The organism is Citrobacter sp. CK181, assembly GCF_030333595.1.
GTDB classification, from domain to species: domain Bacteria; phylum Pseudomonadota; class Gammaproteobacteria; order Enterobacterales; family Enterobacteriaceae; genus Citrobacter_B; species Citrobacter_B koseri.
Genome location: NZ_JAOWFN010000006.1, coordinates 1 through 230,686, shown reverse-complemented (window position 1 = coordinate 230,686; position 230,686 = coordinate 1). Strand labels below are relative to the sequence as shown.

The 230,686-nt window shown below is 54.6% G+C and carries 201 protein-coding genes, 2 pseudogenes, 1 riboswitch and 1 other annotated feature; of the genes and pseudogenes, 117 read left to right on the top strand and 86 right to left on the bottom strand.

Going from position 1 to position 230,686, the window contains the following annotated elements:
• Positions 1-51: 51 nt before the first annotated feature.
• Positions 52-567, bottom strand: coding sequence for an inosine/xanthosine triphosphatase (gene yjjX / locus OGW17_RS01590; RefSeq protein ID WP_012134176.1), 516 nt, complete (start codon positions 565-567; stop codon positions 52-54).
• A 51-nt stretch (positions 568-618) separates the two neighbouring features.
• On the opposite strand from yjjX, the gene gpmB reads away from it, so the two are divergent.
• The gene (gene gpmB, locus OGW17_RS01585) at positions 619-1,266 is read left to right on the top strand and encodes a 2,3-diphosphoglycerate-dependent phosphoglycerate mutase GpmB (protein WP_012134175.1); all 648 of its coding nucleotides are present in this window, start codon (positions 619-621) and stop codon (positions 1,264-1,266) included.
• Here the strand turns inward: gpmB and robA are convergent.
• A complete protein-coding gene (gene robA / locus OGW17_RS01580) occupies positions 1,263-2,132 on the bottom strand; it encodes an MDR efflux pump AcrAB transcriptional activator RobA (RefSeq protein ID WP_012134174.1) in 870 nt (289 codons plus the stop codon). The two genes, gpmB and robA, sit on opposite strands and share 4 nt — an antisense overlap.
• A 211-nt stretch (positions 2,133-2,343) precedes the next feature.
• Between robA and creA the strand changes: the two genes are divergently transcribed.
• Positions 2,344-2,814 (top strand): protein CreA, encoded by a 471-nt coding sequence (gene creA, locus OGW17_RS01575; protein ID WP_024130725.1) that lies wholly within the window; start codon positions 2,344-2,346, stop codon positions 2,812-2,814.
• Between the two features lie 108 nt (positions 2,815-2,922).
• On the opposite strand, the gene arcA is transcribed toward creA, so the two are convergent.
• Positions 2,923-3,639, bottom strand: a complete 717-nt coding sequence (gene arcA / locus OGW17_RS01570) for a two-component system response regulator ArcA (protein WP_286452137.1) — start codon at positions 3,637-3,639, stop codon at positions 2,923-2,925.
• Between the two features lie 95 nt (positions 3,640-3,734).
• On the opposite strand from arcA, the gene yjjY reads away from it, so the two are divergent.
• The 7 genes from yjjY (at position 3,735) to OGW17_RS01535 (ending at position 10,531) form a co-directional block, all read left to right on the top strand.
• The gene (gene yjjY, locus OGW17_RS01565; RefSeq protein WP_001541509.1) at positions 3,735-3,875 is read left to right on the top strand and encodes a YjjY family protein; all 141 of its coding nucleotides are present in this window, start codon (positions 3,735-3,737) and stop codon (positions 3,873-3,875) included.
• Between the two features lie 398 nt (positions 3,876-4,273).
• Complete coding sequence (locus OGW17_RS01560) at positions 4,274-4,960, top strand: tRNA/rRNA methyltransferase (protein ID WP_049010535.1); 687 nt, start codon at positions 4,274-4,276, stop codon at positions 4,958-4,960.
• 212 nt (positions 4,961-5,172) lie between these two features.
• Positions 5,173-5,238 (top strand): thr operon leader peptide, encoded by a 66-nt coding sequence (thrL, locus tag OGW17_RS01555; RefSeq protein WP_060815970.1) that lies wholly within the window; start codon positions 5,173-5,175, stop codon positions 5,236-5,238.
• Positions 5,174-5,294: a sequence feature (Thr leader region), on the top strand. (Overlaps the previous gene by 65 nt.)
• 25 nt (positions 5,295-5,319) lie before the next feature.
• Positions 5,320-7,782 carry a bifunctional aspartate kinase/homoserine dehydrogenase I gene (gene thrA / locus OGW17_RS01550; RefSeq protein ID WP_071257496.1) on the top strand — a complete coding sequence of 821 codons (2,463 nt, stop codon included), beginning with the start codon at positions 5,320-5,322 and terminating at the stop codon, positions 7,780-7,782.
• 1 nt (position 7,783) lies between these two features.
• Positions 7,784-8,713 carry a homoserine kinase gene (gene thrB, locus OGW17_RS01545; protein WP_012134169.1) on the top strand — a complete coding sequence of 310 codons (930 nt, stop codon included), beginning with the start codon at positions 7,784-7,786 and terminating at the stop codon, positions 8,711-8,713.
• 3 nt (positions 8,714-8,716) lie between these two features.
• Complete coding sequence (gene thrC, locus OGW17_RS01540; protein ID WP_071257499.1) at positions 8,717-10,003, top strand: threonine synthase; 1,287 nt, start codon at positions 8,717-8,719, stop codon at positions 10,001-10,003.
• 237 nt (positions 10,004-10,240) lie between these two features.
• Positions 10,241-10,531, top strand: a complete 291-nt coding sequence (locus tag OGW17_RS01535) for a DUF2502 domain-containing protein (protein ID WP_012134167.1) — start codon at positions 10,241-10,243, stop codon at positions 10,529-10,531.
• A gap of 98 nt (positions 10,532-10,629) precedes the next feature.
• Here the strand turns inward: OGW17_RS01535 and yaaA are convergent, their stop codons facing one another.
• Entirely contained in the window at positions 10,630-11,406 is a 777-nt protein-coding gene (yaaA, locus tag OGW17_RS01530; RefSeq protein ID WP_047459033.1) for a peroxide stress protein YaaA, read from the bottom strand.
• Between the two features lie 77 nt (positions 11,407-11,483).
• The gene (locus OGW17_RS01525) at positions 11,484-12,914 is read right to left on the bottom strand and encodes an alanine/glycine:cation symporter family protein (protein WP_024130724.1); all 1,431 of its coding nucleotides are present in this window, start codon (positions 12,912-12,914) and stop codon (positions 11,484-11,486) included.
• A 285-nt stretch (positions 12,915-13,199) separates the two neighbouring features.
• Between OGW17_RS01525 and tal the strand changes: the two genes are divergently transcribed.
• The 3 genes from tal to OGW17_RS01510 all read left to right on the top strand — a co-directional run bounded on the left by tal (position 13,200) and on the right by OGW17_RS01510 (position 16,286).
• Positions 13,200-14,153 (top strand): transaldolase, encoded by a 954-nt coding sequence (gene tal, locus OGW17_RS01520; protein ID WP_071257501.1) that lies wholly within the window; start codon positions 13,200-13,202, stop codon positions 14,151-14,153.
• A 113-nt stretch (positions 14,154-14,266) separates the two neighbouring features.
• Entirely contained in the window at positions 14,267-14,854 is a 588-nt protein-coding gene (mog, locus tag OGW17_RS01515; protein WP_071257504.1) for a molybdopterin adenylyltransferase, read from the top strand.
• A gap of 124 nt (positions 14,855-14,978) precedes the next feature.
• Positions 14,979-16,286, top strand: coding sequence for an MFS transporter (locus tag OGW17_RS01510; protein WP_071257506.1), 1,308 nt, complete (start codon positions 14,979-14,981; stop codon positions 16,284-16,286).
• A gap of 34 nt (positions 16,287-16,320) precedes the next feature.
• Here OGW17_RS01510 and satP read toward each other — a convergent pair whose 3' ends face one another.
• Positions 16,321-16,887: an acetate uptake transporter gene (gene satP, locus OGW17_RS01505; RefSeq protein WP_012134160.1), complete on the bottom strand. Its 567-nt coding sequence runs from the start codon at positions 16,885-16,887 to the stop codon at positions 16,321-16,323.
• Between the two features lie 401 nt (positions 16,888-17,288).
• Here satP and dnaK point away from each other — a divergent pair, with 401 nt between their 5' ends.
• From dnaK to nhaR, 4 genes are all read left to right on the top strand, one after another.
• Positions 17,289-19,205, top strand: a complete 1,917-nt coding sequence (dnaK, locus tag OGW17_RS01500) for a molecular chaperone DnaK (protein WP_071257509.1) — start codon at positions 17,289-17,291, stop codon at positions 19,203-19,205.
• 87 nt (positions 19,206-19,292) lie between these two features.
• Positions 19,293-20,426 (top strand): molecular chaperone DnaJ, encoded by a 1,134-nt coding sequence (gene dnaJ, locus OGW17_RS01495; protein WP_047463780.1) that lies wholly within the window; start codon positions 19,293-19,295, stop codon positions 20,424-20,426.
• A 184-nt stretch (positions 20,427-20,610) separates the two neighbouring features.
• Entirely contained in the window at positions 20,611-21,777 is a 1,167-nt protein-coding gene (gene nhaA / locus OGW17_RS01490; RefSeq protein WP_012134155.1) for a Na+/H+ antiporter NhaA, read from the top strand.
• 67 nt (positions 21,778-21,844) lie between these two features.
• Positions 21,845-22,741: a transcriptional activator NhaR gene (nhaR, locus tag OGW17_RS01485; protein WP_012134154.1), complete on the top strand. Its 897-nt coding sequence runs from the start codon at positions 21,845-21,847 to the stop codon at positions 22,739-22,741.
• A 97-nt stretch (positions 22,742-22,838) separates the two neighbouring features.
• On the opposite strand, the gene rpsT is transcribed toward nhaR, so the two are convergent.
• Positions 22,839-23,102 carry a 30S ribosomal protein S20 gene (rpsT, locus tag OGW17_RS01480; protein ID WP_001518655.1) on the bottom strand — a complete coding sequence of 88 codons (264 nt, stop codon included), beginning with the start codon at positions 23,100-23,102 and terminating at the stop codon, positions 22,839-22,841.
• 102 nt (positions 23,103-23,204) lie between these two features.
• Here rpsT and OGW17_RS01475 point away from each other — a divergent pair, with 102 nt between their 5' ends.
• The 6 genes from OGW17_RS01475 to ispH all read left to right on the top strand — a co-directional run bounded on the left by OGW17_RS01475 (position 23,205) and on the right by ispH (position 29,293).
• Positions 23,205-23,405, top strand: a complete 201-nt coding sequence (locus OGW17_RS01475) for a DUF2575 family protein (RefSeq protein WP_049008862.1) — start codon at positions 23,205-23,207, stop codon at positions 23,403-23,405.
• A 25-nt stretch (positions 23,406-23,430) separates the two neighbouring features.
• Positions 23,431-24,369 (top strand): bifunctional riboflavin kinase/FAD synthetase, encoded by a 939-nt coding sequence (gene ribF / locus OGW17_RS01470; protein WP_012134153.1) that lies wholly within the window; start codon positions 23,431-23,433, stop codon positions 24,367-24,369.
• A gap of 37 nt (positions 24,370-24,406) precedes the next feature.
• Positions 24,407-27,223, top strand: a complete 2,817-nt coding sequence (ileS, locus tag OGW17_RS01465) for an isoleucine--tRNA ligase (protein WP_071257512.1) — start codon at positions 24,407-24,409, stop codon at positions 27,221-27,223.
• On the top strand, positions 27,223-27,711 hold the full coding sequence (gene lspA / locus OGW17_RS01460) for a signal peptidase II (RefSeq protein WP_047459022.1): 489 nt from the start codon (positions 27,223-27,225) through the stop codon (positions 27,709-27,711). The genes ileS and lspA overlap by 1 nt, the downstream gene beginning before the upstream one ends.
• Positions 27,712-27,891: 180 nt before the next feature.
• Positions 27,892-28,341 (top strand): FKBP-type peptidyl-prolyl cis-trans isomerase, encoded by a 450-nt coding sequence (fkpB, locus tag OGW17_RS01455; RefSeq protein WP_071257514.1) that lies wholly within the window; start codon positions 27,892-27,894, stop codon positions 28,339-28,341.
• 1 nt (position 28,342) lies between these two features.
• Positions 28,343-29,293 (top strand): 4-hydroxy-3-methylbut-2-enyl diphosphate reductase, encoded by a 951-nt coding sequence (gene ispH / locus OGW17_RS01450; protein ID WP_286452136.1) that lies wholly within the window; start codon positions 28,343-28,345, stop codon positions 29,291-29,293.
• A 47-nt stretch (positions 29,294-29,340) separates the two neighbouring features.
• Here ispH and OGW17_RS01445 read toward each other — a convergent pair whose 3' ends face one another.
• Positions 29,341-30,033, bottom strand: a complete 693-nt coding sequence (locus OGW17_RS01445) for a response regulator (protein ID WP_071257520.1) — start codon at positions 30,031-30,033, stop codon at positions 29,341-29,343.
• Entirely contained in the window at positions 30,023-31,660 is a 1,638-nt protein-coding gene (locus tag OGW17_RS01440; RefSeq protein WP_071257522.1) for an ATP-binding protein, read from the bottom strand. Before OGW17_RS01440 ends, OGW17_RS01445 begins: the two co-directional genes overlap by 11 nt.
• Positions 31,661-31,993: 333 nt before the next feature.
• Here OGW17_RS01440 and OGW17_RS01435 point away from each other — a divergent pair, with 333 nt between their 5' ends.
• The 3 genes from OGW17_RS01435 (at position 31,994) to rihC (ending at position 35,312) form a co-directional block, all read left to right on the top strand.
• Complete coding sequence (locus tag OGW17_RS01435; RefSeq protein WP_012134145.1) at positions 31,994-33,361, top strand: 2-hydroxycarboxylate transporter family protein; 1,368 nt, start codon at positions 31,994-31,996, stop codon at positions 33,359-33,361.
• 24 nt (positions 33,362-33,385) lie between these two features.
• Positions 33,386-34,249, top strand: coding sequence for a fumarylacetoacetate hydrolase family protein (locus OGW17_RS01430; RefSeq protein WP_071257526.1), 864 nt, complete (start codon positions 33,386-33,388; stop codon positions 34,247-34,249).
• Positions 34,250-34,397: 148 nt separating this feature from the next.
• A complete protein-coding gene (gene rihC / locus OGW17_RS01425; protein WP_012134143.1) occupies positions 34,398-35,312 on the top strand; it encodes a ribonucleoside hydrolase RihC in 915 nt (304 codons plus the stop codon).
• Here the strand turns inward: rihC and OGW17_RS01420 are convergent.
• Positions 35,309-36,208 (bottom strand): LysR family transcriptional regulator, encoded by a 900-nt coding sequence (locus OGW17_RS01420; protein ID WP_012134142.1) that lies wholly within the window; start codon positions 36,206-36,208, stop codon positions 35,309-35,311. The genes rihC and OGW17_RS01420 overlap by 4 nt on opposite strands.
• A gap of 90 nt (positions 36,209-36,298) precedes the next feature.
• On the opposite strand from OGW17_RS01420, the gene OGW17_RS01415 reads away from it, so the two are divergent.
• The 5 genes from OGW17_RS01415 (at position 36,299) to caiF (ending at position 43,435) form a co-directional block, all read left to right on the top strand.
• A complete protein-coding gene (locus OGW17_RS01415) occupies positions 36,299-36,928 on the top strand; it encodes an alanyl-tRNA editing protein (protein ID WP_071257529.1) in 630 nt (209 codons plus the stop codon).
• Positions 36,929-37,114: 186 nt separating this feature from the next.
• Entirely contained in the window at positions 37,115-37,936 is an 822-nt protein-coding gene (gene dapB, locus OGW17_RS01410) for a 4-hydroxy-tetrahydrodipicolinate reductase (RefSeq protein ID WP_049010172.1), read from the top strand.
• A gap of 456 nt (positions 37,937-38,392) precedes the next feature.
• The gene (carA, locus tag OGW17_RS01405) at positions 38,393-39,541 is read left to right on the top strand and encodes a glutamine-hydrolyzing carbamoyl-phosphate synthase small subunit (RefSeq protein WP_024130719.1); all 1,149 of its coding nucleotides are present in this window, start codon (positions 38,393-38,395) and stop codon (positions 39,539-39,541) included.
• Between the two features lie 18 nt (positions 39,542-39,559).
• Positions 39,560-42,784, top strand: coding sequence for a carbamoyl-phosphate synthase large subunit (gene carB, locus OGW17_RS01400; protein ID WP_012134136.1), 3,225 nt, complete (start codon positions 39,560-39,562; stop codon positions 42,782-42,784).
• Between the two features lie 258 nt (positions 42,785-43,042).
• Positions 43,043-43,435, top strand: a complete 393-nt coding sequence (caiF, locus tag OGW17_RS01395) for a carnitine metabolism transcriptional regulator CaiF (protein WP_012134135.1) — start codon at positions 43,043-43,045, stop codon at positions 43,433-43,435.
• A gap of 99 nt (positions 43,436-43,534) precedes the next feature.
• Here caiF and caiE read toward each other — a convergent pair whose 3' ends face one another.
• From caiE to caiT, 6 genes are all read right to left on the bottom strand, one after another.
• Complete coding sequence (gene caiE / locus OGW17_RS01390) at positions 43,535-44,128, bottom strand: carnitine operon protein CaiE (protein WP_047459010.1); 594 nt, start codon at positions 44,126-44,128, stop codon at positions 43,535-43,537.
• Positions 44,129-44,192: 64 nt separating this feature from the next.
• A complete protein-coding gene (caiD, locus tag OGW17_RS01385) occupies positions 44,193-44,978 on the bottom strand; it encodes a crotonobetainyl-CoA hydratase (RefSeq protein ID WP_058668554.1) in 786 nt (261 codons plus the stop codon).
• Positions 44,979-45,018: 40 nt separating this feature from the next.
• Positions 45,019-46,572 (bottom strand): crotonobetaine/carnitine-CoA ligase, encoded by a 1,554-nt coding sequence (gene caiC, locus OGW17_RS01380; RefSeq protein WP_058668555.1) that lies wholly within the window; start codon positions 46,570-46,572, stop codon positions 45,019-45,021.
• A 65-nt stretch (positions 46,573-46,637) separates the two neighbouring features.
• Positions 46,638-47,855, bottom strand: coding sequence for an L-carnitine CoA-transferase (gene caiB / locus OGW17_RS01375; RefSeq protein ID WP_071257536.1), 1,218 nt, complete (start codon positions 47,853-47,855; stop codon positions 46,638-46,640).
• A 168-nt stretch (positions 47,856-48,023) separates the two neighbouring features.
• Complete coding sequence (gene caiA, locus OGW17_RS01370; RefSeq protein WP_012134130.1) at positions 48,024-49,166, bottom strand: crotonobetainyl-CoA dehydrogenase; 1,143 nt, start codon at positions 49,164-49,166, stop codon at positions 48,024-48,026.
• A gap of 33 nt (positions 49,167-49,199) precedes the next feature.
• On the bottom strand, positions 49,200-50,717 hold the full coding sequence (gene caiT, locus OGW17_RS01365; RefSeq protein WP_012134129.1) for an L-carnitine/gamma-butyrobetaine antiporter: 1,518 nt from the start codon (positions 50,715-50,717) through the stop codon (positions 49,200-49,202).
• 480 nt (positions 50,718-51,197) lie between these two features.
• On the opposite strand from caiT, the gene OGW17_RS01360 reads away from it, so the two are divergent.
• The 9 genes from OGW17_RS01360 to folA all read left to right on the top strand — a co-directional run bounded on the left by OGW17_RS01360 (position 51,198) and on the right by folA (position 59,578).
• Positions 51,198-51,968: an electron transfer flavoprotein FixA gene (locus OGW17_RS01360; protein WP_049008001.1), complete on the top strand. Its 771-nt coding sequence runs from the start codon at positions 51,198-51,200 to the stop codon at positions 51,966-51,968.
• 15 nt (positions 51,969-51,983) lie between these two features.
• Positions 51,984-52,925 (top strand): electron transfer flavoprotein subunit alpha/FixB family protein, encoded by a 942-nt coding sequence (locus OGW17_RS01355; protein ID WP_071257538.1) that lies wholly within the window; start codon positions 51,984-51,986, stop codon positions 52,923-52,925.
• 61 nt (positions 52,926-52,986) lie between these two features.
• Positions 52,987-54,273: an FAD-dependent oxidoreductase gene (locus OGW17_RS01350; RefSeq protein WP_071257539.1), complete on the top strand. Its 1,287-nt coding sequence runs from the start codon at positions 52,987-52,989 to the stop codon at positions 54,271-54,273.
• Positions 54,270-54,557: a ferredoxin-like protein FixX gene (gene fixX / locus OGW17_RS01345; RefSeq protein WP_071257541.1), complete on the top strand. Its 288-nt coding sequence runs from the start codon at positions 54,270-54,272 to the stop codon at positions 54,555-54,557. The genes OGW17_RS01350 and fixX overlap by 4 nt, the downstream gene beginning before the upstream one ends.
• A gap of 117 nt (positions 54,558-54,674) precedes the next feature.
• Complete coding sequence (locus tag OGW17_RS01340) at positions 54,675-56,006, top strand: MFS transporter (protein WP_024130715.1); 1,332 nt, start codon at positions 54,675-54,677, stop codon at positions 56,004-56,006.
• Between the two features lie 102 nt (positions 56,007-56,108).
• Positions 56,109-56,342 carry a YgdI/YgdR family lipoprotein gene (locus OGW17_RS01335; protein ID WP_012134122.1) on the top strand — a complete coding sequence of 78 codons (234 nt, stop codon included), beginning with the start codon at positions 56,109-56,111 and terminating at the stop codon, positions 56,340-56,342.
• Between the two features lie 104 nt (positions 56,343-56,446).
• A complete protein-coding gene (gene kefF / locus OGW17_RS01330; RefSeq protein WP_047458991.1) occupies positions 56,447-56,977 on the top strand; it encodes a glutathione-regulated potassium-efflux system oxidoreductase KefF in 531 nt (176 codons plus the stop codon).
• Positions 56,970-58,832: a glutathione-regulated potassium-efflux system protein KefC gene (gene kefC / locus OGW17_RS01325; protein ID WP_071257543.1), complete on the top strand. Its 1,863-nt coding sequence runs from the start codon at positions 56,970-56,972 to the stop codon at positions 58,830-58,832. The genes kefF and kefC overlap by 8 nt, the downstream gene beginning before the upstream one ends.
• Positions 58,833-59,098: 266 nt before the next feature.
• The gene (folA, locus tag OGW17_RS01320) at positions 59,099-59,578 is read left to right on the top strand and encodes a type 3 dihydrofolate reductase (RefSeq protein WP_012134119.1); all 480 of its coding nucleotides are present in this window, start codon (positions 59,099-59,101) and stop codon (positions 59,576-59,578) included.
• Between the two features lie 116 nt (positions 59,579-59,694).
• Here the strand turns inward: folA and apaH are convergent, their stop codons facing one another.
• Genes apaH through lptD form a run of 6 tightly spaced genes read right to left on the bottom strand, consistent with a single transcriptional unit; the run spans position 59,695 to position 66,438 of the window.
• Positions 59,695-60,543, bottom strand: coding sequence for a bis(5'-nucleosyl)-tetraphosphatase (symmetrical) ApaH (gene apaH / locus OGW17_RS01315; RefSeq protein WP_012134118.1), 849 nt, complete (start codon positions 60,541-60,543; stop codon positions 59,695-59,697).
• A gap of 10 nt (positions 60,544-60,553) precedes the next feature.
• Complete coding sequence (gene apaG, locus OGW17_RS01310) at positions 60,554-60,931, bottom strand: Co2+/Mg2+ efflux facilitator ApaG/CorD (RefSeq protein ID WP_012134116.1); 378 nt, start codon at positions 60,929-60,931, stop codon at positions 60,554-60,556.
• Positions 60,932-60,933: 2 nt separating this feature from the next.
• Positions 60,934-61,755 (bottom strand): 16S rRNA (adenine(1518)-N(6)/adenine(1519)-N(6))-dimethyltransferase RsmA, encoded by an 822-nt coding sequence (gene rsmA, locus OGW17_RS01305; RefSeq protein ID WP_012134115.1) that lies wholly within the window; start codon positions 61,753-61,755, stop codon positions 60,934-60,936.
• Entirely contained in the window at positions 61,752-62,741 is a 990-nt protein-coding gene (gene pdxA / locus OGW17_RS01300) for a 4-hydroxythreonine-4-phosphate dehydrogenase PdxA (protein WP_071257545.1), read from the bottom strand. Before pdxA ends, rsmA begins: the two co-directional genes overlap by 4 nt.
• Positions 62,741-64,027, bottom strand: a complete 1,287-nt coding sequence (gene surA / locus OGW17_RS01295) for a peptidylprolyl isomerase SurA (protein ID WP_047458976.1) — start codon at positions 64,025-64,027, stop codon at positions 62,741-62,743. The genes pdxA and surA overlap by 1 nt, the downstream gene beginning before the upstream one ends.
• Positions 64,028-64,080: 53 nt before the next feature.
• Positions 64,081-66,438 carry an LPS assembly protein LptD gene (lptD, locus tag OGW17_RS01290; protein WP_049011438.1) on the bottom strand — a complete coding sequence of 786 codons (2,358 nt, stop codon included), beginning with the start codon at positions 66,436-66,438 and terminating at the stop codon, positions 64,081-64,083.
• A gap of 376 nt (positions 66,439-66,814) precedes the next feature.
• Here lptD and djlA point away from each other — a divergent pair, with 376 nt between their 5' ends.
• A complete protein-coding gene (gene djlA / locus OGW17_RS01285) occupies positions 66,815-67,630 on the top strand; it encodes a co-chaperone DjlA (RefSeq protein WP_012134111.1) in 816 nt (271 codons plus the stop codon).
• Positions 67,631-67,729: 99 nt separating this feature from the next.
• Here djlA and rluA read toward each other — a convergent pair whose 3' ends face one another.
• From rluA to araB, 6 genes are all read right to left on the bottom strand, one after another.
• Positions 67,730-68,389, bottom strand: a complete 660-nt coding sequence (rluA, locus tag OGW17_RS01280; protein ID WP_286452135.1) for a bifunctional tRNA pseudouridine(32) synthase/23S rRNA pseudouridine(746) synthase RluA — start codon at positions 68,387-68,389, stop codon at positions 67,730-67,732.
• Positions 68,390-68,400: 11 nt separating this feature from the next.
• Positions 68,401-71,307, bottom strand: a complete 2,907-nt coding sequence (rapA, locus tag OGW17_RS01275; protein WP_012134109.1) for an RNA polymerase-associated protein RapA — start codon at positions 71,305-71,307, stop codon at positions 68,401-68,403.
• Between the two features lie 131 nt (positions 71,308-71,438).
• Positions 71,439-73,790, bottom strand: coding sequence for a DNA polymerase II (polB, locus tag OGW17_RS01270; RefSeq protein WP_012134108.1), 2,352 nt, complete (start codon positions 73,788-73,790; stop codon positions 71,439-71,441).
• Positions 73,791-73,887: 97 nt separating this feature from the next.
• Positions 73,888-74,583: an L-ribulose-5-phosphate 4-epimerase gene (gene araD, locus OGW17_RS01265; protein ID WP_012134107.1), complete on the bottom strand. Its 696-nt coding sequence runs from the start codon at positions 74,581-74,583 to the stop codon at positions 73,888-73,890.
• Positions 74,584-74,681: 98 nt separating this feature from the next.
• The gene (gene araA / locus OGW17_RS01260) at positions 74,682-76,184 is read right to left on the bottom strand and encodes an L-arabinose isomerase (protein WP_286452134.1); all 1,503 of its coding nucleotides are present in this window, start codon (positions 76,182-76,184) and stop codon (positions 74,682-74,684) included.
• Between the two features lie 10 nt (positions 76,185-76,194).
• The gene (araB, locus tag OGW17_RS01255) at positions 76,195-77,904 is read right to left on the bottom strand and encodes a ribulokinase (RefSeq protein WP_071257547.1); all 1,710 of its coding nucleotides are present in this window, start codon (positions 77,902-77,904) and stop codon (positions 76,195-76,197) included.
• Between the two features lie 340 nt (positions 77,905-78,244).
• Here araB and araC point away from each other — a divergent pair, with 340 nt between their 5' ends.
• Together araC and OGW17_RS01245 are read left to right on the top strand one after the other, a co-directional pair.
• A complete protein-coding gene (araC, locus tag OGW17_RS01250; RefSeq protein WP_012134104.1) occupies positions 78,245-79,090 on the top strand; it encodes an arabinose operon transcriptional regulator AraC in 846 nt (281 codons plus the stop codon).
• Between the two features lie 119 nt (positions 79,091-79,209).
• The gene (locus tag OGW17_RS01245) at positions 79,210-79,977 is read left to right on the top strand and encodes a DedA family protein (RefSeq protein ID WP_012134103.1); all 768 of its coding nucleotides are present in this window, start codon (positions 79,210-79,212) and stop codon (positions 79,975-79,977) included.
• Positions 79,978-80,069: 92 nt separating this feature from the next.
• Here OGW17_RS01245 and thiQ read toward each other — a convergent pair whose 3' ends face one another.
• The 4 genes from thiQ to sgrR all read right to left on the bottom strand — a co-directional run bounded on the left by thiQ (position 80,070) and on the right by sgrR (position 85,163).
• A complete protein-coding gene (gene thiQ / locus OGW17_RS01240) occupies positions 80,070-80,768 on the bottom strand; it encodes a thiamine ABC transporter ATP-binding protein ThiQ (RefSeq protein WP_071257549.1) in 699 nt (232 codons plus the stop codon).
• Positions 80,752-82,362 carry a thiamine/thiamine pyrophosphate ABC transporter permease ThiP gene (gene thiP, locus OGW17_RS01235; RefSeq protein ID WP_071257551.1) on the bottom strand — a complete coding sequence of 537 codons (1,611 nt, stop codon included), beginning with the start codon at positions 82,360-82,362 and terminating at the stop codon, positions 80,752-80,754. The genes thiQ and thiP overlap by 17 nt, the downstream gene beginning before the upstream one ends.
• Positions 82,338-83,321 (bottom strand): thiamine ABC transporter substrate binding subunit, encoded by a 984-nt coding sequence (gene thiB / locus OGW17_RS01230; RefSeq protein WP_047458953.1) that lies wholly within the window; start codon positions 83,319-83,321, stop codon positions 82,338-82,340. Before thiB ends, thiP begins: the two co-directional genes overlap by 25 nt.
• A 31-nt stretch (positions 83,322-83,352) precedes the next feature.
• Positions 83,353-83,474, bottom strand: a riboswitch (TPP riboswitch).
• Positions 83,475-83,507: 33 nt separating this feature from the next.
• Complete coding sequence (gene sgrR, locus OGW17_RS01225) at positions 83,508-85,163, bottom strand: HTH-type transcriptional regulator SgrR (protein WP_071257553.1); 1,656 nt, start codon at positions 85,161-85,163, stop codon at positions 83,508-83,510.
• A gap of 93 nt (positions 85,164-85,256) precedes the next feature.
• On the opposite strand from sgrR, the gene sgrT reads away from it, so the two are divergent.
• On the top strand, positions 85,257-85,379 hold the full coding sequence (sgrT, locus tag OGW17_RS01220; protein WP_024130713.1) for a glucose uptake inhibitor SgrT: 123 nt from the start codon (positions 85,257-85,259) through the stop codon (positions 85,377-85,379).
• Between the two features lie 122 nt (positions 85,380-85,501).
• Positions 85,502-86,680, top strand: coding sequence for a sugar efflux transporter (locus OGW17_RS01215; protein ID WP_071257555.1), 1,179 nt, complete (start codon positions 85,502-85,504; stop codon positions 86,678-86,680).
• Between the two features lie 89 nt (positions 86,681-86,769).
• Here OGW17_RS01215 and leuD read toward each other — a convergent pair whose 3' ends face one another.
• The 5 genes from leuD to leuL all read right to left on the bottom strand — a co-directional run bounded on the left by leuD (position 86,770) and on the right by leuL (position 91,625).
• Entirely contained in the window at positions 86,770-87,375 is a 606-nt protein-coding gene (leuD, locus tag OGW17_RS01210) for a 3-isopropylmalate dehydratase small subunit (protein WP_049008518.1), read from the bottom strand.
• 10 nt (positions 87,376-87,385) lie between these two features.
• The gene (leuC, locus tag OGW17_RS01205) at positions 87,386-88,786 is read right to left on the bottom strand and encodes a 3-isopropylmalate dehydratase large subunit (RefSeq protein ID WP_012134093.1); all 1,401 of its coding nucleotides are present in this window, start codon (positions 88,784-88,786) and stop codon (positions 87,386-87,388) included.
• A 2-nt stretch (positions 88,787-88,788) separates the two neighbouring features.
• Positions 88,789-89,880 (bottom strand): 3-isopropylmalate dehydrogenase, encoded by a 1,092-nt coding sequence (leuB, locus tag OGW17_RS01200; RefSeq protein WP_012134092.1) that lies wholly within the window; start codon positions 89,878-89,880, stop codon positions 88,789-88,791.
• On the bottom strand, positions 89,880-91,451 hold the full coding sequence (leuA, locus tag OGW17_RS01195; RefSeq protein ID WP_012134091.1) for a 2-isopropylmalate synthase: 1,572 nt from the start codon (positions 91,449-91,451) through the stop codon (positions 89,880-89,882). The genes leuB and leuA overlap by 1 nt, the downstream gene beginning before the upstream one ends.
• Positions 91,452-91,541: 90 nt before the next feature.
• A complete protein-coding gene (gene leuL, locus OGW17_RS21570; RefSeq protein WP_114647536.1) occupies positions 91,542-91,625 on the bottom strand; it encodes a leu operon leader peptide in 84 nt (27 codons plus the stop codon).
• Between the two features lie 659 nt (positions 91,626-92,284).
• On the opposite strand from leuL, the gene leuO reads away from it, so the two are divergent.
• The 23 genes from leuO (at position 92,285) to mutT (ending at position 119,644) form a co-directional block, all read left to right on the top strand.
• On the top strand, positions 92,285-93,229 hold the full coding sequence (gene leuO / locus OGW17_RS01190) for a transcriptional regulator LeuO (RefSeq protein WP_012134089.1): 945 nt from the start codon (positions 92,285-92,287) through the stop codon (positions 93,227-93,229).
• 318 nt (positions 93,230-93,547) lie between these two features.
• A complete protein-coding gene (gene ilvI / locus OGW17_RS01185) occupies positions 93,548-95,272 on the top strand; it encodes an acetolactate synthase 3 large subunit (protein ID WP_081353151.1) in 1,725 nt (574 codons plus the stop codon).
• A 2-nt stretch (positions 95,273-95,274) separates the two neighbouring features.
• The gene (gene ilvN / locus OGW17_RS01180; protein WP_003829566.1) at positions 95,275-95,766 is read left to right on the top strand and encodes an acetolactate synthase small subunit; all 492 of its coding nucleotides are present in this window, start codon (positions 95,275-95,277) and stop codon (positions 95,764-95,766) included.
• 265 nt (positions 95,767-96,031) lie between these two features.
• Positions 96,032-97,036: a catabolite repressor/activator gene (cra, locus tag OGW17_RS01175; protein ID WP_024130712.1), complete on the top strand. Its 1,005-nt coding sequence runs from the start codon at positions 96,032-96,034 to the stop codon at positions 97,034-97,036.
• A 643-nt stretch (positions 97,037-97,679) separates the two neighbouring features.
• The gene (gene mraZ, locus OGW17_RS01170; RefSeq protein ID WP_012134081.1) at positions 97,680-98,138 is read left to right on the top strand and encodes a division/cell wall cluster transcriptional repressor MraZ; all 459 of its coding nucleotides are present in this window, start codon (positions 97,680-97,682) and stop codon (positions 98,136-98,138) included.
• Positions 98,139-98,140: 2 nt separating this feature from the next.
• A complete protein-coding gene (rsmH, locus tag OGW17_RS01165; protein WP_071257639.1) occupies positions 98,141-99,082 on the top strand; it encodes a 16S rRNA (cytosine(1402)-N(4))-methyltransferase RsmH in 942 nt (313 codons plus the stop codon).
• Positions 99,079-99,444, top strand: a complete 366-nt coding sequence (gene ftsL / locus OGW17_RS01160) for a cell division protein FtsL (protein WP_012134079.1) — start codon at positions 99,079-99,081, stop codon at positions 99,442-99,444. Before rsmH ends, ftsL begins: the two co-directional genes overlap by 4 nt.
• A gap of 15 nt (positions 99,445-99,459) precedes the next feature.
• Positions 99,460-101,226, top strand: coding sequence for a peptidoglycan glycosyltransferase FtsI (ftsI, locus tag OGW17_RS01155; protein WP_012134078.1), 1,767 nt, complete (start codon positions 99,460-99,462; stop codon positions 101,224-101,226).
• Entirely contained in the window at positions 101,213-102,700 is a 1,488-nt protein-coding gene (murE, locus tag OGW17_RS01150) for a UDP-N-acetylmuramoyl-L-alanyl-D-glutamate--2,6-diaminopimelate ligase (protein WP_047458939.1), read from the top strand. The genes ftsI and murE overlap by 14 nt, the downstream gene beginning before the upstream one ends.
• Complete coding sequence (gene murF / locus OGW17_RS01145) at positions 102,697-104,055, top strand: UDP-N-acetylmuramoyl-tripeptide--D-alanyl-D-alanine ligase (RefSeq protein ID WP_071257559.1); 1,359 nt, start codon at positions 102,697-102,699, stop codon at positions 104,053-104,055. Before murE ends, murF begins: the two co-directional genes overlap by 4 nt.
• Positions 104,049-105,131 carry a phospho-N-acetylmuramoyl-pentapeptide-transferase gene (mraY, locus tag OGW17_RS01140; protein WP_012134075.1) on the top strand — a complete coding sequence of 361 codons (1,083 nt, stop codon included), beginning with the start codon at positions 104,049-104,051 and terminating at the stop codon, positions 105,129-105,131. The genes murF and mraY overlap by 7 nt, the downstream gene beginning before the upstream one ends.
• Before the next feature lie 2 nt (positions 105,132-105,133).
• Positions 105,134-106,450 (top strand): UDP-N-acetylmuramoyl-L-alanine--D-glutamate ligase, encoded by a 1,317-nt coding sequence (gene murD, locus OGW17_RS01135; protein WP_012134074.1) that lies wholly within the window; start codon positions 105,134-105,136, stop codon positions 106,448-106,450.
• Complete coding sequence (gene ftsW / locus OGW17_RS01130) at positions 106,450-107,694, top strand: cell division protein FtsW (RefSeq protein ID WP_024130710.1); 1,245 nt, start codon at positions 106,450-106,452, stop codon at positions 107,692-107,694. The genes murD and ftsW overlap by 1 nt, the downstream gene beginning before the upstream one ends.
• Positions 107,691-108,758 carry an undecaprenyldiphospho-muramoylpentapeptide beta-N-acetylglucosaminyltransferase gene (gene murG / locus OGW17_RS01125; RefSeq protein WP_071257561.1) on the top strand — a complete coding sequence of 356 codons (1,068 nt, stop codon included), beginning with the start codon at positions 107,691-107,693 and terminating at the stop codon, positions 108,756-108,758. The genes ftsW and murG overlap by 4 nt, the downstream gene beginning before the upstream one ends.
• Before the next feature lie 52 nt (positions 108,759-108,810).
• A complete protein-coding gene (gene murC / locus OGW17_RS01120; protein WP_071257563.1) occupies positions 108,811-110,286 on the top strand; it encodes a UDP-N-acetylmuramate--L-alanine ligase in 1,476 nt (491 codons plus the stop codon).
• Positions 110,279-111,199 carry a D-alanine--D-alanine ligase gene (locus OGW17_RS01115; RefSeq protein WP_071257565.1) on the top strand — a complete coding sequence of 307 codons (921 nt, stop codon included), beginning with the start codon at positions 110,279-110,281 and terminating at the stop codon, positions 111,197-111,199. Before murC ends, OGW17_RS01115 begins: the two co-directional genes overlap by 8 nt.
• Position 111,200: 1 nt before the next feature.
• Entirely contained in the window at positions 111,201-112,031 is an 831-nt protein-coding gene (ftsQ, locus tag OGW17_RS01110) for a cell division protein FtsQ (RefSeq protein ID WP_012134069.1), read from the top strand.
• On the top strand, positions 112,028-113,290 hold the full coding sequence (gene ftsA / locus OGW17_RS01105; RefSeq protein WP_003018755.1) for a cell division protein FtsA: 1,263 nt from the start codon (positions 112,028-112,030) through the stop codon (positions 113,288-113,290). The genes ftsQ and ftsA overlap by 4 nt, the downstream gene beginning before the upstream one ends.
• Before the next feature lie 61 nt (positions 113,291-113,351).
• Positions 113,352-114,503, top strand: a complete 1,152-nt coding sequence (ftsZ, locus tag OGW17_RS01100; protein WP_004857884.1) for a cell division protein FtsZ — start codon at positions 113,352-113,354, stop codon at positions 114,501-114,503.
• Positions 114,504-114,603: 100 nt separating this feature from the next.
• Complete coding sequence (gene lpxC / locus OGW17_RS01095) at positions 114,604-115,521, top strand: UDP-3-O-acyl-N-acetylglucosamine deacetylase (RefSeq protein ID WP_012134068.1); 918 nt, start codon at positions 114,604-114,606, stop codon at positions 115,519-115,521.
• A gap of 401 nt (positions 115,522-115,922) precedes the next feature.
• Positions 115,923-116,429, top strand: a complete 507-nt coding sequence (gene secM / locus OGW17_RS01090) for a secA translation cis-regulator SecM (RefSeq protein WP_024130709.1) — start codon at positions 115,923-115,925, stop codon at positions 116,427-116,429.
• Positions 116,430-116,490: 61 nt separating this feature from the next.
• Complete coding sequence (gene secA, locus OGW17_RS01085; RefSeq protein WP_047458916.1) at positions 116,491-119,196, top strand: preprotein translocase subunit SecA; 2,706 nt, start codon at positions 116,491-116,493, stop codon at positions 119,194-119,196.
• A 58-nt stretch (positions 119,197-119,254) separates the two neighbouring features.
• Positions 119,255-119,644 carry an 8-oxo-dGTP diphosphatase MutT gene (mutT, locus tag OGW17_RS01080; RefSeq protein WP_049010061.1) on the top strand — a complete coding sequence of 130 codons (390 nt, stop codon included), beginning with the start codon at positions 119,255-119,257 and terminating at the stop codon, positions 119,642-119,644.
• 95 nt (positions 119,645-119,739) lie between these two features.
• Here the strand turns inward: mutT and yacG are convergent, their stop codons facing one another.
• From yacG to coaE, 3 genes are read right to left on the bottom strand one after another with little or no spacing between them, the layout of a single operon-like run.
• Entirely contained in the window at positions 119,740-119,934 is a 195-nt protein-coding gene (gene yacG, locus OGW17_RS01075; RefSeq protein ID WP_047458910.1) for a DNA gyrase inhibitor YacG, read from the bottom strand.
• Positions 119,935-119,943: 9 nt separating this feature from the next.
• Positions 119,944-120,687, bottom strand: coding sequence for a cell division protein ZapD (gene zapD, locus OGW17_RS01070; protein ID WP_012134063.1), 744 nt, complete (start codon positions 120,685-120,687; stop codon positions 119,944-119,946).
• On the bottom strand, positions 120,687-121,307 hold the full coding sequence (gene coaE, locus OGW17_RS01065) for a dephospho-CoA kinase (RefSeq protein WP_071257567.1): 621 nt from the start codon (positions 121,305-121,307) through the stop codon (positions 120,687-120,689). Before coaE ends, zapD begins: the two co-directional genes overlap by 1 nt.
• Positions 121,308-121,532: 225 nt before the next feature.
• Here coaE and OGW17_RS01060 point away from each other — a divergent pair, with 225 nt between their 5' ends.
• Positions 121,533-122,576, top strand: coding sequence for a GMP reductase (locus OGW17_RS01060; RefSeq protein ID WP_012134060.1), 1,044 nt, complete (start codon positions 121,533-121,535; stop codon positions 122,574-122,576).
• Positions 122,577-122,609: 33 nt separating this feature from the next.
• On the opposite strand, the gene hofC is transcribed toward OGW17_RS01060, so the two are convergent.
• The 4 genes from hofC to nadC form a co-directional block, all read right to left on the bottom strand.
• Positions 122,610-123,812, bottom strand: coding sequence for a protein transport protein HofC (gene hofC, locus OGW17_RS01055; RefSeq protein WP_071257569.1), 1,203 nt, complete (start codon positions 123,810-123,812; stop codon positions 122,610-122,612).
• Positions 123,802-125,187, bottom strand: coding sequence for a type II secretion system protein GspE (gspE, locus tag OGW17_RS01050; protein WP_071257571.1), 1,386 nt, complete (start codon positions 125,185-125,187; stop codon positions 123,802-123,804). Before gspE ends, hofC begins: the two co-directional genes overlap by 11 nt.
• A 10-nt stretch (positions 125,188-125,197) precedes the next feature.
• On the bottom strand, positions 125,198-125,635 hold the full coding sequence (gene ppdD / locus OGW17_RS01045) for a prepilin peptidase-dependent pilin (RefSeq protein ID WP_047458901.1): 438 nt from the start codon (positions 125,633-125,635) through the stop codon (positions 125,198-125,200).
• Between the two features lie 357 nt (positions 125,636-125,992).
• Positions 125,993-126,886, bottom strand: coding sequence for a carboxylating nicotinate-nucleotide diphosphorylase (gene nadC, locus OGW17_RS01040; RefSeq protein WP_012134056.1), 894 nt, complete (start codon positions 126,884-126,886; stop codon positions 125,993-125,995).
• Positions 126,887-126,973: 87 nt separating this feature from the next.
• Here nadC and ampD point away from each other — a divergent pair, with 87 nt between their 5' ends.
• A complete protein-coding gene (ampD, locus tag OGW17_RS01035) occupies positions 126,974-127,537 on the top strand; it encodes a 1,6-anhydro-N-acetylmuramyl-L-alanine amidase AmpD (RefSeq protein ID WP_071257573.1) in 564 nt (187 codons plus the stop codon).
• Positions 127,534-128,388, top strand: coding sequence for a beta-lactamase regulator AmpE (gene ampE / locus OGW17_RS01030; RefSeq protein ID WP_012134054.1), 855 nt, complete (start codon positions 127,534-127,536; stop codon positions 128,386-128,388). The genes ampD and ampE overlap by 4 nt, the downstream gene beginning before the upstream one ends.
• A 98-nt stretch (positions 128,389-128,486) precedes the next feature.
• Here the strand turns inward: ampE and OGW17_RS01025 are convergent, their stop codons facing one another.
• The 3 genes from OGW17_RS01025 to aroP all read right to left on the bottom strand — a co-directional run bounded on the left by OGW17_RS01025 (position 128,487) and on the right by aroP (position 132,372).
• A complete protein-coding gene (locus tag OGW17_RS01025) occupies positions 128,487-129,437 on the bottom strand; it encodes a glycoside hydrolase family 43 protein (RefSeq protein ID WP_071257574.1) in 951 nt (316 codons plus the stop codon).
• Positions 129,437-130,843 carry a glycoside-pentoside-hexuronide (GPH):cation symporter gene (locus tag OGW17_RS01020; protein ID WP_047458898.1) on the bottom strand — a complete coding sequence of 469 codons (1,407 nt, stop codon included), beginning with the start codon at positions 130,841-130,843 and terminating at the stop codon, positions 129,437-129,439. Before OGW17_RS01020 ends, OGW17_RS01025 begins: the two co-directional genes overlap by 1 nt.
• 155 nt (positions 130,844-130,998) lie before the next feature.
• A complete protein-coding gene (aroP, locus tag OGW17_RS01015; RefSeq protein ID WP_012134051.1) occupies positions 130,999-132,372 on the bottom strand; it encodes an aromatic amino acid transporter AroP in 1,374 nt (457 codons plus the stop codon).
• A gap of 539 nt (positions 132,373-132,911) precedes the next feature.
• Here aroP and pdhR point away from each other — a divergent pair.
• The 4 genes from pdhR (at position 132,912) to lpdA (ending at position 140,034) form a co-directional block, all read left to right on the top strand.
• Positions 132,912-133,676, top strand: coding sequence for a pyruvate dehydrogenase complex transcriptional repressor PdhR (gene pdhR / locus OGW17_RS01010; protein ID WP_071257576.1), 765 nt, complete (start codon positions 132,912-132,914; stop codon positions 133,674-133,676).
• A gap of 163 nt (positions 133,677-133,839) precedes the next feature.
• Complete coding sequence (gene aceE / locus OGW17_RS01005; RefSeq protein WP_012134048.1) at positions 133,840-136,503, top strand: pyruvate dehydrogenase (acetyl-transferring), homodimeric type; 2,664 nt, start codon at positions 133,840-133,842, stop codon at positions 136,501-136,503.
• Between the two features lie 14 nt (positions 136,504-136,517).
• A complete protein-coding gene (gene aceF / locus OGW17_RS01000; protein WP_071257578.1) occupies positions 136,518-138,407 on the top strand; it encodes a pyruvate dehydrogenase complex dihydrolipoyllysine-residue acetyltransferase in 1,890 nt (629 codons plus the stop codon).
• Positions 138,408-138,609: 202 nt separating this feature from the next.
• A complete protein-coding gene (lpdA, locus tag OGW17_RS00995; protein WP_047463778.1) occupies positions 138,610-140,034 on the top strand; it encodes a dihydrolipoyl dehydrogenase in 1,425 nt (474 codons plus the stop codon).
• Between the two features lie 125 nt (positions 140,035-140,159).
• Here the strand turns inward: lpdA and OGW17_RS00990 are convergent, their stop codons facing one another.
• Together OGW17_RS00990 and OGW17_RS00985 are read right to left on the bottom strand one after the other, a co-directional pair.
• Positions 140,160-140,951 (bottom strand): DUF2950 family protein, encoded by a 792-nt coding sequence (locus tag OGW17_RS00990; RefSeq protein ID WP_071257580.1) that lies wholly within the window; start codon positions 140,949-140,951, stop codon positions 140,160-140,162.
• Between the two features lie 12 nt (positions 140,952-140,963).
• Entirely contained in the window at positions 140,964-142,505 is a 1,542-nt protein-coding gene (locus OGW17_RS00985; RefSeq protein ID WP_071257582.1) for a DUF3300 domain-containing protein, read from the bottom strand.
• 400 nt (positions 142,506-142,905) lie between these two features.
• On the opposite strand from OGW17_RS00985, the gene acnB reads away from it, so the two are divergent.
• Entirely contained in the window at positions 142,906-145,503 is a 2,598-nt protein-coding gene (gene acnB / locus OGW17_RS00980) for a bifunctional aconitate hydratase 2/2-methylisocitrate dehydratase (protein ID WP_081353152.1), read from the top strand.
• A 176-nt stretch (positions 145,504-145,679) separates the two neighbouring features.
• Positions 145,680-146,042, top strand: coding sequence for a protein YacL (gene yacL, locus OGW17_RS00975; RefSeq protein ID WP_012134038.1), 363 nt, complete (start codon positions 145,680-145,682; stop codon positions 146,040-146,042).
• A gap of 33 nt (positions 146,043-146,075) precedes the next feature.
• Here the strand turns inward: yacL and speD are convergent, their stop codons facing one another.
• The 3 genes from speD to OGW17_RS00960 form a co-directional block, all read right to left on the bottom strand.
• Positions 146,076-146,870 (bottom strand): adenosylmethionine decarboxylase, encoded by a 795-nt coding sequence (speD, locus tag OGW17_RS00970; RefSeq protein ID WP_012134037.1) that lies wholly within the window; start codon positions 146,868-146,870, stop codon positions 146,076-146,078.
• Between the two features lie 15 nt (positions 146,871-146,885).
• Positions 146,886-147,752, bottom strand: a complete 867-nt coding sequence (speE, locus tag OGW17_RS00965; protein ID WP_012134036.1) for a polyamine aminopropyltransferase — start codon at positions 147,750-147,752, stop codon at positions 146,886-146,888.
• Between the two features lie 118 nt (positions 147,753-147,870).
• Positions 147,871-148,218 (bottom strand): YacC family pilotin-like protein, encoded by a 348-nt coding sequence (locus OGW17_RS00960; protein WP_012134034.1) that lies wholly within the window; start codon positions 148,216-148,218, stop codon positions 147,871-147,873.
• 167 nt (positions 148,219-148,385) lie between these two features.
• Here OGW17_RS00960 and cueO point away from each other — a divergent pair, with 167 nt between their 5' ends.
• Positions 148,386-149,912 (top strand): multicopper oxidase CueO, encoded by a 1,527-nt coding sequence (cueO, locus tag OGW17_RS00955; protein WP_071257585.1) that lies wholly within the window; start codon positions 148,386-148,388, stop codon positions 149,910-149,912.
• A 91-nt stretch (positions 149,913-150,003) separates the two neighbouring features.
• On the opposite strand, the gene OGW17_RS00950 is transcribed toward cueO, so the two are convergent.
• On the bottom strand, positions 150,004-152,394 hold the full coding sequence (locus tag OGW17_RS00950; protein ID WP_071257587.1) for a glucose/quinate/shikimate family membrane-bound PQQ-dependent dehydrogenase: 2,391 nt from the start codon (positions 152,392-152,394) through the stop codon (positions 150,004-150,006).
• 205 nt (positions 152,395-152,599) lie between these two features.
• Here OGW17_RS00950 and hpt point away from each other — a divergent pair, with 205 nt between their 5' ends.
• Complete coding sequence (gene hpt, locus OGW17_RS00945) at positions 152,600-153,136, top strand: hypoxanthine phosphoribosyltransferase (RefSeq protein ID WP_024130701.1); 537 nt, start codon at positions 152,600-152,602, stop codon at positions 153,134-153,136.
• Between the two features lie 86 nt (positions 153,137-153,222).
• Here the strand turns inward: hpt and can are convergent, their stop codons facing one another.
• On the bottom strand, positions 153,223-153,885 hold the full coding sequence (gene can / locus OGW17_RS00940) for a carbonate dehydratase (protein WP_012134030.1): 663 nt from the start codon (positions 153,883-153,885) through the stop codon (positions 153,223-153,225).
• Positions 153,886-154,117: 232 nt separating this feature from the next.
• On the opposite strand from can, the gene OGW17_RS00935 reads away from it, so the two are divergent.
• From OGW17_RS00935 to OGW17_RS00925, 3 genes are all read left to right on the top strand, one after another.
• Positions 154,118-155,044: an ABC transporter ATP-binding protein gene (locus OGW17_RS00935; RefSeq protein WP_012134029.1), complete on the top strand. Its 927-nt coding sequence runs from the start codon at positions 154,118-154,120 to the stop codon at positions 155,042-155,044.
• Entirely contained in the window at positions 155,041-155,811 is a 771-nt protein-coding gene (locus OGW17_RS00930; protein ID WP_012134028.1) for an ABC transporter permease, read from the top strand. The genes OGW17_RS00935 and OGW17_RS00930 overlap by 4 nt, the downstream gene beginning before the upstream one ends.
• 103 nt (positions 155,812-155,914) lie before the next feature.
• Positions 155,915-156,355 (top strand): PTS sugar transporter subunit IIA, encoded by a 441-nt coding sequence (locus tag OGW17_RS00925; protein ID WP_012134027.1) that lies wholly within the window; start codon positions 155,915-155,917, stop codon positions 156,353-156,355.
• Positions 156,356-156,410: 55 nt separating this feature from the next.
• On the opposite strand, the gene OGW17_RS00920 is transcribed toward OGW17_RS00925, so the two are convergent.
• From OGW17_RS00920 to thpR, 16 genes are all read right to left on the bottom strand, one after another.
• The gene (locus tag OGW17_RS00920) at positions 156,411-157,526 is read right to left on the bottom strand and encodes a fimbrial protein (protein WP_080750331.1); all 1,116 of its coding nucleotides are present in this window, start codon (positions 157,524-157,526) and stop codon (positions 156,411-156,413) included.
• Between the two features lie 8 nt (positions 157,527-157,534).
• Positions 157,535-158,143, bottom strand: coding sequence for a fimbrial-like protein (locus tag OGW17_RS00915; RefSeq protein WP_071257589.1), 609 nt, complete (start codon positions 158,141-158,143; stop codon positions 157,535-157,537).
• Between the two features lie 18 nt (positions 158,144-158,161).
• Positions 158,162-158,728, bottom strand: coding sequence for a fimbrial protein (locus tag OGW17_RS00910; RefSeq protein ID WP_012134024.1), 567 nt, complete (start codon positions 158,726-158,728; stop codon positions 158,162-158,164).
• Between the two features lie 26 nt (positions 158,729-158,754).
• On the bottom strand, positions 158,755-159,387 hold the full coding sequence (locus OGW17_RS00905) for a fimbrial protein (RefSeq protein WP_071257592.1): 633 nt from the start codon (positions 159,385-159,387) through the stop codon (positions 158,755-158,757).
• A 27-nt stretch (positions 159,388-159,414) separates the two neighbouring features.
• Complete coding sequence (locus OGW17_RS00900) at positions 159,415-162,015, bottom strand: outer membrane usher protein (protein WP_047458871.1); 2,601 nt, start codon at positions 162,013-162,015, stop codon at positions 159,415-159,417.
• Positions 162,016-162,079: 64 nt separating this feature from the next.
• Complete coding sequence (locus OGW17_RS00895; protein WP_049009322.1) at positions 162,080-162,823, bottom strand: fimbrial chaperone; 744 nt, start codon at positions 162,821-162,823, stop codon at positions 162,080-162,082.
• A gap of 80 nt (positions 162,824-162,903) precedes the next feature.
• Positions 162,904-163,494: a fimbrial protein gene (locus tag OGW17_RS00890; RefSeq protein WP_024130696.1), complete on the bottom strand. Its 591-nt coding sequence runs from the start codon at positions 163,492-163,494 to the stop codon at positions 162,904-162,906.
• A gap of 421 nt (positions 163,495-163,915) precedes the next feature.
• Positions 163,916-164,296, bottom strand: a complete 381-nt coding sequence (panD, locus tag OGW17_RS00885) for an aspartate 1-decarboxylase (RefSeq protein WP_012134019.1) — start codon at positions 164,294-164,296, stop codon at positions 163,916-163,918.
• A 92-nt stretch (positions 164,297-164,388) separates the two neighbouring features.
• Positions 164,389-165,243, bottom strand: a complete 855-nt coding sequence (gene panC / locus OGW17_RS00880) for a pantoate--beta-alanine ligase (protein WP_024130695.1) — start codon at positions 165,241-165,243, stop codon at positions 164,389-164,391.
• A gap of 118 nt (positions 165,244-165,361) precedes the next feature.
• Positions 165,362-166,153 carry a 3-methyl-2-oxobutanoate hydroxymethyltransferase gene (panB, locus tag OGW17_RS00875; protein WP_012134017.1) on the bottom strand — a complete coding sequence of 264 codons (792 nt, stop codon included), beginning with the start codon at positions 166,151-166,153 and terminating at the stop codon, positions 165,362-165,364.
• Positions 166,154-166,273: 120 nt separating this feature from the next.
• Positions 166,274-166,753, bottom strand: coding sequence for a 2-amino-4-hydroxy-6-hydroxymethyldihydropteridine diphosphokinase (gene folK / locus OGW17_RS00870; RefSeq protein ID WP_071257593.1), 480 nt, complete (start codon positions 166,751-166,753; stop codon positions 166,274-166,276).
• The gene (gene pcnB, locus OGW17_RS00865) at positions 166,750-168,147 is read right to left on the bottom strand and encodes a polynucleotide adenylyltransferase PcnB (protein ID WP_204267647.1); all 1,398 of its coding nucleotides are present in this window, start codon (positions 168,145-168,147) and stop codon (positions 166,750-166,752) included. Before pcnB ends, folK begins: the two co-directional genes overlap by 4 nt.
• Positions 168,148-168,216: 69 nt before the next feature.
• The gene (gene gluQRS, locus OGW17_RS00860) at positions 168,217-169,113 is read right to left on the bottom strand and encodes a tRNA glutamyl-Q(34) synthetase GluQRS (protein ID WP_012134014.1); all 897 of its coding nucleotides are present in this window, start codon (positions 169,111-169,113) and stop codon (positions 168,217-168,219) included.
• A gap of 145 nt (positions 169,114-169,258) precedes the next feature.
• Positions 169,259-169,714, bottom strand: coding sequence for an RNA polymerase-binding protein DksA (gene dksA, locus OGW17_RS00855; protein ID WP_001155232.1), 456 nt, complete (start codon positions 169,712-169,714; stop codon positions 169,259-169,261).
• 177 nt (positions 169,715-169,891) lie between these two features.
• Positions 169,892-170,596 (bottom strand): DNA/RNA nuclease SfsA, encoded by a 705-nt coding sequence (gene sfsA / locus OGW17_RS00850; protein WP_012134013.1) that lies wholly within the window; start codon positions 170,594-170,596, stop codon positions 169,892-169,894.
• Between the two features lie 34 nt (positions 170,597-170,630).
• On the bottom strand, positions 170,631-171,161 hold the full coding sequence (gene thpR, locus OGW17_RS00845; protein ID WP_047458852.1) for an RNA 2',3'-cyclic phosphodiesterase: 531 nt from the start codon (positions 171,159-171,161) through the stop codon (positions 170,631-170,633).
• A gap of 73 nt (positions 171,162-171,234) precedes the next feature.
• On the opposite strand from thpR, the gene hrpB reads away from it, so the two are divergent.
• The 6 genes from hrpB to fhuB all read left to right on the top strand — a co-directional run bounded on the left by hrpB (position 171,235) and on the right by fhuB (position 182,541).
• Positions 171,235-173,664: an ATP-dependent helicase HrpB gene (gene hrpB / locus OGW17_RS00840; RefSeq protein ID WP_071257595.1), complete on the top strand. Its 2,430-nt coding sequence runs from the start codon at positions 171,235-171,237 to the stop codon at positions 173,662-173,664.
• Positions 173,665-173,834: 170 nt separating this feature from the next.
• A complete protein-coding gene (gene mrcB, locus OGW17_RS00835; protein WP_071257597.1) occupies positions 173,835-176,363 on the top strand; it encodes a bifunctional glycosyl transferase/transpeptidase in 2,529 nt (842 codons plus the stop codon).
• A gap of 288 nt (positions 176,364-176,651) precedes the next feature.
• Entirely contained in the window at positions 176,652-178,826 is a 2,175-nt protein-coding gene (gene fhuA / locus OGW17_RS00830) for a ferrichrome porin FhuA (RefSeq protein WP_071257599.1), read from the top strand.
• 48 nt (positions 178,827-178,874) lie between these two features.
• Positions 178,875-179,672, top strand: coding sequence for a Fe3+-hydroxamate ABC transporter ATP-binding protein FhuC (gene fhuC / locus OGW17_RS00825; RefSeq protein WP_012134007.1), 798 nt, complete (start codon positions 178,875-178,877; stop codon positions 179,670-179,672).
• Positions 179,672-180,562 (top strand): Fe(3+)-hydroxamate ABC transporter substrate-binding protein FhuD, encoded by an 891-nt coding sequence (fhuD, locus tag OGW17_RS00820; protein ID WP_024130692.1) that lies wholly within the window; start codon positions 179,672-179,674, stop codon positions 180,560-180,562. Before fhuC ends, fhuD begins: the two co-directional genes overlap by 1 nt.
• On the top strand, positions 180,559-182,541 hold the full coding sequence (fhuB, locus tag OGW17_RS00815; RefSeq protein WP_058668589.1) for a Fe(3+)-hydroxamate ABC transporter permease FhuB: 1,983 nt from the start codon (positions 180,559-180,561) through the stop codon (positions 182,539-182,541). Before fhuD ends, fhuB begins: the two co-directional genes overlap by 4 nt.
• Before the next feature lie 70 nt (positions 182,542-182,611).
• Here fhuB and hemL read toward each other — a convergent pair whose 3' ends face one another.
• Positions 182,612-183,892 (bottom strand): glutamate-1-semialdehyde 2,1-aminomutase, encoded by a 1,281-nt coding sequence (gene hemL / locus OGW17_RS00810; protein ID WP_071257601.1) that lies wholly within the window; start codon positions 183,890-183,892, stop codon positions 182,612-182,614.
• A gap of 170 nt (positions 183,893-184,062) precedes the next feature.
• Between hemL and clcA the strand changes: the two genes are divergently transcribed.
• The 3 genes and pseudogenes from clcA to erpA all read left to right on the top strand — a co-directional run bounded on the left by clcA (position 184,063) and on the right by erpA (position 185,909).
• Positions 184,063-185,484, top strand: a complete 1,422-nt coding sequence (gene clcA, locus OGW17_RS00805) for a H(+)/Cl(-) exchange transporter ClcA (protein ID WP_012134002.1) — start codon at positions 184,063-184,065, stop codon at positions 185,482-185,484.
• Between the two features lie 28 nt (positions 185,485-185,512).
• Positions 185,513-185,572 (top strand): annotated as a pseudogene (gene yadW / locus OGW17_RS00800) (small protein YadW).
• The gene (gene erpA, locus OGW17_RS00795; RefSeq protein WP_012134001.1) at positions 185,565-185,909 is read left to right on the top strand and encodes an iron-sulfur cluster insertion protein ErpA; all 345 of its coding nucleotides are present in this window, start codon (positions 185,565-185,567) and stop codon (positions 185,907-185,909) included. Before yadW ends, erpA begins: the two are co-directional and overlap by 8 nt.
• Positions 185,910-186,014: 105 nt before the next feature.
• Here the strand turns inward: erpA and OGW17_RS00790 are convergent, their stop codons facing one another.
• From OGW17_RS00790 to mtnN, 3 genes are read right to left on the bottom strand one after another with little or no spacing between them, the layout of a single operon-like run.
• The gene (locus tag OGW17_RS00790) at positions 186,015-186,638 is read right to left on the bottom strand and encodes a TRIC cation channel family protein (protein ID WP_012134000.1); all 624 of its coding nucleotides are present in this window, start codon (positions 186,636-186,638) and stop codon (positions 186,015-186,017) included.
• A gap of 36 nt (positions 186,639-186,674) precedes the next feature.
• Positions 186,675-187,475, bottom strand: a complete 801-nt coding sequence (btuF, locus tag OGW17_RS00785) for a vitamin B12 ABC transporter substrate-binding protein BtuF (RefSeq protein WP_071257605.1) — start codon at positions 187,473-187,475, stop codon at positions 186,675-186,677.
• Positions 187,468-188,166, bottom strand: a complete 699-nt coding sequence (mtnN, locus tag OGW17_RS00780; RefSeq protein ID WP_012133998.1) for a 5'-methylthioadenosine/S-adenosylhomocysteine nucleosidase — start codon at positions 188,164-188,166, stop codon at positions 187,468-187,470. The genes btuF and mtnN overlap by 8 nt, the downstream gene beginning before the upstream one ends.
• Before the next feature lie 83 nt (positions 188,167-188,249).
• Here mtnN and dgt point away from each other — a divergent pair, with 83 nt between their 5' ends.
• The 3 genes from dgt (at position 188,250) to cdaR (ending at position 192,634) form a co-directional block, all read left to right on the top strand.
• The gene (gene dgt / locus OGW17_RS00775; RefSeq protein ID WP_012133997.1) at positions 188,250-189,764 is read left to right on the top strand and encodes a dGTPase; all 1,515 of its coding nucleotides are present in this window, start codon (positions 188,250-188,252) and stop codon (positions 189,762-189,764) included.
• Positions 189,765-189,896: 132 nt separating this feature from the next.
• Entirely contained in the window at positions 189,897-191,318 is a 1,422-nt protein-coding gene (gene degP / locus OGW17_RS00770) for a serine endoprotease DegP (protein WP_012133996.1), read from the top strand.
• 158 nt (positions 191,319-191,476) lie between these two features.
• Entirely contained in the window at positions 191,477-192,634 is a 1,158-nt protein-coding gene (gene cdaR, locus OGW17_RS00765; RefSeq protein WP_071257608.1) for a DNA-binding transcriptional regulator CdaR, read from the top strand.
• A 90-nt stretch (positions 192,635-192,724) separates the two neighbouring features.
• Here cdaR and OGW17_RS00760 read toward each other — a convergent pair whose 3' ends face one another.
• From OGW17_RS00760 to map, 4 genes are all read right to left on the bottom strand, one after another.
• Positions 192,725-193,111 (bottom strand): DUF3461 family protein, encoded by a 387-nt coding sequence (locus OGW17_RS00760; protein ID WP_024130689.1) that lies wholly within the window; start codon positions 193,109-193,111, stop codon positions 192,725-192,727.
• Between the two features lie 109 nt (positions 193,112-193,220).
• Positions 193,221-194,045 (bottom strand): 2,3,4,5-tetrahydropyridine-2,6-dicarboxylate N-succinyltransferase, encoded by an 825-nt coding sequence (gene dapD / locus OGW17_RS00755; protein WP_012133993.1) that lies wholly within the window; start codon positions 194,043-194,045, stop codon positions 193,221-193,223.
• A gap of 30 nt (positions 194,046-194,075) precedes the next feature.
• The gene (glnD, locus tag OGW17_RS00750) at positions 194,076-196,748 is read right to left on the bottom strand and encodes a bifunctional uridylyltransferase/uridylyl-removing protein GlnD (RefSeq protein ID WP_071257610.1); all 2,673 of its coding nucleotides are present in this window, start codon (positions 196,746-196,748) and stop codon (positions 194,076-194,078) included.
• A 106-nt stretch (positions 196,749-196,854) separates the two neighbouring features.
• On the bottom strand, positions 196,855-197,649 hold the full coding sequence (gene map / locus OGW17_RS00745) for a type I methionyl aminopeptidase (RefSeq protein ID WP_012133991.1): 795 nt from the start codon (positions 197,647-197,649) through the stop codon (positions 196,855-196,857).
• A 324-nt stretch (positions 197,650-197,973) separates the two neighbouring features.
• Here map and rpsB point away from each other — a divergent pair, with 324 nt between their 5' ends.
• The 20 genes and pseudogenes from rpsB (at position 197,974) to tilS (ending at position 221,704) form a co-directional block, all read left to right on the top strand.
• Complete coding sequence (gene rpsB, locus OGW17_RS00740) at positions 197,974-198,699, top strand: 30S ribosomal protein S2 (RefSeq protein ID WP_012133990.1); 726 nt, start codon at positions 197,974-197,976, stop codon at positions 198,697-198,699.
• 134 nt (positions 198,700-198,833) lie between these two features.
• Positions 198,834-199,685 (top strand): translation elongation factor Ts, encoded by an 852-nt coding sequence (gene tsf / locus OGW17_RS00735; protein WP_024130688.1) that lies wholly within the window; start codon positions 198,834-198,836, stop codon positions 199,683-199,685.
• A 147-nt stretch (positions 199,686-199,832) separates the two neighbouring features.
• Positions 199,833-200,558: a UMP kinase gene (gene pyrH / locus OGW17_RS00730; RefSeq protein WP_012133987.1), complete on the top strand. Its 726-nt coding sequence runs from the start codon at positions 199,833-199,835 to the stop codon at positions 200,556-200,558.
• A gap of 272 nt (positions 200,559-200,830) precedes the next feature.
• Positions 200,831-201,388 carry a ribosome recycling factor gene (frr, locus tag OGW17_RS00725; RefSeq protein WP_024130687.1) on the top strand — a complete coding sequence of 186 codons (558 nt, stop codon included), beginning with the start codon at positions 200,831-200,833 and terminating at the stop codon, positions 201,386-201,388.
• A 95-nt stretch (positions 201,389-201,483) separates the two neighbouring features.
• Positions 201,484-202,680, top strand: a complete 1,197-nt coding sequence (gene ispC, locus OGW17_RS00720; protein WP_012133985.1) for a 1-deoxy-D-xylulose-5-phosphate reductoisomerase — start codon at positions 201,484-201,486, stop codon at positions 202,678-202,680.
• 255 nt (positions 202,681-202,935) lie between these two features.
• Entirely contained in the window at positions 202,936-203,694 is a 759-nt protein-coding gene (gene ispU, locus OGW17_RS00715; RefSeq protein WP_024130686.1) for a (2E,6E)-farnesyl-diphosphate-specific ditrans,polycis-undecaprenyl-diphosphate synthase, read from the top strand.
• 12 nt (positions 203,695-203,706) lie between these two features.
• Entirely contained in the window at positions 203,707-204,564 is an 858-nt protein-coding gene (gene cdsA / locus OGW17_RS00710) for a phosphatidate cytidylyltransferase (RefSeq protein ID WP_012133982.1), read from the top strand.
• A gap of 11 nt (positions 204,565-204,575) precedes the next feature.
• Positions 204,576-205,928 carry a sigma E protease regulator RseP gene (gene rseP, locus OGW17_RS00705; RefSeq protein WP_012133981.1) on the top strand — a complete coding sequence of 451 codons (1,353 nt, stop codon included), beginning with the start codon at positions 204,576-204,578 and terminating at the stop codon, positions 205,926-205,928.
• A 31-nt stretch (positions 205,929-205,959) separates the two neighbouring features.
• Positions 205,960-208,389 (top strand): outer membrane protein assembly factor BamA, encoded by a 2,430-nt coding sequence (bamA, locus tag OGW17_RS00700; protein WP_071257613.1) that lies wholly within the window; start codon positions 205,960-205,962, stop codon positions 208,387-208,389.
• A gap of 122 nt (positions 208,390-208,511) precedes the next feature.
• Positions 208,512-208,997: a molecular chaperone Skp gene (skp, locus tag OGW17_RS00695; protein ID WP_024130685.1), complete on the top strand. Its 486-nt coding sequence runs from the start codon at positions 208,512-208,514 to the stop codon at positions 208,995-208,997.
• Positions 208,998-209,000: 3 nt separating this feature from the next.
• The gene (gene lpxD, locus OGW17_RS00690; RefSeq protein ID WP_012133978.1) at positions 209,001-210,026 is read left to right on the top strand and encodes a UDP-3-O-(3-hydroxymyristoyl)glucosamine N-acyltransferase; all 1,026 of its coding nucleotides are present in this window, start codon (positions 209,001-209,003) and stop codon (positions 210,024-210,026) included.
• A 103-nt stretch (positions 210,027-210,129) separates the two neighbouring features.
• Positions 210,130-210,585 (top strand): 3-hydroxyacyl-ACP dehydratase FabZ, encoded by a 456-nt coding sequence (gene fabZ, locus OGW17_RS00685; protein ID WP_003018528.1) that lies wholly within the window; start codon positions 210,130-210,132, stop codon positions 210,583-210,585.
• A gap of 3 nt (positions 210,586-210,588) precedes the next feature.
• The gene (lpxA, locus tag OGW17_RS00680; RefSeq protein WP_024130684.1) at positions 210,589-211,377 is read left to right on the top strand and encodes an acyl-ACP--UDP-N-acetylglucosamine O-acyltransferase; all 789 of its coding nucleotides are present in this window, start codon (positions 210,589-210,591) and stop codon (positions 211,375-211,377) included.
• On the top strand, positions 211,377-212,525 hold the full coding sequence (gene lpxB, locus OGW17_RS00675) for a lipid-A-disaccharide synthase (protein WP_071257616.1): 1,149 nt from the start codon (positions 211,377-211,379) through the stop codon (positions 212,523-212,525). The genes lpxA and lpxB overlap by 1 nt, the downstream gene beginning before the upstream one ends.
• Positions 212,522-213,118 carry a ribonuclease HII gene (gene rnhB, locus OGW17_RS00670; RefSeq protein ID WP_012133974.1) on the top strand — a complete coding sequence of 199 codons (597 nt, stop codon included), beginning with the start codon at positions 212,522-212,524 and terminating at the stop codon, positions 213,116-213,118. The genes lpxB and rnhB overlap by 4 nt, the downstream gene beginning before the upstream one ends.
• 36 nt (positions 213,119-213,154) lie before the next feature.
• On the top strand, positions 213,155-216,637 hold the full coding sequence (gene dnaE, locus OGW17_RS00665) for a DNA polymerase III subunit alpha (protein ID WP_024130683.1): 3,483 nt from the start codon (positions 213,155-213,157) through the stop codon (positions 216,635-216,637).
• A 12-nt stretch (positions 216,638-216,649) separates the two neighbouring features.
• Positions 216,650-217,609: an acetyl-CoA carboxylase carboxyl transferase subunit alpha gene (gene accA / locus OGW17_RS00660; protein ID WP_012133972.1), complete on the top strand. Its 960-nt coding sequence runs from the start codon at positions 216,650-216,652 to the stop codon at positions 217,607-217,609.
• A 129-nt stretch (positions 217,610-217,738) separates the two neighbouring features.
• Positions 217,739-219,876, top strand: a pseudogene (ldcC, locus tag OGW17_RS00655) (lysine decarboxylase LdcC).
• A gap of 59 nt (positions 219,877-219,935) precedes the next feature.
• A complete protein-coding gene (locus OGW17_RS00650) occupies positions 219,936-220,325 on the top strand; it encodes a VOC family protein (RefSeq protein ID WP_071257623.1) in 390 nt (129 codons plus the stop codon).
• Positions 220,326-220,387: 62 nt separating this feature from the next.
• Positions 220,388-221,704 carry a tRNA lysidine(34) synthetase TilS gene (gene tilS / locus OGW17_RS00645; RefSeq protein ID WP_071257626.1) on the top strand — a complete coding sequence of 439 codons (1,317 nt, stop codon included), beginning with the start codon at positions 220,388-220,390 and terminating at the stop codon, positions 221,702-221,704.
• A gap of 83 nt (positions 221,705-221,787) precedes the next feature.
• Here the strand turns inward: tilS and rof are convergent, their stop codons facing one another.
• Positions 221,788-222,048, bottom strand: a complete 261-nt coding sequence (gene rof / locus OGW17_RS00640) for a Rho-binding antiterminator (RefSeq protein WP_024130681.1) — start codon at positions 222,046-222,048, stop codon at positions 221,788-221,790.
• Positions 222,035-222,235, bottom strand: coding sequence for a YaeP family protein (locus tag OGW17_RS00635; protein ID WP_012133967.1), 201 nt, complete (start codon positions 222,233-222,235; stop codon positions 222,035-222,037). The genes rof and OGW17_RS00635 overlap by 14 nt, the downstream gene beginning before the upstream one ends.
• Positions 222,236-222,434: 199 nt before the next feature.
• Between OGW17_RS00635 and OGW17_RS00630 the strand changes: the two genes are divergently transcribed.
• The 3 genes from OGW17_RS00630 to nlpE are packed head-to-tail and all read left to right on the top strand — an operon-like array spanning position 222,435 to position 224,134.
• On the top strand, positions 222,435-222,980 hold the full coding sequence (locus OGW17_RS00630; RefSeq protein ID WP_012133966.1) for a YaeQ family protein: 546 nt from the start codon (positions 222,435-222,437) through the stop codon (positions 222,978-222,980).
• On the top strand, positions 222,977-223,399 hold the full coding sequence (gene arfB / locus OGW17_RS00625) for an alternative ribosome rescue aminoacyl-tRNA hydrolase ArfB (RefSeq protein WP_071257630.1): 423 nt from the start codon (positions 222,977-222,979) through the stop codon (positions 223,397-223,399). The genes OGW17_RS00630 and arfB overlap by 4 nt, the downstream gene beginning before the upstream one ends.
• A 30-nt stretch (positions 223,400-223,429) precedes the next feature.
• On the top strand, positions 223,430-224,134 hold the full coding sequence (gene nlpE, locus OGW17_RS00620) for an envelope stress response activation lipoprotein NlpE (RefSeq protein ID WP_081353154.1): 705 nt from the start codon (positions 223,430-223,432) through the stop codon (positions 224,132-224,134).
• A gap of 59 nt (positions 224,135-224,193) precedes the next feature.
• Here nlpE and proS read toward each other — a convergent pair whose 3' ends face one another.
• The 6 genes from proS to metN form a co-directional block, all read right to left on the bottom strand.
• Entirely contained in the window at positions 224,194-225,912 is a 1,719-nt protein-coding gene (gene proS / locus OGW17_RS00615; RefSeq protein ID WP_012133963.1) for a proline--tRNA ligase, read from the bottom strand.
• Between the two features lie 110 nt (positions 225,913-226,022).
• A complete protein-coding gene (gene tsaA / locus OGW17_RS00610) occupies positions 226,023-226,730 on the bottom strand; it encodes a tRNA (N6-threonylcarbamoyladenosine(37)-N6)-methyltransferase TrmO (protein WP_071257632.1) in 708 nt (235 codons plus the stop codon).
• Positions 226,727-227,131 carry an envelope stress sensor lipoprotein RcsF gene (gene rcsF, locus OGW17_RS00605; RefSeq protein ID WP_012133960.1) on the bottom strand — a complete coding sequence of 135 codons (405 nt, stop codon included), beginning with the start codon at positions 227,129-227,131 and terminating at the stop codon, positions 226,727-226,729. The genes tsaA and rcsF overlap by 4 nt, the downstream gene beginning before the upstream one ends.
• Positions 227,132-227,249: 118 nt before the next feature.
• On the bottom strand, positions 227,250-228,065 hold the full coding sequence (metQ, locus tag OGW17_RS00600; RefSeq protein WP_012133959.1) for a methionine ABC transporter substrate-binding lipoprotein MetQ: 816 nt from the start codon (positions 228,063-228,065) through the stop codon (positions 227,250-227,252).
• Between the two features lie 39 nt (positions 228,066-228,104).
• A complete protein-coding gene (locus OGW17_RS00595) occupies positions 228,105-228,758 on the bottom strand; it encodes a methionine ABC transporter permease MetI (protein ID WP_012133958.1) in 654 nt (217 codons plus the stop codon).
• Positions 228,751-229,782: a methionine ABC transporter ATP-binding protein MetN gene (metN, locus tag OGW17_RS00590; RefSeq protein WP_049008092.1), complete on the bottom strand. Its 1,032-nt coding sequence runs from the start codon at positions 229,780-229,782 to the stop codon at positions 228,751-228,753. The genes OGW17_RS00595 and metN overlap by 8 nt, the downstream gene beginning before the upstream one ends.
• Before the next feature lie 189 nt (positions 229,783-229,971).
• Between metN and gmhB the strand changes: the two genes are divergently transcribed.
• Complete coding sequence (gene gmhB, locus OGW17_RS00585; protein WP_047458784.1) at positions 229,972-230,538, top strand: D-glycero-beta-D-manno-heptose 1,7-bisphosphate 7-phosphatase; 567 nt, start codon at positions 229,972-229,974, stop codon at positions 230,536-230,538.
• The last annotated feature ends 148 nt before the right edge of the window (positions 230,539-230,686 follow it).

Genomic DNA, 230,686 nt, shown 5'->3' with positions numbered 1-230,686 from the left:
TGAACGTAGGCCGGATAAGGCGAAGCCGCCATCCGGCGTGGATCGCGAGCCCTACCGATACACCGCATTATGAAACGGACTGAGCGCCAGAATCACCGCCTGGTGATAAACGCTGGAGCGGGTCAGTTTTCCGGCGGTAAACACCCCGATAGCCCCCTCTTTACGGCCAATCTCATCAATACCGGTATACTGCGACATCACCGGGCCGAGCGCTTCGCCCTGACGAACTTTTTCAAGGATAACCGCAGGAAGCGGCAGCGTTGCCGATCGCGCCTCGCCTCGCTGGGCGGCATTCTCTATTACCACCCAACTGAACGTACTGTCATCATCAATCCCCGCTTCGATAGCCACCCAAAAATCGGCCTGAGGACGCAGACAGCGCGCATTTTCTACCCGATTCCGTGCGCCAGCGCGCGTTTCCTGACTTCCAAAAGGCTGTTCCGGCACGCCGCTCTCGACGGAGACGGACTCAATATGGCAGGATCCTTCACCGAAAATCTCGTTAAATGCTTGCAGAATTGCCTGAATTTTAGCGGGATTGGTGGTTGCTGAGACAACATGGTGCATAATCAGAATTACTCAGAAATGAATGTCATCGCAGTATAACGGATAAAAAGCATGTTACAGGTATACCTTGTTCGCCACGGTGAAACGCAGTGGAACGCCGAGCGACGTATTCAAGGCCAGTCTGACAGTCCGCTGACCGCTAAAGGTGAGCAACAAGCTATGCAAGTGGGAGAACGCGCCAGAACGCTCGGCATCACCCATATCGTCAGTAGCGATCTCGGTCGCACCCGCCGCACGGCTGAAATCATCGCCCAGGCATGCGGTTGCGATATCACTTTCGACGCCCGCCTGCGTGAGCTGGACATGGGCGTGCTGGAAAAACGACACATCGACACCCTCACCGAAGAAGAAGAGAACTGGCGTCGCCAGTTAGTGAACGGCACGGTTGACGGGCGCATTCCTGATGGCGAATCCATGCAGGAACTGAGCGATCGCGTCAATGCCGCTCTCGCGTCCTGTCTGGAACTGCCGCAGGGCAGCCGCCCGCTGCTGGTCAGTCACGGTATCGCGCTGGGTTGCCTGGTTAGCACCATTCTGGGATTACCGGCCTGGGCGGAGCGTCGGTTACGTCTGCGTAACTGCTCTATTTCCCGCGTCGATTATCAGGAAAGTTTGTGGCTGGCGCCTGGTTGGGTCGTTGAAACGGCAGGGGACGTCTCGCATCTCGATGCCCCTGCGTTAGATGAGCTACAGCGTTAACGGCGAACGGGGATCAGGAATTCGCAACGCAGGTTAATAGGGCGACCGCCTGTTTTGGCATCTTCTGCCGGGTAGTATCGCTCTATATCCTGCCCTTTACGGCGGGTCAGGTTCAGCATCGGCATACAGGTGCCGTATACCGTCAGGATAAACTCCTGTACCCCGGTTCCTAAACCTTCGTAGGTGAACATCACATATTCGCCGCCCTGTAGGGTAACAGGCTGCGCTGACGGCACATACCCGTTGGCATGTTCTTGCGGTAGCGCGGTGGTGTAGAACACCTCCTGTTCGTCATCTTTCTCCAGGCTGGGGCGCGTTTCGTTAAGGCCGTAGAGCAGTGGAGGAATCGTTGGCGCCTGGCTGAGAAAGTCTTGCCAGAACTGTACGCGCATTTCGTGTCGAAAATCGGAGATTTGCTCCAGCGAACAGGAATAGCTCTGGGTGGTGCCGAGCAGTTGCGTATCTTCCAGGGTGACAAACTGATGCTCAGGCATGGCGAACTCACCCAGACGCATCGGCGGACGAATGCCAAAGGCGCTCCATTCTGGAGAACGGCGATATAACGCCGGCGTCTGAGAGAACTGCTTTTTAAACGCGCGGGTAAAGGTTTGCTGAGAATCGAAGCGGTACTGCAACGCGATATCCAGAATCGGACGCGCCGTCAGGCGCAGGGCCACGGCGGATTTAGATAAGCGGCGAGCGCGGATGTAAGCGCCAATAGCATGGCCCGTCACGTCCTTAAACATTCTTTGCAGGTGCCACTTGGAATAACCTGCTTTTGCCGCCACATTGTCAAGCGACAGAGGCTGATCCAGATGGCCTTCCAGCCAGGTTAAGAGGTCGCGAATAATGCCAGCCTGATCCATAAAATATCCTCATCCTTTCCACAACGAGCACCTGACATCAGGTAAGTGGATAATAGCATTTTTTGCTGTTTTAGCATTCGGTGTTTTTTTTGCTCATCTGTGCTTTTTTGGGGCACACTAAAGCATGATTATTCTAATCCTGTGATCTGTAAACAGTTTATCCAGACGTGTCGAATAATTGCGCAGTGTAACTTTTATGAATGGTAACAATATGAAATACAAGAGCTTAATACTTTCCTCAATTCTGTTGATGCTGGGGCAGTTTGCGCATGCAGAACAGGTGGGTTCCGTCGATACCGTATTTAAAATGTTTGGGCCTGACCATAAAATCGTCGTCGAAGCGTTTGACGATCCCGACGTCAAAAATGTGACGTGCTATGTAAGTCGGGCGAAAACGGGGGGGATTAAAGGCGGTCTGGGACTGGCCGAAGATACCTCCGACGCGGCGATCTCCTGTCAGCAGGTAGGGCCGATTGAGCTGAGCGATAAAATTAAGAACGGGAAAGCGCAAGGGGATGTCGTTTTTCAGAAGCGCACGTCGCTGGTGTTTAAAAAATTACAGGTCGTGCGTTTTTATGATGCCAAACGCAATACGCTGGCGTATCTGGCCTATTCTGACAAGGTCGTTGAAGGGTCGCCAAAAAATGCCATAAGCGCGGTGCCCGTTATGCCGTGGCGGTAACGTTCCTGACGCGTCTCTGGAAGTGATTCCCGTTCTGGTCGGATAACCCATTGACAGACAATAAAAAACGGCGCGTTTTGCGCCGTTTTTGCTGCCGGTGGTAACCGATTAGTCCTGTAGATCACCGCAGAAACGGTAACCTTCACCGTGAATGGTCGCGATGATTTCCGGGGTATCCGGCGTGGATTCGAAATGTTTACGAATACGACGGATAGTCACGTCAACAGTACGGTCATGCGGCTTCAGCTCGCGACCGGTCATTTTCTTCAGCAGTTCTGCACGAGACTGGATCTTGCCCGGGTTCTCGCAGAAGTGAAGCATGGCGCGGAATCCGCTGCGTGGCAGTTTGTACTGCTCACCATCTGGGCCGATCAAAGAACGGCTGTTGATGTCGAGTTCCCAACCGTTGAACTTGTAGCTTTCGACGCTACGGCGCTCTTCACTGACCGTACCCAGATTCATAGTACGGGACAGCAGGTTGCGCGCACGGATAGTCAGTTCGCGTGGGTTAAACGGCTTGGTGATGTAATCGTCTGCGCCGATTTCGAGGCCGAGGATTTTATCGACTTCGTTATCGCGGCCAGTCAGGAACATCAACGCAACGTTAGCCTGTTCGCGCAGTTCACGCGCTAACAGAAGACCGTTTTTCCCTGGCAGGTTGATATCCATGATCACCAGGTTGATGTCATATTCAGAGAGGATCTGATGCATTTCCGCGCCATCTGTCGCTTCGAATACATCATAGCCTTCCGCTTCGAAAATACTTTTCAACGTGTTGCGTGTTACCAACTCGTCTTCAACGATAAGAATGTGCGGGGTCTGCATGTTTGCTACCTAAATTGCCAACTAAATCGAAACAGGAAGTACAAAAGTCCCTGACCTGCCTGATGCATGTCGCAAATTAACATGATCGGCGTAACATGACTAAAGTACGTAATTGCGTTCTTGATGCACTTTCCATCAACGTCAACAACATCATTAGCTTGGTCGTGGGTACTTTCCCTTTGGACCCGACAGTGTCAAAAACGGCTGTCATCCTAACCATTTTAACAGCAACATAACAGGCTAAGACGTACCGGACACCCAATAAAACTACGCTTCGTTGACATATATCAAGTTCAATTGTAGCACGTTAACAGTTTGATGAAATCATCGTATCCAAATGCTAGCGTTCATCACAAATTTGCAATAATCCAACTAGTTGCGCATGCCAACTAATAAATGTAATGAATCCAATAGGTGTGATTCATTCTAAATTAAATTATCCTAAATAAACAGAAGGATATGTAGTATTTCTTAACATAAAACGCAATAGTAAAGATAAGAAATAGTTTAGTGCCTTTTACTGAATGTGAAATGGTTTTTCAACGATTTTCGTTAAAAAATTGTAAATTCGTGCTGCGTAATATGTTGACATTGGTCACATTATTGCCAGCGGCTGGTCAAAAAGAGAATCGAAATGCGTGTAACAATTATTCTGGTCGCGCCTGCCAGAGCGGAAAATATTGGCGCGGCGGCACGGGCAATGAAGACGATGGGGTTTGGCGATATGCGTATTGTCGACAGCCAGGCGCACCTGGAGCCGGCGACCCGTTGGGTCGCACATGGTTCCGCTGATATTATTGATAATATTAGTGTTTATCCAACGCTGGCGGAAGCGCTGCACGATGTTGATTTCACTGTCGCCACCACGGCCCGCAGTCGCGCGAAGTTCCACTACTACGCAACGCCCGCAGAACTGCTGCCGCTGTTGCAGGAAAAATCGCAGTGGATGAACCATGCGGCGCTGGTTTTTGGCCGGGAAGATTCGGGCCTGACGAATGAAGAACTGGCGCTGGCAGACGTTTTAACCGGCGTGCCAATGGTTGCTGATTATCCTTCACTCAATTTAGGGCAGGCAGTAATGGTGTATTGCTATCAATTAGCAGGCTTAATGCAACAATCGGCGAAACAAACAGAGGTGACTGACGCGCCGCAATTGCAGGCGTTACGCACACGCGTTTCGCAGTTACTGGCGACGCTGGATGTTGCTGATGACATCAAACTGGCGGACTGGCTGCAACAACGACTGGGGCTGTCAGGGCAGCGCGACACGGCCATGCTGCACCGTTTATTGCATGATATTGAGAAAAATATAACAAAATAAAATCTTGTTGAATTGCTTGATGTGAGATTTTAAATCTGGTTTCAAGAGGTTGCTTCATTCCGTATTGGTTGAAAATAAATGCGCAAGCAGCAGCTCGTGAACATGTTGCGGAATGTGATCAAATTAAAAATTTATTGACTTAGGTCACGAGATACTTTAACCCTTTAAAGATACAAGACAGACAGATAATAATTACAGAGTACACAACATCCATGAATCGCATCAGCACCACCATTACCACAACCATCACCATTACCACAGGTAACGGTGCGGGCTGACGCGTACAGGAAACACAGAAAAAAGCCCGCACCTGAACAGTGCGGGCTTTTTTTTCGACCAAAGGTAACGAGGTAACAACCATGCGAGTGTTGAAGTTCGGCGGTACATCAGTGGCAAATGCAGAGCGCTTTCTGCGTGTTGCCGATATTCTGGAAAGCAATGCCAGGCAGGGGCAGGTAGCGACTGTTCTCTCTGCCCCCGCCAAAATTACTAACCATCTGGTGGCGATGATTGAAAAGACCATCAGCGGTCAGGATGCTTTACCGAATATCAGCGATGCCGAACGTATTTTTTCCGAACTTCTTACGGGTCTTGCAGCCGCTCAGCCGGGGTTCCCGCTGGCGCAGTTGAAAGTTTTCGTTGAGCAAGAATTTGCGCAAATCAAACATATCCTGCACGGAATCAGCCTGCTGGGCCAGTGCCCGGATAGCATCAATGCTGCGCTGATCTGCCGTGGCGAGAAGATGTCGATCGCGATCATGGCTGGCCTGCTGGAAGCGCGCGGTCATGGCGTGACGGTTATCGATCCGGTCGAAAAATTGTTGGCGGTCGGGCATTACCTCGAATCGACCGTTGATATCGCCGAATCTACGCGCCGTATCGCGGCGGGCCGCATTCCGGCTGACCACATGGTGCTGATGGCAGGTTTCACCGCCGGTAACGAAAAAGGCGAGTTGGTCGTGCTGGGCCGCAACGGTTCTGATTACTCCGCTGCGGTATTGGCTGCCTGCTTACGCGCCGACTGTTGTGAGATCTGGACTGACGTCGACGGCGTGTATACCTGCGACCCGCGCCAGGTGCCGGACGCCAGGTTGCTGAAGTCGATGTCCTATCAGGAGGCGATGGAGCTTTCTTACTTCGGCGCCAAAGTCCTTCATCCTCGCACCATCACCCCCATTGCCCAGTTCCAAATCCCATGCCTGATTAAAAACACCGGAAACCCGCAAGCCCCTGGTACGCTGATCGGCGCTAGCGTCGATGAAGACGAACTGCCGGTGAAAGGGATCTCGAACCTGAACAATATGGCGATGTTCAGCGTTTCCGGCCCAGGAATGAAAGGGATGATCGGGATGGCGGCGCGCGTCTTCGCGGCAATGTCCCGCGCGGGGATCTCCGTGGTGCTGATCACGCAATCCTCTTCTGAATACAGCATCAGTTTCTGCGTACCGCAGGGCGACTGCGCGCGGGCCCAGCGTGCAATGCAGGATGAGTTCTACCTGGAACTGAAAGAAGGGTTGCTGGAGCCGCTGGCGGTGACTGAACGTCTGGCGATCATCTCGGTGGTTGGCGACGGTATGCGCACGCTGCGCGGCATCTCGGCGAAGTTCTTTGCGGCGCTGGCGCGCGCGAATATCAATATTGTCGCGATTGCGCAGGGCTCGTCCGAACGATCGATTTCGGTGGTCGTGAATAACGATGACGTCACAACGGGCGTACGTGTTACCCACCAGATGCTGTTCAACACCGATCAGGTGATTGAAGTGTTCGTTATCGGCGTTGGCGGCGTTGGCGGAGCGTTACTTGAGCAGCTGAAACGCCAGCAGTCCTGGCTGAAAAACAAGCATATCGACCTGCGCGTCTGCGGCGTGGCGAATTCGAAAGCGCTGTTGACCAATGTGCATGGCCTGAACCTGGATAACTGGCAGGCGGAACTGGCGGAAGCGAAAGAACCGTTTAATTTAGGGCGCTTAATTCGCCTGGTGAAAGAGTATCACCTGCTTAACCCGGTTATTGTTGACTGTACCTCCAGCCAGGCGATGGCGGATCAATACGCCGACTTCCTGCGTGAAGGCTTCCATGTGGTAACGCCGAACAAAAAAGCCAACACGTCGTCGATGGATTACTACCATCAACTGCGTTTTGCCGCGGCGAAATCCCGACGTAAGTTCCTGTACGACACCAACGTAGGTGCGGGATTACCGGTTATCGAGAACCTGCAAAACCTGCTGAACGCGGGTGACGAACTGCAACACTTCTCCGGTATCCTGTCTGGATCGCTCTCTTTTATTTTCGGCAAGCTGGATGAAGGCATGAGCCTTTCGGCCGCGACCACGATGGCGCGCGAGTTGGGCTATACCGAACCCGATCCGCGTGACGATCTTTCCGGGATGGATGTGGCGCGCAAATTGCTGATCCTCGCTCGTGAAACGGGACGTGAGCTGGAACTGTCCGATATCGTGATTGAGCCGGTGCTGCCGGAAGGTTTCGACGATTCCGGCGATGTCGCCACGTTTATGACCAATCTGTCGCAGCTTGACGACGCGTTTGCCGCCCGCGTGGCGAAAGCCCGTGATGAAGGCAAAGTATTGCGCTATGTTGGCAACATTGAAGACGACGGCGTGTGTCGCGTGAAGATCGCCGAGGTTGACGGCAACGATCCGCTGTTTAAAGTGAAAAACGGGGAGAACGCGCTGGCGTTTTACAGTCACTATTATCAACCGCTGCCGCTGGTTCTGCGCGGTTACGGTGCGGGGAACGATGTGACGGCGGCGGGTGTTTTTGCCGATCTGCTGCGTACCCTTTCATGGAAGTTAGGAGTCTAAAATGGTGAAAGTCTATGCTCCGGCTTCCAGTGCCAATATGAGCGTCGGATTTGATGTGCTTGGGGCGGCCGTCACGCCGGTTGATGGCTCACTGCTGGGCGATGTGGTCTCGGTGGATGCGGCAGAAAGCTTCACGCTGAATAATTTAGGGCGTTTTGCCGACAAGCTGCCGTCAGCGCCGCGTGAAAATATCGTTTATCAGTGCTGGGAGCGTTTTTGCCAGGAGTTAGGTAAACAGATTCCGGTGGCGATGACGCTGGAAAAGAACATGCCGATTGGTTCCGGGTTAGGGTCCAGCGCCTGTTCCGTGGTCGCCGCGCTGGTGGCGATGAATGAGTTCTGTGGCAAACCGCTGAACGACACGCGTCTGCTGGCGATCATGGGGGAACTGGAAGGGCGTATCTCTGGCAGCATTCATTACGATAACGTCGCGCCGTGCTTTCTCGGCGGCATGCAGTTGATGATCGAAGAAAACGGCATTATCAGCCAGCAGGTGCCAGGATTTGATGAGTGGCTGTGGGTACTGGCCTATCCGGGGATTAACGTTTCGACGGCTGAAGCGCGGGCGATTTTACCCGCGCAGTATCGCCGTCAGGACTGTATCGCCCACGGGCGGCATCTGGCCGGGTTTATCCATGCCTGCTATTCCCGTCAGCCGCAGCTTGCTGCGAAGCTGATGAAGGATGTGATTGCCGAACCGTACCGCGCTCGTCTGCTGCCGGGCTTCAGCCAGGCGCGTCAGGCGGTGGCGGAAATTGGCGCGCTGGCCAGCGGTATTTCCGGGTCCGGGCCGACGCTTTTCGCGCTCTGTGATAAGCCGGATACGGCGCAGCGTGTAGCAGACTGGCTGGGTAAAAATTACCTGCAAAATCAGGAAGGCTTTGTTCATATTTGTCAGCTGGATACGGCGGGCGCACGAGTACTGGGATAAACAATGAAACTCTACAATCTGAAAGATCATAATGAGCAGGTCAGCTTTGCGCAGGCCGTTACGCAGGGGCTTGGCAAGAATCAGGGGCTCTTTTTCCCGCACGACCTGCCGGAATTTAGCCTGACTGAAGTTGATGAGATGCTGAATCAGGACTTTGTGAGTCGTAGCGCAAAGATCCTTTCCGCGTTTATCGGGGATGAGATCCCGCAGGAAATCTTAGAAGAGCGCGTCCGCGAGGCATTCGCTTTTCCGGCGCCGGTGCGTCAGGTGGAAGGCGATGTCGGGTGCCTGGAGTTGTTCCACGGCCCGACGCTGGCCTTTAAGGATTTTGGCGGTCGCTTTATGGCGCAAATGCTGACGCACATCAGCGGCGACAAACCGGTGACTATCCTGACGGCGACCTCTGGCGATACCGGCGCGGCAGTTGCTCACGCATTCTACGGTCTGAAAAATGTACGCGTCGTGATCCTCTACCCACGCGGCAAGATCAGCCCGTTGCAGGAAAAACTGTTCTGTACGCTGGGCGGCAACATCGAAACGGTTGCGATTGATGGTGATTTCGATGCCTGCCAGGCGCTGGTAAAACAGGCGTTTGATGATGAAGAACTGAAGGCGGCGCTGGGGCTGAATTCGGCGAACTCTATCAACATCAGCCGTCTGCTGGCGCAGATTTGCTATTACTTTGAAGCGGTCGCTCAACTGCCGCAGGACGCGCGTAATCAGTTAGTGATTTCCGTGCCCAGCGGTAACTTTGGCGATCTGACGGCGGGGCTGCTGGCGAAGTCGCTCGGCCTGCCGGTGAAACGCTTTATCGCCGCCACTAACGTCAACGATACGGTGCCGCGCTTCCTGAAAGAGGGGCAGTGGTCGCCGAAAGCGACGCAGGCTACCTTGTCGAACGCGATGGATGTCAGCCAGCCCAATAACTGGCCGCGTGTGGAAGAGCTGTTCCGCCGTAAAATCTGGCGTCTGACGGAGCTGGGCTACGCTGCGGTTGACGATGAGACGACGCAGGAGACCATGCGCGAATTGAAAGCGGCAGGTTATACCTCTGAACCGCACGCTGCCGTGGCGTACCGCGCGCTACGCGATCAGCTGCATCCGGGGGAGTACGGCTTGTTCCTCGGGACCGCGCATCCGGCGAAATTCAAAGAGAGTGTGGAGGCGATTCTTGGTGAAACATTGGATCTGCCAAAAGAGCTGGCGGATCGTGCCGACCTGCCGCTGCTCTCGCATAATCTGCCTGCGGATTTTGCCGAATTGCGTAAGCTGATGATGACACGCGGCTAACAGTTGTGCCCGGTGGCGCTTCGGGGCTATTGTAGCTATTGTAGGCCGGATAAGGCGTTAGCCGCCATCCGGCTTTTTTATGGAGAAAATAAGGAGAAATTTAGCAGGTAAAAAGGAGTAATTCTCAATAAATGCGGTAACTTAGAGATTAGGATTGCAGAGAATAACAACCCGCGTTCTCATCAAGTAATCTCCTTTCATCGACCCAAATCGGGCAATGGTAAAAAGGAGTACCTCATGAACAAGTTGAAACCCGTGCTTCTTGCACTTTCCATGATGCTGGTGGCTCCCCTCGCAGCACAGGCTGCCGAAATTACTCTCGTACCGGCAGTTAAACTTCAGATTGGCGATCGCGATAACCACGGTAATTACTGGGATGGCGGTCACTGGCGCGACCACGGCTGGTGGCAGAAGCATTATGAGTGGCGAGAAAACCGCTGGCAGCCGCATGGACCACGTCCGCAACCGCATCATAATAAGCATGACGAGCATCGTCATGATGATCGCCGCGACGACCACCGTCATTAAGTACACAGGCCTGATAAGCATAGCGCTATCAGGAAGTTATGCGGTTTTAGCGCCGGATAGCGACAAAAGGCGTCTTATCCGGCCTGCGCTTCAGGACATCAGTTTTGCTCGTGGCGTTTAAACACCAGTTCGCCTTTTCCTGACGCTTGCTCATCATAGAAATAGCCTTCGCTGTTAAATGCGGTGAGCTGTTCCGGCTTCGTCAGCCGGTTTTCAATGATGTAACGGCTCATCAGGCCGCGCGCTTTTTTGGCGTAGAAGCTGATAACTTTGAATTTGCCGTTTTTCTCGTCAAGGAACACGGGCTTGATAACCTCCGCATTCAGCTGCTTCGGCTTCACGGATTTATAATATTCATCCGAGGCCAGGTTGATGACGATTTTATCGCCTTGCGCAGCCAGCGCTTCGTTCAGCTTATCGGTAATCACATCGCCCCAGAACTGATAAAGGTCTTTCCCTTTGGCGTTCTCAAGGCGAATGCCCATCTCCAGACGGTAAGGCTGCATCAGATCCAGCGGACGCAGGACGCCGTACAACCCGGAAAGCATACGCAAATGCTGCTGCGCGAAATCAAAATCGGCTTCGCTGAACGTTTCCGCCTGTAGTCCGGTATAGACGTCGCCTTTAAACGCCAGAATCGCCTGGCGGGCGTTTTCAGGGGAGAAGTCAGGCTGCCAGTCATGAAAACGGGTGGCATTCAGATCGGCCAGTTTGTCGCTAATGCCCATTAGCTTGCCAATCTGCGGCGCCGAGAGCTTGCGCGCCTCGCGGATCAACTGCTGGGAGTAATCCAGCAGTTCAGGCCGCGTATAGCGCGTCGTGGCCAGCGGGCTTTGGTAATCGAGCGTTTTTGCAGGTGAAATCAGAATCAGCATATCCAGTCCTTGCAGGAGATTTACTGCGACTTTAGCAAAAAAACCGACCGATTTGATCGATGGTTGTGATTGCCACGCTAGTGACGCGGCAACTCATCCCATGTATCCGGCGCCAGTTGCTGCTCAATTTCAGGGTAGCGGAACGGGTCGAACACGGGTTGTACGCCGAGCTTACGCTGTCGCAGATAGTCGCTGGCGATCGTATGCACCACCGGCGAGAGCAGCAGAATCGCCGTCAGGTTGGTGATGGCCATACAGGCCATAATAATGTCGGCCAACTGCCAGACGAGCGGAAAGCTGAGTAACGTGCCCGCCACGACCATCCCGACGGTGACAATACGCAGCGCCCAGCGCATTCGCAGACTGTCCAGACGCAGAAAAATCAGGTTATTTTCGGCGTAAACGTAGTTGGCGACAATCGAGCTGAAGGCGAACAACACCACAATAAACGCGACAAGGCTTGCGCCCCATTCGCCGGTCAGTGAAATCATTGCCTGTTGCACCAGCTGGATGCCTTCCGTTGGCATATGCGAGGCGCCATTGCCTGCCAGCAGAATAATCATCGCGCTGGCGGTGCAGATAATAATGGTATCGGTAAAGACGCCGATCATCTGCACAATTCCCTGCGCGGCAGGGTGCGGCGGCCAGGATGAAGCGGCGGCCGCAATGTTAGGCGCAGAACCCATTCCCGCTTCGTTGGAGAACATGCCGCGCTGGAAACCGCTGGTAATCGCCTGGCTGAGCGTATACCCGGCCGCCCCGGCAGTGGCTTCCTGCCAGCCGAATGCGCTTTTCACAATCGACGCGATAATGTCGGGCAACTGTTCAATGTGCCAGAGGCAAATCACTAAACCGGTGAGCGTCCACAGAAGGGCCATTGCAGGGACGAACCATTGCATGAGTTTTGCGACATCTTTAATGCCGCGAACGATGACAAAAAAGGCCGCCAGCGCCAGCACGATACCGGAGATAATGGGCGGTATGTCAAAGGCAAAAGCGAGAGCACGCGAGACGGAGTTCGCCTGTACGCTATTAAAAATCAGACCATACGCAATGAGTAAGAAAATCGCGAAGAGAACGCCCATCCAGCGCATACCCAGGCCACGCGCCATATACCATGCCGGGCCGCCGCGATACTGTCCTGTGCTGTCGCGCTCTTTGTAGAGCTGGGCCAGAGAGCATTCGGCAAACGAGGTCGCCATGCCGATAAGCGCAGATACCCACATCCAGAATACGGCGCCGGGCCCGCCTGCGGCGATAGCCAACGCAACGCCTGCCAGGTTGCCGCTGCCAATACGTGCGGCAAGGCTGGTACACAGCGCCTGAAATGATGTAAGCCCGCCCGGCTGGGGATGTATGCTGTTTTTAAGACTTTTGCCAAACTGGCGGATATAGCGAAACTGAACGAATCCGGTACGGTAAGTAAACCAAAACCCTGCGCCAAGCAGGAGGTAGATCATTACCGATCCCCAGAGTATTTCATTAATAAAGGCGAAGAAATCAGGCATTAACATCCCTCTTGTTGATGCCGGTACGCTTTTGGGTTCCAGTGTAAGCGTTACCAATTCACGAACAGTATAGACCCTGTCAGGCTATTGAATGGGGGGAGTCTACCATACTATATGGCAATATCCTTTAATTGCGCGCAGCCCTGTCGAGGGGCCGAAAAGAGGCAAACAAAGAGGGGAGTGGGATAACCGCATTGTCTGCGGTTGCGCTGTGAGTGCGTCGTGTTATCATCAAGGCAGACCGGTTACATCCCCCTAACAAGCTGTTTAAAGAGAAACACTATCATGACGGACAAATTGACCTCCCTTCGTCAGTTCACCACCGTGGTGGCCGACACCGGAGACATCGCGGCAATGAAGCTGTACCAGCCGCAGGATGCCACAACCAACCCTTCTCTCATTCTTAACGCAGCACAGATCCCGGAATACCGTAAGCTGATTGACGATGCCGTTGCCTGGGCGAAACAGCAGAGCAGCGATCGCGCGCAGCAGATTGTTGACGCGGCCGACAAGCTGGCGGTGAACATTGGTCTGGAGATCCTGAAACTGGTTCCGGGCCGTATCTCCACCGAAGTTGACGCTCGTCTGTCCTACGATACCGACGCGTCTATCGCCAAAGCAAAACGCATCATCAAGCTCTACAACGACGCGGGCATCAGCAACGATCGCATCCTGATCAAACTGGCGTCTACCTGGCAGGGGATTCGTGCTGCTGAACAGCTGGAAAAGGAAGGTATCAACTGTAACCTGACTCTGCTGTTCTCCTTCGCGCAGGCGCGTGCTTGTGCGGAAGCGGGCGTATACCTGATCTCTCCGTTCGTGGGCCGTATTCTTGACTGGTACAAAGCCAATACCGACAAGAAAGAGTACGCTCCGACAGAAGATCCGGGCGTGGTTTCCGTTACGGAAATCTACGAATACTACAAACAGCACGGTTATGAGACAGTGGTGATGGGCGCGAGCTTCCGCAACGTCGGCGAAATTCTGGAGCTGGCGGGTTGCGATCGTCTGACCATCGCTCCGGCGCTGCTGAAAGAGCTGGCGGAAAGCGAAGGCGCTATCGAACGTAAACTGTCCTTCTCTGGCGAAGTGAAAGCGCGTCCAGAACGCATCACCGAGTCTGAGTTCCTGTGGCAGCACAACCAGGACCCGATGGCGGTAGACAAGCTGGCGGACGGTATCCGTAAGTTTGCTATTGACCAGGAAAAACTGGAAAAAATGATCGGCGATCTGCTGTAATCATTCGGCGTGACCAGACAGGTTTCTGGTCACGCTACTTCTTCTGAAACCTGTCTGTCCTTTCCTTTGCAGTGTATCATTCTGTTTAACGAGACTGTTTAGACGGAATAATCATGAACACCTTACGTATTGGTTTAGTTTCCATTTCTGACCGCGCGTCCAGCGGCGTATACCAGGATAAAGGCATTCCTGCTCTTGAAGAGTGGCTGGCCTCCGCGCTGACTACCCCTTTTGACGTGCAAACCCGACTGATCCCGGATGAGCAGGCGATCATTGAGCAAACGCTGTGTGAGCTGGTGGATGAAATGAGCTGTCACCTGGTACTGACGACGGGCGGTACGGGGCCAGCGCGTCGTGATGTCACGCCTGACGCGACTCTGGCCGTCGCCGACAGAGAAATGCCCGGCTTTGGCGAGCAGATGCGCCAGATCAGCCTGCACTTTGTTCCTACGGCGATCCTTTCCCGCCAGGTTGGTGTGATCCGTAAGCAGGCGCTGATCCTGAACTTACCGGGGCAGCCAAAATCCATCAAAGAGACCCTGGAAGGGGTGAAAGATGCCGAGGGTAAGGTTGTCGTGCCGGGAATTTTCGCAAGCGTACCGTATTGTGTACAGTTGCTTGAAGGGCCTTATGTGGAAACCACAGCGGAAGTGGTAGCATCTTTCCGCCCGAAAAATGCCAGACGCGACATAAACGCCTGAAGTTGGCCTTTCTGTGACATAAATTACGCAGGTGGTGGAGTATTGAATTGTTTACGATATAGTAATTTTTGATTTACACATATCGATAAGCGCCCTCAATAACTCCACTGACTCATGGTTTGCTATGTCACAACACACACGACCTCTGAATCGCCAGGATTATAAGACTCTTTCACTTGCCGCTCTCGGCGGCGCGCTCGAGTTTTACGACTTCATCATCTTTGTTTTCTTCGCAGCGGTTGTGGGCGAACTATTTTTCCCCGCCGATATTCCTGAGTGGCTTCGTCAGGTTCAGACGTTTGGGATCTTCGCCGCCGGTTATCTGGCGCGCCCGCTGGGCGGCATTATCATGGCGCACTTTGGCGATCTGGTAGGGCGCAAGAAGATGTTCACCCTGAGTATTCTATTGATGGCTGTTCCAACGCTGGCGATTGGCTTGCTGCCGACTTACGCCTCAATGGGCATCCTTGCGCCGTTGTTATTGCTGCTGATGCGTATTTTGCAAGGCGCAGCGATTGGCGGCGAAGTGCCGGGAGCGTGGGTGTTTGTGGCTGAACATGTGCCGGAGCGCCGTATCGGCATCGCTTGCGGCACGCTGACTGCGGGACTGACGGTCGGTATCCTGCTTGGCTCTGTCGTGGCGACGCTGGTGAATACCAGTATGACCCAGCAGGCGGTGCATGATTATGGCTGGCGTATTCCCTTCCTGCTCGGCGGCGTATTTGGTCTGATTGCGATGTATTTACGTCGTTGGTTGCAGGAAACGCCCATCTTCCTTGAAATGCAGCAGCGCAAAACGCTCGCGCAGGAATTGCCCGTCAAAGCGGTAGTGGTGAAACATAAAAAAGCGGTGGCGATTTCGATGCTGCTGACCTGGTTGTTATCGGCCGGCATTGTCGTCGTGATTTTGATGTCGCCGGTCTGGTTGCAAAAGCAGTACGGGTTTGCGCCCGCGTTAACTTTACAGGCAAATAGCGTGGCGACCATTATGCTGTGCGTGGGATGCCTGCTGGCAGGGTTCATTGTCGATCGGGTTGGCGCCAGCAAAACCTTTATTGTAGGCAGTTTTCTGCTGGCCTGCTCAAGCTGGATCTTCTATCACCTGTCTGGTGCGCATCCCGAGCAGTTGTTTTTATTATACGGACTGGTGGGGCTGTGTGTTGGTGTTGTTGGCGCGGTGCCGTACGTAATGGTGCGAGCCTTCCCGGCGGAAGTGCGTTTCACCGGCATCTCTTTTTCTTACAACGTCTCGTATGCCATTTTTGGCGGCCTGACGCCAATTGCGGTCACCATGTTGATGGGCGTGTCGCCAATGGCGCCGGCCTGGTATGTGCTGGCGTTGTCACTGGTGGGGCTGGGGTTGGGCGTCTGGTTGCGACAGGATATTTATTATCGCGATGCGGATGTGCAGGCAGAATTACAACAGCTGTAAAAATTATCCCCCCGGTCGGGGGGATAACGGAAGATTAGTGCGCTTCACCGATTGGCAGGATGGTGCGGCCAAACTGTTCGTTCAGCACTTCGCCCATCGCCAGGTAAATGGCGCTGGCGCCACACACTAAGCCAATCCAACCCGCAACGTGGATCACCGCTTCATTACCCGCGATGTTGCCGAAGGCCAGCAGGGCGAACAGTACGGTCAGGCTCAGGAAGACAAACTGTAGCGCGCGAGCGGCTTTCAGCGTGCCAAAGAACATGAACAGTGTGAACACGCCCCACAGCCCCAGGTAGGCGCCCAGGAACTGCGCGTTCGGCGCTTCTGTCAGACCCATTTTCGGCATTAACAGGATCGCGACCAGCGTCAGCCAGAAAGAACCGTAAGAGGTAAATGCGGTTAAGCCGAAGGTGTTGCCTTTTTTATATTCCAGCAGGCCAGCAAAAATTTGCGCGATACCGCCGTAGAAAATGCCCATCGCCAGAATAATGCCGTCTAAAGCGAAGAAACCCGCGTTGTGCAGGTTAAGCAGAATGGTGGTCATGCCGAAGCCCATCAGGCCCAGCGGAGCCGGGTTAGCCAACTTAGTGTTGCCCATAATTCCTCAAAATCATCATTAATCGAATGGTGAAATAGTTTCCCCGAACAACCGATACCGTATTCGGGGCGCGGCATGATAATCAGGGGAATAGAGGCTGTCTATGATCTAATAGGGGGAAAATGAAATATTTCCCCTTGTGATGACGATCACGGAAGAAAAAGGCTTAACCGTCGCGCCAGCAGAGGTGTTTTCCATATGCCCGGTGAAGATAATTATCGTTTTTCGCAAAAAAAATTTTTCATGTCCCCCTTGATGACGTGGGTTACGACCCCATCTTGTAGTCAACCGCAGTGAGTGAGTCTGAAAAAAAACGATTCAGGGTAGTTGAAACCGCACGTTTCGCCCTTATTACAGATTCACAACCACATGATGACCGAATTTTTAGTGGAGACGTTTAGATGGGTAAAATTATTGGTATCGACCTGGGTACTACCAACTCTTGTGTAGCGATTATGGATGGCACAACTGCACGTGTGCTGGAGAACGCCGAGGGCGATCGCACCACGCCTTCTATCATTGCTTATACCCAGGATGGTGAAACTCTGGTTGGTCAGCCGGCTAAACGTCAGGCAGTGACAAACCCGCAAAACACCCTGTTTGCGATTAAACGCCTGATTGGCCGCCGCTTCCAGGACGAAGAAGTTCAGCGTGACGTTTCCATCATGCCGTACAAAATCATCGGCGCCGATAACGGCGACGCATGGCTTGATGTGAAAGGTCAGAAAATGGCACCGCCGCAGATCTCTGCTGAAGTGCTGAAAAAAATGAAGAAAACCGCAGAAGATTACCTGGGCGAACCGGTAACTGAAGCTGTTATCACCGTACCTGCTTACTTTAACGATGCTCAGCGTCAGGCAACGAAAGATGCCGGTCGTATCGCAGGTCTGGAAGTAAAACGTATCATCAACGAACCGACCGCCGCTGCGCTGGCTTATGGTCTGGATAAAGAAGTCGGCAACCGTACTATCGCGGTTTACGACCTCGGTGGTGGTACTTTCGATATCTCTATTATCGAAATCGACGAAGTTGACGGCGAAAAAACCTTCGAAGTTCTGGCAACCAACGGTGATACCCACCTGGGTGGTGAAGACTTCGACAGCCGTATGATCAACTACCTGGTTGAAGAATTTAAGAAAGATCAGGGCATTGACCTGCGTAACGACCCGCTGGCGATGCAGCGTCTGAAAGAAGCAGCAGAGAAAGCGAAAATTGAGCTTTCTTCCGCACAGCAGACCGACGTGAACCTGCCGTACATCACCGCAGATGCCACCGGTCCGAAACACATGAACATCAAAGTGACTCGCGCGAAACTGGAAAGCCTGGTCGAAGACCTGGTGAACCGTTCCATCGAGCCGCTGAAAGTCGCGTTGCAGGATGCTGGCCTGTCCGTATCTGATATCAACGACGTTATCCTCGTTGGTGGTCAGACGCGTATGCCGATGGTGCAGAAAAAAGTGGCGGAGTTCTTTGGTAAAGAACCGCGTAAAGACGTTAACCCGGACGAAGCTGTTGCTATCGGCGCAGCGGTGCAGGGCGGCGTACTGACCGGTGATGTGAAAGACGTTCTGCTGCTGGACGTTACCCCGCTGTCTCTGGGTATCGAAACCATGGGCGGCGTAATGACGGCGCTGATCAGCAAAAACACCACTATCCCGACCAAGCACAGCCAGGTGTTCTCTACCGCTGAAGACAACCAGTCAGCGGTAACCATCCATGTGTTGCAGGGTGAGCGTAAACGCGCGTCTGATAACAAATCTCTGGGTCAGTTCAACCTGGATGGCATCAACCCGGCGCCGCGCGGTATGCCGCAGATCGAAGTCACCTTTGATATCGATGCTGACGGTATCCTGCACGTTTCCGCGAAAGACAAAAACAGCGGTAAAGAGCAGAAGATCACCATCAAGGCTTCTTCTGGTCTGAACGAGGACGAAATTCAGAAAATGGTTCGCGATGCTGAAGCGAACGCAGAATCTGACCGTAAGTTCGAAGAGCTGGTTCAGACGCGTAACCAGGGCGACCATCTGCTGCACAGCACGCGTAAGCAGGTTGAAGAAGCGGGCGATCAGCTGCCAGCAGACGACAAAACGGCTATCGAGTCTGCACTGAGCGCGCTGGAAACGGCGCTGAAAGGCGAAGACAAAGCGGCTATCGAAGCGAAAATGCAGGAACTGGCGCAGACTTCCCAGAAACTGATGGAAATCGCTCAGCAGCAGCATGCACAGCAGCAGGCTGGCGGCGCTGACGCTTCTGCAAACAACGCGAAAGATGACGATGTTGTCGACGCTGAGTTTGAAGAAGTGAAAGACAAAAAATAATCGCCCTTTGAACGGGTAAAATACTGGCACGGGCGAAGAGGGTTCCTCTCCGCCCGTGCACGCATGTTAGGGGCAGATAAAAACAAGATGGCTAAGCAAGACTATTACGAGATTTTAGGCGTTTCCAAAACAGCGGAAGAGCGTGAAATCAAAAAGGCGTACAAACGCCTGGCCATGAAATATCACCCGGACCGTAACCAGGGTGATAAAGAGGCCGAGGCCAAGTTCAAAGAGATCAAGGAAGCCTACGAAGTTCTGACCGATGCGCAAAAACGTGCGGCATACGATCAGTACGGGCACGCCGCGTTTGAACAGGGCGGTGGTGGATTTGGCGGCGGCTTCGGCGGCGGTGCTGACTTCAGCGATATCTTTGGTGACGTTTTCGGCGATATCTTTGGCGGCGGACGTGGTCGTCAGCGCGCAGCGCGTGGTGCTGATTTACGTTACAACATGGATCTCACCCTGGAAGAAGCCGTACGTGGCGTGACCAAAGAGATCCGTATTCCGACGCTGGAAGAGTGCGACGTTTGCCACGGCAGCGGTGCGAAAGCAGGTACTCAGCCGCAGACCTGTCCAACCTGTCATGGCTCCGGCCAGGTGCAGATGCGTCAGGGCTTCTTCGCCGTGCAGCAAACCTGCCCGCACTGTCAGGGGCGCGGTACGCTGATTAAAGATCCGTGCAACAAATGCCACGGTCATGGCCGCGTAGAGAAAACCAAAACCCTGTCGGTTAAAATCCCGGCGGGTGTGGACACCGGCGATCGTATTCGTCTCTCCGGCGAAGGTGAAGCGGGCGAGCATGGTGCGCCAGCGGGCGATCTGTACGTTCAGGTGCAGGTGAAGCAGCACCCGATCTTCGAGCGTGAAGGCAACAACCTGTATTGCGAAGTGCCGATTAACTTTGCAATGGCAGCGCTGGGTGGTGAGATTGAAGTCCCGACGCTGGATGGCCGTGTGAAGTTGAAAGTGCCGCACGAAACGCAAACCGGCAAGCTGTTCCGTATGCGCGGAAGAGGCGTGAAATCCGTACGCGGCGGCGCGCAGGGCGATCTGCTGTGCCGTGTTGTGGTCGAAACGCCGGTAGGTCTGAACGAGAAGCAGAAGCAGTTGCTGAAAGATCTGCAAGAAAGCTTCGGTGGCCCGACAGGCGAGAAAAACAGCCCGCGTTCGAAGAGTTTCTTCGACGGCGTGAAGAAGTTCTTTGACGATTTGACGCGTTAATCACCGTTGTTACATTGCATAAAAAGCCCGGGATTGCACAATCCCGGGCTTTTTTTGTTTGTCGGCGGCGATTATTTTATTTCGTAAAAACCGAACATTTCACCATAAATAATCTAATTTTAACGATAGATCATGCGAGGTAAGATAGACGCCACGAGGTTTGATTATATTGAGAGAATAAAAAGTGAAACACCTGCATCGTTTTTTTAGCAGTGATGCCTCCGGGGGCATCATTCTCATTATCGCCGCTGTGCTGGCTATGCTGATGGCGAACAGCGGATTCACCAGCGGATGGTATCACGCCTTTCTGGAGACGCCCGTTCAGCTACGGGTTGGGGCGCTTGAGATCAACAAAAATATGCTGCTGTGGATCAACGACGCGCTAATGGCGGTATTTTTCCTGCTGATTGGTCTGGAGGTCAAGCGTGAGCTTATGCAGGGCTCGCTTGCCAGTTTACGTCAGGCGGCGTTTCCGGTGATTGCCGCCATTGGCGGTATGATTGTTCCGGCGCTGCTCTATCTGGCTTTTAACTATTCCGACCCGATTACGCGCGAAGGCTGGGCGATCCCGGCGGCAACGGATATTGCTTTTGCGCTGGGCGTATTGGCCTTGCTGGGCAGCAGGGTGCCGCTGGCGTTGAAGATATTCCTGATGGCGCTGGCTATTATTGACGATCTGGGCGCGATTGTGATCATTGCGCTGTTCTACACCAGCGATCTTTCGATGGTCTCGCTGGGGGTGGCGGCATTTGCGATTGTGCTTCTGGCCGTGCTGAACCTGTGTGATGTCAGACGAACAGGGGTTTATATCCTGGTCGGCGTGGTGCTGTGGACTGCCGTATTGAAATCTGGCGTTCATGCCACTCTTGCCGGGGTGATCGTCGGCTTCTTCATCCCATTGAAGGAGAAGCATGGTCGTTCTCCGGCGAAGCGTCTGGAACATGTGCTGCACCCGTGGGTGGCGTATCTGATTCTGCCGCTGTTCGCCTTCGCCAATGCGGGCGTCTCGCTACAGGGGGTAACGCTTGACGGGCTGACCTCAATACTCCCGCTGGGAATCATTGCCGGGTTGCTGATCGGTAAACCGCTGGGGATTAGCCTGTTTTGCTGGCTGGCGCTGCGTCTCAAACTGGCGAAGCTGCCGGAAGGAACACGTTTTCAGCAAATAATGGCAGTCGGTATTCTGTGCGGGATCGGTTTTACGATGTCGATTTTCATCGCCAGTCTGGCGTTTGGTAGTGTAGATCCGGCACTGATTAACTGGGCGAAGCTGGGGATTTTGATTGGTTCTCTGCTTTCGGCAGTGATCGGCTACAGCTGGTTACGTACACGTTTAAGCCCGGTGGTCTGAGTGGGGACAGAGGGTTGGGGGGCTGATGTGGCCCCCCTTGCGACACAGATCAGGGAGAGGAGTGAGCATGTCTCATATTAACTACAACCACCTTTATTATTTTTGGCATGTGTATAAAGAAGGTTCCGTTGTCGGGGCGGCAGAAGCGCTTTACCTGACGCCGCAAACTATCACCGGTCAGATCAAAGCCCTTGAGGAGCGCTTGCAGGGAAAATTATTCAAGCGTAAAGGGCGTGGGCTGGAGCCCAGTGAATTAGGGGAACTGGTGTTTCGCTATGCGGACAAAATGTTTACCTTAAGCCAGGAAATGCTGGATATCGTTAACTACCGCAAAGAGTCTAACCTGCTGTTTGATGTCGGCGTGGCGGATGCGTTGTCAAAACGTCTGGTCAGCAATGTGCTGGATGCGGCCGTGGTTGACGACGAACAAATTCATTTGCGCTGTTTTGAATCCACCCATGAGATGCTGCTTGAGCAGCTTAGCCAGCATAAGCTGGATATGATTATCTCGGATTGCCCAATCGACTCTACCCAGCAGGAAGGGCTGTTTTCGGTGAAGATAGGTGAATGCAGCGTGAGCTTCTGGTGTACGAAACCACTGCCTGCAAAACCCTTCCCGGCGTGTCTGGAAGAGCGTCGGCTGCTGATCCCTGGCCGTCGCTCTATGCTCGGTCGCAAATTATTAAACTGGTTTAATTCGCAGGGCTTAAATGTCGAAATCCTCGGCGAGTTTGATGATGCGGCGCTGATGAAAGCGTTTGGCGCTACCCACAATGCGATTTTCGTCGCGCCGACGCTCTATGCGCATGACTTTTACGCCGATGAGTCGATCGTTGAGATTGGCCGTGTGGAAAACGTCATGGAAGAGTATCACGCCATTTTTGCCGAGAGGATGATTCAGCACCCGGCCGTACAGCGTATTTGTCACGCGGATTATTCGGCGCTATTTAGCCACAAAGGGTAAGCGCTACAGGCCGGATAAGGCGTTTGCCCGCCATCCGGCAGACATAAAAAAACCCGCTTGCGCGGGCTTTTTTACAAAGCTGATAACAAGCGGGCGATTAAGCCAGTTTGTTGATCTGTGCAGTCAGGTTTGCTTTATGACGTGCAGCTTTGTTTTTGTGGATCAGACCTTTAGCAGCCTGACGGTCCACGATCGGTTGCATTTCGTTAAATGCTTTCAGTGCAGCAGCTTTGTCGCCAGCTTCGATAGCTGCGTATACTTTCTTGATGAAAGTACGCATCATAGAGCGACGGCTTGCGTTGTGCTTACGAGCCTTTTCAGACTGAACGGCGCGCTTCTTAGCTGATTTGATATTAGCCAAGGTCCAACTCCCAAATGTGTTCTATATGGACAATTCAAAGGCCGAGGAATATGCCCTTTTAGCCTTCTTTTGTCAATGGATTTGTGCAAATAAGCGCCGTTAATATGGCGGCACTCGTTACGTAGTGATGGCGCAGGATTCTACCAGCTTGCGGGTCGTGAATACAGCTTTTCCACGATAAAAATTACATTGAATGGGCAGTTTCTTGTTCTGATTTGCCCCATAACAATGAAAACAATCTTCTTTATGTTTCACAGGGGCAATCGTCGGTTAACCTTGACCGCTGTACAAGGTATACTCTGACGATTTTCACTGTTTTGAGCCAGACATGAAGCTGATACGCGGCATACATAATCTCAGTCAGGCCCCGCATGGGTGTGTGCTGACTATTGGTAATTTCGACGGTGTGCATCGTGGCCATCGTGCATTGCTGCAGGGCTTGCGGGAAGAAGGGCGCAAGCGGGGTTTACCAGTGATGGTAATGATTTTCGAACCGCAGCCGCTGGAACTCTTCGCTACGGAAAAGGCCCCTGCGCGCCTGACCCGCCTGCGGGAAAAACTGCGTTACCTGGCGGAATGCGGCGTGGACTACGTGCTGTGCGTACGCTTCGATCGCCGCTTTGCCGCCCTGACCGCACAAAACTTTATCAGCGATCTGCTGGTGAAGCGTCTCGGCGTGCGGTTCCTCGCTGTCGGTGATGATTTCCGTTTTGGCGCTGGTCGCGAAGGCGATTTCTTGTTATTACAGAAAGCCGGAGCGGAGTACGGTTTTGACATCACCAACACGCAGACCTTTTGCGAAGGTGGCGTACGCATCAGCAGTACGGCCGTGCGTCAGGCGCTGGCGGAGGACAACCTGCCGCTGGCTGAAAGTTTGCTGGGGCATCCGTTTACCATCTCCGGGCGTGTCGTCCACGGCGATGAGTTAGGGCGCACCATTGGTTTCCCGACGGCGAATTTACCGCTGCGTCGTCAGGTCTCCCCGGTAAAAGGGGTTTATGCGGTGGAAGTGATGGGGCTGGGTGATAAACCCATGCCTGGCGTTGCCAATATCGGCACGCGTCCGACAGTGGCAGGCGTACGCCAACAGTTAGAAGTGCATCTGCTGGACGTTGTAATGGACCTCTATGGTCGCCATATAGATGTAATACTGCGTAAAAAAATACGCAACGAACAGCGATTCGCGTCGCTGGATGAACTAAAAGCGCAGATTGCGCGTGATGAGTTAACTGCCCGCGATTTTTTTGGGCTATCAAAACCGGCTTAATGCCTATACGAGTTTTAAATACGGAACCGAGAATCTGATGAGTGACTATAAATCAACCCTGAATTTGCCGGAAACAGGGTTCCCGATGCGCGGCGATCTCGCCAAGCGTGAACCGGGAATGCTGGCGCGTTGGACCGATGATGACCTGTACGGCATCATTCGTGCGGCCAAAAAAGGCAAAAAAACCTTCATTCTGCATGATGGCCCTCCTTATGCGAATGGCAGCATTCATATTGGTCACTCGGTTAACAAGATTCTGAAAGACATTATCGTGAAGTCCAAAGGACTCGCGGGATTTGACTCGCCTTACGTTCCGGGCTGGGACTGCCACGGTCTGCCGATCGAGCTGAAAGTCGAGCAGGAATACGGTAAGCCGGGCGAAAAATTCACGGCTGCGGAATTCCGTGCGAAGTGTCGCGAATACGCCGCCACCCAGGTTGACGGCCAGCGTAAAGACTTCATCCGTCTGGGCGTGCTGGGCGACTGGTCGCATCCGTATTTGACGATGGACTTCAAAACTGAAGCCAACATCATTCGCGCGCTGGGTAAAATCATCGGCAACGGCCATCTGCATAAAGGCGCGAAGCCGGTGCACTGGTGCGTGGACTGCCGTTCCGCGCTGGCGGAAGCGGAAGTTGAATATTATGACAAAACATCTCCGTCTATCGACGTGGCGTTCCACGCCGCTGACCAGGATGCGGTGAAAGCGACGTTTGGCGTTTCCAGCGTCAATGGCCCGATCTCGCTGGTTATCTGGACCACCACCCCGTGGACGTTACCTGCGAACCGCGCGATCTCTCTGGCGCCGGATTTTGATTATGCGCTGGTACAAATTGATGGCCAGGCGCTGATTCTGGCGAAAGACCTGGTGGAAAGCGTGATGCAGCGCCTTGGCGCGGCTGACTATACCGTCCTCGGCACCGTAAAAGGCGCGGAGCTGGAGCTGTTGCGCTTTACCCATCCGTTTATGGACTTCGACGTTCCGGCGATCCTCGGCGATCACGTCACGCTGGATGCCGGTACGGGGGCGGTGCATACCGCGCCTGGTCATGGCCCGGACGACTATGTCATCGGTCAAAAATACGGTCTGGAAACCGCTAACCCGGTCGGACCGGACGGCGCTTACCTGCCAGGCACGTATCCGACGCTCGATGGTGTGAACGTTTTCAAAGCGAACGATATCGTCGTTGCGCTGCTGCGTGAAAAAGGCGCGCTGCTGCACGTTGAGAAGCTGCAACACAGCTATCCGTGCTGCTGGCGTCACAAAACGCCGATCATCTTCCGTGCGACGCCGCAGTGGTTCGTCAGCATGGATCAGAAAGGCCTGCGCGAGCAGTCGCTGAAAGAGATCAAAGGCGTACAGTGGATCCCGGACTGGGGTCAGGCACGTATTGAATCAATGGTTGCGAACCGTCCTGACTGGTGTATTTCCCGTCAGCGTACCTGGGGCGTGCCGATGTCTCTGTTCGTACATAAAGACACCGAAGAGCTGCACCCGCGCGCCATCGAACTGATGGAAGAAGTGGCGAAGCGCGTTGAAGTGGACGGCATTCAGGCATGGTGGGACCTCGATCCGAAAGAGATCCTCGGCGACGACGCTGACCAGTACGTGAAAGTGCCGGATACGCTGGACGTCTGGTTTGACTCCGGTTCGACGCACGCTTCTGTGGTCGATGTGCGTCCTGAGTTTGCCGGTCATGCGGCGGATATGTATCTGGAAGGTTCCGACCAGCATCGCGGCTGGTTCATGTCCTCCCTGATGATCTCCACTGCGATGAAGGGCAAAGCGCCGTACCGTCAGGTACTGACCCACGGCTTCACCGTGGATGGTCAGGGCCGCAAAATGTCCAAATCCATCGGTAACACCGTTTCTCCGCAGGATGTGATGAACAAACTGGGCGCGGATATCCTGCGTCTGTGGGTGGCGTCTACCGACTACACCGGCGAAATGGCCGTTTCCGACGAGATCCTGAAACGCGCTGCCGACAGCTATCGTCGTATCCGCAACACAGCGCGCTTCCTGCTGGCGAACCTGAACGGGTTTGATCCGGTAAAAGATATGGTGAAACCGGAAGAGATGGTGGTGCTGGATCGCTGGGCGGTGGGCTGCGCGAAAGCGGCGCAGGACGATATCCTGAAAGCCTACGAAGCCTATGATTTCCACGAAGTGGTACAGCGTCTGATGCGCTTCTGCTCCGTTGAGATGGGCTCGTTCTACCTCGACATCATCAAAGACCGCCAGTACACCGCGAAAGCCGACAGCGTGGCGCGTCGTAGTTGCCAGAGTGCGCTGTACCATATCGCAGAAGCGCTGGTGCGCTGGATGGCGCCGATCATGTCCTTCACCGCAGATGAAATCTGGGGTTATCTGCCAGGCGATCGTGAGAAGTACGTCTTTACCGGTGAGTGGTATGAAGGTCTGTTTGGCTTAGGCGAAACCGAAGCGATGAATGACGCTTACTGGGACGAGCTGCTGAAAGTGCGTGGCGAAGTGAACAAGGTTATCGAGCAGGCGCGTGCGGACAAGAAAGTCGGTGGTTCTCTCGAAGCGGCTGTCACCCTGTACGCTGAACCGGAACTGGCGGTGAAGCTGACTGCACTGGGCGATGAATTACGATTTGTCCTGTTGACCTCTGGCGCGAAAGTCGCTGACTATGCGGAGGCTTCTGCTGATGCGCAGCAGAGCGAACTGCTCAAAGGGCTGAAAGTCGCGTTGAGTAAAGCCGAAGGTGAGAAGTGCCCACGCTGCTGGCACTACACCACGGATGTCGGCAAGGTAGCGGAACACGCAGAGATCTGCGGCCGCTGTGTCAGCAACATCGCCGGTGATGGCGAAAAACGTAAGTTTGCCTGATGAGTAAGCCTCTTTGTTCAACAGGACTGCGCTGGCTGTGGCTGGTGGTGGTCGTGCTGATTATCGATTTAGGCAGCAAGTACCTGATCCTCCAGAACTTTGCTCTGGGGGATACGGTGTCGCTGTTCCCGTCGCTTAATCTGCACTACGCGCGTAATTATGGTGCGGCGTTTAGCTTCTTAGCCGACAGCGGCGGCTGGCAGCGCTGGTTCTTTGCCGGTATCGCCATCGGTATTTGCGTTATCCTGATGGTGATGATGTATCGCTCGAAGGCGACGCAAAAGCTGAACAACATCGCTTATGCGTTAATCATTGGCGGTGCGCTGGGCAATTTGTTCGACCGTCTGTGGCACGGCTTCGTTGTCGATATGATCGACTTCTATGTCGGCGACTGGCATTTCGCCACCTTTAACCTGGCCGATAGCGCGATTTGTATCGGTGCGGCGTTGATTGTGCTGGAGGGTTTCCTGCCGAAAAAGCAGGCGTAATAAAATGCCGGATGGCGGCGTAAGCGCCTTATCCGGCCTACAAAATAGCGCGATTCTTGTAGGCCCGGTAAGCGTAGCGCCACCGGGCAAACAGGTAGCCCAAAACAAGCCTCTTGTAGGCCCGGTAAGCGTAAGCGCCACCGGGCAAACAGGTGACCCAAAACAAGTGAGCAAACCTGCATGTCTAAATCAGTACAGAGTAACAGTGCGGTGCTGGTGCACTTCACCTTAAAGCTTGACGATGGCTCTACCGCTGAGTCAACGCGTAACAATGGTAAGCCAGCGCTATTCCGCCTGGGTGACGGCTCCCTGTCTGAAGGGCTGGAGCAGCATCTTCTGGGACTGAAAGACGGCGACAAAACCACGTTTTCTCTGGAGCCGGATGCCGCGTTTGGCGTACCGAGCCCGGACCTGGTTCAATACTTCTCTCGCCGCGAGTTTATGGACGCGGGCGAGCCTGAAGTGGGGGCAATTATGCTCTTTACCGCAATGGACGGCAGTGAGATGCCTGGCGTGATCCGCGAAATTAACGGTGACTCGATTACCGTCGATTTCAACCATCCGCTGTCCGGGCATACCGTTCATTTTGATATTGAAGTGCTGGAAATCGATCCGGCACTGGAGGCGTAAAATGCAGATCCTGTTGGCCAACCCGCGCGGCTTTTGCGCAGGTGTAGACCGCGCTATCAGCATTGTAGAAAACGCGCTGGCTATTTACGGCGCGCCAATTTATGTCCGTCACGAAGTGGTGCACAACCGCTACGTGGTGGATAGCCTGCGTGAGCGCGGGGCGATTTTCATCGGGCAGATCAGTGAAGTGCCGGACGGCGCGATCCTGATTTTCTCCGCACACGGGGTTTCCCAGGCGGTACGTAACGAGGCGAAAAGCCGCGATCTCACCGTTTTTGACGCCACCTGTCCGCTGGTAACAAAAGTGCATATGGAAGTGGCGCGCGCCAGCCGTCGCGGCGAAGAGTCAATCCTGATCGGTCATGCCGGGCACCCGGAAGTGGAAGGGACGATGGGGCAGTACAGCAACCCGGAAGGGGGCATGTATCTGGTCGAGTCGCCGGACGACGTTTTGTCGCTTGATGTCAAAAACGAAGGCAAACTCTCATTTATGACCCAGACGACGCTCTCCGTCGATGACACGTCTGATGTGATTGACGCGCTGCGTCAACGCTTCCCGAAAATTGTCGGGCCGCGTAAAGATGACATTTGCTACGCCACGACGAACCGCCAGGAAGCGGTGCGCGCGCTGGCGGAACAGGCCGATGTTGTGCTGGTGGTCGGTTCGAAAAACTCCTCCAACTCCAACCGTCTGGCTGAACTGGCGCAGCGTATGGGGAAAGCGGCGTTTCTGATCGACGATGCCACCGACATCCAGGAAGCCTGGGTGAAAGAGGCGAAGTGCGTTGGCGTGACCGCTGGCGCTTCCGCACCGGATATTCTGGTGCAGAACGTGATCGCTCGCCTGCAAGAGCTTGGCGGCGGCGAAGCCATTCCGCTGGAAGGCCGCGAAGAGAACATCGTTTTCGAAGTGCCGAAAGAACTGCGTGTGGATGTTCGTGAAGTAGAGTAATTACGCTTTGACGCCGGTCTGCTATCCGACCGGCATCTTTTATGCCATTACGTATCGCTCAGGCGATACATCCTGCGCGGATGTCCTGGCTTGCCATACAGCATCTCGACGCGAAGAAACCCCGTCTCGACACCGTGTTCAACATAGCGGCGTGCCGTGGTTTTACTTAACCCCGTTCCGGCAACCACATCGTCAACGGAGAAGCTGCGCGTGCTGTTTTCTGTAAAAAGCTTCTGCACCAGCGCCAGCGTGATTTCTTCAATCCCCTTACTGCTATTCTCCTGACGGTAATTCTTCGCCTGTAACAGGTAGAGTGAATCGACGTTTTGCTGATCGACAATTTTCCATACCCGCTGCTGTTCGGCAAACTGGACAAAACGTTCCAGCGACTGGCTGAGCCGTTTCCACGAGATTGGCTTCAGAATATAGTCAAACGCGCCGTTGCGAATCGCCAGGCTACAGGTATCCATATCACTGGCGGCAGTAATAAAGATCACTGAGCAATTCGTGTTCATGACTAACGGATCGCTGATGAGCGTAATACCCTTACCATCCGGTAGATAGTTGTCCAGCAGCAGTAGCTGAGGCCGCAGCTGGTTGAGTTTTTGCCGGGCATCGGCAAGCGTGGAGGCAATGCCAGCCAGTCGGAGTCTCGGATGTTTGTCGATCAGTTCAGCGTGCAGCTGCGCCAGTTCGTTCTCGTCCTCAACGATCAGGACATCGATAAGTTCAGGTTGCATAATCGGTACCTTCCAGTTCCTGTACGGGACTGCGGGAAATTCCCGTAGCGGGAATAAACAACGTAAATATGGCGCCGCGCGGCGAATTATCAGCGACTTCTATCACCCCTCCCGCCTGAGTGACATAACTTTCAATCAGATACAATCCAATGCCATGATCGCCCCGGGTTTTCGTGGTGACGCCACGTTCGAAAATATGCTCGCGAATCTCCGGTTTAATACCGACTCCCTGATCGGCCACTTCGATAATCAGCTCATGCTCGTTGAGTCTGATCAGCACGTCCACTGGCGCATGCGGTAATAGCGAGCGCTGCGTTGCTTCGATCGCGTTATCGAGTAAATTGCCCAGGATCGAAATCAGTTCTGATTCCGCAAGTGGCGGAAAAGGCCCATCCATCCGGCAGCTGGGATCGAAATTCAGTTCCACCCCTTTTTCACCCGCTCTTGCCGCTTTACCTAACAGCAGGCCGCACAGTGTTGGCGAACTGAAGCGCGATGAGATAAAGTCCAGCAGCTCCTGGGCATGTTCCGACTGAGCCTGAATATAATCAATGGCTTCATTGTAACGACCCATATGCAGTAAACCAGAAAGGGTCGTCATGCAATTGAGCTGCTCGTGGCGCATGATGCGCAAATTATCTACGTAACGTTTTACCTGGCTTAGCTGAGCGCTCAAACTGTCTATTTCATTGCGATCGCGGAAGGTTATCACCCATCCCTGAAGCGAGTTCTCCAGCATGATGCGCACCCGGCTGGCGATAACCGTCAATTCATTGAAACGGCAGATTTCATCATGAGTGTCATTCTTCAGCATTACCTCTTTAAGGAAGAAGGGGGATGGCGTAATCACTTCGGTAATGTGTTGCCCGCGTATCGCCTGCGCAGGCTGACCTAAACCCAGCAGCTCGCGGGCAGCCTGATTGATCACCTCAATGTGCAAATTATTATCAATGGCGATTACCCCTTCATAAATCGATTCCATCATCGCTTTTTGCTGACGAACCAGCAGGCCTATCTCTCGCGGCTCCAGTGAAAAAATCTGTTTTTTAATACTGCGGGTGAAGAACCAGGAAAAGACAAAAAGGGATATCAGCAGCAGGATGGCGGCAACCAGGATACTGACGGCTTTATTCACCGTAATGGTGTTGAGGTAACTGGTGAGGTATCCAACGGAGACGATACCAATAACCTCGCCCTGATCGTCAACAATGGGCGCTTTACTGCGCAGGGAGATGCCCAGGCCGCCACGGCGAATTGTCGTGGTGCTCTTTCCGTGAAGCACTTCAGTGTTATCGTCGCCAACCAGCTTTTTTCCTACTCTGTCGGCATAAACCGAATGAAACAGATGGATGCCTTCTTTATCTCCGATAACAATAAAACTGGCGTCGCTATGCGCGGCTATTTTTTGCATAAATTGATGAATCGCCGCGGTATCTCTTTCCACGACTTCTTTTCGCAAATTCGGAATAAGTGCAATTTCTTCCGCCTGTATTTTCGCCCTTGCTCCCATCTCCTGATAAAGCTGCTTTTCTACGTGCATATAATAGTATCCACTCAGTAAGGCAAATAATATGGAGAAAAAAGCAATCAGCGATATAAACAGTTTGATCTGAAATGAAACTTTCATAATGTTCAGGCATCGTCATCAGGGATACGTCACTGTATCATCTTTTGGCCTGAATGAAGCGATTTTGCCAGAAACCTGTGATCTTTTGCACAGCAGAATATATTGCGGTAGGCAGCGCGCAGGCGCAACGATGTTACCAAACGTTGCTTTAAATACGCGCTGAAAAGAAACCATAAAAACCACGGCGTTAAATAAGAGATAAATCACATAAAATAATAGAAACCATTAAAACTATAGAGACCATTAAAACTTCTTTTTGAATTCGTCAGCACTCACACAAAGTAAATATTGAAGCCCATAAACTAACCCTGAAAAATAACCGAGGGCTTAATAATGAGCACGACTGATGATTCTTTCTCTGTTACTCATGAACCGTTAAACATTCAGCGCTTGTCACTTAAAGAGCGCTGGTGGCACATTATGGATACATGGAAAATCGGTATTATTCCATTACCGATGTTTTTGTTGGCCGGCGCATTAATCGCGATTGATTGCCTGGGCGGGAAGCTGCCGAGCGATATTGTCGTGATGGTCGCCACGCTGGCTTTTTTTGGCTTTGCCTGCGGAGAGTTTGGGAAGCGTTTGCCCATCGTCGGCAAACTGGGGGCCGCCGCAATTTGCGCGACCTTTATTCCTTCCGCGTTAGTTTACTATGGCCTGCTGCCGGATGTGGTGGTGGAGTCGACGACCAAATTCTATAAATCTACCAACATCCTGTATCTCTATATCTGCTGCATTATCGTCGGCAGTATTATGAGTATGAATCGCACCGTGCTGATTCAGGGTTTTCTGCGTATTTTCTTCCCAATGTTATGCGGTGAAATCGTCGGCATGGTTGTTGGTATGGGCGTTGGCCTGGCGCTTGGCCTCGAACCCTTTCAGATTTTCTTCTTTATTATTTTACCCATCATGGCCGGCGGCGTTGGCGAAGGCGCCATTCCGCTTTCAATCGGTTATGCGACCCTGTTACACATGGATCAAGGGGTGGCGCTCGGTCGTATCTTACCGATGGTGATGCTGGGCAGTCTGACCGCCATTATCATCTCCGGCTGCCTGAACCAACTGGGCAAGCGCTTCCCGCATCTGACCGGCGAAGGTCAATTGATGCCAAACCGTGCGAATGCCGATGAACAATCGCCGTCACTGGCGGAAGGCGTCTCTGGCAAAACGGATGTGACCACGATTGCCGCAGGCGCGCTGCTGGCGATACTGCTCTATATGCTGGGGATGTTAGGGCACAAGCTGATTGGCTTGCCCGCCCCGGTTGGCATGTTGTTTGTGGCTGTGCTGGTCAAGTTAGTTAACGGCGTATCGCCCCGCGTTCTTGAAGGTTCGCAGGTGGTGTACAAATTCTTCCAGACTTCAGTGACTTACCCCATTCTGTTCGCGGTTGGCGTCGCCATTACGCCGTGGGAGGAGCTGGTGAACGCCTTCACCCTGACCAATCTTCTGGTCATTATCAGTACCGTTGCTGCGCTGGTCGCGACAGGATTCTTCGTTGGTAAAAAAATCGGTATGCATCCTATTGATGTCGCCATTGTCTCCTGCTGTCAGAGTGGGCAAGGCGGTACGGGCGACGTAGCGATTTTAACCGCAGGCAACCGCATGAGCCTGATGCCATTCGCACAAATTGCGACGCGTATCGGCGGGGCGATAAATGTTTCCATTTCGCTGCTGGTGCTGGGTAACTTTCTTATTTAATTGAAGTATGCAGGATTGATAATTATGAAACTCGCAAGCTTTCTTTATCAGGGTACTCGCAGCTATGGCATCGTTACTGCCGGAGGCGTTATTGATTTGGGGAACCGCATCGGCGACCAGTATCGGGACCTGAAGGCGCTATTGCAGGGGGATGGTCTGGAGCAGGTGCGGCGCTTCGCGCAGGCGCCGGTCGATCTAAAAATGGATGCAATCACCTTTTTACCGGTGATAGAGCGACCGGAAAAAATACTCTGTGTCGGCATGAACTACGCCGAAAAGCGCCAGGAGTTCGATCAGCATGACCCCGCGCCGACGCTGTTTGTTCGTTTTGCGGATTCGCAAACCGGGCACAACATGCCGGTACTCAAGCCTCGCCATTCGCATGAGTTTGATTACGAGGGGGAGCTGGCGGTGATCATCGGTAACGGTGGCGAGAATATCTCCCGCGACCATGCGCTTGACCATGTCGCCGGATACAGCTGCTATATGGATGGCTCCGCACGCGACTGGCAGCACAGCTGGTTTACTGCGGGGAAAAACTGGCGGCAGACCGGCGCTTTTGGCCCGTGGATGGTCACTGCCGATGAAATTCCCGACCCGCATCAGCTGGCGATCCGCACCTGGCTCAACGGTCGCATGGTACAGGAAGATAACACCAGCAGTATGATCCATAAAGTTGCTGAATTAATTGAGTATATAAGCACTTTCACCCGTCTTAATTCCGGTGACGTCATCATTACGGGCTCGCCGGGCGGCGTAGGGAAAAAGAGGAATCCGCCGTTATTCATGCAGGAAGGCGATCGTATTGAGGTGGAGATTGAGCACATTGGCCATCTGAGTAATGTCATCATGGAAGCCCCGCTACAGGCCTTTGCGGCGGCGCATTAATACGATGAGCCAACACGTTTTGGCGTATGGGATTAATGACAAATTTTGTTTCGTCTCCTTTTGTCGGTCGGTCGCTTGCCAACCGGCAAAAGGTTTGCCAATAATCGGATGCCAACCCTGGAGCTTGTCATCTTTTTATGGAGGAAACATGCGCCTGCCCATTATTCTGGATACCGATCCGGGTATCGACGATGCCGCCGCCATCGCCGCCGCCCTGTTTGCCCCGCAGCTTGACCTGCAACTGATGACCACCGTCGCGGGGAATGTCTCCGTAGAGAAAACCACCCGCAACGCGCTGCAACTGCTGCATTTCTGGAACGTGGATATCCCGCTGGCGCAGGGGGCCGCCACGCCGCTGCTGCGCCCGTTGCGCGATGCTGCTTACGTCCACGGCGAGTCGGGCATGGAAGGCTATGACTTTGTCGCCCATGATTGCCAGCCATTGGCAAAACCGGCCTTTATCGCCATTCGGGATGCCCTGATGAGCGCCCCGGAACCCGTCACGCTGGTCGCGATCGGCCCGTTGACCAATATTGCGCTGCTACTGACTCACTACCCGGAATGCGCTTTTAACATTCGTCGTCTGGTGATCATGGGCGGCTCTGCGGGGCGGGGAAACTTTACGCCGAACGCCGAATTCAATATTGCCGTCGACCCGGAAGCTGCTTCCCGCGTTTTTCAGAGTGGGATAGAGATTGTGATGTGTGGGCTGGACGTGACCAACCAGGCCCTGCTGGCGCCGGATTATCTGGCAAAACTGCCCGAACTTAACCGGACGGGAAAAATGCTGCATGCATTGTTTAGCCACTACCGCAGCGGCAGCATGAACACCGGGCTGCGTATGCACGATCTCTGTGCCATCGCCTGGCTGGTTCGCCCGGATCTGTTCACCGTTAAACCCTGTTTTGTCGCGGTAGAGACGCAGGGGGAATACACCGCAGGCACAACGGTTGTTGATATTGAAGGCCGGCTGGGTAAAAGCCCTAACGTGCAGGTGGCGCTGGAGATAGATGTGGCTGGCTTCCAGCAGTGGGTCGCCGATGTGCTGGCGCTGGCGCCCTAGGATTTTAGTTGTTGGCTAAGGTAATCAATCATGGCCCGTATTTTGAGCGGCATATGCTTGTTTCCAGCCCACAAAAGCCATAGCTCGCCGGAGTAGTTGCTGATGAACGTCCACTCCGGCAACACCTGCATGATTTCGCCGTCTTGTAATGCTTCTCTGGCCGTGAATGCGGGGAGACTGCCAATTCCCAGATGGCGCTTTACTGCGTCCAGTCTTACACCCGTATGATTAGCCGCATAGCGCCCCGTTGTTTGAACGACTTCTGTCTTACCTTGTTTACGAAATTTCCAGCGTGAGTCCGTTGGCGTCTCTCCGAGGCTAATGCAACTGTGCTGACGTAAATCTTCCGGGTGCGTCGGTGTCCCCTGTTTTTGCAGATACTCTGGCGTGGCGCAGAGGATGTGGGTGATTGGCATTAACGGCTTGCCATGCAACCCGGGCGAGGGGGTATTGGTGATTTGCAGCGCCAGATCGACACCATCATCAATGAGATCCATATAGCGGTCTTCGAGCCTCAGGCAAACATCAACCAGGGGAAAACGTTCAAGAAATTGCGGGATCAGTGGATGAATAACGAAGCGTCCGACGGCTTTGGGTACGCTGAGCGTAATCTTTCCCTGAGGAACGTGTTGTACGCTTCCCCCGGAATCAATGGCCTGTCGCGCTGCTTCCAGCATCATTTTTGCATGTTCATACACCATCTTTCCTGTTTCACTTAATGCCAGCTTACGTGTTGAACGATGCAACAACTGGCTGCCCGTTTCGCGTTCAAGGCGTGAAACGCTGCGGCTCATGGCTGATGGGGTCACACCTGCTGCGCGCGCTGCGGCAGAAAAGCTACCGTGATCAACAATCAACACAAAAGTGGCCAGATCGGGAAGGAGTGTCAAATTCATTTGTGTTTCTCAGGCAAAGATTCATTGCCGGGCAGGCGGATTATCTGCTCCGGGATAAATAATATACTGCCCTTCACGACAGGAGGACATATGACAGAACGTCTTTATTACAACACCGATGATACAGAAGGCATGGCATGTGTGACGGGGTGCTCTCCACAAATGGATGGCCTGTATGCCGTTACGCTCGATAAAACATTATTCCACCCTCAGGGAGGTGGACAACCCGCAGACAAAGGCTGGATTGCGGATATTCCGGTTTGCGGAATCATGTTACGTGATAATCAAATTATACATATTCTGCCGCAACCCGTTGCAGCGGGAGTGGTGCAGCTAAAAGTCGATGCACAGACACGTTTGCTCAACTCTCGTCTGCATTCAGCAGGCCATCTTATCGGGTGTGCGGGAGAAACATGGGGTTGGTCGCCAGTGAAAGCGCACCACTGGCCGGGTGAGGGGCGCATTACCTTTTCAGCAGGTGAACATACTCGTCTTCCTGATGCTGAAAATCTGCTGGCGTGTATTGAACAGTGGCAGGCGAAGGATTATGCCCGCCGAATTGAGTTTGACGGTGAGCGACGTAAAGTGGGGTTTGGCGAACTTCCGATGTACTTCTGTGGAGGAACTCATGTCACTTCGCTCGGCCAACTTGGTCGTATAACGATCGGTGGGATCAAAATGAAGAAAGGGCAGCTCATCATTAACTATTCCATTGAATAGCGTTCATTTGCTCTTGATCGCAGGCAGAGTTGCCTGCGGTGTCCCGCTTTTCCCGCATATAGCTTTTACTGATATCTCTCCCTGTTTATCATTAAATTCTAATTATCGACGTTTTTGGCTAGCGGCGCGGCGTGGCGCTGGTTAATCTGAAAACGATTTACGCAAAATTAACAAAAGAGAATAGCTATGCATGATGCACAAATCCGCGTTGCCATCGCGGGAGCCGGGGGACGCATGGGACGTCAGCTCATTCAGGCCGCCCTGGGGATGGACGGCGTTCAACTCGGCGCGGCGCTGGAGCGGGAAGGTTCTTCATTACTGGGCAGCGATGCCGGTGAATTAGCAGGCGCAGGGAAAACGGGCGTCACCGTGCAAAGTAGCCTGGAAGCGGTAAAAGATGATTTTGACATCTTTATCGATTTCACTCGCCCGGAAGGGACGCTGGCGCACCTGGCGTTTTGCCGTCAGCACGGTAAAGGCATCGTCATTGGCACGACGGGATTTGATGACGCGGGCAAGCAGGCCATTCGCGATGCCGCGCAGGATATCGGCATTGTGTTCGCCGCCAACTTTAGCGTCGGTGTTAACGTCATGCTGAAGCTACTTGAGAAAGCGGCGAAAGTGATGGGCGACTATACCGATATTGAAATTATCGAAGCGCACCATCGCCATAAAGTGGATGCGCCGTCAGGCACCGCGCTGGCGATGGGGGAAGCGATCGCCCACGCGCTGGACAAAGATCTGAAAGCGTGTGCGGTATACAGTCGTGAAGGTTATACCGGCGAACGCGTGCCGGGCACCATCGGTTTTGCGACGGTTCGTGCTGGCGACATTGTGGGTGAACATACCGCGATGTTTGCTGATATTGGTGAACGTATTGAAATCACGCATAAGGCCTCCAGCCGTATGACGTTTGCGAATGGCGCGGTCAGATCGGCTATCTGGCTAAAATCAAAGCCAAATGGTCTTTTTGATATGCGAGATGTGCTGGATTTAAACAATTTATAGCTGGTTTTTACCCTTCGTGATGTGGTTATGGTAATCATAATTTGTTGATTACATAGGGCAATAATTTATTGCCCTATTATTTTTAGATTTATCTTTCTATTTTTTATTTAAACTCGTGAATTAATCTGTTTTCTTCTGTTTATTTGTTGCTTTTATGTAAATTTTGACCAAATGGTCCACTTTTTTCTTCTCACTGGTTTCATAATGCATTCTTTCAGCCACGCAAGCGTTTTCCAGGACAAGTTAGCTGATCTTTTTGCCTGTTAAATCAGAACATCCTTGCCTGAGTCGTAAAACAATACAAAAAATACCGCCTTTAAGTTGACTTTTACCCGCCTTATCTTCAGAATGCCGCCGTTTGCCAGAAATCCACGGGTAAGCAGATTTGCATTGATTCAGGTTATACAAATGAATTAATATGCAAATAAAGTGAGTGAATATTCTCTGGAGGGTGTTTTGATTAAGTCAGCGCTATTGGTTCTGGAAGACGGAACCCAGTTTCACGGTCGGGCCATAGGGGCAACAGGTTCGGCGGTTGGGGAAGTCGTTTTCAATACTTCAATGACCGGTTATCAAGAAATCCTCACTGATCCTTCCTATTCCCGCCAAATTGTCACTCTTACTTATCCTCATATCGGTAATGTCGGCACCAATGAAGCCGATGAAGAATCCTCTCAGGTTCATGCGCAAGGTCTGGTCATTCGCGATCTGCCGCTGATTGCCAGCAACTTCCGCAATACTGAAGACCTCTCTTCTTACCTGAAACGCCATAACATCGTGGCGATTGCCGATATTGATACCCGTAAGCTGACGCGCCTGCTGCGTGAGAAGGGCGCACAGAACGGCTGCATTATCGCGGGTGATAACCCGGATGCGGCACTGGCGCTGGAGAAAGCGAAAGCCTTCCCGGGCCTCAACGGAATGGATCTGGCGAAAGAAGTGACCACCGCTGAATCCTATAGCTGGACGCAGGGAAGCTGGACGCTTGCAGACGACCTGCCGGAAGCCAAATCAGAAACTGACCTGCCGTTCCACGTTGTGGCTTACGACTACGGCGCGAAACGCAACATCCTGCGTATGCTGGTAGACAGAGGCTGCCGCCTGACGGTGGTTCCGGCGAAGACCTCCGCCGAAGAGGTGCTGAAGATGAACCCGGACGGTATCTTCCTCTCTAACGGCCCTGGCGATCCGGCGCCGTGCGACTACGCTATCGAGGCGATTCAGGCATTCCTCGAAACCGATATTCCGGTTTTCGGCATCTGCCTCGGCCATCAGCTGCTGGCGCTGGCGAGCGGCGCGAAAACCATCAAGATGAAGTTCGGCCACCACGGTGGTAACCATCCGGTAAAAGATATCGATAACAATACCGTGATGATAACGGCGCAGAACCACGGTTTTGCGGTGGATGAGGCTTCTATGCCTGCAAATCTGCGAGTGACGCACAAATCGCTGTTCGACGGCACTCTGCAAGGGATTCATCGCACCGATAAACCGGCGTTCAGCTTCCAGGGACACCCTGAGGCGAGCCCTGGCCCGCATGATGCCGCGCCATTGTTCGACCACTTTATCGAGTTAATTGAGCAGTACCGTCAGTCCGCGAAATAATCAGGAGTAAACAGAGCCATGCCAAAACGTACAGACATAAAAAGTATCCTGATTCTGGGTGCGGGCCCGATTGTTATCGGCCAGGCGTGTGAGTTTGACTACTCTGGCGCCCAGGCGTGTAAAGCGCTGCGTGAAGAAGGTTATCGCGTCATCCTGGTGAACTCTAACCCCGCGACCATCATGACCGACCCGGAAATGGCCGATGCGACCTACATCGAGCCGATTCACTGGGAAGTGGTGCGTAAAATTATTGAGAAAGAGCGCCCGGATGCGGTGCTGCCGACGATGGGCGGCCAGACGGCGCTGAACTGCGCGCTGGAGCTGGAGCGTCAGGGCGTGCTGGCTGAGTTCGGCGTGACCATGATCGGCGCCACTGCCGATGCGATTGATAAAGCCGAAGACCGCCGCCGTTTCGACGTGGCGATGAAGAAAATCGGCCTCGACACTGCCCGCTCCGGTATTGCGCATACGATGGAAGAGGCGCTGGCGGTTGCCGCTGACGTCGGTTATCCGTGCATTATCCGTCCATCCTTTACGATGGGCGGCACCGGCGGCGGTATTGCCTACAACCGCGAAGAGTTCGAAGAAATTTGCGCGCGCGGTCTGGATCTCTCCCCAACCAACGAACTGCTGATAGATGAGTCGCTGATTGGCTGGAAAGAGTACGAAATGGAAGTGGTGCGTGATAAGAACGACAACTGCATTATCGTCTGCTCCATTGAGAACTTTGACGCGATGGGCATCCACACCGGTGATTCCATCACGGTGGCTCCGGCGCAAACGCTGACGGACAAAGAGTACCAAATCATGCGTAACGCCTCGATGGCGGTACTGCGTGAAATTGGCGTGGAAACCGGCGGTTCCAACGTTCAGTTTGCGGTGAACCCGAAAAACGGTCGTCTGATTGTCATCGAAATGAACCCGCGCGTCTCCCGCTCCTCGGCGCTGGCGTCAAAAGCCACCGGCTTCCCGATTGCCAAAGTGGCGGCGAAACTGGCGGTGGGTTACACCCTCGACGAACTGATGAACGACATCACCGGCGGCCGTACTCCGGCATCGTTCGAACCGTCCATCGACTACGTTGTCACCAAAATTCCTCGCTTCAACTTTGAAAAATTCGCGGGCAGCAACGACCGTCTCACCACCCAGATGAAATCCGTCGGCGAAGTGATGGCGATTGGTCGCACTCAGCAGGAATCCTTACAAAAAGCGCTGCGCGGTCTGGAAGTGGGCGCCGCCGGTTTTGACCCGAAAGTGAGCCTGGATGACCCGGAAGCGCTGACCAAAATTCGTCGCGAGCTGAAAGATGCGGGCGCCGAGCGTATCTGGTACATCGCTGATGCGTTCCGCGCGGGTCTGTCTGTCGATGGCGTCTTTAACCTGACCAACATCGACCGCTGGTTCCTGGTGCAGATTGAAGAACTGGTTCGTCTGGAAGAGAAAGTGGCGGAGCTTGGCATCACCGGCCTCGACGCTGACTTCCTGCGGATGCTGAAGCGCAAAGGCTTCGCCGATGCGCGCCTGGCTAAACTGGCGGGCGTGCGCGAAGCGGAAGTGCGCAAACTGCGCGACCAGTTCAACCTGCACCCGGTTTACAAGCGCGTGGATACCTGTGCGGCGGAATTTGCTACCGACACCGCCTACATGTACTCCACTTATGAAGATGAGTGCGAAGCGAATCCGAACCAGGATCGCGACAAAATCATGGTGCTCGGCGGCGGCCCGAACCGTATCGGCCAGGGGATTGAATTTGACTATTGCTGCGTACACGCCTCGCTGGCGCTGCGCGAAGACGGTTACGAGACCATTATGGTCAACTGTAACCCGGAAACGGTCTCCACCGACTACGACACCTCCGACCGCCTGTACTTCGAGCCGGTCACGCTGGAAGATGTGCTGGAAATCGTGCGCGTCGAGAAACCGAAAGGCGTCATCGTACAGTACGGCGGCCAGACTCCGCTGAAACTGGCGCGCGCGCTGGAAGCGGCAGGCGTGCCGGTTATCGGCACCAGCCCGGATGCGATTGACCGCGCGGAAGACCGTGAGCGCTTCCAGCAGGCGGTTGACCGTCTGAAACTGAAACAGCCTGCTAACGCCACCGTGACGGCGATTGAACAGGCCGTTGAGAAGGCAAAAGAGATTGGCTATCCGCTGGTGGTTCGCCCATCCTACGTGCTGGGTGGCCGCGCGATGGAAATCGTTTACGACGAAGCTGACCTGCGTCGTTACTTCCAGACCGCAGTCAGCGTCTCTAACGATGCGCCGGTACTGCTGGACCGCTTCCTTGATGACGCGGTGGAAGTGGATGTGGATGCTATCTGCGACGGCGAAATGGTGCTGATTGGCGGCATCATGGAGCACATCGAACAGGCGGGCGTGCACTCCGGTGACTCCGCATGTTCTCTGCCGGCCTACACGTTAAGCAAAGAGATTCAGGACGTGATGCGCCAGCAGGTGCAGAAGCTGGCCTTTGAGTTGCAGGTGCGTGGTCTGATGAACGTGCAGTTCGCGGTGAAAGACAACGAAGTCTACCTGATTGAAGTGAACCCGCGTGCGGCGCGTACCGTACCGTTCGTCTCCAAAGCGACCGGCTTACCGCTGGCGAAAGTGGCGGCGCGCGTGATGGCGGGCAAATCGCTGACCGAGCAGGGCGTGACGAAAGAAATCATCCCGCCGTACTACTCGGTGAAAGAAGTGGTGCTGCCGTTCAACAAATTCCCGGGCGTTGACCCGCTGTTAGGGCCAGAAATGCGCTCTACCGGGGAAGTGATGGGCGTCGGCCGCACCTTCGCTGAAGCGTTCGCCAAAGCGCAGCTTGGCAGCAGCTCGACGATGAAGAAATCGGGCCGTGCGCTGCTCTCCGTTCGTGAAGGCGACAAAGAACGCGTGGTGGACCTGGCGGCGAAGCTGCTGAAACAGGGCTTCGAACTGGATGCGACTCACGGTACGGCGATTGTGCTGGGTGAGGCGGGTATCAACCCGCGTCTGGTCAACAAGGTGCATGAAGGTCGTCCGCACATTCAGGACCGTATCAAGAATGGCGAATACACCTACATCATCAACACCACCGCAGGTCGTCAGGCGATTGAGGACTCTAAACTGATTCGCCGCAGCGCGTTGCAGTATAAAGTGCATTACGACACGACCCTGAACGGCGGCTTCGCCACGACGATGGCGCTGAACGCCGATGCGACTGAAAAGGTGATCTCCGTACAGGAAATGCACGCGCAAATTACGAAGTAAGCGGCAGACGCATTTATCTGGTGATATAAAAAGGTTCCTGCAAAGGAACCTTTTTTTACGCCATAAGGTCATTCCTGGTCACATACGCTTCCTGGATGTGGTTTTCAATGTAACAAGCACGATTTCGCTCACACTAATCAACAATTAAGTCGCATACTATCCCCTTATATCCACAATTTATTTATGGTTAATGGCGTTATTTATATTCAGGCCATAACGAACCGTAGCAAGATTTTTAATTTGTAAAATGGTGTGCTTATGAGTGAAAAATATGTTGAGAAACCACTTTATTTGTTAATTGCTGATTGGGTAATGGCAGAAAACCGGTGGGTGAGCGCCAAAGAGATCGCGAAGCAATTTAATATGGATTATTGCAAAGCGATTAATACGGTTTCGTATATTCTTTCTGAAGTAGGGGAAATAGAGTGCGAGACCAGGACGATCCCTAATCAGCTGGAAGGGCGAGGATGCCAGTGCCAGCGTCTGGTGCGTATTAAGCGTATTGACGCGCAGCTCTATGCGCGTTTGGGTCATAGTGCGCAGGAGAAGATGGTAAAAGCGGAGAGAACCCCGCGAATGCCGGTTCCGCCCGCGGAGCTAAACCGCGAGCAGAAATGGCAGATGATGCTATCAAAAAGTATGCGTCGGTAATGTCGGTGTGCCGGATGATGGCGTAAATGCCTTATCCGGCCTGCAACGGCGTGTTGACCCGTAAGCCGGATAAGCGTCAGCGCCATCCGGCACAAAGCGCTACGCCGATTTTGGCTTCACCTCCGTCGTGCCTTTCAGGCGCGGCCGGTTCTTTTCGACCTGGGTTAAGGGTTGCGTTTCACATAGCGATGCCCGACAGCGTACCGCGAGATCCTGATATTCCTGCGTGTTGAGCCGTTTCCAGTGCAGCTCTTCATCCGTGACATCACGTTTGACGCGTGCAGGCGCACCAACCAGCAGCTGCCTGGGCGCGCCGACAAAACCCGCTTTTACAAAACTCATGGCGGCGACGATACTCTCTTCGCCGATGATTGCGCCATCCATGATTACGCTGTTCATGCCTACCAACGCATCACGACCAATCACGCAGCCGTGAAGGATTGCGCCGTGCCCGATATGCCCGTTTTCATGCACGATGGTGTCGGTATCGCAATAACCGTGCATGATGCAGCTATCCTGAAGGTTAGCGCCCGCCTCAAGAATCAGACGCCCATAGTCGCCGCGCAGCGATGCAAGCGGGCCGATATAGACGCCCGCACCAACGATGACATCGCCAATCAACACGGCGCTGGGATGCACGTACGCCTCTGGATGTACTACCGGAATCAGGCCTTCAAAGGCGTAATAGCTCATGGTTATTCCTCCGTGATTGTTGTCGGATGGCGTATAAGCGTTAGCGCCATCCGGCAGCGCGGCGCTAGCGGCCTTTCCAGACCGGATCGCGTTTTTCGGCAAACGCCTGCGGGCCTTCGATCGCATCTTCAGAGTGCAGTACCGACGGGTAATGCTTCAATGCGCCGCTGCGAATGTAGCGATAGCCTTCTTCCACCGGCATTTCGCTGGTTGCGCGGTAGATCTCTTTGAGGGCGGCGATCGCCAACGGCGCGCTGTTCACCAACTGTTGCGCCAGTTCGCGGGCGCTGTCCATTAACGCTTGCTGGCTGACAACCCGGTTCACAATTCCCCAGCGCAAGGCTTCTTCTGCGTCCATTCGTCTGCCGGTCATCAGCATTTCGTTGACGATAGCAGGCGGTAGTAGCTTAGGCAGGCGCAGCACGCCGCCGCTGTCAGGCACAATGCCGAGCTTTGCTTCAGGCAGCGCGAAACTGGCGTTATCGGCGCAGACGATAAAATCCGCCGCCAGCGCCAGTTCGAACCCGCCGCCGAAGGCATAGCCGTTAACGGCGGCAATCACCGGTTTATCCAGGTCAAAGATCTCGGTTAAACCGGCAAACCCGCCGGGGCCAAAATCGGCGTCCGGGGCTTCGCCTTCGGCCGCCGCTTTTAAATCCCAGCCTGCGGAGAAGAATTTTTCGCCGCCACCGGTGATGATCGCCACACGCAATTCGGGATCGTCACGGAAATTGAGAAAAACTTCGCCCATCTCAAAACTGGTTTTTGCGTCTATTGCATTCGCTTTCGGGCGATCCAGCGTAATTTCCAGAATCGGGCCGTGACGGGTCAAATGTAATGATTCACTCATATCTTCACTCCATTATTTAAAATCGGACGGGTAAGAATGCTTATTTCAGGTTCTTTTTAATTATTTTTCCTGAACAATTTCGGGGCAGATCATTTCTTATCTCAAGAAAAGAGGGGACTTTGAATTTCGCCATATTCTGTTCACAGAAAGCGAAAAACTCCTCTTCCGTTAATGTTTCACCTTCATTAAGCACCACAAAGGCTTTAATGGCTTCATCGCGGATCGAATCGTGAATACCAATAACGACGATGTCCTGAATTTTGGGATGAGCCGAAATAATGTTTTCCAGTTCGACGCAGGAGACATTTTCGCCGCCGCGTTTAATCATGTTGCAACGCCTGTCAACGAAATAGAAAAATCCCTCCTCATCCCGATAGCCGGAATCACCGGTATGCAGCCAGCCGTTGGCTTCCAGCGCTTTGGCGGTGGCTTCCGGCCTGGCGTAATACTCTTTAAAGAGGGTTTTTCCCGGCACGCCTTTAATACAGATTTCACCGATTTCTCCGGCGGGCAGCGAGCGGTTCTGCTCATCGCGGATGTCCGCCTCATAGCAAAACCCAGGGCGACCAATAGATGGCCAGCGCCGTTTATCGCCGGGACGATCGCCAATAATGCCGACAATGGTTTCCGTCATCCCGTAAGAGGTCAGCAGCCGGACGCCGAAACGTGCAATGAAAGCGTCTTTTTCCTGCACGGAAAGGTTGAGATAGAACATCACTTCGCGCAGACAATGCTGCCTCTCTTCCGGGGAGGCGGGCTGCACCATCAGCGTCCTGATCATCATCGGAATACATTCCGTGACGGTGGCGCGATACTTTCGTACCTGTCCCCAGAATGCGCGGGCGCTGTATTTTTCGATCAGCACAAAGGTGCTGCCTGCGGAGAATGCCGCCATTGCCGCAGTACACTGACAGTCAATATGAAAGGCGGGCATCACCGTCAAATAGACGTCATCTTCACGCAGCGCACACTGCCAGGAGGAGTAGTAACCCGCAAAACGCAGGTTGTAATGGGTAATGACCACGCCTTTGGGCCGCGAGGTGGTGCCAGAAGTAAACAGAATCTCCGCCGTGTCGTCAGTGGATAACGGCGGCGCATAGCACAATGTGGCAGGCTGCTGGTCTTTCAATTGAGAAAAATGGCTAACGTTATCTTCAACGGGCGCATTTTCGCCAATCAGACAGATATGATTGAGCAGGGTATCGTCCTCAAGCAGTATCTGGCGATACATCGGATAAAATTCAGCGCTGGTGACGATGAGCTGCGCGCGGCTGTTTTGTAAAATCCAGGCGCTCTCTTCGCGCAGGAGCCTGGCATTGATCGGCACCATGATGGCGCCAATTTTGGCCAGACCAAACCAGCAGAAAAAGAACTCCGGGCAGTTATCCAGATGCAGCGCGACGTTATCGCCTTTCTGAATGCCTGAGGCGAGGAAAAGGTTCGCCGTGCGGTTGATCTCTTCATTCAGCGACGCGTAGCTGAATTGCCGGACAACGCCTTCGCTGGATTCAAAAATAAGCGCCGTTTTATTTCCGTATACCTCGGCCAGGTCGTCCCACATCTGACGTAAGTTTTGTCCGCCAACGATATCCATTGCACTGTTATCCGTTCGAAAATAGGCATGCGCGCTAACCGGATAAACCGGTTAGCGCTTTGCGTTTAATCCTCAACTTTGGCCAGACCCTTGCTGACCAGTTCCTGTATATCTGCTTCGTTGTAACCGATGTTTTTTAGAATGGCGGCGGTGTCCATGCCATGCGACGGCATGCCACGCCAGATTTTCCCTGGGTTGTTTTTGAATTTCGGCATGATGTTTGGCCCTTTACAGGTACGGCCATCCATCGTGTGCCACTCGGTAATGGATTCGCGGGCGACGTACTGCGGGTTGTTTTCCAGTTCTGGAATGGTCAGCACTTTCGCGCAGGCGATATTCAGCTCGGCGAAACGCGCCTGCACGTCGGCGATGGAACGGGTCGCCAGCCACGCATCCAGTTTTTCCTCGACTAACGGCCCGTAAGGGCACTCAACGCGATGGATAAGCTGGGTGCCTTCCGGCACCTCTGGCGTACCCAGAATGTGCGCCAGGCCGATATCCTTAAAGCACTCGTTGATCTGCGTAATGCCGACCAACTCCATCACGATGTAACCGTCTGCGCATTTATACAGCCCGCATCCGGCGTAGTAGGGGTCTTTGCCTTTGGTCATGCGCGGGCAAATTTCGCCGCCGTTGAAGTAATCCATCATGAAGTACTGACCCATGCGCAGCATCACTTCATACATCGCCACATCAATGCTCTCGCCTTTGCCGGTTTCACGCACTCTGTGCAAAGCCGCCAGCGCGGCGGTGGTGGCGGTCATCCCGGAAAAATAGTCCGCCGTATACGGGAATGCGGGCATGGGTTGATCGACATCGCCGTTCTGAATCAGGTAACCGCTAAAGGCCTGGGCGATGGTGTTGTAAGCCGGGAGGTTGGTGTACTCCTCCGTGCCGTACTGACCGAAACCGGAAAGGTGGGCGATCACCAGTTTGGGGTTGTGTTCCCACAGCACGTCATCGGTAATTCCGCGACGGGCAAACGCCGGGCCTTTGCTGGCTTCGATGAAGATGTCAGTGGTTTCCATGAGCTTCAGAAACGCTTCCCGACCTTCATCTTTGAAGATGTTAAGGGAGAGGGCATGCAAGTTTCGGCGTGAAAGCTGCGGATAGTTCGGCTGGACGCGAATGGTATCGGCCCAGGCGACGTTTTCAATCCAGATCACTTCCGCGCCCCACTCTGCGAACATTTGTCCGGCGAACGGCCCGGCGATTTCAATCCCGGAGAACACGACCCGCAATCCGGCGAGCGGCCCGAAAGTGGGCATCGGTAAACGGTTCATAAATAAATTCCTGCATTTTTTGTAGGCCCGGCAAGCACAGCGCCACCGGGCAAATCGCCGGATGGCGGCGTAAACGCCTTATCCGGCCTACGATGTTTGTAGGCCCGGTAAGCGTAGCGCCACCGGGCAAATTGCCGGATGGTTTGTAGGCCCGCCACCGGGCAATGTTTAACGGTATTGCTTCAGCACGGCGCGGCCGAGCGTCAGGATCTGCATTTCGTCAGAGCCGCCGGAGACGCGGTCAACGCGCAGGTCACGCCAGAAACGCGTAATGCGGTGGTTGCCCGCAATCCCGACGCCGCCCAATACCTGCATGGCGCTGTCTACCACGTCAAACGCGGCGTTGGCGCAGAAGTATTTACACATCGCGGCATCGCCCGAGGTGATGGTGCCGTTATCCGCTTTCCACGCGGCTTCCAGCAGCATGTTTTTCATGGAGTTTAATTTGATCGCCATATGCGCGAACTTCTCCTGAATCAGCTGGAAGCGACCGATCGTCTCGCCAAACTGCACGCGCTGATTGGCGTAACGCGCAGCGTCTTCGAACGCGCACATCGCCGTACCGTAGTTGGTTAAAGCCACCAGGAAACGTTCGTGGTCGAACTCTTCTTTTACGCGGTTAAAGCCATTACCTTCCCGGCCGAACATGTCTTTTTCGTCCAGCTCAACATCGTCAAAATTGATTTCACAGCAGCTGTCCATGCGCAGGCCGAGCTTCTCAAGTTTATTAACCTTGATGCCGGGTTTGCTCATATCGACAAACCATTCGGTATAAATCGGTTTGTCCGGGGAGGCGCCGTCCCGTGCCATCACCACGATGTAGGGGGTGTAGGCGCTACTGGTGATGAAACACTTGCTGCCGTTAAGATAAACCTTGCCATTTTTACGGGTATAGGTAGTTTTTAAACTGCCAACATCCGATCCCGCTCCCGGTTCGGTGATCGCCGAGTTCCACATCTGCTTGCCGGTTCCCTGGAACGCCATGATTTTATCAATTTGCTCCTGGGTTCCTTCACGCAGGAAAGTGTTAAAACCTCCCGGCAATTGGTACAACACGTAAGTTGGCGCGCCCAGACGCCCCAGTTCCATCCATACGGCGGCAACGGTGACGAAACCGGCTTCCAGCCCGCCGTGTTCTTCCGGGATCAACAGGCTGTCGATGCCCATATCCGCCAGCGCTTTCACAAAACGTTCCGGGTAGACGCTGTCGCGATCGCACTCGGCAAAGTAGGCTTCCCAGTTCTCACTGGCCATCAGTTCACGAATACCGGCGACAAACAGTTCCTGCTCGTCATTCAAATTAAAATCCATCTTCCAGCCTCATTTGTAAGGAGTTTATTGAGTTTATTTATCTTTCCAGTGCACTTTGGCGTCTTTGATAAAGGAGAGCGTTACCATGATGTTGACGAAGAACAGCGGGCATCCTCCGGCGATAATCGCGGTTTGAATGGGTTTTAACCCGCCGAGCGCTAACAGGACGATGCCGATAACGCCAACCAGCACCGACCAGCCGATACGTACCAGCAGCGGCGGCTCTTCACCGTCGCGCACTTCGCGGCAGGTGGACATGGCCAGCGTGTAGGAGCAGGCGTTAATCAGCGTGACGGTGGCGATAAAGCAGAGGATGAAGAATCCCCACATCGTAGCCGTGCTGAATGGCAGTGCGGCCCAGGTTTCGATGATGGCGCGCGCCACGCCGTGCTGTTCGATAAGTTGTGGAATATTGAGGATATTTTTATCCATCAGCAGCAGGGTGTTGCTGCCAAGAACGGTCCACAGAATCCAGGTGGAGGCGGTCAGGCCGAGCACCATCCCAAAGCACAGTTCGCGCACGGTACGGCCGCGGGAAATACGCGCGAGGAAGATACTCATCTGGATGGCGTAAATGACCCACCATGCCCAGTAGAAAACGGTCCAGCCCTGCGGGAAGCCGCCTTTGCCGATCGCATCGGTGTAGAACAACATGCGTGGCAGATACATCAACAGCATACCGACGGAATCGGTGAAGTAGTTCATGATGAAGCTGGCGCCGCTGACGATAAACACCCAGCCGAGCATCAGGAAACTGAGATAGCTACGCACGTCACTGGCGATTTTCACCCCTTTTTGCAGGCCGCAGGCCACGCAAATGGCGTTCAGAACGATCCAGCAGGTAATGATGATGGCGTCCAGTTCCAGCGTATGAGGGATGCCGAACAGATACTGCATACACTCTGTCACCAGCGGCGTCGCCAGACCGAGGCTGGTGCCCATCGCGAAGATCAGCGCCACCAGATAGAAGTTATCGACAATAGTACCGAATAACCCTTTCGCGTGTTTCTCGCCCACTAAAGGTACCAGCGTGGAGCTGGGACGAATCACGTCCATTTTGCGAACAAAAAAGAAGTAGGCGAACGCGACGGAGAGGAAGCTGTAAGTCGCCCACGGTAACGGCCCCCAGTGAAACAGGCTGTAGGCGAGGCCGATCTCTTTGGCGCCGTTGGAGCCAGGTGCCAGAGCAAAGGGCGGCGTCGAGATGTAATAATAAATTTCGATTGAGCCCCAGAACAGCACGGCGGCGGAAGTGCAGGAGGCGAACATCATGAAAATCCAGCTGGCGGTGCTGAATTCCGGCGGTTCATCACCTAATCTTTTTTTAGCGTAAGGGCCGAAGACCAGCCAGAACCAGCCAAAAAGCATCACCACCATGTACCATTCAAATGCCCAACCCCAGATATTTGTGACATAACTGAAGACGGCATTAATAACAATATTCGCAGCGTCGAGATCTCTGACGGTTAGCCAACAAAGTATCCCTACAATTATTAACGGCGGGAAAAAAACCTTAGGTTCAATCCCGGACTTTCTCTTTTCATTTTTCATGAGTCAATTCCAGTGTCAAAACGAAATTTATGTTACGTTCCCGTTTGTTATATTTTGTTTATTTTTCTTAGTAATAATCTGATGACAGTTAGACCTCAGAGTCGCTTTGGCGAGTAACTCATAATGGGTATTCATTTTGCGGTAATCCGTTATGTTGATCACACTTTTTTGTCTGGTGTTTTTGACCTTTATTTTCAAATAAAATCAATTTAAAACAATTAGATGTGTTGTATTTTGGTCGAATTGCGCGCATCTCTCATTCAATATTGGTGATCCATCAAACAATATTGAAAATTTTTATGTTCTACGGGTGCTGTTCAATATTAGTGAGGTGCTTAACAATATTGAAAGTTGTAAATATCAGCGTGTGACATTTTCAATATTGGTGATTAAAGTTTTATTTCCGAATTAAAGAGCGTGATATCTGTATTTAACACCGCCGATATGGATGACGTTTCCTTCATGATTTCTGGAGATGCAATGAAGATAATTACTTGTTACAAGTGCGTGCCTGATGAGCAGGATATTGCGATCAATAATGCCGATGGTTCATTAGATATCAGCAAAGCGGATGCCAAAATCAGTCAGTACGATCTGAATGCGATTGAAGCTGCCTGCCAGTTAAAGCAGCAGGCAAGCGATGCCCAGGTGATTGCCATGAGCGTAGGCGGCAAGGCGCTGACCAACGCCAAAGGGCGTAAAGATGTGCTCTCCCGTGGGCCAGATGAACTGGTCGTGGTGATAGACGACCAGTTTGAACAGGCTTTGCCGCAACGCACCGCCGCAGCGCTTGCCGCCGCCGCGCAAAAATCGGGCTTTGATCTGATCGTTTGCGGCGACGGTTCCTCCGACCTTTATGCCCAGCAGGTCAGCCTGCTGGTGGGTGAAACGCTGAACATTCCGGCCATCAACGGCGTGAGCAAAATCCTCTCCCTGACGGAAAGTGCGCTTACCGTTGAGCGTGAACTGGAAGATGAAATTGAAACCCTGAGTATTCCCCTGCCTGCGGTGGTGGCGGTCTCCACAGACATTAACGCTCCGCAGATCCCGTCGATGAAAGCGATTCTGGGCGCGGCGAAAAAACCGGTGCAGGTCTGGTCTGCGGCGGATATTGGTTTCAGTGCGCCAGACGCGTACTCCGTCCAGAAAGTCGCCGCACCGAAACAACGCGAGCGTCAGCGCATTGTTATTGAAGGCGATGGTGAAGAACAGATCGCCGCGTTCGCCGAACATCTGCGCAAAATCATTTAATTACCGGGGGATATTATGAACACGTTTTCTCATGTCTGGGTATTCAGCGATACCCCTTCTCGTCTGCCGGAACTGATGAGCGGCGCACTGGCTTCAGGCGAGCAGATTCATGCGTTTGTGCAGCACGACGCCGAGGGCGAGACGGCACGCCAACTGGGGGCGAATCACATCTGGCATTTACGCGGTAAACCGGACGACCGCATGGTGGAAGATTACGCCGGGGTGATGGCGCAGACGATTCGCCAGCAGGGGGATTCGGGTCTGGTGCTGCTGCCTAATACCCGCCGTGGCAAACTGCTGGCGGCAAAGCTGGGATTTCGTCTCGCGGCGGCCGTCTCTAACGACGCCAGTGCGGTAACGCAGCAGGAGGGCCATGCGACCGTCCGGCATATGGTCTACGGCGGGCTGGCGATTGGCGAAGAGACCATCACATCACCGTATGCGGTGATCACCGTCGGCAGCGGCACGTTCGAGGCGCAACAGGCGGACGCGTCCCGCCACGGCGAGTCGCATGACGTGCAGTGGCTGTCGCCAGATGTCGTCGTAACGCGCACCGCAACGCAGGCGCGCCAGAGCAACACGGTCGATCTTGATAAAGCGCGACTGGTGGTTAGCGTCGGGCGCGGCATCGGCAGCAAAGAGAATATCTCGCTGGCCCAGGCGCTGTGTCAGGCCATAGGCGCGGAACTGGCGTGTTCTCGTCCGGTGGCGGAAAACGAAAAATGGATGGAGCACGAGCGTTATGTCGGCATCTCCAACCTGATGCTTAAACCAGAGCTTTACCTCGCGGTGGGCATTTCCGGGCAGATCCAACACATGGTGGGCGCGAACGGTTCACAAACCATCTGCGCCATCAACAAAGATAAAAATGCGCCGATATTTCAATACGCTGATTACGGCATTGTCGGCGATGTGATGAAGATTCTGCCTGCGCTTACGAGCGCTTTAGCACGCTGATCCACTCGGGCAGGGCTTGTGGGTATCGGCCCTGCCGCTGACAGGTAAATCTGGAGTTCTTATGTCCGAAGATATCTTTGATGCCATCATCGTGGGGGCCGGGCTGGCGGGTTCCGTCGCGGCGCTGGTGCTCGCCCGTGAAGGGGCGCAGGTGCTGGTTATTGAGCGCGGCAATTCCGCTGGCGCGAAGAATGTCACCGGCGGGCGCATCTACGCGCACAGTCTGGAGCGCATTATCCCCGGTTTTGCTGAACATGCCCCGGTTGAACGCGTGATCACCCATGAAAAACTCGCTTTTATGACCGAAAAAGGGGCGATGGCGGTGGATTACGTCAATGGCGAGGATGCCGCGCCTTCGCAGGTCTCTTATTCCGTATTGCGCAGTAAATTTGACGCCTGGCTGATGGAACAGGCTGAAGAGGCGGGCGCGCAGCTGATAACCGGCATCCGCGTGGATAATCTTGTTCAGCGCGACGGCAAAGTGGTGGGCGTTGAGGCGGATGGCGACGTTATTGAAGCGAAGACGGTCATTCTCGCTGATGGCGTGAACTCGCTGTTGGCGGAAAAACTGGGAATGGCGAAACGTGTAGATGCCGCCCATGTCGCGGTAGGCGTAAAAGAGTTAATTGAGTTGCCTGAATCGGTCATTGTGGATCGCTTCGGATTACAGGGAAATGAAGGCGCGGCCTGTCTGTTTGCCGGTTCTCCGACCGACGGTCTGATGGGCGGCGGCTTCCTCTATACCAATAAAACGACCCTCTCTTTGGGGCTGGTTTGCGGTCTGCATCATCTGAAAGAGGCGAAAAAGTCGGTTCCACAAATGCTGGAAGATTTTAAACAGCATCCGGCGGTGGCGCCGCTGATTGCGGGCGGAAAACTGCTGGAGTACGCCGCGCACGTCGTCCCGGAAGCGGGAATGAATATGCAGCCGGAACTGGTGGGCGACGGCGTGCTGATTGCCGGTGACGCCGCCGGTATGTGTATGAACCTCGGTTTTACGATTCGCGGTATGGATCTGGCCGTCGCGGCAGGGGAAGCGGCGGCGAAGACCGTACTTTCGGCCATGCAGAGCAACGATTTCAGCCGACAGGGGCTGGCGGAATATCGACAGCATCTCGACAACGGGCCGATGCGGGATATGCGTATGTACCAGCGCTTACCGGCGTTTCTGGACAACCCGCGTATGTTCACGCGCTACCCTGAAATGGTGGTGGGCATTGCCCGCGATCTGTTTACCGTCGATGGCAGCGCTCCCGTCCCTGTGCGTAAAAAAATCCTGCGCCACGCGAAGAAAGTGGGCTTCATCAACCTGATGAAGGATGGCATCAAAGGAGTGACCGTATTATGACTTCTCCCGTCAATGTGGACGTCAAACTGGGCGTCAATAAATTCAATGTGGATGAAGACAATCCGCACATCATCCTGAAAACCGAACCGGATAAGCAGGCGCTGGAGGTGCTGATCAAGGCGTGTCCGGCCGGGTTGTATAAACAGCAGGACGACGGCAGCGTACGTTTTGATTACGCCGGGTGCCTGGAGTGCGGCACCTGTCGAATTCTCGGGTTGGGGACGGCGCTGGAGAAATGGGAATACCCGCGCGGCACCTTTGGCGTGGAATTTCGCTACGGCTGAGGTTGATGCCGGATGGCGTCGCTGACGCGTCTTATCCGGCCTACAAAATACGTGATTCGTAGGCCTGATAAGCGTCGTGCCATCAGGCATCAAGTGAAAACAAAACAGGACGCGGCTATGCAGCAGCCCAGGAACTTTGACGACATTAAATTCTCCTCTATTCACCGCAGAATTATGCTGTGGGGAAGCGGCGGGCCGTTCCTGGACGGTTACGTACTGGTCATGATTGGCGTGGCGCTGGAGCAGCTCACGCCTGCGCTGAAGCTGGATGCGCAGTGGCTGGGATTGCTGGGGGCAGGCACGCTGGCTGGGCTGTTTGTCGGTACGTCGCTGTTCGGCTATATCTCAGACAAAGTGGGGCGACGTAAAATGTTCCTCATCGATATCATCGCCATTGGGGTGATATCGGTAGCGACGATGTTTGTCTCATCGCCGATGGAGTTGCTCGTCATGCGCGTGCTGATTGGGGTGGTGATTGGCGCGGATTATCCTATCGCCACCTCGATGATTACCGAGTTTTCCAACACCCGCCAGCGCGCCTTCTCGATCAGTTTTATTGCCGCGATGTGGTACGTCGGCGCCACCTGCGCCGACCTGGTCGGCTACTGGTTGTACGATGTGGCGGGCGGATGGCGCTGGATGCTGGGGAGCGCGGCAATTCCCTGCATTATGATCCTGATCGGGCGCTTCGATCTTCCCGAATCACCGCGCTGGCTGTTGCGTAAGGGGCGGGTTAAAGAGTGCGAGGAGATGATGATTAAACTGTTTGGCGAGCCGGTGGCGTTCGATGAAGAACCGCCCCAGGAGACGCGCTTCTTACAGCTGTTTAATCGCCGTCACTTCCCGTTTGTTTTGTTTGTCGCCGCCATCTGGACCTGCCAGGTCATCCCGATGTTCGCCATCTATACCTTTGGCCCGCAGATTGTCGGCCTGCTGGGGCTGGGCGTCGGGAAAAGCGCGGCGCTGGGTAATGTGGTAATCAGTTTGTTCTTTATGCTGGGCTGTATTCCGCCGATGTACTGGCTGAACAGCATAGGGCGACGGCCATTGCTGATCGGCAGCTTTGTTATGATGACGCTGGCGCTGGCTGTGCTGGGGTTGATCCCAGAAATGGGGATCTGGCTGGTGGTTGCGGCCTTTGCGGTGTACGCCTTTTTCTCCGGCGGCCCGGGGAACCTTCAGTGGCTCTACCCGAATGAGCTGTTCCCGACGGATATTCGCGCGTCTGCCGTGGGCGTCATTATGTCCCTGAGTCGAATTGGCACCATCCTTTCAACGTGGGCGCTGCCGATCTTCATCACCAGATATGGGATCAGCTACGTCATGCTGATGGGGGCGGGAATTTCACTTATCGGTCTGCTTATTTCCATCGCTTTTGCGCCGGAGACGCGTGGACTGACGCTTGCCCAGACGAGCAGTATGACGATTCGCAACAAGCCTCTGTGCTAGGGGATATCTTCAGAGTGTTCTGTATTTTCTTTTAAGGTCAGTCAGTTAGTCTATAGTTAATGGGTATACCACTGAAAATGACTGAAAAGCAGGGAGAACACCATGCAAAAACAACTTCTTATTGCGTCTCTTTTTGCCGCTGCGACGGTATTTACCGTAGCGGGCTGTTCATCAAACCAGGCCATAAAAACCACCGACGGCAAAACGATCGTCACTGATGGTAAACCACAGGTCGATGATGATACCGGACTGGTGTCCTACAAAAATGCAGAAACCGGTAAAACGGAACAGATCAACCGCGATCAGGTGAAGAACATGAGCGAACTGGATAATTAATTCAGTTTTATCCATTTAGCTGCTCAATAATATTCACTATTAGCCTGTTAAATTACTGACTACACTCTGTGATAAAACAGAGATGTAAAATAACAGGCTACTTCATGATCCTCATTATTTATGCCCATCCGTATCCGCAGCACTCGCATGCGAATAAACGGATGCTGGAACAGGCAAGGACGCTGGATGGCGTCGAAATTCGCTCGCTCTATCAACTTTACCCTGACTTCAATATTGATGTTGCCGCCGAACAGCAGGCGCTGGCGCGCGCGCGTCTTATCATCTGGCAGCATCCAATGCAGTGGTACAGCGTTCCCCCTTTACTCAAACTCTGGATGGACAAAGTCCTCGCGCATGGCTGGGCCTACGGGCATGGCGGCACGGCGCTCCGGGGCAAAGATCTGATGTGGGCCGTGACGACCGGCGGAGGCGAAAGCCACTTCGCTATTGGCGCCTATCCGGGCTTTGACGTGCTCTCGCAGCCGTTACAGGCTACCGCGCTCTATTGTGGGCTCAACTGGCTGCCGCCTTTTGCGATGCACTGTACGTTTGTCTGTGATGACGAAACGCTCCAGGCGCAGGCGCGCCACTACAAGCAACGTTTGCTGGCGTGGCAGGAGGCAAATCATGGATAGCCATACGCTGATACAGGCGCTGATTTACCTGGGGTCGGCCGCGCTGATTGTGCCGATTGCCGTCCGGCTGGGCTTAGGGTCGGTGCTGGGCTACCTCATTGCCGGGTGTATTATCGGCCCGTGGGGGCTGCGTCTGGTGACGGACGCTGAAGCTATTCTTCATTTCGCCGAAATTGGCGTGGTGCTGATGCTGTTTGTGATTGGGCTGGAGCTGGACCCGCAGCGTTTGTGGAAATTGCGTGCGTCGGTTTTTGGCGGCGGCGCGTTGCAGATGGTGGTATGCGGTGGGTTGATTGGCCTGTTCTGTATGTTCCTCGGTCTGCGCTGGCAGGTGGCGGAGCTGATCGGCATGACGCTGGCGCTCTCTTCCACGGCGATTGCGATGCAGGCGATGGATGAGCGTAACCTGACCGTCTCGCAAATGGGCCGTAGCACATTCGCCGTGCTGCTGTTTCAGGATATTGCCGCTATTCCGCTGGTGGCGATGATCCCCTTGCTGGCCGCCAGCAGCGCCTCAACGACGCTGGGCGTCTTTGCGCTGTCTGCGTTAAAAGTGGCGGGAGCGCTGGCGCTGGTGGTGCTGTTAGGGCGCTATGTCACGCGCCCGGCGCTGCGTTTTGTCGCGCGTTCCGGTTTGCGTGAAGTGTTCAGCGCCGTGGCTCTGTTTCTGGTCTTTGGCTTCGGCTTGCTGCTGGAAGAAGTGGGGCTGTCGATGGCGATGGGGGCGTTTCTGGCGGGCGTGTTGCTGGCAAGCTCGGAATACCGGCATGCGCTGGAAAGCGACATAGAACCGTTTAAAGGGCTGCTGCTGGGGCTGTTCTTTATCGGCGTTGGCATGTCTATCGACTTTGGCACGCTGATCGATAATCCGTTACGCATTCTTATCCTGCTGGTCGGTTTCCTGGTCATTAAAACGGTAATGCTGTGGCTTGTCGCCAGGCCGCTACGGGTGCCGAATAAGCAACGTCTCTGGTTTGCCGTATTATTAGGACAGGGGAGTGAGTTTGCCTTTGTGGTATTCGGCGCGGCGCAAATGGCTAATGTACTCGACCCGGAATGGGCGAAGGCGTTGACGCTCACCGTTGCGCTCTCAATGGCGGCGACGCCCATTTTTCTGGTGCTCCTGAGCCGTCTGGAAAAATCCGCAATCGGCGAAGCGCGTGAAGCGGATGAGATCGATGCGGAGCAACCGCGCGTGATCATCGCCGGATTTGGCCGTTTTGGGCAGATTACGGGGCGTTTGCTGCTGTCGAGCGGGGTAAAAATGGTGGTTCTCGACCATGACCCGGATCATATTGAAACGCTGCGCAAATTTGGCATGAAGGTCTTTTACGGTGACGCGACGCGCATGGATCTGCTGGAGTCCGCCGGTGCGGCGAAAGCGGAAGTGCTGATCAACGCGATTGACGATCCGCAAACCAGTTTACAACTGACAGAAATGGTAAAAGCCCATTTCCCCGACCTGCAAATTATTGCCCGCGCCCGCGATGTCGATCACTACATCCGTCTGCGACAGGCCGGTGTTGAGATGCCGGAGCGTGAAACGTTTGAAGGCGCGTTAAAAACAGGGCGTCAGGCGCTGGAGAAATTAGGGCTGGGACGCTACGAGGCGCGCGAGCGTGCCGATCTGTTCCGTCGTTTTAATACGCAGATGGTGGAAGAGATGGCGAAAGGGGAAAACGATCCAACGTCCCGCGCGGCTGTCTATAAACGCACCAGCGCTATGTTGAGCGAGATTATTACTGAAGACCGTGAACATTTATCGTTAATTCAACGCCACGGCTGGCAAGGCACGGATGAAGGTAAACATACGGGTGATGCAGCTGATGAGCCGGAAGTGAAACCGTCAACGTAGGCCAGGTAAGGCGTTTACGCCGCCATCCGGCAATTTGCCCGGTGGCGCTGCGCTTACCGGGCCTACAAACCATCGTAGGCCGGATAAGGCATTTATGCCGCCATCCGGCATTGGGCCTGATGGCGGCCTGCGAGCTGACACCGCTTTAAATAAGTCGGGTTGCCAGCAGAACGGAAAATTTTCGTGCTATTCCTCTTTTCGTTAGTCGACGAAAGATTGCTCTTTCCGTATAGTGGCGACAATTTTTTGTATCCAGGAAATATTCAATGATCAGTCTGATTGCGGCGTTAGCGGTAGATCGCGTTATCGGCATGGAAAACGCCATGCCGTGGAACCTGCCTGCCGATCTCGCCTGGTTTAAACGTAACACCTTAAACAAGCCTGTGGTTATGGGGCGCCATACCTGGGAATCCATCGGGCGACCGCTGCCGGGGCGTAAAAACATCGTCATCAGCAGCCAGCCTGGCACTGACGATCGCGTGCAGTGGGTGAAATCGGTCGATGAAGCGATTGCCGCCTGCGGCGATGCGCCAGAGATTATGGTGATTGGCGGCGGACGCGTGTACGAACAGTTCTTGCCGAAAGCGCAGAAACTGTATCTGACGCATATTGATGCCGAAGTGGAAGGGGACACCCATTTCCCGGACTACGAACCGGATGACTGGGAATCGGTCTTCAGCGAGTTCCACGACGCCGATGAGCAGAATTCTCACAGCTACTGCTTTGAGATTCTGGAGCGTCGTTAATCCGGCATGTTGTAATGCGGATTTGTAGGCCTGATAAGCGAAGCGCCATCAGGCAATAATGTGGCGTGAATGCCGGATAGCGGCGTAAACGCCTTATCCGGCCTACAAAATAACGCTCAGGCGTTTACCGCCTCGCCTTTGCCTGAATCAAGATGACGATTCGACGGCTGCACGAAGTAGCGCTTATCTTCCCAACGCAGACAGGTTAAATCCCCGCCCCAGCAGCAGCCGGTATCCAGACCATAAATGCCTTCCGGCGTCCCTTTACCTTCCAGCGACGCCCAGTGACCAAAGACAATGCTGTATGCTTCGCTAACCGGTCCCGGAATGGCGAACCAGGGTTTCAGCGGCGCAGGGGCGTTTTCCGGCGACTCTTTGCTGTACATATCCAGTTGGCCGTTCGGGAAACAGTAACGCATACGGGTGAAGGCATTCGTGATAAAACGCAGCCGCGCCAGACCCGTTAGCTCCGGCGTCCAGTTGTTCGGCATATCGCCGTACATCGCGTCGAGGAAGAAGGGATAGGAGTCGCTCGACAGTACGGCTTCAACATCGCGCGCGCAGTCTTTCGCTGTCTGTAAATCCCACTGCGGCGTAATGCCCGCATGCGCCATCACCAGCTTCTTCTCTTCGTCGACCTGCAACAGCGGCTGACGGCGCAGCCAGTTGAGCAGTTCGTCGGCGTCTGGCGCTTCCAGCAGCGGAGTCAGCCTGTCTTTCGGCTTATTGCGGCTAATGCCCGCAAAGACGGCCAACAGATGTAAATCGTGATTGCCAAGCACCAGACGCACGCAGTCGCCCAATGATTTCACGTAGCGGAGCACTTCCAGAGAACCAGGGCCGCGAGCGACCAGATCGCCGGTAAGCCACAGGGTATCTGAACCGGGGGTAAATTCCACCTGGTGTAACAATGCGATCAGTTCGTCGTAGCAACCGTGAACGTCGCCAATGAGGTATGTTGCCATTGCTTTAGTTTTAATGAATAAGTGTTGGAACGGCGAGTCGGAACACGGGAATATCGATAGTAAAGGCGACGCCTTTTTCATCGATCATTTCGTAGTGACCCTGCATGGTGCCCAGCGGCGTTTCAATAACGGCGCCGCTGGTGTACTGGTACTCTTCTCCGGGCGCGATGTGCGGCTGCACGCCAACCACACCTTCGCCCTGTACTTCGGTTTCGCGGCCATGACCATTGGTTATCAGCCAATAACGCCCCAACAACTGCACTGGCGCTCGCCCCAAATTGCGGATGGTTACCGTGTATGCGAATACGTAACGTTCATCATCAGGTGAAGATTGCGCTTCAATGTAGACGCTCTGAACCTGAATACACACTCGGGGCGAATTGATCATGCTTAACTCTCCTTCGAAGGCGCGTTTTCTGACAGATAGTTCGCCATCTGGCAATATTGCGCGACAGAGATATTTTCCGCTCGCAATGCCGGGTCAATGCCCAGTTCCGTCAGCACCTCGACGCTGAACAGATTGCCGAGGCTGTTGCGAATCGTTTTACGACGCTGGTTAAACGCCTCGGTGGTGATGCGGCTCAACACGCGTATGTCTTTCACCGGATACGGCATCGTCGTGTGAGGCACCAGACGCACAACGGCGGAATCGACTTTAGGCGGCGGCGTGAAGGCGGATGGTGGCACTTCCAGCACCGGGATCACCTGGCAATAATATTGCGCCATGACGCTTAATCGACCATACGCCTTACTGTTCGGCCCTGCAACCAGACGATTGACCACTTCTTTTTGCAACATAAAGTGCATGTCGGCAATGGCATCAGTATAGCTAAAGAGGTGGAACATCAACGGGGTGGAGATGTTGTAGGGCAAGTTGCCGAATACGCGCAGCGGCTGACCTATCTTCTCAGACAGCTCACCGAAGTTCATGGTCATGGCATCTTGCTGATAAATCGTCAGTTTCGGCCCCAAAAACGGGTGCGTTTGCAGGCGCGCGGCCAGATCGCGGTCAAGTTCGATCACCGTGAGCTGGTCCAGACGTTCGCCGACAGGCTCCGTCAGCGCCGCCAGACCGGGGCCGATTTCGACCATTGCCTGACCCTTTTGCGGGTTAATGGCGGAGACAATACTGTCGATCACAAACTGATCGTTGAGAAAGTTTTGCCCGAAGCGTTTACGGGCTAAGTGGCCCTGATGGACTCGATTATTCATTGGGTATTAACAATCATTTTGATGGCGAGATTAAGCGCCGTAATAAAACTGCCGACATCCGCTTGCCCCCGACCCGCCAGTTCAAGCGCGGTGCCGTGGTCTACGGATGTTCGAATAAAAGGCAGGCCCAGCGTGATATTCACGCCGCGACCAAATCCCTGGTATTTTAGCACGGGGAGACCCTGATCGTGGTACATCGCCAGCACGGCATCGGCATGATCGAGATATTTAGGCTGGAAAAGCGTGTCGGCGGGCAAAGGGCCGCTTAAGCGCATCCCCTGAGCGCGCAGATCATCCAGTACCGGAACGATCGTGTCGATCTCTTCGGTTCCCATATGGCCGCCTTCACCCGCATGTGGATTTAGCCCGCACACCAGAATATGCGGATCGGCAAGGCCGAATTTCGTGCGTAAATCATGATGCAGAATGCCGATCACCTCATGCAGCAAAGCGGGGGTAATGGCGTCGGCAACCGCTCTTAACGGCAGGTGCGTTGTCGCCAGCGCGACCCGCAGCTCCTCGGTGGCCAGCATCATCACCACTTTCTTCGCCTGCGAACGCGCTTCAAAAAACTCCGTGTGTCCGGTAAACGGTACGCCAGCGTCATTGATGACGCCTTTGTGAACCGGACCGGTGATCAGCGCCGCAAATTCCCCTTGCAGACAACCGTCGCAGGCGCGCGCCAGCGTATCCACCACATACTGCCCATTCTCAACGCTGAGTTGACCTGGGGTGACAGGAGCGCGAAGCGCTGTCGGCAACAGGGTCAGCGTGCCGGCGGATTGCGGTTTTGCAGGGTGATTTGGCGAGTAGGGAAGAAGCGAGAGGGGCAAACCGAGCAACGCGGCCCGGTCGGTTAACAGACGGGCATCTGCGCAGACGACGAGTTCGACCGGCCACTCACGCTGTGCGAGCTGAACGACTAAGTCAGGACCAATCCCGGCGGGTTCGCCGGGAGTGATAACAACGCGTTGAACCGTAGTCATTAATTGCTCAGGATTTTAACGTAAGCGCTGGCGCGTTGTTCCTGCATCCAGGTCGCCGCTTCCTCCGAGAACTTACGGTTCATCAGCATACGGTAAGCTCTGTCTTTCTGCGCCGCGTCGGTTTTATCAACGTTACGCGTATCCAGCAGTTCGATCAGGTGCCAGCCAAAGGAGGAGTGCACCGGGGCGCTCATCTGGCCTTTGTTGAGGCGGGTCAGCGCGTCGCGGAAGGCAGGATCGAAAATATCCGCTGCCGCCCAGCCCAGATCGCCGCCCTGGTTGGCAGAACCCGGGTCCTGTGAAAACTCTTTCGCTGCGGCGGCAAAGGTCGTTTTGCCGCTCTTAATGTCTGCTGCGATCTCTTCCAGTTTCAGGCGCGCCTGTTGATCGGTCATGATCGGCGAGGGTTTCAGCAGAATATGGCGGGCATGAACTTCAGTGACGGAGATGCTCTGGCTCTGGCCGCGCAGATCGTTCACTTTCAGAATGTGGAAGCCAACGCCGGAACGAATCGGGCCAACGATGTCGCCTTTTTTCGCCGTGCTCAGCGCCTGCGCGAAAATGCCCGGCAGCTCCTGAATACGTCCCCAGCCCATCTGGCCGCCTTTCAGCGCCTGCTGGTCGGCGGAGTAGGTGATCGCCAGTTTGCCGAAATCACTGCCGTTACGCGCTTCATCAACAATCGAACGCGCCTGGGCTTCCGCTTCGCTTACCTGATCCGACGTCGGGTTTTCCGGCAGCGGGATCAGAATGTGGCTCAGGTTCAGCTCTGTGCTGGCATCGTTCTGGTTACCGACCTGTTGGGCCAGCGCATCCACTTCCTGCGGCAGGATGGTGACGCGACGACGCACTTCGTTGTTACGCACTTCGGAGATGATCATCTCTTTGCGGATCTGGCTACGGTAGGTCGAGTAGCTCAGACCATCGTAAGCCAGACGGCTGCGCATCTGGTCCAGCGTCATGTTGTTCTGTTTAGCGATATTGGCGATAGCCTGATCCAGCTGTTCATCAGAGATTTTCACCCCCATCTTCTGACCCATCTGGAGAACGATTTGATCCATGATCAAACGTTCCAGGATCTGATGACGTAGCGTGGCATCATCAGGAAGCTGCTGACCAGCCTGACCCGCATTAAGTTTTACTGATTGCATTAAGCCATCAACGTCGCTTTCCAGCACGACGCCGTTATTGACGACGGCTGCGACTTTATCGACCACCTGCGGGGCAGCGAAACTGGTATTCGCGATCATGGCGATACCGAGAAGCAGCGTTTTCCAGTTCTTCATACTTTTTCCATTTCAATTAACCGCAATGCGGATTACGTGGTAAATCAATCAAATCACAGAGAGCTTTGATACGGCAAAATGTTCGAACGCAACATCTCTTTGGTGCCGAGACCGTAATTGGAGCTCAGACCACGCAATTCAATGTTAAAGCCGATCACGTTGTCATAAACAGCGTGTTCTTTATCGTTATCCCAACCGTTCAGCTTACGCTCATAACCGAAGCGAATCGCATAGCAGCAGGAGTTGTACTGCACGCCGAGCATCTGGTCGGCAGGCTTATTCACATTGGTATCAAAGTAGTAAGCACCTACGATAGACCAACGATCGGCAATCGGCCAACTGGCAACGCCCCCGACCTGGGAAATCCCGTTTTTATACTGCTCCGCAGTGGAATAAGACGGCAGCGTAGCCTGAATATATTCCGCGCTGGCATAACGGTAGTTCAACTGTAAGAGACGATTTTCATCGCGACGGTATTCGATCGTACTGCTGCTGGTCGCGACGCTGTCCAGACGCGTGTCGTACTGAATGCCGCTACGCAGTCCCCAGCGGTCGGAGATACGCCAGTAGGTGTCGCCCGCCCAAACCAGTGAGCCCGTTTTGTCGTCATTCTCCCAGGTTATGTTGTCATCGCCGGTGCGAGACTCCGTGAAATAGTAGATTTGACCCACGGAAACATTAAAACGTTCAATTGCGGCATCATCATAAATACGCGATGTGACGCCGGTCGTGACCTGGTTTGCGGAGGCGATACGGTCCAGACCGCCATATGTGCGGTCGCGGAACAGGCCGCTGTAGTCGGACTGCAATAATGAGGAGTCGTAGTTATTGATGCTGCTCTGGTTACGATAGGGAACGTACAGATACTGCGCGCGCGGCTCCAGCGTCTGGGTGTAACCCGGCGCCAATGTCGTCATATCGCGTTCAAACACCATCCTGCCGTCGACTTTGAACTGCGGCATTACGCGGTTAACCGACTCATCGAGTTTATTGACGTTTCGCGAATTGTTGTTGTACGAGTCCAGATTGGTTTGCTGGTAGTGCGTCGCCAGCAGCTTCGCTTCAGTATTGATGCTGCCCCACTGATTCGATAACGGCAGATTGATGGTTGGCTCCAGGTGAACGCGAGTCGCTTCCGGCATGTTGTCTCGGGTGTTCACAAACTTCACGGCCTGGCCGTAAATACGCGTATCGAATGGACCAACGTCATTCTGGTAGAAGTTAACGTCTAACTGCGGCTCAGCGGAGTAACTGCTGGTATTCTGATCGCTGAATACCTGGAACTGTTTGGTTGACACCGTGGCATCAAAGTTCTGCACGGCATAGCCGACGCTGAATTTCTGCGTGGCGTAACCGTCGGTACTGGAACCGTACTTATTGTCAAAGTCATTGAAGTAGCTGGAGTCGCTGACCTTGGTATAGTCGACATTAAAGCGCCATACCTGATCCATCACGCCGCCATGACGCCAGTAGAACAACCAGCGACGGGAGTTGCTGTCGTTCGGATGCTCATCGTCGTAAACGCGATCGGAATTCAGATAATCGAACTCCATTAAACCCGCGCCCGCCTGGCTGAGGTAGCGGAACTCATTCTCCCACATGACACCGCCACGACGGTGCATATAATGCGGCGTAATGGTGGCGTCCATATTGGGCGCGATGTTCCAGTAATACGGCAGGTAGAACTCAAAATAGTTCTTGGTGGTGTACTTCGCGTTCGGGATCAGGAAACCGGAGCGGCGTTTGTCACCGACCGGCAGCTGTAAATAAGGGCTGTAAAAGACGGGAACCGGACCCAGTTTAAAACGGGCGTTCCAGATTTCCGCTACCTGCTCTTCACGATCGTGAATCACTTCGCTGCCCACAACGCTCCAGGTATCGGAGCCTGGCAGACAGGAGGTAAAGCTGCCATTTTCCAGAATGGTATAGCGGTTTTCGCCACGCTGCTTCATCAGATCCGCTTTCCCGCGCCCCTGACGGCCGACCATCTGGTAGTCGCCTTCCCACACGTTTGTGTCTTTGGTGTTCAGGTTCGCCCAGCCTTTCGGCCCCTTCAGAATAACCTGATTGTCGTCATAATGGACGTTGCCGAGCGCATCGACGGTACGCACCGGTTCCGGCTGGCCTGGCGCCTCTTTTTGATGGAGTTGCACCTCGTCAGCTTGCAGGCGACTGTTACCCTGGTTGATATCGACATTACCGGTGAATACCGCGTCGTCCGGGTAGTTCCCTTTCGCGTGATCGGCGTTGATCGTCACGGGTAATTCGTTCGTCTCGCCTTTCACCAGAGGACGGTCGTAGCTTGGCACACCCAACATGCACTGCGAGGCAAGGTCGGCGGCCAGGCCCTGCTGACTATAAAGGGCGCTGGCGATCATGGTGGCCAGGAAAGTGGGAATACGTTTTTTCATACGTTGTATTTATTGTTCCATCATCAGTAGCGTTGCGCGTGACAAACGGTCAGAGACTAACGTACTCATCTTCACTACGCTAGTGTTAATCCTGTCCCTTTTCTACCCGTCGTCTTTCAGGTTGTGCTTTCGTGGACGTTATTCGCATGCCCCCGGCGACTTGCCTGGATAAGCGTCTGGCGGCTGTGCGGCGGTCTTGCTGCAACGTGAAATCCAATGGGTATGTGTCTGTGGTGTTAGGCACGGCATTGAATGACAGGTATGATAATGCAAATTATAGGCGATGTCCCACAATTGACCGCAGCCTTCATTCCAGGAAAAGCACTCTATATTGTGGGACATAGCCTCACTGTCAGCGTAAAGATTTGGGGAGTCTATGCAGTACTGGGGAAAGATTGTAGGTGTCGCAGTGGCGCTGATGATGGGAGGCGGCTTCTGGGGCGTGGTATTAGGTCTGCTGATAGGCCACATGTTCGACAAAGCCCGCAGCCGCAAAATGGCATGGTTCGCCAATCAGCGTGAACGGCAGGCACTGTTTTTCGCCACCACTTTTGAGGTCATGGGGCATTTAACCAAATCGAAAGGGCGAGTGACGGAAGCGGATATCCATATTGCCAGCCAGTTGATGGACCGGATGAACTTACACGGCGAATCACGTACCGCCGCCCAACACGCGTTTCGCGTGGGAAAATCGGATAATTACCCGTTACGTGAAAAAATGCGCCAGTTTCGAAGTGTCTGCTTTGGGCGGTTTGATCTGATACGGATGTTTCTGGAAATTCAGATTCAGGCGGCGTTTGCGGATGGAACGCTCCATCCGAACGAGCGGGAAGTGCTGTACGTTATCGCCGAGGAGCTGGGGATTTCCCGCGCTCAGTTCGATCAGTTCTTACGCATGATGCAGGGCGGGGCGCAGTTTGGCGGCGGTTATCAGCAACAGCAGTCCGGCGGCGGCTGGCAGCAGGCGCAGCGTGGCCCTACGCTGGAAGATGCCTGCAACGTGCTGGGGGTTAAGCCGACAGATGATGCGACAACCATTAAACGCGCGTACCGCAGACTGATGAGCGAGCACCACCCGGACAAACTGGTCGCAAAAGGGTTGCCGCCGGAGATGATGGAGATGGCGAAGCAAAAAGCGCAGGAAATTCAGAAAGCGTATGAAATGATTAAAGAGCAGAAAGGTTTTAAATAATGGTTTTGCCGGATGGCGACGTAAAGCGTCTTATCCGGCCTACGTTGAGAACGGTAGGCCGGGTAAGCGAAGCGCTCCCGGCACAAATGGGCACAGAATTTAAAAATCTACCGGGGCTTTAAAGGTCATACTGTTGCCATACGCGGGATGGGTGATGGTCAGCGTTTCGGCATGCAGCAACAGACGCGGTGCCATCGCCAGCGCTTCTGGCGACGCGTAGAAGCGATCGCCGAGAATGGGGTGTCCCAACGCCAGCATATGCACACGTAGCTGATGAGAACGCCCGGTAATCGGTTTAAGCACCACCCGTGCGGTGTTATCCGCAGCGAAGTCCACCACCTCATACCCGGTTTGCGCAGGCTTACCCGTATCATAACACACTTTCTGTTTCGGCCTGTTCGGCCAGTCGCAGATCAGCGGTAAATCAACCAGCCCTTCGGCAGGGGCTGGATGCCCCCACACGCGCGCAACGTACTGTTTTTTCGGCTCACGCTCGCGGAACTGGCGTTTCAGCTCCCGTTCCGCCGCTTTGGTCAGCGCCACTACAATCACGCCGCTGGTCGCCATATCCAGACGATGCACCGACTCCGCCTGCGGATAATCGCGTTGAATACGCGTCATCACGCTATCTTTGTGCTCCTCAAGGCGGCCCGGCACGGACAACAAGCCGCTGGGCTTGTTGACCACCATAATGTGCTCATCCTGATACAGGATAATCAGCCAGGGCTCCTGCGGCGGATTGTAGTTTTCCATCCCCATTTTTTGCTCCGTTACTGATGCGTGACGACGATAAGACGCAAGGCATCCAGACGCCAGTTGGCCTGATCCAGGCTTTCCATTACCTGCTGACGGTTGCTGTCGATCGCCGCAAGTTCATCATCACGGATGTTCGGGTTAACGGCGCGCAGCGCTTCCAGACGCGACAGTTCGGCAGACAGTTTTTCATCCGCTTCGCTACGCGCGGCGTCGATCAGCGCCCGGGCCGATTTCTCCGCCTGCGCTTCGCCCAGTTGCAGAATCGCGTGTACGTCCTGTTGCACCGCGTTGACCAGCTTGCTGCCGGTATGACGGTTAACGGCGCTCAGCTGGCGGTTGAAGGTTTCAAACTCCACCTGCGCGGCCAGGTTATTGCCGTTTTTATCCAGCAGCATGCGCACCGGCGTCGGCGGCAGGAAACGGTTAAGCTGTAAATGTTTCGGTGCCTGCGCTTCAACGACATACACCAGTTCCACCAGCAGCGTTCCCACCGGCAACGCTTTGTTTTTCAACAGCGAAATCGTGCTGCTGCCGGTATCGCCAGACAGAATCAGATCCAGGCCGTTGCGAATCAGCGGATGTTCCCAGGTAACAAACTGCGCATCTTCACGCGACAGCGCCACATCACGCTCGAACGTAATGGTGCAGCCATCTTCCGGCAGGCCAGGGAAGTCCGGCACCAGCATATGATCGGAAGGCGTCAGCACAATCAGGTTCTCACCACGGTCATCCTGGTTAATCCCGACGATATCAAACAGGTTCATGGCGAAGGCGATCAGGCTGGTGTCGTCATCCTGTTCTTCAATGCTCTCTGCCAGCGCCTGCGCTTTCTCGCCGCCGTTAGAGTGGATCTCCAGCAGACGGTCGCGCCCTTGCTCCAATTGCGCTTTCAGCGCTTCGTGCTGCTCGCGGCAGGTTTTGATCAGCGCGTCAAAACCGTCGGTGTTTTCAGGCGTCGCCAGGTAAGCGATCAGATCGTGATACACCGTATCGTAGATGGCGCGACCGGTCGGGCAGGTGTGCTCAAAGGCATCCAGCCCTTCGTGATACCAGCGAACCAGCACGGACTGCGCGGTTTTTTCCAGATACGGAACGTGGATCTGAATATCGTGCGCCTGGCCGATACGGTCCAGACGGCCAATACGCTGCTCCAGCAAATCCGGGTTAAACGGCAGGTCAAACATCACCAGGTTGCTGGCGAACTGGAAGTTACGGCCTTCAGAACCAATTTCCGAGCACAGCAGAACCTGCGCGCCGCTGTCCTCTTCGCTAAACCACGCGGCGGCGCGGTCGCGTTCAATAATGGACATGCCTTCATGGAATACGGCGGCGCGGATGCCTTCGCGCTCGCGCAGCACCTGCTCCAGTTGCAGCGCGGTGGCGGCTTTCGCGCAGATCACCAGCACTTTCTGCGAGCGGTGGCTGGTCAGATGCCCCATCAGCCACTCCACGCGCGGGTCGAAGTTCCACCAGGTGCCGCTATCCCCTTCGAATTCCTGATAAATCTGCTCCGGGTAGAGCATATCGCGCGCTCTGTCCTCCGCGCTTTTACGCGCGCCCATAATGCCGGAGACTTTAATCGCCGTCTGATATTGCGTTGGCAGCGGCAGCTTGATGGTGTGCAGCTCGCGTTTCGGGAAGCCTTTGACGCCGTTACGGGTGTTGCGGAACAGTACGCGGCTGGTGCCGTGTCTGTCCATCAGCATGGAGACCAGTTCCTGGCGGGCATTCTGCGCGCCATCGCGGTCGCTGTTCGCCGTTTGCAGCAGCGGTTCGATGTCCTGCTCGCCAATCAGGTCGCCGAGCATGTTCAGCTCTTCGTTGCTCAGCTTGTTGCCTGCCAGCAGCATGGCGACGGCGTCGGCGACCGGGCGATAATTTTTTTGCTCTTCGACAAATTGTTCGAAGTCGTGGAAACGGCTCGGGTCGAGCAGACGCAGGCGGGCGAAGTGGCTTTCCATGCCCAGCTGTTCCGGCGTTGCGGTCAGCAGCAGGACGCCAGGCACGCGTTCCGCCAGTTGTTCAATCGCCATATATTCGCGGCTTGGCGCGTCTTCGCTCCACACCAGGTGGTGAGCTTCATCGACGACCAGCAGGTCCCATTGTGCGTCGCACAGATGTTCCAGACGCTGTTTGTTGCGACGCGCGAAGTCCAGCGAGCAGATAACCAGTTGCTCGGTTTCAAACGGGTTGTAGGCATCGTGCTGGGCTTCGGTGTAACGCTCGTCGTCGAACAGCGCGAAGCGCAGGTTGAAGCGGCGCAGCATTTCAACCAGCCACTGATGCTGCAAAGTTTCCGGGACGATGATCAGCACGCGTTCCGCCGCGCCAGACAGCAGCTGTTGGTGCAGGATCATCCCGGCTTCGATGGTTTTTCCTAAGCCCACTTCATCCGCCAGCAGGACGCGCGGCGCGTGGCGGCGACCGACATCATGGGCAATGTTGAGCTGGTGGGGAATCAGGCTGGTGCGCTGACCGCGCAGGCCGCTCCACGGCATGCGGTACTGCTCGCTCTGAAATTTACGTGCGCGGTAGCGCAGAGCGAATCGGTCCATCCGGTCGATTTGCCCGGCGAACAGGCGATCCTGCGGTTTACTGAAAACCAGCTTGCTGTCGAGCAGGACTTCACGCAGCGTGACGGCGGTTTCTTCGGTATCAAGGCGGGTGCCAGTATAGGCAAGCAGGCCGTTTTCTTCTTTTACTTCATCGATTTGTAGCTGCCAGCCTTCATGGCTTGTAATCGTATCACCAGGGTTAAACATCACGCGGGTCACGGGGGAGTCACTGCGCGCATACAGACGGTTTTCACCTGTCGCCGGGAAAAGTAAGGTGACAGTTCGCGCATCCATCGCGACGACGGTTCCAAGTCCCAGTTCGCTTTCTGTATCGCTGATCCAGCGTTGACCAAGTGTAAAAGGCATATATGTTCGGCTCTATATCTTTAATTGCAGGCAATAATCACCCGCTACCAAAATAGAATGGCAGCAGTGTTAATTGGGTCCAGGAATGGAAAGGGCGCTATGGTAATGGATGGCGGCGCATTCGTCACGCGTCAAAATAACCCCAGTTGTCCTGTGAGTAGTGTAGCAAAATTATCATCGATGAAGGGAAGTATTCCCTCTGCGACCGGCTGTAGCTGGCGGGTTAAATAGTGCTCGTAATCCAGCGGTGAATGCCGGTAATCCAGCGGCTCAGGGCCGTTAGTCGTCCACACGTATTTGATCGTGCCGCGGTTCTGATACTGCGCCGGGCGCCCCAGCTTGATGTTTTGTTCATCGGCGAGCCGGGCGGCGCGAACGTGCGGCGGAACGTTACGCTGATATTCGCTCAACGGGCGGCGCAGTCGCTTGCGGTAAACCAGCTGTTCATCCAGCTTGCCCGTCATCAGGTTATCGATGGTTTCCCGGACATACTCCTGATAGGGTTCCTGGCGGAAGATACGCAGGTAAAGCTCCTGCTGGAATCGTTGCGCCAGCGGCGTCCAGTCGGTGCGCACGGTCTCCAGCCCTTTAAATACCATTCGCTGCTTCTCGCCTTCCTGAATCAGCCCGGCATAGCGCTTTTTGCTGCCGGTGTCCGCCCCGCGAATGGTCGGCATCAGAAAACGGCGGAAGTGGGTTTCAAACTCTAATTCCAGCGCGCTGGTCAGCTTTTGCTGTTGCAGGGATTGCGTCCACCAGTCATTCACATGACGCACCAGCTCGCGGCCAATCCTTGCCGCCTCGTCTTCAGAATGCGCGCCTTTCAGCCAGACGAAAGTGGAATCCGTATCGCCGTAGATCACGTCATAACCCTGCGCCTCGATCAGCGCTTTGGTCTGACGCATGATCGCGTGGCCGCGCATGGTGATCGACGAGGCCAGTCGGGGATCGAAAAAGCGGCAGGCCGTCGTCCCGAGCACGCCGTAAAACGCATTCATGATGATCTTCAGCGCCTGGGACAGCGGTTTATTGCCGTGGCGTTTGGCCTCATCGCGCCCATGCCAGATCTGCGTGACGATCTCCGGGAGACAGTGCGTTTCTCGCGAGAACCAGGCGTCAAGAAAGCCTTCGGTGCTGTGTGTCGGGTCCGGTTGCGCCATCCCTTCCACCAGCCCAACCGGGTCGATCAGGAACGTGCGAATGATCGACGGGTACAGGCTCTTATAATCCAGCACCAGTACGGAGTCATACAGGCCAGGACGCGAGTCCATTACGTAACCGCCAGGACTGGCATGCGGCGGGACTTCACCGAGATTCGGCGCAACGTAACCGGCGCGATGCATACGGGGAAAATAGAGATGACCGAAGGCGGCGACAGAACCGCCGTGGCGGTCAGCGGGCAGACCGTTAACGGTGGCGCGCTCCAGTAAAAACGGCATGATCTCCGTCTTATGAAAAATCTGCGTCACCAGCTCGCAGTCCTTGAGGTTATACGTAGCGAGCGCGGGCTTATCTTCGGCGAAACGGCGGTCAATTTCGTCCATTCTGTCCCAGGGATTATCGATCGATTTCCCTTCGCCAAGCAGCTCCTGGGCCACGGTTTCCAGTGAAAATGATGAGAAATTCCAGAACGCGGATTTGAGCGCTTCAATGCCGTCAATAATCAACCGCCCTTTGGCCTGGGCGAAAAACACGCCGTTCTTGAAACCGTGCTCGCGCCATTCCAGCTCGGTGTTGTCGCGCCCCAGACGTAAAGGGATACGATAGCGCTCGGCATGTTTTTGCAGGACGCGTAAATCAAACTGCACCACGTTCCAGCCGATGATCACATCGGGATCGTGCCGGGCAAACCAGTCGTTGAGTTTTTCCAGCAGCAGCGGGCGGCTCGCCGCATACTCAAGCTGGAAATCCAGCGCCGAGGCATCGCCATTCGCCGGGCCGAGCATAAAAACGACGCGTTGTCCGCAGCCTTGCAGGCCAATGCAGTACAGCTCGCCGTGTCGGGTGGTTTCAATATCCAGCGATACCCATTTCAGCGGGGGACGGTAGTCTGGGTGCGGTTTCAGGCGGGCATTGACGATTGCGCCGTCTTTTGTGTCGCCCTCCAGCCAAACGGGAGCGGTGATAAACCGCTCCATCAGGTAACGTTCCGGCGGGCGCACATCGGCTTCATAGACCGTTACGCCCTGTTCTTTCAGCTGTTTTTCCAGACGCATCAGCTGTCGGTGAGAGCGGCAGTACAACCCCGAGACGGGCTGGCGATGAAAATCCTGCAAATTGAGCGGCGTCAGGCGATAGCCGTTTTCTGTGCGCAGCAGCGAGGTGACGCGGGCGGCCTGATGCGTAGGGATAAACGCGACCGACTCCTGCGGCGCGAGCGTGACCTGCAAAGGACCGGTGTCCGTTGCCAGCCAGAATGAGACCTCTGTTCCTTGCGGGGTATCCCGCCAGTGCCGGGTTAAAATAAAACCTGCCTGCGCCACGCTGCGTACTCATTAAAAAACCAGGCATGATTATAGCCTGGTTCGGAACGTTTTGCTGTGGTTTTATACAGGTATGGTTGCGCCGTTGGGCTATCCATTACTGCCCGTAATAGGCCTTCGCCCCGTGTTTGCGCAGGTAGTGCTTATCCAGCAACGTTTGCTGCATATCCGGCAACTGTGGCGCAAGCTGGCGGCAGAAGATGCCCATACAGGCGACCTCCTCCAGCACAATGGCGTTATGCACCGCGTCTTCGGCGTTTTTTCCCCAGGTGAACGGACCGTGTGAATGCACCAGCACGCCCGGCATCTGCGCGGCATCGATACCCTGTTTTTCAAAGGTTTCGACGATGACGTTGCCCGTTTCCCATTCATATTCGCCGTTGATCTCCGCATCGGTCATTTTGCGCGTGCAGGGGATCGTGCCGTAAAAATAGTCCGCATGGGTCGTCCCCGTCGCCGGGATGGATTGCCCGGCCTGCGCCCAGATGGTCGCGTGGCGCGAATGGGTGTGGACGATGCCGCCAATCGACGGGAAAGACTGATACAACAGACGGTGGGTCGGCGTATCGGAGGAGGGCTTTTTCGTTCCTTCCACCACTTCACCCGTGGCAATGCTGACCACCACCATATCCTCTGCGCTCATCACGCTGTAGTCGACGCCGGAAGGTTTAATGATGAAGACGCCGCGCTCGCGATCAACGGCGCTGACGTTCCCCCAGGTGAGAGTCACCAGATTGTGTTTTGGCAGCGCCAGATTGGCTTCCAGTACCTGACGTTTGAGATCTTCTAACATAGCTGTCTCCACGCCGGATGGCGCTGCGCTTATCCGGCCTACAAGGTTGGTGCGACCTGTAGGCCGGATAAGGCATTTACGCCGCCATCCGGCAACTGTTAACGTTTGAAACCGTAATAAACTTCGTTCCAGCGCAGCGCGTCTTTAAAGGCGGGCAGACGGGTATCGTTATCGATGACGGTGATTTCGATATCGTGCATCTCTGCGAACTGGCGCATATCGTTCAGATCCAGCGCATGGCTGAAGACGGTGTGGTGCGCGCCACCGGCGAGAATCCACGCTTCGGATGCGGTGGTCAGATCCGGCTGGGCTTTCCACAGCGCGTTGGCGACCGGCAGCTTCGGCAGGTCATGCGGCGTTTTTACGGTGTCGATGCAGTTGACCAGCAGACGATAGCGATCGCCGAGGTCGATCAGGCTGGCGACGATCGCCGGGCCGGTTTGGGTATTGAAGATCAGACGTGCGGGCGCGTCTTTACCCCCAATGCCGAGGTGCTGCACGTCGAGGATCGGTTTTTCTTCCACCGCGATAGACGGGCATACTTCCAGCATGTGCGAGCCGAGCACCAGATCGTTGCCCTTCTCAAAGTGGTAGGTGTAATCCTCCATAAATGAAGTGCCGCCCGGCAAACCGCCAGACATCACTTTCATGATGCGAAGCAGCGCGGCGGTTTTCCAGTCGCCTTCGCCAGCGAAACCGTAGCCCTGTTGCATCAGGCGCTGTACGGCCAGCCCTGGAAGCTGCTTCAGGCCGTGTAAATCTTCAAACGTCGTGGTGAACGCGTGGAAGCCGCCCTGTTCCAGAAAGCGCTTCATGCCCAGTTCAATACGCGCGGCTTCCAGCACGTTCTGCCGCTTGTCGCCGTGAATTTGCGTCGCGGGCGTCAGGGTATAGCGGCTTTCGTATTCATCCACCAGCGCGTTAATGTCGCCGTCGCTAACCGCATTCACGACCTGCACCAGGTCGCCCACCGCCCAGGTATTCACCGAGAAGCCGAACTTGATCTGCGCCGCCACTTTATCGCCGTCGGTCACGGCCACTTCACGCATGTTGTCGCCAAAGCGGCACACTTTCAGGTGGCGGGTATCCTGTCTGGAGACCGCCTGGCGCATCCATGAGCCGATACGCGCGTGCGCGTGTTTATCCTGCCAGTGACCGGTCACTACCGCGTGCTGCTGACGCATACGCGCGCCAATAAAACCAAACTCGCGTCCGCCGTGTGCGGTCTGATTCAGGTTCATAAAGTCCATGTCGATGCTGTCCCACGGCAGGGCGGCATTGAACTGGGTGTGGAACTGTAACAGCGGCTTGTTGAGAATACTCAGCCCGTTAATCCACATTTTCGCGGGCGAGAAGGTGTGCAGCCAGACCACCAGGCCCGCACAGCGATCGTCATAATTGGCGTCACGACAAATCGCGGTGATCACGTCAGGCGACGTCCCCAGCGGCTTCAGCACCAGTTTGCAGGGCAGTTTCGCTTCGGTATTCAGCGCCTTTACCACATGTTCGGCATGCTGAGTAACCTGGCGCAGCGTTTCAGAGCCATACAAATGCTGGCTGCCAATCACAAACCACACTTCATAGTTGTCAAAAATCGTCATTGTCGTGTCCTTAATGGGTCAGGGTTGCCTGGCTGACCGGGGTTTTTGGCGCCGGGGCGGCAGTCGGAAGATAGTGTTGTTCAGCGCTGACCGCCCACTGCCGGTAGCGCTGATAAAGCTGTTCGAAGCGTTGAGCCTGTTCCGGGCGCGGTTGCAGGGTGTTCTCTACGGCGCTGGCCATTTTTTGTTGTGCGGCAGGGATATCGACATGCGTTTTTGCGGCGACGGCGGCAAAAATGGCGGCGCCTAACGCGCAGCACTGGTCTGAGGCGACAATCTGTAGCGGGCGGTTGAGCACGTCGCAGCAGGCCTGCATGATCACCTGATTCTTACGGGCGATGCCGCCCAGCGCCATCACGTTGTTGACGGCAATGCCCTGTTCGGTAAAGCATTCCTGAATGGCGCGTGCGCCGAAGGCAGTGGCGGCGATCAGGCCGCCAAACAGCGCTGGCGCATCGGTGGCGAGATTCAGATCGCTAATCACCCCTTTCAGACGCTGATTAGCGTTCGGCGTGCGGCGACCGTTAAACCAGTCGAGCACCACGGGCAGATGATCCAGCGATGGATTCTTCGCCCACGCCTCGGTCAGCGTCGGGAGTAGCTGCTTTTGGCTGATGGCGATTTGGTCTTTCAGTTCAGGATGCTGCGCCGCAAGCTGCTCCAGCGGCCAGCCGAGAATGCGGCCAAACCAGGCATAGATATCGCCGAATGCCGACTGTCCCGCTTCCAGACCAATAAAATCAGGCACGACGCTGCCGTCTACCTGGCCGCAAATGCCTTTCACCGCGCGGTCGCCGACGCTCTGCTTGTCGGCAATCAGAATGTCGCAGGTCGATGTGCCGATCACTTTCACCAGCGCATTCGGCTGCGCGCCCGCGCCAACCGCGCCCATATGGCAGTCAAACGCGCCGCCAGAAATGACCACGCTTTCCGGCAGGCCGAGGCGTTGCGCCCACTCCGCGCACAGCGTGCCAACTGGCAGATCGGCAGTGAAGGTATCGGTAAACAGCGGCCAGGCGAGGTGGCGGTTGATGATGGGATCGAGGTCATCGAAGAAACTGGCGGGCGGCAAACCGCCCCAGCTCTCATGCCACAGCGATTTATGTCCGGCGCTACAGCGACCACGGCGAATATCCTGCGGGCGCGTGGTGCCGGAGAGCAGGGCAGGCACCCAGTCGCACAGCTCAATCCAGGAGGCGGCAGCCTGAGCGACGGCGCTGTCCTGACGCGTAACGTGCAGAATTTTCGCCCAGAACCATTCGCTGGAGTAAATGCCGCCGATGTAGCGGGAATAATCGGTTTTGCCCGGCGTATGGCACAGGCGGGTGATGGCTTCCGCTTCTTCGACCGAGGTGTGATCTTTCCACAGGACGAACATCGCATTCGGGTTTTCGGCGAACTCAGGACGCAGCGCCAGTACGTGGCCGTCAGCATCAATGGGGGCAGGGGTGGAGCCGGTGCTGTCGACGCCGATGCCGACCACCTCGCCACGCTGTGACGCGCTCAGGGTCGTGAGAACGTTTTTCAACGCGGCTTCCATTGACTCTATGTAGTCGCGTGGATGATGGCGGAACTGGTTGTTCGGGGCGTCGCAATAGCGCCCTTCCTGCCAGCGGGGATACCACTCTACGCAGGTGGCGATCTCTTCCCCGGTGGCGCAATCCACCGCCAGAGCACGAACTGAATCACTGCCAAAATCGAGGCCAATTGCAATCGCCATCGTCTTACTCCAATCGAAAAAAACAGGTATGGAGAAACAGTAGATAGCGGGGATAAAAACCGTCAGGCAGGATCCGCTAATCTTATGGATTAAAATGCTATGGCATTGCAAAGTGTGACGCTGTGCAAATATTCAATGTGGACATTTCTGTCGTAGTTATAGACACTTTTGTTACCCGTTTTTATCGCCTTCGCAATCGGCCTTTGTTACAAATCTCTTTTCGCAAGCGGGGTTGATGGTCCGTAACCGCAATGACGGCGGGGCGCAGAGGGGAAGGTGAAGATGTCTCACTCAATATGGACAATTGGTTTCTTCTCAGAACGCCGGGAGTATTGAATTTATGGCTGAAACGCAAAATGATCCCCTGCTGCCGGGCTATTCGTTTAATGCGCATCTGGTTGCCGGGCTGACGCCCATTGAGGCGAACGGCTATCTGGATTTTTTTATCGACCGCCCGCTGGGGATGAAGGGGTATATCCTTAATCTTACGATTCGCGGGGAAGGGGTGATCAATAACCACGGCAAACAGTTTGTCTGCCGTCCGGGGGATATTTTGCTGTTTCCGCCTGGCGAGGTACACCACTACGGTCGCCATCCCAACGCGAGCGAATGGTATCACCAGTGGGTGTACTTCCGACCGCGCGCCTACTGGCAGGAGTGGCTCACCTGGCCGACGATTTTTGCGCAGACCGGTTTTTTCCGCCCTGACGAAGCGCACCAGCCGCGCTTTAATGAGCTTTTTGGTCAAATCATCAATGCCGGGCAAGGGGAAGGGCGCTACTCTGAACTGCTGGCGATTAACCTGCTGGAGCAGCTTCTGCTGCGACGTATGGAGGCGATCAATGAATCGTTGCATCCGCCGATGGACAGCCGGGTGCGCGACGCCTGTCAGTACATCAGCGATCATCTGGCGGACAGCCAGTTTGATATTGCCAGCGTGGCGCAGCACGTCTGTCTGTCGCCGTCCCGCCTGTCGCACCTGTTCCGCCAACAGTTAGGCATTAGCGTACTGAGCTGGCGCGAGGATCAGCGCATCAGCCAGGCGAAGCTGCTGCTCAGCACGACGCGGATGCCGATAGCCACCGTCGGGCGCAATGTCGGGTTTGACGATCAGCTTTATTTCTCTCGCGTCTTTAAAAAATGTACCGGGGCCAGCCCGAGCGAGTTCCGCGCTGGTTGTGAATAAAAAGTGAATGATGTGTCTGCAAAGATGTCATAACGCGTAATCTATTCAGACAATTGGCGACTTGACGAAGCGGGTGAGGGTTAGCAGAATCGCTGCTTCGTAAATCTGACGGACACATTATGCAAGCATTGCTGGAACACTTTATTCTCCAATCCGCTCTGTACTCGCTAATTGCGGTGGCGCTGGTGGCCTTTCTGGAGTCGCTGGCGTTGGTCGGTCTGATTCTGCCCGGTACGGTGATGATGGCGGGGCTGGGGGCGCTTATCGGCAGCGGTGAGCTGAATTTCTGGCATGCGTGGCTGGCGGGCATTATCGGTTGCCTGCTGGGGGACTGGATCTCCTTCTGGTTGGGCTGGCGCTTCAAAAAGCCGCTGCACCGCTGGTCTTTTATGAAAAAGAACAAAGCGCTGCTGGATAAAACCGAACACGCGCTGCATCAACACAGCATGTTCACCATTCTGGTTGGGCGTTTTGTCGGCCCGACGCGGCCACTGGTGCCGATGGTGGCGGGGATGCTGGATCTGCCCGTCGCGAAATTTATCGTGCCGAATATTATTGGCTGCGTGCTGTGGCCGCCGTTCTATTTCTTGCCGGGGATTCTGGCGGGCGCTGCGATCGACATTCCGGCCGATATGCAGAGCGGCTATTTCAAATGGCTGTTGTTGGCAACGGCGCTGCTGCTGTGGCTGGCGGCCTGGCTGTGCTGGCGGTTATGGCGTAGCGGTAAGGCTGCCGCCGATCGCTTAACGCCGTTTTTACCGCGAGGCCGCCTGTTATGGCTGGCGCCGGTGATGCTCGGCGCGGGCATTGTCGCGCTGGTGATGCTGCTTCGTCATCCGCTGATGCCGGTGTATATCGATATTCTGCGTAAAGTCGTGGGTTACTGAGGAATCTTTTGCCGGATGGCGCTGACGCTTATCCGGCCTACAACGGATGCCTGTCCGTAGGCCCGGTAAGCGTAACGCCGCCGGGCATCCCATTACGCTTTAATGCCCAGTAATGCCGAAGCGCTGGCCTGACCGCTTAATAACTCATCCGTTTTGCCCTGCCATGCGATACGCCCGTCGGCCACGACAATCGAGCGTGACGCAATGCGCGCGGCATCCTCCACGCTATGTGACACCATCAGCAGGGTTAATTGCTGGTCGCGGCAGACGTCGCTGACCAGCGCCAGCATCTCCTGACGCAGGGCGGGATCGAGAGCGGAAAACGGCTCGTCGAGCAGCAATACCGGCTGCTCGCGCACCAGGCAGCGCGCAAGCGCCACGCGTTGACGTTGCCCGCCGGAAAGCTCGCCCGGCAGGCGCTCCAGCAGATTTTCGATCCCCATCTGGCGTGCAATATGATGCAGCTTCTCCCGCTGAGCCGCGTTCAGCTTTAGCCCAGGGTTTAACCCCAGCCCGATGTTCTGCTGCACGTTCAGGTGGCTGAACAAATTATTTTCCTGAAACAGCATGGAAACGGGACGGCGGGAGGGCGGTGTTGTGGTGTGATCCTGAGCTTCAATCATTATTGTGCCGCTGGCCGGTGTCAGAAACCCGGCGATTAAATTCAGCAACGTACTTTTCCCGGCGCCGCTTGGCCCGAGAACCGCCACCTGTTCACCGCGCTCCACCGACAGTGTAAAGCGCATGGGCAAATGGTGATAAAGCCAGGTGATATCAGTCAGTTTTAACATTTCGCCCCGGTAATTTTTCGATAACGGTAAACAGCATAAAGCAGAGCATCAGCAGTAATAATGCGGTAACCGCGCCGTCCTGGCTGCGATAGGAGCCAATTTGCTGATACAGATAAAACGGCAGCGTGCGGAAATCGTCGTTGCCAAACAGCGCCACCACGCCAAAATCACCGATGGAGAGCACGCAGGCAAAGGCCAGCGCCTGTGCCAGAGGGCGTTTCAGGGCGCGCAGTTCCACCACCTTCAGTCGCGACCATCCCTCAATGCCCAATGACTGACACAGCATACTGTAACGTGCGGTCACGTCTCGCATGGGGTTTTCCAGCACTTTTAGCGCATAGGGAATCGCCATTAGCGCGTTGGTGAAAATCACAATACCGTCAGCCGACTCCGGTAGCCCAACGCTGTTGTTGAGCAGTAAAAAGAAGCCGGTCGCCAGCACGATGCCGGGCATAGCAAGGATCAACATCCCGCTCAGTTCCAGCGCCTGACCTGCCGGCACCTGCTGGCGGGCGCGCAGTTCGCGGCTGCTCCATAAAAGCATCATCGTCAGGATGACGCACAGCACTCCCGCCGCCAGCGCAATGCGCAGAGAGGTCCACAGCGCCTGCCACAAAATGGGTTGCGCCAGCACGTCCAACAGGCTGCGATTGACGCCATCAATAATAACCGCCAGCAGCGGCGGGAGAAGCAACAGCAGCGCCAGGGCGATCAGCAGGCTGTCCGTCAGGCGGCTGTGGAGCCGATCGTCAGGGTCGCGCCAGCCTTGCACCAGCGTGATGCCGGGGGCAATGGCTTTACTCAGCCGCTGGCTCAGCAGCACCAGCGCCAGACAACATATCATCTGGATCAGCGCCAGCATGGCCGCACGGGCAGGATCGTAGTCGTAGCTCAGCGCCTGATAGATGGCCAGCTCGATAGTGGTAGCCTGCGGGCCGCCGCCAAGTGACAACACGGTGGCGAAACTGGCGAAACAGAGCATAAAAATCAGCGCCGCCACCGGCGGGATTTGACGACGCAGCCACGGCCATTCAACAAAGCGGAAGAAGTGCCAGCCGCGCATGCCTAGCTGTGCGGCGAGCTGTCGCTGTTCGCCGGGAATGTTTTCCAGCGCCTGAAGCAGCAGGCGGCTTGCCATCGGCAGGTTAAAAAAGACGTGCGCCAGTAAAATCCCCTGCAAGCCGTAGGGCGAGAAATGCCACTCCAGCCCCAGCGTATGCCACAGCGAGGCCAGCCAGCCCTGACGACCGTAGACGCTGAGGATACCGAAAACGGCGACCAGCACCGGTAAAATCAGCGTCATGGCGCACAGGCGCAATAACGCCAGACGTCCGGGAAAACGGCGACGATAGAGCGCTCTGGCGAGGAAAATCGCCGGGATGACGGAGAGCAGCGCCGACAGGAACGCCTGCCAGAACGAGAAACGCACGACGTGCCACAGGTAGCTGTCCTGCCACAGCGACGACCATTCACCCTGCGGCGCGTTAAGCCATAGCGCCAGAAATGCCGCCAGAGCCACTGCCACCATCAGCGCGGCGGCAGAAAGCCCGGGTATCAGCCAGCCGGGAATTAGCGGCTGACGGCGCGTTGCCATTCGCTAATCCATGCCTGACGCTGGGATGCCACTTCCGCAGGCGTAAATTCCAGCGTGGTGGATGGCTTCGTCAGTTGTTCAAATCCTGCGGGCAGGGCGACGTCAGCGACCGGATACATCCAGTTGCCGGTAGGAATGGCGTTCTGGAATGCCGGTGAAACCATAAACTTGAGGAATTTTTCTGCCAGTTCCGGCTGTTTGCTGGCGGCAGTGCGCGCAGCCACTTCCACTTGCAGGTAATGACCTTCGCTGAAGCTGGCGGCGGCGTAGTTATCTTTTTTCTCTTCGATGATGTGATACGCCGGAGAGGTGGTGTAGCTCAGCACCAGATCGCTTTCGCCTTTCAGGAACAGGCCGTAGGATTCGCTCCAGCCTTTGGTGACGGTGACCGTTTTGGCCGCCAGTTTTTGCCAGGCTTCCGGCGCGTTATCGCCGTAGACTTTCTGCATCCACAGCAGCAGACCCAGCCCCGGTGTACTGGTACGCGGGTCCTGATAAATCACGCGCCATTTCCGATCGCTCTCTACCAGTTCTTTCAGGCTTTTCGGTGGGTTTTTCAGTTTGTTTTTGTCATAGATGAAGGCGAAGTAGCCATAATCAAACGGTACGAATGTGTCGTTATGCCAGCCGCCTGGCACGTTAACCGCATCAGGCGCAATGCCGCTTTTCGCGAACAGGCGGGTTTGCGTGGCGGCTTCCAGCAGGTTGTTGTCCAGGCCAAGCACCACGTCGGCTTTGCTGTTTTTCCCTTCCATTCGCAGGCGGTTGAGCAGCGAAACGCCATCTTCCAGCGCCACCAGCTTCAGTTCGCAATCACAGTCAGCTTCAAAGGCTTTTTTGATTGTCGGGCCAGGCCCCCAGTCGGCAGCGAAGGAGTCATAGGTATAGACGGTCAGAACAGGTTTGGCGAAGGCAGGCGCTGCGCACAGGAGTAGCAAGGGAAGACATTTTTTTAACACTTTGCACCTCATAAAGTGGGTGGCAAAGGACTTGAGAAGCAGTCTCAAATCCCTTCGCCGGCGTTATCCGGATCAGGTTCGACGGGTATTTTCTCAGCCCATACACTTCACGAATGGTTTTGCGTATGTTTATCAGCACCCCGTTGAGGACGGCGTTAGTGTAGTGATTTTGTTGCTAAGCGGCAATCATGGGTCGGGTGGCGCAAACCATGCCGATTTAAAGTCAAACCAGCCGAGGGTGTTCATACGTAGCCCGCGCATACTGCGCTGCCCCTGGATGATCAGCCAGTGGTGGATCAGCGGGACGATCGCTTTACTGGCGAGCAATTGCTGGCACCACACTGCCAGGTTCATCTCGCCGTTTCGCCACTGCGCGGCGTCGCCCTCCCAGTCCAGCGGGATGCAATGCTGCAACAGCGGGACTTCGCACAGGTGCGCAAACAGGGAAAAATCGAGCGGTAGCGTAAAGTTGGCGCTGTTGAGCCAGATGTCGCTTGTGACCTCCCCCGCATGCCATTGATCGTAGTCGATCTCATGGATATCCAGATGGACCTGATGTTTAGCCAGCAGCTGGCTCATGATCTGCGCGATCACCCGATGTTCGATGTGGTCGTGGTAGTAGGTCAGCGTGATCGTCTCCAGCCCGGCGGGTTTTTCGCCGTGTCCCGGGCGGGCATGGTGCCAGCGGGGCAGTAATCCGTAAGCCGGGAACCAGTGGCGCTGGTATTGCTCGTCGGCATAGAAGAGTAAATTGCTGGGGGAGAGCACGCGGCTTATCCACTCTCTGACTTCCTGATTCGCGCCGCGATTCGTCCGGGCGTCGAACAGCATATAGTAGCAGCCCTCTTCCAGCCGGCTTTCGATGGCTTTTTCATCTTCGGTCGGCCCTTTTAACGTCAGACCGCCGTTCGGCTCGTCGCCAATGTCCGGCAATACCCAGACGTTCACTTCATCAATCAGCGCCCGATAGCCGAAGAAATCATCAAAGGCGTGGATTTTTAACTGGTTGCGCGTATTACGCATCACCGCGTAAGGGCCGGTGCCGATCGGATGGCTGGAGAAATTATTCAGCGTTTCCCACTCCCGCGGCAGGATCATCGCCGGAACCTGACCCAGCAGCCACGGCAGCCAGCGATCCGGCTGCGACAGGTGAATATCCAGCGTCCAGGCGGTGGGGGAGACTATCTCGGTAATGTGCGAGTAGAGCGGCAGGGCGTTGATGCGCGTTAGTGAGGCAATGACATCCTCCATCTCCAGCTCACGTCCGTGATGGAAGTGAATCCCCGGACGAAGAAAAAAACGCCACTGCAAAGGGGAAATCTGTTGCCAGTGGTGGGCAATATCGGCTTCCAGTTCCCCATTTTCCTCATTTACGCGCGTCAGTGCGCTGAAAATTTGCCGGGCGATATGGGTTTCTGAACGACGCAATGCGGTGCCAGGCAGCAGGTTGTGCATTGGACGATAGTAGAGCACGCGCAGAATATGCCGCCCCTGGCGAAAGCTGCGCCCCAGGTGGGACACCAGCATTTGCCGCACGGCGGTTTTGTCGCCCACCAGCTGTACCAGCTGGTCGATGCGATCTTGCTCCAGCAGGTCTTCCGCCCGCTGCTGCTGTAGCGCCAGCCCGGTATAGAGGAAGGTCAGACGGGAGCGTTTCCCGCGTCCAACCTCCGCTTCCCACGTCAACCAGCCACGTTCCTGCATGGTATTCAGCAGCGTACGCATATGGCGGCGGGAGCAGCTCAGCAGGTCCGCCAGCTCGTTGAGCGTGGTGTCTTGCGTTTTGCCGTCGCAGCATTGCCACAGACGGATGAACTGTTGTTGCAGACGACCTGAAGACATAAAAGGGGAACTCCTGCGCAAAACTCAGCAATTTTACTATCCCCATATTAGGTCAATAATGGATTCCGATGAAGCAATATGGAGAGGTCTTCGATGCGTCAGTTTTATTTGAAGTACTTTACCGCGACAGAAGGGTTGTCCTGGTTGGCTTGTCCGAGCGCGCCGCAGCGCTTAAAGATGCTTGAAGAACTGATGCAGTGGGAGGTGACTGCCTGACCTCGGATTTCCGAATTGCAGACATCATGTGTGACTGAGTATTGGTGTTTATCGCCGCGCCAGCAGATAATTCCTGCTGGCTTTTTTCGTTTCGGCTGCGTTTAGCCATAAAAAGGGAAAGTATGCTCTGGTTAATGACGATGGGACGGCGCCTCAACGGTGTTTATGCCGCTTTCATGCTGGTTGCCTTTATGATGGGCGTGGCGGGAGCGTTACAGGCACCGACGCTGAGCCTGTTTTTGAGTCGTGAAGTCGGTGCGCAGCCGTTCTGGGTCGGCCTTTTTTACACGGTCAACGCGATTGCCGGGATTCTGGTCAGCCTTGCATTAGCAAAACGCTCGGACAGTAAAGGCGATCGCCGTAAGCTGATTATGTTCTGCTGCCTGATGGCGATTGGCAACGCGCTACTGTTCGCCTTCAATCGCCATTATCTCACCCTGATCACCTGCGGCGTGTTATTCGCGTCGCTGGCCAATACCGCCATGCCGCAGCTATTTGCGTTGGCGCGGGAATATGCCGATAACTCCGCGCGTGAAGTGGTGATGTTCAGCTCGGTAATGCGTGCGCAGCTTTCACTGGCATGGGTGATTGGCCCGCCGCTGGCTTTTATGCTGGCGCTGAACTATGGCTTCACGGCGATGTTTTCCATTGCCGCCGGCATATTCGCCATCAGCCTGGTGTTGATTGCTTTTATTCTGCCCTCGGTGGCGCGCGTTGAGCAGCCTGCCGATGTTCCGGTCACGGAGGCGGGCGGCTGGCAGGATAAAAACGTCCGTATGCTGTTTATCGCCTCCACGCTGATGTGGACCTGCAACACCATGTACATCATTGATATGCCGCTATGGATAAGCCTTGAGCTGGGTTTACCGGATAAACTGGCCGGAATATTGATGGGAACCGCAGCAGGTCTGGAGATCCCGGCGATGATTCTGGCTGGCTACTCGGTGAAGCGCTTCGGTAAGCGGCGGATGATGGTTATCGCCGTGGCTGCGGGGGTACTGTTTTATCTCGGCCTGATTTTCTTTCACAGCCAGACGGCGTTGCTTATCCTGCAACTGTTTAACGCGGTGTTTATCGGCATTGTGGCGGGGATTGGCATGTTGTGGTTTCAGGATTTAATGCCTGGCCGCGCCGGTTCAGCCACCACGCTGTTTACCAACAGTATCTCCACGGGAGTGATTCTGGCCGGGGTGATTCAGGGCGCGGTCGCGCAAAGCTACGGGCATTTCGCTGTTTACTGGGTGATAGCGGCGATTTCGCTGGTGGCGCTGGTGATGACCGGGCGGGTGAAGGATGTGTAAAAAATGCCGGATGACGGCTTCGCCTTATCCGGCCTACACAGAGTGGCAGGCCGGATAAACGAAGTGCTATCCGGCAGGTATGCTGAGAATCAGCGCATAAACGACGGTTGTTTCTCTTCGTATGCCGCAATTGCGCTTTCGTGTTGCAACGTCAGGCCGATGCTGTCCAGACCGTTCAACATGCAGTGGCGGCGGAAGTCGTCGATTTTAAAGCTGTAGGACTTATCGCCCGCTTTTACTACCTGCGCTTCCAGATCCACTTCAAATTTAATCCCCGGATTGGCTTTCACCAGGGCGAACAGTTCATCGACCTCTTCATCGCTCAGTTTCACCGGCAGCAGCTGGTTGTTAAAGCTGTTGCCATAGAAGATATCCGCGAAGCTCGGCGCGATGACCACTTTAAAGCCGTAATCGGTCAGCGCCCACGGCGCGTGCTCGCGCGATGAACCGCAGCCGAAGTTTTCCCGCGCCAGCAGAATCGATGCGCCTTTATATTCCGGGAAGTTCAGCACGAACTCCGGGTTCGGCTGCTGACCCTTTTCATCCAGAAAACGCCAGTCATTGAACAGATGCGCGCCAAAACCGGTGCGGGTGACTTTCTGTAAAAACTGTTTCGGTATAATCGCGTCGGTATCGACGTTAGCAGCATCCAGCGGGACGACCAGGCCGGTGTGTTGGGTAAATTTCTCTGCCATGGTGTGCTCCTTATTTGATGCTGCGAATATCGGCGAAATGACCGGTGACGGCGGCAGCGGCAGCCATCGCCGGGCTAACCAGATGCGTGCGTCCGCCGCGCCCCTGACGACCTTCAAAGTTACGGTTGCTGGTGGAGGCGCAGCGCTCGCCCGGATTCAGACGGTCGTTGTTCATCGCCAGGCACATGGAACAGCCTGGTAAACGCCATTCAAAACCGGCTTCGATAAAGATCTTATCCAGACCTTCCGCCTCTGCCTGCGCTTTTACCGGGCCGGAGCCGGGAACCACCAGAGCCTGAACGCCCGGTGCAACTTTACGCCCTTTGGCGATTTCCGCCGCCGCGCGTAAATCTTCAATACGCGAGTTGGTGCAGGAACCGATAAACACTTTGTCGATCGCCACGTCGGTTAACGGAATGCCCGGTTTCAGCCCCATATAGGCCAGCGCCTTTTCGGCGCTTGCGCGCTCGACAGGATCGGCAAACGAGGCCGGATCGGGGATATTGTCGTTGACGGAGATAACCTGACCCGGGTTGGTTCCCCAGGTAACCTGCGGCGCAATGTCTTCCGCTTGCAGGGTCACGACGGTATCGAACGTTGCGCCGTCGTCGGTTTTCAGGGTTTTCCAGTATGCGACGGCATCGTCAAAATCGCTGCCTTTCGGGGCGTGCAGACGCCCTTTTACGTAGTTGAAGGTGGTGTCATCCGGCGCGACCAGACCGGCTTTGGCGCCCATCTCGATCGCCATGTTGCACAGGGTCATACGACCTTCCATGCTCAGATTGCGAATGGCTTCGCCGCAGAACTCGACCACATGGCCCGTACCGCCCGCGCTGCCGGTTTTACCGATAATCGCCAGCACGATATCTTTCGCCGTAATGCCCGGCGCAGCCGTGCCTTTCACCTCAATCTTCATGGTTTTTGCGCGGCCCTGTTTCAGGGTCTGCGTCGCCAGAACGTGTTCAACTTCGGAGGTGCCGATGCCAAACGCCAGCGCGCCGAATGCGCCGTGCGTGGCGGTATGGGAATCGCCGCAAACAATGGTCATCCCCGGTAAGGTCACGCCCTGTTCCGGCCCCATTACGTGGACGATCCCCTGATACGGGTGGTTCAGGTCATACAGCTCCACGCCGAACGCTTTGCAGTTTTTGATCAACTCCTGCATCTGAATCCGCGCCATCTCGCCAGAGGCGTTGATGTCTTTGGTTTGCGTAGAGACGTTATGGTCCATCGTCGCGAAGGTTTTACCGGGCTGGCGAACCGGGCGGCCGTGGGCGCGCAGGCCGTCAAACGCCTGCGGAGAGGTCACTTCATGCACCAGATGCCTGTCGATGTACAGCAGCGGGGTTTCGTTCTGCGCCTCATAAACCACATGCGCATCGAACAATTTTTCATACAACGTTTTAGCCATGATTACACCCCTTCGGCGACATAACGGGCAATGATGTCGCCCATCTCATCAGTACTGACAGCGGCAGCGCCACGGGCTAAATCACCGGTGCGAATACCTTCTTCTAATGCGCGGTTAATAGCGCTTTCAATGGCCGTTGCCGCATCGTCAGCATCCAGGCTGTAACGCAGCAGCAACGCCAGCGACAGGATCTGCGCGATCGGGTTGGCGATGTTTTTCCCGGCGATATCCGGCGCAGAACCGCCCGCCGGTTCATACAGGCCGAAACCCTGCTCGTTCAGGCTGGCGGAAGGCAACATCCCCATTGAGCCGGTGATCATCGCGCATTCGTCAGACAGAATGTCGCCAAACAGGTTGGAGCACAGCAGCACGTCAAACTGAGAGGGATCTTTAATCAACTGCATCGTGGCATTGTCGATGTACATGTGCGCCAGTTCGACATCCGGGTACGCTTTGGCGACCTCATTGACGATCTCGCGCCACAAAATGGACGTTTGCAGGACGTTGGCTTTGTCGATTGACGTAACCTTACGGCGACGTTTACGCGCCGATTCGAAGGCGATGCGCGCAATACGTTCGATTTCAAAACGGTGATACACCTCGGTATCGAAGGCTTTTTCATGTTGCCCGCTGCCTTCGCGGCCTTTCGGCTGACCAAAATAGATCCCGCCGGTTAATTCACGCACGCACAGGATGTCGAAACCGTTGGCCGCGATGTCGGCGCGCAGCGGGCAGAAGGCTTCCAGCCCCTGGTACAGCTTTGCCGGACGCAGGTTGCTGAACAATTTGAAGTGTTTACGCAGCGGCAGCAGTGCGCCGCGTTCCGGTTGGCTGTCCGGCGGCAGATTTTCCCATTTCGGGCCGCCGACGGAGCCAAACAGAATGGCATCCGCCTGTTCACAGCCTTCAACGGTCGCTTTCGGCAGCGGTTGACCGTGGTTGTCGATAGCGGCGCCGCCGACATCGTAATGGCTGGTGGTAATGCGCATGGCAAAACGACTGCGAACGGCTTCCAGGACTTTCAGGGCTTGCGCCATCACTTCCGGGCCAATACCGTCACCCGGCAAAACAGCAATATGGTAATTCTTCGACATCACACGGTTTCCTTATTGTTCTCTTTATTCTGAGCTTTGCGTTGCAATTCTTTTTCGACTTCGGCGGCACGCCAGATGTTGTTCAGGACATGCACCATCGCTTTCGCGGAGGATTCGACGATATCGGTCGCCAGACCGACCCCGTGGAAGCGACGGCCGTTATAGTTGGCGACGATATCCACCTGGCCCAGCGCATCTTTGCCGTGGCCTTTCGCCGACAGGCTGTATTTCACCAGTTCGATGTTGTAATCGGTGATGCGGTTGATGGCCTGGTAAATGGCATCGACCGGGCCGTTGCCGTTCGCGGCTTCCGCTTTGATGTCGTCGCCGCAGGCCAGTTTGACGGAGGCCGTGGCGATATCGTTAGAGCCGGACTGCACGCTGAAATAGTCCAGACGGAAATGCTCTGGCTCTTCCTGTTGTTTATTGATGAAGGCCAGCGCCTCCAGGTCGTAATCGAATACCTGACCTTTTTTATCCGCCAGCTTCAGGAAAGCGTCGTACAGGTTATCCAGATTGTATTCACTTTCTTTATAGCCCATCTCGTCCATACGGTGTTTTACGGCAGCACGCCCGGAGCGAGAGGTCAGGTTCAACTGGATCTGGTTCAGGCCGATAGACTCTGGCGTCATGATTTCGTAGTTTTCACGGTTTTTCAGCACGCCGTCCTGGTGAATGCCGGAAGAGTGGGCGAACGCGCCGCTGCCGACAATCGCTTTGTTCGCCGGGATTGGCATGTTGCAGATCTGACTGACCAACTGGCTGGTGCGCCAGATCTCCTGGTGATTGATGCGGGTATGCACATTCAGAATGTCCTGGCGTACCTTGATCGCCATGATGACTTCTTCCAGCGAGCAGTTACCGGCACGTTCGCCGATACCGTTCATGGCGCCTTCAACCTGACGTGCGCCCGCGTGGACGGCCGCCAGCGCGTTGCCGACGCCCAGACCTAAATCATCATGGGTATGTACGGAGATGATGGCCTTGTCGATATTCGGTACGCGCTCATACAGCCCGGAAATAATACCGCCGAACTCGAAGGGCATGGTGTAGCCCACGGTATCGGGAATGTTGATTGTTTTCGCGCCCGCATTGATCGCCGCTTCCACGACGCGAGCGAGATCGTCAATCGGGGTACGACCTGCGTCTTCGCATGAGAACTCCACGTCATCAGTGTAATTACGCGCACGCTTAACCATATAGATAGCACGCTCAATCACTTCATCCAGCGTGCTGCGCAGCTTGGTGGCGATATGCATCGGCGAGGTGGCGATAAAGGTATGGATGCGAAAAGCATCCGCGACCTTCAGTGATTCTGCCGCGACGTCGATGTCTTTTTCCACGCAGCGGGCTAACGCGCAAACGCGGCTGTTTTTGACCTGGCGGGCGATAGTCTGTACCGACTCAAAATCGCCAGGTGAAGAGACGGGAAAACCCACTTCCATCACATCGACGCCCATACGTTCAAGGGCCAGGGCAATTTGCAGCTTTTCTTTCACACTCAGGCTAGCCTGTAACGCCTGTTCACCGTCGCGTAAAGTGGTATCGAAAATAATGACTTGCTGGCTCATGGTTTAGGTCCTTGTCTCTTTAGGGCGCCTTGCTTCGAGCATAAAAAAACCCGCGCAACGGCGCGGGTTTTTAATCTTACTGATGCTGACTTAATGCTGAATGTCGCTCACCAGTCTACCGCGCAACGAAGATGCGTTTAGTAGTAGACCGTTAAAGCGAGCGATACGAATCATTAAATCAACTCCAGATGAATGCGATATGCTTTTAGTGGTACTGGATACGCTGCGCGATGTCAACCCTGTTGCAGATAAACCCTCCCATGCAGAGGGGATCTTGCGTTCTGTACTTTAGCTAATTGTGCTGAACTTTCAGGCGAATGCAAAATAAATCGACAGGAGGTGCGTACATACTTTTCACTGTTTGACATATTTGAGCATGTTTATTTGCAACTACAGCAAGCTGAAAGGGGGGTAAAGGTATTGCAAAGGTCGTACTTATCTTTTTGATTTTATTTATTTTTATATCTTTCGTGAATAAATTAATGAATCCGTTGCACACGTTATTGATAAATTATTGTTAAGAGTAAAAGCACAACTAATATAAACAATTAATTAAAACTTAATTTATTATTCACCAAAAGCATGATTGTGTATTCGCCACGCTTATGTTTATATTGCTTTTGTAATTTAAACATTATGATTCATCGTGCTGTGGCCTCTGCCGTATTGTACTGGCATGGGCTTTCGCCTTTTCCTGAACGATGCCTTTATGTTTTCCTAATTTTTATGTTTTCTCTTTTTCTTATTTTATATGCATGATAAATCATATTTCCTGAGATTATTTCTGCATTTCGTCAAGAAAAAGGGAGTTTAGTGTGACAGTGGAGTTAACTATGCCAGAGATAGAAATAGATAAACCGCATCCGATAGAAATGGTTAAGCCTCAGCTTCGTATGGTTGATCTGAATTTACTGACCGTCTTTGACGCCGTGATGCAAGAGCAGAATATCACGCGGGCGGCTCACTCCCTGGGGATGTCGCAGCCTGCCGTCAGTAATGCGGTGGCGCGTCTGAAAGTCATGTTTAATGACGAGCTGTTTGTCCGGTACGGACGCGGTATCCAGCCAACGGCGCGCGCTTATCAGCTATTTGGTTCCGTTCGCCAGGCGTTACAGTTGGTGCAAAATGAGTTGCCCGGTTCAGGTTTTGAACCCGCCAGCAGCGAGCGTGTATTCCATCTTTGCGTGTGCAGCCCGCTGGATAATATTCTGACGTCGCTTATTTATAATCGCGTTGAAAAGATTGCGCCGAATATTCATGTCGTTTTTAAATCATCGTTAAATCAAAATACGGAACATCAGCTGCGTTATCAGGAAACGGAATTTGTTATTGGGTATGAAGAGTTTCGCCGTCCTGAGTTTACCAGCGTATCGTTATTTAAAGATGAAATGGTGCTGGTCGCCAGCAGAAAACATCCGCGTATCAGCGGTCCGTTGCTGGAGAGCGATGTTTATAATGAACAACATGCGGTCGTTTCACTCGATCGCTATGCCTCATTTAGCCAGCCGTGGTATGACACGCCAGACAGACAAAGCTGCATTGCTTATCAGGGAATGGCGTTGATCAGCGTGCTTAATGTTGTCTCTCAAACGCAACTGGTGGCAGTTGCGCCGCGTTGGTTAGCCGATGAATTTGCTGAGTCATTAGCGTTACAGATATTACCGTTGCCTTTAAAACTGAATAGCCGAACCTGTTATCTTTCCTGGCATGATGCCGCGGGTCGGGATAAGGGTCATCAATGGATGGAAGAGTTATTGGTTTCTGTCTGTCAAAAGTGAATACGGGCGGAATAAATCAGAGTGAAATATCTGGTTTATTCTGCTTTTTCGTCTGTGTGTGAAATTTTATACTGAATTGTGCATCCAGGCGCTTTACGCATATCGCAAAAAATGGCGATATTGCTGTAAGTCCCCATTTTTAAGCGATTATTTATCATCACATCTGCTTATCCTGGTGTAATTCGCCGTTTCTTCTGCGCTTTCATCTCATTTATTCTTATTTATCTTCGAACGACGACATCAGCCTGAATTGCCTGCGTCATGGTGAGCAGTTAATGTGTTAGCAAAAGGTAAATCATCATAATAGTGGAGCAAGCCATGGAGATGTTGTCTGGAGCCGAGATGGTCGTCCGATCGCTCATCGATCAGGGCGTGAAGCAGGTATTCGGTTATCCCGGGGGCGCGGTCCTCGATATTTATGATGCGCTGCACACGGTCGGTGGTATCGATCATGTGCTTGTCCGTCATGAACAAGCGGCTGTGCATATGGCGGATGGTCTGGCGCGGGCAACAGGTGAAGTCGGGGTCGTTCTGGTCACTTCCGGGCCAGGCGCTACGAATGCGATTACCGGTATTGCTACGGCCTATATGGACTCCATTCCTCTGGTCATCCTTTCCGGGCAAGTGGCGACGTCGTTGATTGGCTATGACGCCTTTCAGGAATGCGACATGGTGGGGATATCACGTCCGGTGGTGAAACACAGCTTCCTCGTTAAACAGACGGAAGACATCCCGCAGGTGCTGAAAAAAGCGTTCTGGCTGGCGGCAAGCGGGCGTCCTGGACCCGTGGTCGTGGACCTCCCGAAAGATATTCTGAATCCGGCGAAAAAGTTGCCTTACGTCTGGCCGGAGTCGGTCAGTATGCGCTCTTATAACCCGACCACGACAGGGCATAAAGGGCAGATTAAGCGCGCGCTGCAAACGCTGGCGGCGGCAAAAAAACCGGTGGTCTATGTCGGCGGCGGTGCAGTGAATGCGGGTTGTCATGAACAACTGCGGCAAACCATTGAAGCGCTCAACCTGCCGGTCGTCTCGTCGCTGATGGGGCTGGGCGCATTCCCGGCCACGCATCGTCAGTCGTTAGGGATGCTGGGGATGCACGGCACCTATGAAGCCAATATGGCCATGCATCATTCTGATGTGATTTTTGCCGTCGGGGTGCGTTTTGACGATCGCACGACCAATAATCTGGCGAAATACTGCCCGAATGCGACCGTGCTGCATATCGATATCGATCCGACGTCTATCTCTAAAACCGTGACGGCGGATATTCCTATTGTGGGCGATGCGCGCCTGGTTCTGGAGCAAATGCTGGAATTACTGCCGCAGGAAGTCGCGCAGCAGCCGCTGGATGATATTCGAGACTGGTGGCAACACATTGAACGCTGGCGCGCCCGTCAGTGCCTGAAATATGACACCCAAAGCGAGAGCATTAAACCGCAGGCGGTGATCGAGGCTATCTGGCGTCTGACGAAAGGCGATGCGTATGTCACTTCTGATGTCGGCCAGCACCAGATGTTCGCCGCGCTCTACTACCCCTTTGATAAGCCGCGTCGCTGGATTAACTCCGGCGGTCTCGGCACGATGGGCTTTGGCCTGCCAGCGGCTCTGGGCGTGAAGATGGCGCTGCCGGATGAAACGGTGGTGTGCGTCACGGGAGATGGCAGCATTCAGATGAACATCCAGGAGCTGTCGACGGCGCTGCAATATGAACTGCCGGTACTGGTGCTCAACCTGAATAACCGCTATCTGGGGATGGTGAAACAGTGGCAGGACATGATCTACTCCGGGCGCCACTCCCAGTCTTACATGCAGTCGCTGCCCGATTTTGTACGCCTTGCCGAGGCTTATGGGCATATCGGTATCCAGATTAATCATCCAGATGAACTGGAGAGCAAGCTGGGCGAAGCGCTGGAACATGTGCGTAACCATCGTCTGGTGTTTGTCGATGTCACCGTCGATGGCAGTGAGCATGTCTACCCGATGCAGATTCGTGGGGGCGGGATGGATGAAATGTGGTTAAGCAAAACGGAGAGGACCTGATTATGCGCCGGATATTATCAGTATTGCTGGAAAACGAGTCGGGTGCATTGTCGCGTGTGATTGGCCTCTTCGCCCAGCGTGGATACAACATTGAAAGCCTTACCGTCGCGCCGACCGACGATCCGACGTTATCGCGTATGACCATCCAGACGGTTGGCGATGAGAAAGTTCTGGAGCAAATTGAAAAGCAACTGCACAAGCTGGTGGATGTTCTGCGCGTCAGCGAACTTGGGCAGGGCGCGCACGTTGAGCGAGAAATCATGCTGGTGAAGATTCAGGCCAGCGGATACGGAAGGGAAGAGGTGAAGCGCAACACGGAGATTTTCCGTGGGCAGATTATTGATGTCACGCCTTCTATTTATACCGTCCAGTTGGCAGGCACCAGCGATAAGCTGGACGCGTTTCTGGCGACGCTGCGTGAAGTGGCGAAAATTGTTGAAGTTGCCCGTTCCGGCGTCGTCGGGCTTTCGCGCGGCGACAAGATCATGCGTTAGTCATTGTGTTGTCTTTCAATTGTAGGCCTGATAAGCGAAGCGTCATCAGGCCATTATACCCTGCCGGATGGCGCTAATGCTTATCCGGCCTACAGGTGACGTCTCAACCTCCGCCGACGCTACCCGTTGGCTTTTTTTTGCGAAATCAGTGGTAACCCGGAATAAAAGCGGTTGCCGCAGTCACTATTCTGCGCTTAGATGTTAAGAAATTTAACCCATGCCGTCACAATGGTTATGGTTTGTACATTTTACGCAAGGGGCAATTGTGAAACTGGATGAAATCGCTCGGCTGGCCGGTGTATCGCGAACGACTGCAAGCTACGTTATTAACGGAAAAGCAAAGCAATACCGCGTGAGCGACAAGACCGTCGAGAAAGTCATGGCGGTGGTGCGTGAGCATAATTACCACCCGAATGCTGTGGCCGCCGGGCTGCGTGCTGGACGCACACGTTCTATCGGACTGGTCATTCCCGATCTGGAGAACACGAGTTATACCCGTATCGCCAACTACCTGGAGCGCCAGGCGCGCCAGCGCGGTTATCAACTGCTGATTGCCTGCTCAGAAGATCAGCCGGATAACGAAATGCGGTGTATCGAACATCTTCTACAACGCCAGGTGGATGCGATCATTGTATCGACCTCGTTACCGCCGGAGCATCCGTTCTACCAGCGCTGGGCCAATGGTTCATTCCCCATCGTGGCGCTGGATCGCGCGCTGGATCGCGAGCATTTCACCAGCGTTGTCGGGGCGGATCAGGATGATGCGGAAATGCTGGCGGCAGAGTTACGTAAATTCCCGGCGGAAACGGTGCTTTACCTGGGCGCGTTGCCGGAGCTGTCCGTCAGTTTCCTGCGCGAGCAGGGGTTCCGTACCGCATGGAAAGACGATCCGCGCGAAGTACACTATCTGTACGCCAACAGCTACGAGCGGGAAGCGGCGGCGCAGCTGTTCGAAAAATGGCTGGAAACTCACCCGATGCCGCAGGCGCTGTTTACCACGTCGTTTGCGCTTTTGCAGGGCGTGATGGATGTGACGTTACGTCGTGACGGGAAGCTGCCTTCCAACCTGGCGATCGCCACCTTTGGCGATAATGAGCTGCTCGACTTCTTGCAGTGTCCGGTTCTGGCGGTCGCACAGCGTCATCGTGATGTTGCTGAACGCGTCCTGGAGATCGTCCTGGCCAGCCTGGATGAGCCGCGTAAACCGAAGCCAGGTTTAACGCGAATCAAACGTAATTTGTACCGCCGCGGTATTCTTAGCCGCAGTTAGTCCATTTCTGTATGCCGGATAAGGCGGTTATGCCGCCATCTGGCAAATCGCCCGGCGGCGTTGTCGCTGACCGGGCAAATATTCACCTGCCAACAATACTCACACCATAATTAAGATTATTCCTTAGAATTATCCGACTTATCTTTCAAATATGCTGATTTTAAACCTGTCGATACCGACTTCAGGTTTATTGAGACGTCGTATTGAACCCGTTTTGTATTATTTTGTTACATGCGGGCGACGAATTGCCGAATTAACAAACACTTTTTTTCGATGTGGCCTTCACGTCGCGGCTGGCTTGTCGGTGCGGGGCGTAGAGAGCGATAAACAGGTACTGTTATCTCGCTGCATATTGTCCTAAAATGCCGCTCGCGTCGCAAACTGACACTTTATATTTTTATCAGATGATATTGAGTCGTTTTAAACGGTGATGAGTTTTTGGATCTTTTTTCTTACAAATATTCATGACGTTAATTTGCTTCGCTCGTTGGACGGAATTTAATCAACGCTGATATTAGCCGTATACATTGGGTTTTTTACTCCGGTAAGCGTCCTGACTTGCTTGACAAGCTTTTCCTCCGCTCCGTAAACTCCTTTAAGTGGGAATTTGTGGGGCAAAGTGGTAATAAGGGGTGAGGCTGGCATGTTCCGGGGAGCAACGTTAGTCAATCTCGACAGTAAGGGGCGCTTATCTGTGCCCACCCGTTACCGGGATCAACTGATCGAGAACGCTACCGGTCAAATGGTTTGTACCATTGACATCCATCACCCGTGCCTGCTGCTTTACCCCCTGCCTGAATGGGAAATTATCGAGCAAAAATTATCGCGTCTGTCGAGCATGAACCCGGTTGAGCGCCGCGTGCAGCGTTTACTGTTGGGGCATGCCAGCGAATGTCAGATGGATAGCGCGGGTCGCTTATTGATCGCGCCGATTCTGCGGCAACATGCCGGGCTGACGAAAGAAGTGATGCTGGTTGGACAGTTCAATAAGTTTGAACTGTGGGATGAAACGACCTGGTATCAACAGGTCAAGGAAGATATCGACGCTGAGCAGTCAGTAACCGAAACCTTGTCGGAACGACTGCAGGACTTGTCTCTATAATGATGATGGAAAATTTTAAACACACTACGGTGCTGCTGGACGAGGCCGTAAACGGTCTGAACATTCGCCCTGACGGCATCTACATTGATGGGACATTTGGTCGCGGTGGCCACTCACGTCTGATCCTCTCCCGGCTTGGCGAAGAGGGACGTTTGCTGGCGATCGATCGCGATCCGCAGGCTATTGCCGAAGCCCAGTCCATCAATGATCCTCGCTTCTCCATCATTCATGGACCTTTCTCTGCGCTTGCTGATTATGTAAGTGAGCGCGAACTTATCGGCAAGATCGACGGGATTCTCCTTGATCTTGGCGTCTCTTCACCGCAACTCGATGATGCTGAACGTGGTTTTTCTTTTATGCGCGATGGCCCGCTGGATATGCGTATGGACCCAACGCGCGGTCAGTCTGCCGCAGAATGGCTGCAAACCGCGGAAGAAGCCGATATTGCCTGGGTGCTGAAAACCTTTGGCGAAGAGCGTTTTGCGAAACGTATTGCCCACGCCATTGTGGAGCGCAACCGCGAACAGCCCATGACCCGCACCAAAGAACTGGCGGAAGTGGTCGCAGCGGCGACGCCGGTGAAGGACAAATTCAAACATCCCGCGACCCGTACCTTCCAGGCGGTGCGCATTTGGGTGAACAGTGAACTGGAGGAGATAGAGCAGGCGCTAAAAAGCTCGCTCAGCGTGCTGGCCCCGGGTGGGCGGCTTTCCATTATCAGTTTCCACTCGCTGGAAGACCGTATTGTGAAGCGCTTTATGCGTGAGCAAAGCCGCGGTCCACAGGTTCCAGCAGGGTTGCCGATGACGGAAGAGCAGCTCAAAAAACTGGGCGGTCGTGAGCTAAGAGCATTAGGCAAGTTGATGCCGGGCGAAGAAGAAGTGGCGGAAAATCCACGCGCCCGTAGTTCAGTTCTGCGTATTGCAGAGAGGACGAACGCATGATCAGCAGAGTGACAGAAGCCCTGAGCAAAGTGAAGGGATCGACGGGAATCACCAATCGCCATGCTTTGCCTGGCGTGATCGGTGACGATCTTTTGCGATTTGGGAAGCTGCCACTCTGCCTGTTCATTTGCATCATTTTAACGGCGGTCACCGTCGTGACAACGGCGCACCATACGCGCCTGTTAACCGCACAGCGCGAGCAACTGGTGCTGGAGCGTGATGCGCTGGATATCGAATGGCGCAACCTGATTCTTGAAGAAAACGCGCTCGGCGATCATAGCCGGGTAGAACGGATCGCAACGGAAAAGTTGCAGATGCAGCATGTCGATCCCTCACAAGAAAATATCGTAGTGCAAAAATAAGGATAAACGCGACGCATGAAAGCAGCGGCAAAGACGCTCAAACCAAAACGCCAGGAAGAACAAGCCAACTTTGTCAGTTGGCGTTTTGCGTTGCTGTGCGGCTGCATTCTGCTGGCGCTGGGGTTCCTGCTGGGGCGCGTGGCCTGGCTGCAAATTATTGCGCCTGACATGTTAGTGCGTCAGGGCGACATGCGCTCTCTGCGTGTACAGGAAGTCTCCACCTCTCGCGGCATGATCACCGACCGCTCTGGTCGCCCACTGGCGGTGAGCGTGCCGGTAAAAGCCATCTGGGCGGACCCGAAAGAGCTGCATGATGCAGGCGGGATCACGCTGGACAACCGCTGGAAAGCGCTGGCAGACGCGCTGAAAATGCCGCTCGACCAACTGGCGGCTCGTGTTAATGCGAACCCGAAAGGCCGCTTTATTTATCTGGCGCGTCAGGTTAACCCGGATCTCGGCGACTACATCAAAAAACTGAAGCTGCCAGGCATTCATCTGCGCGAAGAGTCCCGCCGTTACTATCCTTCCGGGGAAGTGACCGCTCACCTTATCGGTTTTACCAACGTTGACAGCCAGGGGATCGAAGGGGTTGAGAAGAGTTTTGATAAATGGCTGACCGGCCAGCCTGGTGAACGTATTGTACGTAAAGACCGCTATGGCCGGGTTATTGAAGATATCTCTTCTACCGACAGCCAGGCCGCGCACAATCTGGCGCTGAGCATTGATGAGCGTCTGCAAGCGTTGGTCTATCGCGAACTGAACAACGCCGTGGCCTTCAACAAAGCGGAGTCAGGCAGCGCCGTGCTGGTGGATGTCAATACTGGCGAAGTGCTGGCAATGGCGAACAGCCCGTCCTACAACCCGAATAACCTGACCGGTACGCCGAAAGACGCTATGCGTAACCGCACCATCACGGACGTGTTTGAACCCGGTTCAACCGTCAAACCGATGGTGGTGATGACCGCGTTACAGCGCGGGGTCGTGCGTGAAAACACCGTGCTGAACACGGTGCCATATCGAATTAATGGTCACGAAATCAAAGACGTGGCGCGTTACAGCGAATTGACCCTGACCGGGGTTTTACAGAAGTCGAGTAACGTCGGCGTTTCTAAGCTGGCGTTAGCGATGCCGTCCTCAGCGTTAGTAGATACTTACTCACGTTTTGGGCTAGGAAAGGCGACCAATTTGGGGTTGGTCGGAGAACGCAGTGGCTTATATCCTCAAAAACAACGGTGGTCTGACATAGAGAGGGCCACCTTCTCTTTCGGCTATGGGCTAATGGTAACCCCGTTACAGTTAGCGCGAGTCTACGCAACGATTGGCAGCTACGGCGTTTATCGTCCGCTGTCGATTACCAAAGTTGATCCTCCTGTACCGGGCGAGCGCGTCTTCCCGGAAGCGACCGTTCGTACCGTCGTCCACATGATGGAAAGCGTGGCGCTGCCGGGCGGCGGCGGCGTGAAGGCGGCGATCAAAGGTTATCGCATCGCCATTAAAACCGGTACGGCGAAAAAAGTGGGGCCGGATGGCCGCTACATCAACAAATACATTGCTTATACCGCAGGCGTTGCGCCTGCGAGTCAGCCGCGCTTCGCGCTGGTGGTTGTTATCAACGATCCGCAGGCGGGTAAATACTACGGCGGCGCCGTTTCCGCGCCGGTATTCGGTGCCATTATGGGCGGCGTACTGCGCACCATGAACATCGAACCGGATGCGCTGGCAACGGGCGAAAAAAGTGAATTTGTAATTAACCAAGGCGAGGGAACAGGTGGCAGATCGTAATTTGCGCGACCTTCTCGCTCCGTGGGTGCCTGGCGCACCGGAGCGAGCACTGCGGGAGATGACACTCGACAGCCGTGTGGCTGCATCGGGCGATCTCTTTGTGGCAGTGGTGGGTCATCAGGCGGACGGGCGTCGATATATCCCGCAGGCGATAGCGCAAGGTGTGGCTGCCATTATTGCAGAGGCCAAAGATGAGGCGACCGACGGGGAAATCCGTGAAATGCACGGTGTGCCGGTTATCTATCTGAGCCAGCTCAACGAGCGTTTATCTGCACTGGCGGGCCGCTTCTACCACGAGCCATCTGAACATATGCGTCTGGTCGGCGTGACCGGAACGAACGGAAAAACCACCACCACGCAACTGCTGGCGCAGTGGAGCCAACTGCTTGGCGAAACCAGCGCGGTAATGGGAACGGTGGGTAATGGTCTGTTGGGCAAAGTGATCCCGACGGAGAACACAACCGGTTCCGCCGTTGACGTACAGCATGTGCTGGCCGGTCTGGTTGAGCAGGGCGCAACATTCGGTGCAATGGAAGTCTCTTCCCACGGTCTGGTGCAGCACCGGGTCGCCGCGCTGAAATTTGCCGCCTCTGTTTTCACGAATTTAAGCCGCGATCACCTTGATTATCACGGTGACATGGAACATTACGAAGCGGCGAAATGGATGCTCTATTCAACGCACCATTACGGCGAGGCTATCGTCAATGCCGATGATGAAGTCGGACGCCGATGGCTGGTGAGGTTGCCGGATGCCGTTGCGGTCTCGATGGAGGATCATATCAACCCGAACTGCCACGGACGTTGGCTGAAAGCGGTTGAGGTGAAGTACCACGATAGCGGCGCGACGATCCGTTTCGACTCCAGTTGGGGCGAAGGCGAGGTTGAAAGCCGTCTGATGGGTGCGTTTAACGTCAGCAACCTGCTGCTGGCGCTGGCAACGTTGCTGGCGCTTGGCTACCCCCTGGCGGATCTGCTGAAAACCGCCCCTCGACTGCAACCGGTTTGCGGGCGGATGGAGGTGTTCAGCGCACCGGGCAAAACTACGGTGGTGGTCGATTACGCCCACACGCCGGATGCGCTGGAAAAAGCGTTGCAGGCTGCGCGGTTGCACTGTACTGGTCAACTGTGGTGCGTCTTTGGCTGCGGTGGCGATCGCGATAAAGGTAAACGTCCGCTGATGGGGGCGATTGCCGAAGAGTTCGCGGACGTGGTGGTCGTGACGGACGATAACCCACGCACCGAAGAGCCGCGCGCGATCATCAACGACATTCTGACGGGTATGCTGGATGCCGGGCACGCGAAAGTGATGGAAGGCCGCGCAGAGGCGGTGACCTGCGCCATTATGCAGGCGAAAGAAAACGACGTGGTTCTGGTCGCGGGTAAAGGGCATGAGGATTACCAGATTGTCGGTACTCAGCGCCTTGATTACTCCGACCGCGTAACGGCTGCACGTCTGCTGGGGGTGATCGCATGATTAGCGTAACGCTCAGCCAACTGGCCGGTATTCTGCACGGCGAATTACAGGGCGCCGACCTGACGATTGACGCGGTCACGACTGATACGCGTAAAGTGACGCCGGGCTGCCTGTTTGTGGCGCTGAAAGGCGAGCGTTTCGACGCCCATGATTTTGCGGATAACGCGAAAGAGGGTGGCGCCGGTGCGCTGCTGGTGAGTCGCCCGCTGGATTGCGATCTGCCGCAGCTGATTGTCAAAGATACGCGGCTGGCCTTCGGCGAACTGGCCGCATGGGTTCGGGCGCAGGTTCCCGCCCGCGTAGTGGCGTTAACCGGCTCCTCCGGCAAAACATCCGTTAAAGAGATGACCGCCGCCATTCTGAGTCAGTGTGGCAACACCTTATACACCGCGGGCAACCTGAATAACGATATCGGCGTACCGATGACGTTGCTGCGGTTAAACAACGATTATGACTATGCCGTCATTGAGTTAGGCGCCAATCACCAGGGCGAAATTGCCTGGACCGTCGGCCTGACGCGTCCTGAAGCGGCACTGGTTAATAATCTGGCGGCAGCGCACCTGGAAGGATTCGGTTCGCTGGCGGGCGTGGCGAAAGCGAAAGGCGAAATCTATACCGGCTTGCCGGTGAATGGGATCGCCATTATGAACGCCGATAACAACGACTGGCTGAACTGGCAGGGCATTATTGGCGATCGCAAAGTGTGGCGTTTTTCACCGAATGCCGCCAACAGCGATTTTACCGCGACCAATATCCATGTGACCTCGCACGGTACGGAATTCACGCTGCAAACGCCGACGGGCGACATTGACGTCCTGCTGCCGCTGCCTGGTCGTCACAATATTGCGAACGCGCTGGCGGCGACTGCGCTGTCGATGGCGGTAGGGGCGACCCTTGACGCCATTAAAACCGGTCTGGCGAACCTGAAAGCCGTGCCGGGGCGCCTGTTCCCCATCCAGTTGAATGACAACCAGCTGTTACTTGATGACTCCTATAACGCCAACGTCGGTTCGATGACCGCCGCTGTGCAGGTGCTGTCTGAAATGCCGGGCTACCGGGTGCTGGTGGTCGGCGATATGGCGGAGCTGGGCGCGGAAAGCGAAGCATGCCATGTTCAGGTCGGTGAAGCGGCAAAAGCGGCGGGTATCGACAGCGTGCTGAGTACAGGAAAACTGAGTCAGGCGATCGGCAATGCCAGCGGCGTTGGCGAACATTTTGCGGATAAATCGGCTCTGGTCGCGCGTCTTAACACGCTGATTGCGGAGCATCAGATTATTACCATTTTAGTGAAGGGTTCACGTAGTGCCGCCATGGAAGAGGTAGTACGCGCATTACAGGAGAATGGAACATGTTAGTTTGGCTGGCCGAACATTTGGTCAAATATTATTCCGGCTTTAACGTCTTTTCCTATCTGACGTTTCGCGCCATCGTCAGCCTGCTGACCGCGCTGTTCATCTCCTTGTGGATGGGCCCGCGTATGATTGCCCGCTTACAAAAATTGTCTTTTGGCCAGGTCGTGCGTAATGACGGCCCGGAATCGCACTTTAGCAAGCGCGGTACGCCAACAATGGGCGGCATTATGATTCTGACGGCGATTGTGGTCTCCGTCCTGCTGTGGGCTTACCCGTCTAACCCGTACGTCTGGTGCGTGCTGGTGGTGCTGGTGGGCTACGGCATTATTGGTTTTGTCGATGATTACCGCAAAGTGGTGCGTAAAGACACCAAAGGGCTGATCGCTCGCTGGAAATATTTCTGGATGTCGGTGATTGCGCTGGGCGTGGCGTTCGCGCTGTATCTGGCGGGGAAAGACACGCCGGCCACCGAACTGGTGGTGCCGTTCTTTAAAGACGTGATGCCGCAACTGGGTCTGTTCTACGTGCTGCTGGCGTACTTCGTGATCGTCGGAACGGGCAACGCGGTTAACCTGACCGATGGCCTGGACGGCCTGGCGATTATGCCGACCGTATTCGTCGCCGCCGGTTTTGCGCTGGTGGCGTGGGCAACCGGCAACATGAACTTCGCCAACTACCTGCATATTCCGTACTTACGCCATGCCGGTGAACTGGTGATTGTCTGTACGGCGATTGTCGGCGCGGGCTTAGGCTTCCTGTGGTTTAACACCTATCCGGCGCAGGTCTTTATGGGAGACGTCGGGTCGCTGGCGCTGGGCGGCGCGCTGGGCATCATCGCGGTGCTGCTGCGTCAGGAGTTTTTGCTGGTGATTATGGGCGGCGTGTTTGTCGTGGAAACCCTGTCAGTCATTTTGCAGGTCGGTTCCTTTAAATTGCGCGGGCAGCGCATCTTCCGCATGGCGCCGATTCATCATCACTATGAACTGAAAGGCTGGCCGGAACCGCGCGTTATCGTGCGCTTCTGGATTATTTCGCTGATGCTGGTCCTGATTGGCCTGGCAACGCTGAAGGTACGTTAATCATGGCTGATTACCAGGGTAAAAAAGTCGTCATTATTGGTCTGGGATTGACCGGGCTTTCCTGCGTGGACTTTTTCCTGGCGCGCGGCGTAACGCCGCGCGTAATGGATACCCGTGCGACGCCGCCGGGTCTGGACAAATTACCGGAAGCGGTAGAGCGTCACGTCGGCAGCCTGAATGATGACTGGCTACTGGCGGCGGATCTAATTGTCGCCAGCCCTGGTATTGCTCTGGCGCACCCTTCACTGAGCGCTGCCGCCGATGCGGGTATTGAGATTGTCGGCGATATCGAACTGTTCTGTCGCGAAGCGCAGGCGCCGATCGTGGCGATCACCGGATCGAACGGTAAAAGCACCGTGACCACGCTGGTAGGTGAGATGGCGAAAGCGGCGGGCGTGAACGTGGGCGTTGGCGGTAACATCGGTCTGCCTGCGTTGATGCTGCTGGACGCCGCTCGCGAGCTGTACGTACTGGAGCTTTCCAGCTTTCAGCTGGAAACGACATCCAGCCTACAGGCCGTTGCCGCAACCATCCTGAACGTTACCGAAGACCATATGGACCGATATCCGTTTGGTCTGCAACAGTATCGCGCGGCAAAACTGCGCGTGTATGAGAATGCGAAAGTTTGCGTGGTGAATGCTGATGACGCGCTGACCATGCCGGTACGCGGCGCGGATGCGCGTTGCGTCAGTTTTGGCGTCAACATGGGGGATTATCACCTCAATCGCCAGCAGGGCGAGACCTGGCTGCGGGTGAAGGGTGAAAAAGTGTTGAACGTGAAAGAGATGAAGCTTTCCGGCCAGCACAACTACACCAATGCGCTGGCGGCGCTGGCGCTGGCCGATGCGGCGGGTTTACCGCGCGCCAGCAGCCTGAAAGCGTTGACGACCTTTACCGGCCTGGCGCATCGCTTCCAGCTGGCGCTGGAGCATAACGGCGTGCGCTGGATTAACGATTCCAAAGCCACCAACGTAGGCAGCACGGAAGCGGCGCTGAATGGCCTGCACGTAGACGGTACGCTGCACCTGCTGCTCGGCGGCGATGGTAAATCGGCGGATTTCTCTTCGCTCACCCGTTACCTGGGCGGCGATCGCGTTCGCCTGTACTGCTTTGGTCGTGATGGCGCGCAGCTGGCGGCGCTGCGCCCGGAAATCGCAGAACAAACTGAGACGATGGAAGAGGCGATGCGTCTGCTGGCGCCGCGTTTGCAACCGGGCGATATGGTCCTGCTGTCTCCGGCCTGCGCCAGCCTCGATCAGTTTAAGAATTTTGAGCAACGGGGCGATGTCTTTACCCGTCTGGCGAAGGAGTTAGGTTGATGCGTTTATCTCTCCCTCGCCTGAGAATGCCGCGCCTGCCGGGATTTGGAATCCTGGTATGGGTCTTTACGGCGCTTAAAGGCTGGGTGATGGCGTCGCGCGATAAAGACGACGATAGCCTGATCATGTATGACCGCACGTTGCTCTGGCTGACATTTGGCCTGGCGGCGATCGGTTTCATCATGGTGACGTCGGCGTCAATGCCTGTCGGACAACGTCTGGCGAACGATCCTTTCCTGTTTGCCAAGCGTGACGCGCTGTACATACTCCTGGCGTTTTGCCTGGCGATGATCACGCTGCGTTTACCGATGGAGTTCTGGCAAAAGTACAGCACCACGATGCTGATCGCGTCGATCATCATGTTGTTGATCGTGCTGGTGGTGGGTAGCTCAGTTAACGGGGCATCGCGTTGGATTGCGCTGGGGCCGCTGCGTATTCAGCCTGCGGAATTTACCAAACTGTCGCTGTTCTGCTACCTCGCCAACTATCTGGTGCGCAAAGTTGATGAAGTGCGTAATAACCTGCGCGGCTTCTTAAAACCGATGGGCGTGATTCTGGTGCTGGCGATTTTGCTGCTGGCGCAGCCCGATCTCGGGACGGTGGTGGTGCTGTTCGTTACCACGCTGGCGATGCTGTTTCTCGCCGGGGCGAAGTTATGGCAGTTCATTGCCATCATCGGCATGGGGATATCGGCGGTGATCCTGCTGATCCTCGCCGAACCGTATCGTATTCGCCGTGTGACCTCTTTCTGGAACCCCTGGGAAGATCCGTTTGGCAGCGGCTACCAGCTGACGCAATCCCTGATGGCATTTGGCCGTGGTGAGATGTGGGGGCAGGGGCTGGGGAACTCGGTACAAAAACTGGAGTATCTGCCGGAAGCGCATACTGACTTCATCTTCGCCATTATTGGGGAAGAACTGGGTTATATCGGTGTGGTACTGGCGCTTTTAATGGTATTCTTCGTCGCTTTTCGCGCGATGTCGATTGGCCGTAAGGCGCTGGAGATTGATCACCGTTTTTCAGGATTCCTGGCCTGCTCGATTGGAATCTGGTTCAGCTTCCAGGCGCTGGTCAACGTCGGCGCGGCGGCAGGCATGCTGCCAACGAAGGGGCTGACGCTGCCGCTGATCAGTTATGGGGGTTCCAGTTTGCTGATCATGTCGACGGCCATCATGTTTTTGTTACGTATTGATTATGAAACGCGTCTGGAAAAAGCGCAGGCGTTTACACGAGGTTCACGATGAGTGGTCAACCGAAGCGGTTAATGGTGATGGCGGGCGGTACTGGCGGACATGTGTTCCCGGGACTGGCCGTCGCGCACCATTTAATGGACCAGGGCTGGCAAGTACGCTGGCTCGGAACCGCCGATCGTATGGAAGCGGATTTAGTGCCGAAGCATGGCATTGAGATTGATTTCATTCGCATTTCCGGTTTGCGCGGAAAAGGCGTGAAAGCGCTGCTGGCGGCACCGCTGCGTATTTTTAACGCCTGGCGCCAGGCGCGGGCGATCATGAAGCAGTTTAAGCCTGATGTGGTGCTCGGCATGGGCGGCTATGTCTCTGGCCCCGGCGGTCTGGCGGCGTGGTCGCTGGGTATTCCGGTTGTGCTGCATGAGCAAAACGGCATTGCAGGGTTGACCAATAAGTGGCTGGCGAAAATCGCCACGACGGTGATGCAGGCTTTTCCCGGCGCGTTTCCGAAAGCGGACGTGGTCGGAAACCCGGTACGTACTGACGTACTGGCGCTCCCCTTGCCGCAAGAACGCCTGGCCGGACGTGAAGGGCCGATTCGCGTGCTGGTGGTGGGCGGCTCTCAGGGGGCCCGGGTATTGAACCAGACGCTGCCGCAAGTTGCGGCAAAACTGGGCGATACGGTCACTATCTGGCATCAAAGCGGTAAAGGCGCGCAGCAGACCGTAGAGCAGGCTTATGCCGGGGCGGGGCAACCGCAGCATAAGGTGACGGAATTTATTGATGACATGGCCGCAGCCTATGCGTGGGCGGATGTTGTCGTTTGCCGCTCTGGCGCGTTAACGGTGAGTGAAATTGCCGCCGCTGGTTTACCCGCGCTGTTTGTGCCGTTTCAGCATAAAGACCGGCAGCAGTACTGGAATGCCCTGCCGCTGGAGAAAGCGGGGGCCGCCAAAATTTTTGAGCAGCCGCAGTTTACTGTGGATGCCGTCGCCAGCACCCTGGCCGGGTGGTCGCGAGAAACGTTATTAACCATGGCAGAACGTGCCCGCGCTGCATCTATTCCAGATGCCACCGAGCGTGTTGCAAATGAAGTGAGCCGGGCTGCCCGGGCGTAATTGTGGCGGTGCCTTTTGCACCGCATGAATTGAGAAGTGAATGGCGTAAAGAATGAATACACAACAACTGGCAAAACTGCGTTCCATCGTGCCCGAAATGCGTCGCGTTCGGCACATCCACTTTGTCGGCATCGGTGGTGCCGGTATGGGCGGTATTGCCGAAGTTCTGGCCAATGAAGGGTATCAGATCAGTGGTTCTGATTTAGCGCCGAATCCGGTTACGCAGCAACTGGCGAGCCTCGGCGCCACCATTTTCTTCAATCATCGCCCGGAAAACGTGCGCGATGCGAGCGTGGTGGTGGTTTCCAGTGCGATCTCTGCGGATAACCCGGAGATTGTCGCGGCGCATGAAGCGCGTATTCCGGTGATCCGTCGCGCGGAGATGCTGGCGGAGTTAATGCGTTTTCGTCACGGCATCGCCATTGCCGGGACGCACGGTAAAACAACGACCACCGCGATGGTCTCCAGCATTTACGCGGAAGCGGGGCTGGACCCGACCTTCGTCAACGGTGGGCTGGTGAAAGCGGCTGGCGTGCATGCGCGTTTAGGCCACAGCCGTTATCTGATTGCGGAAGCGGATGAGAGCGATGCGTCGTTCCTGCATCTGCAACCGATGGTGGCGATTGTCACCAATATTGAAGCCGACCATATGGATACTTACCAGGGCGACTTCGAAAATTTGAAGCAGACCTTTATTAATTTCCTGCACAATTTGCCGTTTTATGGTCGTGCAGTGATGTGTGTTGACGATCCGGTGATCCGCGAACTGCTGCCGCGCGTGGGCCGTCAGACCACAACGTATGGTTTTAGCGACGACGCTGACGTGCGTGTGGAAGAGTACCAGCAGGTTGGGCCGCAGGGGCATTTTACGCTGCTGCGTCAGGATAAACCTGCAATGCAGGTGACGCTGAATGCGCCGGGCCGCCACAATGCGCTGAACGCGGCGGCTGCCGTGGCGGTGGCGACCGAAGAAGGGATTGACGACGAGGCGATTCTGCGCGCGCTGGAAAGCTTCCAGGGCACCGGGCGTCGCTTCGATTTCCTCGGTGAATTCCCGCTTGAGCCGGTAAACGGTAAAGCAGGGACGGCGATGCTGGTCGATGATTACGGCCATCATCCAACGGAAGTTGACGCCACCATTAAGGCCGCGCGTGCAGGCTGGCCGGATAAAAATCTGGTGATGGTTTTCCAGCCGCACCGCTTCACACGTACGCGCGATCTGTACGACGATTTCGCCAACGTGCTGACGCAGGTTGACGCGCTGTTAATGCTGGATGTTTACGCCGCAGGCGAAGCGCCAATTCCGGGAGCGGACAGCCGTTCGCTGTGCCGTACGATTCGCGGTCGCGGTAAAATTGACCCGATTCTGGTCTCCGATCCGGCGCAGGTTGCGCAAATGTTGGCGCCGGTATTAACCGGTAATGATTTGATTTTGGTGCAAGGCGCGGGAAATATCGGCAAAATTGCGCGCACCTTAGCTGAAATCAAACTGAAGCCGCAAGCCCAGGAGGAGGAGCAACATGGCTGATAAAATCGCGGTCCTGTTGGGTGGAACCTCCGCCGAACGTGATGTTTCGCTGAATTCCGGCGCGGCGGTGCTGGCCGGGTTACGCGAAGGCGGCGTGGATGCGCATCCGATCGATCCGAAAGAGGTTGATGTCACCCTGCTGAAATCAATGGGTTTTCAGAAGGTGTTTATTGCGTTGCATGGTCGCGGCGGCGAAGATGGCACGCTGCAAGGGATGCTGGATCTGATTGGCCTGCCCTATACCGGCAGCGGGGTGATGGCTTCAGCAATCTCAATGGATAAACTGCGCAGCAAATTGCTGTGGCAGGGCGCCGGATTACCGGTTGCGCCGTGGGTGGCATTGACGCGCGCTGAGTTTGAAAAAGGGCTTAGCGACGACGCGCTAACGCAAATTTCTGCGCTGGGTTTGCCGCTGATTGTGAAGCCGAGCCGTGAAGGTTCCAGCGTCGGCATGTCGAAAGTGGTAGAAGAAAATGCTTTGCAGGCAGCATTAGCATTGGCTTTTCAGCATGATGAAGAAGTACTGATTGAGAAATGGCTCAGTGGCCCGGAATTTACGGTTGCGATACTCGGTGAAGAAATTTTACCGTCAATTCGTATCCAACCCGCCGGAACCTTCTATGATTATGAGGCGAAGTATCTCTCTGATGAGACACAATATTTCTGCCCGGCAGGTCTGGAAGAGGAACAAGAGGCTATTTTGCAGACATTGGTCCTGAAAGCGTGGACCGCGTTGGGTTGCAAAGGATGGGGCCGCATCGACGTCATGCTGGACAGCGATGGCCAGTTTTATCTGCTGGAAGCGAATACCTCGCCGGGTATGACCAGCCACAGTCTGGTGCCGATGGCGGCGCGTCAGGCGGGCATGAGCTTCTCGCAGTTGGTGGTACGAATTCTGGAGTTGGCGGACTGATATGTCGCAGGCTGCGCTGAACACGCGAAACAGTGATGAAGAGGTGTCTTCTTCACGCCGCAATAATGGAACGCGTCTTGCAGGAATACTGTTCCTGCTGACGGTGCTCTGCACCGTGTTTGTCAGCGGCTGGGTTGTGTTGGGCTGGATGGAAGACGCGCAGCGTTTGCCGTTGTCGAAACTGGTGTTGACCGGCGAGCGGCATTACACGCGCAATGATGACATCCGCCAGTCGATTCTGGCGTTGGGCGCGCCGGGTACGTTTATGACTCAGGATGTGAACATTATCCAGAGCCAGATAGAGCGTTTACCGTGGATTAAACAGGCCAGCGTCAGAAAGCAATGGCCTGATGAATTGAAGATTCATCTGGTTGAATATGTGCCGATTGCGCGTTGGAATGATCAGCATATGGTTGATGCCGAAGGCAATACCTTCAGCGTACCGGCAGAGCGAACCAGTAAACAGGTATTACCCATGTTGTATGGCCCGGAAGGCAGCGCGAGTGAAGTGTTGCAGGGGTATCGCGATATGGGGCAGGTGCTGGCTAAGGACAGATTCACCCTGAAGGAAGCGGCAATGACCGCGCGTCGTTCCTGGCAGTTGACGCTGAATAACGATATTAAGCTCAACCTCGGCAGGGGCGATACGATGAAACGTTTGGCTCGCTTTGTAGAACTTTATCCGGTTTTACAGCAGCAGGCGCAAACCGATGGCAAACGGATAAGCTACGTTGATTTGCGTTATGACTCGGGGGCGGCAGTAGGGTGGGCACCCTTACCTCCAGAGGAATCTAATCAGCAACAGAATCAGGCACAGGCAGAACAACAATGATCAAGGCGACGGACAGAAAACTGGTAGTAGGACTGGAGATTGGCACCGCGAAGGTTGCCGCTTTAGTAGGGGAAGTTCTGCCCGACGGTATGGTCAATATCATTGGCGTGGGCAGTTGCCCGTCGCGAGGTATGGATAAAGGCGGGGTGAATGACCTCGAGTCAGTGGTGAAGTGCGTACAGCGCGCCATTGACCAGGCGGAGCTGATGGCGGATTGCCAGATCTCCTCGGTGTATCTGGCGCTTTCTGGCAAGCACATTAGCTGTCAGAATGAAATTGGTATGGTGCCGATCTCCGAAGAAGAAGTGACGCAGGAAGATGTGGAAAACGTCGTGCATACCGCGAAGTCGGTGCGCGTGCGTGATGAGCATCGTGTGCTGCATGTCATTCCGCAGGAATATGCGATCGATTACCAGGAAGGCATTAAGAATCCGGTTGGCCTTTCCGGTGTGCGTATGCAGGCAAAAGTGCACTTGATCACATGCCACAACGACATGGCGAAAAACATCGTTAAAGCGGTGGAACGTTGTGGCCTGAAAGTTGACCAACTCATATTTGCCGGGTTAGCGGCCAGTTACTCCGTTTTAACGGAAGATGAACGTGAACTGGGCGTCTGCGTGGTTGATATCGGTGGTGGTACAATGGATATCGCCGTTTATACTGGCGGGGCGTTGCGCCATACCAAGGTAATCCCTTACGCAGGGAATGTCGTGACCAGCGATATCGCGTATGCCTTCGGTACGCCGCCGAGCGATGCTGAAGCCATCAAAGTGCGTCACGGCTGCGCGCTGGGCTCTATCGTCGGCAAAGACGAAAGCGTTGAAGTGCCGAGCGTGGGCGGTCGTCCGCCGCGTAGCCTGCAACGTCAGACGCTTGCGGAGGTGATTGAGCCGCGTTACACCGAGCTGCTCAACCTGGTCAACGAAGAGATTTTGCAATTACAGGAACAGCTTCGCCAGCAGGGTGTGAAACATCATCTGGCGGCGGGGATTGTATTAACCGGCGGCGCGGCGCAAATTGAAGGTCTTGCTGCCTGTGCTCAGCGCGTGTTCCATACGCAAGTGCGTATTGGCGCGCCGCTGAATATTACCGGACTGACGGATTATGCCCAGGAGCCGTACTACTCAACGGCGGTGGGGCTGCTTCACTACGGGAAAGAGTCCCACTTAAGTGGCGAAGCGGAAGTGGAAAAACGTGTTACGGCATCAGTTGGCTCGTGGATCAAGCGACTTAATAGCTGGCTGCGAAAAGAGTTTTAATTTTTATGAGACCGGCGACTATTAACGGTCTCAGGCGACAGGCACAAAACGGAGAGAAACTATGTTTGAACCTATGGAACTGACCAACGACGCGGTGATTAAAGTCATCGGCGTCGGTGGCGGCGGCGGTAATGCCGTTGAACACATGGTGCGCGAGCGCATCGAAGGTGTTGAATTCTTCGCGGTGAATACCGACGCTCAGGCGTTGCGTAAGACTGCGGTTGGGCAGACCATTCAGATTGGTAGCGGCATCACCAAAGGTCTGGGCGCGGGTGCAAACCCGGAAGTCGGCCGCAATGCGGCGGACGAAGATCGTGAAGCACTGCGTGCAGCGCTTGACGGCGCAGACATGGTGTTTATCGCAGCAGGCATGGGCGGCGGTACCGGTACCGGTGCAGCGCCAGTGGTTGCGGAAGTGGCAAAAGATTTAGGTATCCTGACCGTTGCCGTGGTGACGAAGCCTTTCAACTTCGAAGGCAAGAAGCGCATGGCATTCGCGGAGCAGGGTATTACTGAGCTGTCCAAACATGTGGACTCGCTGATCACCATCCCGAACGACAAGCTGCTGAAAGTGCTGGGACGCGGTATCTCCCTGCTGGATGCGTTTGGTGCGGCGAACGACGTGCTGAAAGGCGCGGTTCAGGGTATCGCTGAGCTGATTACCCGCCCGGGTCTGATGAACGTCGACTTTGCAGACGTGCGCACCGTGATGTCCGAAATGGGCTACGCGATGATGGGCTCTGGCGTGGCAAGCGGTGAAGACCGTGCGGAAGAAGCGGCAGAAATGGCGATCTCTTCTCCGCTGCTGGAAGATATCGATCTGTCTGGCGCGCGCGGCGTGCTGGTTAACATCACTGCGGGCTTCGACCTGCGTCTGGATGAGTTCGAAACCGTTGGTAACACCATCCGTGCTTTTGCGTCGGATAACGCGACCGTGGTTATCGGTACTTCTCTGGACCCGGATATGAACGACGAACTGCGCGTCACCGTTGTGGCAACCGGTATTGGTATGGACAAGCGTCCTGAAATCACCCTGGTGACCAACAAACAGGTACAGCAGCCGGTGATGGATCGTTACCAGCAGCACGGCATGGCGCCGCTGACGCAAGAGCAGAAGCCGGTCGCAAAAGTGGTGAACGACAATACGCCGCAAACGGCAAAAGAACCGGATTATCTGGATATCCCTGCGTTCCTGCGTAAGCAAGCTGATTAAGAATTGGCTGGAATTTGGGATTCACGGCTCTTTGTGCTAAACTGGCCCACCGAATGTATAGTACACTTCGGTTGGATAGGTAATTTGGCGAGATTATACGATGATCAAACAAAGGACACTTAAACGTATCGTTCAGGCGACAGGTGTCGGTTTACATACCGGCAAGAAAGTCACCCTGACCTTACGCCCTGCGCCGGCCAACACCGGGGTCATCTATCGTCGCACCGACTTGAATCCACCGGTAGATTTCCCGGCCGATGCCAAATCTGTGCGTGATACCATGCTCTGTACGTGTCTGGTCAACGAGCATGATGTACGGATTTCAACCGTAGAGCACCTTAACGCTGCTCTGGCGGGTCTGGGCATCGATAATATCGTTATCGAAGTCGATGCGCCGGAAATCCCGATCATGGATGGCAGTGCTGCTCCGTTTGTCTACCTGCTGCTTGATGCGGGTATTGATGAGCTGAACTGCGCCAAAAAATTTGTACGCATCAAAGAGACGGTTCGCGTCGAAGATGGTGACAAGTGGGCTGAATTTAAGCCGTACAATGGTTTTACGTTGGATTTCACCATCGACTTTAACCATCCGGCGATTGATTCCAGCAGCCAGCGCTATGCGATGAACTTCTCTGCGGACGCGTTCATGCGCCAGATCAGCCGTGCGCGTACCTTCGGTTTCATGCGTGATATCGAATATTTGCAGTCCCGTGGCCTGTGCCTGGGCGGCAGCTTCGATTGTGCCATCGTTGTTGACGATTATCGCGTACTGAACGAAGACGGTCTGCGTTTTGAAGACGAATTTGTTCGTCACAAAATGCTCGACGCGATCGGTGACTTGTTCATGTGCGGTCACAACATTATTGGTGCGTTTACCGCGTATAAGTCCGGTCACGCATTGAATAACAAACTGTTGCAGGCTGTCCTGGCGAAACAGGAAGCCTGGGAATATGTGACCTTCCAGGACGACGCAGAACTGCCGTTGGCTTTCAAAGCGCCTTCGACTGTACTGGCATAATAGCTATACACAAAATCATTCAAGTTGCATCAAGACGGCAACTGAGCGAATTCCCAGGAGTGTACAACCAGTACGTGACTGGGGTGAGAGAAGGCAGCCAACAAAGAGGCAGCTTGAAGGATGAAGTGTATACCTGTCGCATAAATTCGACTGGTTAATCTGGCACCCTCTCCGGCCAGGTAAGCCAGTCGTTTTTTTATCTCTTCCGTCCGGCGTTTGCCTTCGCCTTTTTCTCTGCCGCTGAACCGAAATACAGTGCGTTCGCTGCTTTCTTAAGCATTTTTATCCTCAGCGCCATGTCATTACTGCTGTAGAGCGTACGCTTTAATGGTAAGATTTGTGCGCAAAAAACGTTTTGAATTCGTAAGCCCACATGCCGGGCATATCAGGGTGGCAATGACGTGAGTGGAATACTGACGCGCTGGCGACAGTTAGGTAGACGGTACTTCTGGCCGCATCTCTTATTGGGGATGGTCGCGGCTAGCTTTGGTCTGCCCGCTCTCAGTAACGCAGCCGAGCCTAATACGCCGGCGAAAGCGACCGCCAGTAATCACGATCAATCCGTTAAGGTTAACTTCAGCCAGCTCGCGCTGCTGGAGGCGAGTAACCGCCGCCCGAATTTTACCGTCGACTACTGGCATCAGCATGCGATTCGCACGGTTATCCGCCATCTCTCTTTTGCCATGGCGCCGCAAACGCTGCCGGTTGTTGAAGAGTCTTCGCCACTTCAGGCGCACCATATTGCGTTACTGAACACGCTCAGCGCGATGCTGACGCAGGAAGGCACACCGCCAACGATTGTACGTCGCGTCGCCCGTGCGCACTTTACGCCTCAGGCCTCATTTAGCGTTCCCGCCTGGATAAGTCAGGCGCAGGGAATCCGCGCTGGCCCTCAACGCCTCAGCTAAAAACAAAAAACCTTCAACTAATTATAGAGACTCCGCATCGCGGGGCGTTTGAGATTTTATTATGCTAATCAAATTGTTAACCAAAGTATTCGGTAGTCGTAACGATCGTACCTTGCGTCGTATGCGTAAAGCGGTCGGCATCATCAATGCCATGGAACCGGAGATGGAAAAACTCTCCGATGACGAACTAAAAGGGAAAACGGCAGAGTTTCGCGCGCGTCTGGAGAAAGGCGAAAGCGTTGAAAGCCTGATCCCGGAAGCGTTCGCCGTGGTTCGTGAAGCGAGTAAGCGCGTATTCGGCATGCGTCACTTTGACGTCCAGTTGCTGGGCGGTATGGTGCTGAACGATCGCTGTATCGCGGAAATGCGTACCGGTGAAGGTAAAACCCTGACCGCAACGCTGCCTGCTTACCTGAACGCGTTAAGCGGTAAGGGCGTACACGTCGTCACAGTGAACGACTATCTGGCGCAACGTGATGCTGAAAACAACCGCCCGCTGTTTGAATTCCTCGGGATGAGCGTCGGTATTAACCTGCCGGGCATGCCTGCCCCAGCAAAACGTGAAGCTTACGCCGCCGACATCACTTACGGCACCAACAACGAATACGGCTTTGACTACCTGCGCGATAACATGGCGTTCAGCCCGGAAGAGCGCGTACAGCGTAAACTGCACTATGCGCTGGTGGATGAGGTCGACTCCATCCTGATCGATGAAGCGCGTACGCCGCTGATCATTTCCGGCCCGGCTGAAGACAGCTCGGAAATGTACAAGAAAGTAAACAAGATCATCCCGCATCTGATTCGCCAGGAAAAAGAAGACTCTGATACTTTCCAGGGTGAAGGCCACTTCTCCGTTGATGAGAAAGCGCGTCAGGTCAACCTGACGGAACGCGGTCTGGTGCTGATCGAAGAACTGCTGGTGAAAGAAGGCATTATGGATGAAGGCGAGTCCCTGTACTCTCCGGGCAACATCATGCTGATGCATCACGTAACCGCCGCGCTGCGCGCGCACGCGCTGTTTACCCGCGATGTGGATTACATCGTTAAAGATGGCGAAGTGATCATTGTTGACGAACACACCGGTCGTACCATGCAGGGTCGCCGCTGGTCCGACGGTCTGCACCAGGCTGTGGAAGCGAAAGAAGGCGTGGAAATCCAGAACGAGAACCAGACGCTGGCATCCATCACCTTCCAGAACTACTTCCGTCTGTATGAGAAACTGGCTGGTATGACCGGTACAGCGGATACCGAAGCGTTCGAATTCAGCTCTATCTATAAGCTGGATACCGTTGTGGTTCCGACCAACCGTCCGATGATCCGTAAGGATATGCCGGATCTGGTCTACATGACCGAAGCGGAAAAAATTCAGGCGATCATTGAAGACATCAAAGAGCGTACCGCGAACGGCCAGCCGGTACTGGTGGGTACGATCTCGATCGAAAAATCTGAAGTGGTCTCTAATGAGCTGACCAAAGCGGGCATCAAGCATAACGTTCTGAACGCCAAATTCCACGCCAACGAAGCGGCGATTGTCGCGCAGGCGGGCTACCCGGCTGCGGTCACTATCGCCACCAACATGGCCGGTCGCGGTACGGACATCGTGCTGGGCGGTAGCTGGCAGGCTGAAGTGGCGGAGCTGGAAAACCCAACGCCAGAGCAGATCGCGCAGATCAAAGCGGACTGGCAGGTTCGTCATGAGGCGGTGCTGGCGTCTGGCGGTCTGCACATCATCGGTACTGAGCGCCACGAATCTCGCCGTATCGACAACCAGTTGCGTGGGCGTTCCGGCCGTCAGGGCGATGCGGGTTCTTCCCGTTTCTACCTGTCAATGGAAGATGCGTTGATGCGTATTTTTGCCTCTGACCGTGTGTCGGGCATGATGCGTAAACTGGGTATGAAACCAGGTGAAGCCATTGAGCACCCGTGGGTGACTAAAGCGATTGCTAATGCACAGCGTAAAGTTGAAAGCCGTAACTTCGATATTCGTAAGCAACTGCTGGAATACGACGATGTCGCGAACGATCAGCGTCGCGCCATTTACACCCAGCGTAACGAACTGCTGGATGTCAGCGACGTCAGCGAAACCATCAACAGCATTCGTGAAGACGTCTTTAAAGTGACGATCGATGCGTACATTCCGCCGCAGTCGCTGGAAGAGATGTGGGATATTCCGGGTTTGCAGGAACGTCTGAAAAACGACTTCGATCTGGATATGCCAATTGCCGAGTGGCTGGATAAAGAGCCGGAGCTGCACGAAGAGACGCTGCGTGAGCGTATTCTGGCGCACTCAATCGAAGTGTATCAGCGTAAAGAAGAAGTGGTTGGCGCAGAGATGATGCGTCACTTCGAAAAAGGCGTCATGCTGCAAACTCTCGATTCGCTGTGGAAAGAGCACCTGGCGGCGATGGATTACCTGCGTCAGGGTATCCACCTGCGTGGCTATGCGCAGAAAGATCCGAAGCAGGAATACAAACGCGAGTCCTTCTCCATGTTTGCAGCAATGCTGGAATCGCTGAAGTATGAAGTGGTCAGTACGCTGAGCAAAGTTCAGGTTCGTATGCCTGAAGAAGTAGAAGCGATGGAACAACAGCGCCGCGAAGAAGCCGAGCGTTTAGCGCAGATGCAGCAGCTTAGTCATCAGGATGACGACAGCGCAGCGGCTGCTGCTCTGGCAGCGCAAACGGGCGATCGTAAAGTGGGTCGTAACGATCCTTGCCCTTGCGGTTCCGGTAAAAAATACAAACAGTGCCACGGCCGTCTGAGCTAAGGTCTGAATAAAGACAATGAGGCGCAGGTGACTGCGCCTTTTTTATGGATGTAACCGTATGAAAAAACTGCAAATCGCTGTCGGGATTATTCGCAACCCGAACCACGAAATTTTTATTACCCAACGTGCGGCCGATGCTCATATGGCCAATAAACTGGAGTTTCCCGGCGGGAAAATCGAAGCGGGCGAAACGCCGGAGCAGGCGCTGATCCGGGAGTTGCAGGAAGAAGTAGGGATCACCCCGCGTGAAGCGACGCTATTTGAAAAGCTGGAATATCAGTTCCCGGACAGGCACATCACACTGTGGTTCTGGTTAGTTGATCACTGGGAAGGGGAGCCGTGGGGAAAAGAGGGGCAACCGGGACGGTGGATTGCGCAAGATGCTCTGAATGCGGAAGATTTCCCGCCCGCGAATGCGCCAGTAATTGAAAAGCTGATTGCTGGCTAATGGTGTTCGTAGTTCGTAGGCCGGATAAGGCAACGCCACCATCCGGCAAATTATGGCGGGGGTGCTACGCTTGCCCGCCCTACGTTTTAGTTGAATTACTTCTGCTCTTCACTCCAGTCGTCGCTTTCTGACAAGTCGCCAGAGCTTGGAATACGCTTCTCTTCAGCGGCCCACTCGCCGAGATCGATCAACTGGCAGCGTTTAGAACAAAATGGACGGAACGGACTCACTTCGCCCCAGACAACGGTTTTCCCGCAGGTTGGGCAGCTAACGGTGATAGTTTCTGACATCTTTACTCCTTAACAACATGCCAGTTCGAAATCGAGGCGCTCAGGCACCAGCCCATTTTCGCTATCCAGCGGCATAAAGCGAATCGCAAAGCGGCTCTTATGCCCGGAAATTTGTGGATAGAGCTGTGAATCAAGCGCCAGTTGCAAACGCAGCAGGTCGGCATCATCGCCATTGTCCTGATAAAAACCATTCAGGCTGGTTTGCTTACGGAACGGCGAGGAATTACGAATTAAATCCAGGATCAGCGTTAATGCCTGATTGAGCGGATTCAGGCTGGCGATCCAGGTTTCAACCTGCGCATCACGCTGTTCCTGCGGCAAATGCAGCCAGATATGCAGGGTCGGCAAATCAAAACTACAACAACCGCCAGGAATACTCAGGCGCTGACGAACCAGAGCAATCAGGCGATCTTCACGTAGTTGCTGCCCGATACGCGGAGCAGAAATCAGAATGCTGCCCGCCGTCTTCAATTGCTGGCGCAGAGCCTCAATTCGACTCTGGTCAACCCCCGGCACTTCAACCCAGGCCTGAAGTTTGCGCTGCTGACGCTCAAGCTCTTTTAGCAACTCGGTCCGCACTTCGCCACGTTCGAACACATCCAGCAAATCCCCAATGTTACGGAAAAAATGCAGGGCGTCCGCATGATCTGCGAGGGGCAAATTGACGGAGAGTTGCTGAATCAGAAACTCAATGCGCAGCCATGTACGCATCTTCTCATTGAGAGGGTGTTCAAAAAGGACCTGGGTGTGCATTACGGTTTTTCCTGTGAGACAAACTGCGACGCAAGCTGTAAATAGCGCGCGTGCAGGCGGGCGACATCCGACGCGATAGCGTCCGGTGCGCCATTATTATCAATAACATCATCTGCCACGGCAAGGCGTGCTTCACGCGTTGCCTGGGCAGCCAGAATTTGTTCAGCATGTTCACGCGTCACATCATCGCGCTGCATGGTTCGCAAGAGCTGCGTTTCGGGCGTCACGTCGACCACCAGAACGCGATTGGCTTGTTTATACAGCGCATTTTCGACGAGCAGGGGCACAACCCATAGCACGTAAGGGGACGTTGCCTGCTGAAACTGACGCCGGGTTTCCTGCTGAATTAACGGATGGAGCAGGGCATTCAGCCAGGATTTCTCTTCAGGACTGGCAAAGATACGTTCGCGCAACATCCGACGTTGTAGCGAACCGTCTGGCGCGATAAGTGCAGAACCAAAATGTTCAGCGATCGCCATAAGGGCGGGTTGACCGGGTTCAACCACCTGACGCGCAATAATATCGGCGTCGATAACGTTTATTCCGAGGTCAGCGAATGCACTCGCAACGGTGCTTTTACCACTGCCAATGCCGCCGGTTAAGGCTACTGTATACCTCATAAGTCCAGATCCTGGGATTTAGGTTTGATAATCAAATGGTTAAAAGTTGAGCGCGCGAAGGCGATATTACTGTAGGCATTATCTACTATTCGCCAGGTAAATTTATGGGATTGTAGCGTAAAAAAAGAGAATTTCGCAGTCTTGCGCAAGCCTGATTAGTGCGTATGATAACGTCACTGGAGTTGTGAGTTTCGCTTTTTTGCCATTAACCCCAGGAATCCGCACATGCGTATCGAAGAAGATCTGAAATTAGGTTTCAAAGACGTTCTTATCCGCCCTAAACGCTCTACTCTCAAAAGTCGTTCTGATGTTGAACTGGAACGTCAATTCACCTTTAAACATTCAGGTCAGACCTGGTCCGGCGTGCCGATTATCGCGGCCAATATGGACACCGTCGGGACTTTCGAGATGGCAAGCGCTCTGGCATCGTTCGACATTCTGACTGCCGTACATAAGCACTATTCCGTTGAGGACTGGAACGCCTTCACCAGTACCGCCTCTGAGGATGTTCTCAGGCATGTGATGGTTTCAACAGGCACCTCCGATGCTGATTTCGAAAAAACCAAACAGATTCTGGCGCAGAGCCCGGCACTGAACTTTGTTTGTATTGATGTGGCAAATGGTTACTCCGAACACTTCGTGCAGTTTGTTTCAAAGGCGCGTGAAGCATGGCCGACAAAAACCATTTGTGCCGGTAACGTGGTGACCGGTGAAATGTGTGAAGAGTTGGTTCTCTCCGGCGCGGATATTGTAAAAGTCGGGATTGGGCCTGGCTCCGTATGTACCACGCGTGTGAAAACTGGCGTGGGCTATCCGCAGCTTTCTGCGGTGATTGAATGCGCCGATGCCGCGCATGGTCTGGGCGGTATGATTGTCAGCGATGGCGGATGCACCATGCCTGGCGATGTCGCAAAAGCGTTCGGCGGCGGCGCGGATTTCGTGATGCTGGGCGGTATGCTGGCAGGCCATGAAGAAAGCGGCGGTAAAATTGTTGAAGAGAATGGCGAGAAATTTATGCTGTTCTATGGCATGAGTTCTGAATCCGCTATGACCCGTCACGTTGGCGGCGTTGCGCAATATCGTGCAGCAGAAGGGAAAACCGTTAAGCTACCGCTGCGTGGCCCGGTGGAATACACCGCGCGTGATATCCTCGGCGGCCTGCGTTCAGCCTGTACCTACGTTGGCGCCTCCCGTCTGAAAGAGCTGACGAAACGCACGACGTTTATTCGGGTACAGGAACAAGAAAACCGCGTTTTCAATAGCCTGTAATTCCCTGCGCTGGCGCAGCACAATGCGCCAGCATTATCCCATACCGCTCATCGCATCCCCCAGATGGAAAACGGGCAAATACATTGCCACGACCAACGTACCAATAATGACCCCTGTGATAACAAGCAAGGCGGGTTCCAGTAGCGCCGCCAGGTTATCCGCCAGCGATAGCGTATTCTCGCCGTGGTGCCGGGCAAGGTTATGCAACATTGCATCCAGCGCGCCGGAAGTTTCACCGGTCATGACCAACTGTATGCACAATGGGCTGAACTCACCGGCATTTTTAAGCGCCTGCCAGACCGGTTTTCCGGCATGAATATCGCGATGAACCTGAGCTAAACGCTGAGACCAGTAAGGGCAATTCAGGGTTTCTGCGACACTTTCCAGCCCTTGTGAAAAGGGGATTCCGGCGCGTTGCGTTAATGCCAGGATGGTGAAAATCTGCGTGAGTTTTTGGCCTCTGACCAGGCGTGCGATAACGGGACAGCGCAGCAGAAGACGCTGGCGTTGAATCTGCCAGTACGGTTTTTTTATTATTAAACCGTAGATTACCCCCATTGCGACACCGGGCAGCGCCATCAGCCAGCCCCATTGAGCGCTCCACTGCGCCAGTGTGATGATGCCCTGCGTCAGTGCCGGTAACGGCGTATTGAATGTCCGGTAGATAGCGGCAAACTCCGGCAGGACAAAGTGCAGCATGGCGAAAACAACCATCACGGCCATCGTCAGAATTATGATGGGATAACGCAGCGCTTTTTTGACTTTGTCAGCAAGCTGTTTTTGGGCATTTTGCTGACGTGCCAGCTCAAAGCAGCATTCATCGAGTTTTCCGGTAAGTTCCCCGGTACGGATCATCGCCTGATAGAGTGGAGGAAAGACCTGCGGCCATTGCGCCAGCGCGGAAGAAAGCGGGTCGCCTTGCTCCAGGTTATGGGCCAGCGTTTGCAGCAGCGCCTGCCATTGTCGACTGGGATGCTGCCCGGCAAGCAATGTCAGTCCTTCGGAAAGCGTAAGCCCCGCTTTGAGAAGCGTCGCCAGTTGGTGGACGATCTCCGCGCTTTGTTCTGCGCGCCAGTGTGCCGCTTTAACGCCCAAGCGTTTTGCGCGTATCGGCATGATGTGCTGATGTTCCAGAGCAACGAGCAGTGCGGCACGATCGTCAGCCCATAATGCCCCCTCTTCCGAATGGCCCGTGGCGTTAATCCCTTGCCAGCGCCAAAGCTGTTTAGCTGACATGGGGTAGCCCCAGAACGCGCAGGAGTTCTTCAAAGGTCGTCAATCCTTGTTCAACCGCATGACAGCCGTTCTCAAAAAGCGTACTCATCCCTTCCTGTCGGGCGCAGGACTCCAGCGCCTCAACGGTTGCATTGTTGATTAGCAACTGTCGCAATGCGGGCGTAACAGGCAAAACCTCGAAGAGTGCGGTACGCCCATAAAATCCGTGGTAGCAACGTTCGCAACCGGGCGCTTGCCAGCGGGGAAGCGTGGTAGGCCATAGCGCGGCGGGAAGCGAGACAGGCTCTGCGGCAAGATGACGGCAGTACGGACATAATTTTCTGACCAGTCGCTGGGCGACGACCAGCGTCAGGGCGGATGAGATCATCCAACGCGCGACGCCCATCTGTTGTAAACGTATCAGCGTTTCACTGGTGGAGTTGGTGTGCAGCGTGGACAGCACCAGGTGGCCGGTTTGCGCGGCTTTAATCGCAATTTCTGCCGTTTCGCCATCACGGATTTCGCCCACCATTATAATGTCGGGGTCCTGACGCAGCAGCGCGCGTAATACGCTCTGAAAAGTAAGTCCGGCGCGCGGATGAATTTGTGTCTGATTAAGGCCCTCGACAGGAATTTCGACCGGGTCCTCTACGCTACAGAGATTCACATCCAGGGTGTTGCGCGCCTGTAGCGCGCTGTAGAGCGTTACGGTTTTTCCACTGCCGGTAGGGCCTGTCACCAGAACCAGCCCCTGCGGTTGCCGTAGCGCCTGCATGAGCAGGGCGAGTTGCGTATCAGGCATGCCTAACGCGTTGAGATCAAGCGCCTGCTCGACCTGGTGAAGTAACCGCAGCACCACTTTCTCACCGTCCCGGCAGGGGAGGATCGCGACACGAAATGAAACCGCATTGCCCGCAAGCGTCACGGTAAATTGCCCGTCTTGCGGGAGTCGATGTTCGGCAATATCCAGATTGCCCAGTACCTTTAACCTTGCCGTCAGTGCCGCGCCAGTGACGGATGACACGCCGGGCAAGGCATGAAGTACGCCATCCACGCGCAGCCTGATTCGGTAGTGGTTTTCCGCAGGTTCAATGTGGATGTCGGAAGCGCGTTTTGCCAGCGCGGATTCCAGCGTCTGCTGCAAAAGTTCCGCCGCCGTGCGGCTATCGTCGGCGATGACGGCCGGGAGCATTTTCCGGGGCTTATGCATATGGCCTTCCATCTGCTGACGAGTCCAGCAGACAATGTCGATCCGCTTTGTTGTGGCAAAGTGCAGGGCGTCCAGCAGTTCATGGGACGGTGAATCCACGACCGCGACGTGAACCACCTCGTTATCGGCATCGAGCAATATTCCCTGATGACGCAGGCACAGCGCCGTAAGTTGCGTGATGTTCATTGCTTTCTCCTTAGCTGGCGTCAAAGCGGAAAACATCTTCACAGGCCTGTTGCAGCGCGCTGTCGCTCTGGATGTTGCAACTGCGTGTCCAGCCGGTGATGCCGTTGGCGTTATCCCAGTTGGGCGTCATGGTGATGCTCAGGCCGTTGAGGCTCTCCTGCCCGGTGAGCATTACCACGCCTTTTTCTATGCTCATGCCAGAGACATAGCGGGTGGTGGTCGGAGAGGGGATGCCGTTGCTGCTGGCGTCGCAGGTTGCAATGCCGCCGTGTTCCAGTGCGCAGAGTTCGACGGCGGTGCGGTAAGGAACGAATGTCTGCAACATATCCGTCAGTGCGGCTTTGCGCAGGTAGTTCTGGTAGGCCGGAATGCCGATGGCGCTCAGGATGGCGATAATGCCGATCACCACCATCAGTTCGATAAGCGTAAATCCGCGTTGTTTGTCCATTGTCTGCTCCTTGAGTTAACAGGCGCTACTTTGGCAAACGTAGGGGATAATTCGCGAGCGGCAAAACTCGAAACGGGAAAGGGGATTCAGAAGATTGTTAGCGGGTTGCATAGCAGGGCAGCAGGTTTGCGAGGCCGCCCGAAAAAATGTGCCGGATGGCGGCGTAAACGCCTTATCCGGCCTACGGATTTACATCGTTTGTAGGCCCTGATAAGCGAAGCGCCATCGGGCATTATCGGCAGGGCGTTGCATCGTTTGTAGGCCCGATAAGCAAAGCGCCACCGGGCATTATCAGCCGGGATTTACATCGTTTGTCGGCCCGATAAGCGAAGCGCCATCGGGCATGACAATTCGGCGTTAGCGAAAACGCATGGAGAGATCGAGCGCTCTCACATGTTTGGTCAGCGCGCCAACGGAGATAAAATCCACGCCGGTTTCGGCAAATTCGCGCAGGGTTTCATCAGTGACATTGCCGGAAACTTCCAGCCGCGCCTGTCCGTTGGTGCGTTTCACCGCTTCACGCATCTGATCCGTTTCGAAGTTATCCAGCATGATGATGTCTGCGCCCGCTTTCAGCGCGTCGTCCAGCTCATCCAGATTCTCAACTTCAACTTCAACCGGCACATCAGGATGCAGCCAGAAGGCTTTCTCGACCGCCTGGCGCACTGAGCCGGAAGCGATGATGTGGTTCTCTTTAATCAGAAAGGCGTCGGAAAGCCCCAGACGGTGATTCGCGCCGCCGCCGCACAATACGGCGTATTTTAATGCGGTTCGCAGACCCGGCAGGGTTTTGCGGGTGTCCAGCAGTTGCGTTTTTGTCCCCGCCAGCAAATCAACGTATTTACGGACTTCGCTTGCGACGCCGGAAAGCGTCTGAACAAAGTTCAACGCGGTGCGCTCGCCGGTCAGCAGGATGCGAGACGGGCCGTCCAGTTCAAACAGCGGCTGGTTGGCTTTAATGCTGTCGCCGTCCTGTACGCGCCAGGTGATGCTGACATCATCGCCGGCCAGTTGAATAAAGACCTCTTCTACCCAACGTTTTCCGCAGAATACGCCATCTTCACGGGTAATCACCGTGGCGTGAGAACGGGTGTTCTCCGGTAAAAGCTGCGCGGTAATATCGTTATTTGCGTCAACTTCTCCGCCTAAATCTTCACGCAGCGCCTGGGCGACAGCGGTGGGGATATCCAGATTTATGCGTTCCAACAGCGCGTCACGTCGGTAGTCAGGGTTGTAGCGGCGAGGCGGCATGATAAAACTCCAAATTGGTAACGAATCATAAGGTAGAAACATGCTACTCTGAACCGGATAACTGCACCATATAAAAGGAGGTTCTGTATGCTGTTAGACAAGGGCTGGCTGGTGGAGGCGCGACGCGTCCCCTCTCCCCATTTTGACTGCCGCCCGGATGACGAAACCCCTTCTTTGCTGGTGGTGCACAATATCAGCCTGCCGCCGGGCGAGTTTGGCGGTCCGTGGATTGATGCGCTATTCACCGGAACACTCGATCCCGCTGCCCATCCTTTTTTTGCCGAGATTGCCCATTTGCGCGTTTCGGCACATTGTCTGATTCGCCGTGATGGCGAAATTGTGCAGTATGTCCCTTTCGACAAGCGTGCCTGGCATGCGGGCGTGTCGAACTATCAGGGGCGTGAGCGCTGTAATGATTTTTCCATTGGTATCGAGCTGGAGGGAACGGACACGCTGGCTTATACCGATGCGCAGTATCAGCAACTGGCCGCCGTGACGCGCACGCTGATTGCGCTTTACCCGGCGATAGCCGACAACATGACCGGACACTGCAATATTGCGCCTGAGCGTAAAACCGATCCCGGTCCGTCTTTCGACTGGGCGAAGTTTCGCGCGCTGGTCACCGCCTCGTCACACAAGGAGATGACATGACGCTGTTTACGACATTACTGGTGCTGATTGTTGAGCGCCTGTTCAAGCTGGGTGAGCACTGGCACCTCGACCACCGACTGGAGGTGCTGTTCCGCCGGACGACGCATTTTTCGATGGTGCGTACGCTGGGGATGACGATTGTTGCGATGGCGGTGACGTTCCTGCTGCTGCGTGCGCTGGAAGGTTTACTGTTTAACGCTCCCACGCTGGTGGTCTGGATACTGATTGGTGTGTTGTGTATTGGCGCAGGGAAAGTTCGTCTGCATTATCACGCGTACCTGAACGCGGCTTCCCGTAATGATGCCCATGCCCGTGAAGCGATGGCTAACGAACTGACGCTGATCCACGGCGTGCCGCCAGACTGCAATGAACGGGAGTTTTTGCGCGAGCTGCAAAATGCGCTGCTCTGGATAAATTTCCGCTTCTATCTGGCGCCGCTGTTCTGGTTTATTGTCGGCGGCCCGTGGGGGCCGGTGACGCTGGTTGGCTATGCGTTTCTGCGCGCCTGGCAGTCCTGGCTGGCGCGTTATCAAACGCCGCATCAACGTTTGCAGTCTGGCATTGACGCGATTCTTCATGTTCTGGACTGGATTCCGGTGCGTCTGGCTGGCGTGGTTTATGCGCTGCTGGGGCATGGCGAGAAAGCGCTGCCCGCCTGGTTTGTTTCGCTGGCGGATCTGCGCACGTCTCAGTACCAGGTGTTGACGCGTCTGGCACAGTTCTCGCTGGCCCGCGAGCCGCACACGGATAAGGTCGAAACGCCGAAAGCCGCTGTCTCAATGGCGAAGAAAACGTCTCTGGCGGTGGTGGTGGCGATCGCATTTCTGACCATTTACGGAGCGCTGGTGTAATGTCGTTTTGCCGGATGGCGCTGCGCTTATCCGGCCTACGGCATCACTCATTTATAGGTTTATAGGCCCGGTAAGCGCAGCGCCGCCGGGCAACGTGCTCAGACGGTATCCGCAGGCGGGATGCCAAAATCTGGCATTCCGTTTTCGTCCCAGCGAATCAGCTTCAGGCGGGTATGACGGTTCGGATCGTACAGCGGATCGCCTTCAATCTTCGTATAATTTCGCGCATGGTAGACCAGTACATCATCGCCTTCCGGCGTTTGGGTAAAGCTGTTGTGCCCTGGCCCATACTGGCGGTTTTCATTGCTGGTGGTAAAGACCGGACGCGGTGATTTGTGCCAGTTTGCCGGATTTTGCGGATCGGCATGCATATCAATCCACAGCAGACCCATACAGTAGTTTTCGTCGGTGGCGCTGGCGGAATAGCTGATAAACAGCTTATCGCCGTGCGTGATAACCGCAGGCCCTTCATTGACGCGAAAACCCCGACACTCCCAGTCATATTCCGGCTTGCTGAGCATCACCGGCGCGCCTTTGATCGTCCACGGATTTTCCAGCCCGGCAAGATAGATATTGGAATTTCCGGCGATATCCGGCGCTTTCTGCGCCCACAAATACCACTGTTTTCCCTGATGGCTAAAAGTCGTGGCATCCAGCGCGAAGGTATCAAATGGTGTTTTGATCTGACCTTTTTCTTCCCAGACGCCGCTGAGTGGGTCGGCATCTGTACACTCCAGGACAAACATGCGGTGCTGGAACATTCCCAGTTTGTCGAGCGCCTGGGTATGCGCGGCGGCGAAATAGATGTACCACTTGCCGCCGATGCGGTGAATCTCTGGCGCCCAGATAAGCTCGCACATCGGGCCGCTTTCAGGTTTACGCCAGACGACGACAGGGGAGGCGGTGCGTAAGTTTTCCAGCGAGTTTGCCCGACGGATCTCCAGCCGGTCATATTCCGGCACCGAGGCGATAAAGTAATAATGGTTGCCGTCGCGAAGAATAAACGGATCGGCGCGTTGTTCAATAAACGGGTTGGGCCAGTTTTGCATCAGGCTTTCCTTACTGTTTCAGCGACGTTAAATTGCGGGTCATCGTTGAGCTCGCGGTAGTTGGCGCGGCGTTTTTCCAGGTCCTTCTGAATCTGTTTCATCAGTTCGCGATCCACTTTCAGCAGGCGAACCACGCCGGCGGTGATCAGATAGCCGACGCCGGGGATCACCGTGAAGAGCAGAACAATACCGCCGATTGCCGTGTCGCTCTGCGCTTTAGCGCCAGCGTCGTAGCCATACCAGGATAACAGGAAACCGACCATTGCTCCGGCAATCGCCAGGCCCAGTTTCAGGAAGAACAGGTTGCCGGAAAAACTGATGCCGGTGATGCGCTTGCCGGTTTTCCATTCGCCGTAGTCATCGACGTCTGCCATCAGCGACCAGTGCAGCGGGGAAGGGATCTGATGCAGGATGTTAAGCAGGAAGTAGAGCACCACGATAAGCGTAGTGGCTTTTGGATCGAAGAAGTAAAAGGCGCAGGAGAACAGCGCCAGCGCGATATTGGTCCAGAAGAAGACCTTCAGTTTGCACCAGCGGTCGGTCAGCACTTTCGCCAGCATACTGCCGATCATCATTCCCACCACGCCAAGGCTAATGAAAAGGGTGGCGAAGTGAGTGCTTTGCCCCATTACCCAGGTCACGTAATACATGGTTGCCGCCATGCGGATAAAACCCGGACAGACGTTGCACAACGTCAGCAGCAGGATGCGCACCCATTGATCGTTTTTCCATACGTCTTTGAAATCGTTCTTCATGTCATCATGGGTAGGAACGGCAGGACGAATGCGTTCACGAACGGTGGCGAAGCAGAACAGGAACATGCACATGCCGATAATCGCCAGTACGGTCATCGCCATCTGGTAGCCTTTGGCTTTATTGTCGCCGCCAAACCACTCCACCATCGGCAGCAGCGTTAATGACAACAGCAGAGTGGCAATCCCGACCAGTACAAAGCGGTATGACTGGCAGGCCACGCGCTCTTGCGGATCGTTGGTGATGACGCCGCCTAATGAGCAGTAAGGAATATTGATGGCGGTGTAGGTAATCGACAGCAGAAAATAAGTGACAAACGCATAGATAACCTTGCTGTTATATGTCCATTCCGGGGTGGTGAACATCAGGATGCTGAACAGCGCATAAGGGAAGGCAATCCACAGCAGCCAGGGACGAAATCGCCCGTATTTGCTTTGGGTACGATCGGCGATTGCGCCCATAATCGGGTCGGTAACGGCATCAATCACGCGAACGGAGAGGAGTAATACGCCGACCAGAGCGGGAGCCAGCCCAAAAATATCTGTATAAAAATAGTTAACAAACAGCATTATGGCGCCAAAGATGATGTTGCATCCGGCGTCCCCCATGCCATAGCCGATTTTTTCTTTTATCGACAGCTTACCCTTTTCCATTGAAACGTCTCCCATCAGATGATGTAGAGAATTATTCTGCGCAAGCGAAGTAATTGCGTTGCAGGATAACGCCGCTGATATGGATAAAATGGCTATACAGAGGAAAATGTGAGGCAGGTTGCAGCCCTCACTCTTGCAAGTGAGGGCTGTGGGGATTAATGCGCTTTAACGGTTTTTGCGGTTTTCTGTTTACACAGATAGCCTACGCCCAGAATGACAATCCACACCGGAATCAGGTAGACCGAGATGGCCATGCCTGGCGTCATCAGCATAATGACCAGCACCGCCGCCATGAACAGCAGGCAGACCCAGTTACCCAGCGGGTAGAACAGCGCCGGGAAGCGAGTTTTCACTCCCTGCTGCTGTTTGGCGCGACGGAACTTTATGTGCGCGAGGCTGATCATTGCCCAGTTGATCACCAGAGCAGAGACCACCAGCGCCATTAGCAAGCCGAATGCCGAGTCCGGCGCCATATAGTTAATCAGCACGCAGAGCGCGGTAACCAGTGCGGAAACCAGAATGGTGTTCACCGGTACGCCGCGTTTATCCACGCTTAAAAACACTTTCGGCGCGTTGCCCTGCTGAGCCAGGCCGAACAGCATACGGCTGTTGCAGTATACGCAGCTGTTATAGACGGACAGCGCCGCAGTCAGTACCACGATATTCAGCGCGTTGGCCACGAGGGTATCGCCCAGTTCGTGGAAGATCAGGACGAACGGGCTGGTATCAGCCGTTACGCGCGTCCACGGCAGCAGAGAAAGCAGCACCGCCAGCGAACCAATATAGAAAATCAAAATACGGTAGATAACCTGGTTCGTCGCTTTCGGAATGCTTTGCTCCGGGTTGTCCGCTTCCGCCGCCGTGATCCCGACCAGCTCCAGTCCGCCGAAGGAGAACATGATAATCGCCATCATCATGACCAGCCCGGTGAAGCCATGCGGCAGGAAGCCGCCCTGTTCCCACAGGTTACGCACGGTTGCCTGCGGGCCGCCGTTGCCGCTAAACAGCAGCCAGCCGCCGAAGAGGATCATCGCCACCACTGCGATAACTTTAATGATGGCAAACCAGAACTCCATCTCACCAAACACTTTCACGTTGGTCAGGTTGATGGCGTTGATGAGCACAAAGAAGGCCGCAGCGGAGACCCAGGTGGGGATTTCAGGCCACCAGAACTGAATGTATTTCCCGACCGCCGTCAGTTCCGCCATCGCAACCAGCACATACAGCACCCAATAGTTCCAGCCGGAAGCGAAGCCTGCAAATCCGCCCCAGTATTTATAGGCGAAGTGGCTGAACGAACCGGCAACCGGCTCTTCAACCACCATTTCACCTAACTGACGCATGATCAGAAAAGCGATAAAGCCCGCGATGGCATAACCCAGAATAATCCCTGGCCCTGCTGACTGGATAACGGATGCGCTGCCCAGAAACAGCCCGGTACCGATTGCGCCCCCCAGGGCGATTAGCTGGATATGGCGGTTTTTAAGACCGCGCTTTAGCTGCTCGCCATGCTGTTGACCTTCCATCATGAAACCTCGTGTGTGGTTATTTTTGAACTACGCAGTGACGCGTGTGTAAGTTTGCAATTCCATTTGTTGTATTAATATGTTTACGCTGATGAAATCTTAATTGTTACCGAAAGTCTTTCGTCGGCTAAAGAATAATGGTATGCGGGCGTTAATGCACCTGCTTTATGAAGGGACGATGACGAGTTGAATAAAAAGAAACCATTTGTAAATACCACCTCTCCCACCTCAAATTTTAGCTGATAAATATTTATTCATTATTTGTGAATATAAAAGCATTAAATAAGCGGTTGAATCGGTTCAGATAAAATTTTTCCTCGTTTCAATTACGTTAAATCTACTCCCAGGGGAGTAAATTTAACATTTGTGCATAGTTACATCTTTGAAACGTTATTTCTGTAATCTTGTTAAAATGTGCGTGGTTTACTGATTTCAATCAAAACCTGTATGGACAGAAGGTGAATACTTTGTTACTTTAGCGTCACGAACGTGAAATTGGTAAGACCAATTGACTCCGGGCAAATGGCTTAAGACAGGAAATCATGGCCTACAGCAAAATCCGCCAACCAAAACTATCCGATGTGATTGAGCAGCAGCTGGAGTTTTTAATTCTTGAGGGGACTTTGCGCCCCGGCGAAAAACTCCCACCGGAACGTGAACTGGCTAAACAGTTCGACGTCTCCCGCCCCTCTTTACGCGAGGCGATCCAACGTCTCGAAGCGAAGGGTTTGCTGCTTCGTCGCCAGGGCGGCGGAACTTTTGTGCAGAGCAGTCTGTGGCAGAGCTTTAGCGACCCACTGGTAGAACTGCTCTCCGATCATCCTGAATCCCAATTTGACCTGCTTGAGACGCGCCATGCGCTGGAAGGCATTGCCGCTTATTACGCGGCATTGCGTAGCACGGATGAAGACAAAACCCGCATTCGTGAACTCCATCATGCCATCGAGCTTGCTCAACAGTCCGGCGATCTGGATGCCGAATCCGACGCGGTTCTCCAGTATCAAATCGCTGTCACCGAAGCGGCGCACAATGTGGTGCTGCTCCATCTGCTAAGGTGTATGGAGCCGATGCTGGCGCAAAACGTTCGTCAGAACTTTGAATTGCTGTATGCGCGCCGGGATATGCTTCCGCTGGTGAGCAGTCATCGCACCCGTATTTTTGAAGCGATCATCGCCGGTAACCCGATCGATGCGCGTGAAGCGTCGCATCGTCACCTGGCGTTTATCGAAGAGATTCTCCTGGACAGAAGCCGTGAGGAAAGCCGTCGTGAACGCGCCTTACGCCGTCTGGAGCAACGAAAGAATTAGTGATTTTTCTGGCAGAACGTTAACCAGAAGATGTTGTAAATCAAGCGCAAATTATAGCGCGCGGCAACTAAACGCAGAACCTGTCTTATTGCGCTTTCTGGCGAAAGCTCAATGGGACAGGTTCCAGACAAATCAACGTATTAGATAGATAAGGAATACCCCCATGTCAGAACGTTTCCCAAATGACGTGGATCCGATCGAAACTCGCGACTGGCTACAGGCGATCGAATCGGTCATCCGTGAAGAAGGTGTTGAGCGTGCTCAGTATCTGATTGACCAGCTTCTTTCTGAAGCCCGCAAAGGCGGCGTGAAAGTAGCGGCAGGTGCAGGGGCTAGCAACTATGTAAACACTATTGCCGTTGAAGATGAACCGGAATACCCGGGCAATCTGGAACTGGAGCGTCGTATCCGTTCAGCTATCCGCTGGAACGCCATCATGACCGTACTGCGTGCGTCTAAAAAAGACCTCGAACTGGGTGGCCACATGGCTTCCTTCCAGTCTTCCGCAACCGTTTATGATGTTTGCTTCAACCACTTCTTCCGCGCACGCAATGAGCAGGATGGCGGCGACCTGGTATACTTCCAGGGCCACATCTCCCCGGGCGTGTATGCACGCGCATTCCTGGAAGGCCGTCTGACTGAAGAGCAGATGGACAACTTCCGTCAGGAAGTTCATGGCAAAGGTCTCTCTTCCTACCCGCACCCGAAACTGATGCCGGAATTCTGGCAGTTCCCGACCGTATCTATGGGTCTGGGCCCAATCGGCGCGATCTACCAGGCTAAATTCCTGAAATATCTGGAACACCGTGGTCTGAAAGACACGTCCAAACAGACCGTTTACGCTTTCCTGGGTGACGGCGAGATGGACGAGCCGGAATCCAAAGGGGCTATCACCATCGCCACCCGTGAGAAACTGGACAACCTGGTCTTCATCATCAACTGTAACCTGCAACGTCTGGACGGCCCGGTAACTGGTAACGGCAAGATCGTTAACGAACTGGAAGGCATCTTTGACGGCGCTGGCTGGAACGTGATCAAAGTGATGTGGGGCGGTCGTTGGGATGAGCTGCTGCGTAAAGACACCAGCGGTAAACTGATCCAGCTGATGAACGAAACCGTTGACGGCGACTACCAGACCTTCAAATCCAAAGATGGCGCTTACGTACGTGAGCACTTCTTCGGTAAATATCCAGAAACCGCAGCCCTGGTTGCTGACTGGACTGATGAGCAGATCTGGGCACTGAACCGTGGTGGTCACGATCCGAAGAAAGTCTACGCTGCACTGAAAAAAGCGCAGGAAACCAAAGGCAAAGCAACAGTAATCCTGGCCCATACCATCAAAGGTTATGGCATGGGTGACACTGCCGAAGGTAAAAACATCGCGCACCAGGTTAAGAAAATGAACATGGACGGCGTTCGTTACGTCCGCGATCGTTTCAACGTGCCGGTATCCGATGCTGATATCGAAAAACTGCCGTACATTACCTTCCCGGAAGGTTCTGAAGAGCACACTTATCTGCACGCACAGCGTCAGAAACTGCACGGCTACCTGCCGAGCCGCCAGCCGAACTTCACTGAGAAGCTGGAACTGCCGACCCTGGAAGACTTCGGCGCGCTGCTGGAAGAGCAGAACAAAGAAATCTCCACCACTATCGCTTTCGTTCGTGCCCTGAACGTGATGCTGAAGAACAAGTCGATCAAAGATCGTCTGGTTCCGATCATCGCTGACGAAGCGCGTACTTTCGGTATGGAAGGTCTGTTCCGTCAGATCGGTATTTACAGCCCGAACGGCCAGCAGTACACCCCGCAGGACCGTGAGCAGGTTGCTTACTACAAAGAAGACGAGAAAGGTCAGATTTTACAGGAAGGCATCAACGAGCTGGGCGCAGGTTCTTCCTGGCTGGCCGCTGCGACCTCTTACAGCACCAACAACCTGCCGATGATCCCGTTCTACATCTACTACTCCATGTTCGGGTTCCAGCGTATCGGCGACCTGTGCTGGGCAGCAGGTGACCAACAGGCGCGCGGCTTCCTGATCGGTGGTACTTCCGGTCGTACGACGCTGAACGGCGAAGGTTTGCAGCACGAAGATGGCCACAGCCACATTCAGTCTCTGACTATCCCGAACTGTATCTCTTACGATCCGTCTTACGCGTACGAAGTTGCGGTCATCATGCACGATGGTCTGGAGCGTATGTACGGTGAGAAACAAGAGAACGTTTACTACTACATCACCACGCTGAACGAAAACTACCACATGCCAGCCATGCCGGAAGGTGCTGAGGAAGGTATCCGTAAAGGTATCTACAAACTCGAAACCCTCGAAGGTAAGAAAGGTAAAGTTCAGCTGCTGGGCTCCGGTTCTATCCTGCGTCACGTTCGCGAAGCAGCAGAGATCCTGGCGAAAGATTACGGCGTAGGTTCTGACGTTTACAGCGTCACCTCCTTCACTGAACTGGCGCGTGATGGCCAGGATTGTGAGCGCTGGAACATGCTGCACCCGCTGGAAACTCCACGCGTTCCGTACATTGCTCAGGTAATGAACGACGCGCCGGCAGTGGCATCGACTGACTATATGAAACTGTTCGCCGAGCAGGTTCGTACTTATGTACCGGCTGATGATTACCGCGTACTGGGTACTGACGGTTTCGGCCGCTCTGACAGCCGTGAGAACCTGCGTCACCACTTTGAAGTGGATGCATCTTATGTGGTTGTTGCGGCTCTGGGCGAGCTGGCTAAACGTGGCGAAATCGATAAGAAAGTGGTAGCGGAAGCCATCACCAAATTCAACATCGATGCAGATAAAGTTAACCCGCGTCTGGCGTAAGAGGTAAAAGAATAATGGCTATCGAAATCAACGTACCGGACATCGGGGCTGATGAAGTTGAAATCACCGAAATCCTGGTCAAAGTGGGCGACAAAGTTGAAGCTGAACAGTCGCTGATCACCGTAGAAGGCGACAAGGCCTCTATGGAAGTTCCATCGCCGCAGGCGGGCGTCGTTAAAGAGATTAAAGTCTCTGTTGGCGACAAAACCGCGACGGGCGCACTTATCATGATTTTCGATTCCGCCGACGGTGCAGCTGACGCTGCGCCTGCTCCGGCAGAAGAGAAGAAAGAAGCCGCTCCGGCAGCCGCTCCTGCTGCTGCGGCAGCGAAAGACGTACACGTACCGGATATCGGCGGCGACGAAGTTGAAGTCACCGAGATCCTGGTGAAAGTGGGCGACACCGTTGCGGCTGAGCAGTCGCTGATCACCGTAGAAGGCGACAAAGCCTCTATGGAAGTGCCGGCGCCGTTCGCGGGTACGGTTAAAGAGATCAAAGTCAACGCTGGCGATAAAGTGTCTACCGGCTCTCTGATCATGGTATTCGAAGTAGCGGGCGCTGCGCCTGCTGCTGCGCCAGCTCAGGCGGCAGCACCAGCAGCGGCGGCTCCGGCAGCAGCGGCTGGCGCGAAAGACGTTAACGTACCGGACATCGGCGGCGACGAAGTTGAAGTCACCGAAGTGATGGTTAAAGTCGGCGATAAAGTGGAAGCTGAACAGTCGCTGATCACCGTAGAAGGCGACAAAGCCTCTATGGAAGTGCCGGCGCCGTTCGCGGGCGTGGTTAAAGAGCTGAAAGTTAACGTTGGCGACAAAGTGTCTACCGGCTCTCTGATTATGGTCTTCGAAGTGGAAGGCGCTGCCCCTGCCGCGACTCCGGCTGCTGCTCCGGCACCTGCCGCTGCACCTGCTCAGGCCGCTAAACCGGCCGCTGCGCCTGCGGCAAAAGCGGAAGGCAAATCTGAGTTTGCTGAAAACGACGCTTACGTTCACGCGACCCCGCTGATTCGCCGCCTGGCGCGCGAATTCGGCGTTAACCTGGCGAAAGTGAAGGGCACTGGCCGTAAAGGTCGTATCCTGCGCGAAGACGTTCAGGCTTACGTGAAAGACGCTATCAAGCGCGCTGAATCCGCGCCAGCGGGCGCAACCGGCGGTTCTCTGCCAGGTCTGCTGCCGTGGCCGAAAGTGGACTTCAGCAAGTTTGGTGAAGTGGAAGAAGTTGAACTGGGCCGCATCCAGAAAATCTCTGGTGCTAACCTGAGCCGTAACTGGGTGATGATCCCGCACGTTACGCACTTCGACAAAACGGATATCACCGATCTGGAAGCGTTCCGTAAGCAGCAGAATGCGGAAGCTGAAAAACGTAAGCTGGACGTGAAATTCACGCCAGTGGTCTTCATCATGAAAGCCGTTGCCGCTGCTCTGGAACAGATGCCGCGCTTCAACAGCTCTCTGTCTGAAGATGGTCAGCGCCTGACGTTGAAGAAGTACATCAACATTGGTGTCGCGGTCGACACGCCGAACGGTCTGGTTGTTCCGGTGTTCAAAGATGTGAACAAGAAGAGCATTACTGAGCTGTCCCGTGAACTGACGACCATCTCTAAGAAAGCGCGTGATGGTAAGCTGACCGCTGGCGAAATGCAGGGCGGTTGCTTCACTATCTCCAGCATCGGCGGCCTGGGCACCACCCACTTCGCGCCGATTGTGAACGCGCCGGAAGTGGCTATCCTCGGCGTTTCTAAGTCCGCAATGGAACCGGTGTGGAATGGTAAAGAGTTTACTCCGCGTCTGATGATGCCGATTTCTCTCTCCTTCGACCACCGCGTGATTGACGGTGCTGATGGTGCTCGCTTTATCACCATCATCAACAACACGCTGTCTGACATTCGCCGTCTGGTGATGTAAGCAAGCAAAAAAGTCGGCCTGACGGCCGGCTTTTTTCTGGTAATCTCATGAAGTGAGTGAGGTTATCGTGCGAAAGACAAATCGGTTGCCGTTTGTTGTTTCAAAATTGTTAACAATTTTGTAAAATACGGGCGGATAGAACGACCCGGTGGATGATGGGCGACAAGACCAGGGATCGCCGGGAATAAATTAAGAGGTCATGATGAGTACTGAAATCAAAACTCAGGTCGTGGTACTTGGGGCAGGCCCGGCAGGTTACTCTGCTGCCTTCCGTTGCGCTGATTTAGGTCTGGAAACCGTAATCGTAGAACGTTACAACACCCTCGGCGGTGTTTGTCTGAACGTCGGCTGTATCCCTTCTAAAGCTCTTCTGCACGTAGCAAAAGTTATCGAAGAAGCCAAAGCACTGGCTGAACACGGTATCGTTTTTGGCGAGCCGAAAACCGATATCGACAAAATTCGTACCTGGAAAGAGAAAGTTATCACTCAGCTGACCGGCGGTCTGGCTGGTATGGCGAAAGGCCGTAAAGTGAAAGTGGTAAACGGTCTGGGTAAATTCACCGGGGCCAACACCCTGGAAGTGGAAGGCGAGAACGGCAAAACCGTGATCAACTTCGACAACGCGATTATTGCAGCAGGTTCCCGTCCGATCCAACTGCCGTTTATTCCGCACGAAGATCCGCGCGTCTGGGACTCCACCGACGCACTGGAACTGAAATCCGTACCGAAACGTCTGCTGGTTATGGGCGGCGGTATCATCGGTCTGGAAATGGGTACGGTGTACCATGCGCTGGGTTCAGAGATCGACGTGGTTGAAATGTTCGACCAGGTTATCCCGGCGGCAGACAAAGACATCGTTAAAGTCTTCACCAAACGCATCGGCAAGAAATTCAACCTGATGCTGGAAACCAAAGTGACTGCCGTTGAAGCGAAAGAAGACGGTATTTACGTTTCTATGGAAGGCAAAAAAGCACCAGCAGAAGCACAGCGTTACGATGCGGTGCTGGTGGCTATCGGCCGTGTGCCGAACGGTAAAAACCTCGATGCTGGCAAGGCTGGCGTAGAAGTTGACGACCGTGGCTTCATCCGCGTAGACAAACAGCTGCGTACTAACGTACCGCACATCTTTGCTATCGGCGATATCGTCGGTCAGCCGATGCTGGCGCACAAAGGTGTTCACGAAGGTCACGTTGCCGCTGAAGTTATCGCCGGTAAGAAACACTACTTCGATCCGAAAGTTATTCCGTCCATCGCCTACACTGAGCCAGAAGTTGCATGGGTAGGTCTGACGGAGAAAGAAGCGAAAGAGAAAGGCATCAGCTACGAAACCGCCACCTTCCCGTGGGCAGCGTCTGGCCGTGCTATCGCTTCTGACTGCGCAGACGGTATGACCAAGCTGATTTTCGACAAAGAATCTCACCGTGTTATCGGTGGTGCGATTGTCGGCACCAACGGCGGCGAGCTGCTGGGCGAAATCGGTCTGGCGATCGAGATGGGCTGTGATGCTGAAGACATCGCGCTGACTATCCACGCTCACCCGACTCTGCACGAGTCCGTTGGCCTGGCAGCCGAAGTGTTCGAAGGCAGCATCACCGACCTGCCGAACCCGAAAGCGAAGAAGAAATAATCTTCTGAGTGGATAAAGAAAAAGCGGCTTAGCGGCCGCTTTTTTATTGGGGCAAATCCTGACCCGGGTTTTGCCGGATGGCGGCATCAACGCCTTATCCGGCCTGTAATCTTTGATAACCGCTTTTACTCAACGGTCTGCCAATGGGCATCGGCATTGAATTTATTGATTTTCGCGACGTTCTTCTCCGTCTCTCTTCCCAGGTTCGCCTGATACACCTTATCGTCCTGATTCACCATAAAGCTCATGACGCCCGTCTTCCCCCAAATTACCGGCCAGGCCAGCAGGGCGAAACCGTCCTTTTCGCTATCGGGAATAATGCGGAAATGGTAGCCGTGATAACCCTCACCGGGTGCCGAAGGACTGAATGCCGGGCCTAACGGGCTGGGCATCTCGCCGGGTTGTACCGGCCAGTACAGTCCATCCTGCTGACCTTTGCTACTGATGAGTTTTGTCGCGAACCTCTGTTTGCGTTGCCAGTAATCGTATTGGGCATCCACATAGGCGCGCATCGCTTCTATCGCCGACAGTTCATTGCGGCCGATGGCGCGGGTGAGGATCTCGTCCTGAGCGGCCGCCATATCAAAATGCCAGCCATCAGCATCTTTCATCATCGGTACAGGCAGTTGCCACTCGTCGCGCCCGACGTTCAGGTGCGCGGTATCGCCTTGCTGCACGATACGGTGGCTGATTTTCCAGTCGCGGTTAAAGCGGGCAACGGCTTCGGGGTCGGCGCCTTCCTGCGGCAGAAACTGTCGCCAGTTGTCGCCCAATAGCGCAGTCAACTGCGCCTCGTTTTGCGTGGCGACTGCGGTCGCGAACGCCGTTGCCGCGTCGTCAGGCGAAGGGAAGCGTTGTTGCGCGTAGCTCAACAACGGCAGCGACAGCAGCAGGGTGCTTAACAGGATTTTTTTCATCATCGACTCCGGTTAACGACGGCGAAATTCATGGCGCTCGGAAAGGTGTTCACGCGCAGCGGCACGCTGTTCAGTATTGAGATTGCCGACGTGACGACTCTGCTGGCCGCGCTGCTGCTGAGATTGCCAGGAGGGCGAACGGCTGTCGTTACCGCTGAACACATTGGCATGGTTCTGCCGGAAGGTCTGACGCTGCTGCGGCGTGGCGGATGCGACGCGCTGGTGAACGGTCTCCCGTTGCTGCTGTGACAGTGAATGTGACTGAACCGACTCCCTGTGAACGCTGTCTTGCCGGGTGTCGTAGCCGCGATAGTTATTCCGCTGGGCAATCTGGTTTAGCTGCTGCGAGGCCGCTTTGCGCTGAGCATCGCGGGACGTCGCGCCAGGCGGTTGGGTTCGCGTGGCGGGAGACGCGTGGCTATGCTGCTGGAATTGCGCCATCGCCGCCTGGCGCTGGCCGTCGCGGGAGGCCGGCGTCTGTTGAGTGGCGCTTAACCCGCCGCTGACATCGGTTTGATGAAAACGTTGGGACACCGCGTTGTTCTGATAGGGCACGCCGTTGCGATACGCCGGGTTGTGCTGCCAGGCCATTGTCTGCCCTTTGAGATTTTGCCCGGTAATGTGATTGAAGTTATTCACATTGATATTGATGTTATCCCCGTTGTGCTGGTAGCCATTGCCGCCGTGATGGTCGTTATCATCGTGGTGGTGATGGTCATCGTCGTGGTGATGATGATCGTCGTCCCAGTCGATGCTGCTGAACAACGCGTAGGTGGTGGCGACGCCGAGGCTATAACCAAAGCCTTTCACGAAACTGTCGGCGAATTGCTGTCCGGGAGGCGGCGGCAGATACACGGGCGGGTAAGCGGTGTTCGGCCAGGCGCCGTAAACGGTCGCGGGATTATAGTTGGGAACATAGACGACCTGTGGATCGGCGGGCTCAATTTTGATCACCGTCGGCGTCGTGCTCTGTACGTTAGCGGCGGCGTTCTGCTTCGGCGTGCTGCTGACCGTTTGCTGCGGCGTGGATTTCAGCGAGCCGGTTTGCTGCGCCAGTAAACGCAGCCGTTGCACCGCGTCCATGACGTCCTGCGGCTGGGCCAGAAAAGCGTCGCCAAGGTTTTGTACCCACGTTGGGTTTTCGCCCATCAGCGCCATCAACTGGGGAAACGCCACCAGTGATTTCACGCTCGGGTCCCAGGGCTGACCGGAGACGGCCTGTATTGCCGCATCGCCTTGCAGGGTTGGGTTGTCATGCGACCACTGCACTGCCTGAACCACGTTCGCTGGATAGGTGGCGGCCATCAGCACCTGAGAAAGCAGCGAGTCAGGGTAGAGCGCTATTGGGGCGACCCATTGATCGATTTGCGCTGCGGTAAACGCGGCTTTTGCTTCAGGTTCCGCGGCGGCGGTCGGCTGCGGCTGCACGGCGACGGGCGCGGGTTGAAGCGGGGCTTCGGGCGTGCGGCTTTTTACATACAACACACCCGAAGCGGCAAATAACCCTGCGCTGCATACCAGCGCAATTACATGGGGCTTAAAGGGCAACGTCATTTTATCTCTCCCGATTCCTGAAGAATCGTCATGGTCATTATGCCTGCCGCCAGCGGGTGCGGTGTTGCGTGAGTATAGGGCGGCGGGAGTTTAATTTTTGACTAATATTGGGATCGCTACCGTCAGGTGATGATTAGCGTTCGAAATAATGTGAGCAAACGTTGCAGGGGAAAATGTCTCTTTCCTGGAAAGGCGAAGGGCAATAGACCATGCGTAACGATTCAGCCACTTTTTTATGTTGCTTTTTTGTAAACAGATTAACACCCCACTAAAATCCTGCTATTCTGCCCGTTGCGGTATCGGGCATTTACCCTACAAACTGCTGTCTCACAGGAGCGTGAAGAGAATCGCCCATATACAAAAGCGCCGCACTATGACAATGAGAGCGAGGAGAACCGTCGTGCTAGAAGAATACCGTAAGCACGTAGCTGAGCGTGCCGCCCTTGGGATTGTGCCCAAACCCTTAGATGCAACCCAAATGGCCGCACTTGTCGAGCTGCTGAAGACCCCGCCTGTGGGCGAAGAAGAATTCCTGTTAGACCTGTTAATCAACCGTGTTCCCCCTGGCGTCGATGAAGCCGCCTATGTAAAAGCGGGCTTTCTCGCTGCCGTCGCGAAAGGCGACACCACCTCCCCGCTGGTTACTCCAGAAAAAGCCATTGAACTGCTGGGCACCATGCAGGGTGGTTACAACATTCATCCGCTGATCGACGCGCTGGACGATGCCAAACTGGCGCCGATTGCCGCCAAAGCGCTGTCCCATACCCTGCTGATGTTCGACAACTTCTACGATGTTGAAGAAAAAGCCAAAGCGGGCAACGAATATGCGAAGCAGGTGATGCAGTCCTGGGCCGATGCCGAATGGTTCCTGAACCGTCCTGCTCTGCCTGAAAAAATCACCGTTACCGTCTTTAAAGTGACCGGTGAAACCAACACTGACGACCTCTCTCCGGCGCCAGATGCCTGGTCTCGCCCGGACATTCCGCTGCACGCGCTGGCGATGCTGAAAAACGCCCGTGAAGGTATTGAGCCGGATCAGCCTGGCGTGGTGGGGCCGATCAAACAGATCGAAGCGTTGCAGCAAAAAGGCTATCCGTTAGCCTACGTGGGCGACGTTGTCGGCACCGGTTCTTCGCGTAAATCCGCTACCAACTCCGTGTTGTGGTTCATGGGCGATGACATCCCGAATGTGCCGAACAAACGCGGCGGCGGTCTGTGTCTTGGCGGCAAAATTGCGCCTATCTTCTTTAACACGATGGAAGATGCGGGCGCGCTGCCCATTGAAGTGGACGTGAATAACCTGAACATGGGCGATGTGATTGACGTTTACCCGTACAAAGGTGAAGTCCGCCATCACGAAACCGGCGAACTGCTGGCGAGCTTTGAACTGAAAACCGACGTGCTGATCGACGAAGTGCGCGCGGGCGGTCGTATTCCGCTGATCATCGGTCGCGGCCTGACCACCAAAGCGCGTGAAGCGCTGGGTCTGCCGCACAGCGATGTGTTCCGTCAGGCGAAAGACGTGGCGGAAAGCGCTCGCGGCTACTCGCTGGCGCAGAAGATGGTGGGCCGCGCCTGCGGCGTTGCCGGTATCCGTCCGGGCGCTTACTGCGAACCGAAAATGACCTCCGTAGGTTCTCAGGATACCACTGGCCCAATGACCCGTGACGAACTGAAAGACCTGGCGTGCCTGGGCTTCTCGTCTGACCTGGTGATGCAGTCTTTCTGCCATACCGCAGCGTATCCGAAACCGGTTGACGTAACTACGCACCACACGCTGCCGGATTTCATCATGAACCGTGGCGGCGTCTCTCTGCGTCCGGGCGATGGCGTAATCCACTCCTGGCTGAACCGTATGCTGCTGCCGGATACCGTTGGTACGGGCGGCGACTCCCATACCCGTTTCCCGATTGGCATCTCCTTCCCGGCGGGTTCTGGCCTGGTGGCATTTGCGGCGGCGACCGGCGTCATGCCGCTGGATATGCCGGAATCAGTGCTGGTGCGCTTCAAAGGCAAAATGCAACCGGGTATCACCCTGCGCGATCTGGTACACGCGATCCCGCTGTACGCGATCAAACAGGGTCTGCTGACCGTTGAGAAGAAAGGTAAGAAAAACATTTTCTCTGGCCGTATTCTGGAAATCGAAGGGCTGCCGGACCTGAAAGTGGAACAGGCGTTTGAGCTGACCGATGCCTCTGCGGAGCGTTCTGCGGCAGGCTGTACCATTAAGCTCAACAAAGAGCCGATCATCGAGTACCTGAACTCCAACATCGTTCTGCTGAAGTGGATGATCGCGGAAGGTTACGGCGATCGCCGCACCCTGGAGCGCCGTATTCAGGGTATGGAAAAATGGCTGGCGGACCCGCAGTTGCTGGAAGCGGACGCGGATGCCGATTATGCGGCGGTGATCGAGATCGATCTGGCTGATATCAAAGAGCCGATCCTCTGCGCGCCGAACGATCCTGACGATGCGCGTCTGCTGTCTGATGTGCAGGGCGAGAAGATTGACGAAGTCTTTATCGGTTCCTGTATGACCAACATCGGTCACTTCCGTGCGGCAGGTAAACTGCTGGATGCGCACAAAGGCCAGCTGCCGACCCGCCTGTGGGTGGCGCCGCCAACCCGTATGGATGCCGCGCAGTTGACCGAAGAGGGCTACTATAGCGTCTTTGGTAAGAGCGGCGCGCGGATTGAAATTCCAGGCTGTTCACTGTGCATGGGGAACCAGGCGCGTGTGGCTGACGGGGCGACGGTTGTTTCTACCTCAACCCGTAACTTCCCGAACCGTCTGGGAACCGGGGCGAACGTCTATCTGGCTTCTGCGGAACTGGCGGCGGTTGCGGCGCTGATCGGCAAACTGCCGACGCCGGAAGAGTACCAGACCTACGTTGCGCAGGTGGATAAAACCGCCGTGGATACCTACCGTTATCTGAACTTCGATCAGCTTTCCCAGTACACCGAGAAAGCCGACGGCGTGATTTTCCAGACCGCGGTGTAACGGCTCCGACCTGTTCTGCGTAAAAACGCATCAATGCCCGGTGAACCTTGCGTCACCGGGCATTTTTATTTCTATTCCTTCCGCCCGTTCCGCTTTTTTTCTTCCGTTGTGCTGCGATAATTACAGCATGGGCGCAATGCGGTAATGGCGCATTGCCGGGAGCAGAGGAACACATTATGGATTACGAATTTCTGCGCGATATTACCGGAGTGGTAAAAGTGCGAATGTCCATGGGCCACGAGGTGGTGGGGCACTGGTTTAACGAAGAAGTGAAAGAGAACCTGGCCTTGCTTGATGAAGTGGAACAAGCGGCGCGTGCGCTAAAGGGCAGTGAGCGTTCCTGGCAACGGGCGGGACATGAATATACGCTCTGGATGGATGGCGAAGAGGTGATGGTTCGCGCTAATCAACTGGAGTTTACCGGCGACGAAATGGAAGAGGGGATGAACTACTACGACGAAGAGAGCTTATCGCTCTGCGGCGTGGAGGACTTTCTTCAGGTTGTTGCGGCTTACCGTCATTTCATTCAACAACGCTAAATACGGTGGAGCCTCCGTGCTCCGCCGTTACGCTTATACCGCAGGGATATTGCGGCCGTAGTAAATCTCGCGCATCTCTTTCCACAGCGCAGCGGTAATCTCTTTGCGCTCGGTTTCCGTCAGATCTTCCGGTTTAGTGTGGAACATGTAGTGCTTAAGATCGAACTCTTTAAGCAGCATCTTGGTATGGAAGATATTTTCCTGATACACGTTCACATCCACCATGTCATACAGCGACTTCATGTCGTCGGACATAAAGTTCTGAATGGAGTTAATCTCATGATCGATAAAGTGTTTCATGCCGTTGACGTCGCGGGTAAACCCACGCACGCGGTAGTCGATGGTGACGATATCGGACTCTAACTGGTGGATCAGGTAATTCAGCGCCTTCAGCGGGGAAATCACGCCGCAGGTCGAAACTTCAATGTCGGCGCGGAAGGTGCACAATCCGCCTTCCGGGTGGCTTTCCGGGTAGGTATGCACGCAGATATGGCTCTTATCCAGATGGGCGACGACGGCCTCGGGCAGCGGGCCGGGATGCTCTGTTTTGTCGATAAGCTGCGGGTCGACCGGCTCTTCGCTTACCAGAATAGTGACGCTGGCGCCCTGGGGCTCATAATCCTGGCGGGCGATATTCAGGATATTCGCGCCGATGATGGAGCACGTCTCTGACAGAATTTCCGTCAGGCGATTGGCGTTATAGAGTTCATCGATATAGGCAATGTAACCATCGCGCTCTTCGGCGGTTTTGGCGTAGCAGATATCGTAAATACAAAAACTCAGACTTTTGGTCAGATTATTAAAGCCATGCAGTTTCAGTTTTTTCAATTTCTTATCTTCTCCTTAGGACGACGGTGTTGCGAGCGCGTCTTGCAAATACTGAGGTAAGGCAAAAGCTGCCGTGTGAACAGACGGATTGTAGTAACGGCATTTCAGGCCGGAGGTATGGAAACGCGCCTGAATAATCTCGGTTGACAGGTGGCGCAGCGCGTCATTGTCCGTCGCCCACGCGAAGGTCATAATGCCGCCGTAGTAGGTCGGAATGGCTGCCTGGTAGAAGCTGACATCGCCAAAGTAATGGCTGAGCTTGCGGTGGCTGTCAATGGCTTCATCCTGTTGCAGGAAGCAGACGCCGTTCTGTGCGACAAAGATCCCGCCAGGATTCAGACAGCGCTTGCAACCTTCATAGAAGGTTGAGGTGAACAGACTCTCGCCGGGGCCGATCGGATCGGTACAGTCGGAGATGATCACATCAAAGGTCTGGCTGGTCTGATTCACGAAGTTAACGCCATCGTCGATCACCAGATTAAAACGCGGATCGTCATAGCTGCCTGCGTTGTGATTCGGCAGATACTGACGGCAGAAAGAGACCACGCCTGCGTCGATCTCCACCATCGTGATGGTTTCGACATTTTTATGCCGTGTCACTTCACGCAGCATTGCGCCGTCGCCGCCGCCGATGATCAGCACATGTTTCGCGTGGCCGTGTGCCAGCAGCGGAACGTGGGTCATCATCTCGTGATAGATAAACTCATCGCGCTCGGTGGTTTGCACCACGCCGTCCAGCGCCATTACGCGGCCAAACGCGGCGTTCTCGAAAATAATCAGATCCTGGTGATCGGTTTTCTCGTGATACAGCACGTTGTCCACGGCAAAGTACTGACCAAACTGGTCGTGTAGCGTTTCATGCCACTTCGTATTTTCGGCCATTGGCTGATACCTCCATTGTTAACACCCGTAAAAAATGGGCGCAACATAATAGCTAACAATGACCGATGATGCACGGTCATTATTTCAGCAATAAGGTATCCGTTGGGTATAACGCGAGTTATTTTACGTAGGCCAGCAAACTCAGGGAATCGCGCGCCAGCGCTTTGCATTTTTTGGCGACGGGAATACCGATGCCGCTCAGATCGCGGTAGCTGTCTTCACCGAGGGATTTCATGTCGAAGGAGTCGTAATTGCTGAGGTCCCACTGGTTTTGCTGGGCAAAAAAGACCAGTGCGCGACGAATCTGACCGTTCGGGAGATTCTGGTAGCCGCAGTCATTTTTCAGAAAGACGAACACCGCCGTTAAATCTGCCATATCTTCGGCTTCGGATTCACTGAGCGCATAGCTGTTTGCGCATACGGCCATCAGGCTGCCGAACAACACTGTTCTGAAAAACGTCTTCATTGCTTCTACCACTGCATCACGGAAATTAAACGTTAGCACACTGCGGGCGAGGCGACGACATTTATTATTGTATCCGACGGGCGTCTGTGACTTGACCTTCCCGTAAGGGGAGGGTCTATGCTCAAAGGTCAGACTGCGTCCCGCCGGTTGAAAATAAGGAAGTGATTATGCAACGTCGTGATTTCTTAAAATATTCTGTGGCGCTTGGGGTCGCATCGGCACTGCCGTTGTGGAGCCGCGCCGCGTTTGCTGCGGAACGTCCCGCGTTACCCATTCCCGATCTTTTAACCGCCGACGCGCGCAATCACATTTCGCTGATTGTCAAAGCCGGACAGTCGACCTTCGCGGGTAAAACGGCAACGACCTGGGGTTACAACGGCACGCTACTCGGGCCGGCGCTAAAACTGCGCAAAGGTCAGCGTATTACCGTGGATATTCATAACCAGCTTGCCGAGGAGACGACGCTGCACTGGCATGGGCTGGAAGTCCCCGGCGAGGTGGACGGCGGCCCGCAGGGGGTGATTGCGGCGGGCGGCAAGCGCTCCGTCACCTTCACGCCTGAACAGCGTGCGGCAACCTGCTGGTTCCACCCTCATCAGCATGGGAAAACCGGTCGTCAGGTGGCGATGGGACTGGCGGGCCTGGTACTGATTGAAGATGAAGACATTGGCAAACTGCTCCTGCCGAAACAGTGGGGGATAGACGATGTGCCGGTGATTATTCAGGACAAACAGTTTTCTCCTGACGGACAAATCAATTATCAGCTGGATATGATGACCGCCGCCGTCGGGTGGTTTGGCGACACGCTGCTGACCAACGGGGCGATTTATCCGCAGCATGCTGCGCCAAAAGGCTGGCTGCGTCTGCGCCTGCTGAATGGCTGCAACGCGCGTTCATTGAACATCGCTACCAGCGACAACCGCCCGCTGTATGTTATCGCCAGCGATGGCGGCCTGCTGGCGGAGCCGGTGAAGGTAAACGCACTGCCCATGTTAATGGGGGAGCGTTTCGAAGTGCTTATCGACATCAGCGACGGCAAAGCGTTTGAGTTGATGACGCTGCCCGTCAGCCAGATGGGGATGACGATCGCGCCGTTTGATAAACCGCACCCGGTTATGCATATCCAGCCGCTGGCGGTCACGGCCTCCGGCACTTTGCCGGATACGCTGACCACGATGCCTGCGTTGCCTTCTCTTGATGGCCTGACGCAGCGAAAACTGCAACTGTCGATGGACCCGATGCTCGACATGATGGGTATGCAGATGCTGATGCAAAAGTATGGCGACCGGGCGATGGCGGGAATGGATCATGGGCAGATGATGGGGCATATGAACCACGGCGGGAAGTTCGATTTCCACAATGCCAATAAGATCAACGGCCAGGCGTTTGATATGACGACACCGATGTTTGCCGCCGCCAAAGGGCAGTATGAGCGCTGGGTTATTTCCGGCGAAGGTGACATGATGCTGCATCCGTTCCATATTCATGGTACGCAGTTCCGCATCCTGTCGGAAAACGGCAGCGCTCCGGCGGCGCATCGCGCAGGCTGGAAGGATACGGTGCGGGTTGAAGGCGGGATCAGCGAGGTGCTGGTGAAGTTTGATCACGAGGCATCGCAAGAACATGCTTACATGGCGCACTGCCATCTGCTGGAGCATGAAGATACAGGCATGATGCTTGGCTTTACGGTATAAACATGCCGGATGGCGCTGACGCTTATCCGGCCTACAGTAAAATGAGCATCCTGTAGGCCGGATAAGGCGAAGCCGCCATCCGGCATAAACGTTACTGCGCGTCGTCAGGCAGAGCGTACGCGACAATATAGTCGCCCATCTTCGTCCCGAACGAACCGTGCCCCCCGGCGGAAATCACGACGTACTGCTTACCGTTGACTTCATACGTCATCGGCGTTGCCTGACCGCCTGCGGGCAGACGGCCTTCCCACAGTTTTTCACCATTGCTCATGTTGTAAGCGCGCAGGTAGTTATCTGCGGTCGCGGCAATAAACAGCACGTTGCCAGCGGTAGAGATTGGGCCGCCCAGCATTGGCATTCCCATATTGAACGGCACCTTAAACGGCATCGGGAACGGCATGCTGTCCTGCGGCGTACCAATACGTTTTTTCCAGACAACTTCGTTGGTTTTCAGATCCAGCGCGGAGATGTAACCCCAGGCAGGCTGTTTACACGGCAGACCAAACGGCGACAGGAACGGGTTCAGCGTCACGCCATACGGCACGCCATACTGCGGCTGAATACCCGATTCTGAACCAGTGCCTTTGGCATCTTCCGGCGGCTCCATCGGATTACCCGGGCCGCGTGGGATCAGTTTAGAGACAAACGGCAGCGCCATCGGGTTGGCAATCGCCACCTGACGGTTCGGATCGACGGAAATGCCGCCCCATTCGAACATACCGAGGTTGCCCGGGAAGACCAACGTGCCTTTTTCTGACGGAGGGGTAAAGATCCCTTCATAACGCATCTGATGGAACATCACGCGGCACACCAACTGATCGAACATGGTGGCGCCCCACATATCTGCACCGGTCAAGTCTTTCGTCGGACGGAAGCTCAAATCAGAGAACGGCTGCGTTTTGGTGACGTAATCCCCTTTGGCCGCGCCCTGCGGCACCGGTTTTTCCGGGGCAGGCACCACAAGCTGACCATTGCGGCGGTCCAGCACGAAAATATTACCGGTTTTTGCCGGAGCGTAGATGACCGGAACGGTTTGCCCTTTCACGGTGATATCCGCCAGCGTTGGCTGAGACGGCATATCCATATCCCACAGATCGTGATGAACGGTCTGATAGCTCCAGGCCAGTTTACCGGTCGTTGCATTGAGCGCCAGGATCGAGCTGGCATAGCGCTCCTGCTCTGGCGTACGGTTGCCGCCCCAGATATCCGGGGTGGTGACGCCCATCGGCAGATAGACCAGATCCAGCTTCGCGTCATACGCGGCTGGCGCCCAGGAGTTTGGCGAGTTTGGCGTGAAGTGGTGCTCATCCGACGGGATCGCGTTCGGGTCTTTCGCACCGGGATCGAATGCCCACAGCAGTTTACCGCTGTTCACGTCAAAGCCGCGAATAACCCCGGACGGCTCGCGGGTAGAGAAGTTATCGGTGACGGCGCCTGCAATGACGATCACCTTGTCGGTCACGACCGGCGGTGATGTGGGTTCATACATGCCCGGCGTAGTGACCGGCATATTGGTTTGCAGGTTCAGAATGCCGTTGTTGGCAAAGGATTCGCACAGCTTGCCGTTGTCTGCGTTGAGGGCGAAAATACGGCCATCGTTCACCGGCAGAATAATGCGGCGCGGGCAGTCTGAAACGACATCCGGCGAGGCGTTATCGGCCGTGGCTTCATGATAGGAGACACCACGGCAGGTGACATGCTGGAAGCTGGGATCGGTATTGAGCTGCGGGTCGAAATGCCACTTCTCTTTCCCGCTCGCCGCGTCCAGCGCAAACAGACGCTGGTGGGCGGTACACAGATACAGCGTATCGCCGACTTTAATCGGGGTCACTTCGTTGGTGATTTCACCCGGATCGTTCGGCTGCTTCAGATCGCCGGTACGGAACACCCACGCTTCTTTCAGGTTGTGGACGTTATCAGCAGTGATCTGCTTCAGCGGGGAGTAGCGCTGCCCTTCCTGATTGCGGCCATAGGCAGGCCAGTCCTGGTCCGCTACCGGAGAGATCGGTTCGGCAGGCACCGCGTCCGCGCTTAGCGTACCGTTGATCTCTTGCGGGTCGTTGAAGCCAGCCCAGGTGAGGATGCCGCCGCTTATCAGCAGGGCAACTACCAGCGCGCTGACAGCGCCGCTGGAAGGGACGCTCAGGCGATGCCAGACAAACGGTAAAATCAGCCAGATGCCGAAGAAGACCAGAATGTCGCTACGCGGGGTCAGCGCCCAGAAGTCGAAGCCGACTTCCCACACGCCCCAGATCATGGTGGCGAGGAGCAGGGCGGCATACAGCCACAGCGCGGAACGCTTGCTGCGCCATAATAGCCCGGCGACGCCAAGCATGACGATGCCCGCAATCGGGTAGTACCAGGAGCCGCCGATGGCGACCAGCCAGCCGCCGCCGATCAGCAGATACAGCCCGCAGAGTGCAGCGAAGAGGGCTGTCAGCGTCACGAGAAGCCGTGGCGCTTTTGCGTTGTTATTTGCCATAAAAAGATACCATCTCAATTTGTTAATTTTTTAGTAGCAATTAATTATAGGATTTAACAAGTGTGATCGTCATCACAAAATGAGCTTTATTAACAGATGCCGCGAATAAATACTTTTGCTGGTATACTGCGTGCCTTGCGCTTCGATGCTGTCTTATCAAGAGCAGGCATGAAGTGATTTGTTTTTAAATCATATGGTTAGAGATATGAAACATACTGTAGAAGTAATGATCCCCGAAGCGGAGATCAAAGCGCGCATTGCCGAACTGGGTCGTCAGATTACTGAACGTTATAAAGACAGCGGCAGTGACATGGTGCTGGTAGGTCTGCTGCGTGGCTCATTTATGTTTATGGCGGATCTGTGCCGCGAGGTACAGGTGTCTCATGAAGTCGATTTTATGACCGCCTCCAGCTACGGTAGCGGCATGTCCACCACTCGCGATGTGAAAATTCTCAAGGACCTGGATGAAGATATCCGTGGCAAGGATGTGCTGATTGTCGAAGATATTATCGATTCCGGGAATACGCTGTCGAAAGTGCGGGAAATCCTGAGCCTGCGTGAGCCAAAGTCTCTGGCGATTTGTACGCTGCTGGATAAGCCGTCTCGCCGTGAGGTTGACGTCCCGGTTGAGTTTATCGGTTTCTCGATCCCGGATGAGTTCGTTGTGGGTTACGGCATCGACTATGCTCAGCGTTATCGCCATCTGCCGTATGTTGGTAAAGTGGTGCTGCTGGACGAGTAAGAACGTTGTGCCGGATGGCGCTACAGGTGCTATGTCCGTAGAAATGTAGGCCGGGTAAGGCATAGCCGCCACCCGGCAATACACGTTTACTTGTGGTTAATATGCTTTTTGCTGAGGTTTGAAACCCCCCGACGATAGCGCTGTTCCAGCGTTTCACGGTTGGTCGCCGTGACTTCCAGATCGCGCAGCAGGCCGTCGTGAATACCGTAGGCCCAGCCGTGAATCGTCACTTTCTGACCGCGCTTCCACGCGGACTGCATGATGGTTGAGTGGCCCAGGTTATATACCTGTTCCATCACGTTCAGCTCGCACAGGGTATCGATTCGACGCTCCTGCGGCATTTCTCCGAGTAATGAGCTATGTTTGAACCAGATATCGCGAATGTGCAGCAACCAGTTGTTAATTAACCCCAGTTCCGGGTTTTCAACAGCCGCCTGGACGCCGCCACAACCGTAGTGACCACAAATAATAATGTGTTCAACTTCCAATACATCGACGGCATACTGCACCACGGAGAGGCAGTTGAGATCGGTGTGAATGACCAGGTTGGCAACATTGCGGTGAACAAATAATTCGCCCGGCTCAAGGCCGGTTAAACGTTCTGCGGGAACGCGGCTGTCGGAACATCCAATCCATAGAAAGCGCGGTTTCTGCGCTTGCGCCAGTTTCTCAAAAAATCCGGGATCCTCTTCCACCAGCATTTTTGACCATAGTGCATTGTTGCTGATGAGTGTATCTATGTCTTTCATGGAGGTTAACGACCTGTAACCAAATAAGTGCGTTGGGCTAATATAGGGCAACTCCGGGATTATTTAAACCATATACTCGTCATTCTTCACGTTGCAGGTGCGTTGGCTTCCTCGCTCACCCCAGTCACTTACTGGTGTAAGCTTCCGGGGATTCACTGCGTTGCCGCCTTCCTGCAACTCGAATTATTTAGAGTGTAAATAAAGTGTAAGAACGTAAGGTAAGTAAAAATTCATGACCATTGCACTGGAACTTCAGCAACTTAAAAAAACGTATCCGGGCGGCGTTCAGGCGCTCCGTGGGATCGATTTGCAGGTTGAAGCGGGTGATTTTTATGCGCTTCTGGGGCCAAACGGGGCGGGGAAATCAACCACCATTGGCATTATCAGCTCGCTGGTTAACAAAACCTCCGGGCGCGTCTGCGTCTTTGGTTACGACCTTGAAAAAGATGTGGTCAACGCCAAACGCCAGCTTGGCCTGGTGCCGCAGGAATTTAACTTCAACCCGTTTGAAACCGTCCAGCAGATCGTCGTCAATCAGGCGGGGTACTACGGCGTTGAGCGTAAAGAAGCCGTTGCGCGCAGCGAAAAGTACCTGAAACAACTCGATCTGTGGGAAAAACGTAACGAACGCGCGCGTATGCTCTCCGGCGGGATGAAGCGTCGTTTGATGATCGCCCGGGCGCTGATGCATGAGCCGAAACTGTTGATTCTGGATGAACCCACCGCAGGGGTGGATATTGAACTTCGCCGCTCAATGTGGGGCTTTTTGAAGGATTTAAACGACAAAGGCACCACGATTATCCTGACGACGCACTATCTTGAAGAAGCGGAAATGCTGTGTCGCAACATCGGTATCATTCAGCACGGCGCGCTGGTGGAAAACACCTCGATGAAAAATCTGCTCTCTAAGCTGAAATCCGAGACGTTTATTCTCGATCTGGCGGCGAAAAGCCCGCTGCCGAGGCTGGAAGGCTATCAGTACCGTCTGGTGGATACCTCGACGCTGGAGGTCGAAGTATTGCGGGAACAGGGCATCAATAGCGTCTTTTCGCAACTGAGCAGCCAGGGCGTTCAGGTTCTCAGTATGCGTAACAAGGCAAACCGCCTGGAAGAACTGTTTGTCTCTCTGGTGCATGATAAAAAAGGAGATCGCGGATGATGCAGCTGTATTGGGTCGCGCTGAAAAGCATCTGGGCGAAAGAGATTAACCGCTTTATGCGTATCTGGGTGCAGACGCTGGTGCCGCCGGTCATCACCATGACGCTCTATTTTATTATCTTCGGTAATCTGATTGGCTCACGCATTGGTGAGATGCACGGTTTTAGCTATATGCAGTTTATCGTGCCGGGCTTAATCATGATGGCGGTGATCACCAACGCGTATGCCAATGTGGCCTCATCCTTCTTTAGCGCCAAATTCCAGCGCAACATTGAAGAACTGCTGGTGGCGCCTGTCCCGACGCACGTCATTATCGTCGGATATATTGGCGGCGGCGTGGCGCGCGGGCTGTGCGTAGGGGTTCTGGTTACGGTGATTTCGCTGTTCTTTGTGCCGTTCCAGGTACACTCCTGGGTGTTCGTGGCGTTAACGCTGGTGCTGACGGCGGTGCTGTTTTCGCTGGCAGGGCTGCTGAATTCGGTCTTTGCGAAAACCTTTGATGATATCAGCCTGATCCCGACGTTCGTGCTGACGCCGCTCACTTACCTGGGCGGGGTGTTTTATTCCCTGACGCTGCTACCGCCGTTCTGGCAAGGATTGTCGCATCTGAACCCGATTGTCTACATGATCAGCGGCTTCCGCTATGGTTTCCTGGGCATTCACGACGTACCGCTGGTCACTACGTTCGGCGTGCTGGCCGTGTTTATCCTGGCGTTTTACCTGCTGTGCTGGTACTTAATTCAGCGCGGACGCGGCTTGCGCACGTAATGTTTTTCCTCTCCACCGCCGGGGGGAGAGGCAGACTTTGACGTTTATCACCCTTACTCATTTATCACACTGATAAACTACTTGCTTGCTAAGGAGGTAGGCTATGTTGGGTTGGGTGATTACCTGTCATGACGATCGCGCGCAGGAGCTACAGGATCGTCTGGAAGAAAAACATGGCCCGCTGGCGCAGTGCCGGGCGGTGAACTTCTGGCGCGGCCTGAGTACCAATATGCTCAGCCGTATGATGTGTGAAGCATTACACCAGGCGGATTCCGGCGATGGGGTGATCTTTTTAACGGACACATCCGGCGCCGCGCCTTATCGTGTGGCGTCGCTGATGAGCCATAAACATTCCGGCTGCGAAGTGATTGCCGGTGTGACGTATTCATTGCTTGAAGAAATGCTTGCCGCGCGGGAATCCATGAGCAGCGCGGCGTTCCGTGACACCATTGTTTCTCTCGGCGCGCCCGATGTCACCAGTCTCTGGCATCAACAGCAAAAAAATCCGCCTTTTGTGCTGAAGCATGATTTGTACGCGTACTGACGGTCAATTCGTGGAGGCGATGATGCGGCTGACAGGCAGTCAGCCGCAGGGAACGTTATTCGTAGCTGAGGGTGAAAGTACCGACGGTTTCAAAAGTGCCGGCTTTAATTGTACCGATTTTGATTAACTGCCCGGTGAAATCCAGACCAATAGATTCATGATACCACTCACGATTTCCGCTGTAGGTGATACCGACACGCTCCGAACCGTCTACCTTCATTGTTTGTGTGTTGTTATTGATAATGGAACGAATTTTTACGCCCACGCCCTCGGCGCTCCCTGAAGAGTTGGTGAGAATCGTATTGTCTGCGCCATGATTGCCGGTCAGGGTGACGGTAACGGTCGTCAATGAGCAGCGGAATAAGTTAAACGTAAACGGCTTTTCTACCGACTCGCCCGTTTTTTCGAAATCGGAACGGTAAAAGTCGCCAAAATCCACGTCCCGATCGTATTCGTCATTATTTATCCCCATCCCCTGGCAGGTCGGCTCCATGACGGAAAACGCCATCGATGCTCCACTCATCATAAGGTCGAGATCGTTTTGCCCAGCATCTCCTATGTGCAGAGTACCGATTTTCCCTGGCAGCGCGTTCCCGTCCGTCTGACCATTTCGGGGGTGGTAGTCTGGCGTCTGATACATCGTGACGAAGATATCCCAGTTGCGTGTTGCGCTCGGCCCCGTCCAGGGGGCATCGCCATGGCTTGGGAAGGTTGACGTTCCTCCGGGCAGCGGCAGGTTTAAATCCAGATCGTTAGTGTTGTTGCCGTTGTGGCAGTTCCCGATACACCTCACGGAATAGGTGTAAACAATGCCGGGAATCGAGGTTTTGAGCAGCCCGGTAGGGCCATCTGACCCCTGAGTGGTATATTGATCCCACAAATTGGCGTCGGTAGGGCCGGTCAACGTTACGGCATTGCTCCCATTACCTCCGCATGTGATGGGCGCCGCTCCCTGGAATAAAGGGAAATCACCCTCCATAGACTGAGGGTTCATAATGATGAGCGGCGTATCGATGCCTCCGATGGGGCCGATGAGCGTTCTGGCAGTCCAGAAAGCAGGTATACTGGCCTGCTGTGTCGTAAAATGACATGCGGTGTCTGCTAACGCTTGCCTGGCGAAAATGGAGAGCACGCAAAATAATAGCGGCAGTAAATAGCGTAATTTCATCATAAATCCCTTTACTGATAGGTTACATTGACCACCACATTGCTGGTCACCAGTCCGTTGCCGACATCGCCCGTGTTCTGGTAGCGGGCGTAAAACACATAATCTGCTGGAAAGAGCGGTGCCGCTTGCTCGCTAAGGTCATACGCTACGTCGGAACTGCCATCGCTATTCAATACGTTCGTGTGGTGTGTGGCGGAAAAAACAACCACACCGACATTTCTGGCCTGATCGCTGACCGCGTTATTGATAAATACCTGGCTGTTGTCGGGGTTTATACCGAATTGCGGTTCAAATCGAAAATGAAGCTGCTGGCTTCCTTCGCTTCCTGCTGGCGGCACGTCGCAGTTGACAACCTGAATGGTAAACGTTGTACCGCCAGCGTCCGTTTCCGGCCGCAGGCGATCGCTGTTGTCCGTATTGTAAAACCAACTGCGCGTGACGGTTGGCAACTCGACATTACCGCCATTTTCCAGGCTTACTTGGCAGGTATTGGCCAGAATCTTCGCCTTAAAATTGACGTCCATTCCGCTGTCGTCAGCCTGACTGACGACAGGCCACAGTCCTGCCAGGCCCACCAGCAGGGCGAAAGTAAATCGCATAAAAAATAGTGTCTGTCGCATAGTTGCCCGCTGGCTACATTACTGGTAGGTGACTAAAAAGGTGATAAGCGACGTCGCTTCACCTGTTGTGATATCAGCGGCTGTTTTACCATTCGCAACGACCCAGCGAGCCACCAGAGGATAGGTGTAGCTTTGGTTCATATTCTTCGAACCAAACGAATGCGTCAGTACATTCGAAGGGTTGCCCGTCTGGCAGGCTAACTGGGTGCCTGAGTCTGCGGCGGTTTCCCAGATCTCAACGGCGGTATTCGTGGCGCCTGTTGTCGCGTAGGAGTCGCCGGAACAGGTATTGCCCGCCCCTGGCTGAGCCGCCACGGTTGTGGTTAACACGCCCGCGCATTCGGTCAGTGCGATATTAAAGGATTCGGTACGCGTACCGACTTCGTTCTTATACAGATCGCCGAAGTCAATCGTGCTGGTCGGGCCATCAGCATCCGTCACTTGGGTGTTACAGGTGCCGGGGAGGATCTCAGTGGTAAAGATAGCCTGCAACTGATTGGTGCCTGTCACCGGGGCGGCGTGGGTCAGGCCGCTGAATAATCCACCAGCTACCGCCAGCGCGAGAAAAAGAGAATTAGATTTCATTATGATGCTCCGTTATATCGCAGGAATTATTCATAGCTAAAGTTAAAGGTTGCTGTTGCCTGGAAGGCGCCAACCGCCGGGGTTGTACCGGAGATCCTTGTCGTCACCAGACGCGCCACAAGGTCGACCTGTTTGCTGTCTATTTCAGCAGGACTCCATTTAATCACCTCGGCATCGTTATCTGAGGTCTCCGTTTCGTTGGCAAAAATAGCAAAATAGCTGGTTGGCGCACTGACACGAGAGAATTTCAGGCCAACCCCGGTGGGGCCTGTCTCACCTGTACCGGGGAGGAGGATGGTTTTCGGCGTACCGCTGTCGTAACCGGAGGTCGTGCCGCTGATGGAGGCTTTAATTCCGGTTACGGATTCCGGGCAGTTTTTAATTTTCAGGGCGAATTGCGCCATCGTTGGCCCTGACGCTGCCTCGCTGGTCTGGTATTTTATGATATCGCCCAGCGACACTTTGCCGTCGGCGCCGATGATGATGGTGGAGCTACTGTCCGAGTCATTAATCGTCATATCACAGGTTGTGTCCCGGATATTGGCTCGGAAGGTAATGTCGATGCTGTCGCCGTTGTCTGCATGAACGGATGAACACACCGCCAGCGCTAACATAGCGACAGGTAAACTGCGGAGATATTTATTACTTTTTAAAGTCATTAAGGGAACTCCCTGTAGAAAAATAACTTATTGCATATGACAGAGTTGATTGTTCAGGATTGTGGTTAATCCTGCCTTTTGTGCGCTGTCGGTAATGTGATAATTCACCGTACAGGCGCTACCTGCTTCTTTACCCCAGACAACTCGCAGGGTGCCCTGATCTTCTACGCCGCGCACATAAGCCTGCCCGGCCTGACCGACGGCGCCGACCAGCTCGCCTTTATCGGTCAGGACGTCTGCGCCGAGTGGAATAAAGCCTTTATCGTTGCGTAGAAGTTCAAGGATGAGAGAACGACCTTCGTCGGTTTCGAAGTTGACCAGCACCACGGCGCCATCACGCGGGACGATGGTTTCACTGGTGTTTTTGACCTCGACATCGGCGTCCAGAGAACTGATATTCAGCCCAACGCGGTTCTCACGGTAAGCCGAGGCATACGGCATAATCGCGTATCCTGAACGACCTATTTCACCTTTGCCGTAACCGAGCTGCGCGCCTTTTGCGCCGCTGGCATGAACCAGAATGATGGGGCCGGTGTCACTTAACGTTCCTGGCGCCATCGTCAGGCCGCCAGTGTGAACCACCATGCCGCCGCTATAGTTGGCGGAATATTGTTTGCTGCTGTCATCGCTAAAAGAGGTAGAGACTGACAGGGGGCCATACGGACTGCTCCACGAGCCGTAACCGCTGATCTGATTCAAATCGCCATAATCACCGGTATTGCTTGCCGTACTGATGGAGTAGTTAATCTTACCGTCTTCAGTATTACCGCTGGCGGTGTTGTTAAAGTTGGCGCTGCCTTCCATATCCGTACGCGCGCTCATATTGACGTTGTTAAAACCGGCAATATTTTTACGTTCACTGGAGAACGTGCTTAACGGAATGCTGACGTTGAGATAAACGCTGTCATCTTTTTCGCCATCTTCATCATAGGTACGCTGGAGCGAGATGCTGTAGCTGCCATAGCGGAAGTCATTGCTGTAACCTGCGCTGTAGTTTGAGGTGGAACCACTCTCATTCCAGTAGTCTTCCCAGGTGCCGGTGACATAGAGCGAGCCGTAGTTTTCACCATTGAACGCCAGCGGTTGACTGACGCTAATCTGAAACTGGTTTTTCATACGCTGATAGTCAGAATAGAGTTCGTCGCTGGACTCATATGACTGATTCTTATAGCTGCCGTATTTCACGTCGTCGTGCAGCGCGGCGGCGTCCCGTAAGCTGAGGTAGTCCTCCGTCGAGAAACGGTATGCCGCCACATTGAATGAGGTGTCGGTGGTTTCGATGACCTTGCTGTACGTCAGGCGATAGCTTTGGCCGGTCAGCGTCCCCAGTTCGTCAATTTGTGCATGTGACTGCGTGACGTCTAACGCGAAGGCGCCGATCGCGGTGTTCATCGCCACGCCAAGCAAACCGGCGTAAAAATCCATGTCGCTGTACTGCACGCCCGCGTAGCCGGTAAAGGTGTTGTTGAGACCGTAATACCAGGTGGCGTAACCAATGTTCGGTCTGTCATGCAGCGAATCGTCGTTCAGTTCGCCCGCGCCAAACTCCCAGCGTGAGGTTCCCGGACGCATCATCTGCGTAACCGAGGAAAAAGGAACCGTGAAGGTTCTCTTGCTGCCGTCAGACTCTTCTACAGTCACCTGTAGATCGTTACCGTAGCCGGTGGTGCTGAGATCGCTCAGTTCAAACGGGCCTGGTGGTACGGTGGTTTCATAAATTTTGCTGCCGCTTTGCATGACGGTGACTTTGGCGTTGCTGTTGGCGACGCCACGAATGACCGGTGAGTAGTTGGTACGGCCTTCCGGGCGCATGCGATCGTCGCTGTACAGGCGCATCCCGCGCAGGCTGACGGAGTCGAAGGTATCGCCGTTGGTGTAGGTTTCGCCCGCCACAACCTGCGCGGTTAACGCCGGAATATCGCGCTGGAGGTAAATGTCCTGGCTGGAGTAATCCGAACCGTTGTCTTTATCCCAGTTGTAGGTGCCACGGGAGCGCAGCCGCCATGCGCCCAAATTCAGCCCATATTGCAGACCGGCGTAAGCCGTGTCGGAATTATTGCCATCGCTTTCGCTATGCCAGGCGTTGAGGTTGTACGACAGCAACGCCGCCGGAATACCTGCATCCCATAATGATGGATCGACATATCCCGCCGGGCGCTTGAGAACGTAAAGCTGCGGCATCGTCAATTCCAGGGTAAGTTTTGAGGTATCGAAATTCACCGACGAGTGGGGATAATATTTTTTGATATCAATACAGGTTGTATCATCGTCGGAAATAGTATTCCCCAGCACGCTGCTATCAACGCCCGCTTGTTTCAGCAACAATGCGGTAATACACGGCGTGGCGCGTGGCGTTCCGTTATCTTTAAATTCGATGTTTTGCGTCGATTTATTTTCACCGTTCAGGCTTATTTTCGCCCGGTAGGTTCCCGGTAATATTGGATTACCCTGAGCATAACGGCTTACATCGACTGCACTCCCCATATTCAGCAGGAATTGATCGTTAAACTCTACCATTTCCTCTGAGTCGGGAGCAGAGGACTGTGCAGGCGTATTTCCCGTCGCATGAACAGAGAACGGCAATGCCGCACTAATGGCGAGACATAATAGAGATCGTCGAAAAATCATAACAAGTCCAGTCGATTAAAGCGGGTTGCCGTTATATAAGAAGAAAAAATATATTTTTAATTTATTAATTAACGTTGGCGGTGAGTTTTTCCGTTCCGCCAAAATCATTGATAGCGATATACACCACTTCTCCGCTGGCGTTATTCGTTAATCCTTTAACCGTCATGGTTTCGCTGGAGAATGGCTTAATCGACTTACTGTCAATTTCATACTCTTTGGCGCCGACCTTAAACGTTGCGCTGGAGAGTGAAACGTTATAGGGCGAGTCGTTACGGCCAACTAAAGACAGGGTGTTGCCCTGGCGCGTTTGCGACCATTTAACCTGCTTCATCGCCTCACCCGGGGTGCCTTTTAAGCCGTCCGGGCGGAAAAATAGCTTAATACGGGTACGGAAAGCGAGTTGTAGTTGGTTCTGGCTTTCGCCGTCTTTCGCCGTTGCTTTTTTGGGAATTTCCAGCACGTTAAACCAGAATAAGGATTCCCGATCCTGCGGCAGCGGCTGCTGTAAATATGTCACACGCACAGACTGGCCTTTCCCTGGATCGATGCGTGAAATGGGCGGGGTAATGACAAAAGGCAGTTTTAATTCCTGCGGGTTAACGTTCGGGCTCCCGTCATCCAGCCAGATCTGAAGTAACAGCGGGTTTTTGCCTCGGTTATCCAGGTTCACAATCACATCTTTCATGGATTGTTGATATACGATGCGTGTGCCGGAGATAACCACGTCGGCGCATGCCTGAAAAGAGGCGATGCCGATCATGGCGGCGGTGAGGGTTTTTAATCCGGTTTTTAACGTCAGGCTGAACATAATGCTACCCACTCCCTGTTGGATGTAACGAAAACATCCTCTGGCTTAAGCCAGAGGATGAAGAACAACAGTCCTGTTGCTTATTGGTAGTTCATGGTGAAGGCAACCTGTGCCTGCACGGAACCGCTGGTTACGCCAGTAGCCGGACCCATATAAGCGACGGTGTAGTTCAGTTCGCCTTTGCCATCAGTCAGCGTGGTTGACTGAGTGTTGTTAGGATGATCGATTTTGATCAGATCGGTCTTCGTGTTGCCATCGTTGTGCAGAACCAGGCTTACGTTGGTTGCTGAACCTTGCAGGCCAGTTGGTGGAACCAGTGCGCCTTCGTTGTTTGCGGAAGAACCGCCCCAGGAATCAAACTGCGCATCAGCAGACTGCAACTCAGTATCCGCACAGGAAATAGACAGCGCGAACTTAGCCTGGCCCAGGGTGCTGTTAACGTCGGCAGCAGTACCTGGGGTGAAGTCTTCTACTGACACGGTCGGCAGAGTGACGTTGAAGTCTTTAGTTGTCTGGGAGCTCAGTGGATCATCTTTCAGCGTGATGTTACAGGTATTCGGGGTGACCAGGCCGTGGAAGGTGATGGTGCCACGATCCGCGTCTGCTGCGAATGCTGAACTGGAAATAGTTGCCAGAACTGCCGCAGCTAATGCGTATTTTTTCAATGCCATTTTGATAAACATCCGTATTAGATAATAAGTGTACTTTACGTTTTTAGAAAAAGTACTTCGTCTGTTAAGCGTAAAGGCCGGCCGGGGAATTACATTAACTTTGCGGAGTATAGGAAAATATTTATTGATAATTGTAATTATCTTTACTTAAATGGTGTTTAAGTAAACTTAACTGATGGTTATTTCGTTGAAAGGTAAGTGTTTTTATTTTTGGTTATTCACCTGATGAATTTGTGAGGAAAAGAATTTAATGATATAAATAAATATAACGATGGATTGTTGAACGTTTGTTTAAATTTTCTGATAACGCCTCAACTAATATTATTAGTTGTCCTGATAAGAAAGGCCGGAATTATTTAAAATAAAAGGAGCTGAAGTTTTTCGGCTCCTTTTATTAATATAATAATATATTTGGGAAATATCAGGCAACCTGTACCGGGATCGCTTTCGCGGTGCGCTTCATTTCATTATCGCCTTCAAAATAGGCGACGTTGGGCTGCCAGCGACGCGCTTCTTCGTCTGACATGGTAACGAAACTTGCGATGATCACGATATCGCCCACCGCAGCGCAGTGCGCCGCTGCGCCGTTCACGGAGATGATTCTGGAACCACGCTCGGCGGCAATCGCATAGGTTGAGAAGCGCTTGCCGTTAGTCACGTTCCAGATATCAATGGCTTCGTTTTCAAGAATACCGGCTGCGTCCAGAAAATCCTGATCAATGGCGCAGGAACCTTCGTAGTGCAGGTCCGCCTGAGTCACTTTCACGCGGTGGAGTTTGCCCTGCAGCATAGTGCGAATCATAACTTCTACCTTTAAATCTTAGCGATAACGAAGCAGGCGTCGCCTGCTTTGAGGAAATTCTCAGGCAGTATTGCCTGATTTTTAACCCCTGTCTACTGGGTTAATGTAACGGACTGATTGTCGATCAGGCGAGCCTGACCCAGCCATGCCGCCATCAGGATCACCGCGCGTTTGCTGCTATCGGTGAGTTCCAGCAGCGTGTCCGCGTCGCGAATCTGAATGTCATCAGCGCGGAAGCCTTTTTCATTCAGCTCCTGCTCGGCGACGGCGATCATCTCTTCCAGATCGCGATTACCCGCCAGCAATTTCTCGGCGACGCTGTTCATCACCTTATTTAAGCCGGGAGCAATTTTGCGCTGTTCGGCGGTCAGGTAACCGTTACGCGAACTCAGCGCTAAACCATCTTTGGCGCGAATAATCGGTACGCCGACGATCTCGATGTCGTAGCCCATATCGGCCACCATCTTGCGGATTAAAGCCAGTTGCTGGAAGTCCTTTTCGCCAAAGCAGGCGATGTCCGGCTGGACGAGATTGAAGAGTTTGCTGACGATGGTGGAAACACCACGGAAATGGCCCGGACGGCTGGCGCCTTCCAGCATGGTGGACAGCCCGGGAACATCAACGTAAGTCTGGCCGTCGGTGCCTTGCGGGTAAATTTCCGCTGGCGCCGGCGCGAACACGAAATCCACTTTGCGTTTGTTCAGCTTTTCGCAATCTTCCTGCAACGTTCGTGGGTAGCGTACCAGATCGTCCGGGCGGTCAAACTGCATTGGGTTCACGAAAATACTGACCACCACGACGTCAGCGCGCGCTTTCGCTTCCTCAACCAGTTTCATATGACCATCGTGCAGGTTGCCCATCGTTGGCACCAGCGCAATGCGTTTACCGTCCTGGCGCAGGCGGCGAATATGCTGTCGCAGCAGCGGCAGGGTTTCAATAATTAGCACAACAAGACTCCTTAAGTTGCCTGATGGACCGTGGTTTGTAGGCCTGATAAGCGTAGCGCCATCAGGCATTTTGCCGGATGGCGACGCAGGGCGTTTTATCCGGCCTACAAGCACCCCATTAATGGAAGCTGTGTTCTTCGCCCGGATAGACGCTGGACTCAACCTCGGCAATATACTGCCGCACGGCGGCGCGCATGTCGCCTGCTTCCGCCAGGAAATTTTTAGCAAATTTCGGAATGTGGCCGCCGGTAATGCCGAAGGCGTCGTGCATCACCAGGATCTGACCGTCGGTTACGTTGCCTGCGCCAATGCCGATGACCGGAATGGAGAGCGCTTCGGTGACGCGTTTAGCAAGCTCAACCGGTACGCATTCCAGCACCAGCAACTGCGCGCCTGCCGCTTCCAGCGCCAGCGCATCATCCAGCAGTACCTGCCCCGCATCGCCGCGCCCCTGGATCTTATAGCCGCCAAAGATGTTGACGGATTGCGGCGTCAGTCCCAGATGGCCGCACACCGGCACCGCGCGTTCGGTGAGCATTTTTACCGTATCGACCAGCCAGGCGCCGCCTTCGATTTTGACCATATTCGCCCCCGCGCGCATCACCACGGCGGCGTTTTCAAACGCCTGCTCCGGGGTGGCATAGGCCATAAACGGCAGGTCGGAGAGCAGGAGACAGTTAGGCGCGCCACGGCGCACCGCACGCGTGTGGTAAGCGATATCTTCTACGGTAACAGGCAGGGTGGAATCGTGTCCCTGAACCGTCATGCCCAGCGAGTCGCCTACCAGCATCACGTTGATACCCTCGTCAGCGAAGAGTCTGGCAAAGCTGTAATCGTAGGCGGTGATAGTCGCGAAGCGCTTTTTCTCTTGCTTACATTTTTGCAGCAAGGCGATAGTCGTCGGTTTCATAACGTTTCCTGATGGTGGAGGTCATATTAACCGGCATTTTAACAGCAGCATTGATGGGGGCAATGGATTTAAGCAATCGATTAACCCGAAAGCAGTAAACGCTAAAGAGGGGCGGGCAATTTACCAGTGGGCAGGTTTTTCTGCTGCGAGGCGCGTGAGGTAATGATGCAGCGTGACGCCGTCCGGGAACACCAGGTCGGGGGCGATTTCAAAGAGCGGCCACAGCATAAAACCGCGATTTTTCATGTCGTAGTGCGGTATCGTCAGGCGGGGCGTGTTTATTACGTCATCACCAAACAGCATGATGTCGAGATCGAGCGTGCGCGGCCCCCAGCGTTCGGCTTTGCGAACGCGGCCCTGTTGTAACTCGATACGCTGCGTGTGGTTGAGCAGTTCTTCCGGCGCCAGTTGGGTTTCCAGCGCAACGGCGGCGTTCAGGTAGTCCGGCTGATCCTGCGGGCCTAGCGGGGGAGTGCGGTAAAACGAGGAAACGGCAACAATGCGGCTGTCCGGGATGTCGCCGACAGCCTTCACGGCAGCATTAACCTGCTCCAGCGGAGAGGCTAAGTTGCTGCCGAGCGCGATATAGGCAACCGTCACGCGGTTCCCTCGCGGCGTGGCGCGCGTTTGCGCGGACGACGATGGCGGCGGCGCGGCGCGGGGTCTTCATCCAGTTCATTCAGCATGCCTTTCTGATCGGGCGGCGCTGAAACCTGGAACTCGCCCCACCACTGCGCCAGACGTTGCAGTTCAGCGTTGTTTTCCACCTCGGCGCGCAACGCCAGCAGATCGTATGCAGCGCGGAATTTCGGGTGCTCCAGCAGCTTCCAGGCGCGTTTGCCCTGGCGGCGGGACATCCGCAACTGGAGTTGCCAGATATCACGGGTTAACGTTGTGAGGCGTTTCGGGATCGCCAGCGAACGGCACGCTTCGTCCAGCACCTCGTTCATGGCCAGCGCAAAGGCGTCGTAATAGGCCAGGCCGCTCTCCTGAGCGATTTTCTGCGCCATTTCCAGCAACGGATACCAGAACATGGCGGCAAACAAGAACGCCGGGTTAACGCGCATGTCGTTATGGATGCGGTTATCGGTATTTTTCAGCACCTGCGCAATGATGCGCTCCATCGCGCTGTCGCCGTTTTCGGTGAAATAACGCGTAATGGTGGGGAACAGGGGCTGGAACAGGCTGTATTCACGCAGCTTTTTGTAGGTTTCGAAACCATATCCCGCTTGCAGAAGCTTCAGGGACTCTTCAAACAGACGCGCGGGCGGAATATCGTTGAGTAAGGTCGCCAGGCGCGGAATCGGCTCTGCGGTTTCCGGGCTGATGCGCATATCGAGTTTTGCGGCGAAACGGACTGCACGCAGCATTCGCACCGGATCTTCGCGGTAACGCGTTTCAGGGTTGCCGATCAGGCGAATCACGCCGTCTTTCAGATCCTGCATACCGCCGACGTAATCGCGCACGGTGAAATCCGCCACGCTGTAATAGAGGCTGTTAATGGTGAAGTCGCGACGCTGGGCGTCTTCTTCAATGGAGCCGAAAATGTTATCGCGCAACAGCATGCCGTTTTGCCCGCGCTGGGAGGTGGCGCGGTCGCTGTCGTTGCCTTCATGGTGACCACGAAATGTCGCCACTTCGATAATCTCCGGGCCGAACATGACGTGCGCCAGACGGAAACGGCGCCCCACCAGACGACAGTTACGGAACAACTTCCGCACCTGATCCGGCGTTGCATTGGTGGTGACATCGAAATCTTTCGGTTTTTTGCCGAGCAGAAGATCGCGCACGCCGCCGCCAACCAGCCAGGCCTCATATCCCGCTTTATTGAGCCTGTACATTACTTTCAGAGCATTTTCACTGATATCTTTGCGGGAAATAGCGTGCTGCTCACGCGGGATTACCGTCATATGTGGACGGGCGACGGCCAGCTCAGCCTCGCTCTCCTCGCGGTTTAGCACCTTGCGGCAAAAATTAGCGACTCGGGTAAAAATAGTGCACCTCGGTAGTGTCAAACATCAATCAGGACAAGTTACTGCGTAAAAATAGCGGCTAATCATAGCTCAGCAAGACGCATTTGAGAATGCTGGATTTACACTTGCCGATTCCGGCACCGTCGTAAGCGTCCAGTTATCCACCGCATACTGCAATAATTCGTCGGTATGCATATCCTGCCATTGCGCCGTGGCGTTCTGGCCCAGAAAGCGCAGCGCGGCAATGAGTACGGGGCGTGGATCGCCCTCCGGCAAGGCTGGGGCATGATTCTGTTTGGAAAGTTTAGCGCCTTGTTCGTTGAGCGCCAACGGCAGATGAATATAGTCCGGCGCGCGCCAGCCGAACTGCTGGTACAACGAAATTTGCCGTACCGTGGGTTCGATTAAATCCGCGCCGCGCACGATTTCCGTGACGCCCTGAAAATGATCGTCCACGACCACCGCCAGGTTATAGGCGAACAGACCATCGCGGCGATGAATAATAAAATCCTCGCGCGCCAGCAGCGGGTCGGCCTGGATATCGCCGCGCAGCACGTCATGAAATTGCATCACCGGGCTGAACTGTTTAATCCGCACGGCGGCATTTTCCGGCCCATGCTGCAAGGTTCGGCAATGGCCGTCGTAAACGCCGCCGATGCGTTGAATGCGCGCGCGCGGGCAGGTGCAGTAGTAGCTTAAATTCTGCTGGCGCAGCCAGGCGAGCGCGTCGCGGTAGGCGTCATGGCGTTGGGACTGCCACAATATGTCGCCATCCCAGTGCAGGCCGTAATGTTCCAGCTGACGCAGAATTGTCTCTGCGGCACCGGGAACTTCACGAGGGGGATCGATATCTTCAATGCGTACTCGCCAGATCCCATGCTGAGAGCGGGCTCGCAGGTAACTACCGAGGGCGGCGATCAGTGAACCAAAGTGCAGCTCGCCAGAGGGGGACGGGGCGAAGCGGCCAATATAGTGTGCGTTGGTCATACCGGTGGACAATATAAAAGAATAAGGCGGGAGATAACCCCGCCCGGATTTTGCCGGATGGCGGCGCAAACCCTTCATCCGGCCTATGAATTGTTGCCAGGCAGGATAAGCGTAGCGCCATCCGGCGTTCTACGGTCTGACGGGATTAGCCCGCCATTTGTTTTTCGCGGATCTCAGCCAGCGTTTTGCAGTCGATGCACAGATCGGCTGTTGGACGCGCTTCCAGACGGCGAATACCAATTTCGACACCGCAGGATTCGCAGTAGCCAAAATCTTCGTCTTCCACTTTCTTCAGCGTTTTCTCGATCTTTTTGATCAGTTTGCGCTCACGGTCGCGGTTACGCAGCTCAAGGCTAAATTCTTCTTCCTGCGCGGCACGGTCAACCGGATCAGGGAAGTTAGCCGCTTCGTCCTGCATATGAGTCACAGTGCGATCGACTTCATCCCTGAGTTGATTACGCCATGCTTCAAGAATACGCTTGAAGTGCGACAGCTGGGCTTCGTTCATATACTCTTCGCCCGGTTTCTCCTGGTACGGCTCCACCCCAGCGATGGCGAGAATACTCAGGGACGATGTTTTACGGTTTTGCCCTTCTTGCATGTTGCTTCTCCTTAACACGCACTATCGATCCCCATTGTCGGGGGAAAAATCAGGTCGCTATAAATAGCAGATGCTTTTCAGGATAGCAATTATCTAAACGTAACACTTGACAACCCTGTGAGGAAAAGCGTATTTGCGTACGCGACCAGAATACTAATTAACCGATTGTTTACGCCATTATAAAGTCATGGGTAACGGTTCTTTTAGAGTCATACCTTCGGCAGAAAGTTCGGCTTTATAAACCAGAATTTCTACCCCCTTTAGCTGTGCTTCAATCAATAGTTGCGCATATTTTGCATCGATATGCCGCGCGGGTGAAAACCGTGTAATGGCTGAATGCAGCACCGCGAATAACACCACGGCGCGATGGCCTTCAGCCGCTACGCTCATCAGTTCCCGAAGGTGTTTTTGCCCCCGTAAGGTGACGGCATCGGGAAAATAACCATACTCTTGTTCCGCTAATGTGACCGATTTCACTTCAATATAGCAGTCGGGTCGGGAATCTGCCTGTAACATGAAATCAATACGGCTGCGTTCCGCGCCGTATTTTACTTCGCTTTTTAACAGGCTGTAGCCTGAAAGTTCTGAAAGCTGCTCATTCTGAATCGCTTCCTTCGTTAATCTGTTTGCCCATAGGGTGTTAACGCAGATAAGTGCGCCTGTCCGGGTTTGCGTTAATTCCCAGGTGTGCGGATATTTGCGTTTAGTATTTTCTGATGTCGAATACCAGACGGTATCGCCCGGCGTGGCGCATCCGGTCATCGCACCGGTATTTGGGCAGTGTAACGTTAATTCCGTGCCGTCCGGTGTAATGACATCGGCTAAAAAACGTTTGTAGCGCTGAATTAAGGTGGCACGCTGTAATGGCGGAGAGAACTGCATGTGATTTCCTTAAAGCCTGCTTTTGCAGACTATTTTATTCGGCAAGCGTCCAGCGCTGTAGTTGTGTGTAACGTGTGCGGCCGCGTTCGAACGACGAGGCATAAAGCGCAAATTCATTGACCGGAAACGACCAGCAAAAACCCGGCGCTGGAATGGCGACCGCATGGCTGGCGTCGCGCAGCAGCGTAATATGCGGATGAAAAGGCTGCGGGCTTTGATAACAACCGCTGCGCGCCGCCTGGGCGCGTAACATGTTCGCCAGTTGCAGCAGCCCGCGCGGCGGCTGTCGCATCCCCAGCCAGACGACCCGCGAACGTAGCCACTGGCCCGCGTCATCCAGCCTGAGCGTAAAGCCCGGCTGACGGATGCGTCCGGCAAGCTGTGATAACGCCTGTTGCTTGCTCGCGCTCACCTCGCCTAAAAACGCCAGCGTCAGGTGCAAATTCGCTGCGGCGACCGGCCTGCCGTCGTCCGGGGAAAAATGACCGGCGCGCCAGGCGATGATCTGCTCACGAACCTCGTCGGGCAATTCAATGGCAAAGAACAGCCTTTTCGGCTCAGACATGATGGGTACTCGGTTATGAATTAACGCGATGCTACAATGCAGCGCGAAGAATGTTAACCCTCTGGAGCCATTTGTGACGTCGTTGCCCGTTGCCGCCGTACTGCCCGAATTACTTGCCGCGCTTGAAAGCGCGCCCCAGGTTTTGCTCACCGCCCCAACCGGCGCGGGGAAATCGACCTGGCTGCCGTTGCAGTTTCTGACGCATAAAGGCATTCAGGGGCGAATTATCCTGCTGGAGCCGCGCCGCCTGGCGGCACGCAATGTGGCGCAGCGGCTGGCGGAACTCCTGAACGAGAAGCCCGGCGAAACGGTCGGTTATCGGATGCGCGCGCAAAGCTGCGTTGGCCCGCAGACGCGGCTTGAAGTGGTGACGGAAGGGGTGCTGACAAGAATGATCCAGCGCGATCCCGAGCTGAACGGCGTCGAGCTGGTGATCCTTGATGAATTTCATGAGCGTAGTTTGCAGGCGGATCTGGCGCTGGCCCTGCTGCTGGACGTGCAGCAAGGGCTGCGTGACGATCTGAAACTGCTGATCATGTCTGCGACGCTGGACAACGGGAAGCTGCAACAGCGCCTTCCTGATGCGCCGCAGGTGGTGTCTGAGGGGCGTGCCTGGCCCGTTGAGCGTCGCTACCAGTCACTTCCGGCCCAACTGCGTTTTGATGAGGCGGTGGCCATCGCCACGGCAGATTTGCTGCGTCACGAAACCGGCTCTCTGCTGCTGTTTTTACCGGGCGTTGGGGAAATTCTGCGCGTACAGGAACACCTGGCCGCGCGCGTGGCGGATGATGTGCTGTTATGCCCGCTGTATGGCGCGTTGTCTCTGGAGGCGCAGCGTAAAGCGATACTGCCTGCGCCGCGCGGGATGCGCAAAGTCGTGCTGGCGACCAATATTGCCGAAACCAGTTTAACCATCGAGGGTATCCGTCTGGTGGTGGACAGCGCGCAGGAGCGCGTGGCGCGCTATGACGTGCGAACCGGCCTGACGCGGCTGATTACCCAGCGCGTCAGCCAGGCCTCCATGACGCAGCGAGCCGGACGCGCCGGGCGTCTGGAACCGGGCGTGTGTGTTCACCTGCTGGCGAAAGAGCAGGCGGAAAGGGCGGCGGCGCAAAGCGAGCCGGAGATTTTACAAAGCGATCTGTCCGGTTTATTGCTGGAGCTGCTGCAATGGGGATGCAGCGATCCCGCGCAGCTAAACTGGCTGGACCTTCCCCCGTCTACCAACGTGCAGGCAGCCCGGCGGCTGTTGCAGATGCTGAATGCGCTGGATGGCGAGCGGCTGAGCGCGACGGGGCAGAAAATGGCGCGGCTTGGCAACGACCCCCGTCTGGCGGCGATGCTGGTCAGCGCCGGCAATGACAGTGAAAAGGCGACGGCGGCGAAACTGGCGGCGATTCTGGAGGAACCGCCGCGCGCGGGCAATACCGACCTCAGCGTGGCGTTTTCGCGCCAGCAACCGGGCTGGCAGCAGCGTAGCCAGCAGCTCCTGAAACGGCTCAACGGGCGAGGCGGCGAGGTGGACGGCACGATGCTGGCGCCGCTGCTTGCGCAGGCGTTTGCCGATCGTATCGCGCGTCGACGCGGTCAGGAAGGGCGCTATCAACTGGCGAATGGCATGGGCGCGGTGCTTGACGCCGATGACGCGCTGGGTCGCCATGAATGGCTTATCGCACCGTTGCTGTTGCAGGGGAGCGCGTCGCCGGATGCCCGTATTCTGCTGGCTTTACCGCTGGATATCGAGGCGCTTATTCAGGCGTGTCCGGCGCTGTTGCAGCAGTCCGACACGGTAGAGTGGGACGACGCGCAGGGAACGTTAAAGGCGCTGCGCCGAATGCGTATCGGGCAACTGACGGTAAAAGTTCAGCCGCTGGCTAAGCCTTCGGAAGAGGAACTGCACCAGGCGATGCTCAATGGCATTCGCGATAAAGGGCTAAGTGTGCTCAACTGGACGCCGGAGGCTGAACAGTTCCGCCTGCGTCTGTTGCGCGCGGCGCAATGGTTGCCGGAGTACGACTGGCCCGCCGTTGATGACGCTTCTCTTCTGGTGACGCTGGAAAGCTGGCTGCTGCCGCACATGACGGGCGTTCATACGCTGCGCGCCCTGAAAGCCCTGAATATTACCCAGGCGTTACGCGGCCTGCTGGACTGGTCTATGCTGCAACGTCTGGATAGTGAGCTGCCCGCGCATTACACTGTGCCGACGGGAAGCCGGATAGCCATTCGTTATCACGAAGATAACCCGCCAGCGCTGGCGGTCAGAATGCAGGAGATGTTTGGCGAAGCAAATACGCCTGCTATCGCGCAGGGGCGTGTGCCGCTGGTGCTGGAGTTGCTCTCACCGGCCCAACGCCCGCTACAGATTACGCGCGATTTAAGCGCGTTCTGGCAGGGAGCGTACCGCGAGGTACAAAAAGAGATGAAAGGGCGTTATCCCAAACATGTCTGGCCGGACGATCCGGCGAATACCGCGCCAACGCGGCGCACGAAGAAGTATTCATGACTGCCGGATGGCGCTGTGCTTATCAGGCCTGCTCGCTCAAATGTAGGCCGGATAAGGCGAAGCCGCCATCCGGCATAAACATGGCAGAAAATTGAGAGATTTCTTCTTCTGTCGACTGACGGAAGAACAGAGAATCGGGCCTTTGCGCCTGTATGTTGCGGAGAAAAAGCATGGCCGGGAATGACCGCGAGCCAATTGGACGCAAAGGGAAACCACCGCGTCCGGTGAAACAAAAGGTAAGCCGTCGTCGACTCAGAGATGAAGAGTACGACGACGATTATGATGATGACTATGAGGATGAAGAACCGATGCCGCGTAACGGTAAGGGCAAAGGGCGTAAGCCTCGTGGCAAGCGTGGCTGGCTCTGGCTACTGCTAAAACTGTCGATTGTTTTTGTCGTGCTGATTGCGATCTACGGCGTCTATCTGGATCAAAAAATCCGTAGCCGTATTGATGGCAAAGTCTGGCAGCTTCCTGCGGCGGTATATGGCCGGATGGTTAACCTTGAGCCGGAAATGCCCGCCAGCAAGAATGAAATGGTGAAATTGCTGGAGGCCACCCAGTACCGTCAGGTGACGAAAATGACGCGTCCCGGCGAGTTTACCGTGCAGGCGAACAGCATCGAGATGATCCGCCGTCCGTTTGACTTCCCGGACAGCAAAGAAGGGCAGGTGCGTGCGCGTCTGACCTTTGACGGCGGCCATCTGGATACGATCGTGAATATGGATAACAACCGTCAGTTTGGTTTCTTCCGTCTCGATCCGCGCCTGATCACCATGCTCTCTTCGCCGAACGGCGAACAGCGCCTGTTCGTGCCGCGCAGCGGTTTCCCGGATCTGCTGGTGGATACGCTGCTGGCGACGGAAGACCGTCATTTCTATGAGCACGATGGCGTTAGCCTGTATTCCATCGGTCGTGCGGTGCTGGCGAACCTTACCGCCGGGCGCACGGTTCAGGGGGCGAGTACGCTGACGCAACAGCTGGTGAAAAACCTGTTCCTCACCAGCGAACGCTCCTACTGGCGTAAAGCGAACGAAGCTTACATGGCGCTGCTGATGGATGCGCGCTACAGCAAGGACAGGATCCTTGAGCTGTACATGAACGAAGTCTATCTCGGCCAGAGCGGCGATAACGAGATTCGCGGCTTCCCGTTGGCGAGCCTGTACTACTTTGGCCGCCCGGTTGAAGAGTTGAGTCTCGATCAGCAGGCGCTGCTGGTGGGGATGGTGAAAGGGGCGTCAATCTACAACCCGTGGCGTAACCCGAAACTGGCGCTGGAGCGTCGTAATCTGGTACTGCGTCTGCTGCAACAACAGCAGGTGATCGACCAGGAGCTGTACGACATGCTGAGTGCGCGTCCGCTGGGCGTGCAGCCGCGCGGCGGGGTGATCTCGCCACAGCCAGCCTTTATGCAGATGGTGCGTCAGGAGTTGCAGGCGAAGCTCGGCGACAAAGTGAAAGACCTTTCTGGCGTGAAGATCTTCACCACCTTCGATTCCGTGGCGCAGGATGCAGCTGAAAAAGCGGCCGTTGAGGGCATTCCGGCGCTGAAGAAACAGCGTAATCTGAGTGATCTGGAAACCGCGATTGTGGTGGTAGACCGCTTCAGCGGTGAGGTGCGTGCGATGGTCGGCGGGGCGGAGCCGCAGTTCGCCGGGTATAACCGTGCGATGCAGGCGCGCCGTTCTATCGGCTCTCTGGCAAAACCGGCGACCTATCTGACGGCGTTAAGCCAGCCGAAGCTGTATCGCCTGAACACCTGGATTGCCGACGCGCCGATCGCGCTTCGTCAGCCGAACGGGCAGGTCTGGTCTCCGCAGAACGATGACCGTCGTTACAGCGAAAGTGGCAAAGTGATGCTGGTGGACGCGCTGACGCGCTCCATGAACGTACCGACGGTGAATCTGGGGATGGCGCTGGGGCTTCCTGCCGTCACCGATACCTGGATGAAGCTGGGCGTGCCGAAAGATCAGCTGCATCCGGTTCCGGCCATGCTGCTGGGGGCGCTGAACCTGACGCCAATCGAAGTGGCGCAAGCGTTCCAGACCATCGCCAGCGGCGGCAACCGGGCGCCGTTGTCAGCATTGCGTTCGGTGATTGCGGAAGACGGTACGGTGTTGTACCAGAGCTTCCCGCAGGCTGAGCGCGCGGTTCCGGCGCAGGCGGCGTATATGACGTTGTGGACGATGCAGCAGGTTGTGCAGCGCGGCACCGGGCGTCAGCTGGGCGCGAAGTATCCGGGTCTGCATCTGGCGGGTAAAACCGGGACCACCAACAACAATGTCGATACCTGGTTTGCAGGGATTGATGGCAGCCAGGTGACGATTACCTGGGTGGGTCGCGATAATAACCAGCCGACGAAACTGTACGGCGCCAGCGGCGCGATGTCGATTTATCAGCGTTATCTGGCGAACCAAACGCCAACGCCGCTGACGCTGACGCCGCCGGAAGATGTGGTGGATATGGGCGTTGATTACGACGGTAATTTCGTCTGTAGCGGTGGAATGCGTGCGCTGCCGGTCTGGACGACCGACCCGGACGCGCTGTGCCAGCAGGGCGAAATGATGCAACAGCAGCAGCCGACCGGGAATCCGTTCGATCAGTCTTCTTCGCAGCAACAGCAGCAACCGGCGCAGCAGGAGAAGAAAGACAGCGACGGCGTGGCGGGTTGGATCAAGGATATGTTTGGTAGTAACTAACCGTTGCGCCTGATGGCGCTGCGCTTATCAGGCCTACAGAACCAATAAACGCATTGGATCTTGTAGGCCGGATAAGGCGCGCCAGCGCTGCCATCCGGCAAATTTCCGCAGAATAACGTTCCAGCCTAAATCATTAACCCTTCCTTTTCATCTGGTTATTTCTTAACCCCTTAGTTTTGATAGGGGCGCGTATTGCTTGCTATCGCGCCAACGTTTCGAATATTATGCTGCGGTCATAAGAATAATTCTCGTTTACGTTATCATTCACTTTTCATTAGAGATATACCAATGGCGCGTCTTAAAACTGCTCAGCCAAACTCTTCGCTGCGTAAAATCGCAGTCGTAGTAGCCACAGCGGTTAGCGGCATGTCTGTCTATGCACAGGCGGCGGTTGAACCGAAAGAAGAAACTATCACCGTAACCGCTGCACCTGCCCAGCAGGAAAGTGCCTGGGGGCCATCACCAACGATTGCGGCCAAACGATCCGCAACCACCACCAAGACCGATACCCCGATTGAGAAAACACCACAGTCTGTTTCGGTGGTGACTCGTGAAGAGATGGATATTCATCAGCCAGGCTCAGTAAAAGAGGCTTTGGCATATACTCCAGGGGCTGCCGCTTCAACACGCGGCGCTTCTACCACCTATGATTTTGTTATTATTCGTGGTTTTTACACGCCAGGCCCAACCCCGAACAATTACCTGGATGGCATCAAATTACAGGGTGACTACTACAGTTCTGCTGTTGTTGATCCCTATATGCTTGAACGTGTGGAATTGATGCGTGGACCGACGTCCGTTCTTTATGGAAAAAGTAATCCGGGCGGCTTGATCTCTATGGTAAGCAAAAGCCCGACGTCAGAGCCTTTAAAAGAAATTCAATTTAAAATGGGAACAGACAATCTGTTCCAGACTGGTTTTGATTTCAGCGATTCTCTGGATGATGATGGCGTCTATTCTTATCGCTTAACAGGGCTTGCTCGCTCAAACGATGAGCAACAGGATTTTGCGAAGCAGAAGCGTTATGCCATTGCTCCCGTGTTTAGCTGGAAACCGGATGAGAAAACAAACCTGACACTGCGTGCAAATATCCAGAATGAACCTTCAACGGGTTTTTATGGCTGGTTGCCGAAAGAGGGGACGGTAGAACCCTTACCTGACGGTTCTCGTATTCCAGTAAGTTTTACCGATGCTGCTCCTAACAATACCTATTCTCGCTACCAAAGAATGGTCGGGTATAGCTTTGAGCACAGTTTCGATGACACATTTACCGTGCGCCAAAATTTACGTTATAGCCAAATTAAGACATCTCAGCAAACAGTGTACGGTTTTGGTGCTGTTGGCAACCAACTGACCCGACAGAGTATTGTCGCGAATGAAAACTATAATGATTTTGGTGTAGATACACAGTTGGAAAGCAAGTTTGCTACAGGTGATGTGGCGCATACTCTGCTGACGGGTGTTGACTATTCTCGTCTGCGTAACGATATCGACAACGCTTATGGTACAGCGCCTCCGTTAGATATGAATAATCCTGTATATGAGGATGTCGTGTTCCCGGATGCGAAACCTTTCCAGTTAAATACTCAACATCAGACTGGCCTGTATGTTCAGGATCAACTGGAATGGGATAAATGGGTTGCAACTCTGGGAGGGCGTTATGATTGGTCTGAGCAGGCAACAACAATTCGTTCCAGCAACCAGAAAGTTGAACGTAACGATGAGCAATTTACCTGGCGTGCCGGGATAAATTATCTCTTCGATAATGGCATTACGCCATATTTCAGTTACAGCGAGTCTTTCGAACCGAACCCGTCTAAAGCCTGGGCTGCTACACCTGCGGACAACGTTGCTTATGCTCCCTCTAAAGGTAAGCAATATGAAGCTGGTGTGAAATATGTGCCGAAAGATCTGCCTGTTGTAGTCACTGCTGCTGTCTATGAACTGACCAAAACGAACAATCTGACTTCTGATCCAAGTAATCCGTTTGCTCAGGTTCCGGCAGGTGAAGTGCGTTCACGTGGCGTTGAGTTAGAAGCGAAAGCGGCAGTTAATGCGAACATTAATATGACAGCGTCTTATACGTATACGGATGCTGAATATACGGAAGACACAACGCTGAAAGGCAAAACCCCTGTTCAGGTGCCGAAACATATGGCTTCGCTTTGGGGCGACTATACCTTTTACGAAGGTTACCTTTCTGGCTTAACGCTGGGGACTGGTGGCCGTTTAGTTGGCTCCAGCTATGGCGATCCGGAGAACTCCTTTAAGGTCGGTAGTTCAACTGTGATGGATGCAGTTGTGAAATACGATCTGGCTCGTTTGGGGATGGCGGGTTCCAGTGTTGCAGTAAATGTAACAAACTTGCTTGATCGTGAATATGTCTCCAGCTGTTTTGCTACCTATGGCTGCTTCTGGGGCGCGGAGCGTCAGGTCGTTGCAACCGCAACCTTCCGTTTCTAATTTCTCTTTGGGCACGGTTCGCCGTGCCCGCTTTACAAGTTGGCCGCTATGCAGGAAAACATAACCCGTCCCGACACGACTTTCGCCCTACGTAATGTCTCCTTTCGTGTGCCTGGCCGCACGCTTCTGCATCCTCTTTCGCTGACCTTTCCGGTGGGTAAAGTTACCGGGCTTATTGGTCACAACGGTTCAGGTAAATCAACCTTACTGAAAATGCTGGGGCGGCATCAACCGCCGTCGGAAGGCGACGTGTTGCTCGACGATCAGCCGTTGAACAGCTGGAACAGTAAAGCGTTTGCCCGCAAGGTCGCCTATCTGCCGCAGCAGCTTCCGCAGGCGGAAGGGATGACGGTGCGCGAGCTGGTGGCGATTGGGCGTTATCCGTGGCACGGCGCGCTGGGTCGTTTTGGCGTAACCGACAGAGAAAAAGTGGAAGAGGCGATTACGCTGGTGGGACTAAAACCACTGGCGCACCGTCTGGTGGACAGCCTCTCCGGCGGGGAACGTCAGCGGGCGTGGATCGCTATGCTGGTGGCCCAGGATAGCCGCTGTTTGCTACTCGACGAACCCACCTCCGCGCTGGATATCGCGCATCAGGTTGATGTGCTGGCGCTGGTGCACCGCTTAAGCCAGCAGCGTGGGTTGACGGTGATTGCCGTTTTGCACGACATCAACATGGCGGCCCGCTACTGTGATTATCTGGTGGCGCTGCGCGGTGGCGAAATGATTGCCCAGGGTACGCCAGCAGAGTTGATGCGTGGTGAAACGCTGGAGCTGATTTATGGCATCCCGATGGGAATTTTGCCGCATCCGGCTGGCGCCGCACCCGTGAGTTTTGTCTATTAATGAGCGGTTTACATTCTATTACCCGACGTCGATTGTTAACGGCGATGGCGCTTTCTCCTCTGCTCTGGCAAATGGGGCAAGCCCGGGCCGCAACCGTCGATCCTCATCGTATTGTCGCCCTGGAGTGGTTGCCGGTAGAGCTGCTGTTAGCGCTCGGCATCATGCCTTACGGCGTGGCGGATATTCCCAATTATCGCCTGTGGGTTAACGAGCCGGCATTGCCGGAGTCGGTCATTGACGTTGGGCTGCGTACCGAACCTAATCTGGAACTGCTGACCGAAATGAAGCCCTCATTTATGGTCTGGTCGGCAGGCTATGGCCCTTCGCCTGAAAAGCTGGCGCGTATCGCGCCGGGGCGCGGCTTTAGCTTCAGCGACGGCAAAAAGCCGTTAGCGGTAGCGCGTCAGTCGTTAATTGAAATGGCGCAACTGCTTAATCTTGAGTCTGCGGCCAGCCGCCATCTGGCGGAATACGATAGCTTTATCGACAGCCAGAAACCGCGCTTTGCCCGGCGTGGCGACCGGCCTCTGCTGCTGATGACGTTGCTCGATCCGCGCCATATGCTGGTTTTCGGCCCGAACTGCTTATTCCAGGAGACGCTGGACGCGTTCGGCATTCGCAATGCCTGGCAGGGGGAAACCAATTTCTGGGGCAGCACTGCGGTTGGTATCGACCGGCTGGCGGCCTATAAAGACGCTGACGTCCTCTGTTTTGATCACGGCAATAACCCGGATATGGCTGCGCTGATGGCGACGCCGCTGTGGCAGGCGATGCCGTTTGTGCGCGCCGGACGTTTTCAGCGCGTGCCTGCCGTCTGGTTTTATGGCGCGACGCTGTCAAGCATGCGTTTCGTGCGCATTCTGGATAATGCGCTGGGAGGTAAAGCGTGAGTCGACGTATTGCGCTATTTCCGGCGTTGCTGCTGGCGGTGTTATTTATCGCTGCCGCCTGGCTGACCTGGTTTAACTTCTCCATCGCATTGCCGCGCAGCCAGTGGCAGCAAGCGTTCTGGTCGCCGGATATCGACAGTATTGAGCAAATGATTTTCCACTATAGCCTGCTGCCGCGCCTGGCGATCGCCTTGCTGGTCGGGGCCGGACTTGGGCTGGTGGGCGTATTGTTCCAGCAGGTGCTGCGTAACCCGCTGGCGGAGCCAACGACGCTCGGCGTGGCGACAGGGGCACAGCTCGGGATTACGCTAACGACGCTGTGGGCGATTCCCGGCGCGATGGCCACGCAATTTGCGGCGCTGGCAGGCGCGTGCGTGGTGGGGGCGCTGGTGTTTGGCGTCGCCTGGGGAAAACGCCTGTCACCGGTCACGCTGATTCTCGCCGGTCTGGTGGTGAGCCTGTATTGCGGGGCGATTAACCAGCTGATGGTGATTTTCCACCACGACCAGTTGCAAAGCATGTTCCTGTGGAGCACTGGAACGCTGACGCAAACTGACTGGAGCGGGGTGCAGAGGCTGTGGCCGCAGCTGCTGGGCGGCGTGATGCTCACCTTGCTATTGCTGCGTCCGATGACCCTGATGGGGCTGGATGACGGCGTAGCGCGCAATCTGGGGCTGGCCTTGTCGCTGGCGCGTCTGGCGGCTTTATCGCTGGCGATCGTGCTCAGCGCGATGCTGGTTAACGCCGTTGGGATTATCGGCTTTATCGGCCTGTTCGCCCCGCTGCTGGCGAAAATGCTTGGGGCGCGTCGCTTACTGGCGCGCCTGATGCTGGCGCCGCTGATTGGCGCGCTGATCCTCTGGCTTTCCGATCAGACCATTTTGTGGCTGACCCGCGTCTGGATGGAGGTCTCCACGGGTTCCGTGACGGCGCTGATTGGCGCGCCGCTGTTGCTGTGGCTGCTGCCGCGTCTGCGCAGCATGAGCGCGCCGGCAATGAACGCCAATGACCGCGTAGCGGCGGAACGCCAGCATGTGCTGAGTTTTGCGCTGGCAGGCGGTGTCGTGCTGCTGTTAGCGGTGTTCGTGGCGCTCTCTTTTGGCCGTGACGCGCACGGCTGGAACTGGGCGAGCGGCGCGCTGCTGGATGAACTGATGCCCTGGCGCTGGCCGCGTATTCTGGCGGCATTGATTGCGGGCGTGATGCTGGCGGTGGCGGGGTGCATTATTCAACGCCTGACCGGAAACCCGATGGCCAGCCCGGAAGTGCTGGGTATCAGCTCCGGCGCGGCGTTCGGCGTGGTGCTGATGCTGTTCCTGGTGCCGGGTAACGCCTTTGGCTGGCTGCTGCCTGCCGGGAGCATCGGCGCGGCGGCGACGTTGCTGATCATCATGGTCGCGGCAGGACGCGGGGGCTTTTCTCCGCACCGTATGCTGCTGGCGGGGATGGCGCTCAGTACGGCGTTTACGATGCTGTTGATGATGTTACAGGCGAGCGGCGATCCGCGCATGGCGGGAGTGCTGACCTGGATTTCCGGTTCGACCTACAACGCGTCGGAAGAACAGGTGGTACGCACCGGCATTGTGATGGTGATTCTGCTGGCGATTACGCCGCTGTGTCGTCGCTGGTTAACCATTTTACCGCTGGGCGGCGAGACGGCGCGGGCGGTGGGTATCGCGTTGACGCCATCGCGTGTTGGGCTGTTGTTGCTGGCGGCCTGTCTGACGGCGACCGCGACGATGACCATTGGGCCGCTGAGCTTCGTTGGGCTGATGGCGCCGCATATCGCGCGGATGCTCGGTTTTCGCCGCACGATGCCGCATATGATTATGTCGGCGCTGGCGGGGGGAATACTGCTGGTTTTCGCCGACTGGTGCGGCAGAATGGTGTTGTTCCCGTATCAGATCCCGGCGGGATTGCTCTCGACGTTTATCGGCGCGCCGTATTTTATTTATCTGTTACGTAAGCAGAGCCGGTAATGGTGCTTTATCCGGCCTACGGCACCATATGTAGGCCGGGTAAGCGTAAGCGCCACCCGGCAATGACGATTTACAGTTTCGCAAATACCCGACGTGCGGCATCAATGGTGTTGTTGATATCGTCCATGCTGTGCGCCACGGACATAAAGCCTGCCTCGAAGGCGGACGGCGCCAGGTAAACGCCTTCATCCAGCATCATGTGGAAGAAACGTTTGAAGCGCTCAACGTCGCATGCCATTACATCCTGATAGCAGTTTACGGATTCCGCGTCGGTAAAGAAGATGCCGAACATACCGCCGACGTGATTCACCACCAGTGGAATATCGGCTTCCTGCGCGGCGTCCAGCAGGCCTTCTGCCAGTCGGGTCGTCAGTTCGTCCAGCGTCTCGTGAATCCCCGGCTGGGCGACTTCGGTCAGGCAGGCGAAACCCGCCGCCATGGCAATCGGGTTGCCGGAAAGCGTTCCCGCCTGGTAAACCGGGCCAGTCGGCGCCAGTGCGTCCATCACATCGCGGCGTCCGCCAAATGCGCCTACCGGCATACCGCCGCCGATGATTTTGCCCAGACAGGTCAGATCCGGCACTACGCCGTAATAGTCCTGTGCGCCCGCCAGCGCCACGCGGAAACCGGTCATCACTTCGTCAATGATCAGCAGCGCGCCGAATTCGTCGCACAGGGCGCGCAGGCCCGGCAGGAATTCCGGTAGCGGAGGGATGCAGTTCATATTGCCCGCCACCGGCTCGACGATAATACAGGCAATCTCTTGCGGATATTGTTCGAACGCCGCGCGTACAGAAGCCAGATCGTTATAGGTGCAGGTCAGGGTATGTCTGGCGAAATCAGCCGGAACGCCCGGTGAGTTCGGCTGGCCCAGCGTCAGTGCGCCGGAACCCGCTTTCACCAGCAGGCAGTCGGCGTGGCCGTGGTAGCAGCCTTCAAATTTGATGATCTTGTCGCGACCGGTGAAGCCGCGCGCCAGGCGAATCGCACTCATTGTGGCTTCGGTGCCGGAGTTCACCATCCGCACCATGTCCATAGTCGGCACCAGTTCGGTGACCAGCTCCGCCATTTTAACTTCCATCTCGGTCGGCGCGCCGAAGCTCAGCCCGCGCGCAGTGGCTTCAATCACTGCATTACGGATGGCGGGGTGGTTATGGCCCAGTACCATCGGACCCCAGGAGCCGACGTAATCGATGTACGCTTTGCCATCGACATCATACAGATACGCGCCGTCTGCTTTTTCGATAAACAGCGGGGTGCCGCCCACGCCAGTGAAGGCGCGAACAGGGGAGTTGACGCCGCCGGGGATAAGCTCGCGCGCTGTGCTGTAGAGGTTTTCAGACTTGCTCATGGATGGGGTTCCTGGTTCGTAGAAAAAGTGAATGCCCTTTATTCTAAGTTATTCACAGAAGGTTATGAACATTTTGCGCATTTGAAACATGACGATTTACAGGGGATTTTCCCGAAACAGGCGGGTACAATGCCGCTTCTGTATTTGTATTACCAATTAATGATCATCTGATGAACACAGACACTCCCACTTTCGAAGCACAGCAAGTTGTGCGCTTACGGCGCGGGGATCTGATCCGCAGACTACTTCAGCGGGATAAAACACCGCTGGCCATCTTATTAACGGCGGCGGTGGTCGGCACCGTCACGGGTCTTATTGGCGTTGCGTTTGAGAAAGCCGTGACCTGGGTGCAGAACTTACGCATCGGCGCGCTCGTTCAGACGGCCGATTACGCGATTCTGGTCTGGCCGCTGGCCTTTATCCTCTCTGCGCTGCTGGCGATGGTCGGTTATTTTCTGGTGCGTAAGTTTGCGCCGGAAGCCGGTGGGTCGGGCATCCCGGAAATAGAAGGCGCGCTGGAAGAGTTGCGTCCTGTTCGCTGGTGGCGCGTGCTTCCGGTGAAATTTGTGGGCGGTATGGGAACGCTGGGCGCTGGCATGGTGCTGGGGCGGGAAGGGCCGACGGTACAAATCGGGGGCAATATCGGGCGAATGGTGCTGGATCTCTTCCGTATGCGTAGCGCCGAGGCGCGTCACACCTTACTGGCAACCGGCGCGGCCGCAGGGTTATCGGCAGCCTTTAACGCGCCGCTGGCGGGGATCTTATTTATCATCGAAGAGATGCGCCCGCAGTTTCGCTACAATTTAATTTCGATCAAAGCCGTGTTTACGGGCGTGATCATGTCGAGCATTGTGTTTCGTATTTTTAACGGTGAAGCGCCGATTATTGAGGTCGGGAAGCTCTCAAACGCACCGGTTAATACGCTATGGTTATATTTAATCCTCGGTATGATTTTTGGCTGCGTCGGGCCGCTGTTCAATCACCTGGTATTGCGCACTCAGGATATGTTCCAGCGTTTTCACGGCGGCGAAATCAAAAAGTGGGTTCTGATGGGCGGCGCGATCGGCGGCCTGTGCGGTATTCTCGGCTTAATTGAGCCGGAAGCGGCGGGCGGTGGGTTTAATTTGATCCCCATTGCGGCGGCGGGAAATTACAGCGTAGGCCTGCTGCTGTTTATTTTTATCGCCCGCGTCCTTACCACGCTGCTTTGTTTCTCATCCGGCGCGCCGGGCGGAATTTTTGCGCCAATGCTGGCGCTGGGGACGTTGCTCGGCACCGCATTTGGTATGGCGGCTGCGGCGTGTTTTCCGCAGTACCATCTGGAAGCCGGAACATTCGCGATTGCCGGAATGGGCGCGTTGCTGGCGGCGTCGGTGCGTGCGCCTTTAACGGGAATCGTGTTAGTGCTGGAGATGACCGATAACTATCAGCTCATTTTGCCAATGATTATTACCTGTCTTGGCGCAACACTATTAGCACAATTTATGGGCGGAAAACCGCTATACTCCACCATCCTTGCGCGCACGCTGGCGAAACAGGATGCGGAGCAGGCGGCAAAAAGCCAGCGGTCGGTCGCTGGTGAGAATACTTGAATGAAATACCAGGGTATTAGATAATGCCATAACGATTGGGTTATAATTTGCCCAATTGCCAATGTCGTTTGGAGCAAAAAATGAGTGATGACGTAGCGCTGCCACTGCAATTTACTGAAGCAGCAGCCAAGAAAGTAAAAAGCCTGATCGCTGACGAAGATAACCCGAATCTGAAACTGCGCGTGTATATCACCGGCGGTGGTTGCAGCGGTTTCCAGTACGGTTTTACCTTTGATGATCAGGTAAACGAAGGTGATATGACCATCGAGAAGCAGGGTGTTGGCCTGGTGGTTGACCCGATGAGCCTGCAATATCTGGTAGGCGGCGCTGTCGATTACACCGAAGGTCTGGAAGGTTCCCGCTTTGTGGTCACCAACCCGAATGCGAAAAGCACCTGCGGGTGTGGTTCGTCCTTTAGTATCTGATGTATTGCCGGATGGCGACGCAGGGCGTCTTATCCGGCCTACGGTGCGTGTTGCTGCGTTCCTGAATGTAGGCCCGATAAGCGTCAGCGCCATCGGGCAGTGAAATCAACGCCCGTTCTCATCCAGAGCAAACGTCGGTAATTTTAAATGCCAACGAATTGCGGCCAGACGAATCATTAACGTCACAACCATCCCCATCATACTGGCGCTTTCCAGCGGCACGGAAAAGGTATAAAACGCCGTCGCATGCACGATGCCGCCGATAATACAGGCCGTGGCATAAATCTCCGTGCGTAAGATCATCGGCACTTCACGCGCCAGCACGTCGCGGATAATCCCGCCGCCGACGCCGGTAATCACGCCCATACAGATGGCGACCAGCGGGCCTGTTTCAGCAAGGAACGCCTTATTGACGCCGATACCGACGAACACCGCGAGGCCGACGGCATCCAGCACGGGAAGCATCCATTTAGGCAATCGTCTCGGCTGGCGCACCAGCAAAATGGTGAGCATGCTGGTGACCATCGCCACTACCAGGTCGGTCGGATCTTTGACCCAAAAGACGGGCCCGTTATCCAGCGCCATATCGCGGATCGTCCCGCCGCCCACTGCGGTCACGACGCCCAATACCAGTACGCCAAACGGGTCCATACGCAACTTTCCGGCCAGCAATACGCCAGAGATAGCAAAGACAGCTGTGCCTACAATATCCAGCCAATAGACGAGCATTATCGAATCCCCACTGAGAACCTGACTGCGCAGGTTCTATTCTACTTGTGAAAGCGCATTACAGAGTTGTTTTGCGGCGAGGATGATACGCGGGCTCGCGCGTTCAAACCAGTCACCATTCAGCGGTATAACCGGGATTTTTAGCTGATTTTGCCAGTATTGTTCGATTTTAGGAATTTCGCCCGCATCGCCGGTAACGACAATCGCCTGCGGATGTCGGGCCAGCACCTGCTCGCGGCTGACCTGCGGCCAGGGGACGCGACTGCCCGCAAAAATATTTTCTCCGCCGCAGACCTCCAGAACCTGGTTCTGGATGGAGCCTTTTCCGCTGGTGAATAACGGATTCGCGCCAAACTGGAGAAAAACGCGTTTTTTCGGTTTATCAGCGTACTGCGACTTTAGCGCGGCATACTCGTCCAGCAGCGTTTGCGCCGCACGTCTGGCTTTTTCTGGCTCAGGGCTCCATGCGGCAAGCTGGCGCAGTGCGTCGGCGACCTGCTCAATGGTTACGGCATCCACCCACATGATTTTAATGCCCAGGGACGCCAGCTGGTTAACCTGCCGTTCAGCATTGCCCCCTCGCCAGGCGATGACCAGGTCGGGTTTGAGCGCCACAATACGTTCCAGATTCATCCCTTGCCAGGTGGAGACTTCTTCGATGTTTTTCGCTTGCGGGGGATAGTCGGAATAACTGCTGACGCCAACGGGCGTGATCCCTGCGGCAAAGGCAAGTTCGGTGTTGGAAGGGGAGAGGGAAACGACGCGCGGTGCGGCGCAAAGCCACAGCGGAAGGGCTAAAAGCAGGGCGGCCAGCGCCCTGGAGAATAATTTAGCCATGCGCCAGTTTCTGCACCAGCGTTTCAACCATCAGGCTGGACTGCTTCGCGGCTACGGCCAGGAATTCGTCAAAGCTGAGGTGGGATTGCTGATCGGCCACATCAGAGATGGCGCGAACCACCACGAAAGGCACGTTGAAGTTATGGCAGACATGCGCGATCGCGGTCGCTTCCATTTCCACGGCAATCGCCTGCGGGAAATTGTGGCGGATTTTCGCCAGGCCCACGGAGCCGTTAATGAAAGCGTCGCCGCTGACGATCAATCCGCGAACCGCATTCAGGTTGAGTTTTGCGATGCAGGATTCCGCCGCCGCGATCAGCGCGTCGTCGGCTTTAAAACCTGCCGGGCAGCCAGGGAGCTGACCAAATTCATAACCAAACGCGGTAACGTCGGCATCGTGATAACGCGCTTCATCGGAAACGACGATATCGCCGACTGTCAGCGTCGGGGCCAGACCGCCAGCGGAACCGGTATTAATAATGACATCCGGCTTGCAACGTTCCAGCAGCAACGTTGCGCCCAGCGCCGCCGCGACTTTACCGATGCCGGATTTCAGCAGCGCAATCTCGGTCCCGTTCAGTTGGCCGGTGTAAATTTCACAACCGCCCAGGGTGATCGTCTGACGGTTTTCGATTTTGTCACGCAGCAGCGTAACTTCTTCTTCCATTGCACCAATGATGCCGATTTTCATAGATTTACTCGCGATAAGCCAGATTTGAGGGCATAGTCTATCATGCGCTTAAGGGGAAGCGCATTTCTCAGGCGGGAGAGGACATGGCACAGATCGATTTCCGAAATAAAATTAACTGGCATCGTCGTTATCGTTCACCGCAGGGTGTGAAGACCGAACATGAGATCCTGCGGATCTTTGAAAGCGATCGTGGACGCATCATCAATTCCCCGGCGATCCGTCGGCTTCAGCAAAAAACGCAGGTCTTTCCACTGGAGCGTAATGCCGCCGTTCGGACGCGGTTGACGCATTCTATGGAGGTGCAGCAGGTCGGGCGTTATATCGCGAAAGAGATCCTGAGCCGGTTAAAAGAGTTAAAGCTGCTGGAACAATACGGTCTGGATGAACTGACCGGCCCCTTTGAGAGCATTGTGGAAATGTCCTGCCTGATGCATGACATTGGCAATCCGCCGTTTGGTCATTTCGGCGAGGCGGCGATCAATGACTGGTTTCGCCAGCGCCTGCACCCGGCGGATGCGGAAAGCCAGCCGCTTAGCGACGATCGCTGCGCGGTGGCGGCGCTGCGTCTGCGTGAAGGCGAGGAGTCTTTGAATGATATTCGTCGCAAAGTGCGCCAGGATTTATGTCATTTCGAGGGCAACGCGCAGGGCATCCGCCTGGTGCATACATTAATGCGCATGAATCTGACCTGGGCGCAGGTGGGCGGCATTTTAAAATACACTCGCCCGGCATGGTGGCGAGGAGAAACGCCCGCGACGCACCGTTATTTAATGAAAAAGCCGGGGTATTATCTCTCTGAAGCGCCGTATATTGAGAGGTTACGTAAAGAACTTGCGTTAGCGCCTTACAGCCGCTTCCCATTAACATGGATTATGGAGGCCGCCGATGATATCTCTTATTGCGTGGCCGATCTGGAAGATGCCGTCGAGAAAAGAATCTTCAGCGTTGAGCAGTTATATCACCATCTTTACGAAGCATGGGGCCACCATGAAAAAGGATCGCTGTTTACTCAGGTTGTTGAGAATGCCTGGGAAAAGTCTCGTTCAAATTCGCTAAGTCGCAGTACGGAAGATCAGTTCTTTATGTATTTGCGCGTGAATACGCTAAATAAACTGGTGCCCTACGCAGCTCAGCGTTTTATTGATAATCTGCCGCAAATCTTTGACGGCAGTTTCAATCATGCGCTGCTGGAAGACGCCAGCAGCTTCAGCCAGTTGCTTGAGTTATATAAAAATGTGGCGATAAAACATGTGTTTAGTCACCCGGATGTTGAACAACTGGAATTACAGGGCTACCGCGTCATCAGCGGGTTATTAGAAATTTACCAACCGTTATTACGTATGTCCCTGGTAGATTTCAGGGAACTGGTTGAAAAAGAGCGGGTGAAGCGTTTTCCAATAGAATCTCGTTTATTCCAGAAGCTCTCTACGCGCCATCGCCTGGCTTACGTGGAGGCCGTCAGTAAATTATCGCCGGAGGCACCGGAGTACCCCACGCTGGAATATTATTATCGCTGCCGTTTGATCCAGGATTATATCAGCGGGATGACGGATCTGTACGCCTGGGATGAATACCGGCGTCTGATGGCGGTTGAATAATAAATACGCTTTTGTAAAGATGGACAATAAATTTTTACTTTTTCCAGAAACTTTATTCTGGAACTTCGCGCTATAAAACGAATCTGACGTACACAGCAATTTTGCGTTATCTGTTAATCGAGATTGAAACACATGAAAAAAACCACATTAGCAATGAGTGCACTGGCTCTGAGTTTAGGTTTGGCGCTGTCCCCCCTGTCTGCAACGGCGGCTGAGACGGCGTCTTCGGCAACGACTGCCCAGCAGATGCCAAGTCTGGCACCGATGCTCGAAAAAGTGATGCCATCGGTGGTGAGTATCAACGTGGAAGGTAGCACAACCGTCAACACGCCGCGCATGCCGCGTAATTTCCAGCAGTTCTTTGGCGATGATTCACCATTCTGCCAGGACGGTTCGCCGTTCCAGAGTTCTCCGTTCTGCCAGGGCGGGGGTCAGGGCGGCGGTCAGCAACAGAAATTTATGGCGCTGGGCTCCGGCGTCATTATTGATGCCGCAAAAGGTTATGTCGTCACCAACAACCATGTGGTGGATAACGCGACGGTCATCAAAGTTCAGCTGAGCGATGGCCGTAAATTTGACGCTAAGGTCGTCGGTAAAGATCCGCGCTCTGATATCGCGCTGGTTCAAATTCAGGACCCGAAAAATCTGACGGCCATTAAGCTGGCGGATTCCGACGCGCTGCGCGTGGGGGATTATACCGTCGCTATCGGCAACCCGTTTGGTCTGGGCGAAACGGTGACTTCCGGTATCGTCTCCGCACTGGGTCGTAGCGGTCTGAACGCGGAAAACTACGAAAACTTTATCCAGACGGATGCCGCCATCAACCGTGGTAACTCCGGTGGCGCGCTGGTGAACCTGAACGGCGAGCTGATCGGGATTAACACCGCGATTCTTGCGCCGGACGGCGGCAACATCGGTATTGGTTTTGCTATCCCCAGCAACATGGTGAAAAACCTGACCTCCCAGATGGTGGAGTATGGCCAGGTTAAACGCGGTGAGTTGGGTATCATGGGGACGGAGCTAAACTCTGAACTGGCGAAGGCGATGAAAGTTGATGCCCAGCGCGGCGCGTTTGTCAGCCAGGTGATGGCGAACTCTTCTGCGGCGAAAGCCGGTATTAAAGCCGGGGACGTGATCACGTCCCTGAACGGTAAGCCGATCAGCAGCTTTGCCGCGCTGCGCGCCCAGGTGGGTACGATGCCGGTAGGCAGCAAAATTAGCCTTGGTCTGCTGCGTGATGGCAAGCCGGTGACCGTCAACCTGGAACTGCAACAGAGCAGCCAGAATCAGGTTGATTCCAGCTCCATCTTCAATGGTATTGAAGGCGCGGAAATGAGCAACAAAGGCCAGGATAAAGGCGTTGTCGTCAGCAACGTGAAGCCGAATACGCCGGCTGCGCAGATTGGCCTGAAGAAAGGGGATGTGATTGTGGGGGCCAACCAGCAGGCGATTAAGAACATCGCTGAGCTGCGTAAAATCCTCGACAGCAAACCTTCTGTTCTGGCGCTGAATATTCAGCGCGGCGATAGCACCATCTATCTGCTGATGCAGTAATTTCCTCTCTTGCCCTTTTCCTGTCCGGGAAAAGGGCATTTCTCACATTCTGTGAGGCCCCCCACAACTCCATACTTCTCTGCTTTAGTTTGTGCAGATGCACAATGATGCAGGTTAGCATCTTCCCTATGCTTGAGCTCTGCTCACAGGAGGGGATTATGGCTGGCTGGCATCTTGATACCAAAATGGCACAGGATATTGTGGCGCGCACAATGCGCATCATCGATACCAATATCAACGTAATGGATGCCCGTGGGCGTATTATCGGTAGCGGCGATCGGGAGCGCATTGGTGAATTGCACGAAGGCGCGCTGTTGGTGCTGTCGCAGGGGCGCGTGGTCGATATTGATGATGCGGTGGCACGGCATCTCCACGGCGTGCGCCAGGGGATCAACCTGCCGTTGCGCCTGGAAGGGGAGATCGTCGGCGTTATTGGTTTAACCGGTGAGCCGCAACACCTGCGAAAATACGGTGAGCTGGTCTGTATGACGGCCGAAATGATGCTGGAGCAGTCGCGGCTGATGCATCTGCTGGCCCAGGACAGCCGTCTGCGTGAAGAACTGGTGATGAACCTGATTCAGGCTGAGGAAAATACGCCAGCGTTGACGGAGTGGGCGCAGCGGCTGGGTATCGACCTGAACCAACCGCGTGTGGCTGCTGTGGTTGAAGTGGACAGCGGGCAGCTTGGCGTTGACAGCGCGATGGAGGAGTTGCAGCAGTTGCAAAATGCGTTAACGACGCCTGAACGCAACAATTTGATTGCTATCGTTTCTTTGACGGAAATGGTTGTGCTGAAACCGGCGCTGAATCAGTTTGGGCGCTGGGATGCGGACGACCATCGCAAGCGTATTGAGCAGTTGATTTCCCGGATGAAAGAGAACGGGCAATTGCGCTTTCGGGTCGCACTGGGGAACTATTTTACCGGCCCGGGCAGTATCGCCCGTTCCTGGCGCACTGCGCGTACCACCATGATGGTGGGCAAGCAGCGTATGCCGGAGCAACGCAGCTACTTTTACCAGGATTTGATGCTGCCAGTGCTGCTGGACAGCCTGCGTGGTGGCTGGCAGGCCAATGAGCTGGCGCGCCCGCTCTCAAAGCTGAAAGCGATGGATAATAACGGGCTGTTACGCCGGACGCTGGCCGCGTGGTTTCGCCATAACGTGCAGCCGCTGGCAACGTCGAAGGCGCTCTTTATTCACCGTAATACGCTGGAATACCGTCTGAACCGCATCTCTGAGTTGACGGGGCTGGATTTGGGCAATTTTGACGATCGGCTGTTGCTGTATGTCGCGCTGCAACTGGACGAGCAACGGTGATTGCCTGATGGCGCGACGCTTATCAGGCCTACCGGGAGTTACCTGTAGGCCGGATAAGGCGTAACACGCCGCCATCCGGCAACACACAGCTTACTTACGCGTTAGTTTTTCCAGATCCGCTTCGATTTCGTTGATCTTGTTGGCGACCACGCTTTCCAGATGACGTAAATCATCCAGGATCTTACGTTTGAGATCGACTTCCGTGCGATCGCGCTGGCAGATCTGATCCAGCTCATCGATCACATAGCGCAGGTTAGGGCTGATCTCCTGCACCTCTTTGTAACCTTGTCCGATACCATCGGCGACGACGGTTTTACGCTGGCGGGGATATTTGAACTTTACGCTTTTGGCAAAGAACTCGCCTCTATCCTTCTGGAAATAGATTTTCAGGATATCGTTGTTGGCTTCTTGCCGCAGGCTGTAACGATCGATTTCTTCAGGATTGGTAATGCCCAGACTTTTCAGATTGTCATACATAGCGGTACCCTTCATCTCAACATAACCTATGAATAATTAACGAAAAGTTCTCTTTCCGCCAGCCACAGATGTAAAAAAAGCGGGCTGAGCCCGCTTTTTCAAATCATTGTTAGTCGATGGTACGTAACAGCTCGTTGATCCCGACTTTGCCGCGCGTCTTCGCGTCGACTTTTTTCACGATGACCGCACAGTACAGGCTGTATTTACCGTCTTTCGACGGCAGGTTGCCGGAAACCACAACGGAGCCTGCTGGTACGCGGCCATAATGGATTTCGCCCGTTTCGCGATCGTAAATACGGGTGCTTTGACCGATGTACACGCCCATAGAGATCACGGAACCTTCCTCAACGATCACCCCTTCAACCACTTCAGAACGCGCGCCGATGAAGCAGTTATCTTCGATGATTGTCGGGTTCGCCTGTAGCGGTTCCAGTACGCCGCCGATGCCGACGCCGCCGGACAGGTGTACGTTTTTACCAATCTGCGCGCAGGAACCTACGGTCGCCCAGGTATCTACCATCGTGCCTTCATCAACGAATGCGCCGATGTTTACATAGGATGGCATCAGCACGGTGTTGCGTGCGATAAACGCGCCCTGACGCACAGCGGCAGGCGGCACTACGCGGAAGCCTTCTTTCTGGAAGCGCGCTTCGTCATAGTCGGCGAATTTCATCGGCACTTTATCGAAGTAACGGCTTTCCGCACCGTCGATAACCTGGTTATCGTTAATACGGAAAGAGAGCAGAACCGCTTTCTTCAGCCACTGGTGAGTCACCCACTGGCCATCAATCTTTTCTGCCACACGCAGCGCACCGGAATCCAGCAGAGAAATGACCTGGTTAACCGCTTCGCGGGTCACGGTATCTACATTCGCCGGAGTGATGTCGGCACGGCGCTCGAAAGCGGACTCAATAACGTTCTGTAACTGCTGCATTGTTAAACTCTTTCCATATGAATAAACACACTACCCTTTATCGTTTGGATTGAGGGCCGCTGTCAACCGTTGATGCACTTCCTGCTGTAGCTCATTATTAAGGGCACGCCGGTCGGCTGTCGCGATTATGAATAAATCTTCTACTCGCTCGCCAATGGTTGTAATTCGGGCGCCATGAAGCGAAATTCCCAGATCGGCAAAAATTTGCCCGACCCGCGCCAGCAGGCCCGGCTGATCGAGAGCGATAAGTTCAAGGAACGATTTTCTGTCGGTGTGAGTAGGCAGAAAAGTGACCTCGGTATCGACGGTAAAGTGGCGCAGTTTGGCCGGCTGGCGACGCGGCTGCGGAGGCTGCCAGCTGCTCTGGGTAATTGCCTGCTCCAGTCCAAAACGGATGGCTTCGTGACGGTCGGCGGAGAGAGGGCTGCCGTCCGGCTCCAGCACAATAAAGGTATCCATCGCCATGCCGTCGCGGGTGGTGAAGATTTGCGCGTCATGAACGCTCAGATTGCGCCTGTCCAGCTCTGCGCAAACGGCGGCAAACAGATAAGGGCGATCAGGACTCCAGATGAAGATCTCCGTTCCGCCGCGCGTGGCCTGCGGGCTGACCAGAATCAGCGGTCGGGTCAGATCGTGCTGTAACAGATGACGCGCATGCCAGGCCAGCTGATTCGGACTATGGCGCACGAAATAGTTAGCGCGGCAGCGTGTCCAGATTTGATGCAGCGCCTCTTCGTTTATATTGTCCATTCGCAGCAGCGCCAGCGCCTGAAGCTGATGATGGCGCACGCGTTCGCGCATATCCGGCGTGTTTTGCATGCCGCGACGTAGCTGTTTTTCGGTGGCGAAGTACAGTTCGCGCAACAGGCTTTGCTTCCAGCTGTTCCACAGCGTTTCGTTAGTGGCGCAAATGTCAGCGACCGTCAGGCATACCAGGAAGCGCAGACGGTGTTCCGTTTGCACCTCTTCGGCGAACTGTTTGATGACCTCAGGGTCCTGGATATCGCGCCGCTGGGCGGTAACCGACATCAGCAGGTGCTGGCGTACCAGCCAGGCGACCAGTTGCGTTTCGCGTGAGTTCAGGCCGTGCAGTTCGGCAAATTTGAGCACGTCCTGCGCGCCCAGTACCGAGTGGTCGCCGCCGCGCCCTTTGGCGATATCATGGAACAGCGCCGCGATCAGGATCAGTTCCGGTTGCCGCAGGCGCGGCCAGAGATCGACGCACAGCGGATGGCGCTGTCGGGTATCTTCTTTGGCGAAACTTTCCAGCTTCAGCATCACGCGAATGGTGTGCTCATCCACCGTATAGGCATGGAACAGGTCGAACTGCATTTGGCCGACGATATGCGACCATTGCGGCATGTAAGCCCAAAGCACGCTGTGGCGATGCATTGGCAGCAAACCGCGGCTGACGGCGCCCGGATGACGCAGCATACTGAGAAACAGAGAGCGCGCTTCCGGGATGTAGCACAGCGGCTGGGTCAGGTGGCGGCGGGCATGGCGCAGATGGCGCAGCGTGGTGGAATAGATGCCAGTGATGGTGCTATTGCGCACCATCATATAAAACATCCGCAGGATCGCTTCCGGCGAACGGATAAACAGATCGTCATCGCGCAGGTCGATCAGCGTGCCGCGCAGTTGAAAATCGTCATCAATCGGGCGCGGTTTTTCATCGGCGGGCAGGGCGAGGATTGCTTCATCAAACAGCTGTAATAGCATCTGGTTCAGTTCGCTCACCCGACGCGTGACCCGGAAATAGTCTTTCATCATGTGCTCAACCGGCTCGTTGCCTTCGCCAGTGTAGTTGAGCCGCTGGGCAACGCTGAGCTGCCTGTCGAACAGCAGTCGGTTGTCGTAACGGCTGACCACCAGGTGCAGCGCGAAGCGAATGCGCCACAAAATATGCAGGCACTCGTTTAGCTCGGCGCGTTCTGCCTGGGTTAAGAAGCCGAAGCCGACCATCTCATTGAGAGACGTTGCGCCGAAGTGACGGCGGGCCACCCATTGCAGGGTGTGGATATCACGCAGGCCGCCGGGGCTGCTTTTAATATCGGGTTCAAGGTTATAGCTGGTGCCGTGATAGCGCTGGTGGCGCTGGTTTTGCTCTTCGACTTTGGCGGCGAAAAATTTCTCCGACGGCCAGAAGCCTTCACTGAAAATATGCTTTTGCAGTTCCAGAAAAAGCGCCACGTCGCCGATCAGCAGACGTGTTTCAATCAGATTGGTGGCGACGGTTAAGTCCGACAGCCCTTCCAGCAGACACTCTTCCAGTGTGCGCACGCTATGCCCTACTTCCAGCTTCACATCCCACAGCAAGGTCAGCAGTTCCCCGACTTTTTGCGCCTGAGCGTCGGGCAGCTTTTTACGGCTCAGGATGAGCAGGTCAATGTCGGAAAGCGGATGCAGCTCGCCCCGGCCATAGCCGCCGACGGCTACCAGGGCCAGATCGGCAATTTGCCCGAATCCGGCGTCGATCCACAGTCGTTGCAGCAGCTGGTCGATAAATTCGGTGCGGGCTTCAATCAATTGCTCTGCGGAAATCCCGCTGTCAAAAGCGTCTCCCAGCCACTGCTGGAAAATATCAATGTGGGCTTTAATTCCGCTGACGGTAAGCTCGTCACGCGACCAGGCTCCCGGATTTTGCGGTTGGCCGGGTAGGGTGGGGAGAGCCGTATTCGCGTGCTGTTCAGGAAGAGTATTCATTATGCGCCACCCATTAAAAAGCCGGATGCGGCGTTAACGCCTTATCCGGCCTACGGGTAAACGCTGATTGTAGGCCTGATAAGCGGTAGCGCCATCAGGCAAAAGTTTATGCGTCGTGCGTGATAATCGCCGGGATGGTGTCATCCTTGCGTAACGTCAGAATTTCACAGCCGTTTTCGGTTACCACAATAGTATGCTCGTACTGCGCAGACAAGCTTCTGTCTTTGGTTTTTACCGTCCAGCCGTCTTTCATGGTGCGGATGCGGTAATCACCGGCGTTCAGCATCGGTTCAACGGTGAACGTCATTCCCGGTTGCAGAACCACGCCGCCGTCGTCCGCATCGTAGTGCAGAACCTGCGGTTCTTCATGGAAGCCGCGACCAATCCCGTGACCGCAATATTCGCGGACGACAGAGAAGCCTTCGCCTTCCGCGTATTTCTGAATGGCTGCACCCAGCGTGCGCAGACGGATGCCTGGTTTGACCATTCGCAGCGCCAGATACAGGCTTTCCTGGGTTACACGGCACAGGCGCTCGCCCAGAATCGTCGGTTTGCCGACGATAAACATTTTCGACGTATCGCCGTGGTATTCATCTTTAATTACGGTTACGTCGATATTGACGATATCGCCGTCTTTCAGCAATTTGCCGTCGTCCGGGATACCGTGGCACACCACTTCATTAATGGAGATGCAAACGGATTTCGGATAACCGTGGTAGCCGAGGCAAGCGGAGATCGCGTGTTGTTCATTGACGATGTAGTCGTTGCAGATGCGATCCAGTTCCCCGGTGCTGACGCCCGGTTTGATATACGGTTCGATCATCTCCAGCACTTCTGCGGCCAGGCGGCCAGCGACGCGCATTTTTTCGATTTCTTCAGGGGTCTTGATTGAGATAGCCATGAATTCTGTCCATCGGTGTCGATTATTTCGACAATAATTGTGTAAGTGCTGTCAATGGTATCAGTCCAAAGCGTAGCCTGCCAAATTGAGAATCATTAACAGCACATCGAGCCAACAATTATTGGTGTCTGCGGCGTATTTGTGGTATAAAGCGCGCCGGACTTCCGTTCCATTCGAAGACTACACAAGATGGACTGAAGCGACAAATCTCACTTTGTGTAACAACACACACGTATCGGCACATATTCCGGGGTGCCCTTTGGGGTCGGTAATATGGGATACGTGGAGGCATAACCCCAACTTTTATATATAGAGGTTTTAATCATGGCAACTGTTTCCATGCGCGACATGCTCAAGGCTGGTGTTCACTTCGGTCACCAGACCCGTTACTGGAACCCGAAAATGAAGCCGTTCATCTTCGGTGCGCGTAACAAAGTTCACATCATCAACCTTGAGAAAACGGTACCGATGTTCAACGAAGCGCTGGCTGAACTGAACAAGATTGCTTCTCGCAAAGGTAAAATCCTTTTCGTTGGTACTAAACGTGCTGCAAGCGAAGCGGTGAAAGACGCTGCTAACAGCTGCGACCAGTTCTTCGTGAACCATCGCTGGCTGGGCGGTATGCTGACTAACTGGAAAACCGTTCGTCAGTCCATCAAACGTCTGAAAGACCTGGAAACTCAGTCTCAGGACGGTACTTTCGAAAAGCTGACCAAAAAAGAAGCGCTGATGCGCACTCGTGAGCTTGAGAAACTGGAAAACAGCCTGGGCGGTATCAAAGACATGGGCGGCCTGCCGGACGCACTGTTCGTTATCGATGCTGACCACGAGCACATTGCTATCAAAGAAGCAAACAACCTGGGTATCCCGGTATTTGCTATCGTTGATACCAACTCTGATCCGGACGGTGTTGACTTCGTTATCCCGGGTAACGACGACGCAATCCGTGCTGTTAGCCTGTACCTGGGCGCTGTAGCTGCAACCGTTCGTGAAGGCCGTTCTCAGGATCTGGCTTCTCAGGCGGAAGAAAGCTTCGTAGAAGCTGAATAATAAGGCACGCTCGTTCGAGCCCCCTTATAAACCAGGTAGTATCACGTTTGGTTAGGGGCCCTTTAGGCCCCTTTTTCACTTTTAAATCTGTGCGGTTTGATGCCGGGCAGATCAAATCTTCCGAGGATTTTAGAATGGCTGAAATTACCGCATCCCTGGTAAAAGAGCTGCGTGAGCGTACTGGCGCAGGCATGATGGATTGCAAAAAAGCACTGACTGAAGCGAATGGCGACATCGAGCTGGCAATCGAAAACATGCGTAAATCCGGTGCGATCAAAGCAGCGAAAAAAGCAGGCAACGTTGCTGCTGACGGCGTGATCAAAACCAAAATCGACGGCAACTACGGCATCATTCTGGAAGTTAACTGCCAGACTGACTTCGTTGCTAAAGATGCTGGTTTCCAGGCATTTGCTGACAAAGTGCTGGACGCCGCTGTTGCTGGCAAAATCACTGACGTTGACGTGCTGAAAGCACAGTTCGAAGAAGAGCGCGTTGCTCTGGTGGCAAAAATCGGTGAAAACATCAACATTCGCCGTGTTGCTTCCCTGGAAGGCGACGTTCTGGGTTCTTACCAGCACGGTGCGCGCATCGGTGTTCTGGTTGCGGCTAAAGGCGCTGACGAAGAGCTGGTTAAACAGCTGGCAATGCACGTTGCTGCAAGCAAGCCTGAGTTCGTTAAGCCGGAAGACGTGTCTGCTGAAGTGGTAGAGAAAGAATACCAGGTACAGCTGGACATCGCGATGCAGTCTGGTAAGCCGAAAGAAATCGCAGAGAAAATGGTTGAAGGCCGCATGAAGAAATTCACCGGCGAAGTTTCTCTGACCGGTCAGCCTTTCGTTATGGAACCGAGCAAATCTGTTGGTCAGCTGCTGAAAGAGCACAACGCCGACGTAACTGGCTTCATCCGCTTTGAAGTGGGCGAAGGCATCGAGAAAGTTGAGACTGACTTTGCAGCAGAAGTTGCTGCGATGTCCAAGCAGTCTTAATTGTCGAAAAGGAGCCGCCTGAGGGCGGCTTCTTTTTGCGTCCATCTTGTAAATTCAGCCAACCCCTATAGTGGCTGCGCTGAAAAGCGACATACAATGTCGCCGGAATTAACTCATCTCAATCGTTGACAGTCTCAGGAAAGAAACATGGCTACCAATGCAAAACCCGTCTATAAACGTATTCTGCTTAAATTGAGTGGCGAAGCTCTGCAGGGTTCGGAAGGCTTCGGTATTGATGCAAGCATACTGGATCGTATGGCTCAGGAAATCAAAGAACTGGTGGAACTGGGCATTCAGGTTGGTGTGGTGATTGGTGGCGGTAACCTGTTCCGTGGTGCTGGTCTGGCGAAAGCGGGTATGAACCGCGTTGTGGGCGACCACATGGGCATGCTGGCCACCGTGATGAACGGTCTGGCGATGCGCGATGCGCTCCACCGCGCCTATGTGAACGCCCGCCTGATGTCCGCTATTCCGCTGAATGGCGTGTGTGACAATTACAGCTGGGCAGAAGCCATTAGTCTGCTGCGTAATAACCGTGTGGTTATCCTGTCAGCGGGCACCGGCAACCCCTTCTTCACCACCGACTCTGCGGCTTGCCTGCGCGGTATCGAAATTGAAGCGGATGTGGTGCTGAAAGCCACGAAAGTCGATGGAGTATTTACTGCGGACCCGGCCAAAGATCCGTCCGCCACGATGTATGAGCAACTCACCTACGGCGAAGTGCTGGATAAAGAGCTGAAAGTGATGGATCTGGCTGCGTTCACGCTGGCTCGTGACCACAAATTGCCAATTCGTGTCTTCAATATGAACAAGCCGGGCGCGCTGCGTCGCGTCGTGATGGGCGAAAAAGAAGGGACTTTAATCACGGAATAATTCCCGTGATGGCCAATTCCGGGTAAGATTCGCCTTTACCCGGCAGGATTTATATATCCTGTGGCATGAATTAAACGAGACTATACTGAGCATACTCTGTATACACGAAATCATTCATGCTGCATCACGGCGGCAAGAGCGTGAATCCCGAGGCCCGTACACCGGTACGTGACAGGGAAGAACGTTCGCAGCCAACGCAGAGGCAGCCTGAAGGATGAAGTGTATTGTGTGATTGTCTGGTCGACTGAGACTAGTTTTCAAGGATTCGTAACGTGATTAGCGATATCAGAAAAGATGCTGAAGTACGCATGGAAAAATGCGTTGAAGCGTTTAAAAACCAAATCAGCAAAATTCGCACGGGTCGTGCTTCTCCCAGCCTGCTGGATGGCATTGTCGTGGAATATTACGGCACGCCGACTCCGCTGCGTCAGCTGGCGAGCGTAACGGTAGAAGACTCCCGCACGCTGAAAATCAACGTGTTCGATCGCTCCATGAGCCCGGCGGTTGAGAAAGCGATTATGGCTTCTGACCTCGGCCTGAACCCGAGTTCTGCGGGTAGCGATATCCGTGTTCCGCTGCCGCCGCTGACTGAAGAACGTCGTAAAGACCTGACCAAAATCGTTCGTGGCGAAGCAGAGCAGGCGCGTGTTGCCGTGCGTAACGTACGCCGTGATGCGAACGACAAAGTAAAAGCGCTGCTGAAAGATAAAGAGATCAGCGAAGATGACGATCGCCGTTCTCAGGACGAAGTACAGAAACTGACTGACGCTGCCATCAAGAAAGTTGATGCGGCGCTGACGGAAAAAGAAGCGGAACTGATGCAGTTCTGATTTTCCTGTACGACTAAAACGCCGCTGGTTGACCCTGACGGGTCTTCCGGGCGGCGTTTTGCTTTCTATCCTGTCTCAATTCTTCTGGACGTTTCATGAAGCAACTAACCATTCTGGGCTCGACCGGCTCTATTGGTTGCAGCACGCTGGATGTGGTGCGCCATAATCCTGAAAGCTTCCGTGTTGTCGCGCTGGTTGCGGGTAAAAATGTCACCCGTATGGTAGAGCAGTGCCTGGAGTTTTCGCCGCGTTATGCGGTGATGGACGATGAACAGAGCGCTCAACGGCTGAAAACTGCGCTTCTGGAACATGGAAGCCGCACTGACGTCCTGAGCGGACAACAGGCCGCCTGCGATATGGCTGCGCTGGATGAGGTCGATCAGGTGATGGCGGCTATCGTGGGCGCGGCAGGTTTGCTGCCTACGCTTGCGGCGATTCGCGCCGGTAAAACCATCCTGCTTGCCAATAAAGAGTCGCTGATTACCTGCGGGCGTCTGTTTATGGACGAGGTGAAACGCAGTAAAGCCCGGCTTTTACCGGTAGATAGCGAACATAACGCGATTTTTCAGAGTATGCCCCAACCTATTCAAAACGATCTGGGATACGCTGAGCTGGAGCAAAATGGCGTGATGTCGATTTTGCTTACCGGGTCTGGTGGCCCTTTTCGTGAAACGCCATTGTGCGATCTGGCGGCCATGACGCCCGATCAGGCATGTCGTCATCCGAACTGGTCTATGGGACGAAAAATTTCCGTCGATTCCGCCACCATGATGAATAAAGGTCTGGAATACATTGAAGCGCGTTGGTTGTTTAACGCCAGCGCAAGCCAGATGGACGTGTTGATTCACCCGCAGTCGGTTATTCACTCAATGGTGCGTTATCAGGACGGCAGCGTTCTGGCGCAACTGGGGGAGCCGGATATGCGTACGCCAATCGCGCATACGATGGCGTGGCCGAATCGCGTGAACTCTGGCGTGAAGCCGCTCGATTTTTGCAAGCTCAGTGCGTTGACGTTCTCTGCGCCGGATTATCAGCGTTATCCGTGCCTGAAACTGGCGATGGACGCGTTTGAGCAAGGTCAGGCCGCGACAACCGCGCTGAATGCGGCGAATGAAATCACCGTCGCCGCATTTCTGGCTGAAGAGATTCGCTTTACAGATATTGCTGAGCTCAATTTATCTGTGCTGGAGAAAATGGATTTGCAGGAACCGGGAAGCGTTGACGACGTTCTCAGGGTTGATGCCGTCGCGCGTGACGTCGCCAGAAAACAGGTGATGCGACTCGCAAGCTGATGATAATCCCTCTACACAGGATCGTGCTATTTGTTAGCGTTGGGCTTCAGTGATATAGTCTGCGCCACCCGATCGCAGATATTTGGCTTTATGCGGTCAGGTAAGCCGTGGTTTGACACGGCTTTTTTGTGGATGCACAAAATCATTCAGGTTGCATCATTCATAGCCAACGAAGAGGCAGCCTGAAGGATGAAGCGCAAAAGGCTTCAGTATTCCTGAGTACCGTTAAATCCTTTCAGGGACTAAAAACGCGTTATGTTGTCTGCAACTCAACCATTAAGCGAAAATTTGCCAGCACATGGCTGTCGCCATGTAGCAATCATTATGGATGGCAATGGCCGCTGGGCGAAAAAGCAAGGGAAGATTCGCGCCTTTGGGCATAAGGCCGGAGCAAAATCCGTCCGTCGGGCCGTATCTTTCGCTGCCAACAACGGTATTGATGCGTTAACGCTGTATGCCTTTAGCAGTGAGAACTGGAACCGACCAGCGCAGGAAGTGAGTGCGTTAATGGAGCTGTTCGTGTGGGCGCTGGATAGCGAAGTAAAAAGCCTGCATCGCCATAACGTTCGCCTGCGCATTATTGGCGACACCAGTCGATTTAACTCGCGTTTGCAAGACCGTATTCGCAAGTCTGAAGCGCTTACCGCCCAGAATACCGGGCTGACGCTGAATATCGCGGCGAATTATGGCGGACGTTGGGATATTGTCCAGGGAGTCAGACAACTGGCAGAACAGGTGCAGGAAGGACTGCTGCGCCCTGATCAGATTGACGAAGAGATGCTAAACCAGAAAATCTGTATGCATGAACTGGCTCCTGTAGATTTAGTAATTAGGACTGGGGGAGAGCATCGCATTAGTAACTTTTTGCTTTGGCAAATTGCCTATGCCGAACTTTACTTTACTGATGTTCTTTGGCCCGATTTCGATGAACAAGACTTTGAAGGGGCGCTGCATGCCTTTGCCAATCGAGAGCGTCGTTTCGGCGGCACCGAGCCCGGTGATGAAAAAGCCTGATGGGGGTCGCTTTTGCTGAAGTATCGCCTGATTTCTGCTTTTGTTTTAATACCCGTTGTCATCGCGGCGCTTTTTTTACTCCCGCCGGTGGGGTTCGCCATTGTCACGCTGGTCGTTTGTATGCTGGCCGCCTGGGAATGGGGACAGTTAAGCGGTTTTACCACGCGTACTCAGCGGGTCTGGCTGGCGGTGCTGTGCGGGTTATTGCTGGCGCTGATGCTGTTTTTGCTGCCTGAATATCACCGCAACATTCATCAACCGCTTGTTGAGGTTTCGCTTTGGGCGTCGTTGGGCTGGTGGGTCGTTGCATTATTACTGGTGTTATTTTATCCCGGTTCGGCGGCGATCTGGCGTAATTCAAAGACATTACGCGTAATTTTCGGGGTGTTAACCATCATTCCTTTTTTTTGGGGAATGCTGGCGCTGCGCGCCTGGCACTATGATGAGAATCATTACAGTGGCGCCATATGGCTGCTCTATGTCATGATCCTCGTCTGGGGGGCAGACTCCGGGGCATATATGTTTGGCAAACTGTTCGGCAAACATAAACTTGCGCCAAAGGTTTCTCCTGGTAAAACCTGGCAGGGCTTTATTGGCGGACTCGCGACTGCCGCCGTGATTTCATGGGGTTACGGCATGTGGGCGAATCTGGATGTTGCGCCTTCAACCTTACTGATTTGTTCTGTCATCGCGGCCCTGGCGTCAGTGCTGGGCGATCTGACTGAGAGCATGTTTAAGCGTGAAGCAGGAATTAAGGACAGTGGTCACTTGATCCCAGGGCATGGTGGTATTCTGGATCGTATTGATAGCCTGACGGCGGCAGTACCGGTCTTTGCTTGCCTGTTGTTACTGGTATTCAGGACACTCTAACGGAAGGTTTTATGCTGAGTATTCTCTGGAATCTGGCTGCATTCATCGTCGCACTGGGTGTGCTTATCACCGTGCATGAATTTGGTCATTTCTGGGTTGCCCGGCGCTGCGGTGTTCGTGTCGAGCGCTTTTCTATCGGTTTTGGGAAAGCGCTTTGGCGGCGTACCGATCGATACGGTACGGAATATGTGATCGCCATGATTCCCCTCGGCGGTTACGTCAAAATGCTGGATGAGCGCGCTGAGCCGGTTGTGCCGGAACTGCGCCACCACGCTTTCAACAATAAAACCGTGGGACAGCGGGCGGCGATTATCGCCGCAGGTCCGATTGCAAATTTTCTTTTCGCTATTTTTGCCTACTGGCTGGTTTTTATCATCGGCGTCCCTGGCGTTCGTCCGGTGGTTGGTGAAATAACACCCAACTCGATTGCCGCCCAGGCGCAAATTCTTCCTGGTACGGAACTTAAAGCCATTGATGGCATCGAAACCCCTGATTGGGATGCGGTGCGCTTACAGCTGGTGTCCAAAATCGGCGATGAGCGTACGACAATCAGCGTGGCGCCGTTCGGCAGTAATCAGCGCCAGGATAAAACGTTAGATTTGCGCCACTGGGCATTTGAGCCAGATAAAGAAGATCCTGTATCTTCTTTAGGGATTCGGCCGCGTGGTCCACAGATCGAACCGGTGCTGTCAGAAGTGCAGGCGAACTCCGCTGCAAGTAAGGCGGGTTTGCAAGCAGGCGACAGGATCGTTAAAGTCGATGGTCAGTCGTTAACGCAATGGATGACGTTTGTGACGCTTGTGCGCAACAATCCAGATAAGCCGTTAGCGCTGGAAATTGAAAGGCAGGGGAGTTCCTTGTCTTTGACGTTAATCCCGGATACAAAGCCGGTTAACGGAAAGGCAGAAGGTTTTGCGGGTGTTGTGCCTAAAATTATTCCTCTGCCGGATGAGTACAAGACTGTACGCCAGTATGGGCCATTCAGCGCCATCCTCGAAGCCACGGACAAGACGTGGCAGTTGATGAAGCTGACGGTCAGTATGCTGGGAAAATTGATAACCGGTGATGTGAAACTGAACAACCTCAGTGGGCCGATTTCTATCGCTCAGGGGGCTGGGATGTCAGCGGAATTTGGGGGCATTTATTACCTGATGTTTCTTGCGCTTATCAGCGTGAACTTAGGGATAATCAACCTGTTTCCGCTGCCCGTTCTTGACGGGGGGCATCTGCTGTTCCTGGCGATTGAAAAGCTGAAGGGCGGGCCGGTATCCGAGCGGGTTCAAGACTTTAGTTACCGCATTGGCGCGATTTTGCTGGTGTTGTTAATGGGGCTTGCACTTTTCAATGATTTCTCTCGGTTGTAAGAGAGTTAGTTAGGAAGAACGCATAATAACGATGGCGATGAAAAAGTTGCTCATAGCGTCGCTGCTGTTTAGCAGCGCCACCGTATACGGTGCTGAAGGGTTCGTGGTGAAGGACATTCATTTCGAAGGCCTACAGCGAGTCGCCGTTGGTGCGGCCCTCCTCAGTATGCCGGTGCGCACAGGCGACACGGTTAATGATGAAGATATCAGTAATACCATTCGTGCTCTGTTCGCCACTGGCAACTTCGAGGATGTCCGCGTCCTGCGCGATGGTGATACGCTTCTGGTTCAGGTAAAAGAACGTCCGACGATTGCCAGCATCACTTTCTCCGGTAACAAATCGGTGAAAGATGACATGCTGAAGCAGAACCTTGAGGCGTCTGGCGTGCGTGTTGGCGAATCACTGGATCGCACCACGCTCTCTGATATCGAAAAAGGACTGGAAGACTTCTACTACAGCGTTGGTAAATACAGCGCCAGCGTAAAAGCGGTCGTCACGCCGCTGCCGCGTAACCGTGTGGACCTCAAACTGGTGTTCCAGGAGGGTGTATCGGCGAAGATCCAACAGATCAATATCGTCGGCAACCATGCCTTCAGCACTGACGAACTCATTTCTCACTTCCAACTGCGCGACGAAGTGCCGTGGTGGAACGTCGTGGGCGATCGTAAATACCAGAAACAAAAACTGGCTGGCGACCTTGAGACGCTGCGCAGCTACTATCTGGATCGCGGTTATGCCCGTTTCAACATCGATTCGACGCAGGTCAGCCTGACGCCGGATAAGAAAGGCATCTACATCACCGTTAATATCACCGAAGGCGATCAGTACAAGCTTTCCGGTGTGCAGGTGAGCGGTAACCTGGCTGGACACTCCGCCGAGATTGAGAACCTGACGAAGATCGAACCAGGCGAACTCTATAACGGTACCAAAGTGACCAAAATGGAAGACGACATCAAGAAACTTCTTGGTCGTTATGGCTATGCCTACCCGCGCGTGCAGTCGCAGCCTGAAATCAACGATGCCGACAAAACCGTTAAATTACGTGTGAACGTTGATGCGGGTAACCGTTTCTACGTGCGTAAGATCCGTTTTGAAGGCAACGACACCTCGAAAGATTCCGTCCTGCGTCGCGAAATGCGCCAGATGGAAGGGGCATGGTTAGGCAGCGATCTGGTCGATCAGGGTAAAGAGCGTCTGAACCGTCTGGGTTACTTTGAAACCGTCGATACCGACACGCAGCGCGTTCCGGGCAGCCCGGACCAGGTTGACGTCGTCTATAAAGTGAAAGAGCGTAACACCGGTAGCTTTAACTTCGGTATTGGTTACGGCACAGAAAGCGGCGTGAGCTTCCAGGCGGGCGTTCAGCAGGATAACTGGTTAGGTACGGGTTATTCCGTGGGTATTAACGGGACCAAAAACGACTACCAGACCTATACTGAACTGTCTGTCACTAACCCATACTTCACCGTTGATGGCGTCAGCCTCGGCGGCCGTATCTTCTATAATGACTTCCAGGCAGATGATGCGGATCTGTCCGACTATACCAACAAAAGTTATGGTACAGACGTTACGCTGGGCTTCCCGATTAACGAGTACAACACGCTGCGTGCAGGTTTAGGTTATGTACATAACTCCCTGTCCAACATGCAGCCGCAGGTTGCCATGTGGCGTTACCTGAACTCGATGGGTGAATATCCGTCCGATACGAATGACCGCAACTCATTCAGCGCTAACGACTTCACCTTCAACTACGGTTGGACTTATAACAAGCTGGACCGTGGCTTCTTCCCGACGGAAGGTACGCGTGTCAACCTGAATGGTAAAGTGACCATCCCGGGCTCTGATAACGAATACTACAAAGCGACGCTGGATACCGCGACCTATGTGCCGATCGATGACGATCACAAATGGGTGGTTCTGGGTCGTACTCGTTGGGGTTATGGTGACGGTATTGGCGGCAAAGAGATGCCGTTCTATGAGAACTTCTATGCCGGTGGCTCAAGCACCGTGCGTGGCTTCCAGTCCAATACTATCGGTCCAAAAGCGGTGTACTACCCGGCGAGCAGCCGTCATGACGGTGATGACGACTACGATAACGATTGTAAGAGCACTGAAACTGCGCCGTGTAAGTCTGATGACGCAGTAGGCGGTAACGCTATGGCTGTCGCCAGCCTCGAATTCATCACCCCGACGCCGTTTATTAGCGACAAGTACGCTAACTCGGTTCGTACCTCCTTCTTCTGGGACGTAGGTACTGTCTGGGATACGAACTGGGATTCGAACGCGTATGCCGGTTACCCGGACTACAGCGATCCGAGTAATATCCGTATGTCTGCTGGTATCGCATTACAATGGATGTCCCCATTGGGGCCGTTGGTCTTCTCCTACGCCCAGCCGTTCAAAAAGTACGATGGAGACAAATCGGAACAGTTCCAGTTTAACATTGGTAAGACCTGGTAATTGTTCTGTGCAAAGGAATGTAATGGTAGTGTAGCGATGACTTTTGGCGATCTCGTCTGAGATCGCCTGGCCACGCAAAGAACTGTGTCTGCGGGCACAAATGGGATGGTAAGGAGTTTATTGTGAAAAAGTGGTTATTAGCTGCAGGTCTCGGTTTAGCGATGGTAACGTCCGCACAGGCTGCTGACAAAATTGCGATCGTTAATATGGGTAGCCTGTTCCAACAGGTCGCACAGAAGACGGGTGTTTCTAACACGCTGGAAAACGAGTTCAAAGGCCGTGCCAGCGAATTGCAGCGTATGGAAACCGATCTGCAATCTAAAATGCAGCGTTTGCAGTCCATGAAAGCAGGTAGCGAACGTACTAAGCTGGAAAAAGACGTGATGGCTCAACGCCAGACTTTCTCTCAGAAAGCCCAGGCTTTTGAACAGGATCGCGCGCGTCGTTCCAACGAAGAACGTGGCAAACTGGTTACCCGTATCCAGACTGCTGTGAAATCCGTTGCTAACAGCCAGAGCATCGATCTGGTCGTTGATGCCAACACCGTTGCTTATAACAGCAGCGACGTGAAAGACATCACTGCTGACGTACTGAAACAGGTTAAATAAGTAATGCCTTCAATTCGACTGGCTGATTTAGCAGAGCAGTTGGATGCAGAATTACACGGTGATGGCGATATCGTCATCACCGGCGTTGCGTCCATGCAATCTGCACAAACAGGCCACATCACGTTCATGGTGAATCCTAAATACCGTGAACACTTAGGCGTATGCCAGGCTTCTGCCGTTGTCATGACGCAGGACGATCTTCCTTTTGCTAAGAGTGCTGCGTTGGTAGTGAAGAACCCCTACCTGACGTATGCGCGAATGGCGCAAATTTTAGATACCACGCCGCAGCCTGCGCAGAATATTGCACCGAGTGCAGCGATCGATGCGACAGCGACGCTGGGTAACAATGTTTCAGTTGGCGCGAATGCGGTCATTGAGTCTGGCGTAGAACTGGGCGATAACGTGATTATCGGCGCAGGTTGCTTCGTCGGGAAAAACACAAAAATCGGTGCAGGTTCGCGTCTGTGGGCGAATGTAACGATTTACCACGACATTCAGATCGGTGAGAATTGCCTGATCCAGTCGAGCACTGTCGTCGGCGCAGACGGTTTTGGTTACGCTAACGATCGGGGTAACTGGGTGAAGATCCCGCAGCTTGGTCGCGTCATTATTGGCGATCGTGTTGAGATCGGCGCCTGTACGACGATTGACCGTGGCGCGCTGGATGACACTGTGATCGGCAACGGCGTTATCATTGATAACCAGTGCCAGATTGCACATAACGTTGTGATTGGCGACAATACGGCGGTTGCCGGTGGCGTCATTATGGCGGGCAGCCTGAAGATTGGCCGTTACTGCATGATTGGCGGGGCCAGCGTGATTAACGGGCATATGGAAATATGCGATAAAGTCACGGTGACGGGTATGGGGATGGTCATGCGTCCTATCACTGAGCCTGGCGTCTATTCTTCAGGCATTCCGTTGCAGCCTAACAAAGTATGGCGTAAAACCGCTGCACTGGTGATGAACATTGATGATATGAGCAAGCGTCTCAAAGCGATTGAGCGCAAGGTTAATCAACAAGACTAGCGTTCCACCTGTAGTGTCATCCTTTTACGGCCTGTCACATTCATATGATTGCGGCAGGCCGTGTTATTATTGCCTTTTAGTATATTTGGACAGGAAGAGTATTTTGACTACTAACACTCATACTCTGCATATTGAAGAGATTTTAGAACTTCTGCCGCACCGTTTTCCGTTTTTGCTGGTTGACCGTGTGCTGGACTTTGAAGAAGGTCGTTTTCTGCGCGCAGTGAAGAATGTCTCCGTAAATGAGCCTTTCTTCCAGGGCCATTTCCCGGGTAAACCGATTTTTCCGGGTGTGCTGATTCTGGAAGCGATGGCGCAGGCAACAGGGATTCTGGCGTTTAAAAGCGTTGGAAAACTGGAGCCGGGTGAACTGTATTACTTCGCGGGTATTGACGAAGCGCGCTTTAAGCGTCCTGTCGTGCCTGGCGATCAGATGATCATGGAAGTGACTTTCGAGAAAACGCGCCGTGGCCTGACCCGCTTTAAAGGGGTTGCTCTGGTCGATGGCAAAGTTGTGTGCGAAGCAACCATGATGTGTGCTCGTAGCCGGGAGGCCTGATACGTGATTGATAAATCCGCCTTTATTCATCCAACTGCCATTGTGGAAGACGGCGCCTGTATTGGCGCTAATGTTCATATTGGTCCTTTTTGTATTGTTGGACCCCATGTCGAAATTGGTGAGGGTACCGTACTGAAGTCTCACGTTGTCGTGAATGGCCATACAAAAATTGGTCGCGATAACGAGATTTATCAGTTCGCCTCCATCGGTGAAGTAAACCAGGATCTGAAATATGCTGGCGAACCGACCCGTGTGGAAATTGGCGATCGTAACCGCATTCGCGAAAGCGTCACCATTCATCGTGGCACAGTGCAGGGTGGTGGGTTGACGAAGGTGGGCAGCGATAACTTACTGATGATCAATGCCCATGTGGCGCACGATTGTACAGTAGGCAACCGCTGTATTCTGGCCAATAACGCTACGCTTGCGGGCCACGTTTCGCTGGATGATTTTGTCATCATCGGCGGCATGACCGCAGTGCACCAGTTCTGCACCATTGGCGCGCATGTGATGGTTGGCGGCTGTTCTGGCGTTGCCCAGGACGTTCCGCCGTACGTTATTGCTCAGGGCAATCACGCAACGCCGTTTGGCGTCAATATCGAAGGGCTGAAGCGTCGCGGTTTCACCCGCGAAGCGATCACCGCGATCCGCAACGCCTATAAAGCGTTGTACCGCAGCGGCAAAACGCTGGATGAAGCTAAACCGGAAATTGCCGAGCTGGCGAAGCAGTACCCGGAAGTGCAACTCTTTAGCGATTTCTTTGCCCGCTCAACGCGCGGTCTGATTCGTTAATGGCGGAACAGCGTCCCTTAACGATAGCCCTGGTCGCCGGAGAAACCTCCGGCGATATTCTTGGTGCAGGCTTAATTCGCGCGCTGAAGGCGCGCGTGCCCAACGCGCGTTTCGTCGGCGTGGCGGGGCCGCGTATGCAGGCTGAGGGCTGCGAAGCCTGGTATGAGATGGAAGAGCTGGCGGTAATGGGCATTGTTGAAGTGCTTGGTCGCCTGCGTCGCTTATTGCATATTCGTGCCGATTTGACCCGCCGCTTTACCGAGCTTCAGCCGGATGTTTTTGTCGGCATTGATGCGCCGGACTTCAATATTACCCTTGAAGGCAACCTGAAAAAGCAGGGCATAAAAACCATCCATTATGTCAGTCCGTCCGTCTGGGCGTGGCGACAGAAACGCGTTTTCAAAATAGGCAGATCCACCAATATGGTGCTGGCTTTTCTGCCTTTCGAAAAAGCGTTTTACGACAAGTTTAACGTACCATGCCGTTTTATCGGGCATACGATGGCGGACGCTATGCCGCTGGACCCGGATAAAAACGCCGCGCGTGATGTGCTGGGAATCTCGCATGATGCACACTGCCTGGCGCTACTGCCCGGTAGCCGTGGCGCGGAAGTGGAGATGCTGAGCGCGGACTTCCTGAAAACCGCGCAGCTGCTGCGTCAGACCTATCCTGACCTTGAAGTTGTCGTACCGCTGGTGAACGTCAAACGCCGCGAGCAGTTCGAGCGCATTAAAGCTGAGGTTGCGCCGGAGCTTTCCGTGCATCTGCTCGACGGAATGGGACGTGAAGCGATGGTGGCCAGCGACGCCGCATTGCTGGCGTCTGGTACGGCTGCACTGGAGTGTATGCTGGCGAAATGCCCGATGGTGGTGGGGTATCGGATGAAACCCTTTACCTTCTGGCTGGCGAAGCGCCTGGTAAAGACCGATTATGTTTCGCTGCCTAATCTGCTGGCGGGAAGAGAATTAGTCAAAGAGCTGTTGCAGGAAGAGTGTGAGCCGCATGCGCTTGCAGAGGCCTTGCTGCCGCTGCTGGCGAATGGCAAAACCAGCCATGCGATGCATGACACCTTCCGCGAGTTGCACCAGCAAATCCGTTGCAATGCCGATGAGCAAGCGGCGGACGCTGTCCTGGAGTTAGCACAATGATCGAATTTGTTTATCCGCATACGCAGTTGGTCGCGGGTGTGGATGAAGTTGGACGCGGCCCGCTGGTCGGCGCGGTGGTGACGGCCGCTGTGATCCTCGATCCGGCTCGCCCAATCGTGGGTCTCAATGATTCCAAGAAGCTCTCAGAAAAGCGCCGTCTGGCGCTGTATGATGAAATCAAAGAAAAAGCGTTAAGCTGGAGTCTGGGACGCGCGGAACCTCATGAAATTGATGAGCTAAATATTTTGCACGCCACGATGCTGGCGATGCAGCGCGCCGTTGCCGGTTTGCATATTGCGCCGGAATATGTGCTGATTGACGGCAACCGCTGTCCGGCACTGCCCGTGCCCTCTATGGCGGTGGTGAAAGGCGACAGCCGTGTGGCGGAGATCAGCGCGGCATCTATTATTGCGAAAGTGACGCGCGATGCCGAAATGGCGGCGCTGGACGGTATTTTCCCACAGTATGGTTTTGCCCAGCACAAAGGGTATCCGACCGCTTTTCATCTGGCGGCGCTTGCTGAACATGGTGCGACGGAGCATCATCGACGTAGTTTTGCTCCTGTCAAACGCGCCCTGGGACTTGCGTCCTGATTCTTGTGTCGAGATTAAGTAAACGGGAATCTGAAGATGTCTGAACCACGTTTCGTCCACCTGCGGGTGCACAGCGACTACTCCATGATCGATGGGCTGGCGAAAACCGGGCCGCTGGTAAAAAAGGCGGCCGCGTTAGGCATGCCTGCGCTGGCGATCACCGATTTTACCAACCTTTGCGGTCTGGTGAAGTTCTACGGAACGGGCCACGGCGCAGGGATTAAGCCCATTGTCGGCGCTGATTTCCATGTTCGCGGCACTCCGCTGGGAGATGAACTTTGCCAGTTGACCGTGCTGGCGGCAAATAATACGGGCTATCAGAATCTTACTCTGTTGATCTCAAAAGCCTATCAGCGTGGCTACGGCGCAGAAGGGCCGGTGATCGACAGGGAATGGCTGACTGAATTAAAAGACGGTCTGATTTTGCTCTCCGGTGGCCGGATGGGCGATGTGGGCCGCAGTTTGTTGCGCGGCAACAGTGCGCTGGTGGACGAATGCGTCGCCTTCTATGAAGAACATTTTTCCGACCGCTACTATCTGGAGCTGATCCGCACGGGTCGGCAGGATGAGGAAACGTATCTGCATGCGGCGGTTGAGCTGGCGGAAACGCGTGGCTTGCCGGTTGTCGCAACGAATGATGTCCGCTTTATTAACAGCGAGGACTTTGACGCGCACGAAATCCGCGTGGCTATTCACGATGGTTTTACGCTCGACGATCCTAAACGCCCGCGTAATTATTCGCCGCAGCAATATATGCGTAGCGAAGACGAGATGTGCGAGCTGTTCTCCGACATCCCGGAAGCGCTGGAAAACAGCGTTGAGATAGCCAAACGCTGTAACGTGACCGTCCGTCTGGGCGAATACTTCCTGCCGCAGTTTCCGACGGGGGACATGACCACCGAAGACTTCCTGGTCAAGAAATCGAAAGAGGGTCTGGAAGAACGTCTCGAATTCCTGTTCCCTGACGAAGCGGTGCGTAAAGAGAAGCGTCCCCCCTATGACGAACGTCTGGACATTGAACTTCAGGTTATTAACCAGATGGGGTTCCCTGGCTACTTCCTCATCGTGATGGAGTTTATCCAGTGGTCGAAAGATAACGGCGTACCGGTAGGGCCGGGGCGCGGTTCCGGTGCGGGGTCGCTGGTGGCCTATGCGCTGAAAATTACCGACCTTGATCCGCTGGAATTCGACCTGCTGTTCGAACGTTTCCTTAACCCGGAACGTGTCTCCATGCCTGACTTCGACGTTGACTTCTGTATGGAGAAACGAGACCAGGTTATCGAACACGTAGCGGACATGTACGGCCGCGATGCGGTATCTCAGATTATTACCTTCGGTACGATGGCGGCGAAAGCGGTTATCCGCGACGTGGGGCGCGTGCTGGGGCACCCGTACGGTTTCGTGGATCGTATCTCGAAGCTGGTGCCGCCTGACCCAGGCATGACGCTGGCGAAAGCGTTTGAGGCGGAACCGCAACTGCCGGAAATTTACGAGGCGGATGAGGAAGTTAAAGCGCTGATCGATATGGCGCGCAAGCTGGAAGGCGTCACGCGTAACGCCGGTAAGCACGCCGGTGGCGTGGTTATCGCGCCGACCAAAATCACCGATTTTGCGCCGCTGTACTGTGATGAGGCCGGTCAGCACCCGGTAACGCAGTTTGATAAAAACGACGTGGAATACGCCGGGCTGGTCAAATTCGACTTCCTGGGGCTGCGCACACTCACCATCATTAACTGGGCGCTGGAGATGATCAACGCCCGCCGCGAGAAGAATGGCGAACCGCCGTTGGATATCGCGGCGATCCCGCTGGATGACAAGAAAAGTTTCGACATGCTGCAACGCTCGGAAACCACGGCGGTCTTCCAGCTTGAATCCCGCGGCATGAAAGATCTGATTAAGCGTCTGCAACCTGACTGCTTCGAAGATATGATCGCGCTGGTGGCGTTGTTCCGCCCCGGCCCGTTGCAGTCGGGCATGGTGGATAACTTCATCGACCGTAAGCATGGCCGTGAAGAGATTTCCTATCCAGACGTGCAATGGCAGCATGAAAGCCTGAAACCCGTACTGGAGCCGACCTACGGCATCATCCTGTACCAGGAACAGGTTATGCAGATTGCACAGGTGCTTTCCGGTTACACCCTTGGCGGCGCGGATATGCTGCGTCGTGCGATGGGTAAGAAAAAGCCGGAAGAGATGGCGAAACAACGTTCCGTCTTTGAAGAGGGCGCCAGAAAGAACGGCATCGACGGCGAGCTGGCGATAAAAATCTTCGACCTGGTGGAAAAGTTCGCCGGGTACGGGTTTAACAAATCGCACTCCGCCGCCTATGCGCTGGTGTCTTACCAGACGCTGTGGCTGAAAGCGCACTACCCGGCAGAGTTTATGGCGGCGGTAATGACCGCCGATATGGACAACACCGAAAAAGTGGTCGGTCTGGTGGATGAATGCTGGCGCATGGGGCTTAAAATCCTGCCGCCGGATATCAACTCAGGGCTGTATCACTTCCACGTTAACGACGACGGCGAAATTGTTTACGGCATCGGCGCGATCAAAGGCGTGGGTGAAGGCCCGATTGAAGCTATCATCGAGGCGCGCAATAAAGACGGTTACTTCCGCGAGCTGTTTGATTTATGCGCCCGCACGGACACGAAAAAGCTCAACCGCCGGGTACTGGAAAAACTGATCATGTCCGGGGCGTTTGACCGCCTTGGGCCGCACCGCGCCGCGCTGATGAACTCGCTGGGCGACGCGCTGAAAGCCGCCGATCAGCATGCCAAAGCGGAAGCGATCGGGCAGGCGGATATGTTTGGCGTACTGGCGGAAGAGCCGGAACAAATTGAACAATCCTATGCCAGCTGCCAGCCGTGGCCGGAACAGGTGGTGCTGGACGGGGAACGTGAAACGTTGGGGCTTTACCTGACGGGACACCCTATCAATCAGTATTTAAAAGAAATTGAGCGCTATGTCGGAGGCTACCGGCTGAAAGACATGCATCCGACAGAACGTGGTAAAGTCACCACGGCTGCGGGGCTCGTGATTGCTGCAAGGGTTATGGTCACCAAGCGCGGCAATCGTATCGGCATCTGTACGCTGGATGACCGCTCTGGACGTCTGGAAGTTATGCTGTTTACCGACGCTCTGGATAAATATCAGCAATTGCTGGAAAAAGACCGCATACTTATCGTCAGCGGACAGGTCAGCTTTGATGACTTCAGCGGCGGGCTTAAAATGATGGCCCGTGAAGTCATGGATATTGACGAAGCCCGGGAAAAATATGCTCGCGGGCTTGCTATCTCGCTGACGGACAGGCAAATTGATGACCAGCTTTTAAACCGACTCCGTCAGTCTCTGGAACCCCACCGCTCGGGGACAATTCCAGTACATCTCTACTATCAGAGGGCGGATGCACGCGCGCGGTTGCGTTTTGGCGCGACGTGGCGTGTCTCTCCGAGCGATCGTTTGCTAAACGATCTCCGTGGCCTCATTGGTTCGGAGCAGGTGGAACTGGAGTTTGACTAATACAGGAATACTATGAGTCTGAATTTCCTTGATTTTGAACAGCCGATTGCAGAGCTGGAAGCGAAAATCGATTCTCTGACAGCGGTAAGCCGCCAGGACGAGAAACTGGATATTAATATCGATGAAGAAGTGCATCGTCTGCGTGAAAAAAGCGTAGAACTGACGCGCAAAATCTTTGCCGATCTTGGCGCATGGCAGGTTGCTCAACTGGCGCGCCATCCGCAACGTCCATACACCCTGGATTATGTTCGCCTGGCGTTTGATGAATTTGACGAACTGGCGGGCGATCGCGCCTATGCGGACGATAAAGCTATCGTCGGCGGCATCGCGCGTCTGGATGGTCGTCCAGTGATGATTATTGGTCATCAGAAAGGCCGTGAAACGAAAGAGAAAATCCGTCGTAACTTCGGCATGCCGGCACCTGAAGGGTATCGCAAAGCGCTGCGTCTGATGGAAATGGCTGAGCGTTTCAACATGCCGATCATTACCTTTATCGACACCCCTGGCGCTTACCCTGGCGTGGGCGCGGAAGAACGCGGTCAGTCTGAAGCGATCGCACGTAACCTGCGTGAAATGTCACGCCTGAGCGTACCGGTGATTTGTACCGTTATCGGCGAAGGGGGTTCCGGCGGCGCGCTGGCGATTGGCGTGGGCGATAAAGTGAATATGTTGCAGTACAGCACCTATTCCGTTATCTCCCCGGAAGGCTGCGCGTCCATTCTGTGGAAAAGCGCGGACAAAGCGCCATTGGCTGCCGAAGCGATGGGTATTATCGCGCCGCGCCTGAAAGAGCTGAAGCTGATTGATTCCATCATTCAGGAACCGCTGGGTGGCGCGCACCGCAACCCGGAAGCGATGGCGGCTTCTCTGAAAGCGCAACTGCTGGCCGATCTCGCCGATCTCGACGTGTTGAGCAAAGATGATTTGAAAAACCGTCGTTATCAGCGCCTGATGAGCTACGGCTACGCGTAAACATCATCAATGCCCGATGGCGCTTGCGCTTATCGGACATGGAGTAAAAAGGGTCACATTTTGTGGCCCTTTTTTTTACCTGCGGTTTGACCAGGCTATGATTAGCTAAGGTTTTTCCAGGAGGAACGCATGAATATCATTGCCATCATGGGGCCGCATGGCGTTTTTTATAAAGACGAACCCATCAAGGAACTTGAGCTTGCCCTACAGTCGCAGGGGTTTCAGATTATCTGGCCGCAAAATAGCGTCGACCTGCTGAAATTCATTGAACACAATCCGCGAATCTGTGGCGTCATTTTTGACTGGGATGAGTACAGCCTCGATTTGTGTAGCGATATCAACCAGCTAAATGAATACCTGCCGTTGTATGCGTTTATCAATACGCATTCGACGATGGATGTCAGCGTGCATGATATGCGTATGGCTCTGTGGTTTTTTGAATACGCGCTCGGCCAGTCAGAAGATATTGCGACGCGTATCCGGCAGTATACGAATGAATACCTTGATAATATCACGCCGCCGTTCACCCGGGCGCTGTTTACCTATGTGAAGGAAGGGAAGTATACCTTCTGTACGCCGGGACATATGGCGGGAACCGCTTACCAGAAAAGCCCGATTGGCTGTCTGTTTTATGACTTCTTCGGAGGGAATACGCTAAAAGCGGATGTGTCTATTTCCGTGACCGAACTGGGGTCGCTGCTGGACCATACCGGGCCGCACCTGGAGGCGGAAGAGTATATTGCCCGCACCTTCGGCGCCGAGCAGAGTTATATGGTGACCAACGGCACCTCTACATCGAACAAAATTGTCGGCATGTACGCGGCGCCGTCGGGCAGCACGCTGCTGATTGACCGTAACTGCCATAAATCTCTCGCGCACCTGTTGATGATGAGCGATGTGGTGCCCCTCTGGCTGAAACCCACGCGCAACGCACTCGGTATTCTGGGGGGCATTCCTAAGCGTGAATTTACGCGTGAGAGTATTGAACATAAGGTTTCGGAGACGGCGCAGGCGCAGTGGCCAGTACATGCGGTTATCACCAACTCGACCTATGACGGCCTGCTGTACAACACGAACTGGATTAAACAAACGCTGGATGTCCCTTCGATCCATTTCGACTCGGCCTGGGTGCCCTATACCCATTTTCACCCGATTTATCAGGGGAAAAGCGGGATGAGCGGCGAGCGGGTGCCGGGAAAAGTCATCTTCGAAACGCAGTCGACGCATAAAATGCTGGCGGCGCTGTCTCAGGCATCGCTTATTCACATAAAGGGGATTACGATGAAGATACCTTTAATGAAGCGTTTATGATGCACACCTCAACATCGCCAAGCTACCCCATCGTGGCGTCGATTGAGACGGCTGCGGCAATGCTGCGTGGCAATCCGGGTAAACGATTGATCAATCGCTCCGTGGAGCGGGCGCTTCATTTTCGCAAAGAGGTACAGCGGCTGCGCGAAGAGTCGGAAGGCTGGTTCTTTGATATCTGGCAACCGGAAGAGGTGGATGAAGCGGAATGCTGGCCCGTTGCGCCCGGCGAGGAGTGGCACGGTTTTACCGATGCGGATGCCGACCATATGTTTCTCGATCCGGTGAAAGTCACCATTTTGACGCCCGGTATGGATGAGCAGGGCAACATGAGCGAGGAGGGGATTCCCGCCGCGCTGGTGGCGAAGTTCCTTGATGAGCGCGGCGTGGTGGTAGAAAAAACCGGGCCTTATAACCTGCTGTTCCTGTTCAGTATTGGTATTGATAAAACCCGGGCGATGGGGTTGCTGCGCGGCCTGACGGAGTTTAAACGCGCTTACGATCTTAATCTGCGCGTTAAAAATATGCTGCCGGATCTGTACGCCGAAGATCCCGATTTTTATCGTAATATGCGGATTCAGGATCTGGCGCAGGGTATCCATAAACTGATCCGCCAGCACGATCTTTCCGGGTTGATGTTACGGGCGTTCGACACATTGCCCGAAATGAAAATGACGCCGCATCAGGCCTGGCAGAGGCAGATAAAAGGCGAAGTGGAGACCATCGCGATTGATCAACTGGTGGGGCGTATTTCCGCCAGTATGGTGCTGCCGTATCCGCCTGGTGTGCCGTTGCTGATGCCGGGGGAGATGATCACCGAAGCGAGCCGCGCGGTACTCGATTTTCTGCTGATGCTGTGTTCCATCGGCCACCATTACCCTGGCTTTGAGACCGATATTCATGGCGCAAAACAGGATGAAGATGGCGTTTACCGAGTGAGAGTCTTAAAAACGGCATGATGGCTTGCCTGAGCGACTGCAAGGCGGGTAACGTGCTGATAACACATTAAGGAGACGCTATGCTGGGATTAAAACAGGTTCACCATATTGCGATTATTGCGACGGATTATGCGGCGAGCAAAACGTTTTATTGTGACGTACTGGGCTTCACGCTGTTGAGTGAAGCGTACCGGGAAGAACGTGATTCCTGGAAAGGCGACCTGGCGTTAAACGGGCAATATGTGATTGAGCTTTTTTCTTTTCCCTTCCCGCCTGCGCGACCGAGCCGACCGGAGGCCTGCGGTCTGCGGCATCTGGCGTTCAGCGTGGAAGACGTAGACAAAGCGGTAGCGCATCTGGAGGCGAACAACGTTAAATGCGAGTCGGTTCGCGTTGACCCGTTTACGAATAAACGTTTTACCTTTTTCAACGATCCAGACGGACTGCCGCTCGAACTGTATGAGCAGTAAAACTTGTCATCACGGTTTCTGCCCGGTAACGTGCCGGGCAGTGCCACAGTTAAGCAATGATCATGACAACATTCACCCTGAACGCCTCACTCCTGCCACACCGCCAGATTCTGGTGGCCTTTAGCGGCGGGCTGGATTCTACCGTACTGCTGCATCAACTGGTGCAATGGCGAGAACAGCAGCCTGATGTCACGCTGCGCGCCATCCATATTCATCATGGGTTAAGCTCTCATGCCGATAGCTGGGTGACGCATTGCGAGGCTGTGTGCCAGCAGTGGCAGGTGCCGCTGGTTGTCCGACGAGTGCAACTCCAGGATGAGGGGCTGGGGATTGAGGCTCAGGCGCGCCAGGCGCGATACGCGGCCTTTGCGCAGGCGCTGCATCCCGGTGAAGTCCTGGTCACGGCCCAGCATCTTGACGATCAATGTGAAACGTTTTTGCTGGCGTTGAAGCGCGGCAGCGGCCCGGCGGGATTGTCCGCTATGGGGGAACGCTCGTCGTTTGCCGGAACGCAACTGATCCGCCCGTTACTTGGGGAAACCCGTGCGGCGCTGGAGCAGTGGGCAAAACGCTATGCGCTGCGCTGGATTGAGGATGAAAGCAATCAGGATGATGTCTACGATCGTAATTTCCTGCGCCTTAGGGTGCTGCCGCTGCTGCAACAACGCTGGCCGCATTTTGCTGAAGCGACTGCCCGTAGCGCCGCGCTTTGCGCAGAACAGGAGTGCCTGCTGGATGAGCTTCTGGCAGAGGATTTAGCGGGCTGTATCACCGCTGATGGAGCATTGCAGTTAGCGCCGTTAATGGCGATGAGCGGCCCGCGACGCGCTGCGCTATTGCGCCGCTGGCTGGCCGCGAAGCATGCGCCGATGCCTTCCCGCGACGGGCTGGAACGTATCTGGCAGGAGGTGGCGCTGGCGCGTGAGGATGCCGCTCCCTGTTTGCGCTTTGGCGAGTACGACATTCGCCGTTATCAGTCACAACTATGGTGGATAAAATCCGTTACCGGCCAAAGCGCGACGGTGATCCCGTGGTCATCGTGGCAAACACCGTTATCGCTGCCCGTTGGATTTGGGACGGTGCGGCTCGTTCCAGGAGGCGACCTGCGCATGCCGCGTGCCGACGAGCCAGTTAGCATACGCTTTAAGGCATCTGGGTTACTGCATATTATCGGGCGCAATGGCGGGCGTAAGCTAAAGAAAATCTGGCAGGAGCTGGGCGTACCGCCCTGGCGGCGGGATACCACGCCGCTGCTGTTTTATGGCGAGACGTTGATTGCTGCCGCAGGTATTTTTGTTACCTGTGATGGTCTGGCGGAGGAGGGAGCAGGCGTCAGGCTGGAATGGAAGGAAGAGACGTCGTCATCGCGTAATGCCTGATGGCGCTGCGCTTATCAGGCCTACGTATCGCATGGAAAGTAGGCCGGATAAGGTGCTTGCACCGCCATCCGGCAACAAAAGAATCAGGATTCGCTGACGATTACAGTACCGATTTGTGGATGACTGAAGCTGGTAATTTTGTCCAGACGCAGCTCGCGTGTTTCACCGGCGACATCCGCGATCAGATATTCCACGTTTTTGCGCGACACCAGATCGTTGGCTTTCGCCTGTAAAACTTCTCCATCCTTAAGTTCCAGCGTCAGTAACAGATGATGCTGGCAGGCGAGCTCAAGATTGTCGTAATCATCGCAGTTGATGGGTTGATACGTTTCATTCATTGACATAATCGCTCACCAGTAAGTTCGCGGCAGCATATGCCGCCTTTTCCCTGACCGACTCTGAAAGGGCATCGTCTGCTGCCACTTCATTAAGCACTTTCAATACACAACCCAGCGCATCCGGGACATACCCTAAGTCTCCGCTGGCGATTTCCGCATACCGCTTGCGTATTAACTCACAATATTTTTCCACATGCCCTCCTGTCAGCACTCTGACTTAACCGTGGATGCAAGTCTAAGCCTACGAAGATAAACTCTGTTTAGCAAGGTGACTATAACATACCCATCCAGGCAATATCAGCAGGTTGACGGCGCAGGTATACGACATCCGTTAACAGCCTTTTGACGCAGATTTCGCTACAATGTGTCCCTGATTCGAAAGGAGTTCTCTCATGGCGCTTAAAGCGACGATTTATAAAGCCGTAGTCAATGTGGCGGATCTTGACCGCAACCAGTTTCTTGACGCGGCATTGACGCTGGCGCGTCACCCTTCTGAAACGCAGGAGCGCATGATGCTGCGCCTTCTGGCCTGGATTAAATATGCCGATGAGCGCCTACAGTTCACGCGTGGTCTGAGCGCAGAAGATGAGCCTGAGGCATGGCTGCGTAACGACCATCTGGGGATTGATTTATGGGTTGAGCTGGGGCTGCCGGATGAGCGCCGCATTAAGAAAGCCTGTACCCAGGCTGCGGAGGTTGCGCTGTTTGCCTATAATAGTCGTGCCGCGCAAATCTGGTGGCAGCAGAACCAGAGTAAATGCGCGCAGTACGCTAACCTGTCCGTGTGGTATCTGGATGATGAGCAACTGGCGAAACTGAGTGATTTTGCCGGCCGAACCATGACGTTACAGGCAACGATTCAGGATGGCGCCATCTGGCTGTCGGATTCTCAGAATAATCTGGAAATTCATCTGGCTGCATGGCAACAGCCTTCATGATTGTCATCTCCCGAAATGTCTCGATTCCCGACAATGAGCTGGAAATCACAGCCATTCGTGCGCAGGGAGCGGGTGGACAGCACGTTAATAAGACCTCAACGGCTATCCATTTGCGCTTTGACATTCGGGCCTCTGGCCTGCCAGAGTATTATAAGGAACGTTTGTTGGCTGCCAGCCATCATCTTATTAGCAGCGATGGCGTCATTATTATCAAGGCGAAGGAGTATCGCAGCCAGGAGCTCAACCGGGAGGCGGCTATCGCCCGGCTGGTGGCAGTCATCAAAGAATTAACCGCAGTGCAAAAAAGCCGACGGGCAACCCGCCCTACGCGCGCGTCGAAAGAACGCAGGTTGTCATCGAAGGCACAAAAATCCACAGTGAAGGCGCTTCGCGGTAGAGTTCGTCGTCCTCAGGAGTGACGAGCGGGGATAACATTTCATAAGGAATTTATGGTGAAAACAGCGATATTGTCAGTAGCGGCAGCATGCACGCTCTTTGCCTTGATTGGATGTAATAATCGTACTGAAGTGGAGGCGCTACAGCCGACGCAGACGGCAGAATTAAAACCGATGCAGCAAAGCTGGCGTGGCGTATTGCCTTGCGCAGACTGTGAAGGGATCGAAATCTCTTTGTTCCTGGAAAAAGATGGAACATGGGTGATGAATGAACGTTATCAGGGCGTTCGTGAAGAACCCTCTTCGTTTGCCTCGTATGGCACCTGGGCGCGTACAGCCGATAAACTGGTATTGACCGACAGCAAAGGCGAGAAGTCTTACTATCGTGCGAAAGGCGACGCTCTGGAAATGCTTGATCGTGAAGGTAATCCGATTGAATCGCAGTTTAATTACACGCTTGAGTCGGTGTCTGCCAGTTTGCCCGTAACGCCAATGCCGGTGCGCGGCATGTATTTCTATATGGCGGATGCGGCGACCTTTACCGATTGCGCTACCGGGAAACGCATGCCGGTGGCGAACAATGCTCAGCTGGAACGTGATTATCTGGCGGCACGAGGCGCTGCGGAAAAGCCGGTATTATTAACGGTGGAAGGCCACTTTACGCAGGAAGCCAACCCGGATACGGGCGCGCAGGTAAAAACGCTGGTGGCCGATAAAGAGATTAAATTCGTTCCTGGACAGGATTGTTCCAGCAAGTAATTGCGGTATTGACCCCGTCTGGACATTAAAAAACCCCGCTAATGCGGGGTTTTTTGTGTTTAGCCTTTGATGGCTTTCACCAGGAAATCGACGATCTCGCCAGTTTTAATCAACTGCTTCTCGCCGTTACGACGGTATTTGTATTCAATATCGTCGTTGTCCAGGTTACGGTCGCCCAGCACGATAGTGTGCGGGATGCCGATCAGTTCCATATCCGCGAACATGACGCCCGGACGCTCTTTACGGTCATCCATCAGCACTTCGATGCCTTGTGCGCGCAGTTCACCGTACAGTTTTTCCGCCAGTTCCTGCACCCGGAAGGACTTGTGCATATTCATCGGCAGAATGGCAACCTGGAATGGCGCGATGGCGTCAGGCCATACAATACCGCGTTCGTCGTAGTTCTGCTCAATCGCCGCCGCCACCACGCGCGTTACCCCGATACCGTAGCAACCCATCGTCAGGATCTGGTTACGACCATCTTCACCCTGTACGGAGGCTTTCAGCGCTTCGGAATACTTGGTGCCCAGCTGGAAGATATGACCCACTTCGATGCCGCGTTTAATCAGCAGCGTGCCCTGGCCGTCCGGGCTTGGATCGCCTGCCACGACGTTACGGATATCAGCGACTTCTGGCGTCGCGACATCGCGATCCCAGTTGATGCCGAAGTAGTGTTTACCGTCGATGTTGGCGCCTGCCGCGAAATCGCTCATTACTGCAACGGTACGGTCGATCACCACCGGAACCGGCATATTTACCGGGCCGAGAGAACCCGGGCCGGCTTTCACCAGCGCACGAATCTCTTCTTCTGTGGCGAAGGTCAGCGGGCTGGCAACCTGCGGCAGTTTTTCCGCTTTCACTTCGTTCAGTTCGTGATCGCCACGTACCAGCAGAGCAACCAGCGGGTAGCTGCTTCCTTCAACCGCTTTCACCAGCAGCGTTTTGACGGTTTTCTCAATCGGCAGATTGAACTGCTCAACCAGCTCCGCAATGGTTTTCGCGTTTGGCGTATCAACCAGCGTCATCTCCTGGCTGGCTGCCGCGCGCGGCGCTTTCGGCGCAACGGCTTCGGCGAACTCAATGTTAGCCGCGTAGTCAGAAGAATCAGAGAAGATCACATCATCTTCACCGCTTTGCGCCAGTACCTGGAACTCGTGGGATGCGTTACCGCCGATAGACCCCGTGTCTGCCTGTACCGCGCGGAAATCCAGGCCCATACGGCTGAAGATTTTGCTGTAAGCGGCATACATCGCGTCGTAAGTTTCCTGTAGCGATTCCTGAGAGGTATGGAAAGAGTAGGCGTCTTTCATCAGGAATTCGCGGGAACGCATTACGCCGAAACGCGGACGTACTTCGTCACGGAATTTGGTCTGGATCTGGAAGAAGTTCAGCGGCAGCTGTTTGTAAGAGCTGAGTTCGTTACGAATCAGGTCGGTGATAACTTCTTCGTGAGTCGGGCCGAGTACGAACGGACGCTCGCCACGGTCAACAAAACGCAGCAGTTCCGGGCCGTACTGTTCCCAACGACCACTCTCTTGCCACAGGTCGGCAGGCTGAACCACTGGCATTGACACCTCGATGGCACCGGCGTTATTCATCTCTTCACGCACGATGTTTTCGACTTTTTTCAGGACGCGCAGGCCAGTCGGCAGCCAGGTATATAACCCGGAGGCGAGCTTGCGGATCATCCCGGCGCGCAGCATCAGCTGATGGCTGATAACCTCGGCGTCGGCAGGTGTCTCCTTCAGAGTGGAGAGCAGATATTGGCTAGTACGCATGTTGTTACGGTTCCAGTTGGACGATCGAACAGGCTCAACGCGAGCCTGACACAAAAAAAGTGATTTAGTTTACCAGCGAGAAAGGGATGTCAAAAGAGAAGGGCGTGAAATTAGCGGGGTTCCAGCGCAAAGACTTCAAAACCCTCTTCGGTGACGCGCCAGCGCACGTTGAAATCGTGCAGCCAGACGGCGTACGTTTTACCGGTCTCTTCACCTTTACGATAGGCGGGACGCGGATCTTGCGCCAGCACTTCGCCGATAAATGTTTTCAGTTGCGGGTAACGTTGTTCAAACCGTGAAAGCTGTTGGTCAATGTCGGCCGTGAAGCTGACGTGCATCTCTGCCACAGGCGCCTGTTGCGCGTAGCTGGCCGTTGCGTCCGGTAATGACTCGGCAAACGGCAGGTAGGGTTTGATATCAATAACCGGCGTGCCATCAACCAGATCCAGACTGCCCAGCTTCAGGATGACTTTCTCTTTCTGACAGACAATCTCTTTCAATTCAACCAGCGACATGCCGACAGGGTTAGGGCGAAAGGTGGAACGGGTCGCGAAGACGCCCATCCGGGCATTGCCGCCGAGACGGGGAGGACGAACCGTCGGGCGCCATCCGCCAGCCATCGTCTGATGAAAGACGAAGATCACCCACAAATGGCTGAACGCTTCCAGACCGCGAACGGCATCGGCCTGATTATAGGGCGCAACAAGATGCAGTTCGCCGTCGGCGCTTTTTACCAGACCAGGCTGGCGCGGGACGGCGAACTTTTCTTTATAGGGGGAGCGAATAACGCCTATTTGCTCGAACTGAAAACTGCTCATTTAGCCGAGATGTTAAGGGCGGAACCGATGCAAACAGCCTGACGGTAGCAGCCTGGCGTTCCACTGGTGACTTCGCAGCTGTGCAGCAGTACAGCATTCGCCTTCATTTTAGAGGCGTTAATCTGCATGCGTTTACGTGCTGTCGGGATGCTCGGCGGGGAATCCTGATTAGATGCCTGGCAGGAGTCACCGCTGACTTCGCCAAGATCGCGGAACGGTTTACCCACTAACTCTTCGGCGTTGGTGTAAATTCGGACCGGTGCGGCACGCGGCGCTTTCGGTTTTTCCGACTCCGCTTTTGGCGGGGTTGCGGTGCTTTGAACGGGTTCAACAGGGGATCTGCTTAGCATGGAACAACCGCCCAGCATGAGTGCCAATAAACAGATCGGTAAAGCACGCATAATATTTCCTCAATGAATGATCTAATCGTCAGATATTGAATCAGGAGCTTGCATAAATGACAAGACGGGCAAGCGCCCGTCCTGAATGATATTACAGATTGTGGAAACCGCCTAAAAATTACCAGCCTTTAACAGCACCGCCGTTGAAGACTTTATTCGCGGCTTCGTAGACTTCGTCAGACTGATAAGCCTGAACGAATTTCTTCACGTTCTCTGCGTCTTTATTGTCTTCACGCGTTACGATCAGGTTAACGTACGGGGAATCTTTATCTTCCACGAAGATACCGTCTTTTGCCGGCGTCAGGTCAATCTGGCTGGCGTAAGTGGTGTTAATCACGGCCAGGGCAATTTGCGCATCGTCCAGAGAGCGCGGCAGTTGCGGTGCTTCCAGCTCAACAATTTTCAGGTTCTTCGGGTTTTCGGTCACGTCCAGAACGGTCGGCAGCAGGCCAACGCCATCTTTCAGTTTGATTAATCCTACTTTCTGCAACAGCAGCAGTGAACGACCAAGGTTAGTCGGATCGTTTGGTACGGCTACCTGAGAACCATCCTGTAGCTCATCAAGTGATTTGATTTTTTTGGAATAACCGGCAATCGGATAAACAAAGGTATTGCCAACGGCAACCAGCTTGTAACCGCGATCTTTGATTTGCTGATCCAGGTACGGCTTGTGCTGGAAAGCGTTCGCGTCGATATCGCCTTTGCTTAACGCTTCGTTCGGTAATACGTAGTCGTTGAACGTCACCAGCTCAACATCCAGACCGTATTTTTCTTTCGCTACTTTTTGCGCGACTTCCGCAACCTGCTGTTCAGCGCCGACAATCACGCCCACTTTGATGTGGTTCGGATCTTTTTCATCCTGGCCGCAACCCACAAGTGCCAGAGAACCAATCAGGGCTCCCACTGCCGCAAAGGTTTTAAATTTGAACGCCATGCTTATTTCCTTAATGAGTCATTTGTGTTGTGTTTAATGTTACTTGTGCGTCACTGCCCGAACGATGCGATCGCCGGATAACTGAATTAAATAAACCAGAACGACCAGTAATACCAGCACCGTATTCATCACGGTAGCATTGTAGCCAATGTAACCATACTGATAGCCAATCTGACCGAGTCCGCCAGCGCCAACGGCACCGCCCATAGCAGAGTAGCCCACCAGAGTGATCAGGGTAATGGTTGCGGCATTGACCAGACCCGGTAATGCTTCCGGCAGCAGCACCTTACGCACGATTTGCAGCGGCGTGGCCCCCATCGCACGGGAGGCTTCGATCAATCCGGTTGGGATTTCCAGCAATGCGTTTTCCACCATGCGGGCGATAAACGGCGCGGCGCCGACGGTTAACGGCACAATCGCCGCCTGCAAACCGATGGAGGTGCCGACAATCACACGGGTAAACGGAATCATCCATACCAGTAAGATAATGAACGGGATGGAACGGAAGATATTGACGACCGCAGAGAGTGTGCGGTAGAGCTTCGCGTTTTCAATAATTTGCCCTGGACGCGTAACGTACAGCAGTACGCCAACCGGCAGACCAATAACAAAACCAAAAAAGCCGGATACAAAAGTCATCGCCAGCGTTTCCCAGACGCCGCGCGCCAGTAACCACATCATCGCCTCAGACATAACCCAGTACCTCTACTTTCACATGGTGTTCCTGCAACCAGGCAATTGCGGCTTGCGTCTCTTCTTGCGTGCCGTGCATTTCCGTCAGCATAATGCCGAACTTCACGCCGCCTGCGTAATCCATCTGCGCGCTAATAATGTTGTTGTTCACATTGAAGCGGCGGGCCGTCTCAGACAGCAGCGGGGCGTCTACGGATTGTCCGGTAAATTCCATACGCAGCATGGGGACGCTGTCCGCATACGGCTCCGCTTTTAAACGTTCCAGATAATCTTCCGGGATATCCAGATGCAACGTGGACTGGATAAACTTCTGCGCCAGCGGCGTCTTTGGATGGGAGAACACTTCGCTGACCGTATCCTGCTCAATCAGTTCTCCGTTACTGATAACTGCGACACAATCGCAAATGCGCTTAACCACATCCATCTCATGAGTAATAAGAAGAATGGTCAGGCCAAGGCGACGGTTAATATCTTTCAGCAGTTCCAGAATCGAACGGGTCGTTGCCGGATCGAGGGCGCTGGTGGCCTCGTCGCACAGCAGGACTTTGGGATTGCTGGCTAATGCGCGAGCAATCGCCACACGCTGTTTCTGGCCGCCGGAAAGGTTGGCCGGATAGCTGTCGTGCTTATCGCCGAGCCCTACCAGATCCAACAGCTCTGTGACGCGGCGTTTTATCTCGTCTTTCGGCGTATTGTCCAGTTCTAGCGGCAACGCCACGTTGCCAAAAACGGTACGTGAAGATAACAGGTTAAAATGCTGGAAAATCATGCCAATCTGGCGACGGGCTTTCGTCAACTCAGATTCAGAAAGGGTGGTCAGCTCCTGGCCGCCAACCAATACGCTCCCTTCCGTGGGACGTTCCAGCAGATTCACACAGCGAATGAGTGTGCTTTTACCGGCGCCGGAGGCGCCAATAACGCCATAAATTTGTCCGGCAGGGACATGCAGGCTGACGTTGTTCAGCGCCTGAATGGTGCGGGTCCCCTGTTGGAACACTTTGGTGATATTCGAAAGTTTAATCATTGATTATTTATTATCGTAATTAAGTTAGCCGTGGCATTTTCTTCTGCCTGATACGGTCGAAGCCGTCAACAAAATGGATGTTAAGGCATCCAGACGTCTAAATCAATCAGGCTTTCGATGATGAGCACTTTCTTGCTCGCTGAAACATGCGATACTAACGGCACATGCCTTATTCAGGAGCTATAAAAGGTGGCAAAGTCCGTACCCGCAATTTTCCTCGACCGTGATGGCACTATTAATGTGGATCATGGTTACGTACATGAAATCGATGAGTTCGAGTTTATTGAAGGCGTCATTGACGCGATGCGTGAACTGAAAAAGATGGGCTTTGCGCTTGTCGTTGTTACCAACCAGTCTGGTATTGCGCGCGGTAAATTTACGGAAGCGCAGTTCGAGACGCTGACCGAATGGATGGACTGGTCGCTGGCGGACCGCGATGTCGATCTGGATGGCATCTATTATTGTCCGCATCATCCGCAGGGCAGCGTAGAAGAGTTCCGTCAGGCGTGTGATTGTCGTAAACCGCATCCGGGGATGCTTATCTCTGCGCGTGATTTTCTGCACATTGATATGGCCGCGTCTTATATGGTGGGTGACAAAATAGAAGATATGCAGGCGGCGGCAGCGGCAAATGTTGGTACGAAAGTATTGGTACGCACTGGTAAGCCCGTTACGCCCGAAGCAGAAAATGCGGCAGATTGGGTGTTAAATAGCCTTGCTGACCTGCCATCGGCGATAAGAAAGCAGCAAAAATAAGCGTTATGATTAAAAGATGAGCGGTTGAGATAAAAATGCATTTTTCCGCTTGTCTTCCTGAGACGACCCCCTATAATGCGCCTCCATCGACACGGCGGATGTGAATCACTTCACACAAACAGCCGGTTGATTAAAGAGAAAAATCCTG

What these genes read in the sequence shown, in the direction of transcription:
- OGW17_RS00910 (WP_012134024.1), bottom strand. Translation starts at nt 158,728, where the DNA reads ATGAAATCTAATTCTCTTTTTCTCGCGCTGGCGGTAGCTGGTGGATTA.
- OGW17_RS01020 (WP_047458898.1), bottom strand. Translation starts at nt 130,843, where the DNA reads ATGGAAAAGGGTAAGCTGTCGATAAAAGAAAAAATCGGCTATGGCATG.
- thiQ (WP_071257549.1), bottom strand. Translation starts at nt 80,768, where the DNA reads ATGTTAAAACTGACTGATATCACCTGGCTTTATCACCATTTGCCCATG.
- thiP (WP_071257551.1), bottom strand. Translation starts at nt 82,362, where the DNA reads ATGGCAACGCGCCGTCAGCCGCTAATTCCCGGCTGGCTGATACCCGGG.
- proS (WP_012133963.1), bottom strand. Translation starts at nt 225,912, where the DNA reads ATGCGTACTAGCCAATATCTGCTCTCCACTCTGAAGGAGACACCTGCC.
- OGW17_RS01360 (WP_049008001.1), top strand. Translation starts at nt 51,198, where the DNA reads ATGAAGATAATTACTTGTTACAAGTGCGTGCCTGATGAGCAGGATATT.
- leuD (WP_049008518.1), bottom strand. Translation starts at nt 87,375, where the DNA reads ATGGCAGAGAAATTTACCCAACACACCGGCCTGGTCGTCCCGCTGGAT.
- leuB (WP_012134092.1), bottom strand. Translation starts at nt 89,880, where the DNA reads ATGTCGAAGAATTACCATATTGCTGTTTTGCCGGGTGACGGTATTGGC.
- caiD (WP_058668554.1), bottom strand. Translation starts at nt 44,978, where the DNA reads ATGAGTGAATCATTACATTTGACCCGTCACGGCCCGATTCTGGAAATT.
- mraZ (WP_012134081.1), top strand. Translation starts at nt 97,680, where the DNA reads ATGTTCCGGGGAGCAACGTTAGTCAATCTCGACAGTAAGGGGCGCTTA.
- tsaA (WP_071257632.1), bottom strand. Translation starts at nt 226,730, where the DNA reads ATGAGCAGTTTTCAGTTCGAGCAAATAGGCGTTATTCGCTCCCCCTAT.
- rof (WP_024130681.1), bottom strand. Translation starts at nt 222,048, where the DNA reads ATGTCAATGAATGAAACGTATCAACCCATCAACTGCGATGATTACGAC.
- OGW17_RS01560 (WP_049010535.1), top strand. Translation starts at nt 4,274, where the DNA reads ATGCGTGTAACAATTATTCTGGTCGCGCCTGCCAGAGCGGAAAATATT.
- OGW17_RS00930 (WP_012134028.1), top strand. Translation starts at nt 155,041, where the DNA reads ATGATGCAGCTGTATTGGGTCGCGCTGAAAAGCATCTGGGCGAAAGAG.
- erpA (WP_012134001.1), top strand. Translation starts at nt 185,565, where the DNA reads ATGAGTGATGACGTAGCGCTGCCACTGCAATTTACTGAAGCAGCAGCC.
- dksA (WP_001155232.1), bottom strand. Translation starts at nt 169,714, where the DNA reads ATGCAAGAAGGGCAAAACCGTAAAACATCGTCCCTGAGTATTCTCGCC.
- fhuC (WP_012134007.1), top strand. Translation starts at nt 178,875, where the DNA reads ATGCAGGAAAACATAACCCGTCCCGACACGACTTTCGCCCTACGTAAT.
- speE (WP_012134036.1), bottom strand. Translation starts at nt 147,752, where the DNA reads ATGGCCGAAAATACGAAGTGGCATGAAACGCTACACGACCAGTTTGGT.
- map (WP_012133991.1), bottom strand. Translation starts at nt 197,649, where the DNA reads ATGGCTATCTCAATCAAGACCCCTGAAGAAATCGAAAAAATGCGCGTC.
- ribF (WP_012134153.1), top strand. Translation starts at nt 23,431, where the DNA reads ATGAAGCTGATACGCGGCATACATAATCTCAGTCAGGCCCCGCATGGG.
- metQ (WP_012133959.1), bottom strand. Translation starts at nt 228,065, where the DNA reads ATGGCGTTCAAATTTAAAACCTTTGCGGCAGTGGGAGCCCTGATTGGT.
- fkpB (WP_071257514.1), top strand. Translation starts at nt 27,892, where the DNA reads ATGTCTAAATCAGTACAGAGTAACAGTGCGGTGCTGGTGCACTTCACC.
- accA (WP_012133972.1), top strand. Translation starts at nt 216,650, where the DNA reads ATGAGTCTGAATTTCCTTGATTTTGAACAGCCGATTGCAGAGCTGGAA.
- rcsF (WP_012133960.1), bottom strand. Translation starts at nt 227,131, where the DNA reads ATGCGTGCTTTACCGATCTGTTTATTGGCACTCATGCTGGGCGGTTGT.
- gpmB (WP_012134175.1), top strand. Translation starts at nt 619, where the DNA reads ATGTTACAGGTATACCTTGTTCGCCACGGTGAAACGCAGTGGAACGCC.
- mutT (WP_049010061.1), top strand. Translation starts at nt 119,255, where the DNA reads ATGAAAAAACTGCAAATCGCTGTCGGGATTATTCGCAACCCGAACCAC.
- yaaA (WP_047459033.1), bottom strand. Translation starts at nt 11,406, where the DNA reads ATGCTGATTCTGATTTCACCTGCAAAAACGCTCGATTACCAAAGCCCG.
- dgt (WP_012133997.1), top strand. Translation starts at nt 188,250, where the DNA reads ATGGCACAGATCGATTTCCGAAATAAAATTAACTGGCATCGTCGTTAT.
- OGW17_RS01445 (WP_071257520.1), bottom strand. Translation starts at nt 30,033, where the DNA reads ATGCAACCTGAACTTATCGATGTCCTGATCGTTGAGGACGAGAACGAA.
- caiC (WP_058668555.1), bottom strand. Translation starts at nt 46,572, where the DNA reads ATGGATATCGTTGGCGGACAAAACTTACGTCAGATGTGGGACGACCTG.
- OGW17_RS01340 (WP_024130715.1), top strand. Translation starts at nt 54,675, where the DNA reads ATGCAGCAGCCCAGGAACTTTGACGACATTAAATTCTCCTCTATTCAC.
- araB (WP_071257547.1), bottom strand. Translation starts at nt 77,904, where the DNA reads ATGGCGATTGCAATTGGCCTCGATTTTGGCAGTGATTCAGTTCGTGCT.
- apaH (WP_012134118.1), bottom strand. Translation starts at nt 60,543, where the DNA reads ATGGCAACATACCTCATTGGCGACGTTCACGGTTGCTACGACGAACTG.
- caiB (WP_071257536.1), bottom strand. Translation starts at nt 47,855, where the DNA reads ATGAACCGTTTACCGATGCCCACTTTCGGGCCGCTCGCCGGATTGCGG.
- gluQRS (WP_012134014.1), bottom strand. Translation starts at nt 169,113, where the DNA reads ATGACCAACGCACACTATATTGGCCGCTTCGCCCCGTCCCCCTCTGGC.
- ispC (WP_012133985.1), top strand. Translation starts at nt 201,484, where the DNA reads ATGAAGCAACTAACCATTCTGGGCTCGACCGGCTCTATTGGTTGCAGC.
- araC (WP_012134104.1), top strand. Translation starts at nt 78,245, where the DNA reads ATGGCTGAAACGCAAAATGATCCCCTGCTGCCGGGCTATTCGTTTAAT.
- sfsA (WP_012134013.1), bottom strand. Translation starts at nt 170,596, where the DNA reads ATGCAGTTCTCTCCGCCATTACAGCGTGCCACCTTAATTCAGCGCTAC.
- tilS (WP_071257626.1), top strand. Translation starts at nt 220,388, where the DNA reads ATGACAACATTCACCCTGAACGCCTCACTCCTGCCACACCGCCAGATT.
- dapB (WP_049010172.1), top strand. Translation starts at nt 37,115, where the DNA reads ATGCATGATGCACAAATCCGCGTTGCCATCGCGGGAGCCGGGGGACGC.
- carB (WP_012134136.1), top strand. Translation starts at nt 39,560, where the DNA reads ATGCCAAAACGTACAGACATAAAAAGTATCCTGATTCTGGGTGCGGGC.
- OGW17_RS00990 (WP_071257580.1), bottom strand. Translation starts at nt 140,951, where the DNA reads ATGAAAAAAATCCTGTTAAGCACCCTGCTGCTGTCGCTGCCGTTGTTG.
- zapD (WP_012134063.1), bottom strand. Translation starts at nt 120,687, where the DNA reads ATGCACACCCAGGTCCTTTTTGAACACCCTCTCAATGAGAAGATGCGT.
- gspE (WP_071257571.1), bottom strand. Translation starts at nt 125,187, where the DNA reads ATGAACATCACGCAACTTACGGCGCTGTGCCTGCGTCATCAGGGAATA.
- panD (WP_012134019.1), bottom strand. Translation starts at nt 164,296, where the DNA reads ATGATTCGCACTATGCTGCAGGGCAAACTCCACCGCGTGAAAGTGACT.
- OGW17_RS00905 (WP_071257592.1), bottom strand. Translation starts at nt 159,387, where the DNA reads ATGACTTTAAAAAGTAATAAATATCTCCGCAGTTTACCTGTCGCTATG.
- surA (WP_047458976.1), bottom strand. Translation starts at nt 64,027, where the DNA reads ATGAAGAACTGGAAAACGCTGCTTCTCGGTATCGCCATGATCGCGAAT.
- OGW17_RS01215 (WP_071257555.1), top strand. Translation starts at nt 85,502, where the DNA reads ATGCTCTGGTTAATGACGATGGGACGGCGCCTCAACGGTGTTTATGCC.
- rsmH (WP_071257639.1), top strand. Translation starts at nt 98,141, where the DNA reads ATGATGGAAAATTTTAAACACACTACGGTGCTGCTGGACGAGGCCGTA.
- OGW17_RS01415 (WP_071257529.1), top strand. Translation starts at nt 36,299, where the DNA reads ATGACAGAACGTCTTTATTACAACACCGATGATACAGAAGGCATGGCA.
- OGW17_RS01510 (WP_071257506.1), top strand. Translation starts at nt 14,979, where the DNA reads ATGTCACAACACACACGACCTCTGAATCGCCAGGATTATAAGACTCTT.
- thrB (WP_012134169.1), top strand. Translation starts at nt 7,784, where the DNA reads ATGGTGAAAGTCTATGCTCCGGCTTCCAGTGCCAATATGAGCGTCGGA.
- yacG (WP_047458910.1), bottom strand. Translation starts at nt 119,934, where the DNA reads ATGTCAGAAACTATCACCGTTAGCTGCCCAACCTGCGGGAAAACCGTT.
- panB (WP_012134017.1), bottom strand. Translation starts at nt 166,153, where the DNA reads ATGAAACCGACGACTATCGCCTTGCTGCAAAAATGTAAGCAAGAGAAA.
- murF (WP_071257559.1), top strand. Translation starts at nt 102,697, where the DNA reads ATGATTAGCGTAACGCTCAGCCAACTGGCCGGTATTCTGCACGGCGAA.
- nlpE (WP_081353154.1), top strand. Translation starts at nt 223,430, where the DNA reads ATGGTGAAAACAGCGATATTGTCAGTAGCGGCAGCATGCACGCTCTTT.
- OGW17_RS00935 (WP_012134029.1), top strand. Translation starts at nt 154,118, where the DNA reads ATGACCATTGCACTGGAACTTCAGCAACTTAAAAAAACGTATCCGGGC.
- hemL (WP_071257601.1), bottom strand. Translation starts at nt 183,892, where the DNA reads ATGAGCAAGTCTGAAAACCTCTACAGCACAGCGCGCGAGCTTATCCCC.
- lptD (WP_049011438.1), bottom strand. Translation starts at nt 66,438, where the DNA reads ATGAAAAAACGTATTCCCACTTTCCTGGCCACCATGATCGCCAGCGCC.
- OGW17_RS01335 (WP_012134122.1), top strand. Translation starts at nt 56,109, where the DNA reads ATGCAAAAACAACTTCTTATTGCGTCTCTTTTTGCCGCTGCGACGGTA.
- cdaR (WP_071257608.1), top strand. Translation starts at nt 191,477, where the DNA reads ATGGCTGGCTGGCATCTTGATACCAAAATGGCACAGGATATTGTGGCG.
- rseP (WP_012133981.1), top strand. Translation starts at nt 204,576, where the DNA reads ATGCTGAGTATTCTCTGGAATCTGGCTGCATTCATCGTCGCACTGGGT.
- pyrH (WP_012133987.1), top strand. Translation starts at nt 199,833, where the DNA reads ATGGCTACCAATGCAAAACCCGTCTATAAACGTATTCTGCTTAAATTG.
- lpxB (WP_071257616.1), top strand. Translation starts at nt 211,377, where the DNA reads ATGGCGGAACAGCGTCCCTTAACGATAGCCCTGGTCGCCGGAGAAACC.
- apaG (WP_012134116.1), bottom strand. Translation starts at nt 60,931, where the DNA reads ATGATCAATTCGCCCCGAGTGTGTATTCAGGTTCAGAGCGTCTACATT.
- ileS (WP_071257512.1), top strand. Translation starts at nt 24,407, where the DNA reads ATGAGTGACTATAAATCAACCCTGAATTTGCCGGAAACAGGGTTCCCG.
- OGW17_RS00650 (WP_071257623.1), top strand. Translation starts at nt 219,936, where the DNA reads ATGCTGGGATTAAAACAGGTTCACCATATTGCGATTATTGCGACGGAT.
- murD (WP_012134074.1), top strand. Translation starts at nt 105,134, where the DNA reads ATGGCTGATTACCAGGGTAAAAAAGTCGTCATTATTGGTCTGGGATTG.
- dnaK (WP_071257509.1), top strand. Translation starts at nt 17,289, where the DNA reads ATGGGTAAAATTATTGGTATCGACCTGGGTACTACCAACTCTTGTGTA.
- OGW17_RS01525 (WP_024130724.1), bottom strand. Translation starts at nt 12,914, where the DNA reads ATGCCTGATTTCTTCGCCTTTATTAATGAAATACTCTGGGGATCGGTA.
- rluA (WP_286452135.1), bottom strand. Translation starts at nt 68,389, where the DNA reads ATGGGGATGGAAAACTACAATCCGCCGCAGGAGCCCTGGCTGATTATC.
- mrcB (WP_071257597.1), top strand. Translation starts at nt 173,835, where the DNA reads ATGGCCGGGAATGACCGCGAGCCAATTGGACGCAAAGGGAAACCACCG.
- rsmA (WP_012134115.1), bottom strand. Translation starts at nt 61,755, where the DNA reads ATGAATAATCGAGTCCATCAGGGCCACTTAGCCCGTAAACGCTTCGGG.
- djlA (WP_012134111.1), top strand. Translation starts at nt 66,815, where the DNA reads ATGCAGTACTGGGGAAAGATTGTAGGTGTCGCAGTGGCGCTGATGATG.
- dnaJ (WP_047463780.1), top strand. Translation starts at nt 19,293, where the DNA reads ATGGCTAAGCAAGACTATTACGAGATTTTAGGCGTTTCCAAAACAGCG.
- dapD (WP_012133993.1), bottom strand. Translation starts at nt 194,045, where the DNA reads ATGCAGCAGTTACAGAACGTTATTGAGTCCGCTTTCGAGCGCCGTGCC.
- OGW17_RS00760 (WP_024130689.1), bottom strand. Translation starts at nt 193,111, where the DNA reads ATGTATGACAATCTGAAAAGTCTGGGCATTACCAATCCTGAAGAAATC.
- mtnN (WP_012133998.1), bottom strand. Translation starts at nt 188,166, where the DNA reads ATGAAAATCGGCATCATTGGTGCAATGGAAGAAGAAGTTACGCTGCTG.
- caiA (WP_012134130.1), bottom strand. Translation starts at nt 49,166, where the DNA reads ATGGATTTTAATTTGAATGACGAGCAGGAACTGTTTGTCGCCGGTATT.
- ilvN (WP_003829566.1), top strand. Translation starts at nt 95,275, where the DNA reads ATGCGCCGGATATTATCAGTATTGCTGGAAAACGAGTCGGGTGCATTG.
- leuA (WP_012134091.1), bottom strand. Translation starts at nt 91,451, where the DNA reads ATGAGCCAGCAAGTCATTATTTTCGATACCACTTTACGCGACGGTGAA.
- nadC (WP_012134056.1), bottom strand. Translation starts at nt 126,886, where the DNA reads ATGCCGCCTCGCCGCTACAACCCTGACTACCGACGTGACGCGCTGTTG.
- metN (WP_049008092.1), bottom strand. Translation starts at nt 229,782, where the DNA reads ATGATTAAACTTTCGAATATCACCAAAGTGTTCCAACAGGGGACCCGC.
- degP (WP_012133996.1), top strand. Translation starts at nt 189,897, where the DNA reads ATGAAAAAAACCACATTAGCAATGAGTGCACTGGCTCTGAGTTTAGGT.
- creA (WP_024130725.1), top strand. Translation starts at nt 2,344, where the DNA reads ATGAAATACAAGAGCTTAATACTTTCCTCAATTCTGTTGATGCTGGGG.
- OGW17_RS00895 (WP_049009322.1), bottom strand. Translation starts at nt 162,823, where the DNA reads ATGTTCAGCCTGACGTTAAAAACCGGATTAAAAACCCTCACCGCCGCC.
- nhaR (WP_012134154.1), top strand. Translation starts at nt 21,845, where the DNA reads ATGTCTCATATTAACTACAACCACCTTTATTATTTTTGGCATGTGTAT.
- OGW17_RS00925 (WP_012134027.1), top strand. Translation starts at nt 155,915, where the DNA reads ATGTTGGGTTGGGTGATTACCTGTCATGACGATCGCGCGCAGGAGCTA.
- lpdA (WP_047463778.1), top strand. Translation starts at nt 138,610, where the DNA reads ATGAGTACTGAAATCAAAACTCAGGTCGTGGTACTTGGGGCAGGCCCG.
- OGW17_RS00915 (WP_071257589.1), bottom strand. Translation starts at nt 158,143, where the DNA reads ATGCGACAGACACTATTTTTTATGCGATTTACTTTCGCCCTGCTGGTG.
- lpxC (WP_012134068.1), top strand. Translation starts at nt 114,604, where the DNA reads ATGATCAAACAAAGGACACTTAAACGTATCGTTCAGGCGACAGGTGTC.
- murC (WP_071257563.1), top strand. Translation starts at nt 108,811, where the DNA reads ATGAATACACAACAACTGGCAAAACTGCGTTCCATCGTGCCCGAAATG.
- mog (WP_071257504.1), top strand. Translation starts at nt 14,267, where the DNA reads ATGAACACCTTACGTATTGGTTTAGTTTCCATTTCTGACCGCGCGTCC.
- ispU (WP_024130686.1), top strand. Translation starts at nt 202,936, where the DNA reads ATGTTGTCTGCAACTCAACCATTAAGCGAAAATTTGCCAGCACATGGC.
- OGW17_RS01245 (WP_012134103.1), top strand. Translation starts at nt 79,210, where the DNA reads ATGCAAGCATTGCTGGAACACTTTATTCTCCAATCCGCTCTGTACTCG.
- ftsL (WP_012134079.1), top strand. Translation starts at nt 99,079, where the DNA reads ATGATCAGCAGAGTGACAGAAGCCCTGAGCAAAGTGAAGGGATCGACG.
- folA (WP_012134119.1), top strand. Translation starts at nt 59,099, where the DNA reads ATGATCAGTCTGATTGCGGCGTTAGCGGTAGATCGCGTTATCGGCATG.
- caiT (WP_012134129.1), bottom strand. Translation starts at nt 50,717, where the DNA reads ATGAAAAATGAAAAGAGAAAGTCCGGGATTGAACCTAAGGTTTTTTTC.
- OGW17_RS01435 (WP_012134145.1), top strand. Translation starts at nt 31,994, where the DNA reads ATGAGCACGACTGATGATTCTTTCTCTGTTACTCATGAACCGTTAAAC.
- cueO (WP_071257585.1), top strand. Translation starts at nt 148,386, where the DNA reads ATGCAACGTCGTGATTTCTTAAAATATTCTGTGGCGCTTGGGGTCGCA.
- secA (WP_047458916.1), top strand. Translation starts at nt 116,491, where the DNA reads ATGCTAATCAAATTGTTAACCAAAGTATTCGGTAGTCGTAACGATCGT.
- aceE (WP_012134048.1), top strand. Translation starts at nt 133,840, where the DNA reads ATGTCAGAACGTTTCCCAAATGACGTGGATCCGATCGAAACTCGCGAC.
- bamA (WP_071257613.1), top strand. Translation starts at nt 205,960, where the DNA reads ATGGCGATGAAAAAGTTGCTCATAGCGTCGCTGCTGTTTAGCAGCGCC.
- OGW17_RS01350 (WP_071257539.1), top strand. Translation starts at nt 52,987, where the DNA reads ATGTCCGAAGATATCTTTGATGCCATCATCGTGGGGGCCGGGCTGGCG.
- yjjY (WP_001541509.1), top strand. Translation starts at nt 3,735, where the DNA reads ATGACTAAAGTACGTAATTGCGTTCTTGATGCACTTTCCATCAACGTC.
- hpt (WP_024130701.1), top strand. Translation starts at nt 152,600, where the DNA reads ATGAAACATACTGTAGAAGTAATGATCCCCGAAGCGGAGATCAAAGCG.
- clcA (WP_012134002.1), top strand. Translation starts at nt 184,063, where the DNA reads ATGAACACAGACACTCCCACTTTCGAAGCACAGCAAGTTGTGCGCTTA.
- sgrT (WP_024130713.1), top strand. Translation starts at nt 85,257, where the DNA reads ATGCGTCAGTTTTATTTGAAGTACTTTACCGCGACAGAAGGGTTGTCC.
- ftsI (WP_012134078.1), top strand. Translation starts at nt 99,460, where the DNA reads ATGAAAGCAGCGGCAAAGACGCTCAAACCAAAACGCCAGGAAGAACAA.
- rpsB (WP_012133990.1), top strand. Translation starts at nt 197,974, where the DNA reads ATGGCAACTGTTTCCATGCGCGACATGCTCAAGGCTGGTGTTCACTTC.
- lpxD (WP_012133978.1), top strand. Translation starts at nt 209,001, where the DNA reads ATGCCTTCAATTCGACTGGCTGATTTAGCAGAGCAGTTGGATGCAGAA.
- thrA (WP_071257496.1), top strand. Translation starts at nt 5,320, where the DNA reads ATGCGAGTGTTGAAGTTCGGCGGTACATCAGTGGCAAATGCAGAGCGC.
- ftsQ (WP_012134069.1), top strand. Translation starts at nt 111,201, where the DNA reads ATGTCGCAGGCTGCGCTGAACACGCGAAACAGTGATGAAGAGGTGTCT.
- ilvI (WP_081353151.1), top strand. Translation starts at nt 93,548, where the DNA reads ATGGAGATGTTGTCTGGAGCCGAGATGGTCGTCCGATCGCTCATCGAT.
- hofC (WP_071257569.1), bottom strand. Translation starts at nt 123,812, where the DNA reads ATGTCAGCTAAACAGCTTTGGCGCTGGCAAGGGATTAACGCCACGGGC.
- OGW17_RS01355 (WP_071257538.1), top strand. Translation starts at nt 51,984, where the DNA reads ATGAACACGTTTTCTCATGTCTGGGTATTCAGCGATACCCCTTCTCGT.
- tsf (WP_024130688.1), top strand. Translation starts at nt 198,834, where the DNA reads ATGGCTGAAATTACCGCATCCCTGGTAAAAGAGCTGCGTGAGCGTACT.
- pdhR (WP_071257576.1), top strand. Translation starts at nt 132,912, where the DNA reads ATGGCCTACAGCAAAATCCGCCAACCAAAACTATCCGATGTGATTGAG.
- glnD (WP_071257610.1), bottom strand. Translation starts at nt 196,748, where the DNA reads ATGAATACTCTTCCTGAACAGCACGCGAATACGGCTCTCCCCACCCTA.
- rapA (WP_012134109.1), bottom strand. Translation starts at nt 71,307, where the DNA reads ATGCCTTTTACACTTGGTCAACGCTGGATCAGCGATACAGAAAGCGAA.
- robA (WP_012134174.1), bottom strand. Translation starts at nt 2,132, where the DNA reads ATGGATCAGGCTGGCATTATTCGCGACCTCTTAACCTGGCTGGAAGGC.
- araD (WP_012134107.1), bottom strand. Translation starts at nt 74,583, where the DNA reads ATGTTAGAAGATCTCAAACGTCAGGTACTGGAAGCCAATCTGGCGCTG.
- OGW17_RS00960 (WP_012134034.1), bottom strand. Translation starts at nt 148,218, where the DNA reads ATGAAGACGTTTTTCAGAACAGTGTTGTTCGGCAGCCTGATGGCCGTA.
- leuC (WP_012134093.1), bottom strand. Translation starts at nt 88,786, where the DNA reads ATGGCTAAAACGTTGTATGAAAAATTGTTCGATGCGCATGTGGTTTAT.
- OGW17_RS01060 (WP_012134060.1), top strand. Translation starts at nt 121,533, where the DNA reads ATGCGTATCGAAGAAGATCTGAAATTAGGTTTCAAAGACGTTCTTATC.
- rihC (WP_012134143.1), top strand. Translation starts at nt 34,398, where the DNA reads ATGCGCCTGCCCATTATTCTGGATACCGATCCGGGTATCGACGATGCC.
- can (WP_012134030.1), bottom strand. Translation starts at nt 153,885, where the DNA reads ATGAAAGACATAGATACACTCATCAGCAACAATGCACTATGGTCAAAA.
- OGW17_RS01440 (WP_071257522.1), bottom strand. Translation starts at nt 31,660, where the DNA reads ATGAAAGTTTCATTTCAGATCAAACTGTTTATATCGCTGATTGCTTTT.
- OGW17_RS00950 (WP_071257587.1), bottom strand. Translation starts at nt 152,394, where the DNA reads ATGGCAAATAACAACGCAAAAGCGCCACGGCTTCTCGTGACGCTGACA.
- arcA (WP_286452137.1), bottom strand. Translation starts at nt 3,639, where the DNA reads ATGCAGACCCCGCACATTCTTATCGTTGAAGACGAGTTGGTAACACGC.
- kefF (WP_047458991.1), top strand. Translation starts at nt 56,447, where the DNA reads ATGATCCTCATTATTTATGCCCATCCGTATCCGCAGCACTCGCATGCG.
- caiF (WP_012134135.1), top strand. Translation starts at nt 43,043, where the DNA reads ATGAGTGAAAAATATGTTGAGAAACCACTTTATTTGTTAATTGCTGAT.
- arfB (WP_071257630.1), top strand. Translation starts at nt 222,977, where the DNA reads ATGATTGTCATCTCCCGAAATGTCTCGATTCCCGACAATGAGCTGGAA.
- ftsZ (WP_004857884.1), top strand. Translation starts at nt 113,352, where the DNA reads ATGTTTGAACCTATGGAACTGACCAACGACGCGGTGATTAAAGTCATC.
- lspA (WP_047459022.1), top strand. Translation starts at nt 27,223, where the DNA reads ATGAGTAAGCCTCTTTGTTCAACAGGACTGCGCTGGCTGTGGCTGGTG.
- kefC (WP_071257543.1), top strand. Translation starts at nt 56,970, where the DNA reads ATGGATAGCCATACGCTGATACAGGCGCTGATTTACCTGGGGTCGGCC.
- OGW17_RS00890 (WP_024130696.1), bottom strand. Translation starts at nt 163,494, where the DNA reads ATGGCATTGAAAAAATACGCATTAGCTGCGGCAGTTCTGGCAACTATT.
- OGW17_RS00630 (WP_012133966.1), top strand. Translation starts at nt 222,435, where the DNA reads ATGGCGCTTAAAGCGACGATTTATAAAGCCGTAGTCAATGTGGCGGAT.
- thpR (WP_047458852.1), bottom strand. Translation starts at nt 171,161, where the DNA reads ATGTCTGAGCCGAAAAGGCTGTTCTTTGCCATTGAATTGCCCGACGAG.
- caiE (WP_047459010.1), bottom strand. Translation starts at nt 44,128, where the DNA reads ATGAGCTATTACGCCTTTGAAGGCCTGATTCCGGTAGTACATCCAGAG.
- yacL (WP_012134038.1), top strand. Translation starts at nt 145,680, where the DNA reads ATGGATTACGAATTTCTGCGCGATATTACCGGAGTGGTAAAAGTGCGA.
- coaE (WP_071257567.1), bottom strand. Translation starts at nt 121,307, where the DNA reads ATGAGGTATACAGTAGCCTTAACCGGCGGCATTGGCAGTGGTAAAAGC.
- thrC (WP_071257499.1), top strand. Translation starts at nt 8,717, where the DNA reads ATGAAACTCTACAATCTGAAAGATCATAATGAGCAGGTCAGCTTTGCG.
- fhuD (WP_024130692.1), top strand. Translation starts at nt 179,672, where the DNA reads ATGAGCGGTTTACATTCTATTACCCGACGTCGATTGTTAACGGCGATG.
- tal (WP_071257501.1), top strand. Translation starts at nt 13,200, where the DNA reads ATGACGGACAAATTGACCTCCCTTCGTCAGTTCACCACCGTGGTGGCC.
- ampD (WP_071257573.1), top strand. Translation starts at nt 126,974, where the DNA reads ATGCTGTTAGACAAGGGCTGGCTGGTGGAGGCGCGACGCGTCCCCTCT.
- aceF (WP_071257578.1), top strand. Translation starts at nt 136,518, where the DNA reads ATGGCTATCGAAATCAACGTACCGGACATCGGGGCTGATGAAGTTGAA.
- OGW17_RS00595 (WP_012133958.1), bottom strand. Translation starts at nt 228,758, where the DNA reads ATGTCTGAGGCGATGATGTGGTTACTGGCGCGCGGCGTCTGGGAAACG.
- mraY (WP_012134075.1), top strand. Translation starts at nt 104,049, where the DNA reads ATGTTAGTTTGGCTGGCCGAACATTTGGTCAAATATTATTCCGGCTTT.
- OGW17_RS00985 (WP_071257582.1), bottom strand. Translation starts at nt 142,505, where the DNA reads ATGACGTTGCCCTTTAAGCCCCATGTAATTGCGCTGGTATGCAGCGCA.
- OGW17_RS00790 (WP_012134000.1), bottom strand. Translation starts at nt 186,638, where the DNA reads ATGCTCGTCTATTGGCTGGATATTGTAGGCACAGCTGTCTTTGCTATC.
- ispH (WP_286452136.1), top strand. Translation starts at nt 28,343, where the DNA reads ATGCAGATCCTGTTGGCCAACCCGCGCGGCTTTTGCGCAGGTGTAGAC.
- OGW17_RS01535 (WP_012134167.1), top strand. Translation starts at nt 10,241, where the DNA reads ATGAACAAGTTGAAACCCGTGCTTCTTGCACTTTCCATGATGCTGGTG.
- OGW17_RS00920 (WP_080750331.1), bottom strand. Translation starts at nt 157,526, where the DNA reads ATGATGAAATTACGCTATTTACTGCCGCTATTATTTTGCGTGCTCTCC.
- ftsW (WP_024130710.1), top strand. Translation starts at nt 106,450, where the DNA reads ATGCGTTTATCTCTCCCTCGCCTGAGAATGCCGCGCCTGCCGGGATTT.
- OGW17_RS01025 (WP_071257574.1), bottom strand. Translation starts at nt 129,437, where the DNA reads ATGCAAAACTGGCCCAACCCGTTTATTGAACAACGCGCCGATCCGTTT.
- OGW17_RS01430 (WP_071257526.1), top strand. Translation starts at nt 33,386, where the DNA reads ATGAAACTCGCAAGCTTTCTTTATCAGGGTACTCGCAGCTATGGCATC.
- aroP (WP_012134051.1), bottom strand. Translation starts at nt 132,372, where the DNA reads ATGATGGAAGGTCAACAGCATGGCGAGCAGCTAAAGCGCGGTCTTAAA.
- yjjX (WP_012134176.1), bottom strand. Translation starts at nt 567, where the DNA reads ATGCACCATGTTGTCTCAGCAACCACCAATCCCGCTAAAATTCAGGCA.
- leuL (WP_114647536.1), bottom strand. Translation starts at nt 91,625, where the DNA reads ATGATTCGTATCGCTCGCTTTAACGGTCTACTACTAAACGCATCTTCG.
- murG (WP_071257561.1), top strand. Translation starts at nt 107,691, where the DNA reads ATGAGTGGTCAACCGAAGCGGTTAATGGTGATGGCGGGCGGTACTGGC.
- OGW17_RS01115 (WP_071257565.1), top strand. Translation starts at nt 110,279, where the DNA reads ATGGCTGATAAAATCGCGGTCCTGTTGGGTGGAACCTCCGCCGAACGT.
- ampE (WP_012134054.1), top strand. Translation starts at nt 127,534, where the DNA reads ATGACGCTGTTTACGACATTACTGGTGCTGATTGTTGAGCGCCTGTTC.
- ppdD (WP_047458901.1), bottom strand. Translation starts at nt 125,635, where the DNA reads ATGGACAAACAACGCGGATTTACGCTTATCGAACTGATGGTGGTGATC.
- fixX (WP_071257541.1), top strand. Translation starts at nt 54,270, where the DNA reads ATGACTTCTCCCGTCAATGTGGACGTCAAACTGGGCGTCAATAAATTC.
- dnaE (WP_024130683.1), top strand. Translation starts at nt 213,155, where the DNA reads ATGTCTGAACCACGTTTCGTCCACCTGCGGGTGCACAGCGACTACTCC.
- leuO (WP_012134089.1), top strand. Translation starts at nt 92,285, where the DNA reads ATGCCAGAGATAGAAATAGATAAACCGCATCCGATAGAAATGGTTAAG.
- ftsA (WP_003018755.1), top strand. Translation starts at nt 112,028, where the DNA reads ATGATCAAGGCGACGGACAGAAAACTGGTAGTAGGACTGGAGATTGGC.
- satP (WP_012134160.1), bottom strand. Translation starts at nt 16,887, where the DNA reads ATGGGCAACACTAAGTTGGCTAACCCGGCTCCGCTGGGCCTGATGGGC.
- OGW17_RS00900 (WP_047458871.1), bottom strand. Translation starts at nt 162,015, where the DNA reads ATGATTTTTCGACGATCTCTATTATGTCTCGCCATTAGTGCGGCATTG.
- btuF (WP_071257605.1), bottom strand. Translation starts at nt 187,475, where the DNA reads ATGGCTAAATTATTCTCCAGGGCGCTGGCCGCCCTGCTTTTAGCCCTT.
- sgrR (WP_071257553.1), bottom strand. Translation starts at nt 85,163, where the DNA reads ATGTCTTCAGGTCGTCTGCAACAACAGTTCATCCGTCTGTGGCAATGC.
- fhuA (WP_071257599.1), top strand. Translation starts at nt 176,652, where the DNA reads ATGGCGCGTCTTAAAACTGCTCAGCCAAACTCTTCGCTGCGTAAAATC.
- araA (WP_286452134.1), bottom strand. Translation starts at nt 76,184, where the DNA reads ATGACGATTTTTGACAACTATGAAGTGTGGTTTGTGATTGGCAGCCAG.
- rnhB (WP_012133974.1), top strand. Translation starts at nt 212,522, where the DNA reads ATGATCGAATTTGTTTATCCGCATACGCAGTTGGTCGCGGGTGTGGAT.
- pdxA (WP_071257545.1), bottom strand. Translation starts at nt 62,741, where the DNA reads ATGACTACGGTTCAACGCGTTGTTATCACTCCCGGCGAACCCGCCGGG.
- OGW17_RS01420 (WP_012134142.1), bottom strand. Translation starts at nt 36,208, where the DNA reads ATGAATTTGACACTCCTTCCCGATCTGGCCACTTTTGTGTTGATTGTT.